At 66.6% G+C, this 230686-nt stretch carries 188 protein-coding genes, 6 tRNA genes, 3 rRNA genes, 4 pseudogenes and 4 riboswitches (2 of these 205 running past the window's edge); of the genes and pseudogenes, 116 read left to right on the top strand and 85 right to left on the bottom strand.

The features are described from left to right. Nucleotides 1–51, top strand: the final stretch of a protein-coding gene (locus NMQ03_RS03265) for a glycoside hydrolase family 32 protein (RefSeq protein WP_255174363.1). Its footprint begins 1611 nt before the window's first position; 51 of the gene's 1662 nt are visible here — the last part of the coding sequence; the start codon falls outside the window, past its left edge; it ends in the stop codon at nucleotides 49–51. On the opposite strand, the gene NMQ03_RS03270 is transcribed toward NMQ03_RS03265, so the two are convergent. Continuing rightward, complete coding sequence (locus NMQ03_RS03270; protein ID WP_255174364.1) at nucleotides 48–1340, bottom strand: glycoside hydrolase family 76 protein; 1293 nt, start codon at nucleotides 1338–1340, stop codon at nucleotides 48–50. The two genes, NMQ03_RS03265 and NMQ03_RS03270, sit on opposite strands and share 4 nt — an antisense overlap. A 141-nt stretch (nucleotides 1341–1481) precedes the next feature. Between NMQ03_RS03270 and NMQ03_RS03275 the strand changes: the two genes are divergently transcribed. Both NMQ03_RS03275 and NMQ03_RS03280 read left to right on the top strand, forming a co-directional pair. Next, complete coding sequence (locus tag NMQ03_RS03275) at nucleotides 1482–2276, top strand: 3-hydroxyacyl-CoA dehydrogenase (protein WP_255174365.1); 795 nt, start codon at nucleotides 1482–1484, stop codon at nucleotides 2274–2276. Next, nucleotides 2273–3478, top strand: a complete 1206-nt coding sequence (locus NMQ03_RS03280) for an acyl-CoA dehydrogenase family protein (protein WP_255174366.1) — start codon at nucleotides 2273–2275, stop codon at nucleotides 3476–3478. The genes NMQ03_RS03275 and NMQ03_RS03280 overlap by 4 nt, the downstream gene beginning before the upstream one ends. On the opposite strand, the gene NMQ03_RS03285 is transcribed toward NMQ03_RS03280, so the two are convergent. Continuing rightward, entirely contained in the window at nucleotides 3475–4329 is an 855-nt protein-coding gene (locus NMQ03_RS03285; protein WP_255174367.1) for a DUF1684 domain-containing protein, read from the bottom strand. The genes NMQ03_RS03280 and NMQ03_RS03285 overlap by 4 nt on opposite strands. 51 nt (nucleotides 4330–4380) lie before the next feature. Here NMQ03_RS03285 and NMQ03_RS03290 point away from each other — a divergent pair, with 51 nt between their 5' ends. The 3 genes from NMQ03_RS03290 to NMQ03_RS03300 all read left to right on the top strand — a co-directional run bounded on the left by NMQ03_RS03290 (nucleotide 4381) and on the right by NMQ03_RS03300 (nucleotide 8410). Further along, nucleotides 4381–5067, top strand: coding sequence for an NADPH-dependent F420 reductase (locus NMQ03_RS03290; protein ID WP_255175525.1), 687 nt, complete (start codon nucleotides 4381–4383; stop codon nucleotides 5065–5067). Nucleotides 5068–5203: 136 nt separating this feature from the next. Next, entirely contained in the window at nucleotides 5204–8011 is a 2808-nt protein-coding gene (gene ppc, locus NMQ03_RS03295; RefSeq protein ID WP_255174368.1) for a phosphoenolpyruvate carboxylase, read from the top strand. Between the two features lie 93 nt (nucleotides 8012–8104). Continuing rightward, on the top strand, nucleotides 8105–8410 hold the full coding sequence (locus NMQ03_RS03300; protein WP_043449019.1) for a hypothetical protein: 306 nt from the start codon (nucleotides 8105–8107) through the stop codon (nucleotides 8408–8410). Here NMQ03_RS03300 and NMQ03_RS03305 read toward each other — a convergent pair. Beyond that, a complete protein-coding gene (locus NMQ03_RS03305) occupies nucleotides 8407–9030 on the bottom strand; it encodes a DedA family protein (RefSeq protein ID WP_159633366.1) in 624 nt (207 codons plus the stop codon). The genes NMQ03_RS03300 and NMQ03_RS03305 overlap by 4 nt on opposite strands. 34 nt (nucleotides 9031–9064) lie before the next feature. Between NMQ03_RS03305 and NMQ03_RS03310 the strand changes: the two genes are divergently transcribed. Then, entirely contained in the window at nucleotides 9065–9595 is a 531-nt protein-coding gene (locus NMQ03_RS03310; protein ID WP_255174369.1) for an O-acetyl-ADP-ribose deacetylase, read from the top strand. On the opposite strand, the gene NMQ03_RS03315 is transcribed toward NMQ03_RS03310, so the two are convergent. After that, a complete protein-coding gene (locus NMQ03_RS03315) occupies nucleotides 9567–10559 on the bottom strand; it encodes an RluA family pseudouridine synthase (protein WP_255175526.1) in 993 nt (330 codons plus the stop codon). The two genes, NMQ03_RS03310 and NMQ03_RS03315, sit on opposite strands and share 29 nt — an antisense overlap. A gap of 211 nt (nucleotides 10560–10770) precedes the next feature. On the opposite strand from NMQ03_RS03315, the gene NMQ03_RS03320 reads away from it, so the two are divergent. Beyond that, nucleotides 10771–11406: a helix-turn-helix domain-containing protein gene (locus NMQ03_RS03320; RefSeq protein ID WP_255174370.1), complete on the top strand. Its 636-nt coding sequence runs from the start codon at nucleotides 10771–10773 to the stop codon at nucleotides 11404–11406. Then, nucleotides 11403–12095: pseudogene (locus NMQ03_RS03325) on the top strand (SRPBCC domain-containing protein). The gene NMQ03_RS03320 and the pseudogene NMQ03_RS03325 overlap by 4 nt, the downstream one beginning before the upstream one ends. A gap of 109 nt (nucleotides 12096–12204) precedes the next feature. Here the strand turns inward: NMQ03_RS03325 and NMQ03_RS03330 are convergent. Further along, a pseudogene (locus tag NMQ03_RS03330) lies at nucleotides 12205–13696 on the bottom strand (PLP-dependent aminotransferase family protein). Between the two features lie 60 nt (nucleotides 13697–13756). Between NMQ03_RS03330 and NMQ03_RS03335 the strand changes: the two are divergent. After that, a complete protein-coding gene (locus NMQ03_RS03335; RefSeq protein ID WP_255174371.1) occupies nucleotides 13757–14377 on the top strand; it encodes a YitT family protein in 621 nt (206 codons plus the stop codon). 18 nt (nucleotides 14378–14395) lie between these two features. On the opposite strand, the gene NMQ03_RS03340 is transcribed toward NMQ03_RS03335, so the two are convergent. From NMQ03_RS03340 to NMQ03_RS03350, 3 genes and pseudogenes are all read right to left on the bottom strand, one after another. Next, nucleotides 14396–15226, bottom strand: a complete 831-nt coding sequence (locus tag NMQ03_RS03340) for an Fpg/Nei family DNA glycosylase (RefSeq protein WP_255174372.1) — start codon at nucleotides 15224–15226, stop codon at nucleotides 14396–14398. Beyond that, nucleotides 15219–20339, bottom strand: a pseudogene (locus NMQ03_RS03345) (crosslink repair DNA glycosylase YcaQ family protein). Before NMQ03_RS03345 ends, NMQ03_RS03340 begins: the two are co-directional and overlap by 8 nt. A 126-nt stretch (nucleotides 20340–20465) precedes the next feature. Next, nucleotides 20466–22052, bottom strand: a complete 1587-nt coding sequence (locus tag NMQ03_RS03350; protein WP_255174373.1) for an FAD-dependent oxidoreductase — start codon at nucleotides 22050–22052, stop codon at nucleotides 20466–20468. 201 nt (nucleotides 22053–22253) lie between these two features. Between NMQ03_RS03350 and NMQ03_RS03355 the strand changes: the two genes are divergently transcribed. Continuing rightward, entirely contained in the window at nucleotides 22254–22718 is a 465-nt protein-coding gene (locus tag NMQ03_RS03355; protein ID WP_255175527.1) for a DUF4383 domain-containing protein, read from the top strand. A 121-nt stretch (nucleotides 22719–22839) separates the two neighbouring features. On the opposite strand, the gene NMQ03_RS03360 is transcribed toward NMQ03_RS03355, so the two are convergent. After that, the gene (locus NMQ03_RS03360; protein ID WP_255174374.1) at nucleotides 22840–23496 is read right to left on the bottom strand and encodes a DUF4232 domain-containing protein; all 657 of its coding nucleotides are present in this window, start codon (nucleotides 23494–23496) and stop codon (nucleotides 22840–22842) included. Nucleotides 23497–23597: 101 nt separating this feature from the next. Then, the gene (locus NMQ03_RS03365) at nucleotides 23598–23804 is read right to left on the bottom strand and encodes a hypothetical protein (RefSeq protein ID WP_255174375.1); all 207 of its coding nucleotides are present in this window, start codon (nucleotides 23802–23804) and stop codon (nucleotides 23598–23600) included. A 271-nt stretch (nucleotides 23805–24075) separates the two neighbouring features. On the opposite strand from NMQ03_RS03365, the gene NMQ03_RS03370 reads away from it, so the two are divergent. After that, nucleotides 24076–24423 (top strand): hypothetical protein, encoded by a 348-nt coding sequence (locus NMQ03_RS03370; protein ID WP_255174376.1) that lies wholly within the window; start codon nucleotides 24076–24078, stop codon nucleotides 24421–24423. 78 nt (nucleotides 24424–24501) lie between these two features. Here NMQ03_RS03370 and NMQ03_RS03375 read toward each other — a convergent pair whose 3' ends face one another. From NMQ03_RS03375 to NMQ03_RS03415, 9 genes are all read right to left on the bottom strand, one after another. Then, nucleotides 24502–25146: an NADPH-dependent F420 reductase gene (locus NMQ03_RS03375; protein ID WP_255174377.1), complete on the bottom strand. Its 645-nt coding sequence runs from the start codon at nucleotides 25144–25146 to the stop codon at nucleotides 24502–24504. A gap of 197 nt (nucleotides 25147–25343) precedes the next feature. Then, nucleotides 25344–27059 carry a thiamine pyrophosphate-dependent enzyme gene (locus tag NMQ03_RS03380; RefSeq protein WP_255174378.1) on the bottom strand — a complete coding sequence of 572 codons (1716 nt, stop codon included), beginning with the start codon at nucleotides 27057–27059 and terminating at the stop codon, nucleotides 25344–25346. A 37-nt stretch (nucleotides 27060–27096) separates the two neighbouring features. Then, the gene (locus NMQ03_RS03385; protein ID WP_255174379.1) at nucleotides 27097–28614 is read right to left on the bottom strand and encodes an amino acid permease; all 1518 of its coding nucleotides are present in this window, start codon (nucleotides 28612–28614) and stop codon (nucleotides 27097–27099) included. 45 nt (nucleotides 28615–28659) lie between these two features. Then, nucleotides 28660–29613 (bottom strand): glutaminase, encoded by a 954-nt coding sequence (locus tag NMQ03_RS03390; RefSeq protein WP_255174380.1) that lies wholly within the window; start codon nucleotides 29611–29613, stop codon nucleotides 28660–28662. Next, nucleotides 29610–31205 carry a CdaR family transcriptional regulator gene (locus NMQ03_RS03395; RefSeq protein ID WP_255174381.1) on the bottom strand — a complete coding sequence of 532 codons (1596 nt, stop codon included), beginning with the start codon at nucleotides 31203–31205 and terminating at the stop codon, nucleotides 29610–29612. The genes NMQ03_RS03390 and NMQ03_RS03395 overlap by 4 nt, the downstream gene beginning before the upstream one ends. A 243-nt stretch (nucleotides 31206–31448) precedes the next feature. After that, nucleotides 31449–32207 (bottom strand): maleylpyruvate isomerase family mycothiol-dependent enzyme, encoded by a 759-nt coding sequence (locus NMQ03_RS03400; RefSeq protein ID WP_255174382.1) that lies wholly within the window; start codon nucleotides 32205–32207, stop codon nucleotides 31449–31451. After that, complete coding sequence (locus NMQ03_RS03405; RefSeq protein ID WP_255174383.1) at nucleotides 32207–33031, bottom strand: fumarylacetoacetate hydrolase family protein; 825 nt, start codon at nucleotides 33029–33031, stop codon at nucleotides 32207–32209. The genes NMQ03_RS03400 and NMQ03_RS03405 overlap by 1 nt, the downstream gene beginning before the upstream one ends. Then, nucleotides 33031–34161 carry a cupin domain-containing protein gene (locus NMQ03_RS03410; RefSeq protein ID WP_255174384.1) on the bottom strand — a complete coding sequence of 377 codons (1131 nt, stop codon included), beginning with the start codon at nucleotides 34159–34161 and terminating at the stop codon, nucleotides 33031–33033. The genes NMQ03_RS03405 and NMQ03_RS03410 overlap by 1 nt, the downstream gene beginning before the upstream one ends. 118 nt (nucleotides 34162–34279) lie before the next feature. Beyond that, nucleotides 34280–35086, bottom strand: coding sequence for an IclR family transcriptional regulator (locus tag NMQ03_RS03415; RefSeq protein WP_255174385.1), 807 nt, complete (start codon nucleotides 35084–35086; stop codon nucleotides 34280–34282). Nucleotides 35087–35134: 48 nt separating this feature from the next. Between NMQ03_RS03415 and NMQ03_RS03420 the strand changes: the two genes are divergently transcribed. Then, nucleotides 35135–36430: an aromatic acid/H+ symport family MFS transporter gene (locus NMQ03_RS03420; RefSeq protein ID WP_255174386.1), complete on the top strand. Its 1296-nt coding sequence runs from the start codon at nucleotides 35135–35137 to the stop codon at nucleotides 36428–36430. Then, nucleotides 36423–37670 (top strand): FAD-dependent oxidoreductase, encoded by a 1248-nt coding sequence (locus NMQ03_RS03425; protein ID WP_255174387.1) that lies wholly within the window; start codon nucleotides 36423–36425, stop codon nucleotides 37668–37670. Before NMQ03_RS03420 ends, NMQ03_RS03425 begins: the two co-directional genes overlap by 8 nt. A gap of 120 nt (nucleotides 37671–37790) precedes the next feature. Here the strand turns inward: NMQ03_RS03425 and NMQ03_RS03430 are convergent, their stop codons facing one another. Continuing rightward, nucleotides 37791–38327: a hypothetical protein gene (locus NMQ03_RS03430; protein WP_255174388.1), complete on the bottom strand. Its 537-nt coding sequence runs from the start codon at nucleotides 38325–38327 to the stop codon at nucleotides 37791–37793. A gap of 352 nt (nucleotides 38328–38679) precedes the next feature. On the opposite strand from NMQ03_RS03430, the gene NMQ03_RS03435 reads away from it, so the two are divergent. Beyond that, the gene (locus NMQ03_RS03435; protein WP_255174389.1) at nucleotides 38680–39720 is read left to right on the top strand and encodes an LLM class flavin-dependent oxidoreductase; all 1041 of its coding nucleotides are present in this window, start codon (nucleotides 38680–38682) and stop codon (nucleotides 39718–39720) included. Between the two features lie 37 nt (nucleotides 39721–39757). After that, entirely contained in the window at nucleotides 39758–40384 is a 627-nt protein-coding gene (locus NMQ03_RS03440) for an alpha/beta hydrolase (RefSeq protein ID WP_255174390.1), read from the top strand. A 124-nt stretch (nucleotides 40385–40508) separates the two neighbouring features. Here NMQ03_RS03440 and NMQ03_RS03445 read toward each other — a convergent pair whose 3' ends face one another. Then, nucleotides 40509–41564: a LacI family DNA-binding transcriptional regulator gene (locus NMQ03_RS03445; RefSeq protein ID WP_255174391.1), complete on the bottom strand. Its 1056-nt coding sequence runs from the start codon at nucleotides 41562–41564 to the stop codon at nucleotides 40509–40511. Nucleotides 41565–41786: 222 nt separating this feature from the next. Here NMQ03_RS03445 and NMQ03_RS03450 point away from each other — a divergent pair, with 222 nt between their 5' ends. The 10 genes from NMQ03_RS03450 to NMQ03_RS03495 are packed head-to-tail and all read left to right on the top strand — an operon-like array spanning nucleotide 41787 to nucleotide 54411. Continuing rightward, complete coding sequence (locus tag NMQ03_RS03450) at nucleotides 41787–43148, top strand: ABC transporter substrate-binding protein (protein WP_255174392.1); 1362 nt, start codon at nucleotides 41787–41789, stop codon at nucleotides 43146–43148. A 6-nt stretch (nucleotides 43149–43154) separates the two neighbouring features. Then, complete coding sequence (locus NMQ03_RS03455; protein WP_255174393.1) at nucleotides 43155–44165, top strand: carbohydrate ABC transporter permease; 1011 nt, start codon at nucleotides 43155–43157, stop codon at nucleotides 44163–44165. After that, a complete protein-coding gene (locus tag NMQ03_RS03460; RefSeq protein WP_255174394.1) occupies nucleotides 44162–45085 on the top strand; it encodes a carbohydrate ABC transporter permease in 924 nt (307 codons plus the stop codon). Before NMQ03_RS03455 ends, NMQ03_RS03460 begins: the two co-directional genes overlap by 4 nt. Before the next feature lie 2 nt (nucleotides 45086–45087). Then, nucleotides 45088–45936 carry a sugar phosphate isomerase/epimerase gene (locus tag NMQ03_RS03465; RefSeq protein WP_255174395.1) on the top strand — a complete coding sequence of 283 codons (849 nt, stop codon included), beginning with the start codon at nucleotides 45088–45090 and terminating at the stop codon, nucleotides 45934–45936. Next, nucleotides 45933–47096, top strand: coding sequence for a Gfo/Idh/MocA family protein (locus NMQ03_RS03470; protein WP_255174396.1), 1164 nt, complete (start codon nucleotides 45933–45935; stop codon nucleotides 47094–47096). The genes NMQ03_RS03465 and NMQ03_RS03470 overlap by 4 nt, the downstream gene beginning before the upstream one ends. 4 nt (nucleotides 47097–47100) lie before the next feature. Next, a complete protein-coding gene (locus tag NMQ03_RS03475) occupies nucleotides 47101–48006 on the top strand; it encodes a sugar phosphate isomerase/epimerase (protein WP_255174397.1) in 906 nt (301 codons plus the stop codon). A gap of 2 nt (nucleotides 48007–48008) precedes the next feature. After that, nucleotides 48009–49412 (top strand): glucuronate isomerase, encoded by a 1404-nt coding sequence (gene uxaC / locus NMQ03_RS03480; protein WP_255174398.1) that lies wholly within the window; start codon nucleotides 48009–48011, stop codon nucleotides 49410–49412. After that, nucleotides 49409–50836 carry a mannitol dehydrogenase family protein gene (locus NMQ03_RS03485; RefSeq protein ID WP_255174399.1) on the top strand — a complete coding sequence of 476 codons (1428 nt, stop codon included), beginning with the start codon at nucleotides 49409–49411 and terminating at the stop codon, nucleotides 50834–50836. The genes uxaC and NMQ03_RS03485 overlap by 4 nt, the downstream gene beginning before the upstream one ends. A 36-nt stretch (nucleotides 50837–50872) precedes the next feature. Beyond that, on the top strand, nucleotides 50873–52102 hold the full coding sequence (gene manD / locus NMQ03_RS03490; RefSeq protein WP_255174400.1) for a D-mannonate dehydratase ManD: 1230 nt from the start codon (nucleotides 50873–50875) through the stop codon (nucleotides 52100–52102). Between the two features lie 29 nt (nucleotides 52103–52131). Further along, on the top strand, nucleotides 52132–54411 hold the full coding sequence (locus tag NMQ03_RS03495) for a gluconokinase, GntK/IdnK-type (protein WP_255174401.1): 2280 nt from the start codon (nucleotides 52132–52134) through the stop codon (nucleotides 54409–54411). 69 nt (nucleotides 54412–54480) lie between these two features. Here the strand turns inward: NMQ03_RS03495 and NMQ03_RS03500 are convergent, their stop codons facing one another. Beyond that, nucleotides 54481–55101 (bottom strand): Rho termination factor N-terminal domain-containing protein, encoded by a 621-nt coding sequence (locus tag NMQ03_RS03500; protein ID WP_255174402.1) that lies wholly within the window; start codon nucleotides 55099–55101, stop codon nucleotides 54481–54483. Nucleotides 55102–55542: 441 nt separating this feature from the next. Here NMQ03_RS03500 and NMQ03_RS03505 point away from each other — a divergent pair, with 441 nt between their 5' ends. Continuing rightward, the gene (locus NMQ03_RS03505) at nucleotides 55543–56103 is read left to right on the top strand and encodes a hypothetical protein (protein ID WP_255174403.1); all 561 of its coding nucleotides are present in this window, start codon (nucleotides 55543–55545) and stop codon (nucleotides 56101–56103) included. An 11-nt stretch (nucleotides 56104–56114) separates the two neighbouring features. Here the strand turns inward: NMQ03_RS03505 and NMQ03_RS03510 are convergent, their stop codons facing one another. Next, a complete protein-coding gene (locus NMQ03_RS03510) occupies nucleotides 56115–56501 on the bottom strand; it encodes a hypothetical protein (RefSeq protein ID WP_255174404.1) in 387 nt (128 codons plus the stop codon). Nucleotides 56502–56689: 188 nt separating this feature from the next. On the opposite strand from NMQ03_RS03510, the gene NMQ03_RS03515 reads away from it, so the two are divergent. Together NMQ03_RS03515 and NMQ03_RS03520 are read left to right on the top strand one after the other, a co-directional pair. Next, complete coding sequence (locus tag NMQ03_RS03515; RefSeq protein WP_255174405.1) at nucleotides 56690–57226, top strand: GNAT family N-acetyltransferase; 537 nt, start codon at nucleotides 56690–56692, stop codon at nucleotides 57224–57226. Between the two features lie 176 nt (nucleotides 57227–57402). Beyond that, on the top strand, nucleotides 57403–58437 hold the full coding sequence (locus NMQ03_RS03520; protein WP_255174406.1) for a zinc-dependent alcohol dehydrogenase family protein: 1035 nt from the start codon (nucleotides 57403–57405) through the stop codon (nucleotides 58435–58437). Between the two features lie 116 nt (nucleotides 58438–58553). On the opposite strand, the gene NMQ03_RS03525 is transcribed toward NMQ03_RS03520, so the two are convergent. Beyond that, nucleotides 58554–58643 (bottom strand) — tRNA-Ser (locus tag NMQ03_RS03525). A gap of 110 nt (nucleotides 58644–58753) precedes the next feature. On the opposite strand from NMQ03_RS03525, the gene NMQ03_RS03530 reads away from it, so the two are divergent. From NMQ03_RS03530 to NMQ03_RS03545, 4 genes are all read left to right on the top strand, one after another. Then, the gene (locus NMQ03_RS03530) at nucleotides 58754–60298 is read left to right on the top strand and encodes an HNH endonuclease signature motif containing protein (RefSeq protein WP_255174407.1); all 1545 of its coding nucleotides are present in this window, start codon (nucleotides 58754–58756) and stop codon (nucleotides 60296–60298) included. Nucleotides 60299–60368: 70 nt separating this feature from the next. Further along, nucleotides 60369–61409: a zinc-binding alcohol dehydrogenase gene (locus NMQ03_RS03535; RefSeq protein WP_255174408.1), complete on the top strand. Its 1041-nt coding sequence runs from the start codon at nucleotides 60369–60371 to the stop codon at nucleotides 61407–61409. A gap of 3 nt (nucleotides 61410–61412) precedes the next feature. Beyond that, nucleotides 61413–61808, top strand: coding sequence for a 6-carboxytetrahydropterin synthase (locus NMQ03_RS03540; protein ID WP_255174409.1), 396 nt, complete (start codon nucleotides 61413–61415; stop codon nucleotides 61806–61808). Next, nucleotides 61775–62893 carry a glycosyltransferase family 4 protein gene (locus tag NMQ03_RS03545; RefSeq protein ID WP_369693196.1) on the top strand — a complete coding sequence of 373 codons (1119 nt, stop codon included), beginning with the start codon at nucleotides 61775–61777 and terminating at the stop codon, nucleotides 62891–62893. The genes NMQ03_RS03540 and NMQ03_RS03545 overlap by 34 nt, the downstream gene beginning before the upstream one ends. Here NMQ03_RS03545 and NMQ03_RS03550 read toward each other — a convergent pair. Then, nucleotides 62850–63398 carry a nucleoside deaminase gene (locus NMQ03_RS03550; RefSeq protein WP_255174410.1) on the bottom strand — a complete coding sequence of 183 codons (549 nt, stop codon included), beginning with the start codon at nucleotides 63396–63398 and terminating at the stop codon, nucleotides 62850–62852. The genes NMQ03_RS03545 and NMQ03_RS03550 overlap by 44 nt on opposite strands. A gap of 55 nt (nucleotides 63399–63453) precedes the next feature. On the opposite strand from NMQ03_RS03550, the gene NMQ03_RS03555 reads away from it, so the two are divergent. The 3 genes from NMQ03_RS03555 to NMQ03_RS03565 are packed head-to-tail and all read left to right on the top strand — an operon-like array spanning nucleotide 63454 to nucleotide 65390. Next, a complete protein-coding gene (locus NMQ03_RS03555; RefSeq protein ID WP_255174411.1) occupies nucleotides 63454–64278 on the top strand; it encodes a phosphatase PAP2 family protein in 825 nt (274 codons plus the stop codon). Between the two features lie 12 nt (nucleotides 64279–64290). After that, nucleotides 64291–64926, top strand: coding sequence for a uracil phosphoribosyltransferase (gene upp, locus NMQ03_RS03560; RefSeq protein ID WP_141158139.1), 636 nt, complete (start codon nucleotides 64291–64293; stop codon nucleotides 64924–64926). A gap of 44 nt (nucleotides 64927–64970) precedes the next feature. Further along, nucleotides 64971–65390, top strand: a complete 420-nt coding sequence (locus NMQ03_RS03565) for a glyoxalase superfamily protein (protein WP_255174412.1) — start codon at nucleotides 64971–64973, stop codon at nucleotides 65388–65390. A gap of 222 nt (nucleotides 65391–65612) precedes the next feature. On the opposite strand, the gene NMQ03_RS03570 is transcribed toward NMQ03_RS03565, so the two are convergent. The 7 genes from NMQ03_RS03570 to NMQ03_RS03595 form a co-directional block, all read right to left on the bottom strand. Further along, the gene (locus NMQ03_RS03570; protein WP_255174413.1) at nucleotides 65613–66332 is read right to left on the bottom strand and encodes a hypothetical protein; all 720 of its coding nucleotides are present in this window, start codon (nucleotides 66330–66332) and stop codon (nucleotides 65613–65615) included. Between the two features lie 5 nt (nucleotides 66333–66337). After that, nucleotides 66338–66499, bottom strand: a riboswitch (cyclic di-AMP (ydaO/yuaA leader). 301 nt (nucleotides 66500–66800) lie between these two features. Beyond that, nucleotides 66801–68924 (bottom strand): glycosyltransferase family 39 protein, encoded by a 2124-nt coding sequence (locus NMQ03_RS03575; protein WP_255174414.1) that lies wholly within the window; start codon nucleotides 68922–68924, stop codon nucleotides 66801–66803. A 6-nt stretch (nucleotides 68925–68930) separates the two neighbouring features. Beyond that, the gene (locus NMQ03_RS21085; protein WP_369693197.1) at nucleotides 68931–69323 is read right to left on the bottom strand and encodes a hypothetical protein; all 393 of its coding nucleotides are present in this window, start codon (nucleotides 69321–69323) and stop codon (nucleotides 68931–68933) included. A 429-nt stretch (nucleotides 69324–69752) separates the two neighbouring features. After that, the gene (locus tag NMQ03_RS21090; protein WP_369693198.1) at nucleotides 69753–71042 is read right to left on the bottom strand and encodes a glycosyltransferase family 39 protein; all 1290 of its coding nucleotides are present in this window, start codon (nucleotides 71040–71042) and stop codon (nucleotides 69753–69755) included. Beyond that, nucleotides 71039–72382: a bifunctional glycosyltransferase family 2/GtrA family protein gene (locus NMQ03_RS03585; RefSeq protein ID WP_255174415.1), complete on the bottom strand. Its 1344-nt coding sequence runs from the start codon at nucleotides 72380–72382 to the stop codon at nucleotides 71039–71041. The genes NMQ03_RS21090 and NMQ03_RS03585 overlap by 4 nt, the downstream gene beginning before the upstream one ends. Nucleotides 72383–72456: 74 nt before the next feature. Continuing rightward, nucleotides 72457–73950, bottom strand: a complete 1494-nt coding sequence (locus NMQ03_RS03590; RefSeq protein ID WP_255174416.1) for a HAMP domain-containing sensor histidine kinase — start codon at nucleotides 73948–73950, stop codon at nucleotides 72457–72459. Between the two features lie 12 nt (nucleotides 73951–73962). Then, a complete protein-coding gene (locus NMQ03_RS03595) occupies nucleotides 73963–74703 on the bottom strand; it encodes a response regulator transcription factor (protein WP_255174417.1) in 741 nt (246 codons plus the stop codon). Nucleotides 74704–74926: 223 nt separating this feature from the next. Here NMQ03_RS03595 and NMQ03_RS03600 point away from each other — a divergent pair, with 223 nt between their 5' ends. From NMQ03_RS03600 to NMQ03_RS03610, 3 genes are all read left to right on the top strand, one after another. Continuing rightward, a complete protein-coding gene (locus NMQ03_RS03600; RefSeq protein WP_255174418.1) occupies nucleotides 74927–75943 on the top strand; it encodes a hypothetical protein in 1017 nt (338 codons plus the stop codon). Between the two features lie 567 nt (nucleotides 75944–76510). Then, nucleotides 76511–77377: a winged helix-turn-helix domain-containing protein gene (locus NMQ03_RS03605; RefSeq protein WP_159632957.1), complete on the top strand. Its 867-nt coding sequence runs from the start codon at nucleotides 76511–76513 to the stop codon at nucleotides 77375–77377. Between the two features lie 186 nt (nucleotides 77378–77563). Beyond that, nucleotides 77564–78091 (top strand): histidine phosphatase family protein, encoded by a 528-nt coding sequence (locus NMQ03_RS03610; RefSeq protein ID WP_255174419.1) that lies wholly within the window; start codon nucleotides 77564–77566, stop codon nucleotides 78089–78091. Here the strand turns inward: NMQ03_RS03610 and NMQ03_RS03615 are convergent. After that, nucleotides 78060–78998 (bottom strand): LysR family transcriptional regulator, encoded by a 939-nt coding sequence (locus NMQ03_RS03615; protein WP_255174420.1) that lies wholly within the window; start codon nucleotides 78996–78998, stop codon nucleotides 78060–78062. The two genes, NMQ03_RS03610 and NMQ03_RS03615, sit on opposite strands and share 32 nt — an antisense overlap. 72 nt (nucleotides 78999–79070) lie before the next feature. Here NMQ03_RS03615 and NMQ03_RS03620 point away from each other — a divergent pair, with 72 nt between their 5' ends. Next, entirely contained in the window at nucleotides 79071–80075 is a 1005-nt protein-coding gene (locus NMQ03_RS03620) for an EamA family transporter (RefSeq protein WP_255174421.1), read from the top strand. A gap of 544 nt (nucleotides 80076–80619) precedes the next feature. On the opposite strand, the gene NMQ03_RS03625 is transcribed toward NMQ03_RS03620, so the two are convergent. The 5 genes from NMQ03_RS03625 to NMQ03_RS03645 all read right to left on the bottom strand — a co-directional run bounded on the left by NMQ03_RS03625 (nucleotide 80620) and on the right by NMQ03_RS03645 (nucleotide 85694). After that, on the bottom strand, nucleotides 80620–81267 hold the full coding sequence (locus NMQ03_RS03625) for a TetR/AcrR family transcriptional regulator (RefSeq protein WP_255174422.1): 648 nt from the start codon (nucleotides 81265–81267) through the stop codon (nucleotides 80620–80622). Then, nucleotides 81264–83300 (bottom strand): YhgE/Pip family protein, encoded by a 2037-nt coding sequence (locus NMQ03_RS03630; RefSeq protein WP_255174423.1) that lies wholly within the window; start codon nucleotides 83298–83300, stop codon nucleotides 81264–81266. The genes NMQ03_RS03625 and NMQ03_RS03630 overlap by 4 nt, the downstream gene beginning before the upstream one ends. Continuing rightward, nucleotides 83297–84019: an ABC transporter ATP-binding protein gene (locus NMQ03_RS03635; protein ID WP_255174424.1), complete on the bottom strand. Its 723-nt coding sequence runs from the start codon at nucleotides 84017–84019 to the stop codon at nucleotides 83297–83299. Before NMQ03_RS03635 ends, NMQ03_RS03630 begins: the two co-directional genes overlap by 4 nt. A gap of 67 nt (nucleotides 84020–84086) precedes the next feature. Then, a complete protein-coding gene (locus NMQ03_RS03640; protein ID WP_255174425.1) occupies nucleotides 84087–85541 on the bottom strand; it encodes an NAD(P)/FAD-dependent oxidoreductase in 1455 nt (484 codons plus the stop codon). Nucleotides 85542–85617: 76 nt separating this feature from the next. Continuing rightward, nucleotides 85618–85694, bottom strand: a tRNA-Arg gene (locus NMQ03_RS03645). Nucleotides 85695–85970: 276 nt separating this feature from the next. Here NMQ03_RS03645 and NMQ03_RS03650 point away from each other — a divergent pair. After that, entirely contained in the window at nucleotides 85971–87803 is a 1833-nt protein-coding gene (locus NMQ03_RS03650) for a phosphoenolpyruvate carboxykinase (GTP) (protein ID WP_255174426.1), read from the top strand. Nucleotides 87804–87888: 85 nt separating this feature from the next. Here the strand turns inward: NMQ03_RS03650 and NMQ03_RS03655 are convergent, their stop codons facing one another. The 4 genes from NMQ03_RS03655 to NMQ03_RS03670 form a co-directional block, all read right to left on the bottom strand. Continuing rightward, the gene (locus tag NMQ03_RS03655; protein WP_255174427.1) at nucleotides 87889–89049 is read right to left on the bottom strand and encodes a globin domain-containing protein; all 1161 of its coding nucleotides are present in this window, start codon (nucleotides 89047–89049) and stop codon (nucleotides 87889–87891) included. Between the two features lie 139 nt (nucleotides 89050–89188). Continuing rightward, nucleotides 89189–89638 (bottom strand): Rrf2 family transcriptional regulator, encoded by a 450-nt coding sequence (locus NMQ03_RS03660; protein WP_255174428.1) that lies wholly within the window; start codon nucleotides 89636–89638, stop codon nucleotides 89189–89191. 15 nt (nucleotides 89639–89653) lie between these two features. Further along, nucleotides 89654–90151 carry a hypothetical protein gene (locus NMQ03_RS03665; protein ID WP_255174429.1) on the bottom strand — a complete coding sequence of 166 codons (498 nt, stop codon included), beginning with the start codon at nucleotides 90149–90151 and terminating at the stop codon, nucleotides 89654–89656. Between the two features lie 6 nt (nucleotides 90152–90157). Further along, on the bottom strand, nucleotides 90158–91576 hold the full coding sequence (locus tag NMQ03_RS03670; protein ID WP_255174430.1) for a phosphomannomutase/phosphoglucomutase: 1419 nt from the start codon (nucleotides 91574–91576) through the stop codon (nucleotides 90158–90160). Nucleotides 91577–91727: 151 nt separating this feature from the next. Between NMQ03_RS03670 and NMQ03_RS03675 the strand changes: the two genes are divergently transcribed. Further along, entirely contained in the window at nucleotides 91728–93932 is a 2205-nt protein-coding gene (locus tag NMQ03_RS03675) for a RecQ family ATP-dependent DNA helicase (RefSeq protein WP_255174431.1), read from the top strand. Here the strand turns inward: NMQ03_RS03675 and NMQ03_RS03680 are convergent. The 4 genes from NMQ03_RS03680 to NMQ03_RS03695 all read right to left on the bottom strand — a co-directional run bounded on the left by NMQ03_RS03680 (nucleotide 93856) and on the right by NMQ03_RS03695 (nucleotide 98567). Further along, nucleotides 93856–95337, bottom strand: coding sequence for an MFS transporter (locus NMQ03_RS03680; protein WP_255174432.1), 1482 nt, complete (start codon nucleotides 95335–95337; stop codon nucleotides 93856–93858). The two genes, NMQ03_RS03675 and NMQ03_RS03680, sit on opposite strands and share 77 nt — an antisense overlap. 260 nt (nucleotides 95338–95597) lie before the next feature. Then, a tRNA-Ser gene (locus NMQ03_RS03685) sits at nucleotides 95598–95686 on the bottom strand. Nucleotides 95687–95793: 107 nt separating this feature from the next. Then, a complete protein-coding gene (locus NMQ03_RS03690; protein ID WP_255174433.1) occupies nucleotides 95794–96318 on the bottom strand; it encodes a GNAT family N-acetyltransferase in 525 nt (174 codons plus the stop codon). 5 nt (nucleotides 96319–96323) lie between these two features. After that, the gene (locus tag NMQ03_RS03695; RefSeq protein WP_255174434.1) at nucleotides 96324–98567 is read right to left on the bottom strand and encodes a prolyl oligopeptidase family protein; all 2244 of its coding nucleotides are present in this window, start codon (nucleotides 98565–98567) and stop codon (nucleotides 96324–96326) included. An 84-nt stretch (nucleotides 98568–98651) separates the two neighbouring features. Here NMQ03_RS03695 and NMQ03_RS03700 point away from each other — a divergent pair, with 84 nt between their 5' ends. Continuing rightward, nucleotides 98652–100586 (top strand): FAD/NAD(P)-binding domain-containing protein, encoded by a 1935-nt coding sequence (locus NMQ03_RS03700; protein ID WP_255174435.1) that lies wholly within the window; start codon nucleotides 98652–98654, stop codon nucleotides 100584–100586. A 115-nt stretch (nucleotides 100587–100701) separates the two neighbouring features. Here the strand turns inward: NMQ03_RS03700 and NMQ03_RS03705 are convergent, their stop codons facing one another. Further along, nucleotides 100702–105222, bottom strand: a complete 4521-nt coding sequence (locus NMQ03_RS03705) for an ExeM/NucH family extracellular endonuclease (protein ID WP_255174436.1) — start codon at nucleotides 105220–105222, stop codon at nucleotides 100702–100704. A gap of 424 nt (nucleotides 105223–105646) precedes the next feature. After that, a tRNA-Ser gene (locus NMQ03_RS03710) sits at nucleotides 105647–105734 on the bottom strand. 108 nt (nucleotides 105735–105842) lie between these two features. Between NMQ03_RS03710 and NMQ03_RS03715 the strand changes: the two genes are divergently transcribed. The 9 genes from NMQ03_RS03715 to NMQ03_RS03755 all read left to right on the top strand — a co-directional run bounded on the left by NMQ03_RS03715 (nucleotide 105843) and on the right by NMQ03_RS03755 (nucleotide 115910). After that, nucleotides 105843–106826, top strand: a complete 984-nt coding sequence (locus NMQ03_RS03715; protein ID WP_255174437.1) for an NAD(P)H-quinone oxidoreductase — start codon at nucleotides 105843–105845, stop codon at nucleotides 106824–106826. Between the two features lie 123 nt (nucleotides 106827–106949). Beyond that, a complete protein-coding gene (locus tag NMQ03_RS03720; RefSeq protein ID WP_255174438.1) occupies nucleotides 106950–107555 on the top strand; it encodes a PadR family transcriptional regulator in 606 nt (201 codons plus the stop codon). Beyond that, a complete protein-coding gene (locus tag NMQ03_RS03725; RefSeq protein ID WP_255174439.1) occupies nucleotides 107552–108289 on the top strand; it encodes an ABC transporter ATP-binding protein in 738 nt (245 codons plus the stop codon). Before NMQ03_RS03720 ends, NMQ03_RS03725 begins: the two co-directional genes overlap by 4 nt. Then, nucleotides 108289–111144, top strand: a complete 2856-nt coding sequence (locus NMQ03_RS03730) for a hypothetical protein (RefSeq protein ID WP_255174440.1) — start codon at nucleotides 108289–108291, stop codon at nucleotides 111142–111144. The genes NMQ03_RS03725 and NMQ03_RS03730 overlap by 1 nt, the downstream gene beginning before the upstream one ends. A 147-nt stretch (nucleotides 111145–111291) precedes the next feature. Next, a complete protein-coding gene (locus NMQ03_RS03735; RefSeq protein ID WP_255174441.1) occupies nucleotides 111292–113589 on the top strand; it encodes a carbon starvation CstA family protein in 2298 nt (765 codons plus the stop codon). Further along, nucleotides 113589–113792, top strand: coding sequence for a YbdD/YjiX family protein (locus tag NMQ03_RS03740; protein ID WP_255174442.1), 204 nt, complete (start codon nucleotides 113589–113591; stop codon nucleotides 113790–113792). Before NMQ03_RS03735 ends, NMQ03_RS03740 begins: the two co-directional genes overlap by 1 nt. Before the next feature lie 79 nt (nucleotides 113793–113871). Then, on the top strand, nucleotides 113872–114498 hold the full coding sequence (locus NMQ03_RS03745; protein ID WP_255174443.1) for a bacterial proteasome activator family protein: 627 nt from the start codon (nucleotides 113872–113874) through the stop codon (nucleotides 114496–114498). A gap of 7 nt (nucleotides 114499–114505) precedes the next feature. Continuing rightward, nucleotides 114506–114949, top strand: coding sequence for a hypothetical protein (locus NMQ03_RS03750; protein ID WP_255174444.1), 444 nt, complete (start codon nucleotides 114506–114508; stop codon nucleotides 114947–114949). 115 nt (nucleotides 114950–115064) lie between these two features. Further along, entirely contained in the window at nucleotides 115065–115910 is an 846-nt protein-coding gene (locus NMQ03_RS03755; protein WP_255174445.1) for an aldo/keto reductase, read from the top strand. 138 nt (nucleotides 115911–116048) lie between these two features. On the opposite strand, the gene NMQ03_RS03760 is transcribed toward NMQ03_RS03755, so the two are convergent. From NMQ03_RS03760 to NMQ03_RS03770, 3 genes are all read right to left on the bottom strand, one after another. Continuing rightward, entirely contained in the window at nucleotides 116049–116234 is a 186-nt protein-coding gene (locus NMQ03_RS03760; protein WP_255174446.1) for a hypothetical protein, read from the bottom strand. Between the two features lie 101 nt (nucleotides 116235–116335). After that, nucleotides 116336–117427, bottom strand: coding sequence for a hypothetical protein (locus tag NMQ03_RS03765; RefSeq protein WP_255174447.1), 1092 nt, complete (start codon nucleotides 117425–117427; stop codon nucleotides 116336–116338). 74 nt (nucleotides 117428–117501) lie between these two features. Further along, complete coding sequence (locus NMQ03_RS03770) at nucleotides 117502–118536, bottom strand: hypothetical protein (protein ID WP_255174448.1); 1035 nt, start codon at nucleotides 118534–118536, stop codon at nucleotides 117502–117504. 131 nt (nucleotides 118537–118667) lie between these two features. Between NMQ03_RS03770 and NMQ03_RS03775 the strand changes: the two genes are divergently transcribed. Beyond that, a complete protein-coding gene (locus tag NMQ03_RS03775) occupies nucleotides 118668–119909 on the top strand; it encodes an NAD(P)/FAD-dependent oxidoreductase (RefSeq protein WP_255174449.1) in 1242 nt (413 codons plus the stop codon). An 82-nt stretch (nucleotides 119910–119991) separates the two neighbouring features. Here the strand turns inward: NMQ03_RS03775 and NMQ03_RS03780 are convergent, their stop codons facing one another. After that, entirely contained in the window at nucleotides 119992–120633 is a 642-nt protein-coding gene (locus NMQ03_RS03780; protein WP_255174450.1) for a hypothetical protein, read from the bottom strand. 142 nt (nucleotides 120634–120775) lie between these two features. Beyond that, on the bottom strand, nucleotides 120776–121714 hold the full coding sequence (locus NMQ03_RS03785; RefSeq protein WP_255174451.1) for a polysaccharide deacetylase family protein: 939 nt from the start codon (nucleotides 121712–121714) through the stop codon (nucleotides 120776–120778). Between the two features lie 355 nt (nucleotides 121715–122069). Here NMQ03_RS03785 and NMQ03_RS03790 point away from each other — a divergent pair, with 355 nt between their 5' ends. From NMQ03_RS03790 to NMQ03_RS03800, 3 genes are all read left to right on the top strand, one after another. Further along, nucleotides 122070–122285: a hypothetical protein gene (locus NMQ03_RS03790; protein WP_255174452.1), complete on the top strand. Its 216-nt coding sequence runs from the start codon at nucleotides 122070–122072 to the stop codon at nucleotides 122283–122285. A gap of 190 nt (nucleotides 122286–122475) precedes the next feature. Further along, a complete protein-coding gene (locus NMQ03_RS03795) occupies nucleotides 122476–122955 on the top strand; it encodes an HAD domain-containing protein (protein WP_255174453.1) in 480 nt (159 codons plus the stop codon). A 28-nt stretch (nucleotides 122956–122983) separates the two neighbouring features. After that, nucleotides 122984–123391, top strand: coding sequence for a hypothetical protein (locus NMQ03_RS03800; RefSeq protein ID WP_255174454.1), 408 nt, complete (start codon nucleotides 122984–122986; stop codon nucleotides 123389–123391). A 102-nt stretch (nucleotides 123392–123493) separates the two neighbouring features. Here the strand turns inward: NMQ03_RS03800 and NMQ03_RS03805 are convergent. From NMQ03_RS03805 to tmk, 4 genes are all read right to left on the bottom strand, one after another. Beyond that, a tRNA-Thr gene (locus tag NMQ03_RS03805) sits at nucleotides 123494–123566 on the bottom strand. Between the two features lie 105 nt (nucleotides 123567–123671). After that, nucleotides 123672–125240, bottom strand: coding sequence for an alpha/beta hydrolase (locus NMQ03_RS03810; RefSeq protein WP_255174455.1), 1569 nt, complete (start codon nucleotides 125238–125240; stop codon nucleotides 123672–123674). Beyond that, complete coding sequence (locus NMQ03_RS03815; RefSeq protein ID WP_255174456.1) at nucleotides 125237–126400, bottom strand: DNA polymerase III subunit delta'; 1164 nt, start codon at nucleotides 126398–126400, stop codon at nucleotides 125237–125239. The genes NMQ03_RS03810 and NMQ03_RS03815 overlap by 4 nt, the downstream gene beginning before the upstream one ends. Further along, nucleotides 126397–127122 carry a dTMP kinase gene (gene tmk / locus NMQ03_RS03820; protein ID WP_255174457.1) on the bottom strand — a complete coding sequence of 242 codons (726 nt, stop codon included), beginning with the start codon at nucleotides 127120–127122 and terminating at the stop codon, nucleotides 126397–126399. Before tmk ends, NMQ03_RS03815 begins: the two co-directional genes overlap by 4 nt. 133 nt (nucleotides 127123–127255) lie before the next feature. Between tmk and NMQ03_RS03825 the strand changes: the two genes are divergently transcribed. Both NMQ03_RS03825 and NMQ03_RS03830 read left to right on the top strand, forming a co-directional pair. Further along, complete coding sequence (locus NMQ03_RS03825; RefSeq protein WP_255174458.1) at nucleotides 127256–128446, top strand: PLP-dependent aspartate aminotransferase family protein; 1191 nt, start codon at nucleotides 127256–127258, stop codon at nucleotides 128444–128446. Nucleotides 128447–128455: 9 nt separating this feature from the next. Next, nucleotides 128456–128809, top strand: coding sequence for a DUF2516 family protein (locus NMQ03_RS03830; protein WP_159632915.1), 354 nt, complete (start codon nucleotides 128456–128458; stop codon nucleotides 128807–128809). 16 nt (nucleotides 128810–128825) lie between these two features. Here NMQ03_RS03830 and NMQ03_RS03835 read toward each other — a convergent pair whose 3' ends face one another. Then, nucleotides 128826–129650: a class I SAM-dependent methyltransferase gene (locus tag NMQ03_RS03835; protein ID WP_255174459.1), complete on the bottom strand. Its 825-nt coding sequence runs from the start codon at nucleotides 129648–129650 to the stop codon at nucleotides 128826–128828. Nucleotides 129651–129805: 155 nt separating this feature from the next. Between NMQ03_RS03835 and NMQ03_RS03840 the strand changes: the two genes are divergently transcribed. Beyond that, a complete protein-coding gene (locus NMQ03_RS03840) occupies nucleotides 129806–130552 on the top strand; it encodes a phosphoglyceromutase (RefSeq protein WP_255174460.1) in 747 nt (248 codons plus the stop codon). A gap of 73 nt (nucleotides 130553–130625) precedes the next feature. Here the strand turns inward: NMQ03_RS03840 and phoU are convergent, their stop codons facing one another. Next, nucleotides 130626–131288: a phosphate signaling complex protein PhoU gene (gene phoU, locus NMQ03_RS03845; RefSeq protein WP_159632912.1), complete on the bottom strand. Its 663-nt coding sequence runs from the start codon at nucleotides 131286–131288 to the stop codon at nucleotides 130626–130628. 206 nt (nucleotides 131289–131494) lie between these two features. On the opposite strand from phoU, the gene NMQ03_RS03850 reads away from it, so the two are divergent. Together NMQ03_RS03850 and NMQ03_RS03855 are read left to right on the top strand one after the other, a co-directional pair. Next, entirely contained in the window at nucleotides 131495–132748 is a 1254-nt protein-coding gene (locus NMQ03_RS03850) for a cell wall metabolism sensor histidine kinase WalK (protein WP_255175529.1), read from the top strand. Next, nucleotides 132745–133425, top strand: coding sequence for a response regulator transcription factor (locus tag NMQ03_RS03855; RefSeq protein ID WP_142119926.1), 681 nt, complete (start codon nucleotides 132745–132747; stop codon nucleotides 133423–133425). Before NMQ03_RS03850 ends, NMQ03_RS03855 begins: the two co-directional genes overlap by 4 nt. Nucleotides 133426–133506: 81 nt before the next feature. Here the strand turns inward: NMQ03_RS03855 and NMQ03_RS03860 are convergent, their stop codons facing one another. Continuing rightward, nucleotides 133507–134094 (bottom strand): hypothetical protein, encoded by a 588-nt coding sequence (locus NMQ03_RS03860; RefSeq protein WP_255175530.1) that lies wholly within the window; start codon nucleotides 134092–134094, stop codon nucleotides 133507–133509. A gap of 271 nt (nucleotides 134095–134365) precedes the next feature. On the opposite strand from NMQ03_RS03860, the gene NMQ03_RS03865 reads away from it, so the two are divergent. The 8 genes from NMQ03_RS03865 to NMQ03_RS03900 all read left to right on the top strand — a co-directional run bounded on the left by NMQ03_RS03865 (nucleotide 134366) and on the right by NMQ03_RS03900 (nucleotide 141894). Continuing rightward, the gene (locus NMQ03_RS03865; RefSeq protein WP_011690592.1) at nucleotides 134366–134848 is read left to right on the top strand and encodes a CarD family transcriptional regulator; all 483 of its coding nucleotides are present in this window, start codon (nucleotides 134366–134368) and stop codon (nucleotides 134846–134848) included. A gap of 109 nt (nucleotides 134849–134957) precedes the next feature. Continuing rightward, nucleotides 134958–135740, top strand: coding sequence for a 2-C-methyl-D-erythritol 4-phosphate cytidylyltransferase (ispD, locus tag NMQ03_RS03870; protein WP_255174461.1), 783 nt, complete (start codon nucleotides 134958–134960; stop codon nucleotides 135738–135740). Further along, complete coding sequence (gene ispF, locus NMQ03_RS03875) at nucleotides 135737–136243, top strand: 2-C-methyl-D-erythritol 2,4-cyclodiphosphate synthase (RefSeq protein WP_255174462.1); 507 nt, start codon at nucleotides 135737–135739, stop codon at nucleotides 136241–136243. Before ispD ends, ispF begins: the two co-directional genes overlap by 4 nt. A 31-nt stretch (nucleotides 136244–136274) precedes the next feature. Beyond that, nucleotides 136275–137735: a cysteine--tRNA ligase gene (gene cysS, locus NMQ03_RS03880; protein WP_255174463.1), complete on the top strand. Its 1461-nt coding sequence runs from the start codon at nucleotides 136275–136277 to the stop codon at nucleotides 137733–137735. Between the two features lie 79 nt (nucleotides 137736–137814). After that, nucleotides 137815–138804, top strand: coding sequence for a 23S rRNA (guanosine(2251)-2'-O)-methyltransferase RlmB (gene rlmB, locus NMQ03_RS03885; RefSeq protein WP_255174464.1), 990 nt, complete (start codon nucleotides 137815–137817; stop codon nucleotides 138802–138804). 89 nt (nucleotides 138805–138893) lie between these two features. Further along, complete coding sequence (glgX, locus tag NMQ03_RS03890) at nucleotides 138894–140993, top strand: glycogen debranching protein GlgX (protein ID WP_255175531.1); 2100 nt, start codon at nucleotides 138894–138896, stop codon at nucleotides 140991–140993. A gap of 48 nt (nucleotides 140994–141041) precedes the next feature. Continuing rightward, nucleotides 141042–141530 carry a ribonuclease domain-containing protein gene (locus NMQ03_RS03895; RefSeq protein WP_255174465.1) on the top strand — a complete coding sequence of 163 codons (489 nt, stop codon included), beginning with the start codon at nucleotides 141042–141044 and terminating at the stop codon, nucleotides 141528–141530. Nucleotides 141531–141537: 7 nt separating this feature from the next. Then, the gene (locus tag NMQ03_RS03900; protein WP_255174466.1) at nucleotides 141538–141894 is read left to right on the top strand and encodes a barstar family protein; all 357 of its coding nucleotides are present in this window, start codon (nucleotides 141538–141540) and stop codon (nucleotides 141892–141894) included. 30 nt (nucleotides 141895–141924) lie between these two features. On the opposite strand, the gene NMQ03_RS03905 is transcribed toward NMQ03_RS03900, so the two are convergent. Together NMQ03_RS03905 and glgP are read right to left on the bottom strand one after the other, a co-directional pair. After that, nucleotides 141925–143724, bottom strand: a complete 1800-nt coding sequence (locus NMQ03_RS03905) for a thiamine pyrophosphate-requiring protein (protein WP_255174467.1) — start codon at nucleotides 143722–143724, stop codon at nucleotides 141925–141927. A 59-nt stretch (nucleotides 143725–143783) separates the two neighbouring features. After that, entirely contained in the window at nucleotides 143784–146402 is a 2619-nt protein-coding gene (gene glgP, locus NMQ03_RS03910; RefSeq protein WP_255174468.1) for an alpha-glucan family phosphorylase, read from the bottom strand. Between the two features lie 191 nt (nucleotides 146403–146593). Between glgP and NMQ03_RS03915 the strand changes: the two genes are divergently transcribed. From NMQ03_RS03915 to NMQ03_RS03945, 7 genes are all read left to right on the top strand, one after another. Next, nucleotides 146594–148636, top strand: a complete 2043-nt coding sequence (locus NMQ03_RS03915; protein ID WP_255175532.1) for an alpha-1,4-glucan--maltose-1-phosphate maltosyltransferase — start codon at nucleotides 146594–146596, stop codon at nucleotides 148634–148636. Next, nucleotides 148633–150426: a maltose alpha-D-glucosyltransferase gene (treS, locus tag NMQ03_RS03920; RefSeq protein WP_255174469.1), complete on the top strand. Its 1794-nt coding sequence runs from the start codon at nucleotides 148633–148635 to the stop codon at nucleotides 150424–150426. The genes NMQ03_RS03915 and treS overlap by 4 nt, the downstream gene beginning before the upstream one ends. Nucleotide 150427: 1 nt before the next feature. After that, complete coding sequence (locus NMQ03_RS03925) at nucleotides 150428–154123, top strand: 1,4-alpha-glucan branching enzyme (protein WP_255174470.1); 3696 nt, start codon at nucleotides 150428–150430, stop codon at nucleotides 154121–154123. A 458-nt stretch (nucleotides 154124–154581) separates the two neighbouring features. Next, nucleotides 154582–156101: ribosomal RNA gene (locus tag NMQ03_RS03930) — 16S ribosomal RNA — on the top strand. A gap of 514 nt (nucleotides 156102–156615) precedes the next feature. Beyond that, a 23S ribosomal RNA gene (locus tag NMQ03_RS03935) occupies nucleotides 156616–159739 on the top strand. 159 nt (nucleotides 159740–159898) lie between these two features. Then, nucleotides 159899–160015 (top strand): 5S ribosomal RNA (gene rrf, locus NMQ03_RS03940). The 16S, 23S and 5S rRNA genes sit together here, the layout of an rRNA operon. A 104-nt stretch (nucleotides 160016–160119) precedes the next feature. Continuing rightward, nucleotides 160120–160647 carry a hypothetical protein gene (locus NMQ03_RS03945; protein WP_255174471.1) on the top strand — a complete coding sequence of 176 codons (528 nt, stop codon included), beginning with the start codon at nucleotides 160120–160122 and terminating at the stop codon, nucleotides 160645–160647. Here NMQ03_RS03945 and NMQ03_RS03950 read toward each other — a convergent pair. After that, the gene (locus tag NMQ03_RS03950) at nucleotides 160644–161699 is read right to left on the bottom strand and encodes a LacI family DNA-binding transcriptional regulator (RefSeq protein WP_255174472.1); all 1056 of its coding nucleotides are present in this window, start codon (nucleotides 161697–161699) and stop codon (nucleotides 160644–160646) included. The two genes, NMQ03_RS03945 and NMQ03_RS03950, sit on opposite strands and share 4 nt — an antisense overlap. 2 nt (nucleotides 161700–161701) lie before the next feature. Further along, a complete protein-coding gene (locus tag NMQ03_RS03955; protein ID WP_255174473.1) occupies nucleotides 161702–163435 on the bottom strand; it encodes a glycoside hydrolase family 13 protein in 1734 nt (577 codons plus the stop codon). Nucleotides 163436–163623: 188 nt separating this feature from the next. Between NMQ03_RS03955 and NMQ03_RS03960 the strand changes: the two genes are divergently transcribed. Further along, nucleotides 163624–164994 carry an FAD-binding oxidoreductase gene (locus NMQ03_RS03960; RefSeq protein WP_255174474.1) on the top strand — a complete coding sequence of 457 codons (1371 nt, stop codon included), beginning with the start codon at nucleotides 163624–163626 and terminating at the stop codon, nucleotides 164992–164994. A 3-nt stretch (nucleotides 164995–164997) separates the two neighbouring features. Here NMQ03_RS03960 and NMQ03_RS03965 read toward each other — a convergent pair whose 3' ends face one another. The 4 genes and pseudogenes from NMQ03_RS03965 to NMQ03_RS03980 all read right to left on the bottom strand — a co-directional run bounded on the left by NMQ03_RS03965 (nucleotide 164998) and on the right by NMQ03_RS03980 (nucleotide 170192). Further along, nucleotides 164998–166416 carry a DUF4032 domain-containing protein gene (locus tag NMQ03_RS03965; RefSeq protein WP_141158077.1) on the bottom strand — a complete coding sequence of 473 codons (1419 nt, stop codon included), beginning with the start codon at nucleotides 166414–166416 and terminating at the stop codon, nucleotides 164998–165000. Nucleotides 166417–166568: 152 nt separating this feature from the next. Further along, nucleotides 166569–167651, bottom strand: coding sequence for an ABC transporter ATP-binding protein (locus NMQ03_RS03970; protein ID WP_159632896.1), 1083 nt, complete (start codon nucleotides 167649–167651; stop codon nucleotides 166569–166571). A 217-nt stretch (nucleotides 167652–167868) separates the two neighbouring features. Continuing rightward, nucleotides 167869–168700 (bottom strand): annotated as a pseudogene (gene otsB, locus NMQ03_RS03975) (trehalose-phosphatase). After that, entirely contained in the window at nucleotides 168690–170192 is a 1503-nt protein-coding gene (locus NMQ03_RS03980; RefSeq protein ID WP_303694739.1) for a trehalose-6-phosphate synthase, read from the bottom strand. Before NMQ03_RS03980 ends, otsB begins: the two are co-directional and overlap by 11 nt. A gap of 178 nt (nucleotides 170193–170370) precedes the next feature. Here NMQ03_RS03980 and NMQ03_RS03985 point away from each other — a divergent pair, with 178 nt between their 5' ends. The 5 genes from NMQ03_RS03985 to NMQ03_RS04005 all read left to right on the top strand — a co-directional run bounded on the left by NMQ03_RS03985 (nucleotide 170371) and on the right by NMQ03_RS04005 (nucleotide 175525). Continuing rightward, on the top strand, nucleotides 170371–171258 hold the full coding sequence (locus tag NMQ03_RS03985; RefSeq protein ID WP_255174475.1) for a thioredoxin domain-containing protein: 888 nt from the start codon (nucleotides 170371–170373) through the stop codon (nucleotides 171256–171258). A gap of 149 nt (nucleotides 171259–171407) precedes the next feature. Further along, nucleotides 171408–171484, top strand: a tRNA-Thr gene (locus tag NMQ03_RS03990). 68 nt (nucleotides 171485–171552) lie between these two features. Then, nucleotides 171553–171978 (top strand): ChaB family protein, encoded by a 426-nt coding sequence (locus NMQ03_RS03995; RefSeq protein WP_255174476.1) that lies wholly within the window; start codon nucleotides 171553–171555, stop codon nucleotides 171976–171978. A gap of 85 nt (nucleotides 171979–172063) precedes the next feature. After that, nucleotides 172064–174235 (top strand): elongation factor G-like protein EF-G2, encoded by a 2172-nt coding sequence (locus NMQ03_RS04000; RefSeq protein WP_255174477.1) that lies wholly within the window; start codon nucleotides 172064–172066, stop codon nucleotides 174233–174235. A 39-nt stretch (nucleotides 174236–174274) separates the two neighbouring features. Further along, on the top strand, nucleotides 174275–175525 hold the full coding sequence (locus NMQ03_RS04005; RefSeq protein ID WP_255174478.1) for an MFS transporter: 1251 nt from the start codon (nucleotides 174275–174277) through the stop codon (nucleotides 175523–175525). A 101-nt stretch (nucleotides 175526–175626) separates the two neighbouring features. Here the strand turns inward: NMQ03_RS04005 and mmsB are convergent, their stop codons facing one another. From mmsB to chvE, 3 genes are all read right to left on the bottom strand, one after another. Then, nucleotides 175627–176907, bottom strand: coding sequence for a multiple monosaccharide ABC transporter permease (gene mmsB / locus NMQ03_RS04010; protein ID WP_255174479.1), 1281 nt, complete (start codon nucleotides 176905–176907; stop codon nucleotides 175627–175629). Nucleotides 176908–176911: 4 nt separating this feature from the next. Beyond that, nucleotides 176912–178441 (bottom strand): multiple monosaccharide ABC transporter ATP-binding protein, encoded by a 1530-nt coding sequence (gene mmsA, locus NMQ03_RS04015; RefSeq protein ID WP_255174480.1) that lies wholly within the window; start codon nucleotides 178439–178441, stop codon nucleotides 176912–176914. 108 nt (nucleotides 178442–178549) lie between these two features. Further along, nucleotides 178550–179677 carry a multiple monosaccharide ABC transporter substrate-binding protein gene (chvE, locus tag NMQ03_RS04020; RefSeq protein WP_255174481.1) on the bottom strand — a complete coding sequence of 376 codons (1128 nt, stop codon included), beginning with the start codon at nucleotides 179675–179677 and terminating at the stop codon, nucleotides 178550–178552. Nucleotides 179678–179943: 266 nt separating this feature from the next. On the opposite strand from chvE, the gene araB reads away from it, so the two are divergent. From araB to NMQ03_RS04055, 7 genes are all read left to right on the top strand, one after another. After that, a complete protein-coding gene (gene araB / locus NMQ03_RS04025; RefSeq protein WP_255174482.1) occupies nucleotides 179944–181704 on the top strand; it encodes a ribulokinase in 1761 nt (586 codons plus the stop codon). Continuing rightward, a complete protein-coding gene (locus NMQ03_RS04030) occupies nucleotides 181701–182429 on the top strand; it encodes an L-ribulose-5-phosphate 4-epimerase (protein ID WP_255174483.1) in 729 nt (242 codons plus the stop codon). The genes araB and NMQ03_RS04030 overlap by 4 nt, the downstream gene beginning before the upstream one ends. Nucleotides 182430–182458: 29 nt before the next feature. Continuing rightward, nucleotides 182459–183979, top strand: coding sequence for an L-arabinose isomerase (araA, locus tag NMQ03_RS04035; protein ID WP_255174484.1), 1521 nt, complete (start codon nucleotides 182459–182461; stop codon nucleotides 183977–183979). 39 nt (nucleotides 183980–184018) lie between these two features. Then, nucleotides 184019–185050, top strand: coding sequence for a LacI family DNA-binding transcriptional regulator (locus tag NMQ03_RS04040; RefSeq protein WP_255174485.1), 1032 nt, complete (start codon nucleotides 184019–184021; stop codon nucleotides 185048–185050). 76 nt (nucleotides 185051–185126) lie between these two features. Beyond that, nucleotides 185127–185330: a hypothetical protein gene (locus NMQ03_RS04045; RefSeq protein ID WP_255174486.1), complete on the top strand. Its 204-nt coding sequence runs from the start codon at nucleotides 185127–185129 to the stop codon at nucleotides 185328–185330. A gap of 92 nt (nucleotides 185331–185422) precedes the next feature. After that, entirely contained in the window at nucleotides 185423–185725 is a 303-nt protein-coding gene (locus NMQ03_RS04050) for a DUF4193 domain-containing protein (protein ID WP_255174487.1), read from the top strand. A gap of 183 nt (nucleotides 185726–185908) precedes the next feature. Further along, a complete protein-coding gene (locus NMQ03_RS04055; RefSeq protein ID WP_255174488.1) occupies nucleotides 185909–186460 on the top strand; it encodes a hypothetical protein in 552 nt (183 codons plus the stop codon). 70 nt (nucleotides 186461–186530) lie between these two features. Here NMQ03_RS04055 and NMQ03_RS04060 read toward each other — a convergent pair whose 3' ends face one another. Beyond that, on the bottom strand, nucleotides 186531–188087 hold the full coding sequence (locus tag NMQ03_RS04060) for an APC family permease (RefSeq protein WP_255174489.1): 1557 nt from the start codon (nucleotides 188085–188087) through the stop codon (nucleotides 186531–186533). A gap of 221 nt (nucleotides 188088–188308) precedes the next feature. On the opposite strand from NMQ03_RS04060, the gene NMQ03_RS04065 reads away from it, so the two are divergent. Continuing rightward, complete coding sequence (locus NMQ03_RS04065; protein ID WP_255174490.1) at nucleotides 188309–188788, top strand: Dps family protein; 480 nt, start codon at nucleotides 188309–188311, stop codon at nucleotides 188786–188788. A gap of 86 nt (nucleotides 188789–188874) precedes the next feature. On the opposite strand, the gene NMQ03_RS04070 is transcribed toward NMQ03_RS04065, so the two are convergent. Further along, nucleotides 188875–190428, bottom strand: coding sequence for an MFS transporter (locus NMQ03_RS04070; protein ID WP_255174491.1), 1554 nt, complete (start codon nucleotides 190426–190428; stop codon nucleotides 188875–188877). Between the two features lie 83 nt (nucleotides 190429–190511). Between NMQ03_RS04070 and NMQ03_RS04075 the strand changes: the two genes are divergently transcribed. The 4 genes from NMQ03_RS04075 to NMQ03_RS04090 all read left to right on the top strand — a co-directional run bounded on the left by NMQ03_RS04075 (nucleotide 190512) and on the right by NMQ03_RS04090 (nucleotide 197442). Continuing rightward, the gene (locus tag NMQ03_RS04075; protein ID WP_255174492.1) at nucleotides 190512–191048 is read left to right on the top strand and encodes a TetR/AcrR family transcriptional regulator; all 537 of its coding nucleotides are present in this window, start codon (nucleotides 190512–190514) and stop codon (nucleotides 191046–191048) included. 92 nt (nucleotides 191049–191140) lie between these two features. Continuing rightward, a riboswitch (glycine riboswitch) is annotated at nucleotides 191141–191238 on the top strand. Nucleotides 191239–191430: 192 nt separating this feature from the next. Then, nucleotides 191431–194277, top strand: coding sequence for an aminomethyl-transferring glycine dehydrogenase (gene gcvP, locus NMQ03_RS04080; RefSeq protein WP_255174493.1), 2847 nt, complete (start codon nucleotides 191431–191433; stop codon nucleotides 194275–194277). A gap of 12 nt (nucleotides 194278–194289) precedes the next feature. After that, nucleotides 194290–195438 (top strand): glycine cleavage system aminomethyltransferase GcvT, encoded by a 1149-nt coding sequence (gene gcvT / locus NMQ03_RS04085; RefSeq protein ID WP_255174494.1) that lies wholly within the window; start codon nucleotides 194290–194292, stop codon nucleotides 195436–195438. Nucleotides 195439–196011: 573 nt separating this feature from the next. Then, nucleotides 196012–197442: an L-serine ammonia-lyase gene (locus NMQ03_RS04090; RefSeq protein ID WP_255174495.1), complete on the top strand. Its 1431-nt coding sequence runs from the start codon at nucleotides 196012–196014 to the stop codon at nucleotides 197440–197442. A 49-nt stretch (nucleotides 197443–197491) separates the two neighbouring features. Here the strand turns inward: NMQ03_RS04090 and NMQ03_RS04095 are convergent, their stop codons facing one another. After that, a complete protein-coding gene (locus NMQ03_RS04095; RefSeq protein WP_255174496.1) occupies nucleotides 197492–198037 on the bottom strand; it encodes a TspO/MBR family protein in 546 nt (181 codons plus the stop codon). A gap of 121 nt (nucleotides 198038–198158) precedes the next feature. On the opposite strand from NMQ03_RS04095, the gene NMQ03_RS04100 reads away from it, so the two are divergent. From NMQ03_RS04100 to NMQ03_RS04110, 3 genes are all read left to right on the top strand, one after another. Beyond that, on the top strand, nucleotides 198159–199292 hold the full coding sequence (locus tag NMQ03_RS04100; RefSeq protein WP_255174497.1) for a peptidoglycan bridge formation glycyltransferase FemA/FemB family protein: 1134 nt from the start codon (nucleotides 198159–198161) through the stop codon (nucleotides 199290–199292). A 145-nt stretch (nucleotides 199293–199437) separates the two neighbouring features. Then, on the top strand, nucleotides 199438–200754 hold the full coding sequence (locus tag NMQ03_RS04105; RefSeq protein ID WP_255174498.1) for a peptidoglycan bridge formation glycyltransferase FemA/FemB family protein: 1317 nt from the start codon (nucleotides 199438–199440) through the stop codon (nucleotides 200752–200754). A 34-nt stretch (nucleotides 200755–200788) separates the two neighbouring features. Continuing rightward, nucleotides 200789–202276 (top strand): threonine/serine exporter ThrE family protein, encoded by a 1488-nt coding sequence (locus NMQ03_RS04110; RefSeq protein WP_159632870.1) that lies wholly within the window; start codon nucleotides 200789–200791, stop codon nucleotides 202274–202276. Between the two features lie 20 nt (nucleotides 202277–202296). Here NMQ03_RS04110 and NMQ03_RS04115 read toward each other — a convergent pair whose 3' ends face one another. Both NMQ03_RS04115 and NMQ03_RS04120 read right to left on the bottom strand, forming a co-directional pair. Next, nucleotides 202297–203136: a siderophore-interacting protein gene (locus NMQ03_RS04115; RefSeq protein WP_255174499.1), complete on the bottom strand. Its 840-nt coding sequence runs from the start codon at nucleotides 203134–203136 to the stop codon at nucleotides 202297–202299. Between the two features lie 13 nt (nucleotides 203137–203149). Beyond that, nucleotides 203150–203920 (bottom strand): uracil-DNA glycosylase, encoded by a 771-nt coding sequence (locus NMQ03_RS04120; RefSeq protein ID WP_255174500.1) that lies wholly within the window; start codon nucleotides 203918–203920, stop codon nucleotides 203150–203152. Between the two features lie 155 nt (nucleotides 203921–204075). Here NMQ03_RS04120 and NMQ03_RS04125 point away from each other — a divergent pair, with 155 nt between their 5' ends. The 5 genes from NMQ03_RS04125 (at nucleotide 204076) to groL (ending at nucleotide 208536) form a co-directional block, all read left to right on the top strand. Further along, nucleotides 204076–204381 carry a DUF3263 domain-containing protein gene (locus tag NMQ03_RS04125; protein WP_255175533.1) on the top strand — a complete coding sequence of 102 codons (306 nt, stop codon included), beginning with the start codon at nucleotides 204076–204078 and terminating at the stop codon, nucleotides 204379–204381. A 51-nt stretch (nucleotides 204382–204432) separates the two neighbouring features. Further along, a complete protein-coding gene (locus NMQ03_RS04130) occupies nucleotides 204433–205074 on the top strand; it encodes a LytR C-terminal domain-containing protein (RefSeq protein WP_255174501.1) in 642 nt (213 codons plus the stop codon). Between the two features lie 65 nt (nucleotides 205075–205139). Next, the gene (locus NMQ03_RS04135; protein WP_141180812.1) at nucleotides 205140–205346 is read left to right on the top strand and encodes a cold-shock protein; all 207 of its coding nucleotides are present in this window, start codon (nucleotides 205140–205142) and stop codon (nucleotides 205344–205346) included. Next, the gene (locus tag NMQ03_RS04140) at nucleotides 205346–206611 is read left to right on the top strand and encodes an ABC transporter substrate-binding protein (RefSeq protein WP_255174502.1); all 1266 of its coding nucleotides are present in this window, start codon (nucleotides 205346–205348) and stop codon (nucleotides 206609–206611) included. The genes NMQ03_RS04135 and NMQ03_RS04140 overlap by 1 nt, the downstream gene beginning before the upstream one ends. A gap of 290 nt (nucleotides 206612–206901) precedes the next feature. Then, complete coding sequence (gene groL / locus NMQ03_RS04145) at nucleotides 206902–208536, top strand: chaperonin GroEL (RefSeq protein WP_255174503.1); 1635 nt, start codon at nucleotides 206902–206904, stop codon at nucleotides 208534–208536. 101 nt (nucleotides 208537–208637) lie between these two features. On the opposite strand, the gene NMQ03_RS04150 is transcribed toward groL, so the two are convergent. Continuing rightward, nucleotides 208638–209948: an ABC transporter substrate-binding protein gene (locus NMQ03_RS04150; RefSeq protein ID WP_255174504.1), complete on the bottom strand. Its 1311-nt coding sequence runs from the start codon at nucleotides 209946–209948 to the stop codon at nucleotides 208638–208640. A 198-nt stretch (nucleotides 209949–210146) separates the two neighbouring features. Between NMQ03_RS04150 and NMQ03_RS04155 the strand changes: the two genes are divergently transcribed. Beyond that, nucleotides 210147–211247, top strand: coding sequence for a ribonuclease HI family protein (locus tag NMQ03_RS04155; RefSeq protein WP_255174505.1), 1101 nt, complete (start codon nucleotides 210147–210149; stop codon nucleotides 211245–211247). A 10-nt stretch (nucleotides 211248–211257) separates the two neighbouring features. Here NMQ03_RS04155 and NMQ03_RS04160 read toward each other — a convergent pair whose 3' ends face one another. The 4 genes from NMQ03_RS04160 to NMQ03_RS04175 form a co-directional block, all read right to left on the bottom strand. Further along, nucleotides 211258–211545 (bottom strand): WXG100 family type VII secretion target, encoded by a 288-nt coding sequence (locus tag NMQ03_RS04160; protein ID WP_159632861.1) that lies wholly within the window; start codon nucleotides 211543–211545, stop codon nucleotides 211258–211260. A 104-nt stretch (nucleotides 211546–211649) separates the two neighbouring features. Further along, entirely contained in the window at nucleotides 211650–213158 is a 1509-nt protein-coding gene (locus NMQ03_RS04165) for a cell wall metabolism sensor histidine kinase WalK (protein WP_255174506.1), read from the bottom strand. Nucleotides 213159–213160: 2 nt separating this feature from the next. Then, complete coding sequence (locus NMQ03_RS04170; protein ID WP_056331118.1) at nucleotides 213161–213871, bottom strand: response regulator transcription factor; 711 nt, start codon at nucleotides 213869–213871, stop codon at nucleotides 213161–213163. A gap of 73 nt (nucleotides 213872–213944) precedes the next feature. Continuing rightward, the gene (locus tag NMQ03_RS04175) at nucleotides 213945–214445 is read right to left on the bottom strand and encodes a DUF427 domain-containing protein (protein ID WP_255174507.1); all 501 of its coding nucleotides are present in this window, start codon (nucleotides 214443–214445) and stop codon (nucleotides 213945–213947) included. Between the two features lie 245 nt (nucleotides 214446–214690). Here NMQ03_RS04175 and NMQ03_RS04180 point away from each other — a divergent pair, with 245 nt between their 5' ends. Together NMQ03_RS04180 and NMQ03_RS04185 are read left to right on the top strand one after the other, a co-directional pair. Continuing rightward, nucleotides 214691–214948 (top strand): hypothetical protein, encoded by a 258-nt coding sequence (locus NMQ03_RS04180; RefSeq protein WP_255174508.1) that lies wholly within the window; start codon nucleotides 214691–214693, stop codon nucleotides 214946–214948. Between the two features lie 5 nt (nucleotides 214949–214953). Continuing rightward, nucleotides 214954–215823, top strand: coding sequence for an FHA domain-containing protein (locus tag NMQ03_RS04185; RefSeq protein ID WP_255174509.1), 870 nt, complete (start codon nucleotides 214954–214956; stop codon nucleotides 215821–215823). Between the two features lie 18 nt (nucleotides 215824–215841). Here the strand turns inward: NMQ03_RS04185 and NMQ03_RS04190 are convergent, their stop codons facing one another. Genes NMQ03_RS04190 through NMQ03_RS04200 form a run of 3 tightly spaced genes read right to left on the bottom strand, consistent with a single transcriptional unit; the run spans nucleotide 215842 to nucleotide 220223 of the window. Then, a complete protein-coding gene (locus NMQ03_RS04190; RefSeq protein WP_255174510.1) occupies nucleotides 215842–217488 on the bottom strand; it encodes a DNA repair helicase XPB in 1647 nt (548 codons plus the stop codon). A gap of 13 nt (nucleotides 217489–217501) precedes the next feature. Continuing rightward, entirely contained in the window at nucleotides 217502–219979 is a 2478-nt protein-coding gene (locus NMQ03_RS04195) for a helicase-associated domain-containing protein (RefSeq protein ID WP_255174511.1), read from the bottom strand. Between the two features lie 10 nt (nucleotides 219980–219989). Further along, the gene (locus NMQ03_RS04200; protein ID WP_255174512.1) at nucleotides 219990–220223 is read right to left on the bottom strand and encodes a hypothetical protein; all 234 of its coding nucleotides are present in this window, start codon (nucleotides 220221–220223) and stop codon (nucleotides 219990–219992) included. Between the two features lie 223 nt (nucleotides 220224–220446). On the opposite strand from NMQ03_RS04200, the gene NMQ03_RS04205 reads away from it, so the two are divergent. Together NMQ03_RS04205 and NMQ03_RS04210 are read left to right on the top strand one after the other, a co-directional pair. Further along, on the top strand, nucleotides 220447–220830 hold the full coding sequence (locus NMQ03_RS04205; protein WP_142131045.1) for a cold-shock protein: 384 nt from the start codon (nucleotides 220447–220449) through the stop codon (nucleotides 220828–220830). A gap of 6 nt (nucleotides 220831–220836) precedes the next feature. Further along, complete coding sequence (locus NMQ03_RS04210; RefSeq protein WP_255174513.1) at nucleotides 220837–221397, top strand: DUF3027 domain-containing protein; 561 nt, start codon at nucleotides 220837–220839, stop codon at nucleotides 221395–221397. A 114-nt stretch (nucleotides 221398–221511) separates the two neighbouring features. Here the strand turns inward: NMQ03_RS04210 and serC are convergent, their stop codons facing one another. Beyond that, nucleotides 221512–222642, bottom strand: coding sequence for a phosphoserine transaminase (gene serC / locus NMQ03_RS04215; protein WP_255174514.1), 1131 nt, complete (start codon nucleotides 222640–222642; stop codon nucleotides 221512–221514). A 292-nt stretch (nucleotides 222643–222934) separates the two neighbouring features. On the opposite strand from serC, the gene NMQ03_RS04220 reads away from it, so the two are divergent. The 9 genes from NMQ03_RS04220 to fdhD form a co-directional block, all read left to right on the top strand. Next, entirely contained in the window at nucleotides 222935–223636 is a 702-nt protein-coding gene (locus NMQ03_RS04220; protein WP_255174515.1) for a metal-dependent transcriptional regulator, read from the top strand. Nucleotides 223637–223743: 107 nt separating this feature from the next. After that, nucleotides 223744–223986, top strand: a riboswitch (cyclic di-AMP (ydaO/yuaA leader). 4 nt (nucleotides 223987–223990) lie between these two features. Then, nucleotides 223991–224818, top strand: coding sequence for a M23 family metallopeptidase (locus NMQ03_RS04225; protein ID WP_255174516.1), 828 nt, complete (start codon nucleotides 223991–223993; stop codon nucleotides 224816–224818). Between the two features lie 112 nt (nucleotides 224819–224930). Further along, a riboswitch (cyclic di-AMP (ydaO/yuaA leader) is annotated at nucleotides 224931–225126 on the top strand. 70 nt (nucleotides 225127–225196) lie between these two features. Beyond that, entirely contained in the window at nucleotides 225197–225877 is a 681-nt protein-coding gene (locus NMQ03_RS04230; protein WP_255174517.1) for a C40 family peptidase, read from the top strand. A 163-nt stretch (nucleotides 225878–226040) separates the two neighbouring features. Continuing rightward, complete coding sequence (locus tag NMQ03_RS04235; protein ID WP_255174518.1) at nucleotides 226041–226832, top strand: NlpC/P60 family protein; 792 nt, start codon at nucleotides 226041–226043, stop codon at nucleotides 226830–226832. A gap of 269 nt (nucleotides 226833–227101) precedes the next feature. Beyond that, entirely contained in the window at nucleotides 227102–227602 is a 501-nt protein-coding gene (locus NMQ03_RS04240; RefSeq protein WP_255174519.1) for an HNH endonuclease, read from the top strand. A 44-nt stretch (nucleotides 227603–227646) separates the two neighbouring features. Then, the gene (locus NMQ03_RS04245) at nucleotides 227647–228357 is read left to right on the top strand and encodes a molybdenum cofactor guanylyltransferase (protein WP_369693199.1); all 711 of its coding nucleotides are present in this window, start codon (nucleotides 227647–227649) and stop codon (nucleotides 228355–228357) included. Then, nucleotides 228354–228647: a DUF6457 domain-containing protein gene (locus NMQ03_RS04250; protein ID WP_255174520.1), complete on the top strand. Its 294-nt coding sequence runs from the start codon at nucleotides 228354–228356 to the stop codon at nucleotides 228645–228647. Before NMQ03_RS04245 ends, NMQ03_RS04250 begins: the two co-directional genes overlap by 4 nt. Next, the gene (locus NMQ03_RS04255; RefSeq protein WP_255174521.1) at nucleotides 228644–230056 is read left to right on the top strand and encodes a molybdopterin molybdotransferase MoeA; all 1413 of its coding nucleotides are present in this window, start codon (nucleotides 228644–228646) and stop codon (nucleotides 230054–230056) included. The genes NMQ03_RS04250 and NMQ03_RS04255 overlap by 4 nt, the downstream gene beginning before the upstream one ends. A 94-nt stretch (nucleotides 230057–230150) precedes the next feature. Further along, on the top strand, nucleotides 230151–230686 hold the 5' portion of the coding sequence (fdhD, locus tag NMQ03_RS04260) for a formate dehydrogenase accessory sulfurtransferase FdhD (RefSeq protein WP_255174522.1). 343 nt of this gene lie beyond the right edge of the window; the window shows 536 of its 879 coding nt (coding positions 1–536); its start codon is at nucleotides 230151–230153; the stop codon falls past the right edge of the window.

The following is a 230686-nucleotide window of genomic DNA, read 5'->3' on the forward strand; positions in this document are numbered from 1 at the left end:
GCCGTGTCGCTCCGGCACGGCACCGTCACGCCGCTGGCCGGCATCCGCTAGGCGCGGGCGGCGGCCGTGACGGCCGCCGCGGCCTCCAGCGTCATCCACGCCTGGAGCTGGGTGGAAAGTTCGACGGCGGCGCCCGGCGGATACGTAGCAGCCGCCGGTTGGGCGGCGTGCAGTGAAAAGATGCTCTTGCCTTCCCGCCCGGGCCCCGCTTCACCTGGCCCCACGGGGCGCCGGCCGGACCAGAAAGCGTCAGCCGTTTCCGTCACCAGCCGCGCGGCCGTGGCGCGGGTGGCGTCGGGAAGCCGGCGGTCTGCTGCGGCGAGCGCCAGGTAACGGCAGAGGATCCCGGTGAAGAGGCCGCCGTCGCCCGTTCCCTCACAGCGCAGCACGGAACTACCGGAGCCGGTGCCGGGGCCCGGAGTGTCCGTCGGGACGGTGAGCAGCCGCTGTACCGCGTCCACCAGGACCGCGGCCCGCGCCAGGTTCGCCTCGCCCCCGAGCTCGAGGAGCGCGCCCAGCACCGGGCCCTGGTTGTACGTGTACACGGCCCGCTCCAGCACCACCTCTCCGGCGGGATTCAGGCGTGCACCGTCAAGGTAGAGGGCCTGGGCCGGGTCGAAGAGGGTGGCGTCCAGCCAGTCCAGCAGCGCCTGGGCCTTGGCCTGCTGGCCGGTGCGGGCATAGAACAGGGCCACCGGTGCCGTGGCGGGGGTGTTCTTGAAGTCCCGTTTCTTGCTCCAGAACGTCCCGCCGCCCAGGTCATCGGTGCACGCGGCGTCGAACTGCAGCGCCAGCGACGCGCGGACCACCGCGTTGCGGCGGCGGCCTGGACGCCGGGTCTCCTCAGCCAGGCTGTCCAGCCGGAGGGTTGCCAGGGCAAGCCACGCCATGTCGTCGTAGTAGCTGTTCACGAAGGTCAAGGCGTTGCGGAGCCTGATCCCGGTGACCAGCCGCGAGGCCAGGTGCCCCGCGCTGGGCCGGCCCGGGCCGTTGAACCGGGCCGCGGGGGTGGCTCCACCGCCAAGTTCCCGCCGCCCGGTGTCCACCAGGCAGTCAACGTAATGCGCCTGCCACCAGTAATGCCAGGGGAGGACCAGTCCCGCGGCGGGCCGTACCCGGCGGAGCGCGGCAAGCCACCGCGGCGCGGCCCGGCTGCCCGGCTCCTGCTCCGGCACCGACGGGCTGTCCGGCCGTGCCGGATGCCTGCCCTGCCACAGCACGGCGCCCAGGTGGGTTCCGGGCAGGAACAGCAGTTTCCGGCCGAACAGGGCGGTCACAGAACGGGCCGCGTGGTTCGCCCTGTCCTGCCAGGCGGTTGGGGAGGTGCTGCTGGACGTCATGCCGTCCACCCTATCCGGGGCGCCGGAGCCGGGAGGGCAGGGAACCCGGGGTGCGTGCGGCGGCGGCGGATTTCAGTTAACATGCATTAACTGTTGCTCGAGGCCGCGCCGCGGCGTGGGGACACGCATCAAGGAGGATGTATGGACATCAAAGGCAGCGTCGCACTGGTGACAGGCGGGGCGTCCGGGCTGGGAGCAGCCACCGCGCAGAGATTGTTCGACGCCGACGCATCCGTCGTGCTCGTTGACCTGCCGTCCTCAGGCGGCCAGGCAATGGCGGACGAACTCAACGGCCGCGCCGCAGCCGGCCAGTCCGCCGTCTTTGCCCCCGCGGACGTGACCAGCGAGACCGACGTGAGGGCCGCCGTCGGGACCGCCGCAGGGCTGGGGCCGCTGCGGATCGTGGTGAACTGCGCGGGGATCGCCACCCCCGGCAAGGTCCTGGGACGCGACGGCGTGCTGCCGCTGGAAACGTTCAGCAAGGTCATCCAGGTCAACCTGATCGGGACTTTCAACGTCCTGCGCCTGGCGGCCGAAGCCATGGTGGCCACCGAGCCCGCCGCCACCCCGCTGGGTGGCCCGGAACGCGGTGTCATCATCAACACCGCGTCCGTGGCGGCCTTCGACGGGCAGATCGGCCAGCCCGCGTATTCCGCCTCCAAGGGCGCCGTGGCCGCCATGACGCTGCCGATTGCCCGGGAACTGGCGCGCTCGCTGGTCCGCGTGGTCACCATTGCCCCGGGCATTTTCGAGACACCCATGATGGCCGGCCTGCCGCAGGACGCGCAGGACTCGCTGGGGGCGCAGGTTCCGCACCCGTCCCGGCTGGGCAAGCCCGCGGAATACGCCAACCTGGTGGCGCACATCGTGGACAACGCCATGTTGAACGGTGAAACCATCCGCCTGGACGGTGCCATCAGGATGGGACCGAAATGAGCGCGCCGAACGTGTCGCAGCTGCCGGCGGCGGACTTCTTCGCCGTCGAAGCAACACTGGACCAGGCTGAACGGACCAAGCTCGCCGAACTGCGGGACTTCCTGGCAGCCGAGGTGGCACCCTACGCCGGGGACTGGTGGAACAAGGCCGAGTTCCCCGCGCACATCCTGCCCAAGCTGGCGGCCCTGGAACTGAGCACGCCCGTCCACCGCGGCTACAGCCACCTGTTCGCGGGGCTGGTCATTGCGGAGATAACCCGGGTGGACACCTCCCTGGCCACGTTCTTCCTGGTCCACCACGACCTCTTCGTGGAGTCCCTGCACACCTTCGGCACCGAGGACCAGAAGCAGCGGCTGCTGGCCGACGCCTCGGAGCTGCGCACCACCGGCGCGTTCGCGCTCACCGAACCGCTGCACGGCTCGGACGTGGCGGGCGGCCTGGAGACCCGGGCCCGGCGGATCTCGTCCAGTACGGGAGAAGCGGACGACGCCGGCGACACCTGGGTGCTGAACGGGGCCAAGCGCTGGATCGGCAACGGGACGTTCTGCGACTACATGCTGGTGTGGGCGCGGGACGAGGCAGACGGCTCGGTGCGGGGCTTCATCGTGGACGCCACCCTGCCGGGGGTCAGCCGGAGCAGGATCGAGAACAAGATCGCCCTGCGCACCGTCCAGAACGCTGACATCCAGTTCCGCGACGTCAGGATTGCCGAGGCGGACCGGTTCGGCGGGATCAGCAGCTTCGAGGACACCAAGGAACTGCTCCGCAGCTCACGGATCATGGTGGCCTGGCAGGCGGTGGGCCAGCAGTTGGCAGCCTTCGACGTTGCCCGGCAGTACGCCGTGGAACGGCAGCAGTTCGGCCGGCCGCTGGCCCATTTCCAGCTGATCCAGCAGCAGCTGGTGACCATGCTGGGCAACACCGTGGCCAGCATGTCCATGATGGCCGGGATCGCCAGGCTGCAGGAGGAGGGCGCCGCCGGCATGCCGCAGGTGGCGCTCGCCAAGTCCTACCTCAGCGCCCGCATGCGTGAGACGGTGGCGCTGGGCCGGTCCATCCTGGGCGGAAACGGGATTGTCACCGATTACCGGATGGCCAAGATCTTTGCGGACGCCGAGGCCATCTACACCTATGAGGGCTCGTTCGAGGTCAACACCCTTATCGTGGGCCGGTCCATCACCGGGATCTCAGCCATTTCCTAAGCGGGGTAGGGCTCTTTCTCGCCGTCCTCCACCCGGATGTCGAGGCTGTTGTTCTTCACCGGCATGGGGCAGGTGCCGTAGGGGGTGAAAGCGCTGGGGTAGTTGATGGCCCGGTTGAAGTCCAGCACCACGGAGCCGTCCGGCCGGGGCCTGGGGAGGGAGAGCTTCCGCCACTCATCGGTGGTGTCGCCGTTGGTCTCGTCATGGAACGTGACGGTCAGGGCGCCGAGTTTCTCTTCCTCCGCCTGGAGCCGGAACTCGTGGCTGCTGCCGGGGAGGCGGAACACCACCTCGCCAACGCTGCGGTGCACGCCGTCAACCAACGGGTTCGCGGTCCCGATCGGCACATTCACCGGTGCCGGGTACGGTTCAAACCGGCCCGTCACCTCCCAGTCCGGGTTGTACGGAAAGGTGGGCACGCCGTCGAACTTCGTAAAGACCGGCGATGCCGCGTCCCGGGTCCGGACCGCATACCTGCCGCCGCGCATGGCCAGTTCCACCACCACCTGGTCCCCGTCGGGGCCGCCGAACTGCACCCACATCAGCGACTCCTCGTCCGCCAGGACGGCGGACACGGTGCCGTCCACCTTTTCCCCTGTCTCCACCAGCGTGAGCCCGTCGGACGGAACCGCGGTGAGGAACGCCGTCGTACCTTTTCTTGAACCGGCGCCGTCCGTGGACCACAGGCCCGGGGCAAGGTCGACGGCGGCCGGTGCGTCTTCCAGCCACTGGAAGGAGGTGAGGGTGAGCCAGCCGTGCGGCGTTGCCAGGGCCTTGTTGCGGTTGGCGCGGAAGCGCTGCCAGCGCTCCTCCCTGGCGGCTGGAGCGGTGGCTGCTGGGGTGGTGGTCATGGTTCCTTCCGTTTCGTCTGCCCCCGCTACAACCGCCGGACGGGCACGTTCATTCCACCGCTGATTCTTGGGACCGGCACTGTAGGCCGCACGCTGGCAGCAGCATTCAGCGCATTGGGGCACGAGGTAGTCCTGGGAACCCGGGACCCCGGCGCGACGGCCGGTCGCACCAGCCCCGAGCCGATGGGCGGCACGCCCTTCCGGGAATGGCAGGCGGAGCACGGCGGCATCGGCTTGGAGACGTTCGCGGAGGCAGCCGGCCGCAGCGCGCTGGTGGTCAATGCAACGAACGGTGCTGCGTCCCTGGCAGCCCTGGCCGCGGCCGGTGAAGCGCGGCTCGCCACAAAGATTTTGGTGGATGTCTCCAACCCCCTCGACTTCTCGCAGGGCATGCCGCCGGTGCTGAACCCGGTCAACACGGACAGCCTGGCCGAGCGGATCCAGCGGGCATTTCCCGATGCCAGGGTGGTGAAGACGCTGAACACCATGAACGCCGGCATCATGGTGGATCCGGGCAGGCTCGCGGACGGGGACCACTCGGTGTTCGTGTCCGGGGACGACCCCGCAGCCAAGGAAACCGTCACCGGCCTGCTGAGGGCACTGGGCCACCGCGACATCATCGACCTCGGCGACATCACCACGGCCCGCGGCGCCGAGATGGTGCTGCCGCTGTGGCTGCGGCTGTTCGGCGCGCTGGGGACACCGGACTTCAACTTCAAGATCGTCCGCGGAGGGTAGGGCCGCTCTATGACATCTTGTGAGACGGATTCCACTGAGCCACGGGTCCGGGGGTAGCATCTTTAGCTAGTAACGTGGCTCACAGTATCCAGCGCAGTGTACGAGCCAAGTCCAAATCCCTCGAAAGATTGTTTCAATGGCTCACACTGCAACACCTCCCGAGACCGATCTTGCCTCCGAACTGCGCGCTGACGTCCGGCGTGTGTCCACCCTGCTGGGTGAATCGCTGGTCCGCCAGCACGGACCGGAACTCCTGGACCTCGTGGAGCAGGTCCGGCTCCTGACCAAGGAATCCAAGGAAGCGGCGCGCGGGGGTGCCCACGCCACCGGGCCCTGGAGCGCGCACGACGTCGTTGCCCAGGTCCGCGAACTGCTCGGCTCCCTGCCGATTGAGCAGGCAACCGACCTGGTGCGTGCCTTCGCCTTCTACTTCCACCTGGCCAACGCCGCCGAACAGGTGCACCGCGTCCGCGGCCTGCGGACCCGGGCCGAAAAGGACGGCTGGCTGGCCAAGACCGTGGCCGACATTGCCGCGCAGGCCGGCCCGGACGTGCTGCAGGAAGTGGTCAACGGGCTGGACGTGCGTCCCATCTTCACCGCCCACCCCACCGAGGCGTCCCGCCGCTCAGTCCTGGACAAGATCCGCAAGCTCTCCGACGTCCTGTCCCAGTCCACGGCTGAGGGGTCCACGGCACGCCGCCGGCAGGACCGGCAGCTGGCAGAGATCATCGACCAGATGTGGCAGACCGACGAGCTGCGCCAGGTCCGGCCCACCCCCGTGGATGAGGCCCGGAACGCCATCTACTACCTGGGCGGCATCCTCACTGACGCGATGCCGGAAATGCTGTCCGAGCTCTCGGAGCTGCTGGGCGGGCACGGCGTCACCCTGGCTTCCAAGGACGCGCCCATCCGGTTCGGCTCCTGGATCGGCGGTGACCGCGACGGCAACCCGAACGTCACCGCCGCCGTGACCCGCGAAATCCTGCAGATCCAGAACCAAAGCGCCATCCGGATCAGCATTGGCATGATCGATGAACTGATCTCCATCCTGTCCAACTCCACGGCCCTGGCAGGCGCAGACCAGACGCTCCTGGAGTCCATCGACGAGGACCTCCGAAAGCTTCCGGGCCTGGACAAGCGCGTCCTGGAGCTGAACGCCCAGGAGCCGTACCGCCTGAAGCTCACCTGCATCAAGGCCAAGCTCATCAACACGGGCAAGCGGGTGGCCGCCAACTCCAACCACGAGCACGGCCGCGACTACAGCGGAACCGAGGAACTCATGGCGGACCTGAACCTGCTGGAGCTCTCGCTCCGCAACCACTCCGCCGCCCTGGCAGCGGACGGCTCCCTGGCCCGCGTCCGCCGCGCCATCGCCTCCTTCGGCCTTCACCTGGCCACCTTGGACATCCGCGAACACGCTGACCACCACCACGACGCCGTTGGCCAGCTGATGGACCGGATCGGTGGCCCGGGCCTGCGCTACGCCGAGCTGAGCCGTGAGGAACGCTTCGAGGTGCTCGGCTCCGAGCTGGCCTCCCGCCGCCCGCTGTCCGGCCACCCGATCAAGCTCGACGGCGCTGCCGACGGCACCTACGACGTCTTCCGCGAGATCCGCCGCGCCCTGCGCATGTACGGCCCGGACGTCATCGAGACCTACATCATCTCCATGACCCGCGGCGCCGACGACGTCCTGGCCGCCGCCGTCCTGGCGCGCGAAGCCGGCCTGGTGAACCTCTTCGGCGACAAGCCCTACGCCAAGCTCGGCTTTGCGCCGCTGCTGGAGACGGTGGAGGAACTGCGGGCCTCTGCCGAGATCGTCGACCAGCTGCTTTCGGACCCGTCCTACCGTGAGCTGGTGCGCCTGCGCGGCGACATCCAGGAAGTGATGCTGGGCTACTCGGACTCCAACAAGGAATCCGGCGTGATGACCAGCCAGTGGGAAATCCACAAGACCCAGCGCAAGCTGCGGGACGTCGCCGCCAAGCACGGCGTGCGCGTCCGCCTGTTCCACGGCCGTGGCGGCTCCGTGGGCCGCGGCGGCGGACCCACCTACGACGCCATCCTGGCCCAGCCCAACGGTGTCCTGGAAGGCGAAATTAAGTTCACCGAGCAGGGCGAAGTCATCTCGGACAAGTACTCCCTGCCGGAGCTTGCCCGCGAAAACCTGGAGCTGTCCCTGGCCGCCGTGCTGCAGGGATCTGCGCTGCACCGGAACCCGCGGACCTCCGAGGACCAGCGCGAGCGGTATGGCCACGTCATGGAAGCCATCTCGGATGCGGCGTTTGACCGCTACCGGAAGCTGATCGACCACCCGGACCTGCCCGCCTACTTCATGGCCTCCACCCCGGTGGAGCAGTTGGGCTCCCTGAATATCGGTTCCCGCCCGTCCAAGCGTCCGGACTCCGGGGCCGGCCTGGGCGGCCTGCGCGCCATCCCGTGGGTATTCGGCTGGACCCAGTCCCGGCAGATCGTGCCCGGGTGGTTCGGCGTGGGCTCGGGGCTCAAGGCCGCCCGCGAAGCCGGGCACTCGGCCCAGCTGGTGGAGATGATCGACCACTGGAACTTCTTCAAGTCCGTGCTGTCCAACGTCGAGATGACGCTTGCCAAGACGGACATGGATATCGCCGGCTACTACGTGTCCACCCTGGTCCCGGAGGAACTTCACCATCTGTTCCGCACCATTCGGGAAGAGTACGAACTCACGGTGGCCGAGGTGCGCAAGCTCACCGGCGAGAACATCCTCCTGGATGCCCAACCCACCCTGAAACGCTCCCTCGAAATCCGCGACCAGTACCTGGACCCCATCAGCTACCTCCAGGTGGAACTGCTGCGCCGCATCCGCACCGAAGCGGGCATCACCGGGGCCGAGATCGATGAACGCCTCCAGCGGGCCATGCTGATCACCGTCAACGGCGTGGCGGTAAGCCTCCGCAACACCGGTTAATTCTCCAGTTGCTCCATCACTTGTGGTCCCTAACGGGAGCTGTTAGGGACCACAAGTGATGGAGCATCCGGGGGTTTGGATAGGGTTGGAGGCATGCCTTCCTTCCAGACCCGCCTCAAGATCACCGGGCTCCGGCCTGGGAATCCGCCCGAGTCCGTCATGGACGCGGCCGTGGAGGCGCTGGGCACCCGCCACCACGTGGAGGCGCACCAGCTGCAGATCGCCGGCGGCGTGCCGCAGCTGAACCTGCGCTTCCTCGTGGAGGCGAGCGAGTACAGCGGTGAGAACCGCCAGGCGGTGGAATCGGCAGCCATGATGCGCGACGCCGTCGAACGCGTTGCGCTCACGGGCCCGCTCAGCGTGCTGCGGCGCAGCCGCGGCAAGTGGCTGCCCGTCTAGCCTGCGTCCGGGAGGGGCTCCTCCTCCACCGGGGACCGGTCGCCGCGGCGGCGCGTCACGAGGATGCCCACGACGGCGCCGATCACCAGGCCCACCGCCACGCCGATGAGGGAGCTCGCCCAGAACGGCAGCTTGGTGGTTGACCCGGTGAAGTAGCCCAGGCCCACCAGCCAGCATGCCCACAGCACTGCGCCCAGGGCCGCGCACAGGCTGAAGCCGCGGACGGACACGTTGGCCACGCCCGATGCCGCCGAGGTGGCAAGCCGTCCGCCGGGAATGAACCTGGCGCCGATGATGGTGCCGTACGTTGAGGAACGGCCGGCCTTGGCCAGCGCCGCATGGATGCCGCTGTGGACCCGCCGGCCCCACTTCCACCGGTCCAGCACATGGCTCAGCCGCCGCCGGAAGAGATGGAACACCACCATGTCGCCCAGCCAGGACGCCACGGCCGCGAGTACCAGCACCAGGAACACGTTGGCCCGGCCGTCCGCAGACAGGGCACCCCCGGTGATCACCAGCATCTCGGAGGGGATGGGCGGAAAAATGGCATCGCCGATCACAACGGGGATGACCCAGAAGTACAGGGCCGTCCCCCAGCTGTCAACGCTGCCGAAGTCCATTGCCACAAGGTACCGCACTTGGGAAACTGGCGGCATGCGGATCTCGGTTCTGCGGGGCGACATTACGCAGCGGCGGGTGGACGTGGTGGTGAACGCTGCGAATTCCTCGCTGCTGGGCGGCGGGGGAGTGGACGGGGCGCTGCACCGGGCCGCCGGGCCGGAACTGCTCGCGGCATGCAGGGAGCTGCGTGCCACCGGGCTGCCGCACGGCCTCCAGGCCGGAGCCGCCGTGGCAACACCTGCCTTCCGGCTGCCGGCCCGCTGGGTGATCCACACGGTGGGGCCCAACCGGCACGCAGGACAGACCAACCGCGTCCTCCTGGTGTCCTGCTTCAGCGAAAGCCTGCGGCTGGCCGACACATTGGGTGCCCGGGAGCTGGCCTTTCCCGCGGTGGGCGGCGGAGCCTACGGGTGGAGTGCCACGCACGTGGCGCAGGCGGCGCTTGAGGCGGTGACAGGGTTCCGGACCGTCCATCCGGCCAGCGGGCTGGAGCTGGTGGAGTTCGTGCTGCACACCGCGGAGATGGAGGCGGTGTTCAGGGACGTGCTCGGGCCGCTTCGCTGAGCTCCAGGCTGCTGCGGTATTCCACGGGCTCTCCCGAGATCGGGTCAACGAACCGGATGCCCCGTGCCAGCAGCTGGAGCGGCCTGGCGTAGTCGTCCGGGGCCTTATCCAGCAGGTCGGGATAGAAGGCATCGTTCACGATCCCCAGCCCCAGCGATGCCATGTGGACCCGCAGCTGGTGGGTCTTGCCGGTGTGGGGTTCCAGCCGGTACCTGGCCAGGCGCTGCCCGGTACCAATGGCGCCGGTACCGTTGGCCCCTGTACCGCCGGCACCTGCCGATGCGCCGCCGTCGAACGTTTCCAGCCGCTCAATCCTGGTCTCCGCGTTCGGTTCGCCGTCCACGACCTCCGCCAGCAGGTAGCTGCGGGACTTGGTCATCCGGTTGCGGACCACCACGGGAAAGTCGACGGCGGGGTGCCCCGGCGCGGGCTCGGCGGCGGACACACACTCGTACTCCTTCTGCACCTGCCGCTTCTCGAAGAGCACCTGGTACTTGCCCCGGGTCTGCGGGTTGGTGGAAAAGAGCAGCACGCCGGCCGTCATGCGGTCCAGCCGGTGCATGGGGATCAGGTCCGGCAGGTCGAGCTGGTTCCGCAGTCTGACCAGGGCGGATTCCTGGATGTACGTGCCGCCCGGTGTAGTGGGCAGGAAGTGCGGCTTGTCCACTACCAGCAGGTGGTGGTCCTGGTGCAGGATGCTCAGTTCCACGGGAAGCCTCGTTTCCGGCGGCAGGGTGCGGTAGTACCAGATGAAGGTGTGCTCCTGCAGCGGCGTGGCCCGGTCAAGGGGGATGCCGCCTTCGCCCACGATCTCGCCGGCGTCGAACCTGTCCTCGATGCCCTGCGGGTCGATGTGGCCCCAGCGGTGCATCATGTAGTCCATCGCGGTCTCCCACGGGCCCTCCTCCGGAAGGCGCAGGCGCGTGGCGTTGACGCCATCGCGGACGGGGAGGGGGGATTGCATCACCGGTCCATTCTATCGGCGCTGCTTCGGCCGGTCTGGCCCGCTGCCGGCCGCCCGCCCGCCGAGTTCGCCGGAGGCCTGCGAGTTCGACGGAAGTTTCCGGCGACCCGGCAGCGTTCCGTCGAACTCGATGCGAACCATGGACGTCCACACCTGACCGACCATAAATAAGTTCTTGACAATAAAAGTTGTCGGTGAGGACACTGGAGGCATGCAGGACATTGCAGTCATCGAGGACCCGGCAGCCGCCGAAGCATCCCTGGATCCCATCCGTACCCGGATCCTGCGGGAGCTGGTCCAGCCGGCCTCGGCCACGCAGCTGGCGGTGCGGATTGGCCTGCCCCGGCAGAAAGTGAACTACCACCTCAAGGCGCTGGAGCGGCACGGCCTGGTGGAACTCGTGGAGGAACGCCGCAAGGGCAATGTAACCGAGCGGGTCCTGCAGGCCACGGCCGCCTCCTACCTCATCTCGCCGTCAGCGCTCGCCGCCGTCTCCCCGGACCCGGTCCGGTTCGCCGACCGCTTCTCGGCGTTCTGGCTGCTGGCGCTCGCCGGGCGGATGGTGCAGGAGGTGGGAAAGCTCATCGCCGGCGCCGCCGCTGCCCGGCAGAAGCTGGCCACATTCGCGATCGATGGCGAGATCACCTTCCGCACGGCGGCGGAAAGGGCCGCGTTCGCCGAGGAACTCGGCGTCGAGGTCACGCGGCTGGTGGACAAGTACCACGACGCCGGCGGACCACCCCGCGGGCGGCGGCACCGGCTCGTGGTGGCGCTGCACCCCGCCCTGAAAGAGACCAGTGCCGTCACGGCAACCAACGAAACAGCAGGCAAGGAGCAGGACAAATGAGCGACAAACGGGACTTCGAGATCGTCCAGGACACCGAACTGCCCGGCACCCCCGAGCGGGTGTGGGAAGCCGTCACCAACGGAACGCCCGCCTGGATGTTTCCCACGGACCAATGGTAAGCGGTCAGGACGGTAGAGGAATACCCCCACCACTTGGTGTCGCGGATGGAGGGGCCGGACGGCTGGTTCAACCAGCTGGAGCACGTGCTGGAACCGCTGGACGGCGGCCGCGCCCGGCTCCACTATGTCCACAGCGGCATCTTCGCGGACAACTGGGACCAGCAGTATGACGGCGCCAGCCGCCACACCGAGTTCTACCTGCACACGCTGGGCCAGTACCTGCAGTACTTCGACGGCCGCCCCGTAGCGTTCACCGACATCCAGGCCCCGGCGGCGTCCCAAACAGCGGACGGCTTCACCCGCCTCCGTGACGCGCTGGGCGCGGGTTCCGCAGGGCAGGGCGCCAAGGTTGATGTGGAGCTCGACGGCGTGGGGCGGCTTGCGGGCGACGTGGACTTCTCGAATGAGCACTTCCTCGGCATCCGGACCCCGGACGCCCTCTACCGGTTCTTCGGCCGCAACGCGTGGGGTGCCCCCGTGGGCATGACGGTGCACGATTTCAGCGGCACCGGCGACACGGAAGCCACCGCCAAGGCCTGGGGCGGGTTCCTGGAGCGCGTGTACGGGTAGCTCCCGCTTCCCGTTTCGCGCCCAGATCGCCGGAACGGTGCGGGGTCGCCGCCTCTTTCCGGCGGGTACGCACTGTTCGGGCGATTCCGGTATTTCCAGTAGCGGCCGGTCAGGCGATGGCGACGGCGGGAGCCTGGGTCAGTGAGCGCCGAAGCTGGGGTGCGGCGTCCAGACGGTCCTGGGCCGCCCGCAGCGCCAGGACTGACGTCTCTAGCTTGTCCGGCGGGAGGGTGAAGGGCAGCCGCAGGTTGCGTTCAAACGCGCCGCCGATTCCGAACCGGGGCCGCCAGCCTGATGCCATATTCCGGGGCCAGGACGGTCAGGGCCGTGCTGATGGGGCCGGGCAGCCGGCACCACACGGAGAGGCCGCCGGCGGGCCGCGCCACCTGCCACGTGGGTAGTTGCTCCGCCAGGAGGCCGAGCAGTGTGGACCTGTTGCGGCGCAGCGTCTGCAACAGGGCGGGCAGGGGCTCCTCCAGTGCCCGCACCAGATGTGCTGCCGCGAGCTGCTCCATGACGGGGCCGCCCAGGTCCAGGGTGGTCCGGGCCGCGGCAAACCGCTGGATCATGGACTCCGAGGCGCGGATCCAGCCGGTGCGCAGCCCGCCCCAGTGGGACTTGCTCAGTGATCCGATGGACACCACGGTGCTGCCGAAACCCGCCAGGGGAGTGGTGGCAACGCCGTCGAGGTTGAGGTCACGGAGGGTTTCATCCGCCACCAGCACGGTTCCGGCCGCGGCGGCCGCGCGGGCCAGCCGGTGGCGCTGGGCATCGGGCATGATCATGCCGGTCGGGTTGTGGAAATCGGGGACCAGGTAGGCAAGTTTTGGCTGCTGCTGGACCATGGCGGCTTCCATCGCGGGCAGGTCCCAGCCGGAATCGGCGAAGGCCACCGGGACGGGGCGGCACCGGGCGGAACGGATGGCATCCAGCGCGTGGGGGTAGCTGGGGTGCTCCACCAGGATCCGGTCCTGGCGGTCCGCCAGGGTGCGGATGATGATGGTCAGGGCGTGCTGGGCGCCGGAGGTCACCATGATCTGGCCGGGCTGTGTTGGCACGCCGGCAGCTGAGTACCGGTCCGCCACCGCCTGCCGCAGCGGCAGCAGTCCCAGGGCGTCATAGCCGAACCCCGGGAGCAGTGCGGGTAGCTCCGTCAGTGCCGCGGCGAAGGCCCGGTGCACCACCTCACCGCTGGCGGGCAGCGCCGAATAGGCCAGGTCCACCAGCCCTCCGGGTGCCGTGAGTCCGGGCGCGGTGAGTCCGGGTGCTGCCAACAGGCCGGTGGTAGGCGGCTGCGGACCAAAAAGTGCCGGGCCGAAAGGTGTCAGTTCGGGGATGCGGGTCTTGCCGCGGCTGCCCTGGCCGCTGCTCAGGAAGCCTTGCTCCCGGAGGCTGGCGTAAGCCGCAGTGACGGTGGTCCGGCTGACCGCCAAGGTGGAGCACAGCGAACGCTCGCTGGGCAGGGCGGTATCCAGCGGGATGCGGCCATCCAGGATGAGCAGCCGCACGACGTCAGCCAGCTCGCGGTACGCCGGCCCGGTTCCGGTGTTCCACGGGCCAAGAAGGCGGGACAGGGCGAGGGCGGTAAGGGCAGCGGCCATGTAGCCAGTATTTCAGACTGGATATGTAATTCAATGCCAGTTGGCTGCGAGCATGGTTTCATGATGACCCGCAGACTCGTCCAGCTTTTTACCGGCCTCGCCATGTACGGCATCTCCCTGGCCATGTTCATCCGCGCCGGTCTGGGCCTGGACCCGTGGGACGTGTTCCACCAGGGCCTGGCCAACCGGAGCGGACTGAGCATCGGCATTGTGGTGATCGCCGTGAGCTTCCTGGTGCTGCTGCTGTGGATCCCCCTGCGCCAGATGCCCGGCTTCGGAACGCTTTGCAACGCCATTCTGGTGGGCGTCTTCGCGGACATCGGGCTCGCCGTGATCCCGCCGATAACCCACCTGGCCGCCCAGATCGGCCTCCTCGCCGGGGCCGTACTGGTCAACGCCGTAGCCTCGGCCTGCTACATCGGCGCCGGCTTCGGGCCAGGCGCCCGCGACGGCCTGATGACCGGGCTGGCCCGGCGCACCGGATGGACCGTCAGGTTCTCCCGCACGCTGATCGAGGTCACCGTGCTGGCAGCCGGTTGGCTGTTGGGCGGTTCGGTGGGTGTGGGTACCGTGGTCTACGCCCTGGCGATCGGTCCCCTGGTCCATATCCTGCTGCCGCGCTTCATGGTGGCGGCCAGTCAGTCCAGCACCGTCAAGGAACCCAGCGCGTCCACCTGTTAACCTCACCCCTGCAGCACGTCAGCCGGGCGGAGGCTGGCACTTCGGGCAGAAATAGATGTCCCGCTCCTCTTCGCCGTTCGGCTTGCCCAGGAGTCCACGCTGGATCGGCGTGCCGCATTTCAGGCACGGCCGCAGTTCTCCGCCGTATACCCAGTAGCCGGGCCTGCCGGCCATCCTCCCCACCGGCAGCCCGCGGGTGTTGAGGATGGTGACGCGGCGCCCCGGGCCCAGGTTGACCTCCAGGAGCTGCTTGGCGTCCGTGATCATGGTCCGCACGTCCGCGACCTCCGAGACGGGAGTGGCCGGATGTACACCCGACAGGAAGCACGCTTCGCAGCGGTAGATATTTCCGATCCCTGCGAGGTTCCGCTGGTCCAGCAGCGCGACGCCGATCGGAACCTCGGGCCGCGACCTGACGCGGCGTTCGGCCTCGTCCAGGTCCCAGTCCGGGCCCAGCAGGTCCGGGCCAAGGAAGCCAACGATCGAATCCTCGTTGGCGGTGGCCACCACTTCCACAATTCCCAGGGAGAAGCCGACGGCGTCAGCGACGGCCGTGCGCAGAACGCACCGGGCGGTGTAACCCGGCTTGCGCCACCTCCCGCCGGGCGGGTAGACCTGCCAGGCGCCTTCCATCTTCAGGTGCGAGTGGATGGTCAGCCTCTTGTCCTCCGGGCTGACCACCCGCATCAGCAGGTGCTTGCCCCTGGGGATCACCTCATCGAGGGTCCAGCCGGACAGGTTCAGGGTGGCAAACCGGGGCACGCGGAAGTCCGAGGCAATCAGTGTCTGTCCCGCCAGGGCCTCATGCAGCTGGCGGGCGGCCCGCCAGACGGAATCCCCCTCAGGCACGGATCCTCAGCCCCTTCGGCGTGGAGTAGGCGCCGGCGGAGCTGAGGGCGACGGCGACCGGGGTGTCCAGGATTCCGTGCCCGTTCACCTTCTCCATGTTCAGCTTGTCCACTGCTCCCCGGGTCACCACACCCACCAGCGCCGCACCTGCCGCCGCCAGGACGGCGTCGTCTTCGCTGAAGGCCAGCAGGGTCTTGCCGCCGCGCTCCACGTAGAGGACCAGCGCGCCGTCCACCAGGACAACCAGAGCTCCTGCCTTCCGGCCGGGACGGTGGCCCGTGCCCGCGTCCGTCTGCAGGGCTTACCAAGGGAGGGCCGCACCGTACGGGTTGGCGGGATCCGTGGCGGCGAGGGCCAGGGCTACAGGTTCGGCCTCGGCCAGCTGGGTGTCTTCCGAGTAGGAACGTAGCCGGTCCACGGTGGCCGGCACCGCGAACTGGGCGGCGCCGAGGTGCTCGATAAAGTAGCCGCGGCGGCAGCGGCCGGCTTCCTCCAGCCGGGCCAACACCTTGTACATGAGTCCGAAGCCGCCCAGGATTTGCTCAGCCATGACGGAGCCCCTGGTGACCACGCCGTAGCGGTCCAGCAGCAGTTCGGCGGTGGCACGGGCGTGGATGGTGGCATCGAGTTCAGGCTCGGGCAGGGCAGACCAGCGGCCCGCAGCGGTGGGCGGGGTGGAGGCCCCCTGCGATCCGTACCGGCCGCCGGCGAGCCCGGGGGATCCCATCAGGCCGGTGCCATGGGAACGGCCCAGGCGGCTGAGCCGCGGTGCCCTGGCCCGGGGTGCGCGGGCCACCTGGCGGTGGGCTGTGTGGCCTCCGGCAATCAGTGCCCGGACAGGCGCGAACGTGTCCCCGGTGATCCTGCTGCCCAGGCGAGGTCCCAGAGCGCAGCCACTACTTCCTGGTCGCTGAGGACGGCGTCCATGCCTCCGGCCACCTCGGTCAGCTGGCGGAAGAAGTACCCGCCGCCGTTGTTCCGCAGGTGGTCCAGGAGCCGTTGGTGGCGTCCCCCGGTTCAAACTCGGGTGATGGGTTGAGCGTCAGTTCCACCGAATCCGCCAGATGAAGGCTGATCCAGCCGTCATTCCCCGGAAGTGCGCCGGTTCCGGACCACAGAACTTCACCGGCAGCCATCAGTTCATCCAGCATGGCCGGCTGGTAGTTGGAGACCCGCGTGGCCAGCACCAGGGGTTCCCATGCCGAGGCCGGAACGGGCACGCCCGAGAGCTGGTCGATGGCGGTGATAATGCCGTCCAGTCCCCGCAGCGAGGGCTGGCCGCGGCCACCGCCCGGGGTCCTGACGTGCTGCCATGCCGGCAGGAAGCGTCCGTAGGCGGCGGCGTCCACCGGCTCCACTTCCGCGCGCAGGGCGGCCAGCGAACGACGGCGGAGCTTGCGCAGCACCTCGGCGTCGCACCATTCGCTGGCGATGCTGTGCGTGGTGCCGGCGGGGGAGCCGGCCGCAAGGGCAGGCAGTTCATCCGTCGGCTGCGTACCGGCCTCAAGCCCGGATTCCTGCGCGGATTCCCGGGCAGATTCCGGGGCGGTGCCGTCCTTCGGCCCGTCCTGCGCTGGGGAGCCCGGGTGTACGGCGCCTGGTGTGGTGACGTGCGGCCGGAATTCGCCCTCCACCACGCGGCCGTCCGCCGCAAGGCGTTTCAGCGCGGTGCCCACCACGGCTACACCCAGGCCCAGGCGTGCCGCTGCCTCGGCCGCGGTGAAGGGGCCGTGGGTGCGGGCATACCGGGAGACGAGGTCGCCCAGGGGATCGGCAACCGGCTCAATGAAGGCCAGCGGAACACCCATGGGCAGCGGCACGCCGATGGCGTCGCGGAGACGGGCTGCGTCCTCCACGGCCGCGAAACGTTCAACGCCGCCGATGTTGACCTTGATGGCGCGGTTGGCACGCTGGAGGGCGGCCAGGTGGGCGGCCGCTTCAGCCACGGTGGCGGAAGCGGCGGGTGCGGTCTCCACGGGCTCACCCACCGGTTCGGCGGACTCATCGACCAGGGTTTCAGCGGGCTCAACCACCGGGGCTGCGGCAGGTTCCAGCCGCAAAGCGGCCTCTGCCGGATCCAAGGGTCCCAGCAGCCGCAGGAGGTCCGCCACGCCTTCCATTCCGCGTGCACGGCGGTCCGGGGCCAGACGCTGGAGCTCGCGTTCGGTGGCGTCGATGACCTTGGCGTCCAGGAGTTCGCGCAGTTCCACCCGGCCCAGCAGCTCGTTGAGGAGCGTGGAGTCCAGTGCCAGGGCGGCGGCGCGCCGCTCTGCGAGCGGGGAATCGCCCTCGTAGAGGAACTGGGCCACGTAGCCAAAGAGAAGGGACTTGGCGAACGGCGAGGGCTGCTGCGTGGTGGTCTGCACGATCCGCAGTTCGCGCCGCTCCACGGACGCGGCGATGTCCTTCAATGCCGGCAGATCGTAAACGTCCTGCAGGCATTCCCGCACGGTCTCCAGGACGATGGGAAAAGTGGGGTATTTCCTGGCAACGTCCAGCAGCTGCGCCGACCGCTGGCGCTGCTGCCATAGGGGCTGGCGTTTGCCGGGGGTCTGGCGGGGCAGCAGGAGCGCACGTGCGGCGCACTCGCGGAAACGGGAGGCGAACAGGGCACTGCCCCCTACCTCGGCCGTGACGATCTGTTCCAGTTCCTCGGGATCGAAGAGGAACAGCTCGGCGCCCGGCGGCTCGTCCTCCATCATGGGCACCCGCAGCACGATGCCGTCGTCGGCCGCCATGGCCGAGCCGTCCAGGCCGTAGCGTTGGTGGAGCCGCTGCCCCACGGCCAGGGCCCACGGTGCGTGCACCGGCATGCCGAACGGGCTGTGCAGGATGACGCGCCAGTCGCCCAGTTCGTCGTGGAACCGCTCCACCACCAGCGTGGTGTCGCTGGGAACCACCTCGGTGGCCTGTTTCTGCTCGGTGAGGTACTGGATGAGGTTGTTGGCGGCGAAGTCGTCCAGGCCGCTGGCCTTGCAGCGCTCGGTGGCAGGGCCGGCGTCGGACGCGGACAGTTCGCGGACAAACGCGCCCAGTGCGCGGCCCAGGTCCACCGGCCGGCCCAGGGAATCACCCTTCCAGAACGGCAGCTTGCCGGGCTGCCCGAACGCGGGGAGACCAGGACACGGTCGTGCGTGATGTCCTCGATCTTCCAGCTGGTGGCACCCAGGGCAAAGACGTCGCCCACCCGGGATTCGTAAACCATTTCCTCGTCCAGCTCGCCCACGCGGCGGCCGCCCTTGGGTGCGCGCGCCGGTTTGCCGTCCTCGGAGGGGGAAGCGGACCCCTCCTGTTCAGTGCCGATGATGTAGACGCCGAACAGCCCCCGGTCCGGGATGGTGCCGCCCGATGTCACAGCCAGGCGCTGGGCTCCGGGCCGGCCCTCGATGGTGCCGGCGTTGCGGTCCCAGATGATCCTGGGCCGGAGCTCGGCGAATTCGTCGGACGGGTACCGCCCCGCCAGCAGGTCCAGGGTGGCCTCGAAGGCCGACCGGGGGAGGGACGCGAAAGGCGCGGAGCGCCGGACGGTGCTGAACCATTCCTCCACGTCAATGCTGCCCAGGGCGGTGGCGGCCACGGTCTGCTGGGCCAGGATGTCCAGCGGGTTGGCAGGGATGCTGAGCCGCTCGATCTTGCCGTCCAGCATGCGCTCCACCGTGATGGCCGTGTGGACCAGGTCAGCGCGGTGCTTGGGGAAGAGGACGCCCTGGGAGATTTCGCCCACTTGGTGCCCGGCGCGGCCCACCCGCTGCAGGCCGCTGGCCACGGAGGGTGGCGACTCCACCTGGACCACCAGGTCCACGGCGCCCATGTCGATGCCCAGTTCCAGGGATGACGTTGCCACCACGCACCGCAGCCGCCCGGACTTGAGGTCGTCCTCGATGAGCGCGCGCTGGTCCTTCGACACGGAACCGTGGTGGGCGCGGGCCAGTACCGGGTCTGCCCCGGCGGAGCTTCCGGCCTGGGCCATCATGTGTGCCGGTGTGGCGGTGGACGCGGGAATGCCCGACGCCGGTCCCCCCGTAGTGCCGGGCGCAGCCGCCTGCCCTTCCGGACCGGGTCCGTCCCAGCCGCCGCCCACGGCGATCAATTGCCGCTCTGCGTAGATTTCATTGAGCCTGGCCGTGAGGCGTTCGGCGAGGCGCCGAGAGTTGGCGAAGACGATGGTGGACTGGTTGGCCAGCACCAGGTCGACGATTTTTTCCTCCACATGCGGCCAGATGGACGCCTGCGGCTGGAGCCCGGATGCGGGGCCGGAATCGAACGCCCCGGCCGCGCCCTGCAGGTCCGACATGTCCTCCACCGGGACGGAAACCGTCAGGTCCCAGTTCTTCCTGGTAAGCGGAGCAACGATCTCCACGGGAGCCGAACCCGCAAGGAACTGCGCCACGAGTTCCCGGGGTTCCACCGTGGCGGAAAGCCCGATGCGCTGTGCAGGTTTGGGCAGCAGCGCGTCCAGCCGTTCCAGTGATACGGCAAGGTGCGCTCCACGCTTGGTGCCGGCCACGGCGTGGACCTCGTCAATGATGATGGTGTCCACCTCGGCCAGGGTCTCCCGGGCCTTTGACGTGAGCATGAGGAACAGCGATTCGGGGGTGGTGATGAGGATGTCCGGCGGGTTGCTCAGCAGCCCGCGGCGCTCAGCTGCGGGAGTATCCCCGGACCGGACCCCGACAGTTATCAGCGGGGCGGGAAGCCCAAGCCGCTTTGCGGTCTGCGTGATGCCGATCAGCGGGGACCGCAGGTTCCGTTCCACATCCATGCCCAAAGCCTTCAGCGGCGAGATGTAGAGGACACGGGTTTTGCGCTTGGGTGCCCGTTGGCGCTTGCCTTTCGCGGGCGCCTCCGCAGCGGCAGGCTCAGGGGCGTGGGACTCCGAGGCCAGGAGCCGGTCCAGCGCCCAGAGGAAGGCCGCCAGGGTTTTTCCGGAACCGGTGGGGGCCACCACCAGTGCGTGCGAGCCGGAGGAGATGGCATTCCAGGCCCCGGCCTGTGCAGGGGTCGGCTCCGAAAATGCGCCCAAGAACCAGTCCCGGGTGGGCCGGCTGAACTGGCCCATTGGCGCAGCCGTGCCGGAGGCACCACCACCGGCAGGACGCTGTTCCTGGTTCATGCCTCCATCATGCCCCAAGGCACCGACACGCAACTCCGCGATTGGCCCCGGCTCCGCCACCAGCAGAAACCGGACTGATCCAACCCAAGATGCCGCTAACTGATGTCCCGCGTGATGCGGCCCCGCTCACGCCGTCCCAGCCTGCGGCAGGTCCTTGGTGGCAGGGCCCTCAAGCAGCTTGCCCTCGTTCGTGAAGCGCGAGCCGTGCAGGGGGCAGTCCCACGTCTGTTCGTTGTCGTTCCAGTGCAGGATGCCGCCCAAGTGGGTGCAGACCGCGGACAACCTGCAGGTGCTTCCGCCAACGGTGGACACTGCCACCGGCCGGTTGCCGTCGCGGTAGACCTTGCCCTGGCCTTCGGCCGGGGCGGTGGCAGGCGCGGTGCCCGCAGGGACAGGAGCCGTGGTGGAAGTCCCCTCAGGAGCGGGCACGGCAGTCCGGTCCCTGCCCCGCTTCAAGCCATCGAACCTGCGGCCCTCGGCGGCTACCTTCCCCCAGTCAGACGCCAGCCTGGCTGCCACACCTGCGTTCAGCGCGACGGCGGAGAACGCGCCGGCCGGTGACGTGACGCGGTGGTGGATGGTGTCAGCCCACGGGATCTGGCCGCCCAGGATGTCCGCCGATATGCCCAGCGCGGCGGCGACGGCGTTGGTCATTCCCCACTTGTTGTAGCCGGTGCCGAAGTAGATCTGGCCCTTGCCCCGGGGGAGCTTGCCGAAAAACGGCATGAGGTTGGTGGGCATGTAGTCCTGCGCGGACCACGTGTGGGTGGTGGCAGCGCCGGGGTAATGGTTTCCTGCCCAGTCCATCAGGCCGGCGAGGTGGGCCTTCTCGGAGTCCCTCCTGCCCACGTGGTGGCCGTGGCCGCCCACCAGCAGCAGGTTCTTCCCGTCCACCTCGTAGTCGCGGAGCGAATGGGTGGGCTGTTCGACGGAAATGTACATGCCCGGCGGCGGCGCCTGGTCCTCCTGCAGTTCAAGCGCGGCCGCATAGGAACGGGCGGGCTTCAGCTTGGCGAAATACAGGCCGCGGTCCAGGACCGGGATACCGGTGGCGAGCACTACCTTGTCCGCCCTGACACTGCCCCGGTCGGTCCGGACGGCGGAGGGCGCATCACCGGTCACGTCGCGAAGCCGCACGCCACTGACGATGTGCCCGCCCCGGCTGCGGATGTCCGCCACCAGCGCGTCGAGGACATCCATCGGGTTGATCTGGGCCTGGTCGCGCAGGCGGACGGCGCCGTGGACGGGAAACGGCAGTCCGGCGTCGCGCACGTAGTCCACGTCCAGTCCCGCGGTGCCGGCAGCGCTCATCTCTTCCCGCAGCTTCTCGGTGCCCTGGGCGGAGGCAGCGTAGGTGTAGGCGGTGCGGCGCTGGAAGGGCACGTTTTGTTCCGCCAGGTAGCGCAGCAGCCACGCCTGGCCCTCCCGGTTCCCGTCCACGTACGCCTGCACCTGTTTCTGCGAATACTGGCGGGCGAGCTGGGACAGGAACGTGCCCTGCAGCAGGCTTACCTTGGCGGTGGTGTTGCCGGTGGTCACGGCCCCCGGGGAGCGGGCCTCCAGTACCAGCACGCTTTGCCCGGACCGGGCCAGCAGCAGGGCGGTGACCAGCCCGGTGAGTCCCGCACCTGCAACGACGGTGTCATACCTGGAATCCGGTTCGAACGGATCAGAGGCAAAAGGAGCCCTGCGGTCCAGCCAAATCGACGTCATGCCAGTCAAACCTGCCTTCGGTCCACAACCCTCACAAGCCAGTTTTGTGATGGGTCCGTTATGCACCCCTGCTATCCGCGGCGTATTTGATAAGTATACTTACGATGTCGGGGTTTAAGTCTATGGTCAGGCAGTAACGGTCACGCATCGCCCGGCAGCCAGAACCGCACAACGACACAAGCAGGAGACATCATGACAAGCATGAATTCCAGCGGTCGCACCGTAGGCCGGACCAACATACAAAAAGCCACCCTTGCCGTGGGCGCGGTGTTCCTCCTGGTAGGCGTCCTGGGGTTCATCCCCGGAATCACCTCCAACTATGAATCCCTGGGGTTCGCCGGGCACGGATCGGGTGCCATGCTGCTGGGCCTCTTCCAGGTGTCGATCCTGCACAACATCGTCCACCTGCTCTTCGGCATCGCGGGCGTCGCCATGGCGCGCAGCGCGGCTGCCTCGCGTAATTACCTGGTGGTCGGCGGAGCCATTTACCTGGTGCTTTGGCTTTATGGACTGTTCATCGGCCATGACAGTGCCGCCAACTTTGTTCCGGTCAACATCGCGGACAACTGGCTGCACTTCATTCTCGGAGTGGCCATGATCGGCCTGGGCGTGGCTCTGTCCCGCCGCGCCGCGGGCACCGGCCGCACCACCACGGCCACCCGGTAAGCACTCCGGGAGCGGCGTCGAAGCGTAAGCGTCCGACGCCAGCCCAAGGGTACGGAAGGCGGCCCGGCTTGTCAGCCGGGCCGCCTTCGTCATTCCGGGGCCGTCCCACGGGGCCAAGCGGTCAGGCGGGCTGGAATGCCCCGATGCTGAGCAGGGTGATTTCGGCATTGCTGCACGCCGTGGTGGGCTTCGGGATGAACAGCGAGTCGGTGTCCTCCGGCGGGTAAATCCGGTAACCGGCGGCGTCCACGACCACGCAGCCCTGGTAGTTGCGGGCCTGCGTGTAACGGAGGACGGCGGTGCCGGTCTGGCCGGGAGCCAGGAGGACGTCCGCTACGCCGGCCGAATCATCCCGCGTTGCCGGAGCGCCGATGGGGGCTCCGGCGGCGTCCGCCACCAGGGAGACGCCGGCGTATCCCCGGAGGATGCAGGGTTCGGAACCCTTGTTGGTGAGGTTGAGCTTCATGTAGACACTGCCTGCCGCGCCGCCACCGGATGCGTCGGTGGCAGCGGTGAGCCCCGCCGACTTGCACAGGCCGGGTTCCCCCGCCGCCGTAGTGCCGGGGGCGGGTGAGGCCGGGGTTGAGCTGGCTGGCGCCGACGACGCCGGAGGCGGCGTGGACGCCGTTCCCGTGGGGGACTGGCTGGCCTGCCCGGTGGCGGGCGACGTGGTCGTCTGGGACTGCGGCTGGCTTGGACCACATCCGGTGAGCAGCAGTGCTGCCGCTGCTGCCGCCGTCGTCATGGCAAACCCCTGGGAAATTTTCTGAGACCTCATGGCACCACCTTCGCGGTAGCCGTTGCCCACGTCAACGATGCCGCATGCACTGGCGGCAATTTGATGCCCGGATCGTGATGATCCGGGCCTCAAATGCGTCCTTACTGGTTGCCGGTTGCCGCGTTACCGGCCGGTGCGCGGCGTCCACCCCTGGTCCGGAGCAGGGCCGCAAGCTGGCCGCCGCCCAGGAGTGCGCCGATGGCGGGGAAGGAGAGCCGGAGCCGGGTGGCAACAGTGCTGGCCAGTGCGGTCAGTGCCAGTACCGCGAGGAGGATGGCGGGGGCCGGCAGGTGGCCTCTGCCAGCCACGTGGGCGCCGGCGGCCAGTGCCAGGGTGCCTGCCGCCAGGGTTGACGCGCGGAGGAGGTGGAACGGTGACCGCGGAAGCTAACCACGCACGGCTGCTGCTCCTGCTGTCCGCCGGCGCTGCAGGTTGCGGGCCGGTTCCGCTTACTGGTCCGGAACGAAGGGTCCGGCCTTCAAGATTCTACCGGCCCTGCCGCGTGGCCCGGGCCTGTGCCGGCATTGAGGGGCAGCGTTAGACTGCCAGCGTACGTGTTGGCGATCGAAGGAGAAGTTCATGGACTACACCGGAAGCCAGTCGGAGAAGGTCATTCACGCCGGTGAACTGGGCCGCGGCCATATTGGGCAGACAATCAGCTTCCAGCCGAACGAGTTCACCGTCGTCTTCGGGAAGCTCGCAGGGATCGCACGGACGGAAGCCATGGTCTACCTGTCCCTGTCGGGAGTGGGAAACGGCACCCACCTGAAGGATGAATACGACCTGCCCGTGACCCATGAGGTCTACGTGCCGGTGGACGTCATTTCCAACGCGGAGTCCACCATCAAGGACCTGTTCGGGAAGGTCCAGGAGAACCTCCGCGGGGCCGGCCACAAGGGCGGCGAGGACCGGACGGACCGGCTGTAGCTTGATGAAAGCGCGAAAGGGAAGGCCGGCACGCTCGTGCCGGCCTTCGCTTTGTCTTCCAGCTGCATACTTTCCCGGCTAGGCCGCCGGGGCAAACCTGAGGGCCGAGTTCCACTGGAACTGGGGCAGCTGCTCATTGGCTGAGAGCAGGATGTTCAGGAAGCCCGCTTGTTCCAGCTGCCGGGCACGGCGGAGCGGTCCCACCACGATGGGGGTCAGGCCGGCGGCGGACGCGAAAGCGGTCACGGCCGCCACTGCATCCTCGTCGTCGCCGGCAACCAGGACGTCCAGCGGCTGGCCGGTCACCCTCCCCTCGCCCAGGGTGGCGGCGAAGGTGGTGTTGAACGCCTTGACCACTTTCGCTCCGGTGGTCTTCTGCAGTTCCTCGGCGGCGGAGCTGCCGGCGGGGACCGAGAGGCCTTCAAAGGTGGAGAAGTCCACAGGGTTGGTGATGTCGATATACACCTTGCCGTCCAGGCTGTTGCCGTAGCGGGCCACGATGTCCTTGGCGGCGTCGAAGTACACAGCCGGGATGACGATGGAACCGGTGATGGCGTCGCCCAGCACGCCGGGGTCCACCTGGCCTGTGAATTCCGCGGCCAGGGCGTCGGCCTTGGCCTTGTCGTCGTGGGCCAGGAGCTGGACGCTGTTGCCTCCGGCAAGCGCACGGGCTGCCAGCCCGCGGGCCATGTTGCCGGTTCCGATGATGGTGATGTCAGTCATGATGTTCTTCTTTCCAAAGAGGCGGGATAGGAAATTCACTGCAGTCCTTCGTTGAAATGCGCTTACTTGAAGTTTCAACTAAAACAGTTGCTGTTCTATTCCGCTGGTAAGCAATTAAACCTAAGCGGACGACGGCGGGAGGTCCCGCCGTCGTCCGCGTCACCGGATGAAGCTGGCCGCATCAGCGGCACGTTGCCTTAGTACGCCTTGACGCGCTGCTCCACGATGAGGTGGATGAGGGCAAACATCCCGTCATCGTCGATGGCTGCCAGCGCGGCATCCAGGGCGGCCGGCACGTCCCGGTCTTCGGTGACGGTGATGCCGAAACCGCCGAAAGCCTGCGCCATCAGGGCAAAATCAGGGTTCTTCAACTGCGTTCCGGACACGCGCTGCGGGTAGTGCCGTTCCTGGTGCGTGCGGATGGTGCCGTACTCCTGGTTGTCCATGACCACCACCAGGGGCGTGGCACCGTACTGGGCGGCGGTGGCGAGTTCCTGCCCGTTCATGAGGAACTCGCCGTCCCCCGCGATGGTCACCACCCGCCGTCCGGGCGCAGCCAGCGAAGCGGCGATCGCGGACGGTACCGAGTACCCCATGGAGCCATTGCGGGCACTGATCATGGACGCGTAGCGGCGTGTCGGGAAATACCGGTGGGCCCAATTGGTATGTTCCCCGGCCCCGAACGTCACCATCGCGTCCCCGGGAAGACGGGGCACCAGGTTGGCCATCAGGGTGTCCATCCTCGCCTGGCCCGGAGCCGGCGCTGCTGGAGGGAGTGCCGCGAAGCTTTCCTGCTCGGCGCGCATCCTGGCGGTCCAGGCCTTCCACTCCTCCTTGACTGGCAGGTCGATGCCCTCCAGGTCGCGGACGAACGCGTCGGGTTTGGCCAGGATCTGCCGTGACACGGGTCCGGACCGCCCCCGCAGCGACGGGTCCGCCGTCACCAGGAAGTTCTTCTTGCTCCAGTCCTGGCGGCACACGAATCCGTCAGTGATCACATCTCCCGGCACCGTGCCCACGAACACCAGGAGGTCGGTCTCCTCCAGGAGGTCATACGTGGGCCGCGGCCGGTCGTACCCGATGGGCCCCACGTAGGACGGCGAATCAAAGGACACCGTACCCTGCGTGCGCCATTCCGCGGCGGCCGGGATGTGGTGCCGCTCCAGCCAGGCGGTGAGCTGCCCGGCTGCCTCCTGCGTCCAGTCGTTGCCGCCGGTGACGAAGAGCGGCTTGCTGGATTCGGCCAGGGCAGCCTTCAGCGCCGCGGAGTCCGTGCCGCTCAAACCCCCGGCGGCTACGGGTATGGCGGGGTGGAGTGCCGGGCTGACCTGCTGCCGGATCACGTCCTCCGGCAAGCCGACAACCACGGGCCCGGGCCGTCCGCTCATCGCGGCAAACATGGCTTCCGCCACGATCTCGGAGGCCCGCTCCGGATGGTCCAGGACCATGACGCGCTTGGCGCCGGTATCGAACCAGGACTTGATGTCGAATTCCTGGAACGCTTCCCGGTCCCGGTGGGCGAACGGGATCAGGCCCACGAAGAGCAGCATGGGGGTGGAGTCCTGCCAGGCGGTGTGCAGGCCCACATGCGCATTCGCGGCGCCCGGTCCCCGGGTGACCATCGCTACGCCCGGGCGCTGCTGCATCTTGCCGTCCGCTTCCGCCATGTATGCGGCCCCGCCCTCATGCCGGCAGACGATGGTTTCGATGCTGGACTGGTGCAGGCCGTCCAGCACGTCGAGGAAGCTCTCGCCGGGAACCACGTAGGTGCGTTCCACACCGTGGGCCACCAGCGAATCGACGATGACGTGCCCGGCGGATTTGAGGGCGGGCGCCATGGCGTCCTGGTGGTGGACGACGGCGGCGGGCTGGGGACGGGATGTGGTCAGGGTGGGCTGCGGCTCTGGTGTCATGGTCTTTCTTCAGCTCGGAGGATTGGAGGCGTTGTGGTCAGGAAATGGGCGTCCGGTTGGCGATCACGGGTGCTGTCCCGGTGTAGCCTTCGCGGGTTTCGGCGATTTGGCGGATGCGGTGGCGGCAGGCGTACCAGCCGATGACCATGAGCACGGACGCGATGGCGGTGACGAGCATGGTCAGGGGTGAGTCGATGAAGACCATGACCAGGACGCCGACGAGGAAGACCAGCGACAGGTAGCCGGTGTAGGGGGCGCCGAACATCCGGAAGGAGGGGCGCTCCACCCAGCCCTTGTCGGCCCAGCGTTTGAGCTGGATCTGGCAGAGGACGATGGTGGCCCAGGTCATGATGATGCCCACGGAGGCGATGTTCAGCACGATTTCGAAGGCGTCGGCCGGGACGAGGTAGTTCAGCGGGACGCCGAGGAGGGAGACGACGGCGGTGATGGCGATGCCGCCGTAGGGGACGCCTGCCTTGTTCATGCGGGAGGCGAACTTAGGGGCCGAGCCGTTCACGGACATGGAGCGCAGGATCCGGCCGGTGGAGTAGAGCCCGGCGTTCAGCGAGGACAGGGCGGCGGTGAGGACCACGAGGTTCATGATCACGTCCACGCCCTGGACGCCGATGGAGCCGAAGAACGTCACGAAGGGGCTGACGCCCTTCTGGTAGGAGGTGAAGGGCAGCAGCAGGGCCAGCAGGATCACGGAGCCGACGTAGAACACGGCGATGCGGAAGACCACGGAGTTGATGGCCTTGGGCATGATCTTTTCGGGGTTTTCGGTTTCGCCGGCGGCGGTGCCGACCAGTTCGATGGAGGCGTAGGCGAACAGGACGCCCTGCATGAGGATGATCATGGGCAGCAGGCCGTTGGGGAAGATCCCGCCGTTATCGGACAGGAGGCTGATGCCGACCTGCTGGCCGTCCACGGGGGTGCCGAAGATGACGAAGTAGGTGCCGATGATGAGGAACGCGACGAGGGCGGCGACCTTGATCAGGGCGAACCAGAATTCCATTTCGCCGAAGACCTTCACGGAGACCAGGTTCAGGGCCAGGACGACGACGAGGGCGGTCAGTGCCCAGGCCCATTGCGGGACGTCGGCCATCCAGGGGATGTAGTTGCCGAAGAAGTGCATGTAGAGGGCGGCGGCGGTGATGTCCACGATGGTGGTGGTGGCCCAGTTGATCCAGTAGAACCAGCCGGAGACGAACGCGGCCTTTTCGCCGAAGAACTCACGGGCGTAGGAAACGAACGAACCCGAGGAAGGCCGGTGCAGGACCAGTTCGCCCAAGGCGCGCAGGATCAGGAACGCGAAGAACCCGCACACCGCGTACGCGATAACCAGGGACGGGCCCGCGGCGTTGAGCCGGCCGCCGGCGCCGAGGAACAGGCCGGTACCGATCGCACCGCCGATCGCGATCATCTGGATCTGCCGGGGCTTGAGGTTCTTGTGGTAACCCTTGTCCTCCGCGTGCAGGGAGGTCTCAGACGCATGCGCGTGACCACCATCAATAACGTGGTCGAACTCAACCTCTTCATTGGGGTTGTTGGGCATGGGTATTCCTTTCGATCCGGGGAAGATCTTGCTGGATGGGGAAACTTAGAAGACTGACCAGCCGGTGCGGTCGGAGAGGTCGGCCAGGGCGGCGGTGCCGGCAAGGGAGTTGCCTTTGGCGTCCAGGCGGGGGCTCCAGACGCAGATGGCGCACTGGCCCGGGACGATCACCAGGATCCCGCCACCTACTCCGCTCTTGCCGGGCAGGCCCACCCGGTAGGCGAACTCGCCGGCGGCGTCATACATGCCGCAGGTCAGCATGATGGAACCGATCCGCTTGGCCTCGCTGGGGGACAGCACCCTGCCGGTTGTTCCCTGGCCGTCGTTGGCGAGGAACAGGCCGGCCCTGGCCAGCTGGACGCAGGTCATCATGATGGAGCACTGGCGGACGTAGTTCTCCACCACTGCCGCGGCCGGCTGGGTGAGGTTGCCAAAATCCTTGAGGAAGTGCGCCAGGGCCAGGTTGCGGCTGCTGCTGGCCAGCTCGCCGGCAGCAGCGGCTTCATCGATGAACGGTGCGCGGGAGCCTCGCTCCGCCTCATGGCTCCCCGCTTGTTCGGTGAGGAACCGCAGGAGCTGCGTGGCGGCGTCGGGCGTCTCTTCCAGTAGGTGGTCGGTGACCACCAGGGCGCCGGCGTTGATGAACGGATTGCGGGGGATGCCCTTCTCGGCTTCCAGCTGGACCAGCGAGTTGAAGGACGTTCCGGAGGGTTCGCGCAGCACCCGGGACCAAAGAGCGGTGGATCTGCCGCCCTGCAGGGCCATGGCCAGGGTGAATACCTTGGAAATGCTTTGGATGGAAAAGGGAACGCCGGCGTCCCCGGAGCTGAAGACCTCGCCGGAGGTGGTGGCGACAGCGATGCCGAAGCGGTCGAACGGGACCGTGGCAAGGAAAGGGATGTTTCCGGGAACGCTGCCGGCGTTCTGCCTGGGCCGGTGGCGCCGGACGATGTCCTCAAGGAGGACGCCCAGGGGCGGTGCGCTGAGTATGGTGCTCATTTCCTGCCTGAATTGTCGGTGGAGGCGGCCCACTCCTGGAGATGGAGCAGGGCCACCAGTGAGTCGCGGGGGTTGCCGAAGTCCAGGCCGGTGACCCTGGCCGCCTTGGCAACGCGGTAGTAGACGGTGTTTTTGTGCAGGTTCATGTGTTTGGCGCATTCGGAGACGTCGAAGCCGGCGTCGAAGTAGGCCTGCAGGGTTGCTGCGAGTTCGGCATCCTCCTGGAGCAGCGCCGCCATGCTGCGGTGCCGGAAGGGTGAGCTGTAGAAGTTACGTACGGCCTCGCGGTAGAGGATTTCCGCCTCGAAATCGTCAACGGTGGCCACCGTGCCCGGTGTGGCGTTCCGCACGCAGGCCAGCAGCGCTTCAGTGATGCCGGTGACCCCGTGGATGGACAGCAGGTCCGGCGCCAGCGGTCCGACGGCGGCGAAGGGAATGATGCCCAGGTGCTTGCGGGCATCCTTGACCACCGCTTCGGCAAGTGCCCTCAGCCCCGCTTCCGCCGTGCTGGACTGCAGGTCCGGCAGGATGATGGCCGTGTCACCGTTGAACTGGCCCACGACGGCGGATGCCTTGTACGCGGCGGCGTGGATGGAGGCCAGGTTGGCCAGCTCGCCGTGCTTGAGCGCGGCGTCGTCAGCCCGGGAGTCGGCGTCGGACATACCGATGAGGAGAAGCGCCGCGGGACGTTCGGAGGGGATCTTTCCGCTGTGGGCGCTGGCGGCGGCCTCGGCGGGACCTGACAGGATCCGTGCCACCCGGTCCTCCCGCATGTGGACGGACTGCTGGTTGCGGTAGCGGATCAGTTCGGCGGAAACCCTGGCTGCGGATCCGGTGAGGACGTACTCCACGTCCGGGCCGAAGCCCTCTCCGGTCTCCTGGAGCCAGATGTAGCCCATGATCCGCTCCCCGGCGAAGAGCGCGATGGCCACCCGTTCACGCAGCCCGTCCTGGGGCCGGGCAGGCACGCGGACCGGCTGCCGGGTGCGGTGGAGTTCGCGGTATGCACCCAGGTCCTTGAGCAGCAGCTCGTACTTCCGGGGGCCGCGGCGGGACAGGATGGACGCTTTGCGGAGCTCGTCGATGTCGTTGGTGACCGTGGAGTACGCCAGGACCTTGTTGGCAGCGTCCTCGATCAGCACGTGGCTGGAGGTGAGCCTGGCCGTGGTCTGGGCGATGGCGAACAGGTCTTCCTCGAGCAGGGTGAGGACTTCGCTCTCGTAGCTGCGCGGCTGGATCCGGTCCTTTGCGATGGACAGCAGGCGGTCCCAGTCGGCGGCCGGATCAACCAGCAGGAGGCCCGAGCCCGCTGCCTGCAGGAGTTCTTCAGCTTCGGCGAGGTCTTCGCGGTTGCCCTTGACGGCGACTACCGGTGGCGGGTCTTTCAGGAGCCGCCGGAGCGCCGGCAGGGCGGAGCGGCCGCGGACACCGATGAGCAGGACAAACGCGCCGGCAGCCTGGACCGACTCGTCGTCGGCGTCGACAATAAGGAACCGTTCAATGGCCGTCGCCGACGGGGCTGGGCGGAGGATGAGGCTGGCGAAGCCAAGGGGGAGATCCGAGAGGATGTCATCCACCGTAACCGCGGCCATGGGTTTTCCTTTTGCGTCGATCCCGCCGGACGGCTCTGTCCGGTCACCCCATGCTATCCAGCGGCCGCCGTCCCGATTATGGACCCGGTCCCAAACGAGGGGATGGATTTTTGGTTTGCAGCCCGAGGCGAAGGCTTACCGCGTGGGAGGAGTCCGGAGGGCAACGGCAAAGGCGGGCCAGCGTATGCTGGCCCGCCTTTGGTGCGGTGTGGCACATGGCTTGCCCGGGTGCTCGATTTATAGCTAGATCCAGGCCGGCGCCGGGGGCGCGGGGGTGACCGATCCGCCGTCGTGCTGTGCCGTGGTGCCGTTCGTGCCGCGGCCGGTGGCCCACTGCGCAATGGCGGCCAGGGAGCCGGACACCACGGTGGGGGAGGTGGCTGCCGTGTCACCGAAGACCAGCGCAGAGGGCCGCCCGGTGACCTCGACCACCAGGTCCTTGTCCGTCCCGCGGGCGTGCCAGGCGCCGGTGATGTCTGTCAGGAGCCGTTCCAGGACGGGTGCGGGGATGTCCTGGAACGTGGCGCCGTTGTCCAGGTCAACGGCGTGCACCCACACTTCCCTGGTGCGCATCCAGACGGTTTCTTCGGCGGGGACGGTCCTGCCCTGGACGGTCTTGACCTTGTGATGCCAGTTGTCGGCGGGCAGGTCGCGCCACTCGACGTTCAGGTGCACGGCGGAGTGGTCGAACAGGTTCCGCAGCGCGATGGGACTGAGCGTGGCGCCGAAGTCGATCTCGTGGTTGCGGACCTCCACCGAGGGGTACATGGGGGTCTCCACGCCGGTGGCTGCCCATTCGACCAGCCGCGCGACGGCCCGCGCGTTGTAGCCCACGTGGGCTACAACGTGGCGGCGGGTCCAGCCCGGCAGGAGCGAGTCCCCGTCCAGTTCCGCGTCCGTGAGCTCGTTGAGCTTGCGGGCGAAGAACGCGGTGCCGCGCCGGGCCTGCAGGAGCCCGTCGAGCAGGACGGGATCGGTGGTCTGGTCGTGCCGGGCAACCATCAGGCTTCCTTGACCACGCGGTTGGTCAGCTGGCCCAGGCCCTCGATGGTGGTGACCAGGACCTGGCCCTCCTGCAGGTAGCGCTTGGGGTCCTGGGCGTGGCCCACGCCGCCGGGGGTGCCGGTGGCGATCACGTCGCCCGGGTTCAGGGTGATGATGGTGGAGATGTAGGAGACCAGGAACTCCGGGGTGAACACCAGGTCCGAGGTGGGGGTGGACTGCTGGACTTCGCCGTCCACGGCGGAGGTCATCAGCGGGGCGGCCGTGAACTCGTCCTTGGTGACCAGGGCCGGCCCGAACGGGGTGGACTTCTCCCAGGTCTTGCCCTGCAGCCACTGGATGGTGCGGAACTGGTAGTCGCGCATGGAGACGTCGTTCAGCACGGAGTACCCGGCGATGTGCTCAGCGGCTTCGGACTCGGGGATGCGGCGGCCGGCCTTGCCGATGACGACGGCGAGTTCGGCTTCCCAGTCCACGGTGTCCGATTCCTGCGGCAGGGCCAGGTCGTCATTGGGGCCGATCAGGGACTCGGCATACTTGGCGAACAGGGTGGGGTGCTCGGGAACCTCCCGGCCCATTTCCTTGATGTGGTTGCGGTAGTTGTGGCCCACGCAGATGATCTTGCCGGGGGCGGGGACGACGGCGGCAAGGTCGGCGCCGTCGAGCGCATGCGTTGCGCCGTTGCCCGCCTTCGCCGTGGCTTCCCAGTTGGGGTCCTTCAGCAGGGCCCCGACGTCGGGGAAGCCCGGGATCTCGGTGAGGGCGTCGCCGTCCTGGCGGACCGCTTTGGTGCCGTCAGCGGTGCGGAGGGTGAGGAGTTTCATTACTTGGTGCGTCCTTCGATGTAGGTGCGGTTGAAGTTCAGGCGCTCAAAGATGGGTGCGTCGCTGAACCGGAACAGATCAAACTCAGATTCGGCCTGCAGGGACCACGCGGCCCAGGACGGAACCACGAACAGGTCGCCCTTGGCCAGGACCCGGGTTTCGCCGTTAAGGGTCACGGTGCCGGTGCCTTCGAAGACCTGCCAGACGCTGGAGCCCACCTCGCGGACGGTCTCGGTCCAGGCGCCGACCCGCAAGCGGTGGAACTCCGCGCGGATGGTGGGCATGACATCCCCGCCGGTGGTGGGGTTGGTGTATCGGATGGCGGCGTGGCCCTGGGACACGGTGGCGGGATGGCCCTCGTCCTCCAGGAGCAGTTGCTCGCGCAGGGCGGCGTCGGTGTACTTCCACCGGTACGCGGCGATGGGTGAGTTGGTGGTGTTCTCCAGTCCGGAGAGCGGGCGCAGGCCGGGGTGGGCCCACAACCGCTCGGAACGGGAGATGTCCGGGGTGGCCTCGTCCGTGACGCGCTCGGTGCCGAATTCGAAGAACCCGGCATCGGCGTAGTGGACGAACGGGATGTCCAGGCCGTCGATCCAGGCCATGGGCTCATCGGTGTCGTTGTGGTGGCCGTGGAAGTTCCAGCCCGGGGTGAGCAGGAAGTCGCCGCGGGACATGCGGACGGGATCGCCGTTCACCACCGTCCACACGCCTTCACCTTCGACGACGAAGCGGAAGGCGTTCTGGGAGTGGCGGTGCTCCGGAGCGGTTTCGCGGCCGCCCAGGTACTGGATGGCGGCCCAGAGCGTGGGCGTGGCGTACGGGGTCCCGGCCAGGCCCGGGTTGGCCAGCGCGATGGCACGCCGTTCGCCGCCGCGGCCCACAGGCACCAGGTCGCCGGCGCGGGCAGCCAGCGGGTAGAGGTCATCCCACCGCCAGACGTGCGGGACTGCATTGGGCGACGGGACCATGGGCATCAGGTCCGCGATCTCCGTCCACAGCGGAATCAGGTTTTCCTTGTTGAAGTCCTTGTACAGCTGCTCCAGCTGGGCAGCCTCCTCGGGGGTGGGCTCGGGAACATGGTGTTCCTGTGCCACGGATTCGTGCGTTTGGTTTTCAGCGCTGATCGACACTGGCCTTCTCCTTGCGTGCGGACTGACTGCGACGTGGATTCGACCCTAGGGAAGGCAGGCTGTGACCTCCAGCATATTCTGGCTGACAGAATTCTCCCGGCGGCCTTCCGGATAAGCGTCAGGGGTGCTGCGCCCCGTCCACCGGATTGGCCGCGATGTCCATCTCCAGCTGGCGCCGGGTTTCCATCATCACGCCGACCAGCCCGGCGTCGAACAGCGGCCGGAACCTGGCCACCGGAGTGGCCACGCTCAAGGCGCCCACCACCATGCCCCTGCCGTTGTGCAGCGCCATACCAAAGGCACTGATGCCCTCCTCGGTGCCCTCGAAGTTGGCGGCGAATCCGTTGGCCCGCACCGACTCAAGCTCGCGCAGGAACGCCGGGTACTCGGCGTCGGGAATGTAGTCGCCGGTCAGCTCCGCGTTGGGGCTGCGGAACAGCTGTTCCAGCGCGGCCGGTTCCAGCTCGGCCAGGATGGCCTTGCCGCCGGAAGCCTTGTGCGCCGGCAGCAACGTGCCCTGGCGGTCGCCGACGCGCAGGATATTCGAGCTTTCCACCGTGTCCAGGAAGCGGACCTTGGTGCCCACCCGGATCATCAGGTTGACGGTCTCGTTGGTGCGGGCGCACAGGACTTCCATGTGGGGCCGGGAGACGTCCCGCAGCTGCCGGGTCCAGCTGAACCCGGCGGGACCCGCGCCCATTGCCGGGCCCGGCACGTACCGGCGCGTTTCGTCCTGCACGGCGAAGCCCCGGTAGACCAGCATGGCCAGGAGCCGGTGGGCGGTGGACGGAGCCACGCCCAGTTCCGCGGCGGCGTCCTTGAGCCGCAGGCTGCCCACGTCCCGCAGGAGCTGCAGCAACTGCAGGGCGTTGTCCACCGCCTCAATGGAGTAGGTGGGCTTCCGTCGGGCTGGAAGATTCTGCATAACAGAATCTTATGTGCGGAGCTGTATGGCTGCCAGCACAGTGGTGGGATGAATCACACAACTTCCGCTGCAGCGCCGCAGCGCACGGCCGCCCCCGCTCCGGGCGCCGGCCGTTCCGGGTTTCCCCGGCGTTCCGTGCTTGCCGTCCTGGTGTGCTGGCTGCTGGTCGTTTTCGACGGCTATGACCTGATCGTCTATGGGACGGTCCAGGGCTCGCTCATCAGCGATACCGGCTGGGGCCTGACCAAGGCCACCGCCGGCACCATCGGGTCGATGGCCTTCATCGGCATGATGATCGGAGCGGTCTTCGCAGGCCGCATGTCCGATACCTGGGGCCGGCGGCGCACCATCATCGGCTGCGCCGTCGTGTTCTCCCTCTTCACCATCCTTTGCGCCTTTGCCCCCAACGCGCCGGTCTTCGGCGGCCTGCGTCTCCTGGCAGGCATTGGCCTGGGAGGCCTGGTGCCCTCGGCCAACGCCCTGGTGGCAGAACTCGTTCCCGAAAAGTGGCGATCCACCATCGCCACGCTCATGATGTCCGGCGTCCCCATCGGCGGCTCCATCGCAGCCCTCGTCGGCATCCCGCTGATTCCTGCCTTCGGCTGGCCGGTCATGTTCCTGGTCGCCGTCGTCGCCCTGGTGGTGGTCATCCCGCTGGGCATCCGCTACCTGCCGGAGACGCTGGCACCCGGCCCCAAGGGCGCAGCCCAGGGCAGCACCGCCAAGGACGCCGTCGGGTTCGGGTCCCTGCTCCGCGCGCCCTACCTCGGGACCAGCCTGCTGTTCGCCATCGGCACCCTGGTGACTCTCTTCGCCTGGTACGGGTTGGGCACCTGGCTGCCCAACCTCATGCAGCTGGCAGGCTACAACCTCGGGTCCGCCCTGACGTTCGCACTGGCCCTCAACCTGGGCGCCGTGGCGGGCTCGGTGCTCACCGCCTGGGCCGGCACCCGGTTCGGCCCCATCCCCACCGCGATCGCGGCAGCGGCCGTAGCCGCCATCGGATTGCTGGTCCTGGTGACCGGGCCGCCCGTCGCCGTCGTCTACCTCATGCTGGTGCTCGCCGGCGTGGGCACGCACGGCACCCAGTGCCTGATCATCGCCGCCGTGGCAAGCCACTACCCGGCACACCTGCGCGGCACCGCCCTTGGCTGGGCGCTCGGCGTGGGCCGGATCGGGGCCGTAGCCGCCCCGCAGGCCGGCGGGCTCCTGCTCGCAGCGGGCCTGGGCGTCAACTCGAACTTCCTGGCATTTGCCGGAGCAGCCGCAGCAGCAGCAGTCCTGCTCGCAGCCGTCGGTACCAAAATCAAGAAATCAACAGCAGTAGGAGTTTCCAATGTCTAACCTCAAAGGGTCCACCGACGTCCTGGTAGTGGGCGGCGGCATGGCCGGGCTTGCCGGAGCGCTGGCGCTGCGCGAAAACGGCGCCGACGTCACCCTGGTTGAAGTGGCACCCGCCTTCGGCGAAGTCGGCGCCGGCCTGCAGATGGCCCCCAACGCCTCCCGCGTCCTCAAGCGCTGGGGCCTGCTGGAAAAGGCGCTGGAAATCGGCGTCCAGCCCAAGCACCTGGTGTTCCGCGACGCCATCACCGGCGAGGAACTCACCCGCCAGACCCTGGGCGGCGAGTTCGAGGAACGCTATGGCGCCCCCTACGTCGTGATCCACCGCAGCGACCTGCACCGGATTCTGCTCGAAGCCTGCCAGGAAGCCGGCGTCACCCTGGTGAACGACGTCCTGGTGCAGAAGGTGGAGACCGACGGCGACCGCGCCCGCGCCTACACCGCCAAGGGTGAGGTGTTCGAGGCTGACGCCATCCTGGCAGCGGACGGGCTGAAGTCCACCCTCCGCGCCACCGTTGCCAACGACGGCCCCGTCAACTCCGCCTACGTGGCGTACCGCGGCACCGTGCCCATCACCGAGGAAACCCCCGCCGCGGACCTGGAGGACGTCATCGTCTACCTCGGCCCGAACTGCCACCTGGTCCAGTACCCGCTCCGCAAGGGCCAGCTGCTCAACACCGTGGCAGTGTTCAAGTCCCCGTCGTTCGAGCGCGGCGAAGAGCAGTACGGCGGCGTGGACGAACTCCAGGCGGCCTACAAGGACTGCGTCCCCGCCGTGCAGGAAGCCCTGAAGAACGTGGCCACCGGCATCCGCTGGCCCATGTATGACCGCAACCCGATCGAGAACTGGGTTTCCGGCCGCATGGCACTGATAGGCGATGCCGCGCACCCGATGCTGCAGTACCTGGCCCAGGGTGCTTGCCAGGCGCTCGAGGACGCTGCGGTGCTGCAGGACGCCGCGCAGAACAAGGTCTTCACGCCCGAAGGCATCGACGCCGGTGCGTGGGAGGATGCCTTCCGCGAGTTCAACGAAACCCGGGCGGCCCGCACCGCACGAGTCCAGACCACCGCCCGGATCTGGGGCGAGTCCTGGCACGTGGACGGCGTGGCACGCGTCCTGCGGAACATGCTGTTCAAGAGCCGCGGCGACAACAACTTCCAGTACAACGACTGGCTGTACGGCCGCAACGCGCCGGGTGCCCCGGCGGAGGTTCCTGCCGGCGCCAAGCTCGTGGGAGCCTAAGCACCCCGATCCACAGGCGGGCGTACGACGGCGGGCGGCTCCCGGCGTCGTACGCCCGCCTTGCGTCGGGCCGGCGTCCGGCGCCCCGGGTCCACCGTGCGGCGTCCGACGTCAGGGAGGTCACGTGGGGCAGCTCAGGTCCGGATTGTAGGAAGCGAACATGCCGTCCGGGTTGTCCCGCCAGATCCACGCGTGAAGCGCGTAGGAACCGGAGAACGGCCCGTCCTCGAAATCGAGGCCGGCGAGGGTGGGACGGTCGGCCGCCGTCGAGATGAATTCGGCAGCCACCAGCTCGTACTGCCCGTCCTCGTCAGGCATGTACACCAGGACCTCGGGCTTCCGGGCCTGGGTCTTGTCATCGATCAGTTCCTGCTTCGCGTAGTGGAAGCCCATGGCTCCCACGCCCGGTTTGTCGATGCATTCGGTGATCTTCCGGTAGCCGTCCGCCTCCGCGTTCTCCAGCCAGCGGTAGTCGTCGGTGACGTCACGCAGGGCCCTGACCAGCCGGCGCTGATCGTCATTGTGCCGCCAGTCGTCACTCTGGTCCGGGTCCCCGTGCCCGGATCCGCCATGGGCCACAGCAGATCCGGGAGCAAGTCCCAGGGCAAGCACGGCGGCGGACGCCATGGACAGCAGTCCCGTCCTGGTGTGTTTCATCGTTGATCTTTACCCCTTTCGAGACCGGTGTCTTCCGTCCAAGGGCTGCGACGCGGCGGGGATGTTCCCCCGTCCCGCAGCGGGATGCCGGCAGAATCCCCTGGAACTGCCGGTGAGGGTGCGGTGGGACGTCTCTTTCGTCCATCAATGCGAGTGGCGGGTCAAGTATGCTCCGGCGCCGAAACGGCCCGCTACGCTACGGGCAGGTAATAGGGACCCCCTGGTGCATCGCTTCCGGGGCGGAGGCCCCGGGGTGCACGCCCGTACCTATTTGCGGGTCCGGGGCAGGTCCCGGCGTCGATCGGCCGTCGAAGCTCCGGAATACTTCTGTAAAGTTGAACGTTCAACCAATATGGGCTTCGGCATTTTTACCTTTGGTGAACTATCCCGCGACGGAATAACCGGACGCGCCCAGTCGCCGCACCAGCGGCTGGAAGAGATCATTGGGCTGGCCAAGCTTGCTGACCAGGCGGGCCTCAGCTTCCTGGGCCTGGGCGAGCACCACCGCCACGACTTCGCCTTGTCCGCCCCCGAGATGGTGCTGGCCGCGGTTGCCCGCGAGACCACCAACCTAAGGTTGAGCACCGCCGTCACCGTACTGTCCACCCAGGATCCGGTGCGGCTGTTCGAACAGTTCGCCACCCTGGACCTGGTTTCCGGCGGCCGCGCCGAGATCATCGCCGGGCGCGGCGCGTTCATCGAGTCCTACCCACTGTTCGGCTACGACACCGCCGATTACGACGCCCTCTTCGACGAAAAGCTGCGCATGCTGCTGGAGCTTCGGGACAACGCCACCCTGGACTGGCAGGGTACCTTGACCCAAACCATCCCCGGCATGGACATTGCCCCGCGGCCGCTGCAGGAAAAACTTCCCGTCTGGGTGGGGGTCGGCGGCACGCCCGCAAGCTTTGCCCGCGCCGGACGGCTGGGCCTGTCCTTGTTTGTCGCGTTGCTGTCCGGACCCGAAAGGTTCCGCCGCCTGGTGGAGCTGTACCGGCACACCGCGGCCGAGGCCGGGCATGACGCCGCCGCCCTGCCGGTGGGTGCCGGCGGCCACTTCTACGTGGCCCCCACCTCCCAGCAGGCACGCGACACTTTCTACCCCTATTACCGGGCGTATTTCGAGCAGAACATGCCCCGGCCCGTGGACCACTTCCCGCGCTCAACCTTCGATGACTGGTCTGAGCCCGGCGGCGGCCTGCTGGTGGGGAGCCCACAGCAGGTGGTGGAGAAGATCCTCGCCATCCACGAGGCACTGGGCACCAGCCGCTACATGGCCCAGATCGGACTGGGCGGGCTGCCGTTCGCCGAGACGGCGCGTTCCATCGAGCTGCCCGCCACCGAGATCATGCCCGCAGTCAACCGGGAAATCGGGGCCCCGGCTCCTGCCTGACCCAAGCCATTTCCACCACCAACACCAAGGACACGATATGCACGCACCGTTCGCCGAACCCACCGTCGCCTGGCAGAGCCCCGACGATCCCAACCGCCCTCTCGTGGTGCTGCTGCACGGGCGCGGATCGGATGAATCAGGAATCATCGGACTGGCCAGCCACCTTCCCGCAGGCTTCTCCTACGCCGCCGTCCGTGCGCCGATCCCGGCAGGTGGCGGGTTCGCCTGGTTCGCGAACCGGGGGACTGGGCGGCCCGTGGCCGAGTCCCTGGCCCAGACAATGGAATGGTTCCGGACCTGGCTGGACCCGATCGCCCCGGAAGGACGGCCGGTGATCCTGGTCGGCTTCAGTGGCGGTGCGGCGTTCGCGGGCGGGTTGATGCTGGCTGATCCGCAGCGTTTCGAGGGCACTGCCGTCCTCTACGGGACGCTGCCGTTCGAGGCTGGTGTGCCGACGTCGCCGGACCGCCTCTCCGGCGCCCCGGTGTTCCTGGCCCACGGCGAAGCCGACACCGTCATCCCGGCTGACCTGCTGGGCCGCACCTGGGACTACCTCCTGGGGGCCTCCGGGGCGGATACCCACGCCCGCAAGGACCCGGGTGGGCACGCCCTCACCACGGAAACCGCCGCCGAACTTGGTGCGTGGATCACGGAACAGGCCTAGGTCACTCTGCCCTGGCCAGCCTTCGTCGCAGAGCAGGTGCTACCAGCTGTCCGCCAGCACTTCCAGGGCGTGCTCGCGGTTCGGTTCCATCTTGCGGCGGGTCCTGCCGTTCACTATGGACTGATCAGGCCGGGGCAGGGCCTGTCGATTCCCTCACGGTCAGGTGCGTTGGCATGACGGCGAGCTGCCTGCTGGCACTTCCCGACAGCGGGTTGAGCTGCGCCAGCAGCATGGACACGGCCACCCTGCCCGCCTGCTCGATAGGGCTGGAGATCGTGGTCAACGGAGGATTGCAGAAGTCCGCGCCGAAGATGTCGTCCGAGCCAATGATGCTCATGTCGGCAGGAACCCGGATGCCGCGGGCCTGGAGGCGCTGGAGCATGCCGATGGCCAGCAGGTCGTTGAAGACGATGCAGGCTGTTGCCCCCGTCCTGACGGCCGCATCCGCCGCCGCCGCACCGGACGTGGTCTTTGGGGCGTAAGGGCCGATCCGGTGGACCTCCATGCCCCGTTTGGTCGCGTCCTCCTCGAAGACTTTCCACCGCATCTGGTTGGACCAGGAGGTGGGCGGTCCGGCCACATAGCAGACTTTGTGATGGCCCAGGGAGGCCAGGTGCTCAAGGGCCTGGATGATGGCAGAGGGAGTATCGATCATCACCGTCGGGGCGCTGGTGGAGGCGCGGTTGAACGTCACCAGGGGCTGCGACTGCGAGACCTCTGCAAGCTGGGCGTCCGTCAGGCGTGACGCGGCAAGGATGAAGCCGTCCGCGGACTTGCGCATCTTGTGCAGGGCATCGAGTTCCATCTCACTGGACTCCTCGGTGTCCACCAGGAGCTGGGTGACCCCGGCGGCCTTGAGCTGGTGCTGGGTGCCGCGGATGATGTCGAAATAGAACGGGTTGGTGATGTCGGGTACGAGGACGGCCACCGCGTTGGTCCGTCCGGAACTGAGGCCGCGGGCCTGGGAGCTGGGCACGTAATTGAGCTCCGCGGCCGCTTCCTCGATCCGGATGCGGGTCCGCGGGTTGACCCGGTCGGGCCGCGCGAGGGCCCGCGACACGGTGGAGGTGGCCACCCCGGCGAGTTCCGCCACGTCCCGGATGGTGGGTGGGCGGTCCCGCCGGGTGCCCGTGTCAAGGCTTGCCGGGACTGACGACGCCGTCGCTGCTGGGTCTGCCATCGCTGGGCCTTCCTCGCGGACCGGGATAAAACCGGCCATGTGGGGTTTCCAAGGCTACTCGTTCCCGGAATCCTGTTGAACTCAATCTGAGCATTTATGGCAAATTTTGGCAACCGCTTGCCATGCACGTTGCCATCTTCCTAGACTGGCTTTCGAGTCGCCTGCAGTGATCTCCGCCACAGGACGGATGTGGCAATGCGGGTGTCCAAGAGGAGAAAAACAATGAGGTTTAAATCGACTACTGGGCTCGCGGCAATTGTTACGGCTGCAGCACTCGCCCTGACCGGTTGTGGATCCGGAGGCTCGGGTAACAGCGGAGGCTCCGGCAACGCCGGCGGGAAAGTGGACGGAACGGGCAAGACCCTCAATGTCCTGACCGGCGTCCTGGCCCAGTACCCCGAGCAGCAGAAACAGTGGCAGAGCGACATCGCCGCCAAGTTCAAGGCTGAAACCGGAGCCGACGTGAAGTTTGAGACCTTCGCTTCTGCCAATGACGAGCTCACCCGCATCCAGACCTCCGTGGTCTCGGGCCAGGGACCGGACGTTTACGGGCTCGGCACCACCTTCACCCCCACGGCCTACGCCACCAAGGCTTTCGTCACCCTCTCGGATGACGACTGGAAGGCAGTAGGCGGCAAGGACCGCTTCAACCAGGCCGCCCTCGGTATTTCCGGGCCGGACAAGGACCATATGGCCGGCATCCCCTTCGTGAGCCGTCCATTCGTGATGGCCTACAACAAGGACCTCCTGGCAGCAGCAGGCATCGACAAGCCCGCCACCAGTTGGGACGAACTGGCAGCCCAGGCAAAGAAGATGACCAAGGGTGATACCTATGGCATCGCCACCGGCTACAAGGACAACTACGATCCGTGGAAGTTCATCTGGGCCATGTCAGTCCAAGCCGGCAACCCTTTGGTCGATGGCAACAAACTGAAGATGGACGACCCCACCGTCAAGAAGGCCTACGAAACCTACTTCGGCTGGCTGACCGATGACAAGGTTGTTGACCCCGCCTCCGTGGGCTGGAGCAACAGCAACGCCGTGGCGGCCTTTGCCAGCGGCAAGGCGGGCTACCTGATGATGACCACGCCAAGCTCCATGCCCACGCTCGCCAAGTCGGAGGTTGCCAACAAGTATGAGTACACCTTGATGCCCACCATCGCCCCCGGTGAGACGCAGTCCAAGTCCGACGGCGACGCGGCCAGCATCCTCTCCGGCGACAACCTGGTGGTGGCTGATTACTCCAAGCAGAAGGACCTCGCCTTCGCCTACATCAAGCTGATCACGTCCAAGGATGAGCAGCTGAACTACCAGAAGATCTTCGGCGACCTGCCAGCCAACGCCGAGGCCCTCGCCAGCCTGACCGATCTGAAGCTCAAGCCGCTGGCTGACGCCGCTGCCAAGTCCAAGGCGACACCCTTTACCGGTGCCTGGGGCGACATCCAGCTGGGCCTTCTCAACGTCACGGTCCAGTCCGTTCCGGACCTGGCCGCCGGCAAGGTGGACGAGTCCGCCCTCGACCAAAGGATCAAGGACGCCCAGAACAAGGGCCAGGCATCCCTGGACCGCGCCTCCAAAGGATAAGTTCTGATGTCAACCGACGCCTCTCATGAAGTCCGGCTTGCGGCGGATCCCGCCGCAAGCCGGGCACCCCGGAATACCGACGACGCCGGGCAGCAGCCCGGGCACAAGGGCGGCCCGCGCCGCAAGGGCCTGAGCGAACGCAACCGCCCACTGTGGATGCTGATCCCGGGCGGAGCCCTGATGATCATCATCATCGTGGTCCCGCTGCTGCTGGGCATCTACATGTCAGTCCTCAACCTGGACCAGTACACCCTGCGGAAATGGATCAGCGCGCCGCTCATCGGAGCCGAAAACTTCGTTGAAGCAGTCACGGATTCGCCCCTGCTCCACGCGGTCTGGCTCAGTGTCAGCTACTCGCTCCTGGCAATGGTGGTGACGCTGCCGCTCGGCATCGCCGCCGCGGTGGCCACGCAGAACGCCTTCAAGGGCCGGGCGGTGATCCGCTCGATCTTCCTCATCCCGTACGTCCTCCCATCCTTCGTGGTGGCAACGGTCTGGCGGACCATGCTCCAGCCCGGCGGAATCGTGGACGAGGCCCTGGGCGCCGTGGGGATCCACGTGGGTCTGTGGCTCAACGGACCGCAGACCTTCTGGACGCTGGTCCTGGTCCAGATCTGGGCGTCCTGGCCGTTCATCTACCTGCTGGCGCTGTCCGGCCTGCAGTCCGTTGACCATGAGGTGCATGAGGCCTCGGCCCTGGACGGTGCACTGTGGTGGAACAAGCTGCGGTACGTGGTTTTCCCCTACCTGAAGGGCCCGCTGTCGCTGGCCTTCCTGATCGGGATGCTGCACCACATCAACAACTTCACCCTCCCGTTCGTGCTCTTCGGCGTCCCGGCCCCCGCCGACGTCGAAGTCCTCCCCATCCTGACGTACGTCACGAGCTTCCAGAGCTTCCGGTTTGGCCTGAGCGCCGCGATGGCCTTCATCTCCCTGGTGCTCATCGCCATCCCGCTGTTCGTCTACCTGCGTGCCGTCAAGCTTGACGACGCCGAAACACCAGGAGGCAAGAAATGAGCGCCACGACAGCCACCCGGCGGAGTACGCCGACCTTCGAAGTCGACCGTCCCGGCTCGCACCGGCAGCACGAGGTGCTGCGGCTACTCCCGACCCCGCTGCTGATTTTCGTTCTGGTGTTCCTGGGCGTCCTGGTCCTGACTCCTGTGCTGTACATCTTCCTGGCCTCGGTGAACTCGGACATCGGGGTGGCCAACGGCGAGTTCTGGCCATCTACGGTCACGTTCGAAAACTACTCGAAGATCTGGACCAGCGTGGGCCTTGCCACGGGCCTCACCAACAGTGTGCTGGTGGTAAGCGCAACCGCAGTGGTGTCCGCCGCGCTGTCCGTGTCCACCGCGTTCGTCCTGGTCCGCTACACCTTCCGCGGGCGGCTGACCATCCTGCGGGGCTTGCTGGCCCTGCAGTCGGTGCCCGGAACCCTCATGGTGCTGCCGGTCTTCGTTCTGTTTTCCTCGGCTTCCACCTACCTCGGGATCCAGGTGATCGGAACCCAGTGGGGACTGTTCGTCACCTACCTGACGTTCGCCATGCCGTTCTCCACCTGGGTGATGGTCACCTACCTCCGCGGGCTTCCCAAGGAACTGGAAGAGGCAGCCCGCATCGACGGAGCGTCCAACCTCGGAGTGCTTTTCCGGATCATCCTCCCGCTGAGCTGGCCCGGCATCGTCGTCTCCGGCATCTTCGCCTTCCTGCTCGGCTGGAATGACGTCCTGTTCGCCTCGGTGATGACCCGTCCGGAAAGCCAGACCGCCGCCGTCGCACTCCAGATCTTCGGTGCTTCACAGGAAGGCGGCGCCATTCCCTACTACGGCCAGATGATGGCGGCGGCCCTGGTGTGCGCCGCGCCGGTGGTCATTCTCTACCTGATATTCCAGCGTTACCTAGTAGGCGGCCTGACCGCCGGAGGAGTTAAATAACCATGGTTTCGACCAACCAGGTCACGTGGCAGCTGTCAGGCTTTGGCGACGAGATCGACGACGACCCCGCGGTCCAGATCGCAGTGCTGCAGGCGCTCGGCGCCAACCACGTCGAAGTCCGCAGCGCCTGGGGCACCAACATTGTGGACCTCAATGATGAGCAGCTGCAGGCACTGGCGTCACTGCTGAACAGCAAGGGCATGAAGGTCTCAGCCATCGCCTCGCCCATCGGGAAGGTGGATGTCAGCCTTCCCGTGGAGCACGAGGTGGAGCGTCTGCGCCGCGCGGTCAACGCCGCCAAGGTCCTGGATGCCAGGTACATCCGCATCTTCTCCTTCTACTACGGCGAGTCCGTGCAGGTGGAGAGCATCCGCGGCGCGGTCATGGAACGCATGCGGGCGCTCGCGGACGTCGCGGAGGAAGCGGGTGTGATCCTCCTGCATGAAAACGAGAAGGACATCTTCGGGGATGTCCCGGACAGGGTCCTGGACATCATCCAGACCGTGAACTCGCCCGCCCTGAAGGTGGCGTGGGATGCCGCCAACTTTGTCCAGGTAGGGGTCAAGCCGTTCGACGAGGCTTACGCCAAGCTGCGCCCCCACCTGGAGTACCTGCAGGTCAAGGACGCACTCTTCGCCAACGGCCACGTAACGCCGGCAGGCGAAGGGGACGGTGACCTGCTCAGGACGGTCGAAGCACTCAAAGCCGACGGGTACCAGGGCTTCGCGTCGCTGGAGCCGCACCTGGCGGGCGCCCACGGCCTGGGCGGGTTCTCCGGCCCCACCGCCTTCGGCATCGCCGCCCGGGCCTTTGCAAAAGTCACCGCAGAAGCAGGAGTCCAGACCGCATGAGCACCTTGAACGTAGCCATCACCGGGTGCGGCGTCATTGGGCGCACCCACGCCGTAGCCCTTCAGTCCTTCCCGGATGCCCGGATTGTGGCGCTCGTCGATGCCATTCCGGCGGCTTCCGAAGCGCTCGCCGACTTCATCGGGAACCAGGGCGGGCAGCGGCCGCCTCAGTTCAGCACGCTGTCGGACGCCTTCGCGGCGGTGGACATTGATCTCGTTGCACTGGCAACGCCCAGCGGCCTCCACATCCAGCAGGGCCTGGAAGTCCTGGCCGCCGGCAAGCACGTGGTCATTGAAAAGCCCCTCGACGTGGACCTCACGCGGGCCCAGGAAATCGAAGCCGCGGCAAAGGAAGCCGCTGGCAAGGGGATCGTGGCCTCCGTCATCAGCCAGCACCGGTTTGACCAGTCCAGCGTGGCTGTTGCCGATGCCATAGCCAAGGGACGCTTCGGTAAGCTGACCTCTGCCATCGCTTCCGTGGCCTGGTGGCGCAGCCAGGGTTACTACGACTCCGGCGACTGGCGCGGCACGTGGGCCATGGACGGCGGCGGCGCCCTCATGAACCAGGGTGTCCATACCGTGGACCTGCTGCTGTGGTTCATGGGACGTCCGGTGGAGATCCACGCGCACACCGCACGGTTGGCCCATGAACGGATCGAGGTGGAGGACACCGCCGTTGCCACTGTCACCTTTGAAAACGGGGGACTGGCAGTGCTGCACGCCACCACCGCCGCCTACCCCGGCCTGACCGTGCGCGTCCAGCTGATGGGATCCGAAGGATCAGCCGTGGTGGACAACGACCGGCTGGAGTACTTCCACAGCAGGGACGCCGGCGGCGAGTCCGCGGACATGGGCCTCCAGGGCGGGGGCAACCAGGCCGAAGAGGAACTGGCCAAATACCCGGAAGAGGACTACAAAGCAGCCGACCCAACCACGTACCCCGCCGGGCACGTCCGGCAGTACCGGGACATCCTGGCCGCTATCGCCGCTGGAAGACAGCCCGGCGTCACTGTCAGCGACGCCGTCAACGCGCTCGCAGCGGTGCGGGCCGTGTACGTATCGGCGACCCTGGGCCAGCCCGTCCTCTTCGATGACGTTCTGGCGGGCAAGTACAACGATCTCGAAGTCCGCACCGGCAATAACGCGGCAGAAAGCGCCTGAGGCCATGAAGTTTTCAGTATTTACGGCATCAACCCCGGAATGGACGCAGGAAGAGGCTGTCCAGCACCTCGCGGACCAGGGCTGGGACGGCGTCGAATGGCGCGTCACCGACCAAGCTGAGGCGGCGGAGCCCGGCTTCTGGGCCGGCAACAGGGCCACGGTCCCGCTCACCGGGATGGAAGACCACCTGGACCGCATCGCCAGCCTGACCAGCGGGGCGGCCCTGGAGTTCTCCGGGATTGGCGGGTATGCGCGGTGCGACAACCACGCAGACGTGGACCGCATGTTGGCCGCCACGGCCCGGCTGGGCGCGGAGAAGGTCAGGGTGACCACGCTTCCGCTGGGAACTGCGGCCTGGGGCAATGAACCGGCCAGCGGCACGCCCTACCCTGAGCTCTTTGCCGCAGCCCGCCGGGACTTCGAATGGATCGCCGAACGGGCTGCCCACCATGGCGTGAAGGCGCTCGTTGAGCTGCACCACCGGACCATCACCGCTTCCGCGTCGTCAGCGCTCCGGCTGCTGGAAGGGCTGGATCCGCGGCACGTGGGCGTCATCCATGACCTGGGCAACCTGCTCATCGAAGGGCAGGAGGACTACCTCCCCGCGTTCGAGCTCCTGGGCGACTACCTGGCCCATGTCCACGTGAAGAACGCGGTCTGGGTCAACAGCGGCGAAACCGATGAGTCCGGCGCCGCCGTCTTCCGGAACGAGTGGGCTCCACTCCGCTCGGGCCAGGGCAGCGTGCTGCAGTACTTCAGGGCACTCGCGGCCTTTGGCTATGACGGGTGGGTGACCGTGGAGGACTTCTCCACCGACCTTCCGCTGGCGGAGCGGACGGCTGACAACCTGGACTACCTTCGTTCCACCGCGGCCCTGGCGGGGCTCTCCGTCCCGGCAGGAAGGCGTTGAGCATGGGCCAGCCCATAGCGGACCACCCGGACCGGCTGCTGCCTGCCGATCCCGGCGTCCGGGACATCGCACGGTCCCTTTTCAAGAAGGTGGAAGGACTGCCGATCATTTCCCCGCACGGACACGTGGATGCGGCAATCATCGAACAGAACACCCCCTTCCCTGATCCGGCGGCGCTGCTGGTCACGCCGGACCACTACGTCACCCGCCTGATCCATGCGGGTGGGGTGCCCATGGACCAGTTGGGCCTGGGCGGCCAGCCTGCCGATTCACGGCAGGTGTGGCGCCGCTTCTGCGAGGCGTGGCCGCACTTCGAGGGAACCGCGTCCGGGTATTGGATCCGGCAGGAGTTTGCCCACGTGTTCGGGTTGCCGGAGGAACCGTCCGCGGACAATGCGGACCGGCTGTATGACGCGCTGCAGGCCAAACTGTCGGAGCCGGGCTTCCGGCCGCGGGAACTTTTCAAGGAATTCAACATCGAGGTGCTCGCCACCACCGATGACCCCCTGGACTCGCTGGACAGCCACGCGGCCCTGCACGCAGACCCTTCATTTGCCGCAAGGGTGCTGCCCACCTTCCGGCCGGACCAGTACCTGAACATGGCGCATCCGGTGTGGCGGGACAACGTGGAACGCCTCGTCGACACAGCAGGGGAGGGCGCTTCCGGCTACGTCGGCTACATCAAGGCACTCGAAGCGCGCCGGCGCCACTTCGTGGAGCGCGGCGCGGTTTCCGCCGACCACGGCGTCTTCACGCCCGCCACGCTGAAACTGGACGACGGCGAGGCGGAGCGGCTTTTCGAGCGGGGACGGGCAGGCCACGCCAGTCCTGCGGACCGGGACGCCTTCGAAGCGCACATGATCTACCAGATGGCCCGGATGTCGGTGGAGGACGGCCTGGTGATGACCATCCACCCGGGCTCGTTCCGCAACCACCATTCGCCCACGTTCGAGGCGTTTGGGGCCGACACCGGCCATGACATTCCGGTGGCGGTCAATTACACGGAGGCGGTGCGCCCGCTGCTGCAGGACTTCGGGACGGCCAAGGACTTCCACCTGGTGCTGTTCACCCTTGATGAGACGGTCTTCTCCCGGGAGCTGGCCCCGTTGGCGGGCTTCTACCCATCGGTATACCTGGGCGCGCCGTGGTGGTTCCTCGATGCCCCGGATGCGATGCTGCGCTTCCGGTCGGCGGTGACGGAGACGGCCGGCTTCTCGCGGTCCTCCGGCTTCATCGATGACACCCGTGCGTTCTGCTCCATCCCGGCCCGGCATGACACCGCCCGGCGGATCGAGGCGTCCTTCCTGGCCAGGCTGGTTGCTGAACACCGGGTCAGCGAGGAACGGGCACATGAACTGATCGTGGACATCGTGGACGCGTCTCCCCGGCGGGTGTTCAAGCTGTGAACGCCGCGCCGCCTGCACTCAACCGCAGCCTGAAGCCGCTGCCCAAACCCCCGGTGCGCATCGTGCACCTTGGGCTGGGGGCGTTCCACCGCTCCCACCAGGCCTGGTACACCCAGCACGCCCCGGACGCGGCGGAGTGGGGGATCGCGGCGTTCACGGGCCGCCGCCCCGACGCCGCGGCAGCGTTGTCCCGCCAGGACTGCCTTTACACGCTGGTGGAGCGGTCGGCCGGCGGCGACAGCTTCGAAGTCATCGGCAGCATCGTGGAGGCGGTGGACGGGGCCAACATTGCACGGCTCTGCGAGCTGGTCGCGGCGAAGGAAACGGCAATCGTCACGCTGACGATCACCGAGGCTGCCTACGGGCTGGCCGCGGATGGAACGTTCGACGCCGGCGCTCCAGGTGCGGCGGATGACCTCCGGGCGCTGTCGGCAGCGGCGTCGGGAGGAACAGAATCAGGGGTGGCCGGAATGCCCGGCACGCCGCTGGGGCGCCTGGTGCTGGCCCTCGCCAGGCGCCGGGACAGCGGCTCAGGACCCATCGCCGTCGTCAGCTGCGACAACCTGTCCGCCAACGGTGAAGTTGCCCGCCGCGCCGTCCTGGGCCTTGCATCCGGTTGGGGTTCCGGGCTGGCCGGGTGGATCGAAGCGAACGTCAGCTTCGTCAGCACGTCCGTGGACAGGATTACGCCGCGGACCACCGAGGCGGACATCGCAGAGGTGGAAGAGCAATGCGGTTACAGCGACAATTCGCCGGTGGTGGCTGAACCTTTCCGGAACTGGGTGCTCAGCGGGGACTTCCCGGCCGGACGTCCGCGCTGGGAGGAAGCCGGCGCCGTCGTGGTCGGTGACATAGAACCCTACGAGAACCGGAAGCTGTGGCTCCTCAACGGCTCGCATTCCATCCTGGCCTACGCGGGACAGCTCCGCGGACATGCCACCGTGGCGGACGCCCTGGCAGACCCCCTCTGCCGGAAAGCCGTGGAGGACTTCTGGGACGAGGCAGCCCGCCACCTGCAGGCGGAAGGGTTGGACATCCCGACGTACCGCCAGGCCCTGCTGGAACGCTTCGGAAACGCGCGCATCGCCCACCGGCTCACCCAGATCGCGGCCGATGCCACCACCAAGCTGCGCATGCGCGCGGTGCCCGTGATGACGGCGGAACGGGCCGACGGCCGCAGTGGCGCAGGCAGCGCTTTGATGCTTGCCGCCTGGATTGACTACGTCACCGCGGGAAACGACTTCCAGGATCCGCTCGCCGCCGAAATAGAGGCTGCCGTGTCGCTTGACGGAACCGAACGGGTGCAGGGGTTGCTTCGCCTGGTCAGCGCTGCCCTCGCGGACGACCCTGACGTCGTCGCCCTTGTTGCCCGGCTGTGCGGATCCTTCGCGACGACCCCGGCCGCCACCCCTGCACGTACCTGAATCCCGCTTTTACCTCCGGAAGGAACAGTTAGTCCCATGAAAATCATTGCCGCCGACGTCTTCGTTACCAGCCCGTCGCGCAACTTTGTGACCCTTCGGATCACGACGGAGGATGGTGTGACCGGTATTGGTGATGCCACGTTGAATGGCCGTGAGCTCGCCGTTGCCGCGTATTTGAAGGAGCATGTGGCGCAGCTGCTGATCGGGAAGGATCCGCACCGGATCGAGGACACGTGGCAGTTCCTGTACCGGTCCTCGTATTGGCGGCGGGGCCCGGTGACGATGGCGGCGATCGCTGCGGTGGACATGGCGCTGTGGGATATCAAGGGCAAGCTCGCGGGGATGCCGGTGTACCAGCTGCTCGGTGGTGCGTCGCGGAACGGGTTGCGGGCGTACGGGCACGCGTCGGGGGCGGATATTGAGTCGCTGTTCGATTCGGTCCGTGAGCACCTGGAGCTGGGGTACAAGTCGATCCGGATCCAGACCGCCGTCCCCGGCATCAAGGCCGTGTACGGTGTCGCGGCGCAGGCGCAGGCGTCGGGGGAGCGGTACGACTATGAGCCGGCCGGGCGGGGTGCGTTCCCGGTGGAGGAGGACTGGGACACCAGGGCGTACCTGCGGCACCTGCCCACCGTCTTCGAAGCCGTGCGGAACGAGTTCGGCCCGGAGATCCCGCTGCTGCACGACGGGCACCACCGGATGACCCCGATCCAGGCCGCGAAGCTGGGCAAGGCGCTGGAACCGTATGACCTGTTTTGGCTCGAGGACTGCACCCCGGCCGAGAACCAGGAGGGCCTGCGCCTGGTCCGGCAGCACACCACCACGCCGCTGGCGATCGGGGAGATCTTCAATACCGTGTGGGACTACCAGACGCTGATCAAGGAACAGCTCATCGACTACGTCCGGGCCGCGTCCACGCACTTCGGCGGAATATCGCCGCTGAAGAAGGTGATGGACTTCGCCGCGCAGTACCAGATCAAGTCCGGCTTCCACGGCCCCACCGACATTTCCCCGGTGGGTTTCGCGGCGCAGCTGCACGTGGGGTTGGCGATCCATAACTACGGGATCCAGGAGTACATGCAGCACTCGGACAAGACCAACGAGGTCTTCGAACAGTCCATGACCTTCGTGGACGGCTACCTGCACCCGGGCGACAAGCCCGGGATCGGGGTCGAATTCAACGAAGAAGCCGCCGCAGCCTACCCGTACCAGCAGGCCTACCTGCCCTACAACCGCCTGGTCGACGGCACGGTGCATGACTGGTGAGCACGGCCACGACTGGTGAGGCACCAACAATGACAAAGCACCGCATCATCGTCATGGGTGTTTCCGGCTGCGGCAAGACCACCATCGGCGACCTTGTGGCCCGCGAACTGGGTGTCCCGTTCCTGGACGGCGACTCCCTCCACCCTGTGGAGAACGTGGCCAAGATGGCAGCCGGCACCCCGCTGACGGACGAGGACCGCTGGCCCTGGCTTGCAACCGTGGGTGCGGAGTTGGCCAAGGCGGGCGAGGGCGGACTGGTCCTGGCCTGCTCGGCCCTGCGCCGCAGCTACCGGGATGCCATCAGGGCACAGGCTCCGGACACGGTCTTCCTGCACCTGAACGGCAGCAAGGAGGTCCTGGCCCAGCGTCTCGAGGGAAGGTCGGGGCACTTCATGCCCACCACGCTGCTGGACTCCCAGCTTGCCACGCTGGAACCGCTGCAGGAGGACGAAGCCGGCGTGGTGGTGGACATCGCCGAGCCCGTCCCGGACGTGGTGGCCCAGGCACTCAAGGGGATTGCCGCCGTCGTACGTCCTGCCAACGGTGCCCATGGCACCGCGCCGCGCCGGTTCGACGTCGACCTGGCAGCTGCCCCGTTCAATCTCGACGGCGACGCCATCGCCTGGGTGGAAGGCACCCTGGGTGCCATGACGCTCGAGGAAAAGATCGGGCAACTGTTCATCAACCACAACAACGACTACTCACCCGGGTATCTGGACGGCGTGCTGGAAAATTACCATGTCGGCGGCATGCGGTACCGCCCGGGTCCGTCCGCTGCTGTGCAGGAACACATCCGCTACGCACAGTCCAAAACCCGGATTCCCTTGCTGATTGCATCCAACCCGGAGATGGGCGGAGCCGGCAGCTGCGACGACGGCACGTTCGTGTCCACGCACCTGCAGGCAGGCTCGCACCCGGACAAGTCCATCGCCCGGCAGATGGGGCAGGTGGCAGGAGTCGAAACGGCGGCCCTGGGATGCAACTGGGCGTTCGCGCCGATCGTGGACATCCACTACAACTGGCGGAACACCGTCATCTCCACGCGCTCATTCGGGAACACTCCGGAAATCGTGGTGGAGCGCGCCAAGGAATACTTCGACGGCATCAGTGAATCGCCCACCGCCTGCGCCATGAAGCACTTCCCGGGCGACGGAATTGACGAGCGCGACCAGCACGTTGTGACGTCCTACAACACCCTCCCTTATGAGGAGTGGAACCGGACGTACGGCCACGTGTACCGGGAGATGATCGCGCACGGCGTGCAGTCCATCATGGTGGGCCACATCGGGGCCCCGGAGGTTTCCCGGCATTTCCGGCCAGGCCTCTCTGACGCTGAGATCCTTCCCGCCACGTTGTCCCCGGAACTGCTGCAGGACCTGCTGCGCGGCGAACTCGGCTTCAACGGATTGGTGCTCACCGATGCGTCACAGATGGTGGGACTCACTCAGGCGCGGAAGCGCAGGGACCTGGTTCCGGCCACGATCGCTGCCGGCTGCGACATGTTCCTGTTCTTCCGCAACCCGGCCGAGGACTTCCAGTACATGCTGGACGGCTACAAGTCCGGGATCATCACGGAGCAGCGGCTCCACGATGCGCTGCGGCGGATCCTTGGGCTGAAGGCGTCGCTGGGACTGCACCTGAAGCCCGCTGACCAACTGGTACCGCCTATGAAGGCGCTTGCGGTTATTGGATCCGCTGGGCACCGTTCCGTGGCTGCCGGGATTGCGGACAAGACCGTGACGCTGGTCAAGGACACTGCCGGCAACCTGCCCATCACCCCGCAGACTCATCCCCGCATCCGTTTGTACGGCATTTCCGGCGGCTCCGACTTCACCCGGGCCGATCCGTTGGCTTACCTGGAGGTGGTGAAGGAGGAACTCGAAGCTGCCGGTTTCGAAGTGCACCTGTTCCGCACCGCTGAGCAGCGTGAGGCGGCGGGGGAGACCGGGGTGAACTTCATGTCCATCATTTCGGAGGAAGCCACGGGGGACTACGCGGAGAAGTACGACGCTGCGTTTGTCTTCGCCAACGTCAAAGGCTTCGCGCAGGAGGCAGCCATCCGGATCAAGTGGTCTTCCCCGATGGCAGCGGAAATCCCGTGGTACGTCACGGAAGTGCCCACGGTGTTCGTCTCCCTGAACCAGCCAAACCACCTGATCGACGTGCCCATGGTCAAGACGGCGATCCACGCCCATGCGGGCACCCGGGAAGCCATCCGGGCAGCCGTGGAAAAGATCCAGGGCAAATCGGAGTTCCAGGGCACGTTCAACGACAACGTGTTCTGCGGGTCCTTCGACACCCGGCTTTAGGAACCAACTGAAAGAGGCGTTACCGCAGCAGCGGTAGCGCCTCTTTCATGCGTCAGGCCCGGGTGCCCCCTAGGCGTCTTCACGCTCCGGGTTCTCCAGCCGGAAGAAGTTGGACTGTCTCCCATCTGACCGCTGTTCCTGGTAGATGAAGTTGAGCCCACGGTCGTCAAACGTCTTGAACCACTCCTCCCAGCTGACTTCGCGAAGGTTCGCGTCCTTCTCCCTGAAGTCGATGCGCAGGACGCCCAGGTGGTCCCCGTGTTCCGTGCCGTCAACTGTCGCCGGAACGCCGCCGCGTTCTTCCGCCCACTGCCTGATGACCTCATGGTGCGTGGTCGCGAGGCTGCGTCCTTCGCGCTCGGGCTCCTCCTCGGTGGACGTAATTTCCTGCGAGTACTTCAACGACTTGGACGAGTCGTCGCCATGACGGATCCTGCCGCCGTCGGGGCCGGCTCCCAGGTCTTCCGCGTCGTCCGCCCCGGAGCGGCTGTTGCGGCCTCGGCCGTTATCCGCGTCCCCCTGCCGGGCCTGGGCCACCTCTTTCACCAGTTTTTCCTTGCGCATGCCCGAAGCGCCGGCGATGTGCTCCTTCTTGGCATCCTGGCGGAGTTCGTCCACCTTCTTGTTGCGCAGTTCGGTCTCACTCACATCAGGCGTATTCGGTGTCTGGTTACCCGGCTTGTCACTCATGGCATGTCCTCCTTTTGCGGAACTGTTGTGCAGGATCGAGAAATAATAAGGCTACTTACTTTCTAGCGCGTGCGGGACGGGACCGTCAAGCACTGGGTGCGGGTCAGCCGTGGACTGTGGGCCGAGGGGCCGGTACGGGGGCTTTGGACTCTGGGTCCCGGGGAAGCCTGCCCATACGCTCCTTGCATCCAAATCCGGAGGAGCGATGCCATGACCAGCCTGACGCCGGGTTTCCTGGCTACCGTAAAAACGTCACAGCGGGGGAACCGGGCAAGTGCTGGTTTCCGCTCGGCTGGCTCGCGCTCTGGTGGTTTGCGCCCTGGTGGTTTGCGCCCTTGGTTGCCGGCGGTTTTCGGCATTGCCGCCGCGGCCGGGTTCATTACGCATGGCCTCATGCCCCGGGCCTTGGGCACCTGGGGAGCGACGGAGCCGGAAAGATCGATGCCCCTTCCCGGCGACGAACTGATTCCCGCTCCGGCTGAAGTGCAGACCATGGCGGTCACCGTCCATGCCCCGCGGGAGGAAGTCTGGCCGTGGCTCCTGCAGATGGGGGTGGACCGTGCGGGCCTGTATTCCTACACCTGGGTGGAGAACGGGCTGCTCCATTTGGGCGTCACCAATGCGGACCGCATCCACCCCGAGTGGCAGGACCTCCAGGTGGGAGACATTATTGCCTTCATGCCGGAAGGTTATCCGGGCGGACGCAGTGGGCCGCGTGTGGTGGATATCGAGAGCTGCCGCCATCTGGTCCTGGACTTGAGCCCTGGTGCGCCGCCGGGGACGGTCACCGGGACCTGGCAGTTTGTCCTGCAGGATGCCGGTGGTGCGGGGACCAGGCTGCTGCTCCGCACCCGGTCCGGCCCCGGACGGCCGTGGGGTCTTCGCCTGATGGATTTCGTCCTTCGGCCGGGCTACCTCGTCATGGATCGTGCCATGCTGCTGGGGATCAAAAAACGCGCCGGGAGGGACGCGCAAAGGAAGCCGCCGTCGGCGCAGCAGTGACAGCCGCGCTCTCAGCGCTCAGTGCGAAGCGCCTTGCCCGGCGTGCCGGCCCGGTTGCCCTGCTCCGAAAGCCAATGCAGGGCATCGGGGCCGTTGGTGAAATATGCCGTGGGAGTCAGGGACCGCCGGGAAAACGCCGCCACGACCTTGCCCATCGGGCCATCCCCAATGAGGGCGACGGCGGAGAACCCGCGGTAGGCATTCATGCCGGCCCTGGCCTCGGGCGTCAATCCCGCAACCCCCGCGAGGTCAACACGAATAGGCAGGACCCGACCGCCGCTGAGGCCTTCCAGGGCCCGCGCCGCCCGTACGGCAATGTCATAGGTTATGAGGACTTCCGGGCTCCACTGCAAACGCAGCACGCCCTTGTCGAAAGAGGCAGTAAAGAATTCGTTCATTCCCGTCCTGGATTCTCATTGAGGACTTGTATTCCAGAGCTTGGACTAATTCAGGCCCATTCTGCCTGATGGCGACGACAATAGGTGCAGCGGCAGCCAGGGACTCATTGCTGGCCAGGGCACATTGTCTCCACGGGCCAAATGGTGGGCCCCGGCTGCGCGCTTTTCCGGCTGTGTAGCCTGAAGCAGTGGACCTCTCATGTGAACTCGCTGACGGCATTATTCTCCGTCCCGTACATGCTGCCGATGCCGGGCCGCTGGCTGAGGCGCTCCAGGCCAACCGTTCCCACCTTGCCCCGTGGGAACCGGCCAGGGCGGAGGAGTTCTGCACCGTCGAAGGCCAGCGCGAGGTGATCAGGAGAAGGCAGGCTGACCTTGAGTCAGGCACAGCGCTTTCCATGGTGCTGACTGGCGGGGACGGCATTCTGGGACTCCTGACGCTCAGTTCGATCGTCCGGGGCGCATTCCAAAACGCCCACGTCGGCTACTGGATCGCCCAGTCTGTCCAGGGCCGGGGGCTGATGACAGCAGCGGTGGCCGCGGCCGTCGGCATCGCGAAAGATGGACTCGGACTCCACCGCCTCGAAGCAGCCACCCTGGTACGCAACGCGGCATCGCAGAGGGTGCTCGAGAAGAATGGTTTTGAGGCCTACGGCACGGCGCGCGCCTACCTTCGGATCGCCGGCCAGTGGCAGGATCACCGCATCTACCAGCGGCTTCTCTAACCGCCGCGCCGTTTGGACGCGCGGTTTGGAACAGGCCCGACGACGGTCCCAGGCATTACGCCGCGGCCCGGGCACCCTCGTGGGAAGGTTTTTCAGCGCATAGCCGCCACGTGGGAAGATGTCGGCCGGAGCCGCTCAAGCATGTGCGCGGCATAACGTCGATATGTGGAGGTCATGTGCGCGCGATTGTCTTGGACCAGATAGCAGGACCGCTCGCCGTCCGGGAGGTTGGAGAACCTGAGGTGCCGGTGGGCGGCGTCGTCATCAGCGTCGTTGCCACGGGGCTCTGCCGCAGCGACTGGCATGCCTGGGCCGGACATGACGACATAGCGCTGCCGCACGTCCCGGGCCACGAGTTCGCCGGAGTCGTTGCCAGTGTCGGTGCGGGAGTGACGAAGTGGACGGCCGGCGACCGGGTTACCGCACCATTCGTCGAGGGCTGCGGCACCTGCCAGTGGTGCCTCGGCGGCAACGCGCAGGTTTGCCCGGAGCAGCAACAGCCTGGCTTCACCCACTGGGGTTCGTTTGCCGGGCAGGTCGTGATCCATGCGGCGGACACCAATCTCGTGGCCATTCCCGAGGGCGTCAGCTTCGAGGCAGCCGCCAGTCTGGGATGCCGGTTCGCCACTGCCTACCGTGCGCTGACCGGCCGGGCGGACCTTAATGCCGATGAATGGGTTACCGTCATCGGGGCAGGCGGCGTGGGGCTCAGCACCGTCATGATCGCCAAGGCACTCGGCGGCAAAGTGATCGCTGTTGACCGGAACCCGGCCGCCCTTGAGGTGGCTGCGCGCCTCGGCGCAGACCACGTCCTGGTTGCAGACGGTTCGGACATTCCGGCGCAGGTGCAGGCGCTCACGGGAGGGAGCCATGTCTCCGTCGACGCCGTCGGCAGCGTGCAGACGTGCGCCGACGCACTCTTGAGCCTGCGCCGCCGGGGCCGGCACGTCCAGATCGGTCTCCTGCCGCCGGTGGAAGGCCACCCCCGTGTGCCCATGGCGCGGGTGATTGCGTGGGAACTGGACGTCTTTGGAAGCCACGGGATGGCCGCGGCGGACTACCCCGGAATGCTCGCCTTGATTGAGTCGGGAGCGCTCGAACCGCAGAAGTTGATCGAACGCGTGATTGGTCTGGAGGAGGCTGCCGAATTGCTGCCCCGGCTTGATACCGCCAATGTTGCGGGCATGACGATGATCGATCCCACCCGCTGAGGCTTTCGTCGCCAACAGGTGGGTAGTCCACATCCTGGCGTCCCTTGGAGGCACCTTTTCCCCGGGATGAAGAAAGGCCCTGCTTCCCTTTTGCAAGGGAAGCAGGGCCTTTCTCGTGGCGGTGACGGTGGGATTTGAACCCACGTTGGCTTTTACACCAAACAACATTTCGAGTGTTGCACCTTCGGCCGCTCGGACACGTCACCAACCTCAATAGGGTACCGGAGCAAGGCCTGCATCCCCAAAACGTGCGTAAGCCAAGCCAGTGCTTCGGCGGCCGGTATTGATTGTCAGACCCCCTTGTCATGATGGGTTTATGGGGAAATCGGCGGTGGTGAGGGCTTTCGGGGATATCCGTGCTGCCCTTGCTGTGTTGAATGCTGAGGTTGGTGCCGTGGTGGAGGGGGCCGGTGCGGTGCCTTTTTCTGCGGCTGACCCTCTTGCTGGTTTGGCGGAGGGTTGCCTGGAGATTTTGGCCGGGTCCCGTGAGGTGGAGGCCCGGATCGCAGGTTTGAAGGCGAAGGCCGCCGTTAGGTATGCGGAGAGCGCCGCTGCCGTTGCGGGCCCGGATGTTCCGGTGCAGGCGCAAGAGATGGCGGTCGCGGCGGAAATCGGATGTGTGCTGGCCCTGGGTCCGCGGGCGGCGGGTTCGTTCCTGGCCACCTCCCACGCCCTGACCACGGGTTTGCCGCGGACGTTGGAGGCTTTGCAGGCCGGGGTGATCTCCTGGCAGCACGCGGTGGTGATGGCCGATGAGACAGCGTGTCTGGATGCTGTTGGGGCTGCGGCGTTGGAAGCCCATTTCCTGGACCCGGACGCACCGGACCCGGCGCGGGGGTGCCCGGTGGGGCAGCTTCCGGCGCACCGGTTCAAAGCCAAGGCCCGCACCTGGCGGGAACGCCACCAGGCCGGGTCCATCGAACAACGCCACGCCAAAGGGGTCGCGGACCGGCGGGTGGAGTTCCGGCCGGACCAGGACGGGATGGCCTGGCTGTCCGCGTACCTGCCCGCGGACCAGGCCCTGGCCGGGTGGAACCGGCTCACGGCGGCCGCACGGGCCCTGCAGGGACCGGATGAAGGCCGCACCATGACCCAACTGCGTGCGGACACCTTCGCCAACGCGATCCTCACCAACGGCACACCGAACCACAGCGACACCCGCGGCAGTGACAGCACCAGCAGCAGCTTCACCGACGGTACGGGTGCGATCCGGGACCGGGTGCAGTCGCCGATCCGGGCGCAGGTGCTGGTCACCGTCCCGGTGTTCTCCCTTATGGGACTGAGCGACGAGGCGGCGATGCTGGACGGGTACGGTCCCATCCCGCCGTCAATGGCTAGGGCACTCGTGGCCGGTGGTGCGGGGTCGTTCTACCGAGTGCTGGTGGACCCGCGGGACGGGGGACCGCTGGAAATCGGCCGGACAAGCTACCGGGTCACCAAAGCCATGCGGGCGTGGTTGCGGATGCGGGACGGGAAGTGCCCGTTCCCGGGGTGCAGCAACAACTCCCTGGACAACGATGCCGACCACATCCTCGCCTGGCACAGGGGCGGTACCACCGGAATCAGCAACCTGGGACAGCCCTGCCCCAAACACCACAAACTCCGCCACACCACCGGATGGAAACCCACACCCGCCACCAAGAACGAACCACCCGGCTGGACCTCACCCACCGGCCGCCACTACCCGAGCGAACACCAGGACTGGGAACCACCACGCTGGCCTTCGGGATTCCTGCAAGGTGAAAGGTACATGCCAGGTGCGCAAATCATGCCGGGCGAAGAGCTGGTGCCTGGAGAGCTGAGCCTTGCCAAACAGCGCAGCATCCTTGAAGAAGCGCTCCTCCAACACCTTGTCTCTTGAAGCAATGAACCCCGCCACGCGCCGTCGGACTTTCCCCGTCCCTGCGCGTCCGGTTAGATTCATCAGCAAGATGACAAATTCACAGACTCCGATCCACGCAACCGCATACTGGACCACTGCCAAGGAGCACGGCGAGCTCAGAACCGAGGACGTGCGGGCCCCGGGGCCCGGTGAAGCGCTGGTCCGTGCCTTTTACTCCGGCATCAGCAAGGGCACCGAAATGGTGGTCCACGCCGGGGCAGTGCCGCTGCGGGTCGCGGAGGAAATGCGGGCCCCGCACCAGGAAGGCCAGTTCCCCGGGCCGGTGAAATTCGGCTACCTGTCTGTCGGCATCGTGGAGGAAGGGCCCGAGGGGTGGAAAGGCCAGCGCGTCTTTTGCCTGAACCCGCACCAGGACCTCTACGTGGTTCCGGTGGAGTCCTTGACCAGGATTCCCGACGACGTGCCCTCCCGGCGTGCGGTCCTCACCGGAACGGTGGAAACAGCAGTCAACGCCCTGTGGGAAGCCGGGCCACGGCTGGGGGACAGGGTTGCCGTCGTGGGTGCAGGCCTGGTGGGCGGCATGGTGGCCACGCTTCTGCGCACTTTCCCGCTGCAACGCCTTCAGCTGGTGGACCTGGATCCCGGCAGGAAGCAGCTCGCGGACACCCTGGGCGTGGACTTCGCACACCCCGACGACGCCCTGGCCGACTGCGACATCGTGTTCCACTGCTCGGCCTCGCAGGAAGGCCTCGAACGCAGCCTGCAGCTGGTCGGCGATGAAGGCGACGTCATCGAAATGTCCTGGTACGCCAACCGGGAAGTCACTGTCCCGCTGGGGGAGGACTTCCACGCACGGCGGCTGTCCATCAGGGCCAGCCAGGTAGGCATGGTGGCGCGTGCGCGGCGCCACCGCCGCACCAATGCGGACCGCCTGGACCTGGCAGTGTCGCTGCTGAAGGATCCCGTCTTCGACGCATTCCTGACCGGCTCTTCCAAGTTCGAGGACCTGCCCGGCGTCGTCCAAAGCCTGGCCGACGGCACCCTTGAAGCCCTGTGCCACGTCGTCGAGTACCCCGCCACCAGTCAAACCCCCACCCCAGCCGCCCACGACTCCGAAAACTTGAGGTAACCCATGTTCAGCCTGACAGTCCGCCGCCACTTCATGATCGCCCACAGTCTTCCCCGTGAAGCGTTCGGCCCGGCCCAGGGACTCCACGGGGCAACCTTCGTCGCCGAGGTGACCTTCCGTCGTCGTGCCCTGAACGATGACGCGATCGTCCTGGACATCGGCGCCGCCGGAACCATCATCGAGGAAGTGCTGGCCGGTCTGAACTACCGCAACCTCGACGAGCACCCGGATTTCGAAGGCAAGCTCACCACCACGGAAGCGCTCGCCCAGTACATCGCCCAGGAAGTCGCCGCCAGGATCAAGGACAGCGACGACGGCCGCGAACTCGCAGGCCTCGACGTCACGCTGCGCGAGAATCCGGACGCGTGGGCCGCCTATTCCATGGACCTCACCGCCTGACCGTGCGCCACATCCGGCTGCTGGTCCCCGGCAACATCCGCCACAGCTCAGGCGGCAACGTCTACAACGCCCGCCTGGTTGAAGGGCTGCGGGAACTTGGCGCCGCGGTAGACGTGATCAGCGTTGAGGGGGACTGGCCGCAAGCCGGCGCCACGGAACAACGCCGGCTGGGCACGTTCCTCGAAACAAGCGAACCTGAGGCGGGTCCCGGGCGGCCAGTGGCGATCGTTGACGGGCTGGTGGCCGTTGGTGCCCCGGCTGAACTGGAAGCCGCGGCCAGGACGGGACAGGAAACATGGGTGCTGGTGCATATGCCGGTGCCGGAAAGTTCAGGCGCATCAGCCCTTGCAGACGAGGCCAGGGCCCTCAGGGCAGCAGCCGGTGTGATCTGCACCAGCACCTGGGCGGCGTCGGTCCTGATCGAAAGAGGGCTTCCGCAGGCACACGTCGCCCTGCCCGGAGTCGACCCCGCAGCCCAAGCCGGCGGTTCCACGCCTCCGCACCTGGCAGTGGTCGCCGCCTTGCTGCCCAACAAGGACCAGATGCTGGCGGTGGAAGCACTCGCCCTGGTCCAGGACCTCCCTTGGACCGCGTCCCTGGTGGGCTCGGACCAGGCAGACCCCAACTACGCGCGGGAAGTCCGGGCTGCCATCACGGAGAACGCCCTGCAGGAACGGGTGCGGTTCACCGGTGAGCTCGCCGGCGAAGCGCTGGAAGCTGAATGGGCGCGGACGGATCTCAGCCTCCTGGTGTCCCGGCAGGAGGCGTTCGGCATGGCCGTCACCGAGTCCCTGGCCCACGGCATCCCGGTCCTGGTCCGTGAAGGGACAGGGGCGGTGGAGGCGCTGGGGCTGGCGGGATTAACAGCGGCCGACGGCGGACCCCGGCTTCCCGGGGCAGCTCTGCCACTTCCGGAAGGTGGTCAGGAGAGCCCAGGCCTGCTGGCCGGCGTCCTGCGCCACTGGCTTCAGGACCCGGACACCAGGGAAAGCTGGCGCGCGGCAGCGCTGGAGGCGCGGACACGCCTTCCGGACTGGAGTACTACGGCAAGGGGAGTGCTGGCCCTGCTGGCGGAACAGGACTAGAGGCTGCTCCGCGGTGCCCGGCGAAAAACCCGCGCAGCAACAAGGCGCACTCATCCTCGCGGACTCCCGGGTACACCTCAACCCAGTGGTTGAGCCGGCGTTCGCGGAGGACGTCGAACACCGAGCCTGCGGCGCCGGCCTTCTCGTCCCAGGCCCCGAACACCACCCGCGGGATCCGGGCCAGGACAATTGCTCCGGCACACATCGCGCAGGGTTCCAGCGTGACCACCAGCGTGCAGTCGGACAACCGCCAGCCGTCGCCGCGGCCGCCGTCGAGCCGTGCCCGTTCCTGCAGCCGCCCCGCCGCTTCGCGGATAGCCACCACCTCGGCATGGGCCGTAGGATCGCCCAGTTCCTCCCGCTGGTTCCGGCCGGAACCCAGCACCCCGCCGTCGGGCCCTATCACCACGGCGCCGATGGGAACATCCTCCGTGGCGAGTGCCCTGCGTGCTTCCGCCAGGGCAAGGCCCATCCAGGCATCATATTTCTTTTCGGGCAACGGCATGGCTCAATGATAGTTTCGGGGATACTCAGGTTACTTACGGATGCCGGGAGGCACCATGGACACTCTTCGGGATCGGCTAGGTCTCTGGTTCAAACCTTACGCGGCGCTCGTCCTCACCATCCTTGTGGGCGGCGTCATCATCGTGTCCCTGGCATTGCTGGGCGCCGAGGTGTACGACAACGTGGTGGATTCTGCCGGCCTGGCCAACCTGGACAAGCCGGCCCTGGCCCTGGCCGAGAGCCTGCGCAGCCCCGGACTTGATGCGTTCGTTACCGGCTTCACCAACATCGGCGGCGGCATCGGCATGCCCATCCTTGCCAGCATCCTCACCGCCTGGCTGACGTTCCTCAGCCGGAACTGGCGACCGCTCGTCCTGATCGGCGGTGCGGCGGGGGTCTCCATCATGGCCACCACCTTTGGCAAGAAACTGGTGGGCCGCACCCGCCCGGACCATGCGGACGCGGTGCCCCCTTACGAGGATTCACCGTCCTTCCCAAGCGGCCACACCCTAAATACCACCGTGGTGATCAGCCTGGTGGCCTACCTCATCTGCCTCCAGTTCAACACCATGCTGGTACGGGTCACCGCCATCACGGCCGGCGCGCTCTTCATCATCGCCATGGGGCTGAGCCGCGTCTTCCTTGGCCACCACTGGCTGACGGACGTCATGGCCGGGTGGCTGCTGGGCCTCACCTGGGTGGGCGTGGTGATCCTGGCGCACAGGCTGTTCCACCTGGTCCGCAGGCGGGAGCACGCCGGTGCGGCTCCGTCGTTCGACCGTCCGATCGTCCGGGATGTGGTGGCCGAGGAAGTGCACCACCACGGCGACGGCGGCAAGGAGCATGCCCGCGGCAGCCACAACAAGGACACCGCCGGATGATAGTTTTGGGGGATGCGTACTCTCGTTGTTGACCACCCCCTGGTCGCCCACAAGCTCACCGTCCTGCGGGACAAGAACACGCCGTCGCCGGTCTTCCGCCAGCTGACGGAAGAGCTGGTGACCTTGCTGGCCTACGAAGCCACGCGGGAGGTCCGCACGGAGCCCGTCACCATCGAGACGCCTGTCAGCACCACCATCGGCACGGCGTTCACCAAGCCCACCCCGCTGGTGGTCCCCATCCTGCGCGCGGGGCTGGGCATGCTGGAGGGCATGACCAAGCTGGTTCCCACCGCCGAGGTGGGCTTCCTGGGCATGGCCCGGGACGAGGAGACGCTGGACATCATCACCTACGCGGAGCGCCTGCCGGAGGACCTGACCGGCCGCCAGGTGTTCGTCCTGGATCCCATGCTGGCCACCGGCGGCACGTTGCGCGAGGCCATAAAGTTCCTGTTCAAGCGGGGCGCGTCGGACGTCACCTGCATCTGCCTGCTGGCCGCTCCCGAAGGCCTGGCCAAGCTGGAGGAGGAACTGGGCGACGCAAACGTGCACATCGTCCTGGCCTCCATCGACGAGAAACTCAACGAGAAGTCCTACATTGTTCCCGGCCTGGGCGATGCAGGCGACCGCCTGTACGGCATCGCAGGGTAGTTTTCACCCTTTTTTGAAGCCGTCCCCGCCGCTAGCCTGTGCGGATGGACTGGAAACTCGAACTTGTCTATGTCCCCGTGTCCGACGTTGACCGGGCCAAGGATTTCTACGTCAACAAGGTGGGCTTCAACGCCGACTACGACGAGCGGCCTTCGGACGACATCCGCTTTGTGCAGTTGACCCCGCCCGGGTCGGCCTGCTCCATCTGCATGGGCGAGGGGCTCCTGGACGCCCCACCCGGCACGGGAACCACGCTACAGATGGTGGTGGACGACATCCAGGCAGCGCACGACCACCTGAGGAACAACGGTGTGGACGTCAGTGACATCGAGGTGCTGCCGTGGGGCCACTTTGTCTACTTCGCCGATCCGGACGGAAACAAGTGGTCCGTCCAATACATCCCGTGGCGGAACGCTGGGACGGACGCAACCCCAAGCACCGCGGCCCCAAACACCGCACCATGAGGCACTTCAGCTGAAGCACCCTGAGGTTAAGGCACTCTGGGTTAGAGCACCACGGCCCGCATCCCTATGGATGCGGGCCGTCGATGACGCTGCAATTCCCTGCTGTGGCCCTGCCCAAGGCGTACGACGGCGGGGAGCCGGCACGCGCCGTCGGCCGCGGTCAATGCAGGGGAGGCTCCGCGGAAGGTGGTCCTTCGGCGCGCAGCCGCAGGGGAGCGGTGGCTAGTACCAGTTGTGCGCCAGGTGGAAGTTGAGCGCACCGCACGGGGAGGCATAGCTGAGCTTGATGTAGTTCAGGCCCCAGTTGATCTGCGTGCGGTAATTGGTGAGGTAGTCGGCGCCGGAGCTGGCCATCTTCTCAGCAGGGAGGGACTGGACGATTCCGTACGCACCGCTGCTGGGATTGGTGGCCGTAGTGGTCCAGTCCGATTCCTTGGTCCACAGCGTTTGGAGGCACTGCATCTGGTCCGGACCCCATCCGTACGTGGCCAACTGGCTGGCGGCGTAGGCCTGGGCGCCGGCGGGGTCGTTGATTGCGACGGCGGGTGCCGGCTCCGGAGCCGGGGCGGGCTCGGGTGCAGGTGCAGGTGCAGGTGCCGGCGCGACCGGCGCGGGAGCGGCGGGTGCCGGGGCCGCGGGAGCGGGCTCCGCCGCCTGTGGTGCCACTGCGATTGCAGCGGGAGCGGGGCTCGCCGCCGGGTTGGAACGGATCTCACTCTTCTCGATGCTCATCTGGGCATCGGACGCTGCCTGGGTTGCCTGGGTTGATGACACCGGGGCCATGCTGCTGGTGGCCTGGCCGGCTGCGCCGACCCCAACCAGCACCGCGCAGGATACTGCGAGGATTCCGGCCCGGCGGCCCAGGGTGGTCTTCTTTGCCTGCTGCGTGGCCTTATGTTTAGCCTTGGCATGCAGGCGTGCTTCTGCCGTGTTTTTGAACATGATTGATCGCCTCTCACACCTGCGGAGTTAGCTGTCGGGTTCGGATGAGGGCATCCGGCCGTACGGAAAAATCACGTACTGGCTTAACCCCAAGGGCATTCATTGCCCGGGACGGTGGGTCCCCCGCCTCTGCCGTTGCTCAATCGGAAATCCGGGGAAGCGGCAGAGCTTGGCGTCAACCCGGGATATGCGGCCCGAACGGGGACCGCACCCAATCGACGGTACAGGAAGATCAAGTGAAAGTCACATTTAGGTAACGGAAGTCACGGGCGGCAGCGCGTCGGGTTGCCCGGCTGCGACGGGGAGTATCCGGGTGGGGACCTGCCCGGGCGGGCATCATGCAGTCCCGCCGGGTGGGTACCTGCCGTGCCGGGCACCATGCAGCCCCGGCACTCGCGTGCCAAGCCATCATGCAGCCCCGGCACTCGCGTGCCAAGCCATCATGCAGCCCGGGACGGGGCGTCCTCGTCAGTGGCCGGTAAGTTCGTAAACCGTAGTGCCGCCAATGCTCTGCGACGTGAAATTGGCTGCCACCCACTCCGCGATCCGGGTGGCAGCGTCGGAACCGCTGTTGGAGCGCATGGCTCCGCCGCCGATGAAGTAATGGATCTCTCCCCGGGCTACCAGGTCCTGGAACTGCGCCAACGTGGGGGAGGGGTCGGTACCGTTGAAGCCGCCCACCGCCATGACCGGCAGCTCCGTTGCCAGTTGGTAACCTGCGGCGTTGTTGGAGCCCACCACGGCCGCGGCCCAGGTGTAACTCGAGGCGCTGCTCTTGAGCGCGGCGACCAGATCAGCCGACGGCGTGGGCGCACCCAGGAGGCCGCCCGCGCCACCCCCGCGGCCGCCGGCGAAGCCCGTGCCGCCCTGGGCATTCGGCTGCCGGAAGCCCTGCCCCGTATTGCCCTGTGCCGTACTGCCCGGGTTTGTGTTGCCCTGCCCCGCAATACCTGTACCGCCAGTGCTGTTCGCGCCGGAGCCGTTCCGGCTGTTCCGGACGCCGGCGGGGGCACCTGGCCCTGCGCCGAATCCGGAAATGGGGCCGGCACTGACAATTGCCCCACTGTGCGCTGTGGACGCGGTGGAGATGGAGAAGGCCAGCGGCCCGGCGAGCGATGCAGCGATGGCCAGCGCCGCCGTCGTCCGCTGCACCGAACGCATGCCCAGGAACTGGCTGAAGCCCGCGCCTGCTGCCCCGGCCAGCCCGCCTGCAAGGACCACCCACCGCAGCCACGGACCGTAGGCCGAGGTGGTGCCCAGCAGGAAGAACGCCGTCAGGGCTGCCGCGGCCACTGCGGCCGCGAGCCCGATTGCGGCGGCCGCCTGCTGCCTGCGTTGCCACAGCAGAACTGCACCCAGGCCGGTCAGCCCGGCGATGCCCGGCGCCAGCGCCACCGCGTAGTAGGGGTGGATGATGCCTGCCATGAAGCTGAACACCAGGCCGGTCACCAGCACCCAGGAGCCCCAGACCAGCACGGACGCCCGCACCGGATCCCTCCGCGGTGCCCGCCGGCCGACCCACAGCAGGCCGGCCGCAAGGATCACGGCGGAGGGCAGCAGCCAGGCGATCTGGCCACCGAACTCGTTGTTGAACATCCGGAACAGGCCGGGAACGCCCCAGCCGTTGCCGCCACCCACGCTGCCCGTTTCGTCGCCAGTCAGCCGGCCCAGTCCGTTGTAGCCAAGGGTCAGCTCCAGGATCGAGTTGTCCTGCGAACCGCCAATGTAGGGCCGCATGTTGGCCGGCGTCAGCTGCACGGCCACGAGCCACCAGCCCGCGGAAACCACCATCGCCGCCCCCGCCGCGGCCAGCCGCAGCACGCGCCGGCCCAGCCTGCCCGGCCCCGCAACCGTGTAGGCCACGGCAAAACCGGGAACCACCAGCAGGACCTGCAGCTGCTTGGCCAGGAACCCAAAGCCCAGGAACACCCCGGCCAGCAGGAGCCAGCGCAGCCGGTCCTCCTGGACCGCGCGGAGTACCGCGTACGCGGCCGCCGTCATGAGCAGCACCAGCAGGGCATCCGGGTTGTTGAACCGGAACATCAGTGTGGCAACCGGGGTGAGGGCCAACACCGCGGCCCCCAGCAAACCCGCCCGGTGGGCGGTGGTGGCATCTCCGGTGGCGTGCGCCGCGGTCCGGCGCACGGACAGGTAGAGCAGCCAGACGGCGGCAACGCCCATCAGCGCTTGCGGAACCAGGATGCTCCACGGGTTCAGCCCAAAGAGCCGGACCGACAACCCCATGACCCACAGGGAGGCCGGCGGCTTGTCCACGGTGATGGAGTTGGCGGCGTCAGAGGAACCGAAGAACCAGGCAGTCCAGTCCTGTGAGCCGGCCTGGGCGGCAGCGGAGTAGAAGGCGTTGGCCCAGCCGGACGCCCCGAGGTTCCAGAGGTACAGAACCGCCGCGCCCGCCAGCAGCGCTGCCAGTTCCAGGTGCCGCCGGCGGGCCAGGGGATCCCGATGCCGGCTGGCGGGCCGGGTCCCTTGGGCCGTGGTGGCCCCGCCCCCTCCCGACACACGGGGCAGGAGGGGGCGCGTGAACCCGGTTGTTGGGCTTGAAGGCATGGAGCTGGGATAGTGGCTGGCCATGGCGGGCTACTTGGTCAGGTCGTAGACAGTGGAATTGCCCACGGTCTGGGCCTGGAAGTTGGCCTGCACCCAGGCGGCCACCTCCGAGTTGCCGCCCCGGCCGCCCATGCCGCCACCCATTCCGCCGCCCTGGATGTAATATCCGATCTCACCCTTGGATACCATGTCCTGGAACTGGGCGAGCGTGGGGTACGGATCCCCGCCGTTCCAGCCGCCGAGCGCGATGACGTTGGTGTTCGTGGCAAGTTCCAGGCTGGCTGCCTGGCTGGCGCCGGAGACCATCGCGGACCACTTCGTGGTAGTGGAGGAGAGCAACGCGGTCACTGCGGCATCGGCCGTTCCCTCGCCGGGCCCGCCCGCTCCGCCGGGACCACCGGCCCCGTCGGCTGCGCCGCCCATTCCGTTTGCGGGGTCAAACCCGTTAGTGGGGTCTAAACTGTCGGTTCCGGTGGCGGTGTCCGTGCCGCCGGTGCGGTCGCCGCGGAAACCAGCTGCCCGGTTCCCAAAGCCGCCTGCCGCCGAACCTGCGGGCCCCGACGTCGGAATGGAACCCGAATGCGCGGACGCCGCGGTGGCGACGGTCCAGGCACCCGCCCCGACTCCTCCGGCCAGGAGGGATACGACGACGACGGCGGCAGCGCCCGCGCGCCGGAACCGTCCGGCCGTGCCAAGGCCGTCAACGCGGAGCAGGAGGCCCGCGGCTGCAAGGACGCCAAGGACGATGACGACGATGCGCAGCCAGGGGAGCCAGGACGCGTCGCGGCCCAGGAGGACCGCCGACCAGATGGAGGTGCCCAGGACGGTTGCGGCCAGGACAATCCTGGCCGGTCAGGAGGCCCGGCCGCGCCAGAGCTCCACCGCGCCGGTTCCCACCAATGCCGCGATCGCCGGTGCCAGCGCCACAGAGTAGTACGGGTGGACAATGCCGCTCATGAAACTGAACACACCCGCGGTGACCAGGAGCCAGCCGCCCCACAGGATCAGCGACGCGCGGCCCATCGAAGTGCGGGCTTCCCGCCGGGTGAACCAGAGGCCGGCAGCCAGCAGGACGAGGGCGGCGGGCAGCAGCCATGACACTTCGCCGCCAAAGCTCGTCCCGAACATGCGCAGCAGGCCAGCAGCCCCGCCGAATCCGCTGTTGCCGCCGCCGAAACCGCCGCCGGGACCGCCGGCCGCACCGCCCGCTCCGCCGCCGGGCATGCCTTCACCCGAGCCGGTGATGCGGGCCAGGCCGTTGTAGCCGAAGGTCAGCTCCAGGAAGCTGTTGGTGGTGGAGCCGGTCATGTACGGCCGGGCCGAAGCCGGTGTCAGCTGGAATAGGGCGATGTAGCTGCTTACCACCACGATGATGCCTCCCAGTGCGCCCATGAGGTGCGCCAGCCGGCGACCGATCGAGGTGGGAGCGGCCCACAGGTAGGCCAGTCCCAGCGCCGGAACGACCAGGAAGCCCTGCAGCATCTTGGTGAGGAAAGCCAGGCCGATCACGGCTCCAGCCGCAACAAGCCACTTCCAGCCCGCCCGTTCGGTGGCCCGGATGGTGAAGTATGCCGCCAGCACCAGGCACAGGGTGAGCATGGCGTCGGGGTTGTTGAACTTGAACATGAGCGCAGCCACGGGCGTCAGCGCGAGCGCGGCGCCCGCCAGCAGGCCTGCGGCCGGTCCTGAGACCCTCTTGACCGCCAGGCAGAGGACGCCGACGGCGGCCACGCCCATGAGTGCCTCGGGCACCAGCATGCTGAGGGACGAGAATCCGAAAATGCGGCCCGCCAGGGCTGGAATCCACAGTGCCGCCGGGGGCTTGTCAACCGTGATGGCGTTTCCGGCGTCGAGCGATCCGAAGAGGAACGCGGTCCAGTCCTTGGTGCCCGCCTGGATGGCCGCGGCGTAGAACGAGTTCCCGTAGCCGGTGGCGGCAAGGTTCCACAGGTACAGGACCGCCGTGGCCACCAGGAGCGCGGCGGCCGAGGGGCGCACCCAGCGCGGCTGGCTGCCGAAGGCGAAGCGCGCCCAGCGCGTGGCGGGTTGTGAAGCTCCCGCGGCAGAGGCCGGGCCGCCGGCGTTTGCGGGCCGCGGTGTGGCAGTTGAGCCGGTGCCTGCCGGTGAGATGGTGGAGGTCATGGTGCACCCGTTTCTGTGGAGGTGGTGGCGTGGGTTGTCTTGTTGGTGCCGGCTCCCCGGAAGACCCAGAGCCGGAACAGCAGGAACCGCACTGCCGTGGCAGCCAGGTTCGCCGCCACCACGGTGAGGACTTCCATCCACCGGTCGGGCGTCGTGGTCCGGTGGACCAGGGCGAGCGCCCCGGAGGTGAGCACCAGGCCGATGCCGAACACGATCAGCCCCTCAAAATGATGCCGGACCGGGTTTCCGCCCTGGATCCCGAACGTGAAGCGCCGGTTGGCCCCGGTATTGGCCACGGCCGTGACCAGCAGGGCAAGGAAGTTGGCCAGCTGCGGATCCATGAAGCCCCGGCAGAACAGGAAGATCAGCAGGTAGGCCAGCGTTGAGGCGGCGCCGATGGCGGCGAACCGGACCAGCTGGCCGAACAGGCTGCTGCCGCGGGTCTGTTCGCCAGCCCGGGACGACGCCGGGAGCGGGCCCCTGGCAAGGGCGGCGCGCAGTTCCGGAACCGGGATGCGCCCGTAGACCAGGTCCCGCGTGAGCCGGGCCATTCCACGGACGTCGGCCAGCGCTGTGCGGACCACGTCCACGCTGGAGTCGGGATCGTCGACCCAGTCCACGGGAACTTCGTGGACGCGCAGGCCGCAGCGCTCAGCCAGGACCAGGAGCTCGGTGTCGAAGAACCAGGAATTGTCAACGGTGTAGGGGAGGATCTGCTGCGCGACGTCGGCACGGATTGCTTTGAATCCGCACTGGGCGTCACTGAACCGGGCAGCCATCAGCGAGTGGAGCATCAGGTTGTAGCTGCGCGAGATGAACTCCCGCTTGGGTCCGCGGACAACCCGGGAGTTGCGGGTCAGCCGGGTGCCGATTGCGAGGTCGGAGTGCCCGGAAATCAGGGGTGCCAGCAACGGGGGCAGGGCTGCCAGGTCGGTGGAAAGGTCCACGTCCATGTAGGCCAGGACCGGCGACGGGGACGCGAGCCATACCTTGCGCAGCGCGTTCCCGCGGCCCTTCTCATCGAGGTGGACCACGGCGACCTCCGGGAACTCGCGGGCCAGCCGTTCGGCGATCTTCAGCGTGCCGTCCGTGCTTGCGTTGTCTGCCACGGTGATCCGGAAGCTGTGCGGGAAGGTGTCGCGCAGGTGTCCGTGGAGCCTACGGAGGCATTCCTCAAGGTCGCGCTCCTCGTTGAAGGCGGGGATGGTGACATCAAGGACGGGGACTGCGGTGCGCGTGTCCACGGGGGCGCGCCGTACGGCACGTCCCGGGGAGGGAAGGCCCGGCGGCGCCACCGCGGCGTCCTGCAGGGTTCCTGAAGTGTGGTCGGTGAGCGTCATGCATCAAGAGTGGCGCCGCCTGATTTGAAGGCTTTAGGCACAACCTGTGACGCGGCTGTGTAAGTCGTGGCGCTTCAGGGCTGGGCGGGTCCGGCCGCCGGAAGGCGGACCGCGAACTCGGTCCTGCCCGGCCGTGATACCAGTTCCACGGTGCCGCCGTGGGCCATGACAATCGATTCGACGATGGATAGCCCGAGGCCCGAAGAACCCTCGGAGCCGGAGCCTTCCGAGCCGGAACGGGCAGCGTCGGCCCGGGTGAAGCGCGAGAAAATGCTGCCCTGGAATTCGGCCGGGATGCCGGGCCCGTCGTCGGTAACCGTAACCACCACGCTGCCGTCGGCCGAGCGCATCACGCCGGTGGTCACGGTTGTGCTTACCGGGGTGTGCTTCCGGGCGTTGGAGAGCAGGTTGGCCAGCACCTGGTGGAGCTGGGTGGTGTCCCCGCGGACCGTGACCGGTTCGTCGGGCAACTGCAGCTGCCACGTGTGGTCCGGGGCCATGACCTTTTCGTCGCTGACGGTTTCCACCACCAGTTGGGTCAGGTCCACGTCGGTGGCTTCGGTTGCCTTGCCCTCGTCCAGCCGTGCCAGCAGCAACAGGTCCTCCACCAGCGCTGTCATGCGCTCCGACTGGCTTTGAACACGGCCCAGCGACTTCTGGCCGTCCTCGGTCAAGGGTTCAGTCATGCGCATCAGCTCGGTGTACCCGCGGATGGCGGTCAGCGGTGTTCGAAGTTCATGGGACGCGTCGGCAACAAACTGGCGCACCTTCGTCTCGCTCCGCTGGCGTGCCTCCAGCGCACTGGAGACGTTGTCCAGCATCAGGTTCAGGGCGTGGCCCACGCTGCCCACCTCGGTGGTGGGATGCGCCGCAGAGGGCGGCACCCGGACAGCGAGCGCAACCTCACCGGCGTCCAGGGGGAGCTTGGACACTTTGGTGGCGACGTCGGACAACTGTTCCAGCGGCCGCATGGTCCGGCGGATCAGGGCAGTGCTTACCAACCCGATCAGGACCAGGCCGCCCAGCGAAACCAGCACCATCGTCAGGACCAGCGAGGCCTCGGTGCTTTGTTTCGTTGCCAGTGGCAGGCCGGTGATCACCACATCGCCGTACGGGGTTTCGGTTGCCATCAGCCGGTAGTCGCCGTTGGACAGCTCGCGGTCCACCGGCATGCCGTCGTGGGGGAGCGCCTGCAGGGTGGCCGCGTCCCGTGCGGTCAGGGCTGTGCGGGTGGCGTCCGAGGAGAGGAAGCCGGCTTCCCGGCTGACCTGTCCGCCCACCACCCTTGCATTCAGCGTTCCCACGCTTTGTCCGCGTGCGTCGAGGGGGTCGGGACGGCCGGAGGGGTTGCCTTCCGGCGGCCGGCCGCGGGATGCCAGCTTCAGCTGGGCGTCCAGCTGGTTGGTGAGGACCACATCCATGGAGGCATAGCTGACCACGCCGATCGCACTGGAAATTGCCACCAGGAGGGCCATGGAGAGCAGGATCAAGCGGGTGCGGAGGTGCCAGGTTGAGGGGTTGAACCAGGAGCGGCCGGCAGGCCGGGGGACACCGGAAAGCGATGACATGCGTTTCCCCGGCTAGTCTGCGGGCTTGATGACGTAGCCCGCGCCGCGCACGGTATGGATCATCGGCGGATGGTTCGCTTCGATCTTCTTGCGCAGGTAGGAGATGTACAGTTCCACGATGTTTGCCTGGCCACCGAAATCGTAATCCCACACGTGGTCAAGGATCTGGGCTTTGCTGACCACGCGTTTTGGGTTTTCCATCAGGTAGCGGAGGAGTTCGAACTGTGTGGCCGTCAGCTGGACGTCGTCCCCGGCACGGGTGACTTCCCGGGTGTCCACGTTGAGCACCAGGTCGCCCACCACCAGCTCGGCGGTGTCCATGGCGGCCACCCCGGAACGCTGGACCAGGCGGTGCAGGCGGAGCAGGACTTCCTCCATGCTGAAGGGTTTGGTGACATAGTCGTCCCCGCCGGCGGCCAGCCCCGCGATGCGGTCCTGGACGTCGTCCTTGGCCGTCAGGAAAAGCGCGGGCACCTCCGGCGCGAAGGCGCGGATCCTGCCCAGCAGCTCCACGCCGTCGAACCCTGGCAGCATGACATCGAGCACCAGGACGTCCGGGTGGAAGTCCTTGGCGAGCTTCACGGCAGTGGGCCCGTCGCCGGCCACGGCTACGGACCAGCCTGCCATGCGCAGGCCCATGCTCATCAGTTCCGACAGGCTGGGCTCGTCATCCACCACCAGGGCGCGGATCGGGGAACCGTCCGGGTGGGTGAGCTGGGGAAGGTTGTTGGTCATGGGGTGCGGGGATGCCATGGGACAACTCTCCGATCTGTCGGTTTGCCGATGCTTTGACGTTGCTGTGTTCCGGCTGTGAGCTCCAGCCTAGCCACCTGTGACCCCCGTGAGGTGGCGGCCTGGCTGTTGCCCTGGCAGGTCACAGGCAGGCTTGGTCCGCCGCACAGCCCCTGCACAGCAAAGCGGCACAGCCTGTTGGGACAACAGCACCACCAACAGCTACGACTTCTTGGAGAAAACCATGGAACAGCACGACAACGCCTACCCCGGGGCATCAGGCCACAACCGTCAGGCGAACCCGTCCGCAGAAGGCCGAAAGCAACAGGGCCAGCCGGCCCCGGTGTGGGAAGGCACGGCAGATGGTGCCGGCCGCGACGGTGCCGCGCAGGGATGGAATGCCCAGGCAGGCCATCCCGGCCCGGGCCAGGAGCCGGCAGGACGGGAGCAGGCGTCGCGGGACCAGCCGCAGCAGGAGCAGCCTGCCCAGGGCTGGGGCGCCCCCGTTCCCGGTTCGCCTTCTGCAGGGTGGGGTACGACGACGGCACAGGGCCAGGTGCCCGGCTCCGGCATGGGATGGGGCGCACCCCAGCAATACGCACCCACTGATTCGACCCGGGCAGGGAAAGGGAACTGGACCGCGAAGAAAGGCCTCCTGGTGGGTGGCATTGCGGTAGTGGTGGCCGCGGGAGCCGGTGCCGGCGCCTATGCTGCCGGAAGCGGGAGCGGAACGGCTTCAGCGAACAATGGCCAGGGCGCGGGTGCCATGGGCCAGTTCGGCCCCGGGAGCCAGAGCGGCGTCACCGGTCCGGACGGCCAAAGCGGCATGGGTGGCGGCATGGCAGGTGGCATGGACGGCGGCATGTCAATGGACGGCGGGCCTGGCGGTCTGGGGAATGGGTCGGCAGGGCTCAACGCAGCCGTCCACTCCGAATACGTGGTCCTCCAGGGCTCCGGCTACGTCACCATGGCGGGGCAGGCAGGCACCGTCACGGAGATCTCCGGCACGTCCATGACCGTCAAGAGTGAGGACGGGTTTTCCCGGACCTACGCCGTGGGCTCCGACGTCGAGGTGACGCAGGGGATGCGGCAGCGGGGCGGAGGTTCCACCGGCACCACCCTCAGCTTCTCCAATGTGACCTCCGGCGCCAGCGTCCGGGTGACCGCCCTTAAGGACTCGGAAACCTACACTGCCGAGACCATCCAGCTGGCTGCAGCCACCACTGCCAGCACCCCCAACCAGGGAAGCAGCAGTAACTGAAGGCGGCCTGAAACGATGGTTGGACCGTCCTGCCTCCGGCTCAGCGGCGTTCGCGGGCAAAAAAATCTGCTGGGGGCAGGACGCCGGTTGGACACGCCGCAGAGGTCGGGGGCCGATTCCACGTCAAACGGTTGAATTTCGGACACATTCGGTAATCCGGCAAATTGGCGAAGATTATTCTGCAGAGGGCCGAATTTTGGCCTTTTGCCGATTCGAGCGTCCCAAATCATCCCCGCTTCCGAAATAGTGACATGCAGCACAATTCCTGGATTTGTCTCACGATGCGGACGATTCGGTCCATTGTTACTTGCAAGTTGGCATTGTTACGCGGCACACTTCCAATGTGAACAAGAACTCAACAGCACCTGCAGCCGCAGAATATTGGCCCAGCACATCCGCTGCTGCCGACATGCGCTGTTGTCGAATGCACGCCTGACCTTCCCACCCACCGAAGTTCTTAGGCATTCGCCCCCAAGCCCAGCGTCGGGCGTCCCTCCCCGGTCCGCGTGACGGGGAAACCAGCATTCGAGCCGCGGAGCCGTCCATTTCACATTGAGGTAAGCATTCATGTCAGTTGCATCCGGATACGTCCACATCTCTGTCCGTAACGCCGCCAAGGCCGGCCAGGCCACCGGCCTTCGCCCCGGCTTCGGCCCGCGTCCTTCGCTTGCTCCCTCCGCATCCGGAAGCAGCTTCCCTGCCCAGGGCTTCGCCCCGCAGGGTTACAACCCGAATTCCTACGGTCAGCTTCGCGCCGTGCATCCCGCCGAGTCCGCTCCCGTTACTGCCCCTACCCCAGTGGTGCCCGGTGCAAACCAGGTCCGCCCGGTAGCCAACGACAACGTTGCCCGCGGGTTCGTCCTCTACATGGGCATCGATGAGGAGACCGCGGCGGCGGCCGGCACCTCCATCGCCAAACTCGCGCAGGAAATCCGCGCCTACGCCCAGTCGCTCGTCTCCGGTGCCGAAAGCTACGCTGCCGTGGCGGTCGCGCCGGCCGGCACCCCCGGTTCCGCGCTCGACGTCGTCCGCTCCACCTTTGGCGACCCCACGGTCAACTCCCGCCAGCGCACCGAAACCCCGCGCCCTGCCCAGCCGCAGGAACCGCGTCCCTCCGGTGTGCTGATTGACCTTGCCCGCCGCGAAGTCCACCTCGACGGTGAATCCCTGAACCTCACGTTCAAGGAATTTGAGCTCCTCAACTACCTCGTCGAAAACGGCACCCGTACCGTGGGCCGTGACGAGCTCCTCGAGGGGCTGTGGCGCAACGCCGAAGAAGTGCCCAACGAGCGCACCATCGACGTCCACATCCGCCGCCTCCGCTCCAAGCTCGGCCGCCTCGCCAACACGGTCCGCACCGTACGTGGCCAGGGCTACCGGTTCTACGAGCACCCTGAGGTTGTTGTCTGGGCCGCTCCGGAGTACTCGATCTAACTCTCTTTCGCGCGAAGGCGACCTGCTCCTGTCGGGCTGCTTGGTCCGTGCGTCACTGTGGGCACGTTTTAGGGCTCTTGCCTGTGGCTGTCCCCTGAGTTCACGGGCCTTGTCCCCTTGTCGGTTCTTGAAAGCGTGCCCTGCGTGACGCTGCTTCTGAATGTTCCCGCCAGCTAGGCTTGGGCCATGAGTTCGCACCACGTTCGACGCCTTGTGATCATGCGCCATGCCAAGGCTGACTGGCCCGGCGGCGTGGCTGACCACGAGCGGCCGCTGGAGGAACGCGGACACCGGGAAGCGCCGCTGGCCGGGCGCTGGCTGCTCAAGAACAACATCGTCCCGGACTTCATTCTGTGCTCCAGTGCCCTGCGCACCCGGCAAACGTGCACCTGGGTGTGCTCTGAACTCGGCGACAAAGCCCCCACGCCCAAACTCGAAGACGGCCTGTACGCGGCCTCGGCCCTACGGATGCTGACAGTGGTCAACCACTTGCCGGACACCGTGACCACGCTGATGCTGATCGCGCACCTGCCGGGCGTACAGGACCTGGCCATGCACCTCGCCTCGCGGGATTCCGACCACGACGCCTACATGGACGCCGCCACCCGTTTCCCCACCAATGCGCTCACCGTCCTGGAGACGGAGAAGCCGTGGGCGGAACTCGACGGCCAGGACGCCCGGATTACCCGGTTCGCGGTTCCCCGGGCCCACTAGCTGCAGCTCCACTGCCGGCAATCCCGCGCAGCAGCGCCGCCACGTGCCTGATGCCAGGGCTGGCCGTCATGGTCCTGCGATGGACCAGCCCCACCTGCCGGGCCTGGATGGGGTTGACTACGGGAACGGCCACCACGTCCGGAGGCAGTGCCGGCCGCCCCAGGCGGGGCACCAGCGCAACGGCCACCGCCTGCTCCACCAACGCAATGTGCGTCGCAAAATCGGGGTCGTAAACCCTGATGTCCGGGACCCGCCCAAGATCGGCGAAAATCCGCAGGAGCGCTTCGTTGCAGATGGCGCCGTCGGGCGTACTGATCCAGCGTTCGTCCACCAGCTGTGCCGGCTCCACCTCCGCCTGGTGCGCGAGCGGATGACTGTTGTGCACCAGGACGTCCGCCACGTCCTCGCAGAGCCACTCCAGCGTCAGGTGCTCCGGGATCACCAGCGGCACCGAGTTCCAGTTGTGCACCAGGCCCAGGTCCGCCTCGCCGTTGGCAACCCGGGCCACGGCCTCGCGTGGGTCCTCGGCCAGCACGGAAAGATCAAGTGCGGCCCCCGACTGCCCGATCCGCGCCAGCAGTGGGCCCACCAGCCCCCTGACGGCAGTGGAGAAAGAAACCACGCGGAGGCTGCCCGTGGGCTTGGCCGGATCCGCCAGGAGCGTGGACTCAAGCTCCTCGAGCTCGGCCAGGATGCGCCGGCCGTAAGCTGCCAGGGCCAGCCCGCGCTCGGTCAGCAGGACGCCGCGGCCGCGGCGCTCCAGGACCGCGAAGCCGCCCTCCTTCTCCAGCTTCTTCACCTGCTGGGAAACAGCCGACGGGCTGAACCCCATCGCCTCTGCGGCGGCAATGACTGTGCCATGCTGCTCAATGGCCGCGAGGGCGCGCAGCGACCCGATATCAATCATGAAGCAAAGGTACATGATTGGTTGCTGAATTAGACGCTGGTGCTTCATCCGGTGCTCTGCCACAGTAGGAGCGTGAACCTCCGCGATTCCCTTCTTGCCGTCGTCGTGGCCCTGCTGTGGGGCCTGAACTTCGTGGCCATCGACATTGGGCTCCACGCCGGCGGCCAAAACTTCCCCCCGCTGCTGTTCGTGGCCATGCGCTTTGTCCTGGTGGTCGTCCCGTGGATCTTCTTTGTGCGGAAGCCCGCGGTGTCCTGGAAGGCCATCATTGGCGTCGGACTGTTCATGAGTGCCGGCCAGTTCGGCCTCCTTTACCTGGCCATGGCGCTGGGCATGCCGGCCGGCCTCGCATCCCTGGTCCTGCAGGCGCAGGTGCTGCTGACCGTCCTGCTCGCCGCGGCGTTCCTCGGTGAGCGGCCCAGCCGGCGCCAGCTGGCGGGGGTGGCGCTCGGCGTGGCCGGACTCGCCCTCGTGGCGGTGGGACGCAGCGCCGTGGCGCCGCTGCTGCCGCTGGTCATCGTCCTGGCCGCGGCGCTGTCCTGGGCCGCCGGGAACGTCATTGCCCGGAAAGCCAGGGCAGCCTCGGGCCTGGGGCTGGTGGTGTGGTCCGGTGCCGTGGTTCCGCTTCCGCTGGCAGCGCTGTCGGTGCTGGTGGACGGGCCGGAAACCGTCTGGCAGTCACTGTCCTCTCTTCAGGCACCCACCATGCTCAGTGCCCTGTACACCGCCGTTTTCGCCTCACTGGTGGGCTACGGAATCTGGAACCGGCTCCTGGCCACCCACCCGTCGTCGGCCGTTGTTCCGTTCACCCTGCTGGTCCCGGTAGTGGGAATGAGCGCTGCGTGGCTGGTCCTCGCGGAGGTGCCGTCGCCGACGGAGCTGGCGGGCGGAATGCTCCTGTTGGGCGGCGTGGCGACGGCGGTGCTCACCCGGGCACGCGGGCGGCGTCAGCGGCGGGGGAGCGGGCCGTTGCCGGACCTGGGTGCCGGCCTGGGCGAAGGCGGGGCGGACGACGACGGACGCCGGGCTGCGGAGGACGTCCCCCGGGCGGGGGTTCGGGGAGCCGACGTTCGCTGAACGGGGGATGCCTGGCCGCCGGACGTGCGGCCAGCAGCGCGGGATGGGGCCGCCTGCTGGCTGCGTGCCGTAGCCGGGCCAGTCCGCTGTGATGACGCGCGTTGTGCCGCCTGCCGTGGTGCCGGCCTGCGCGCCGCCGTCGTCCGTCTCTTCCCCGGCCACAGGGCACCCAGGAAGAGGACCCCGAACGTGGCCGCCAGGGCGCCCGCAGCGCCGATGAAGTAGTTGTCGGGGTCGTCGGTGGGCAGCGGGGTTCCCAGGAAGGAGGACTGGCCGTCGAACGCCAGCTCCCATGTGCTGAGGAACGCCAGCGAAAAGCCAAGGGCAAGCGCGGTCCCGGCGCCGGTCGCAAACAGGGCAAAGCGCCGCCGCCTCACCAGGACCTCGGCGACAGCGGCCAGGTAGGCCAGCCCCAGGACGCCCAGGAACGCGAGGAACACCGGCTCTGCGAGGGTCATGGCCGTGAGCACCAGCAGTCCTGCAGCAACGACGCCGCAGATCACCGCGAACTTTCCGCTTTTCCCCGTATGGCGCATGTGCTCCATCATCCCTGAGGAGCTGGCCCCTTCAGGACGTAGCCGCGCATGATGGCCATGATTGCTGCAACGCTTTGGTCCCGGGTGCGCTCGGGGTTGTACGTCTGCCGGTCCAGGCCCACCACAAAGCACGCACCGAAGATCGCCGTTTCCAGGCTTCCCCTCGACACGGAATTGTCCACCGGGTAAGCCTCAGCCACCTTCTCCACGGCCTGGCCGATGACTTCCAGGAGCTCCCCGCGCAGGACGGAAAACGTACCCTGCCATTCGCTGGGAATCCGCCAGTTTTCGCTGACCCACAGACGCGCGAAGGACGGGTACTCCGCCATGAAGTCCATGGCCTGGCCGATCATCGCTTCCATGGCGAGCAACGGGTCGCGGCCCGTTGCTCCGCCGTTGGCGGCCTCGAGCAGCCGTGCCTTGAGGATGTCCACGCCGTGCCGCAGGAGCTGCGCGATGAGCTCCGACTTGCTGCCGAAGTTGTAATAGACGGTGCCCTTGGAAACCCCGGCGGCTGCCGCGATCTCATCCACGGTGACACTGGCGGCCCCGCGCTCCCCGATCAGCTCCATGGAGGCGTCGAAGAGCTTCTGGCGGGTGGCGTTGGTCCGTGCGGGCCGCAGCCCCTTGCCCGCGGACGTGGGTTCGGTGGTCATACCGCGATCTCCGGCTTCAGGGTCTTGAGCGTCCAGTACTTGTTCTTCCGCACCGCGAGCGTGGACATGGCCGCGCCCAGCACCGTGTAGCCCAGCAGGCCCACGAAGGTGGGGGCAATCATGGACAGGTCCCCGCCGTAGACCAGGTGCCGCATTCCAGTCACCACGTATCCCATGGGCAGGACCTGGTGCACCACATGCAGCGGCTCGGGGGTGGTTTGCCAAGGGAACGTGCCCCCGGATGACACCAGCTGCAGGACCAGCAGGATGAGCACCACCAGCTTGCCGGGGGACCCCAGCAGCGCCACGATGCCCTGGATGAGAGCGCTGAATGCCATGGCAGCGGCCAGCATCAGCAGCCACATCAGGACCGGGTGGGCGGGATTGAGCCCCAGCGCGAGGTCCGCCACCAGGGTCAGCAGGGACGCCTGCACCACCGAGACCAGGAAGAAGGGCAGCCAGCCGCCCAGGGCGATCTTCCATGACGGCGCGTTGGAGGCCAGTGCCCGTTGCGTAATGGGGCGCATGGCCTGGACCAGCATGAAGATGCCGATCCACATGGCGAGCGTGAGGAAGAACGGTGCCAGCCCTGCGCCGTACGATCCGGCCTTGGCCTGCGAGACGTTGCTGACCGCCACGGGATCCGCCATCACCTGGGACAGGTTGCTCTTCTGCGCGTCGTCAGGGTTGGGGACCTGTCCGGCGCCCTTGCCGATCTCATCGGAGAGGGTGCGTGAACCTGTGGCGGCCTGTCCCGCGCCGTCCGAGAGCTGGGCGGCCCCGGCGTCAACCTTCCGCGCTCCGTCGGCAAGGCCGGCGGCGCCGTCGACGGCGGACTGCTCACCGGCTGCGAGCGCGGCGGCACCCGTGTGCAGCTGGTCAGCCCCTGCCGAGGCCTGTGCGATGGCACCCTTGAGTTCCGGCATCCCGGCTGCGAGCTGGGCTGCGCCGACACTCACGGCCTCGGATCCGTTGGCCAGCTGCTGGACCTGGGCAGCATCCGCCTGGATTTTGCCCTTGGCAGCTGCCATCGGGCTGGCCGCGGCGGTGGCATCGAAATCGGCCAGCACTTTGTCCGCCTGCTCCTGGGTGAGGACGCCTGACGCGACGAGCCTGCTGTTGGACTCCACCACGCGGTTGCGGAGGCCCTGGTCCACCGCCTCCAGTTGGGCCGCCACGTCCTGCACCTTGGTGTTCAGCTGTGCGTTCCCGGCGGCAACCTGGGCAGCGCCGGAAGCAAGGGTCTGGGTATCGGTGGGCAGGGTGGCTGTCTTGTCCTTGAGGACTGCCAGGCCGCTGCTGAGCTGCCCCGCGCCGTCGGTCAGCTCATTGGCGCCGTCGCGCAGCTTCAGCTGGCCGGCGTACAACTGGTCCGCGCCGCTGCTCAGGGCTGAGGTCCCCTCGTGGAGGGTGACCGTTCCGTCCCGGAGCGTGGCTACGCCGTCGGCCAGCTGGGAAGCGCCGTCCGCCGCCTGCACCATCTTGGAGTGGATGGTGCCGAACCCGGTGAGCAGCTGGTTGGCGGTTTCCTCGCCCACTTCCTTGGCCACCGTGGTGTGCACGGCAGTGGTCAGCTTGTCCACGATGGTGCTCAGGAGGTAGTTGTTGGCATCGTTCGTGGTCACGTTCAGCATGGCCTGGCTGGCTGAGTCAAAGCTGCCGGGGGAGACCAGGTTGGCGGAGAAGTCCTTCGGGATCTTCAGCGCGAAGGCGTACTGGCCGCTGCTGACGCCGGCATCGGCTTCCGCCGAGCTTTCCACCGGAACCCAGTGGAACACGTTGCCCTCCACCAGGCTGTCCGCCACCTTTGTCCCGGCCTCAAGGCGCGTACCGTCGGCGTTGGTGGCGCCGGAGTCCTCCACCACCAGGGCAGCATCCAGGTTGTTGAGGTGGCCATAGGGATCCCAGTTGGCGTACAGGTAGACGGCGCCGTAGAGCAACGGGACCATGGTCAGCGCCAGGATGGTCAGCTTGGGCAGGAGCCCACCGGTCATGCGCTTCAGTTCGGAGCGGGCCAGCCGCAGGACAGTCACTTGGCAACCTCAGTTTCGAGTTTGGTTTCCTGGTCTTCCGGTTCCAGCACGGCCTCCGCGGTGTGTTTGGCGGCGGGGGTGGCGGAGGCAGGCTCGGGTGCGGCATTGCCGATCCCGGCCACCGGGCCGTTCCATGAGGCGGGGACGGCACTGACTGCCGCCACGACGGCGAGCGGCCGGCAGGCGTCGTACGCCAACTCCTGGAGGCGCGGCAGCCAGGTGAGTTCATCGGCGCTGTGGCGGTCCGGCGAGTCAACCACCAGCAGGTCCGTGCGGGGGTTGGCCAGCGCCAGCGCGGTCAGCAGTTCAAGCCGCCGCCCGGGTTCCAGCTGCTCCGTCCACAGGCCCGCGATGTCCTCGAAGCGGTTGACCTTGAGCCAGGGGCCGCTGAGCAACGCTCCCCGGTAACGGCGGGGTATCAGGGCAAGGTCCTCGGTCACCAGGTCGCGGACGCTGAGGTGCTCCTCGGGTTCGTTGACACCCGGGGAGTCCACCAGGGCAGCGGCGAGGCGGAGCTGTTTGGTGCGGGAACCGCCGTCCCAGCTGAGCTGTCCGGCGGCTGCCCTCATCCTGCCACTGAGCAGCAGGGACAACGCGGTTCGTTGGTCCTGCCTGTCGCCGGTCACGAGCAGCAGTTCGCCGCGCGCCACCCCCAGGGAGGTGGGGGGAAGCAGCGGGTCCCGGCGTCCTTTGGCCTGGAGCTGATGTGCTGAGAGCAAGGATTGCCTTTCGCAGAAGAAGTCTGCATCAAGGCTAACCGAACTGACTGGTCAGTTCAAATAGAACTCAGAGCCCGTACTTTTCCAAGAGGCGGAGCCACACCTCACTGATGGTGGGGTAGGAAGGGACTGCGTGCCAAAGGCGGTCCAGCGGCACCTCACCCACCACCGCAATGGTGGCGGCGTGCAGCAGCTCGGCCACATCCGGGCCGGCGAACGTTGCGCCGAGCAGAACCTTCCTGTCTTCGTCAACCACCAGTTGTGCCCAGCCGTCGTAGTTCTCGGAGTGGAGGGAGGATCCGGCAACCTGGATGGGCAGCTCCACGGACGAGGCGTTGTATCCGTCCTTCCTGGCCGCCTTCAGGGTGCGTCCCACGCCGGCCAGCTCGGGGTCCGTGAAGACCACACTGGGCACGGCATGCTGGTTGGCCGTCTGGGCGTAGCGGCTCCAGTCGTCCGGGGTTCCCTTCAGCTCACCCCTGGCCCGGGCGGCAATGGCGTCGCCCGTGGCGCGGGCCTCGTATTTGCCCTGGTGGGTGAAGAGGTTCTTGCCGGCGGCGTCACCCACGGCGTAGAGCCAGGGATCGTCGCCCGGTGCTTCGCGGACCAGGCCCGAGGCGTCCGTTGACAGGGACAGGTGGCCTGATTCATCGGGCTCGAAACCCACGCTTTCCAGGCCCAGGCCCTCCAGTGCCGGGTGGCGGCCAGTGGAGACCAGGACCTTGTCCGAGGTGACGGTGGTTCCGTCGCCGAGGCTTACGGTGAGGGTTCCGTCGTCGTTCCCGCTGATCCGCTCCGTGGCGGTGTGCAGCCGGAGTTCGACGCCGTCCGCCCTCAGTCCCGCGGCGACCAGCGCCGCGGCCTCTTCCGGAAAAGTGCCCAGCAGCGCGCTGCGCGCCACCAGGGTAACGCTTGAACCAAGCCGGGCGAAGGCCTGGGCCAGCTCTGCTCCGGCCACACCCCCGCCCAAGACCGTCAGCCGGTCGGGGACCTCGCTGGCCGACGTTGCTTCGCGCGTTCCCCAGACTTGCACATCCTGCAGTCCATCAATGGGCGGCATATTGGGAGTGGAGCCCGTGGCAAGGACCACGGCATGCCGCGCCCGCAGCAGGTGCTGCGTGCCGTCCAGGCCGGCCACCTCGACGGCCTTGGGCCCGGTCAGCCATGCGTGCCCGCGCACCAGTTCGATGCCGGTGTCCTTGACCCACGAAACCTGGCTGTCATCCTGCCAGTTGGAGGTGAAGTAGTTGCGGCGCTCCAGGACGGCGGCGGCATCCAGGGTTCGGGTGACCGCCTCCTTGGCGCCGGGGGTGGTCTGTGCCCCATGGAGCGCAGTACCGGGCCGGAGGAGTGCCTTCGATGGCATGCACGCCCAGTAGGAGCATTCGCCGCCCACCAGTTCCGCTTCCACGAGCACGGCCGTCAGGCCGCCCTGGACCACGCGGTCGGCCACGTTTTCCCCTACGGCGCCTGCGCCGATAACAACAACATCAAATTCGTGCCGAACGGCCTCGGGATTCATGACCAAAGCCTAGCCGGGGACGGCCGGCCTGACAGCACAAAAAAGGTCCGCACCGGCGAACCGGTGCGGACCTTGTTGGTGCGCCCAAAGGGATTCGAACCCCTGACCTTCTGTTCCGTAGACAGACGCTCTATCCAGCTGAGCTATGGGCGCATTCCGTGTCCCGGGAGAAGAACCGCTCTCCCCGAACCTCGAATTACTTTACGCGAGGCGGAGCCTGATGCCAAATCGAAGCGGCTGTAATCTGTACGACTAGACCGGTCTAGGTGACCTTTGTCACTTAATCGGCGTTTCTGCGGCAACAATTCCTTGATTTCCCGCGGAATTCACTTTCGGTGACCGGATATGTCAGTCAAGCTCCCCAAAAACTCCACTGGTCCGGACCATAGCATTTAGGACACACCGATGAACCCGAGGAAGGGAACTGCAATGGGCGATCTGGCGCAGAAGCCGCTGCTTGAGAAAGCACCCACCACACATGCCGGCCTGCTGGCATGGGTCGAAGAGGTTGCTGAGCTTACGCAGCCGGACCGCATCTACTGGGTTGACGGCTCCGAGGAGGAAAACACCCGCCTCACGGACGAGCTTGTTGCTGCCGGCACCCTGACCAGGCTCAACCAGGACCTGTTTCCGAATTCCTTCGCCGCGTTCTCCGACCCTGCCGACGTAGCCCGCGTTGAGGAGCAGACCTTCATCTGCTCCGAAAACGAGCGGGACGCCGGCTTCACCAACAACTGGATGGACCCGCGGGAGATGAAGGACAAGCTGCGCGGCCTGTTCGCCGGTTCCATGCGCGGCCGCACCATGTACGTCATCCCGTTCGTCATGGGGCACCTCGACGCCGAGGACCCCAAGTTCGGCGTCGAAATCACGGACAGCGCCTATGTCGTTGCGTCCATGCGCATCATGGCCAACATCGGCACCGCAGTGCTGGACAAGATCACCGCGACCAACGCCTTCTTCGTTCCGGCCCTGCACTCCCTGGGTGCCCCCCTGGCGCCGGGCCAGGAAGACGTGGCATGGCCCTGCAACCCGGACAAGTGGATTGTCCACTTCCCCGAAGAGCGGTCCATCTGGTCCTTTGGCTCCGGCTACGGCGGCAACGCCCTGCTCGGAAAGAAGTGCTACGCCCTGCGCATCGCCTCGGTCATGGCGCGCGACGAAGGCTGGCTGGCGGAGCACATGCTCATCCTCAAGCTCACCTCGCCGGAGAAGAAGTCGTACTACATGTCCGCAGCCTTCCCCTCGGCCTGCGGCAAGACCAACCTTGCCCTGCTCGACCCCACCATCGAAGGCTGGGAAGTTGAGACCCTGGGCGATGACATCACCTGGATGCGAATCGGCAAGGAAGGCGAACTCCGCGCCACCAACCCGGAAGCAGGCCTCTTCGGCGTGGCCCCCGGCACCGGCTGGGGCACCAACCCCAACGCCATGCGCGCCATTGCCAAGGGCCACAGCATCTTCACCAACGTGGCATTGACCGACGACGGCGGTGTCTGGTGGGAGGGCATGACGGACGAAGTGCCCGCGCACCTGACCGACTGGGAGGGCAACTCCTGGACGCCGGACTCGGACAAGCTTACCGCACACCCGAACTCCCGGTTCTGCACCCCGATCTCGCAGATCGACATGCTGGCTGAGGAGTACTACAGCCCCGAAGGCGTGGAGCTGTCAGCCATCCTCTTCGGCGGACGCCGCAAGACCACCGTTCCGCTGGTCACTCAGGCGCGCAGCTGGACCAACGGCATCTTCATGGGCTCCACCCTTTCCTCCGAGACGACGGCCGCTGCCGCCGGGCAGGTCGGCGTGCTCCGCCGCGACCCGATGGCCATGCTGCCCTTCATCGGCTACGACGCCGGCGACTACCTGAAGCACTGGATCAGCGTCTCCGGAAAGGCCAACCCCGAACGCCTGCCGCACATCTTCCTGGTGAACTGGTTCCGCCGCACCGCCGACGGTGACTTTGCCTGGCCTGGCTTCGGCGACAACGCCCGCGTCCTCAAGTGGGCCATCGAGCGCCTAGAGGGCAAGGCCGACGCCGTGGAGACCCCGATTGGATACGTTCCTGCCGGGCACTCGCTGGACCTCACCGGCCTGGACCTGACCCACGCCCACGTGGAGGACGCCGTCCGCGTTGACCGCGGGGAGTGGGACACGGAGCTTGCCTCCATCGAGGAGTGGTACGCGAAGTTCGGCGACTCGCTGCCTGAGGCCCTGCGCTCCGAGCTTGATTCCCTCAAGGAGCGGATGGCCAAGCACTAGCAGCCGCCCACCTTCCATGCGACGACGGCCCCGCACCTTTTCGAAAAGGTGCGGGGCCGTCGTCGTTCACGAAGTGCGGCGGAAATCAGCTGGCGAGCCAGATGTCCGGGCCGAAGACCTCGTAGTGGATCCGGGTCGCGGGGATCCCGGCGTTGATGGCCTCGTTGCGGATGTTCTTCATGAACGGCAGCGGGCCACAGAGGTACAGGGAGGCGTCGGCCGGGAGGTCCACTTCCCGCAGCGTCATGAATCCCTGCTTGGCGCCGTCCACCGGCTTCTCCAGCCAGAGCTGCAGTTCGGCACCGTCGAGGCGTTCGACGTCGTCCGTCATCTGGCTGCGCAGGGCCCAGCTGTCCAGGGTGCTTTCGGCATGGAGCACCAGGACCTGGCGGTCGGAGCCCGACTCCGCGAGGGAACGGAGGATGGAGGCGGTGGGGGTGCAGCCGATGCCGGCGGAGGCCAGGACCACGGGGCCGTCGCCCTCCTTGAGTGTGATCTCGCCGTAGGGGTTGGAGATCTCGACGACGTCGCCCACCTGGACAGTGTTGTGCAGCACGGGGGAGACCTCGCCGCCGTCGTCCAGCTTGGTGGTGAAGGTGCGGCTGGTGCCCGCATCGCCGGAAAGGGAGTACTGGCGGACCTGGCGCAGGCCGTCCGCAACGGCAACCTTGACGCTGATGTACTGTCCGGGAAGGGCCGGGGTGACGGGGGTGTCATCCGCGGGCTCCAGGGTGAAGGTCATGGACCCGGTTCCTGCGGGGGTCTTGGCCGCCACGCGCCACGGCATCCACATCTTGTCATTGGCCTGGGCTGCGTAAAGGCCCTTCTCGAGCTTGATCAGGGCATCGGCCATCAGCCAGTACACCTCGGTCCAGGCCTCGGCGATCTCGGGCGTGATGACCTCGGCCAGGTCCTCGGCGATGGCGCCGAACAGGTGCTCGTAGACCACCTGGTACTGCGGCTCGGTGATGCCAAGGGAGGCGTGGCGGTGGGCGATGCGGGAAAGGACCGTCTCCGGCAGGGTGCCCGGGTTGTTCACCAGGTGGGTGGCGAAAGCGGCGATGCTCCCGGCCAGGGCCTGCTGCTGGTTGCCGGAGCGCTGGTTGGAGCGGCTGAACAGTCCATCCATCAATTCGGGGTGCGCCGCGAAAAGGCGGGCGTAGAAGTTGGGGGTGATGGATCCGATCCTGGAGCCGACCAGCGGCAGGGTGGCCTCAATGACGGGGCGGGACTTGTCCGAGAGCATCTGTACTCCTGAGGTTATGGCCGGGGCCTTCGTCCGGCCGGATGAAAACTCATATTTCAAATGCGAGTATTTCTGCCTCAGTTCTACACCTTGTAGAAGTTTGAAATCAAACCGGGAGCGGGCAACCGGATACGGGCACTCAGAGGCCCGGGCGGAGGCCGATCATTTGGAAGACCGGCGCCATCTGCCGGGCCTGGGGAAGGTCCCCGATCACCACGGAATCAAGCTCGGCGTAAAAAGCTTCCCGCGCACGGGCCAGGGCGCCACGCAGCCTGCACTCGTTGATCAGGGGGCAGTTGCCGGCGGGAGACACGCAGTCCGCGGGATCTGTGCGGCTATCAAGCTGCCGCAGGATCTGGCCTACCGTGGCGATGCGTCCCGCATGGCTGAGCCGCGAACCGCCGGACCGGCCGCGCACTACCTCGATCAGGCCCATGGTCCGCAGCCTGGCCATGGCCTTGCTCACGTGGTTGTACGGTGTCCCCACCGAGTCCGCGATGCTCTGGGTGGTGAGCAGCGTGCCGTCCGGAACCGCTGCGAGCACCATGAGTGCCCGCAGGCTCACGTCAGCGAAGGCATTGATCTTCATGGCAGCAAATCCGGTCTAGTCCACCCAGATGACGGGCTCGCTGGCGTCTGCACCGAGGTCGCCGAATTCCCAGGACTGGGTGGTTGCGTTGGCCGAGTAGGGGAGCACCGCGGCGAAGAGGGAACCATCCCGGTGTTCAGCAGCCACGTGGATGGCGTCCGAATCCTCCTCCACCAGCAGGATGTCGCACACCACGGCGGCGGCGCGGAAGTCGTCCCGGTTCTGGCGGAGGAGGGCCTGCAGGTCGCTGATCATGGCGTCGGCGTCGAAGTCCGCGCCGCTGCCCTCTCCGGCATCTGCGGGAGAGACGGCAACCAGCCGCACCTCGCCGTCGTTCTGGACGGTCAACGCAAAGGGCAGGAAGCCGCCGTTGCGCTGGAGCTGCTCCTGGGCCGCGCTGACGCCCGTGCCCAGGAGGTTCTCCAGGTCCGTTGCCGTGGCTTCGGAGACGGAATCGCGCCAGCTGTCCTGCCCGCTGTTTCCGTCCGCTGCCTGCCCGGTATGGTCAGCCATTCGGTGCTAGGCCCGCACCAGCGAAAGGACGCGGTCGCGGACGCGTTCCATGGTGGCCCGGTCCGTGGCCTCGGCGTTGAGCCGCAGGAACGGTTCGGTGTTGGACGGGCGCAGGTTGAACCAGTAGCTGCCGTCGTTCGCCGTGAACGTGCTGCCGTCCAGGTTGTCGATGGTGAGGTCCTCGTCCGCGAACGCCTGGCGCACGCGCTCCACCGCTGCCGGCTTGTCCTCCACCTCGGAGTTGATCTCGCCGGAGCTGACGTAGGGCTCGTATTCTCGGGCCAGGTCGGAAAGCGGGCCGTCCTGCTCGCCCAGCGCCGCCAGGACGTGCATGGCGGCCAGCATGCCGGTGTCAGCGTTCCAGAAGTCGCGGAAGTAGAAGTGCGCGGAGTGCTCGCCGCCGAACACGGCGCCTTCCTTGGCCATGACTGCCTTGATGAAGGAGTGGCCCACCCGCGTGCGGACCGCGCGTCCGCCGTCGTGCTCCACCAGTTCCGCGACGGCGCGGGAGGTGAGCAGGTTGTGGATGATGCTGGGCGTTTCCTCGCCCTGGGCCTTGGCGCGGGCGATTTCGCGGCGGGCCACCATGCCGGTAATGGCCGACGGTGAGACGGGCTCGCCCTTCTCGTCAATGACGAAGCAGCGGTCGGCGTCGCCGTCGAAGGCAAGGCCGATGTCCGCCCCGTGCTCGATCACAGCGGCCTGCAGGTCGCGGAGGTTTTCCGGCTCCAGCGGGTTGGCCGGGTGGTTGGGGAAGGAGCCGTCCAGTTCGAAGTACAGCGGAACGATGTCGAAGGGCAGCTTGGGCAGCAGCGCGTCACCCAGGACCGCCGGGGTAGTCAGGCCGGCCATGCCGTTGCCTGCGTCCACCACGACTTTCAGGGGGCGGGAGGCGGAGAGGTCGACGAGCTTGCGGAGGTACTCGGAGTAGTCCTTGAGCACGTCGCGGACGCTGATCAGGCCGCGGGCGCCGGTCGCGGGGATGGAACCGGAGTTGAGGTACTGCTCCGCGAGGGCCTGGATCTCCTTGAGGCCGGTTTCGGAGGAGATGGGAACGGCGCCTGCCTTGGCCATCTTGATGCCGTTGTATTCGGCAGGGTTGTGGCTGGCGGTGAAGGTGGCTCCGGCGCGGTTAAGGAAGCCGCAGGCGAAGTACAGCTCGTCGGTGGAGATCAGGTCCAGGAGCTCCACGTTGGCACCCCGGGTTGCCGCTCCGTTGGCGAAGGCCTTGGAGAACTCGGGGGAGGAGGGGCGCATGTCGCCGCCCACCACGATGGTCTGGCCTTCGAGCTGCAGGACATCCACGAACGCGGCCCCCACGGCTTCGACGATTTCGGCGGTGATCGACTCGCCCACAATCCCACGGACGTCGTAGGCCTTGAAGGATGCCGAGAGATCAAATGTCGTTGTCTGTTCGCTAGTCACGGGCTTTATCTTACGTGTGCGGCGCATGTGGCCAACGGGTTTGTGGAGAACTTGCGTCACAGCTGGGGCTTTGCAGCGCGTGCCTGGCCGGTTTCCACATAGCGCCGCCATCGCGGTGCGGGGTGTCGGAGGGTGCTGGGATACTGAATCAATGGCCAATAACCAGTACGCTTCCACAGTTTCCGCCACCGCCGTTGCAGATACGGCAGGCCCGGACGGTCCGGGGACCGCCACGCATGCCGAAGCGCTGGAGGTCCTGCGCGGCCTGGTGGGGAACCCGGGCGCCGTCTTCCACGACGGCCAGTTTGAAGCAATCGAAGCATTGGTCGACGGCGGGCGGCGGGCCCTGGTGGTCCAGCGCACCGGCTGGGGCAAGTCGGCCGTGTACTTCGTGGCATCCCTGCTGCTGCGCCGCCGGGGGGCCGGGCCCACACTGATCGTCTCGCCCCTGCTGGCCCTGATGCGTGACCAGGTGGCTGCCGCCGCCCGGGCAGGGGTCCGTGCGGTGGCCATCAACTCAGCCAACCAGCTGGAGTGGGACGCTGTCCGTGAGCAGCTGGCCGCGGACCAGGTGGACGTCCTGCTGGTGTCCCCGGAACGGCTCACAAATCCGGCGTTCCGGGAAACCCAGCTGCCCGAGCTGCTCCGCCGTACCGGCCTGCTGGTCATCGACGAGGCGCACTGTATTTCGGACTGGGGCCACGACTTCCGCCCCGATTACCGCCGGATCGCTGACCTCATCACCCGGCTGCCGGACACGGTGCCGGTCCTGGCCACCACCGCCACGGCCAACTCACGGGTGGTGCACGATATCGAAGAGCAGCTCGGCGCCGGGGTCCTGACCATCCGGGGCTCCCTGGGCCGCGACTCACTGCGGCTGGGAGTCCTGTCGCTGCCCAATTCCAAAGAGCGGCTGGGGTGGCTGCTGACCCACCTGGCAGACCTCCCCGGCAGCGGCATCATCTACACCCTGACCGTCTCCGCCGCGGAGGACACCGCCCGGCTGCTTTCCGAAGCGGGGCACAATGTGCTCGCCTACACCGGGCGGACCGACCCGGCGGACCGGGAACGGGCAGAGCAGCTCCTGAAGGACAACCAGGTCAAGGCGCTGGTGGCCACCTCCGCACTCGGCATGGGCTTTGACAAGCCCGATCTTGGTTTCGTCGTCCACCTGGGCGCACCGTCCTCACCGGTGGCCTATTACCAGCAGGTGGGCCGCGCCGGCCGTGGGGCCGCGAACGCCGACGTCCTGCTGCTGCCCGGCTCCGAGGACCGGGAGATCTGGCAATACTTCGCCACCGCGTCCATGCCGTCCGAGGAGAAGGCAGCGGCCGTGCTGACTGCTCTGGCCGAGGCGGGCACCGCGCTGTCAACGGTGGCGCTTGAAGCCCGGGTGGACCTTCGCCGCACTCCGCTTGAGCTGCTGTTGAAGGTCCTGTCCGTGGACGGAGCGGTGGAGCGGGTCGGCGGCGGCTGGCGCTCCACGGGCCAGCCTTGGGTCTACGACGCCGAGCGCTACAGCCGCATTGCGGAGGCGCGGGTGGACGAGCAGGACTCCATGGTCATCTACCAGGACACGGCCGGTTGCCGGATGGAGTACATCACGTCGGTCCTGGACGACGAGACAGCCCGCCCCTGCGGCCGGTGCGACAACTGCGCCGGTCAGTGGTTCCCTGCGGATGTGGCCGCCGATGCCACGGCGGCGGCCAACCAGACCCTGAGCCGGGCGGGCGGTGTCCTGGAGCCGCGTCTTCAGTGGCCCAGTGGCATGGACCGTCTTGGGGTGCCGGTGAAGGGGAAACTCAAACCGGCTGAGGGCCTCTCGGAGGGGCGCGTCCTGGCCCGCCTGACGGACCTCGGCTGGGGCGGCGCCCTGCGGGAACTGTTTGCCGCGGGCGCGGAGGACCGGCCCGTGGACCAGGGCATGCTCCAGGCCTGCGTCCAGGTACTGCGCGAGTGGGGGACCGGCGATGGCCGGAACCCGGGATGGAGCGGAGTGGGCAGGCTTACCGCCATCGTGGGTGTGCCGTCGCGGGGCAAGCCCCAGCTCGTGGGCTCGCTGGCCCGGGGAATCTCGGAAATCGGGCGCATCCCCTACCTTGGTGACCTGCAGCTGGCCCACAGCGGGCCCACCGGGGGCCGCGGCGGCAACAGCGCATACCGGCTGGCAGGGGTATGGGACCGGCTGGTGGTGGGCCCGGAGCTCGAAGCGGCCCTGCAGTCAATCCAGGGCCAGCCGGTGATGCTCATCGACGACCTCACCGACAGCCGGTGGACCCTCACCGTCGCGGGGCGCGCCCTTCGGCAGGCCGGGGCGGGAGCGGTTCTGCCCCTGGTGCTGGCCCAGGCCGGCTGACTGCTGCCCCCGCGTGCCGGGGGAGCAGGATGCTGTCCACGGTGCTTGCCAGCATCAGGACGGCCATCGCCAGGAAAGCGCCGCGGAAAGGGCCGGCCGGATCCTGAACCGCGGTGGACAGGCCCTCGAAGGTCCGGATCAGCAGGGCAGCGATGGCGATGCCGGAGCCTGTGCCGAGCTGCACCAGCGTGGCGGACACGGTGTTGGCGGAGGTCAGCTGCTCCGGGGGAATGTCCGCGTACTGGACCGAGGCGTAGGCCGAAAAACCGATGGAGCGGAAGGCGCCGCTGCACACCAGCAGTGCGGCCATCAAAGCCACCGGGGTTTCCGGTGTCAGGAAGGCACAGAGGGCGAACGTCACGGCTGATGCCAGCGAGGCGAACACCAGCATCGCCCTGAAACCGAACTTCCGGATCAACGGTGTGGTGGCCGGCTTGATCCCGATGTTTCCAACGAACACTGCTGCCACCAAGGCGCCGGCGTGCAGCGGTGACCAGCCGAACCCCGCCTGGAACATCAGCGGCAGCAGGAAGGGGACGGAGCTGATGGTGACCCGGTACACGAACCCGCCCGTGGCCATGGCCCGGAACGTCCTGGTGCGGAAGACGTGCAGGTTGAAGAGCGGATGCGGAGCCCGGCGCATCCACAGGACCGCCCCGGCCAGTGCCGCGATCCCGGCTGCAGCGCTGACTCCCGCCCATGGCAGTCCTGGGTGGCTGCTGGCGAGCTCCAGACCAGTCACCAGGGCACCGACGCCAACCGTCGTCAGGAGCATGCCGGGCCAGTCCAGCCGCCGGCCGGGATCTCCGGCCACCGCCGGAACCAGCCGCAGGGACGCCACGAAGGCGGCTACCCCAAGCGGAAGGTTGACCAGGAAGATCCAATGCCACGACAGGTACGTGGTGAGCGCCCCGCCCACCAGTGGCGCGAGTACGGGTGCCAGGAGCCCGGGCCACACCAGAAACGCGGTGGCGCGCAGCAGCTCGGACTTCGGGGTGCCGCGCAGCACCACCAGGGTTCCCACCGGCACCATCATGGCGCCACCGGCACCCTGGGCGATGCGGCTCAGGGTCAGGGTGGCCAGGTCCTGGCTGAGCGCACACGCCAGGGATGACAGGGTGAACACCGCGATGGCAGTGCAGAAGATCCGCCTGGCGCCAAACCGTTCCGCCAGCCAGCCGCTGAGGGGAATGCCGATGGCAACCGTCAGCAGGTAGGCGGTCATGGTGATGTTGACGTCGGCGGCGGGGATGGCAAAGTCCGCCGAAATGCTGGGAATGGCGGTGGTGAGGACCGTGCCGTCCAGGAATTCCATGAAGAACGCTGCCGCCACCAGGAGTGCCAGGCGCGGATTCCATGCCGTCTGGGCGCCGTCCGGGTGGTGTGGGTTGCTGGGTGCCGCCATGCGCCAATCCTGCCACCGCGGCATCGGCGGCGCCCGCCGCGTCCGATTATCGGACAGCGTTTTCCGATGGTGGTTACCCAGCCACGCCCCGGAGAGTCATAAGGTTGTTCGCGTTTCCGAAGCTTGAACGCCCGGATCTGCGAAGCAGCCCAGGACTGGCGGGAGCCCAGGCTGCAGGGGCCATAGTGCAGGTACTCTCTGGAAACACAAAAGGCCCCGGAAACGCAAAAGGCCCCGGTCCAAGGGACCGGGGCCAAACGCGGAGACGGGGGGATTTGAACCCCCGGTCGAGTTTAACCCCGACCCTTCATTAGCAGTGAAGTCCATTCGGCCGCTCTGGCACGTCTCCAGTTGCTATTACTAGCCCACCAAGGATACGCAGATCCGGCCATGCAGTGCAAAACGGTGCCCGCCACAGGCGCCGCCCCCGGTAAACGGGGTTCAGGTGCTCCGCGGTCAGCCCTGCGCCGAGCGGACCATCCGGATCTCCGGCAGGTCCTCCCACTCAGGCAGGACGTCCTCTGCGCCGTCCGGTGCAAAGCCGAATCGGCGGTAGAAACCGATGGCCTGGCTGTTGGCGGCTGCCACCCAGAGGCTCGCCGCCCTGGAGCCGATGGCCGCGTCCAGCAAAAGGGCGCCCAAGCCAAGACCCTGGTGCGAGGCCAGCAGGTACAGCCCCCACAGCTCCAGGTCTCCGGAGGCAGGCTGCGGATGCCCTTCCGGGGAACCGGGGGCAGGCAGGCGGCGTGAACCGGCAAACCCCACCACCGTCCCGCCGTCGCACGCCACCCACGCCTCGGCAGGTTCGGCCCGGTCCAGAAGGTGCTGCCAGAGCCGCAGCCGGCCCGCGGGGTCCACGGCGGCGAGGAAGGCATCGGACAGCATGCCCCGGTAGGTCTCCTGCCAGCAGCGCACGTGTACCTGGGCCAGCCGCTCCACATCCGCGGCAACGGCCCGCCGTACCGCCAGACCGGGTGCCATGGCGGTCAGCCTGCCAGCGCTTTCCACAGGAAGTGCTGGCTGCGCGCCTGCAGGGCAGCGGCCTGCCGGTTGTCGGAGGCGCCGGCGTGGCCACCCTCCAGGGCCTCGTGGAACCACACGTTCGGGATGCCCATGGCCAGCATCCGGGCGGCCATCTTCCGTGCCTGCACGGGACCCACCCGGTCGTCCGAGGTCGCAGTCCAGATGAACGTCTCCGGGTACTCCACCGCGTCCTTGAGCAGGTGGTAGGGCGAGAAGGTCCTGATGTACTCCCACTGCTCGGGAACATCCGGGTCCCCGTACTCGGCAATCCACGAGTGCCCCGCGGAGAGCTTGGTGTAGCGGCGCATGTCCAGCAGGGGCACGCCGCAGGAGACGGCCCGGAACAGTTCCGGATACCGGGTGAGCATGTTCCCCACCAGGAGTCCGCCATTGGAACCGCCCACGCAGCCCAGCCGCCGCGGCGAGGTGACCCCGCGGGAGATGAGGTCCCGCGCCACGGCTGCGAAGTCCTCGTAGGCGCGGTGCCGGTTTTCCTTCAGCGCGGCACGGTGCCAGGCCGGCCCATATTCGCCGCCGCCGCGGATGTTCGCCACCACGTACACCCCGCCGCGCGAGTGGGGTGCCTTCCCGTCGCTGCCGTCCGAGAGCGTGGTCCGCCGCTCCAGCCACGCCCGGCCCACGGTGCCGCTGTAGGCGGGCGTCCGTGAAACCTCGAATCCGCCGTAGCCGGACAGCTGGGTGGGGTTCTGCCCGTCCAAAGCCAGGTCCCGCGGAGCTACCTGGAAATACGGGACCCGGGTGCCGTCGTCGGACACGGCAAAGTGCTGCTGCACTTCATAGTCAGCGTCGGCAAAGAACGACGGCGAGCTCTTGACCACTGCATGGCGGCTCACCACGCCGGACGTCCCGGCGCTCCCGCGTTCCAGGGTGCCGCGCATCAGCGTGGTGGGGGTGGTGAATCCCGTGGCGATGAGCCAGAAGTCATCGCCCGCGCCGCCGTCCGCCGGCCCCTCGTCCTCGTCATCCACGGCGTAGGCGTTCACATCGTGCAGCGGCGGGCAGGCGTCCAGGAGAGTGGCCGCCCAGCCACCGTCCGCGCCGTCGGACGGCCGGGACGGGTCCAGGACCCGGATCTCGGAGGAGACGTCCTTGAGCAGGTTGAGCAAAAGGAAGTTCCGGGTCCAGCTCCAGGACTGCAGGGACGTGTGCGCGTCGGGGGTGAACAGGACCGTGAGGTCCCGGCTGCCGGCGAGGTAGTCCTCGAAGTTGGCGGCAAGCAGGGCCCCGGAAGGATACGTGGTGCCGTCCAGGAGCCAGTCCTGCTGCGGACGGAAGAGCAGCCATTCCCGGTGGGCGCTGACGTTGACGTCCGTGGGAACGTCGATCTGTTCCCAGGATCCGTCCCGCAGCACAAAGTTGGTGCGGTTGAAGAAGTCGATGTAGTCCACGGCGAAAGTCCGCTCAAAGCCGGGGGTGGAGTCATGGGCCGCCACGGCCATCATGTGGTCTTCCGCCACCTCAAAGAGGCGCGGAGCCGCTGCCAGGGACTCTCCGCGCTTGAGCGTCACCGCAGTCCGCGCGTAGGAAGACGCTGTCTTGGGCAGCCCGTCCGCGGTGGAAGCAACCAGCAGGGTGTCGGCATCCAGCCAGGACACGTTGCCTTTCGCCGTCGGGAGGTCAAACCCGCCGCGGGCGGGGTCCACGAAGCCGCGCGCCTCGACGTCGAACTCGCGGTAGCGGTTGGCGTCGCCGCCGTCGGGGGAGAGGGCAAGCAGCGCCAGGCGGTAGGGCTTCCCGGCTGCGGGGCGCAGGAACGTGGCGCCGTGGAACACCCACTCTTCGCCTTCGGCGCGGGACAGCTCGTCAACATCGAGCAGGACGTCCCATTCCGGGGAATCGGTGCAGTAGCTTTCCCAGGTGGTCCGCCGCCACAGGCCCTTGGGGTTCTGCCCGTCCTTCCAAAAGTTGTAGTACCAGTCGCCGCGCTTGCCCACCATGGCGATCCGGTCCGTGGAGTCCAGCACTTCCAGGATGCCGGTTTCCAGTTCCGCGTAGCCGCCGTCCTCCAGCAGGTCCTCGGTGCGGGAGTTTTGCTCCTTGACCCAGGCCAGCTGTTCCTCGCCGTAGATGTCCTCCAGCCACACATTCTCGTCGACGGGTTCCGGCGCGGTTTCCCGGGAGTTGCTGCCGGAAGTGTCCCGGCCGGGGCCGGGTACGGACGCTTGATCAGCTGCTGTGGTGGTCATGCGCCCCATCCAAACAACATCCCCCATGGCTGGCAAGTCAAGCGTCCGGCGCACGCTCCGCTTCCAGCCCGTACGCTGTATGGCGTGGAAATATCGCAGAGCAACCGGGCCGTCATCATCGGTGGCGGTCCCCGCGGCACCAGCGTGCTGGAGCGGCTGCTCGCCCACACCGCCGTCGCCGGCAACCCGAAAACGGACCTGCACATCGACGTCGTGGACCCCTATCCGGCAGGCTCCGGACATGTGTGGCAACCGGGCCAGTCCCGGCTGTTCCTCATGAACACCCAGTCCTTCTACCCCACCCTGGTTCCCGAGGATCCGGCCCTTCCCTCACCTGTTGCCGGCAGCACCTTCGACCAGTGGCGGGCCAGGCAGCAGCGGGACCCGCTCCCGGCCCTCACCGCCGGGGACCGGGCGGAGCTGGCGGTACTGGGATCGAACGATTTTCCCAGCCGAGCCCTCTACGGACGCTACCTGCGCTGCACCGTGGAGGAATTGCTGGGGACGGTTCCCGACGGCGTCACGATCGCATTCCACGAAACGACCGCTGTGTGGGTGCGTCCCGCGGGGGACGGAATGTTCGACGTCGGCCTGGCCACCGGGGAGGGCATCCGCGCCCATTCCGTGGTGCTGGCACTGGGGCACATCCCCTCCCGGCTGAATCCTGAACAGCGGGAGCTGCAGGCCGCCGCCGGGCAACTGGGCCTGCAGTACTTTCCCCCCGCCGTCCCGGCGGACGTGGACTGGTCCCGGATCCCCGCCGGCGAGCCGGTCCTGGTCCGCGGCATGGGCCTGAACTTCTTCGACACCATGGGCCAGCTCACCGAAGGCCGCGGCGGCAAGTTCGTGTCCAACGGCACGGGCCTGGAGTACGAACCGTCCGGCCAGGAACCCTTGATCATCGCAGCGTCCCGGCGTGGGACCCCGTACCGTGCCAAGGCGGCACTGGACGGCTACTACGCCTCCTCCATCACGCTCCGCTACCTCACCGAGGCCGCCATCGAGCGGCTGGCGAAGGCCGGGATCCGCCCTTCGTTCGACCACGACCTGTGGCCGCTGCTGCACCGCGACGCCCTGTGGGCCTACTACTCAACGCTGGTGCGCTCGCAGCCCGGCGCGGTGCCCGACGCGCCCGCGTTCCTCACAGCGCTGGAGGAGGCCCTGCAGCCGCACGCACACAGCGCCGCGAACTGGGAGGACAGCGTTGAGAGCGTCCTGGCCGTCCACGTGGGTCCCCGGCACCGCCTGGACCTGCCGGGGCTCGCAGCTCCTCTGGCGGGCCGTTCGTTCGACTCCCGCAGGGGCCACGACGCCGCCGTGGTGGAGTTCCTGCTTGACGATGCGCGCCGGTCTGCCCTGGGCGAGGACGATCCGGTCAAGATGGCCATCGCCGCGCTGCACCACGGCCGCGCCGTCCTGAAGTCGGCAGTGGCCGACGGCGGCATCACCGACGAGTCATGGGTCGCCGGCCTGCGCGGCTGGTTTGAGTCGTTTGTGGAGGGCCTGGCCAGCGGACCGCCGGCGCTGCGTTCCGAACAGCTCGCGGCCCTGGCAAGGGCCGGGGTGGTCAGCTTTGTTGGGCCGGACCCGAAATTCCGGGTGGACCGGAAGGCGGCCATGTTCACCGCTGCTTCGCCGTGGGTTTCCGGGCCGCCCGCCACGGCACGGACCATGGTGGAGGCCCTGGCTCCCGGAAACCGGGTCTCGGCCAACGATTCACCGGTATTGGAGCAGCTGCTGGCCGATGGGCTGGTGCGGCCCAAGCTCATGATGACCGCCGAAGGCGCCCCCATCGAGTCCACCGGCCTGGACGTGGAGGCCCACCCGTACCGCCCGGTTGCGGCCAACGGGTCAGTGACCGAGGGCCTGTTCGTGCTGGGGCTGCAGTTGTCGTCAGCGCAGTGGGGCACCGCCATCGCCGCCGAGGCCGTCCAGCCCGGCGGACCCGCGTACCGCAGCGGCCAGCGCACGCTCCGCGATGCGGACGAGATCGCCGCCGCCATCCTTCGCCGGGCTTAATTCGCCGCACTTAATTTCGCAGGGCTTACTCACAGGGCTTAAATGGCGATGCGCCATCACTTATGGTCGCTAAACCGGCGGAATAGGGACCACAAGTGATGGCGCATCCAGGGTTTTAGCCCCGCAGGCAGGCGCGGTAGGCGGCCATGGCCTGGCCGTAGTTCGCCTGCCCCCTGACGTCAGCGGGACGGGTGGGCTTGACCGGCGGAACGCAGACCGGCTGCGCCGGCGTATCGGCTCCCACCAGTACGGCCACCTTCACCGTGGTCCCGGACTCGACGGCGGTGAGCACCAGGGTTGCCGCGCCCTCCGCCGCCCCGGCCGGGACGGCCAGGTCCACCGAGGCCGCGCCGGCGCCCACCGGTACGGTGCCCAGCGGGGTGACCGTGCCCGTAGCGTCGGTGAACGAAGCTTCCAGGGCCGTGTTCACCGGGCTGCCCAGGGAGGTCAGGTCAAGCTTCGAGACCGCCAGGGTGACGGGCCCACCGGGCTTGAGCCCGTCGGCGGTGGTGTTGGTGACCGCCACCGAACGCCGCGCAAAGTCCGGAGCCACCGGGCTGCTCTTCTGGAGGTACCCGATCCAGGCGTCCCGGTCCACCAGCCCGGAATCCCGGGTATTGGTGCCTTCGGTGAAGATCCGGAAGTTGTCGCCTCCCGTGGCCAGGAAGCTGAACGTGCCCACCCGGTAGGACCTGGCCGGGTCCAGCAGTTCACCGTTCACCCGCACCCCGGTGATCCGGTCACCCGCGGCCCGGGCGGCGTCGTAGGTGTAGTTCACGTTCTTGGACAGGCCCAGCTGCAGGTAGGCGCGGCTGGGGACCGTGCCGTCCGGGTTGGTCTGCCACTGCTGCTCCAGCAGGGTCGTGAACTGCGCACCGGTCAGGGACGTGGTCCACAGGTTGTTCACGAACGGCAGGACCGCGTTGGCCTCGGCGTAGGTGACGGTGCCGTCCGGCGCGTAGTACAGCTCGTTGCGCAGGCCGCCGGGATTGACGACGCCGATTTCCGCGCCGCCGAGCTCGGCCGGCTGCAGGGAGGAAAGCAGCGAGTCGGCCACCAGGTTGCCGAGGGCGGATTCGCTGCTGCGGTCATCGCGCTTGGCGGTGCCGGTGGCATCGGTGGTGAAAGCCGTGGTGATGTCCTTGGTGACCGAACCCACGGGCTGGTTGCCCACCACAGCGGCGTCCGCCAGGGCCTTTTTGACGATTGCGTCGACCGCGGCCACGCGCGGGTACGCAGCCACCAGGCCGGCGGCGGCGTCGGTGGTGCGCTTGACGTTCCCGGCCTTGTAGGTGGTCACCTGCTTGCTGGCAGTGTCCACCGTCAGCTGGATCTGGCCCACGTTCTCGCCGTAGTTGCCGGTCTGCACGATGGGCCGGGTCTTGCCCGCCACGCCGGGAACGGGTGCGTCCCAGGCGTATTCCTTGTGGGTGTGGCCGGTGAAGATGGCATCAACGTCAGCGGACGTTTCCGTGACCAGCCTGGCGAAAGGGCCCCCGGCTGCCACTTCCTGTTCCAGCGTGGCGCCTTCCACCACACCCGAGCCGTCGCCGTCGTGGTCCTCCACGATGATGACGTCGGCAATCTTGTCCGCGGTGATCTTCGCGGCCGCCCGGTTGATGGCGTCCACCGGGTCCCCGAAGTCGAGGTCCGCGATGCCGGCGGGAGTGACCAGGGAGGGGACCTCCTGGGTGACGGTGCCGATCACGGCAACCTTGATGCCGTTCAGGTCCAGCACCGTGTACTCCGGAAGGACCGGCTCGGTGGTGCCCTTTTTGTAGACGTTCGCGCCGAGGTAGGGGAACTTCGCATTGGTGCCGCCGGCGATGACGCGGTCGCGCAGGTCCGCCCAGCCGCCGTCGAACTCGTGGTTTCCCACGGCCGACGCCTTCAGCTCCAAGGCGTTCAAGACGTCGATGGTGCGCTGGTCCTTGGCGACCGCGGAGGCGAACAGGGAGGCGCCGATGTTGTCACCTGCGGACAGGAACGCCGTGGCCCCCGGAGCGGCTGCGGCGCGGAGCTTTTCAATGGTCCCGACCACCTGGACCGTATTGGCGTCGATCCTGCCGTGGAAATCGTTGATGTTCAGGAGGTTCAGGTCAACAGTGGCAGGTGTGGGAGCCAGGTCCAGGCCCACCACCACGGGATCGTGGTCGCTGGCGCGGAACTGGTCCGGTGCGTAGTAGTCGGTGACGTTGTTGTTGTAGCGGCTGTACTCCAGCGCCACGGATTCCACCGAGTTGATGTTCCAGATGTCCGCGCCCGTGACCACACTGTTGGCGGCCGGGGAAGCGAGGATGTGGTCAAGCGAGCCCACCAGCCCGCCGAAAAGGTAGGAGTGCTTGGCGGTGCCGTCGGCGTTGCGCGCCTTGTCGTCCTGGTTGACATATCCCGCGCCGGTGAGGACGTTGATCGGGTCTTCCTTGCCATAGGAGTTGAAGTCACCGATCAGGAACACCTTGTCGGTGCCTTTGGACGCCTGCAGCGAGTTGGCGAAGTCCAGCAGGGACTTGGCCTGGGCCGTGCGGGCGAGGTTGGAATCGCCCTGGCCCTTGTCGGTGTCGTCCGGGGTGGCTGCCGAGCCCTTGGACTTGAAGTGGTTGGCGATGGCGATGAATTCCGTGCCGGCGCCGCCGCCCACGGGCTTGAACACCTGGGCCAGGGGCTTGCGGGCGCTGGCGAATGCAACGGTGTCGTTGTGGATGATGGATTCGCCCACCGGTTCCGCGGCTGCCTTCTTGAAAATGAACGCCATGCGGATCATGTCCTCATCGGCCAGCGGGGGCGCGTTAGCGGGTGAGCGGACGTAGTCCCAGATACCCGGGGTGGGGATGTTGAGCGCCTCCACGAGTTTGGCCAGGGCATCATCGCGGTCCTTGCCGAACTGCGCGGAGTTTTCAACCTCCATCAGGGTCACCACGTCGGCGCCGGACCTGGCGATGGCAGAGACGATCTTGTCCTGCTGGCGCTTGAAGTTCTCCGCGTTGGCTGCACCGCGGGCGTCACAGCCGCCACGGACGGTGATCGGATTCCCGGCGCGGTCCTCGTAGAACTTGCAGCCGGAGAGCATGTCACCGGTGGTGGGGAAGTAGTTCAGGACGTTGAACGAGGCGATCTTGACGTTGCCGCCAACGGCGGCCGGGGCATCCGTCCGGGTGGCTCCGAAGCCGGCCGGCTGGACCGTTGCCATGTTGGCCTCGGTCAGGTGGGTCAGCGGCTGGAGCTTCCAGGAGTTGTTGGCGTAACCCAGCACCACGTTGGTGGTGAAGTCCACCGGCGAACCCACGCGGACGGGGTCCGTGGTGGTCAGGTACGGCAGGACCTCGGCCTTGGTGGCGGCGTCCTTCAGGAAGTTGGTGCTGGACCCGTCGTCGAGCTTGATGCCGCGGGCAGCGTTGTCAGCCACCACGGCCGTGTACTCGGCGGAGCCGAACGGTGCCACAGCTGTGGGCTGGACCAGGGGGGTGGTCCCGCCCGCGAGGCCAATCTCGCCGTACTGGTTCAGGCTGTAGTTGTCGCTCACCGTCATGGGCCCCTGGGGTGCCAGCAGCATGCCTTCCAGCGATTCCCGGAAGGTTTCCGCGGCGGGAAGGGTGAAAATGGTGGGCTTGACCTCGGGAGCAGCCTCGGTGAGCTTGGTGAGGCCCGCCGCCGGGACGTTGAGCTGGGTCATGCCGTAGTACTCGGCCACTGTGCCCGTCACCTGAACGTAGTCACCGGCCTGCACCGAAGCCACGGTGGCGGGGGAGTAGACGAAGATGCCGTCGGATGCGGCGTGGTTGGTGGCCGTCAGGTCACCACCCGTGCCCGGTGTCTGGAGGTAGTAGCCGTTGAGGCCGCCCGTCGGAAAGGCTGCCGTGACTTTGCCCTTGGTGGTGACGGTGGCTCCGGCCAGCGGGCTTTCCGTCCCTGTGCCCTGGATTTCTGCGATGGTTCTGGAAACGGGACCCGGCGAGGGGGTGGGGTCGGGAGCCGGAGCTGTGCCGCCCGCAGGTGTTGGTGTGATGGCGCCAAGGAGCGTGAAGTCAGCGGCGTTGTTGTTGGTGTCCGCCCCGGCGGCCCTGTTGAGGCTCTTCACATCGGTGTTGCCGGCAGGTGCCGCAGCAGCCAGGGTCTCGAAGGTGTTGGAGGCACCGTAGCCCAGGAGGTCGGCCACGCCGGCTGTTTCCACCACGGAACCGGTGGGAAGCGCGACGGCGGTGGGCTGCTTGGCGAGCACGATGGTGCCCGAGGCCCCGGCGAAGTTCAGGGCGCCGGTCACGAGGTCAGGCTTGGGCAGGTCTGCGCCGTTGGTGCCATTGCTTCCGCCCTGGACCAGGTAGTAGCCCTTGGCCGGGATGGACCCTGACAGGGCAGCCACCCCACTTGGCGCCGCAGTGCCGGTTCCGGAGCGGTACTGCACGGACCAGCCCTCAAGGGAGACCGGGGCGTCCGAGGTGTTGTACAGCTCCACGAATTTGTTCTTGTAGGCGGCGCCGCTGCTGCCGCCGCTGAGGTAGGCCTCGTTGATGACAACGGGGGAGGTGCTTACCGCGGCTGAGACCTCCGCGGCCGCCGGGACAGCTGCCAGCGGGGCGGCGATGAGCCCCGCGGACAACGCTGTGCCCAGCGATAACTTCCATGTTTTTTGATGCATCCGCTCTTACTTTCATTGAGGTGTCCCGGGTGGGGACCCGGTGGAGTGCGTCCGGGGTTGTACCGATCGGACGTAGGCCCGGACCCTGCTCCTGGTCAAGTGGTGTCCGGCACATGACAACAGCGCTGAATGAACGCAGGGTGGCTAGAGCGTGCATTCGGCGGGACGTTCCCCAGCGGAGCGGCCCGCCCTGCGGCCCGGAGCTTCCCTAGCCCGGACCGGAGGTGCTGTTGGCGGGAGTGATGCTGCTTAAGCAAACACGCAAATGTGCTTAAGCAGTCACAAACAATACCCGCGGGTAGCTTTGGGGCCCGGGTTCGGCAGGGGGTTAGTCCAAAGAATTTACGTGTGCGCAACAAGGCAGGCCGGGGCTGCTTAAAGCAAAAAACCCCTGGCGGCCTACAGGCTGCCAGGGGTTCCCTTGCGGAAGGTAAGAGATTCGAACTCTTGGTACGGGGTTACCGCACACTGGTTTTCAAGACCAGCTCCTTCGGCCGCTCGGACAACCTTCCTCAGCTAGTAGTGTTTCATAGGCGCTTGCCTGCAACAAAACAGGCACGGGGAAGCGCGCGGTGCACACTGGATGCAGCCAGGATTTTAGTCAGGAACGGGAGAGGTCCATGAAAGCCGTCTACATATCGGAACCGGGCGGCCCGGAAGTGCTGGAAGTGCGGGACGTGGACGCCCCGGTGCCCGGCCAGGGCGAAGTGCTGATTGACGTGGTGGCGGTAAGCCTGAACCGGGCCGATGTCCAGCAGCGCAAGGGCTTCTACCCGCCGCCGCCGGGCGCTTCCGAGGTCCCCGGGCTGGAAGTGTCAGGACGGATCGCCGGCTTCGGACCCGGCGTCAGCAAGCCTTTCTCGCTGGGGGACAAGGTAGTGGCCCTGTTGGCAGGCGGTGGCTACGCCCAGCAGGTGGCGGTCCCGGCCGAGCAGGTGCTGCGCGTCCCTGAAGGGGTTGACCTGGTCACCGCCGCGTCGCTGCCGGAGGTGGCTGCGACGGTGTACTCAAACCTCATCATGACGGCGCAGCTGCAGCCGGGCGAAACGGTCCTCATCCACGGCGCCACCGGCGGGATCGGCACCATGGCCATCCAGCTCGCCAAGGCCTTCGGCGCCAAGGTGGCCACCACGGCCGGGACTGAGGAAAAGGTCAGTACGGCCAAAGCCTTCCTCGGGGCGGATATCGCCATCAATTACAAAGAGGAAGACTTTCCGGAGAGCCTTCGGCGGCAGAACGGCGGCAAGGGGGCCGACGTCATCCTGGACGTGGTGGGCGCCAAGTACCTGCAGCAGAACGTGGACGCCCTGGCCGACTACGGGCGCCTGGTGGTCATCGGCCTGCAGGGCGGAACCAAGGGTGAACTGGACCTGGGGCTGCTGCTGAAGAAGCGGGCGGCCGTGGTGGCTACTGCCCTGCGGCCCAGGCCGGTGGCGGAAAAAGGTGCCATCATGACCGCCGTGCGTGAGGCTGTGTGGCCGCTGGTGGCAGACGGCAGGATCCGTCCCCTGGTTGCCAAGACATTCCCCCTGGACCAAGTGGGTGCGGCCCACCGATACTTCGACAGCGGCGATCACGTGGGCAAGGTCCTCCTGGTGATGTAGGCCCGCCGATACATACCCGGTATTGCGTTCCGGGATGCTTCCGGTTTAGGCTGGCTATACGCGGTATGCACGGGTCTTGGGGGCCTGTGCATGCCGGTAAATGACTAAGCCCGGGGGAGCATCATGTCGATTCGCCACAGCCTCCTCGCCCTGCTGCAGGACCAGCCACGCTATGGCTACCAGCTGCGGGTCGAGTTCGAGAACCGCACCGGAGCCACCTGGCCCCTGAATATCGGGCAGGTGTACACCACCCTGGACCGGCTGGAACGCGATGCCCTGGTGGCCAAAGAAGGCGACGACGGCGAAGGCCATGTGGTGTACAGCATCACCCCGGCCGTCAAAGCGGAGGTGCGGAGCTGGTTTGCCGCCCCGGTGGAGCGGAACAACCCGCCCCGCAATGAGCTCGCCATCAAGCTCGCGCTCGCCGTCACCCTGCCTGGGGTGGATGTCCAGGCCATCATCCAGGCCCAGCGCGTGGCGTCCATCAGGGCCCTGCAGGACTACACCAAGGCCCGGCGTGACACGGCGGCGAACCAGCGCGCCACGGATACCGCCTGGCTGTTGGTGCTCGACTCCCTGATCTTCCAGACCGAAGCGGAAGTCCGCTGGCTTGACCTCTGCGAGGCCAGGATGGTCCAGCAGGCCCAGGCCTCCGCCACGGGTCCGGCCCGGAAGGCGTCCAACGGGGCCACGGAAGATGCCCCGCTCAGCGCGGACAGCCGCCGGTGAGCGTGCAGGGGCCGCAGCAGGTCCTTGAACTCGCCAAGGTTGGCAGGACCTTCGGGGAAGGCGCGACGGCGGTCGCCGCACTCCGCGACGTCGACCTCACCATATCGGCGGGGGAGTTCGTCGCTGTCATGGGACCTTCGGGCTCAGGCAAGTCCTCCCTGCTGGCCGTCGCCGGCGGACTGGACCGGCCGACGTTGGGCGCTGTCTTTGTCGAATCCACGCCCCTGGCCGGGCTGGGCCTGAATGAACTGGCCCGCCTGCGCCGCCGCGCCGTCGGCTACGTTTTCCAGGACTTCAACCTGGTCCCCACGTTGACTGCCGGCGAAAACGTGGCGCTGCCGCTGGAGCTGGATGGAACATCCGCGAGGAAGGCGCACCGGCAGGCCGCGGACGCGCTGCGGCAGGTGGGCATCCCGGAGTTGGCGGACCGGTTCATGGACCAGATGTCCGGCGGACAGCAGCAGCGCGTGGCGATCGCCCGGGCCATCGTGGGCAACCGGCGGCTGATCCTGGCTGACGAACCCACCGGTGCACTGGATTCGACCACCGGCCACGGGGTCATGGAGGTGCTGCGGGCCCGGGCCGACGCCGGGGCGGCGGTCATGCTGGTCACCCACGAGGCCAGGCATGCCGCCTGGGCGGACCGGGTGGTCTTCCTCAGGGATGGGCGCGTTATCGACCAGGCCGCCGCCATGCACGATCCCACCATGCTCCTGACGCAGGCCGGACCCTGATGCCGCTTGACCTCGCTCCGGTGCCGCAGGGGCGCCGGAGCAGCTGCCGCGTTGCCCTGCGGCTGGCGCGCCGCGACATCGCCCGCCATAAAGGCCGCTCCCTCCTGATCATCCTGCTGATCATGCTGCCCGTGGCCGGAATGACCGGCGCCGCCACCCTCTACCAGAGCTCCCAGCGCACGCCTGGGGAGACGGTCCGGTACGAACTGGGCAACACCCAGGCCAGGTTCGGCGTCCTGCCGGTGCCCAGCGCGGATTCCCTGCAGGATCCGCTCGATGACGGCGTCGTCGCCTCCAGCACCGGCCGCTATGACCCGGATTTCCAGCGAACCGACCCTTTGGACGCCATCCCGGCAGGCTATGAAATCCTTCCGCATCGCCTGCTGCAGCTGACCACCGGCCTGGGGAAGGCCCTTGTTTCACTGCAGGGCCGCGAGGTGGACGCACTCAACCCGGCCTTCACCGGCAAGTTCAGCCTCCTGGCCGGAAGGGCACCGCGGGACGGGAGGGAGGTGCTGGTTTCGCCCGGACTGATGACGCGGTTCCACCTCACCTTCGGACAGGACTTTACGACGTCGGCCGGAACCTTTGTCCCGGTGGGAACCATCCGCGACGCGGCCGCCTCGGACGGCAACAGCTTTCTGTACCTGCAGGCAAGCCAGGTTCCCGCCGACCTCCCACAGGGGCCGCTGACCCGCCAGTCCGTGTCCTACTACCTGGTGGGCCCTGAGCAGGTCACCTGGGAGCAGATCAAGGAGGCCAACAGCAAAGGCGTGGGCGTGCTCTCCCGCAGTGTGGTGCTGAATCCGCCGCCCGTCGACCAACGCACCGTTCCAGGTGCGCAGCTGCACGACAATCCGTCGGTGCTGCTGACCGTCTATGCCACCTTCGGGCTGGTTGGGGCGCTCGCACTGCTCGAAGTGGGTTTGCTGGCCGGTGCCGCCTTCGCTGTCGGAGCCAGGCGGCAGGTGCGCGAACTGGCGCTGCTGGCATCCGCGGGAGCGGAAAGTTCCACCATCGGTGCCGTCGTCACCGCGGGTGGACTCTGGCTCGGCAGCTTTGCCGTGGCCCTGGGAGCCGCGGCGGGGCTGGGGGCTGCCGCCGTCGTCGTGCACGTGGTCCGCTCGACTGGTTCTGCCCGGCTGGTAAGCCTGCACCCGGATGTCCCGCTGACCGCGATGGCCATGGCCATGGGGCTGGGAGCATGTGTGCTGGCGGCCATGGTCCCGGCACGACAGGTGTCACGGCAGGCGGTGCTGGGCGCGCTCAAATCCGGGAGGACAACGGCACCGAAGGGGCGGCGAATGACCGTGGCCGGTGCCGGGACGCTGGCACTTGCCGCGGGGCTGCTGGCAGCCGGCTGGCTTATCAGCGGGTCCACCGCGGACCCGGACCGGCGGGCGGACCAACTGCCCTTGGTGGTCACGATGCTGATTGCGGGGGCGGTCGCCGCAGTTGCAGGCCTGGTGATGTTGACCGGCTGGCTGATCGGTTGCCTCACGTCCAGGACGCAACGGCTGTCCCTCTCCCTGCGGATGGCAGCGCGGGATTCGGCACGGAACCGCGGCCGCAGCGTTCCCGCGGTGGCGGCAGTCCTGGCCGCCGCCACACTTGCGGGCGCGGCCCTGGTCCTCTCGGCCAGCCAACAAGCGGGCCTGCGGGACGCGCATTACTGGAGCGGGCTGCAGGACCAGGCGTATCTGCCGTTGACGGTGGACCGGCCCCCGGCGGCGGACGGCAGCCGCCGCCCGCCCCTGCACGTGGAAGCATCCACACTGTCCTCGGCGGTGGCAGGTGCCTTGGGGACCGTTGAATCAACCCAGCTCATCGCGGCTCCTGCCGGCCTGCGGAACTGCCCTGAGGGGCCCGCCGATCCAGGGCTGCCGGCACTGACGGATACCTCCAATTGCCTGCTGTTTTCACTTGCCAGGCCGAAGGGCAATGAGTGCCCGACCACCCCCAAGGGAAGGTTGATGGACCCGGGGGACTGGCGGTGCCGCGGTTCCATGGTCAATGAACAACCCTCCGACCGGGCCATCCTGGTCGGCGGCGAAGAGGAAATCCAGGCGGCGCTGGGACGCAGTGCGCCCGCGGAGGCCCTGGCGGTGCTGGACGCCGGCGGGATGGTGGTGACCAACCCGGTCTTCATCAGAGATGGAGCAATCCTGCTGGAAGGCAAAGACGTGAGGACGCACGGGCCCGCGCCCTCAGGGCCCGGCACGGTCCCCGCAACGGTACGAAGTATCCCGCTGCCCGCAACGGTACTTGAGCCGGTGGTCGCGGTCCCTTACTACGGAGTTGTCTCGCCCGAAACAGCCCAACGGCTTGACCTGCGGCCGGAACCCGCCGGACTGCTGGTGCAGCTGGCCACGTACCCGTCCCAGGCTGAGGCGGATGCAGCCTCCGCCGCGGCTGCTGCCGTCTACGGCCAGGCCGGCATGACCTTCCAGGCCGAACCGGGCATTACCCAGGGGAGCCAGTGGATGACCTGGTCCATCGTGGCCGCCGCCGCCCTCGTCACTTTCAGCGCAGCGGGCATCACCGCCGGCCTGTCCCTGGCCGACGCCCGCACGGACCATGCCACCCTTGCCGGGGTCGGCGCAGCACCAAGGCTGCGCAGGGCGCTGGCAGGCTCCCAGGCCCTGTTTACCTCTGGGGTCGGGGCCGCGCTGGGGGCGCTCGCCGGGTCAGTGCCGGCTCTCCTGCTCGTCCTGTCCACGGACATGCGGAAGGCGGTGGAGGTTCCCTGGCTGCATCTGCTGGCCCTCGTGGTTGCTGTCCCGTGCACGGCCGGGGCGCTGGCGTGGGCCTGTACCCGCTCGGGCCTGCCCCTGTCCCGCCGGGGCCTGGCATAGCAGGCGGGCCGCCGTCCCCTCATTCGTCGCCGCGTCGCTGCCGCTCACCGCACGGCCCGGCGCCGCGCCGCCGTCGGCCGCTAAAGCGCTGACCGGCGTTGGTAGGGTGCCCAGTAGCAAAAGCGGGAAATCTCTCAAGGAGGAGACATGGCCGGAGTGCCTGACCAACGGAAGAACGAATCCCGGGCGGAGGGCGGACTGGCTACGGACCCGGATCTTCCCCCGCCCGCCGTGGACGAGGCGCGGCTCGAAGCCGAGGACCGGAAATGGACCCCGGCAAAGATCGCGCTCTGGGCCGCGATCGCCCTGCTGGGCGGCGTCGCCTGGTTCATGCTGGCGATTGTCCGCGGTGAAACCGTCAACGCCATCTGGTTCGTCTTTGCCTCCGTGTGCACCTACCTGATTGGGTACCGCTTCTACTCCAAGGTGATCGAACGCTACATCACCAGGCCGGATGACCGCCGCGCCACCCCGGCGGAGTACAAGGCCGACGGCAAGGACTACGTCCGCACCGACCGCAACGTGCTCTTCGGCCACCACTTTGCCGCCATCGCCGGCGCCGGCCCCCTGGTGGGCCCGGTCATCGCGGCGCAGATGGGCTACCTGCCGGGCACCATCTGGATCATCATCGGGGTGGTCCTCGCGGGAGCCGTGCAGGACTACCTGGTGCTCTTCTTCTCGATGCGCCGCGGCGGCCGTTCCCTCGGCCAGATGGCGCGCGAGGAACTCGGCATCATCGGCGGCACGGCCGCCCTCATCGCCACCCTGCTCATCATGGTGATCATCGTGGCCATCCTGGCGCTCGTCGTCGTCAACGCTTTGGGCGAAAGCCCGTGGGGCGTGTTCTCCGTGGGCATGACCATCCCCATCGCCCTCTTCATGGGCGTCTACCTCCGCTACCTGCGCCCCGGCAAGGTCATGGAAGTCTCCATCATTGGCTTCGTCCTGCTGATGGCTGCCATCATCGGCGGCGGTGCCGTGGCCGGCACCGAATGGGGCGCGGCGTTCTTCCACCTGGACAAGGTGACCATCGCCTGGGGCCTGATCATTTACGGCTTCATCGCCGCGATCCTGCCGGTTTGGCTGCTCCTGGCCCCCCGCGACTACCTCTCCACCTTCATGAAGATCGGCGTAATCGTCATGCTGGCGCTGGCCATCATCGTGGTCCGCCCCGAAATCACGGTCCCGGCCTTCAGCGAATTCGCCTCCCGCGAGAACGGACCCGTGTTCTCCGGTGCCCTGTTCCCCTTCCTGTTCGTCACCATCGCCTGCGGTGCGCTCTCGGGCTTCCACGCGCTGATCTCCTCGGGCACCACACCCAAGTTGATCGAGAAGGAACGCCAGACCCGCTTCATCGGCTACGGCGGAATGCTGATGGAATCCTTCGTCGCCATCATGGCCCTGGTGGCGGCCATTTCGATTGACCGCGGCATCTACTTTGCGATGAATGCCCCCACCGCCCTGACGGGCGGCACGGTGGAGACAGCCGCGCAGTGGGTCAACAGCCTCGGCCTGGCCGGAGTCAACATCACGCCGGACCTCCTGGCGCAGACCGCCAAGGACGTCGGGGAGCAGAGCATTGTGTCCCGCTCCGGTGGTGCTCCGACCCTGGCGGTCGGCCTGGCGCACATCATGCAGCAGTTCATCGGCGGGACAGCCATGATGGCGTTTTGGTACCACTTCGCCATCATGTTCGAGGCCCTTTTCATCCTCACCGCGGTGGACGCCGGCACCCGCGTTGCCCGCTTCATGCTGCAGGACTCCATCGGCAACTTCGTCCCCAAGTTCAAGGAAGCCTCCTGGCGGCCGGGCGCTTGGTTCTGCACTGCCGTCATGGTGCTTGACTGGGGTGCGGTGCTGCTGATGGGCGTCACCGATCCGCTGGGCGGCATCAACACCCTGTTCCCGCTGTTCGGCATCGCCAACCAGCTGCTGGCCGCCATTGCGCTGGCCGTGTGCCTGGCCATCGTCGCCAAGCGCGGAACCTTCAAGTACCTCTGGATCGTGGCCCTGCCGCTGGCCTTCGCCGCGGTGGTCACCATTACGGCGAGCTACCAGAAGATCTTCTCCTCCACTCCTGCCGTGGGGTACTTCGCCAACAACGCTGCCTTCAGCAAGGCCCTGGCCGACGGCAAGAAGGAGTTCGGCACAGCGAAATCAGTCGCTGCGATGGAAGCCGTGGTCCGAAACACCGCCATCCAGGGTTGGCTGTCCGTGATCTTCGTGGTGCTCAGCATCATCGTGATTGCGACGGCGGTGCTCGCCACGGTCAAGGCGTTCCGTGACCGGTCGGCTGGCGTGGCCACCGCCGACAACGAGGACCCGGCTGTTCCGTCGCGCGTCTTCGCGCCGGCCGGGCTGGTCCCGACAACCGCCGAACGTGAACTGGCTGCCGAGTGGCAGAAAGTGCCCGCCGAGGCCCGCCTTGAACGGTCAGGGCACTGATGAGCACCGGCATCACCCTGGTTGCCAACGGGTTCCGCGGGTTCGCCCGCTACCTGGGCGGCGTCATGGGCGCCGACGCCTACGCCAAGTACCTGGAACACCACCGGGCGGCCGGGCATGCTGAAGCACCTCTGACCGAGCGGGAGTTCTGGCGCGACCGTACGGACCGCCAGGACAGCAACCCCCAGGGCCGGTGCTGCTGATTGAGCCCGCAGCGGACAGGCAGGGCCCACCGGGCTTCCCGGCGGGCCCGGCCTGCATGGGCCGTGAGAGTATGAACGCATGAGCGATCCCAATGACACTCAGGCAGCTGAGGATCTCCCGGTAGAAGGCACTCCCGTTGATGACAGCGAGGCACCTGTCCAGGCCCCGTCTGACGGGGACGGCAGGCAGCGGGGCAGCAGCCTGCAGGACCTGGTGGACGAGCCCGCCAAGGTGATGCGGATCGGCACCATGATCCGGCAGCTCCTCGAAGAGGTGAAGTCCGCACCGCTGGACGACGCCGCAAGGGGCCGGCTCGCCGCCATCCACGAGCGCTCCATCAAGGAACTTGAGGACGGGCTCGCGCCGGAACTGGTGGCGGAGCTGGACAGGATCAGCCTGCCCCTCTCCGACGAGGCCACTCCCTCCGACGCCGAGCTCCGGATCGCCCAGGCCCAGCTGGTGGGGTGGCTGGAGGGCCTCTTCCACGGGATCCAGACGGCCATTGCGGCCCAGAACGCAGCCCGGGAACACGCAGCGGCACAGCTGCAGTTGCGCCAACTGCCGCCTGGCACCATGATTGCGCCCGGCGTCGTGATCGGGGAAAACGGCGAGCCCCAACGTGCGCCGGCCGGCGCCCGGCCGGGGCAGCCGGCACGTCCCAGCCAACGTGAGGACCCGGACCACGGCCCGGGCCAGTACCTGTAGGTTCCGCTTGGGCTTTTTCAGCGCCGCCAGGCAGGGGCGCAAAGACGACGCGGAGCTGGGCCAGGGGTTGTGGCGCCGGGCGCACGACCGCTTCCACCGGGGACTGGACCGCTTCCACCAGGTGCTCGAGGGCGTGGAGGACGACCAGTTGTACGGCGAACTGGTGGGGATCGCCAACCAACTCGCCGCCCTGCTTCCGCGCGTCCGGGCTGTCTGCATGGAGGCGCAGCGGCGTGCCCCCAGCGAGGGCCTGGACATACCGGCGGCCCTGGCGGACGTCCACAGGTCCTTGTCCAAGGCAGGAAATTCGCTGGCAACGACGGCAGAGGCGGCAGCAATGCTGCGGCTCGCCGTGGGTCCGGTGCCGGTGGGCGCAGCATCAGTCCACCGCCGCGCCGAGGCTGTCTTCCAGCAGGTGGACGACGCCGAGAGGCAGCTTCACGCGGAATAGCTGCACGGGTGCCGCGGGATATTCCCGATTTGGAAGCCTACTTTTCAGTTAAGCGTGTGGCTAACAGGGGCCGAATCAGGAGCGCCGGGGCGGACAGCTTTGGCAGGATGAAAGCATGACTCTTTCACCTACCTTGACTTTCAACGACGGAAACACGATCCCCCAGCTCGGCTACGGTGTGTGGCAGGTTGAGGACGACGTGGCTGAAAAGGTCGTGCGCCAGGCGTTCGAGGCCGGCTTCCGGCATATCGACACGGCAAAGATCTACGGCAATGAGGCAGGCGTGGGCCGGGCCATTGCCAGTTCCGGCCTGTCTTCGGAGGAAATCTTCATCACCACCAAGCTGTGGAATGCGGACCAGGGCTACGAGTCCACCCTCGCCGCCTTCGAGGAGTCCATGGACCGGCTCGGCCTGGAAACCCTTGACCTGTACCTGATCCACTGGATGCAGCCCAAGCAGGACAAGTACGTTGACACCTGGAAGGCGCTGATCGAACTCCAGAAGCGCGGACGGGTGAAGTCCATCGGTGTCTCGAACTTCACCGCAGAGGGCCTGCAGCGGCTCATCGACGAAACGGGCGTGGTCCCGGCCATCCACCAGATCGAACTGCACCCCTACTTCAGCCAGCGCGAACTGCGTGAGTTCGGTGCCGCCAAGGGCATCCTGACCCAGGCATGGTCTCCGCTGGGCCAGGGCGGGGAACTGCTGCAGGACCCGGCGGTCGCCTCCATCGCTGCCAAGCACCAGGCCACCCCGGCCCAGGTGGTTATCGCCTGGCACCTGGCGATCGGCAACGTGGTCATCCCCAAGTCCGTGACCGAGTCACGGATCAAGGAGAACTACGCAGCCCTTGAGGTATCCCTCGATCCGGAAGACGTCGAAGCCATCAACAACCTGGACCGGACCGCCGGCGGCGAAGGCCGCATCGGCCCCGATCCCGCGGTCTCCGACTTCGCCTAGGCCGTGACGGCGGCACCGGTCCCAGCGGCCGGTGGAACCCCGCCAAGCCAACCCCAGCCCGTGCTGCCGGCAACCGCCAGGCAGCACGGGCTGAGGCTTTTAATCTGACCTGTACCGGGCCGGGCGGATGTGGGCCGGTCAGGCAGCGATCTGGACGTGCTCCACGGTGACGGGGTCCACCACGGCCCAGCTGTCCTCGCCGTGGCAGTGCCGGCCGGCGAAGCGCTCGGCTTCTTCAAGCGTGTCAAAGACCTCGGACCGTGCCCGGCCGCAGTCGGCGTCGAAGTATGTCACGTGAAATTCCTGTACTGCTTGGTTTTCCATGAATCCAGTCTGCAACCAGGGTCTGACATTCTTTGGAACCGACTCCGCGTGTTGTGGACAGACGCCGGGCACGGGGCCGCAGGACGGGTGTGGCCGGCCGGTCAGCGGGCCCTTGGATCCTGGGTGGTGGCCGCGGCGGCCCGCACCTTCAACGTGAGCGCGGCGAGTGCGAGCATGCCGAGTCCGGTCCATACAAGGGTCCCGGTCCAGACCTCGGGCGAGAAACTGAGGGCGCCGTCGTGGAGTGCCACGCCGGCGAAATATGGGGCCCAAAACACCACCGGGGTGAGGCCTGCCGCGGTCATGAGCCGTGCGGGGCGGCCAGGGGTGGGACGGACCACCGCCCACACCGCGCCCACGAGGATGGAACCGACCAGGGCAACCGGGACCAGCCAGGCGTCGCGCAGCGCCACCATGACCTGCAGGGCGACGGAGGGGACCAGCGCCATGGCCGCCGGAACGGCAGGGTGCAGGCGCCACCGCAGCGACAGCAACAGGACGGGAACAAAGAGCGCGAACGTCGAGACGAGGAACGATGCCAGGGACACCATGATGCTTGAGGACGTCGGTACCGTCACCGCGGGCTGCGTCCCGGCAACGGTTGTGTACGTCTGGATGAGTCCGTGGCGGGCGAAGACCGCGAACTCCTGCAGGATGAACGCGGCAACCATGCCGGCGAGCACGGCGCTGGCTACGACCGGGAGCAGCCGTGGCCACGGCCGGGCCGGGGTGTGCCACGCGGCGGAGAAGGGTGCTCCCAGGATGAGGAAGCCGCCAGTGGCCAGGCCCAGATGGGACGGGCTGAACAGGGCGCTGATGTTCTGCTCGATCCCGAACACCGAATGCCAGGCGAAGTCTCCTGCCCCGGATGCGAGGAAGAGTACGACGCCGGCCGCTGCGGCCCCGTAGCCGGCAGGGACGGCGTCCATCCACCGCGTGCCCGGTGCGTGCCGGCGCCAGGTCAGCGCGGCGATCCAAACGGCACAGGCAGCGAAGCCCGAGTAGAGGACAGCGTGCCACGGAGTGAAGAACGTCTCGAGGTTGCGCAGGTTGTTGTGGGCCCACCCGTCAACATAGGTCCCGGTGAGGAGCCAGACGCCCGCGGCCAGGGTAATGATGTCTTCCCTGGCCGTGGTGGGGCGGTGGACTGATACCGGCGGAATCGCAAAGGCATGAGTTGCTGCGGCGTCCATAGCTCCAGAGTAGGTCCCGTCCGCGCCCGGGGCGACAGGATTTTTCCCGGGCCATTCCCGTATGCGCCCTCCCTTTAGCTGCTGCCCAGGCGGAGTACGCGCTCCTGCGCCAGCATTGCCGTCCGGCTGGCTTTGTCTGCCGCCCGTGCGGCCTGTTTCGCTTCCGCTGCGGTGGTGGCAAGCTGCTTGCGGGAGCGGTCAAGGCGTTCTTCGGCGGCCTTGAGCCGGTTCCTGAGTTCAGCCGTTTCCTGCTGCAGTTCCGCGATGTCCGCACGCGCCTGCTCTTCCTGCTCCCGCAGGCCGCCGGCCAGTTGTGACGCTGCTTCTTCGGCCTCCCGGGCTTCCTCGAGGGCGGCCCTGGCCCGTTCCAGCGCAGGCGGCGAGGCCGGGCGGGGGGTCTGCCGGACTGCCTCAAGCCGGGGCTTCGCCGGCGTTGGCGCGGTGCCGTGCGGCGCCGTCGCCGGCGTCTTCGATGCCGCCACCTTCGCCGCTGGCGTTTTCCCGGCTGGCGGCTTCACCCCTGCCGTCTTCATACCAGCCACCCGAGGTGCAGGCGGGGGAGTATCGGCGGCCCGGTTCGGCGGTGCGGCCGGGAGCAGACCGGGGAGGGCCACCGCGCCGCCAAGGTCCACGTCGTTGACGCCGTCCGAGGAGAGGACTTTCAGCAGCCGCCCACTGGCAACGGCGTTGGCTGCACCCGTGTCCGCCGTCAGGGCCCGGAGTGTTTCCTCGACGTCGGCTGCCATCGCGTCGCTGATGGGCCGGCCCTGCTCAAGAGCCACAGACCGGGCGGTGTCGACGGCGTCTGCGAGCATGGTGCGCCGCTCCCGGCCGAGTTCGCGCATGGCAGGGGCGTCCAGCGAGTCCTGGGCGGCCCGCATCCGTGCCCCAAGGTCGCCCAGCCGGGCCGGCACGTCCGGCCGGTGCCTGGCAAGCATGTTGAGCGCCCACGCGGCGACGGAAGGTTTCGGCAGTCCCCGCACCGCTGCCGCGAGGTCCTTGTCCCGGCCCGCTGCCTCCTTGGCGGCGGCGGCGCGGGCTGCAATGAAGTCCTCCAGCGCCCCTGCATACAGCCGGTCGGCAATGTCCGCCAGGGCTTCGTCTTCCATGCCGCCATCTTAGGTGCCGGGAACGCTGCCTTCCGTAGATTCACCGCCGTGGGAGACCGGGCCACGCCCCCACGGCCGGTGCGGGAAAAGGCACCCTGTTACTCGCAGGCCGGGAGGGGTAAGTTGCACGAATGGACGATTCATATCAGGTCATCGTGGTTGGCGGCGGTTTTGCCGGGAAAGCTGCGGCTGAAGAGTTGGGCCGCAAAGGTGTCCGGGTCCTGCTGCTTGACGCCAACAGTTACCAACAGTTCCAGCCGCTCCTCTACCAGGTGGCTGCGTCCCAGATCGGCGTATCCACGGTGACGCGGCCGCTGCGCGCGGAGTTCCGCGGAATCAACAGCGTCCGGGTCCTGACGGCGGAGGTGACCGCCATCGACGCGGCGAACCGGACCGTGACCACCGCGGACGGTTCCACCTACCGGGCCCAGGCCCTGGTCATCGCCACGGGGGCAGTTCCGAACTTTTTCAACACCCCGGGCGCGGATGAGCATGCCTACCCGCTGTACTCGGTGGCGGATGCAACGCGGCTCAGCGCGGCCATCACCGCCATCCTGGACGAGGCCGACCGCGAGCCCGGGGCCGGCGCTGACGTCATTGTGGTGGGCGGTGGCCCCACCGGCGTCGAGACTGCCGGCGCGCTGGCCGAAAACGTGAAATACCTCGTGCCGAAGTACTTCTCGCCGGAGCTGGCGGGTCGGTGCCATGTCCATCTGGTGGATATGGTTCCGAACGTCCTTGCCGCCTTTTCGGAGAAATCGCAGGCGTACGCCCGGGACCGCCTGACAAAACTCGGCGTGCAGCTGCATATGGGCCAGCCCGTGGCTGACGTCCGCCCGGACGGGGTGACCCTCAAGGACGGGACGGTGATTCCTGCCCGGCTTGTGGTGTGGGCCGGCGGGCTGCAGGCCGGGCGGATCATCACCGAGTCCGGCCTGAAGCAAGGCAGGGGCGGCCGCGTGGACGTCCAGCCTGATCTGAGCGTCCCTGACGTCGAGGGCGTCTATGTGCTGGGCGACTCCGCCAACATCACCGACGCAGCCGGGAACAAGCTGCCACAGCTCGGGTCGGTGGCCCAGCAATCGGGTAAGTGGGCGGCCCGCAACATCTACGCGGATCTTACCGGCGGAGTGCGCGAGCCCTTCCGCTACTGGGACAAGGGGTACATGGCCATGGTGGGACGCGGCGCGGCGGTCGCGGAACTGGGCCGCCGGCGCCTGCAGCTTCAGGGGCCCCTGGCATTCGTGTCGTGGTTGGCGGTCCACCTGGCCCTGCTGCCCGGATTCCAGCAGAAGGTCAGGGCGCTGTTTTCCTGGGCCAACGGCTACGTCACCCACAGCCCCTCCCAGGTGGTGGTGGGCAGGCCGGATTAGGGCCCTTCACCCAGCGGGTCAGGCTGGCCGCCGCAGGTCCACGGCTGCCCGGCGCCAACCCCGGTGGGCTGGACCGCCGTCGTCAGTTCCTTTCGAAACTCGCCAGACGGCCCGCAGCAGCCCACCCGGATGCCTCGTAGGAGGCGGCAGCGTCCGGGTGGACCACCATATGCAGGTACTCGGCGCCATGGAGGAAAGCCTCCTCCGCCATCGCCGCGAACAGGCCCCGTTCGAAGGCCTCCTTCTCCGGCCCCTGCGGGAGTTCGGTGATGGCCACCGCCGCGAAGTCATCCCGCACCTGGATGCGGCCCTTGGCGACAGGGTGGTCGAAAACGGTGATTTCGACGGCGTCATAGGTCTCCATGGGTGCCAGGGCCACCTGGGAGTTTTCGGGCAGCTCCACAGCCACGTCCAGCCCGGCTGTCGGGGCCATGAGCAGGACCTGCTCAGCCACCGGAGCGAGGCCGGCCGGTGCCAGGCCCTCTGCGGCGCCGGCGTCGGCGCAAAGCAGGGTAAGGCGCACACCGGGTTCGCCCGCGGCTTTGCCTGCAAGTTTCTCAGCGTCAGGTCCCGGCCAGCCTGCCACGTATTCCTTGCCTGCGGGATCCTGCCCCTTGCCGGCTTCGACGACGAAGCCCGCGCCGATGGGGTCTGCGCTGCGTTCCTGGAGGTCCGCCCAGGCGGGAACCCAGCCGATTGCGGGAAGGTCGTGTTGTTCCGGCATGGACAGTTCCTTACGTTCGGCAGCGGCGGGACAGGGTCATCCGATGCGGCTGGGCAGGTTCCCTGTCAACGTATCGGATCGGCATGCGGGCCGCCAGCGGAACGGCACGGCGCCGCCACGGCTGATGCTTCGGTGCAGTGGGTCAGGGCAGGTGGGCGAAGGACATGCCGGCTGCCAGCAGTTTGTCCACCGCCTGTTTCAGGCCTTCCGCTGTTCCGCCGTTGGGGTGGTTCCCATGGCAGATGACCACGTCCCCTGCCCGGGCCTTGCCCACCTCCCGGGCAACGACGGCGGCGGGATAGGTTGCACCGCCGTCGCCATTGATGCTGAAGCCCACCGGCTTTACGCCCAAAGCACCCAGGATGTCCGTGGCGACGTCGTCCATGTAGGCGGTGCCTGGGCGGAAGTACCGGGGACGCTTACCCGTAATGCCCGCCAGGGCGTCGTCGTTCGGCATGACCTCGTCATAGACTTCCCCCGCGTTCCTGGTCCCCGGGATGCCGTACGCCGTATTGCCGGTGGTGGACAGCGGCTTATGCGAAGTCCCGTGGTTGGCCACCTCGAAGAGGGGGTCTGCCGCTAGCTGCCGCGTGGCAGCGGGGTTGGCATTGATCCACCGGGAGTTCAGGAAGAGCGTGGCCGGGATGTGGCGTTGGCGCAGCGTGTCGAGCAGCGCCTGGTCGTAGCCGCTGCCGCCGGGGCCGCCGCAAAAGTCAAAAGTAAGGGCGATTCCCTGTGAAGCGGGTGGCAGCCGCGTAAGGACTCCGGGAGCCTCCAGGCCCCAGTACCGGGCCGGGTGCTTCCCGTAGGTGTCAACAATCTGGGCACGTGACGGTATGGGCGCTGCCGGCGTGTTGGGGGCGGGCGCGTCGCCATCGGGCCCGGAGTGCAGGACGGTCGAGCTGGCACCCGCCGCACCGTCGTCGGGCGCCGGCATGTCTGATCCCCGGACTTGGTGCTTGGGGTGCGGCTGCAGGTCGGGCACGGCGGCGGACATCGTCAGCACTGCCGCCAGCAAAACCGCCCTGCGGCCGGGACCCTTCCCGTCCTGGCTCAAGTGCCGGGGGACATGTGGTTCCACCGCTAGTTCCTTTTCCGGGACTGTCCTGCGGCCCGCGCCCGGCCTACCCTGTCCGGGCAGGGAGATGGGGAAGGTGCGGGCAGGCTGCAGACTGCGGGAAATGCAGCGTCTAAGGCAGCAGCGCGCGCAACAGCAGCCTGGAAGCGGGGGGTCATACCCGGAGGATACCTTGGCTGCCTTGCCGTTTCCTGAACCTTGCCCGGCGCCTGGGCGCCGGCCGTAATAAAGCGCCGCGGCAGGGACTTTGGTCCCTGTGCCCTCCGCCCGGTCCGGCGTTTACTTGTGGTTTGGGGTGGGCACAGCCGCCCGCTTCAGAGTCAGTTCTGTCACCTGAGCACGGAGGCTACATCCAGCAATGAACCTCAAAGACCGATGGGGCCGCCTGGACCCGGCAACCCAGAAGTGGCTGATCGACAACCCGGGATGCCAGATACTTCCACGAACGATCACGGCGGTGATCTCCAAAGAGAGCGGGGAGAGCCTTCCCACGGGACAGCACGGCGAGGCAGCCGTTTCCCGCGAGGACCAGGACTTCATCCGATCGAAGCTGAAGGAGTTTCCAAAGGCCTGAGGCCCCGCCGCGATCACGGGCGAACCCGCGAAAAACTGGCGCGCCCGCGGGTAGTAGACTCAGCGCAACATTGGCACTTGGGGGAGTGGGACATGACAGCAGCAATCTCACCGGCGGCGGCCGGGTTCACCAGCCCGGCATTCCTTCGGACAGCCTGCGTTGCCGTCACCTTCCCGCTGTGCATCAAACCGTGAAGCCCATCATCCTGCTCGACATCGATGGCGTCCTGAATCCCGCCGTGCGCCCGGGCAGCGGGATTGACGGGCCGCTGCTTCGGCTCTCCAACGAGAAGCGCGCCCTGGTCCGGCGCTTGGCCCGCAGCGGACGCATTGCGTGGGCGTCCACGTGGCCGGCGGACACCGTCGCCGGTCTGGAAGCCCAGCTGGAGCTTGACGTCGAACCGCTGCGGGTCACCATGGTGTTCCGGCAGTCTGACGCGGGCGTGCCGACGCCAAAACTGACATCGATTGCCCGGTGGCTGGCCAGGATGGACGCCAGCGACAACGCTGACTGGGATTCAGTCGTATGGATCGATGACGTACTTGGACCCGACGCCAGGAAATGGGCCAGCGGTCACGGCCAGCCGGTGCACCTCGAACAGCCTGATCCTGACCGCGGCCTGGCGGAAGTCCACGTGGCACGGATCGAGGCCTTCATCGCCGGCAGGTGAGGTGTTGGTTGCCAAGGAGAACAGCCCGTTGGGGACAAGTTCGGACGCAAGGCGGCGGTGGGCCGGAACCACTGCCTGGATCCTGCTCGTCTTAAGCTCGCTGGTCCTGGTCAGCTACGGGATCGCTCGTGCCGATTGGTTTCTCTGGCTGCCCACGCCGGCTGAAATGGAGCAGTCGTGGACCGGCAACCTGTTTGTCTACGCCGGGTGCGCCGTGTCCATCGCAGCTTCCGTATGGTCACATGCCCGTGGTAACCCGGTGTGGGTGACCGTCTGTGTCGGGCTGCCAGGCGTCCTCGTGGGCTGGGCGGCGCTGGTGGACCCCTACAGCCTGCTGCGTCACCTGGCCGCCGTCGTCGCATTTCCCATGGCCCTCAGCGCGGTGGCCGAGGTCATCTGGGCCCGCGGCTACAGGCAGCGGGGACTGGGTCGATAAGGAGGCCGCCTCCCGTGCCCGCGGTGGAAACCGGAAAAGCCGGTTAACCAGCGAAAAACCCCGGAAACCCCTAAAAGAAGGGGCTGTCCGGGGTTTATCCCGAGCTTCCTATCAGAATCGAACTGATGACCTTTTCATTACGAGTGAAACGCTCTACCGACTGAGCTAAGGAAGCACCGCATGAAATCCCCGGCGGAACCGGGCGCTTCATGCAAGAGTCAACTGTAATAGAGTCCCCGCGCCCCGGTCAAAATGGGGCAGGCCAAGGCTGCCGGGGCCGTCAGCAGACAGTGTTGTCGGCCGGAAGCTTTCCGCTCACCAGGTATTTGTCCACGGAGTCCTCGAGGCAGCTGTTGGCCCGGCCGTACGCGGTGTGCCCCTCACCCTTCCAGGTCAGCAGCGCTGCGTTCCCCAGCTGCTTGCGCAGGGATGCAGCCCAGTCGACGGGGGTTGCGGGATCGCCGGTGGTGCCGATGACAACGATGGGGGAGTCCCCGCTGTATTCCACCGGCGCCGGTGTGCGGACGTTCTTGTACGGCCAGTCCGCGCAGGTGGTCCCGCCGTAGGCAAAGAAGTAGCCAAGGGTGGGGGAGTCCTGTTCCAGCCGCTTCTCTTCGGCCCGCATGCCCGCGGCGTCCGAAACCATGGGGTAGTCAAGGCAGTTGATGGCGTTGAAGGCGAAGGTCGAATTGGAGGTGTAGGAACCGTCGGACGCGCGGTCTGCGCCGAGGTCGGCGAGCCGGAGCATGAGGCTCACATCTCCGGACATGGCGGCCTCAAGTGCTTGGGTGAGGGCGGGCCAGCTTTGGTCGTTGTAGAGCGGGGTAATCAGGCCGCTGACAAACGTGGTTGCGTTGACCAGCCGGCCATCCTTGGCGGTGCGCGGCGTCTCCCGGATGGAGTTGATCAGGTCCCGGATCTGCTGCACGCCGGAATCGGCGTCGCCGCTGAGCGGGCACTTGCCCTGTTTCTGGCAGCTGGCCACGTAGGTGTGGAGCGCTTTTTCGAAGGCCCGGGCCTGGCCGCTGGTCAGCTCTTCATTGGTGATGGAGGGGTCCAGGGCGCCATCAAGGACCATGCGGCCCACGTTGTCCGGGAACAGCGAGGCGTAGGTGGACCCAAGGAACGTGCCGTAGGAATATCCGAGGTAGTTCAGCTTGGTGTCGTTCACCACGGCCCGGAGCACGTCCAGGTCCCTCGCGGCGCTGACGGTGTCGATGTGGGCCAGGACCGGGCCGGTTTGTGCCGCGCACTGGTCGGCGATGGCCTTGTTGTCCGCCAGTGCCGCCTGCAGCCCGGCGTCGGTGTCGAGGGCGTAGATCTTGGCCCGGGACGCGTCACGTTCCGCGTCTGTCATGCAGGCAACGGGGGCAGAGCGCTTTACGCCCCGCGGATCGAAACCGACAAGGTCATAGGCGTTGCGGACAGCAGCTGAAAAATGGGTGCCGGCAGCATCCTTGACGAAGTCATAGCCGGAGGCACCCGGTCCGCCGGGGTTGACCAGGAGGCTGCCCGTCTTCTTGCCCGTGCTCGGCGCCCGCAGCGCAGCAAGCTGGATGGTGTCGCCGCCCGGATTGGCATAATCCATGGGGACGGTCACTTTGGCACACTGGAATTCCCCCTCGCAGGGCTGCCAGACCACTTCCTGCGAGTAGAACTTTTCCAGCCCGGCAGGAGCGGACGCCACGATCGAAGGATCGGCCTTGGCGGTGGCCGCCTCCGGCTGGTTTTTGCCGCCGCCGTTGAGGAGGCTGCACGAGGCCAGGACCATGGCCAGGACCAAGGCACCCGCGGCGCGGACGGCGACCGTCAGGGACCTGTGGCGTGCGGGCAGAGGGCGGGCAGTCATCGGGTCTCCTTGGAGGGCTGGATCAGGCTGGCCGCCATGGACTCGATGGTCAGCAGCGGGGCAACATTGGTGGTGGTGATGCGGTCACGGGCTTTGTTGATGGCGTCCATCCGGGCCAGCGTGGATTCCGGAGTGCTGCGGGCGGCGAAATCCTCCAGCTCACTCCTCAATTCAACGTTGACCAGTTCCACGGCGTTCCCCAGCTGGATGACCAGTACATCCCGGTAGAAGGACAGCAAATCGGTGAGCGTCCGGTCCAGCGAGTCCGTGATGGATCGCTTGGCACGGCGTTTCTGGTCGTCTTCGAGCTGTTTCAGCTGGCTGCGCATGGCCGGGGGCAGGGTTCCGGATTCCGGCGCCCCCAAAGTGGCAAGGAGGGCGGCCTTCTCCGCGGCGTCCCGCTCCTCGTTGGAGCTGTTGGCCTCTGCCGTGGCAATCTTGACCAGCTTGTCCGCCATCATGACGGCGGCCGTTACGCCCCGCAGTCCCAGCGGAAAACGGACCGTCTCCAGGCGCCGTTCCCTTGCCGCGGGATCCCTGGCCAGCCGGCGGGCAATGCCCACATGGCTCTGCGCTGTGCGGGCTGCCTGCTCCGCCAGGGCGGGGTCCACGCCGTCGCGCCTGACCAGCAGGGCGGCAACGTCCGAGGCGGGCGGCAACCTCAAGGCAACGCTGCGGCAGCGCGAGCGGATAGTGACCAGGACATCTGCAGGCGATGGCGCACAGAGCATCCACACGGTGCGTGGCGTAGGTTCCTCGATGGCCTTGAGCAGCACATTGGTGGTCCGCTCGGCCATGCGGTCAGCGTCCTCCACCACGATGATCCGCCAACGCCCCGACGACGGCCGGTTCCCCGCCGTCGCTACAAGTTCGCGGGCCTCGTCAATGGTGATGGTGACCTTTTCGGTGCGCACGAACGTCACGTCTGAATGGGTTTCGCCCAAAATCGTGTGGCACGCCTGGCATTGTCCGCAGCCGCGCAGGCTTACGTCCTCCTGGTCGCAGTTCAACGCCGCGGCGAACGCCTTGGCCGCATTGGAGCGGCCGGACCCCGGCGGCCCGGTAAAAAGCCAGGCATGTGTCAGGCCTTCACCGCTGGCGGCCTGGCGCAGTTGTTCGACGACGGCGGGCTGGCCCTGCAGGTCATCCCAGACGGTCACGAGCCAGCGCCGTCTCTTGTGGCGCCCGGCACGGCCTGCTGCGGAACAGCATCCTGCGCTGCTGTATCCCGGGCTGCTGCGAAGGGAACATCAAGCAGGGTGTCGACCCGGGCGAGGATCCGTGCGGCCAGGTCATCGACCGGCAAATGGGCCGGCAGGACCAAATATGAGGCGGGGCGGCGCGCCGCCAGCTCAAGGAAAGCGTCGCGGATGCGGGTATGGAACTCGTCAGCTTCGGATTCCAGGCGGTCCTCGGCTGCCTGGCCCGCTGTGCGGCGGGTGCGCCCCAGCTGCGGGTCAACATCCAGGAGGACAGTCAGGTGCGGCTGGAGGCCCGAAGTAGCCCACTCATTGAGGGAACGCACAGCGTCCTGGCCCAGATCGCGGCCGGCCCCCTGGTAGGCCACGGAGGAGTCGATATACCGGTCCGTCAGCACAATGTCGCCACGGCCAAGCGCGGGGCGGATGACCTGGGTGGCGTGGGCAGCGCGGGAAGCCGCAAAGATCAGGGCCTCCGTGTGGGCGTCGATTTCGCCGTTGCCGTGGTCCAGCACCAGGGAGCGAAGTCTTTCGCCGACGGGGGTGCCGCCGGGTTCACGGGTCCGCAGCACGGTGTAGCCACGGGATTCCAGTGCCGCGGCAAGCCGGGCCGCCTGGGTGGACTTGCCGGCGCCATCGCCACCTTCGAATGCGATGAATACGCCGGCCCTCTGTTTGTTCACTTCTCAAGCCTACCGAGGCGCGGCGACATTCCGGGCCTCCGAATATCCCCTGTGCAGGACGGGTGGATGGACTGGCGTCCACAAAGCGACATTGCTTTTCCGCCCGATTGGGCCGAACAGTACGCTTTTGACCATGAGTCTTTCCGAGCACCAGGCCGCGTCCCTTTCACCCGAAACCGTGGTGGTGGCAGCGGGACGTCCGCCACGGGAAAGGGACCAGCCGGTCAATCCTCCCATCACCCTTTCCTCCACCTATTTCGGGACCGGCCCGCTCGGTGACGGGGACAGGGGCTACGGCCGCTACTCCAACCCCACCTGGGATCCCTTCGAGGAAGCGCTCGGCCAGCTTGAGGGGGCCTCGCTTCCGGGCCTGCTCTACGCATCGGGCCTGGCGGCGGTCAGCTCGGCGCTGTCCCTGATCCCCGCCGGCGGCGTGCTGGTCATGCCCAACCACAGCTACTCCGGTTCCCTGGTGATGGCCACGGAACTCGCGCAGAAAGGCTTCATCGAACTGCGGACCGTGGACATTGCCGATACCGCTGCGGTCAAGGACGCCCTCGCCTCCAAGGGCCCCTCGGAGAAAGCCGCCGCCATGTTGTGGCTGGAGAGCCCCACCAACCCCATGCTCGGCATCGCGGACATGACCGCCGTCGCGGAGGCCGCGCATGAGGCGGGCGCAATCGTTGTCACGGACAACACCTTCTCCACGCCCCTGGTGCAGCAGCCCCTGCTGCTGGGGTCCGACGTCGTCCTGCATTCGGTGACGAAGTACCTTGCCGGGCACTCCGACGTCGTCCTCGGTGCATTGGTGACTTCAAACCCGGAAATCCGCTCCGAACTGCTGCACCACCGCATCATCCACGGCGCCATCGCCGGTCCGTTTGAGGCGTGGCTGGCCCTGCGCGGCCTGCGGACCCTCGCGCTGCGCGTGGAGCGGTCCCAGGAATCGGCCATGATCCTGGCGGAACGCCTTGCCGCGCACCCCGCCATCGAATCCATCCGGTTCCCGGGCCTCGATACCGATCCGGGCCATGCCCGCGCCAAAGCGCAAATGAAGGGGTTCGGTTCCATCATCTGCGTGCAGGTGGCGCCCGCAGCAGGCCTCAGCGGTGCCGACGCTGCGGACAGACTGGTGCAGGCACTGGAGCTCTGGCTGCCCGCCACGTCCCTGGGCGGTGTCGAGTCCCTGATTGAACGCCGGCGCCGCCATACGGCCGAACCCGCCAGCGTGCCCGAAAACCTGGTGCGGTTAAGCGTGGGTGTGGAGAGCGTCGAAGACCTTTGGGCTGACCTGAAGCAGGCGCTGGGCACGCTGGACGGCTAGGCTGGGCTTGTGGACGGTCGAATAATTATCAGTTACATCGAGCAGGCAGTGTTCTTTATCCTCGGCCTGGTGGCCCTGGGGCTTGAGCTGTGGGCGTTCGTGGACTGTGCCCGGCACCGGCCCAATGCCTTCGAAGCCACCGGCAAGCGGACCAAGACGTTCTGGCTCGCCCTCACCGGCGGCTCGGCCCTGATTGGCGTGATTTCGCTGTTCGGCGCCGGCGGAGGCCTCTTCAGCACCCTTGGCCTGTTCGGACTGGCCGCGGTTGTCGCCGCCTCCGTCTACCTGGCCGATGTCCGTCCCGCCGTGAAGGACGCAGGCCGCGGCGGCAGCCGCAACATGGGCCCTTACGGTCCCTGGTGATCCACCCCGGCAGGGCCTAAACCTGGGGGGCCACCGCCTCCCAGTCCACCGTCAGCTCTCCAAGGCGCCATCTGGCGGGCCCGTCCTGGACCGGCCACCCGGCCCCGCGCAGGCTGCGGCACATGCCAACCCAGCGCTGCCTGTTGCCGAATGAGGCCAGCGGTGCGCTCTCAAGCCATGCCCTGTCCATCGCCTGCATGAAGGCATGAACCGGTTCACCGGGGATGTTCCGGTGGATGAGGGCTTTGGGAAGCCGTTCGGCCACTTCCGACGGCAGCTCGAAGCTGCCGAAACGGACCGAGATGCTTAGGGACAGCGGCCGGTCCCGGTCCAGCGCCACCCACGTGGCGCGGCGTCCGATTTCGTCGCAGGTGCCGTCCACGAACAAACCTCCGGGGGAGAGCCGGTCCTGCACCAGCCGCCAGATGCCCTGGACGTCGGCTTCCTCATACTGCCGCAGGACGTTGAACGCACGGACCAGGATGGGGCGGCCGGGAACGGGCAGTTCAAAGCCGCCCACCTGGAAGGTCAGCCCGGGACGCTGCAACGGAAGGGCCGCCCGCACGCGCCCGGGGTCAATTTCAATCCCGCAGACCCGCACGTCCGGCCGGACGGCGGCGAGCCTTTCGTAAAGTTCGACGGCGGTGGCCGGCGTCGCGCCATAGCCAAGGTCAACCACCAGCGGGTCCGCCGCGGACCGGAGCCGCCAGGCCTGGGGTCCCGTCAGCCAACGGTCCACCCGGCGCATCCGGTTGGGGTTGGTGGTGCCGCGGGTCACGTTGCCAACCGGCCGGCCCTGCCTGGCGGGGGACGTCTTCCCGGAAAGTTGCGGGGCGTTCACCCGTTCAGCCTTTTGAACCACTGCCCAACCCTATCCCTTGCCTCCGGGCCGGTGTCCTGCCGTGACCACCGGGCCTCCTGCCGGTACCCCCAGGCCCCGGCAGGAGCCGTGTAACGCTGGGCGGGCGGCAACACTGCTCGGCTAGGATGAAAATCATGACTTACAAGCTGATTCTGCTGCGCCACGGCCACAGCGAATGGAACGCCAAAAACCTGTTCACCGGCTGGGTGGACGTTGACCTGAACGACCAGGGCCGCGCGGAAGCAGCGCGTGGCGGCGAGCTGCTGGTGGAAAACAATATCCTCCCGGATGTGCTCTACACGTCCCTGCTGAAGCGGGCCATCAACACCGCAAACATCGCCCTGGACAAGGCGGACCGCGGCTGGATTCCGGTCAAGCGCGACTGGCGCCTGAACGAACGCCACTACGGTGCGCTGCAGGGCAAGGACAAGGCCCAGACCCTGGCCGAATACGGTGAAGAACAGTTCATGGAGTGGCGCCGCTCCTACGACACCCCGCCGCCGCCCCTGGACGACAACAGCGAATTCAGCCAGGCCCACGACCCCCGCTACGCGGGCCTGGGCGACGCCCTCCCGCGCACCGAGTGCCTGAAGGACGTCCTGGTGCGGCTCCTGCCCTACTGGGAATCGGACATCAAGGAAGACCTCAAGGCCGGCAAGACCGTCCTGGTCACCGCGCACGGCAACTCGCTCCGCGCGCTGGTCAAGCACCTGGACGGCATCAGCGATGAGGCTATCGCCGGCCTGAACATCCCCACGGGCATCCCGCTGGTGTACGACCTCGACGTAAACTTCCAGCCGATCAAGCCCGGCGGCACCTACCTCGATCCCGAGGCCGCCGAGCAGGCCATCCTGGCAGTAGCCAACCAGGGCAAGAAATAAGACGTTAAAGCGTACGACGGCGGGCTGGTCACCTCAGGTGACCAGCCCGCCGTCGTATTCCGCTTCTTTTGTTTTAGCTGTGTTCGGTGGCGTTCGGCTGCCACGCGCCGGTCACCAGGTAGGTCACCTTCTGCGCGACGGAAACGCCGTGGTCTGCGAAGCGCTCGAAGTAGCGGCTGGCGAGGGCAACATCCACCGTAGTGGCGGGGGACTCGGACCACTCGGGGGCAGCGATGGCCTTGAAGACGCTCAAGTGCAGATCGTTGATGGCAGTGTTCGCCTTGAGGATGTCCCGGGCCACCTCGAGGTCGCGGCTTTCCAGCAGGACCGTCAGCTTGTCGGCGATCTCCTGGTCCAGCTCGGCCATCCGGTTGAAGGTCTCCGTCATGGATGCCGGAATCACGGTGGAGGGGTACCGGAGGCGGGCCAGCTGTGCGATGTGCCGCGCCAGGTCACCCATCCGCTCCAGGGATGCGCTCATCCGGAGGGAACCTACGATCATGCGCAGGTCGCTGGCGACAGGACCCTGCAGCGCCAGGATGTCGATGGCCCGCTCATCGAGGCTGTTCTGCAGGAAGTCGATGCGCGCATCCGCAGCGATGACGTCCTGGGCGAGGTCCACGTCCGCCACCTGGAATGAGGTGGTGGCTTTGTCCATCGCTTCGCTGACCAGCCGGGAGATCTCCACCAGCTGGTCACCAACCTGGGTGAGTTCTTCCTGAAAAACCTTACGCACTTAGGGCGTCCTTTCCTTGGAACTCCCGCCGGTCGCTCCGGGGCAGCAGGAATCGTGTCGCCGTTGGGCGCTCTGACCTCTAACTTTGTCATCGCCCGGTAAACGATTATGCCCACACAGGTGAACGTTAGTTGAACCGTTCGCCGTAAGTGCCTTGAGCCGGCTGGAGGCGCCAGGCAAGAGCATAAAGTGGAGCTGTGGATCCTATGCTCATTGGTCTGGTTGCCGGCCTCATCGGCCTGGCGCTCGGCACGTTCGGCGTGCTTGCCTACCGGGTCAGCGAGAAGCAGCGCGAACTGCTGGACGTCGACGCCGGGGAGATTGCCCTGCCGTCCGGCGCAGCGGAGGTGCTCGCCGTCGTCGGACGGGCCTTCGTGGTGCTGGACGACGTCGACGGCGTGGTCCGCGCCAGCCCCGCGGCCTACGCGTACGGCCTGGTCCGCGGGCACACCGTGGTCCACAAGGAACTCCTGGACATGACGTCAGGGGTCCGGCGGGACGGCGTCATCCTGGAAAAACAGCTCGAGCTTCCGCGCGGGCCGCTGGGACAAGGCACCCTCATCGTCCAGGTCCGGGCCGCCATGCTGGGGGAGGAATACATCCTTCTCCTGGCCGATGACCGGACCGAGATCACCCGGACGGAAGAGATCCGCAACGACTTCGTGGCCAACGTGTCGCACGAACTGAAGACCCCGGTGGGTGCCATCTCCCTGCTGGCGGAGGCCCTGGAGTCCTCCGCCGACGACGAAGAAGCTGTCCGCCGCTTCGCCAAGCGCATGCACAAGGAATCCGCGCGCCTGGCCGCCCTGGTCCAGGACATCATTGAACTTTCCCGCCTGCAGGGCGCCAGCGTAACGCAGCAGGGCGGCCCCGTGGACATCAACGCCGTCATCGCCGAAGCCGTGGACCGGTCCCAGCTGCCCGCCGAAAGCAAGAACATCAGCATCGTGGTGGGCGGCCGCACCGAAGGCAAGGTGTTCGGGGACCAGGACCTCCTGGTCACCGCGCTGCGGAACCTCATCGACAACGCCATTCGCTACTCGCCCCCGAACACCCGCGTCGGCATCGGCGTCCGGTCCAGGGACGGCCTGGTCTCCATTTCCGTGACCGACCAGGGGGACGGGCTGTCGCCGGAGGACCAGGAACGCGTCTTCGAGCGGTTCTACCGGGTGGATGCCGCCCGCTCCCGCCAGACGGGCGGCACGGGCCTCGGCCTGAGCATCGTCAAGCACGTGGCGTCTAACCATGGCGGCGAGGTGACGCTGTGGTCCCAGCCTGGGCAGGGATCCACCTTCACCCTCCGGCTGCCCGAGATGGAAGGGCAGGACGGCGACGCCGGGCTGTCCGTTTCCTCCGCACCGGCACCGGCGCCGGGGCCGGCGCACGGGGCGCCCGAACAGGCCACTCTGACCCAAGTACCCCGCGCCGCCGGCGCAACAGAACGAGGAGCTAGCGCTTGAGCAGGATCTTGATTGTTGAGGACGAGGAGTCGTTCAGCGATCCCTTGTCCTATTTGCTGGGCAAAGAAGGGTTCGAGGTAGAGGTGGTGGACAACGGGCTGGATGCCATCACCGAATTCGACCGCAACGGCGCCGACCTGGTGCTGCTGGACCTGCAGCTGCCCGGGCTTTCCGGCACGGAGGTGTGCCGCCAGCTCCGGCAGCGTTCCAGCGTCCCCGTGATCATGCTGACCGCCAAGGACTCGGAAATCGACAAAGTGGTGGGTCTGGAACTCGGCGCGGACGACTACGTCACCAAACCCTACTCATCCCGTGAACTGGTGGCCCGTGTCCGGGCTGTCCTGCGGCGCCAGGGCGAACCTGAGGAACTGATCTCCGCCACCGTCCAGGCCGGGCCCGTCCGCATGGACATTGAACGGCACGTGGTGAGCGTGGACGGCGAGCAGGTCCTGCTTCCCCTGAAGGAGTTCGAGCTTCTGGAGATGCTCCTGCGCAACTCGGGCCGGGTGCTCACGCGCGGGCAGCTGATCGACCGCGTGTGGGGCTCTGACTATGTTGGCGACACCAAAACCCTGGACGTGCATGTGAAGCGCCTCCGCGGCAAGATCGAACCGGATCCCTCGGCCCCCCGTTACCTGGTGACTGTCCGTGGCCTGGGCTACAAGTTCGAGCCGTAGGGCAACATCGCAAAATACCGCAAAAAAGGGAGGAGCCGCATGGCTCCTCCCTTTTGGTGTCCGCTGCTTGCAGCGCCCGCTTTAGCGGGTGGTGGCGGTTGCCGTTGCCGTGGCGCTGGAGGTTGCACCGGCGGAGGACGTTGCGCCCGCACCTGCGGAAGAAGAGGACGACGGCGTGGGCGTCGCCGAGGGGCTCGGGGTGGGGACGTAGTCCTTGTACTCCTGCAGGGTGGCGTCCAGGACGGGAACCTTGACCGTGCTGCTGACGTTGGTGCCGTTCTCGCTGATCTTGACGTCCACCAGCGAGCCCGGCTTGCCGCCGGTGGTGCTCAGGATGGCCTCGTCCGACTTTTCGTTCAGCAGGGTGTAGCCGTTGGCCTTCACCGAAACTTCGGTCTGTGAGCCCTTCGCACCGTTGACGGTCAGCTTCACGTCCTTGGAGGAGGAGTTGTAGACGGCACCGATCAGGCGGCCGGGTTCGTTCTCGCCGGTGGAGACAATGAGGATGTTCCGCAGCTGCAGCGGACCGAGGTCTGCGCGGATGCCGTCCGAGGCGGAGTACTGATGGCTGGTCTGCTGGGGCGTGATGTAACCGCAGCCCGCGGTCAGCAGGCTGGCGCCAAGGGCAGCAGCCGTCAGTGCCAGTTTGCCGCGCTGGGCCCGGTTCATCGCAGTGGAACGCACGTCACGTACTCCTCGAGAAATTTGAAGTCTTTTTCAGCCATAGCCTATCCGCAAAGAGGGGCAAACGAGGATTCGGCGGTGTCACATCCCCCATGGGAGCGCTCACCTGATGCACTAATCAGCGCATCCGTCAAGGGGGTGGAGGGGGTTGATTGGGCCGTTTTCCCGCGTATTTTCGCGGTTGGGAGCCCTTTCTCCGGCCGGTCATATGCCTGAATCGTGATAAACTGGTCTGCGGGAAAGGGGAAATGTCCACATGGTATTTGAGGTCGGCGAGACAGTAGTTTACCCTCACCACGGTGCTGCGAAGATTGAAGAAATCAAGATGCGCACCATCAAGGGCGAAGAGAAGATGTATCTCAAGCTCAAGGTGGCTCAGGGTGATCTGACCATTGAAGTTCCAGCAGAGAACGTTGACCTTGTTGGGGTCCGGGACGTAGTGGGCAAGGAAGGCCTGGAGCACGTGTTCGATGTGCTCCGTGCCGAGTTCACCGAGGAGCCCACCAACTGGTCACGCAGGTACAAGGCAAATCTGGAGAAGCTTGCTTCCGGTGACGTCATCAAGGTGGCAGAGGTTGTTCGCGACCTGTGGCGCCGGGATCACGACCGGGGCCTTTCCGCAGGCGAGAAGCGAATGCTGGCCAAGGCCCGCCAGATTCTGATTTCAGAACTGGCGCTGGCTGAGAAGACCGACGAGGAGAAGGCTGCAAGCGTTCTCGACGAGGTCCTGGCTTCCTAAGAATTTAGCCCCGGCTGCACGCAAGTGCCGCCGGGGCTTCTTTTTTTGGGCCCACCGCGGCGGTGCCTTAAGCACCCATCGGAAGTGGCGGCGTCGTAGGCTTGTCCGCATGAGTGAATCACCCACGCGCCTGGTCACAGCGGTCATCGTGGTTGCCGCAGGTTCCGGGCAGCGCCTCGGCTATGGCATGCCCAAGGCTGCCGTTCCGCTGGGCGGAGAACCAATCCTGATGCATGCCCTGCGCGGCATTGTCGCGTCCGGTGTGGCCACCCAGGTGTGCGTCGCGCTGCCCGCCGGCGACCAGGACCTGCGCCGGCTGTGCGACGACTTCCGGGAGGAACTTGCCGACGGTGGGCCCCTCCTGACGGTTGTTGACGGCGGATCCACCAGGGCGGGGTCCGTGCGTGCCGGAATCGCCGCACTCATGGAGGGCATCGAGGCCGTCCTGGTCCATGACGCCGCGCGGGCCCTCACCCCCGAATCCGTTTTCCACCGCGTCAGCGACTCCCTTGTTGCCGGCGCCGCCGCTGTCATTCCCGTGCTCCCGGTGGTGGACACGGTCAAAACCGTGGCTGCCACGGCCGTCGATGACACTGCGCTTGCCCCCGAGGTCGTCACGGGGACCGCCCGCCGCGAGGAACTGCGGGCGGTGCAGACTCCGCAGGGCTTCACGATCGGCACCCTGCTGAAGGCGCACGAGGCGGCGCAGGCTTTGGACGACCAGCAGGCCGCGGCGGTCACCGATGACGCCATGCTCGTGGAGATGCTGGGTACCCCGGTCCATGCAGTCCGCGGGTCCACACAATCCCTGAAGATCACCACCCCCCTGGACCTCATCTTCGCCGAGGGGCTCCTTGAGGGTCCGCTCGGTGCCCGGTGGGTGGAAGGATGAGCCCGGACGTGGTCCTTCCGCGCACGGGCGTGGGAATCGATGTCCATGCCTACGCCCCGGAGGATTCCCCCCGTCCGCTGTGGCTCGGCGGGCTCCTCTGGCCCGGCGAACGCGGCCTCGCCGGACACTCTGACGGAGACGCCGTAGCCCATGCCGCCGCTGACGCCTTGTTTTCGGCTGCCGGCATCGGCGACCTTGGCACCCACTTCGGTACGGACCGTCCGGAATTCGCCGGAGCGTCCGGTGCCACCCTCCTCGCCGAGGCCGCACGGATCGTCAGGGCTGCCGGGTTCGAGATCGGCAACGTGGCCGTGCAGTTCGTGGCCAACCGGCCCAAATTCGGGCCCCGGCGGGAAGAGTCTCAAAGGGTCCTGAGCGAGGCGGCAGGCGCCCACGTCGGCGTCACGGCAACCACCAGTGACGGCCTGGGATTCACCGGGCGCGGGGAGGGCATCTCCGCCGTGGCCACCGCCCTGGTGTATCCGCAGCCCCCACGCCCGTGAGGCAGCCGGGCCCATCAGTTACTCTGGAGCGGTGACCCTGCGCTTCTATGACACTGCCTCCGCCGAAGTCCGGAACTTCGTCCCCCTCCTCGAGGGCAAGGTCAGCCTCTACTACTGCGGAGCCACGGTCCAGGGGATGCCGCACGTGGGCCACATCCGTTCAGCCATCGCGTTCGACCAGCTCACCCGCTGGCTTCAGTACCGGGGCCTGCGTGTCACTGTCGTCCGCAACGTGACGGACATTGACGACAAGATCCTGGCCAAGTCCGAGGCTTCCTTCGCCCCCGATTTCAGCCCGGAACCCGGAGAAGTAGCCCGCGAAGAATGGTGGGCTCTGGCGTACCGCTACGAGCAGGAGTTCCTCAAGGCCTACGACACCTTGGGTGTTTCGCGCCCCACCTACGAACCCAGGGCCACCGGGCACATTCCTGAGATGCACGCCCTGATCCAGCAGCTGATCGACCGCGGCCACGCGTACCCGGCGCTGGACGACTCGGGCGATGTGTACTTCGACGTCCGCTCCTGGAACAAGTACGGCGCGTTGACCCGGCAGAACATCGACGACATGCAGGCAGCGCCCGACGCCGATCCCCGGGGCAAGAAGGACCCCCGCGACTTTGCGCTGTGGAAGGGTTCCAAAGAAGGAGAGCTACCACCGCCAGCTGGTCCTCGCCTTGGGGCGCCGCCCGGCTGGCACCTTGAGTGCTCCGCCATGGTCACCAAGTACCTCGGCACCGCCTTCGATATCCACGGCGGCGGCTTGGACCTGCGGTTCCCGCACCACGAAAACGAGATGGCGCAGTCGCAGGCGGCGGGACACCCCTTCGCCAACTTCTGGATGCACAACGGCATGGTGACCTATCAGGGCGAAAAGATGTCCAAGTCCATCGGCAACACCATCAGCCCGGCGGAAATGCTGGAACTCGCCCCGCCCCGGGTGGTCCGCTACTACCTGGGACAGGCGCACTACCGGTCCATCCTGGACTACCGCCCCACGTCCCTGCAGGAGGCCGCCGCCGCCGTCGAACGCATTGACGGATTCCTGGCCAAGGCTGCGGCACGCTTCGACGGTGACCCGGGCCTCGCGGACGGCCACCACGGTTCATCGTCCGCAGCTGTGGAGGCCTTCTGCGAAGCAATGGACGACGACCTCAACGTCCCGCGCGCCCTGGCCGCCCTGCACGAAACTGTCAGGGCGGGCAACACAGCCCTCGCCGAAGGGGACGACGACGCCGCCCGGAACGCGATGCACGCCGTCATCCTCATGACCGGGGTCCTGGGCCTGAACGCCGTGGCAGGCTCCGCGGCGGTGAGCACGCGTGAAGCCGAGGCGCTGGGAGTTCTGGTGGAGGCGCAGCTGTCCGCCCGGGCGGCTGCCCGCGCCGACAAGGACTGGGCAAGGTCCGACTCCATCCGGGACACCCTCAACCAGGCTGGGGTCGTCGTAGAGGACGGCCCGGACGGCGCCACCTGGAGCCTCAAGCGGGACTGAACAGGCCGCTGCCCCCGATTTTTTTCGGGTCAGTAGACTGGTATGCAGATTCAGTCAGCACAATCAAGGGTGGAACATCATGGCCAACAATGGTCGCCGATCGGTTAAAGCGAAGAAGGGCCCAACCGTCGGAACCGGTGGCCATGGCCGCAAGGCCCTCGAGGGCAAGGGCCCCACGCCCAAAGCCGAGGACCGCGTTTACCACAAGGCGCACAAGGCACGGCAGCTTTCCGAACGGTCCGCTGCAAAGCGCGGGACCGGTGCCCGCAGCGCCGGCGCCGCCAAGTCCGGACCCAAGGGCCGTGCCACCGAGGAAGTCGTCACCGGACGCAACTCCGTGGTCGAGGCGCTCCGCGCCGGCATCCCCGCGAAGGCCCTCCACGTTGCCATCCGCATCGAAATGGACGACCGGGTCAAGGAATCCCTGAAGCTCGCCGCCGAACGCGGCATTCCGCTGCTGGAAACGGGCAAACCTGAACTGGACCGGATGACGGATGACGCCGTCCACCAGGGCCTGGTGCTGCAGATCCCGCCCTACGAGTACCTGGACGCCTACGAGCTGGCCGAGGAAACCGTAGACAAGTGGAAGAAGGGGCACATCGCCAACGCGCCGCTCTTTGTGGCCCTGGACGGTATCACCGACCCCCGGAACCTGGGTGCGATCATCCGCTCCGTCTCCGCTTTCAGCGGCCACGGCGTCATCGTGCCCGAGCGCCGTTCCGTGGGCGTTACCGCCTCGGCCTGGAAAACCAGCGCCGGCGCTGCCGTCCGCGTGCCTGTGGCCCGCGCCTCCAACCTGAACAACGCCCTCAAGCAGTTCAAGAACATGGGTATCTACGTCCTGGGGCTCGACGGCGACGGCGACGTTTCACTGCCCGATCTCACCCTGGCCACCGAACCGGTGTGCATCGTGGTGGGCTCGGAAGGGAAGGGCCTGAGCCGCCTGGTCCGGGAAAACTGCGACCAGATCGTCTCCATCCCCATCGATTCCGCCATGGAATCCCTGAACGCATCGATGGCTGTGGGAATCTCGCTGTACGAGGTCTCCCGCCAGCGCGCGGCCGGATAGTTCCACCGGTCCGTAATCCGCGGATGGGTTCCCGGCGCCGCGGGGGCGTATGGGCAGGTCAAGTGCCGCTGACCGCTACTATTTAGATGATGGTCATGCCGCTTTTCGACACCGCTTCCACCATGGACGCCTCCTCGGCCGTTCCCCTCGGTGTCAGCGTCCCGCGCGCTGATTCCGGTGGTACCCGCCACCACGCCGGCGGACGCGCCAACGTTGCCTGCTTCGCCCCCGGAGTCGCCAAGCTGGACATCGCCTACTGCCCTCCCGGCGGCGAATGGCGGACCCAGACCCTGCCCAACGTCACCAAGGGGGTCCACCACGGCATCGTGGAGGACCTGCCGTACGGATCGCGCTACGGCTTCCGTCCGACGTCGGACAGCCAGCCGTTGCCGCCGGAGCTTCCGGCAGGCAACGGTTCCGCCCGCCAGCCCCTGCTGCTGGACCCGTACGGCAGGGGAGTGGACCAGCAGGAGGGCTTCCTCACCAGCGTCCGCACCGCCGTCGACTTCGACTGGGAAACAGACGAACGGCTGCGCCTGCCCTGGCGCAACACGATCGTCTATGAGGCGCATGTCCGCGGCCAGAGCATGCTCCACCCCGACGTACCGGAAGAACTCAGGGGCACCTACGCCGGCCTGGCCCACCCTGCCGTCGTGGAGCACCTCACGGGCCTGGGCATCACCTCCGTCCAGCTCCTGCCCGTCCACTTCCACACTGATGAGCCACACCTGCAGGACCTGGGACTGAGCAACTACTGGGGCTACAACACCGCCGCGTTCTTTGCCCCGCACCCCGGCTACGCCACCCGCGCGGCCCAGGAAGCGGGCCCCCAGGCGGTCCAGAATGAGTTCAAGGCCATGGTGAAGGCACTGCACGGCGCCGGGCTGGAGGTCATCCTCGACGTCGTGTACAACCACACTGCCGAAGGGACGCCGGACGGCCAGGTCCTGAGCTTCCGCGGCCTGGGGGAGGACACTTACTACCGGGTGGACGGCCACGGCAAGTACATCGACACCACCGGCTGCGGCAACTCCCTCAACTTCGGAAACCAGCACGTGGTCCAGCTGGTGACCGACTCCCTCCGGTACTGGGTGGACGAGTTCCACATCGACGGTTTCCGGTTCGACCTGGCAGTCACGCTGTGCCGCAACGCCGCGAACGAGTTCGACCCCCATCACCCTTTCCTCACCGCCGTCGCCGCCGATCCCGTTCTGTCCGGGGTCAAGTTGATTGCCGAACCCTGGGACATTGGCTACGGAGGCTGGCAGACGGGCCGGTTCCCCCGGGGGTGGGTCGACTGGAACGACCACTTCCGCGACGCTGTCCGGACCTTCTGGCTGGCAGACCGCGCAGCCATCGACTCCGGCGGGCACGGCGGGACCATGGCGAAACTCGCCGACGCCCTGTCCGGCTCCGCAGGCCTCTTCCAGGCGTCCGGCCGCTCGCGCCTGGCCTCGGTCAACTTCGTCACCGCCCATGACGGCTTCACCATGAACGATCTCGTGTCCTTCGACCGCAAGCACAACGAGGCCAACGGCGAAGAGAACAGGGACGGGCACGGAGACAACCGCAGCTACAACCACGGCGTGGAGGGCCCCACTGAGAACAGCGCCATCCTGGCACAGCGTGCGCAGTCGCGGCGCAACCTGATGGCCTCGCTGATGGTTTCGCTCGGAGTTCCCATGATTACTGCCGGGGACGAGCTGGCCAGGACCCAGCACGGGAACAACAACGCCTACTGCCAGGACAATGCCATCACGTGGCTGGACTGGACGCTGACACCGGAGGCGCACGAGATGCTGCGCAGCACCAAGCGGTACATCCGGTTGCGCAAGGAGTTCCTCGCCGCCCAGCCGCACGATTTCCCGGTCCGGGATGAACAGTCCTACCTGTACTGGTTCGACCAGCACGGCCAGCCCATGTCCAATGAGCGCTGGAACGATCCGCATCACCGCGTCCTGCAGCTCCTGCTCCGCGACGACGGCGGCGACCTTGCCGGGCTGGTGGTGGTCAATGGCAGCGCGCGGGACGTCCAGGTGACCCTGCCCGACGCCGGAAGGCCGGCTACGAGCCTGTTCGAGCTCCGGCTGACCACCTCGCCCCGCCACAAGCAGCGGCAGGGCATCCAGGTGGCCGCCGGGGACATCGACCTGGCCGAGGCCAACTCCATCAGCATTTACCGCACGTAGCTACAGCACCACCAGACGCCAGTCCACCCATCCGGCAGGTAAACCCGAATGCGCAACCGCTCCATCCTCCCGCTGCTCCTCACCACCCTGGTGGTGCTGGCCATGGTGGCGTTCGGCGGTGCCGGGCTGCTGGGCGGGCAGACGGACGGCACGACGCCGGACGCTGGTTCCAGCCGCACGTCCACTCCGGGTGGAACGGCCACGTCCCCGGCAGCGAAGCAGTCAGCGCCCCACCGGGGAGCCAACCCGTCCAGCCTCCCGGTGATCAGGGAATCCGCGCTTCCGGTGGAGGGCCGCCGGGTGCTGGCGCTGATCCGGGCGGGCGGCCCGTTCCAGTACGGGCAGGATGACCAGGTGTTCGGAAACTTCGAGCGGGTCCTCCCAGCCAGGGACCGGGGCTATTACCGCGAGTACACCGTCCCCACTCCCGGTGAACCGGACCGGGGTGCACGGCGCATCGTGGCGGGCAATGGCGGGGAGAAGTACTACACGGGGGACCACTACGCAACGTTCAAGTACATAGCGGAAGGCAGCTAGCACAACCATGAGAATCTTTTCCGGCGATACCTGGACCCTTGAAGAACTGCAGGAGCAGGTGGCCGACGCCGGGCGCCGCAGCGTGGTGGTTCCCCCGGCGGACAGCAAGCGCGCCGTCCTGGAAACCTTCGGCGAGGTTTTGGACTTTCCCGAGCACTACGGCGTGAACCTGGATGCGTTGAACGACTCGCTCCACGACTTTGCGGACAGCATCAGCGAAAACGGCAACCCGCCCGTCACGGTCCTGTGGCAGGTGGCTGCACCGTTCCGCGCCGACAGGTCGTTCGGCATCATGTGTGAGATCCTGCAGGACGCGGAACGGTACGCGGGCAAGGACCTGGCCGTCACCGCAGTGCTGCTCTAAACCCGCATTCACCGGGCAACCAGTCCGCAGCTAGCTCCCCGGGCGTTCCTCGTGCGCCACGTAGGTGTCCAGCAGCGTAGAGGCCCTGCCGCCGTCGTCCTCCGCTGCCAACCCCTCGCGCATGCTTTCAGCCTTTTCGCGCCCGGCCGGGAACGGCGGAAGCAGCGGGATTTCCGGGTCGGTCAGGACCTCGATCACCACCGGGCAGTCGGCCGCGAAGGCCTGGTCCCAGGCCTCGCCCACCAGTTCCGGGTCCTCGGCGCGGATGCCTTTGAGCCCGAGCAGGTCCGCGTAGGCGGCGAAGGGAAAATCGGGCAGTTCCTGGCTTGCAGCAAACCGCGGCTCGGCTTCCGATTCACGCTGCTCCCAGGTGACCTCCGTCAGCTCGCGGTTGTTGAAGACGCACACCACGAACCTTGGGTCCTGCCACTGGCGCCAGCGGTGCGCCACGGTGACCAGCTCCGCGATGCCCGCCATTTGCATGGCGCCGTCACCGGCCAGGGCCACCAGCGGGCGGTCCGGGCGGGCGAGTTTGGCAGCAAGCCCGTAGGGGATGGAGCAGCCCATGCTGGCCAGGGTCCCGGACAGGTGTGCGGGGACTCCGGCGGGCAGCACCAGCTGGCGGGCGTACCAGTAGACACAGCTACCGACGTCGACGCTCACCTGGGCGTTCCCGGGCAGCCGGCCGTTGAGCTCGCGGACCACCCGCTCGGGATTGACGGGGCTTGCGGGCACGGCGGCACGGTCAGCTGCGAGGATACGCCAGCGGCTGACTTCCCCTTCCACATCCGAGCGCCATTGGGTGCGTGGCCGGTGCTCCAGCCTCTGGTTCAAAGCGTCCAGGGCTGACGCTGCGTCGCCGGTCAGGCCCACCTCCACGGGGTAGCGGTTGCCGATCTTCTTTTCGTCGATGTCGATCTGCACCGCACGGGCGGCCCCGGGCGGCGGATAGAACTCCACGCAGGGATCATTGGACCCCACGATGAGGAGGGCGTCGCAGTTGCCCAGCAGGTGCGCACTCGCGGTGGTGCCCAGATGCCCCATGGTGCCCACGGCAAAGGGCAGGTTTTCGTCCACGTACGGCTTGCCGAGCAGACTGGTGGCGATGCCGGCACCCAGCTTTTCCGCCACGGCAACCACTTCCTGTGCGGCGTGCCTGGCGCCCTGTCCCACCAGGAGGGCCACCCGTTCCGCGGAGTTAAGGAGGGCGGCCGCGGCAGCCAGGTCCTCGTCGCGGGGACTCTTGGCCGCCGCGCTCCAGGACGGCGCCGTGACCACGATGCCGTGCTGCTGCTCCAGCCCGGGCGCGGGTGCGGACTGCACATCGTGCGGAATGATGACCACGCAGGGGGAGGCGGTGGCCTTGGCCGTCCGGAAGGCACGGTCCAGCACCATGGGCACCTGCTCTGCCGTGCTGACCAGCTGCACGAACTGGGACGCGACGTCCTTGAACAACGCGGTCAGGTCGATTTCCTGCATGTAGCCGGACCCCAGCACAGTGCGGCTCTGCTGCCCCACGATGGCCACCACCGGTACGCCGTCCAGCTTTGCGTCATACAGCCCGTTGAGCAGGTGGACGGCCCCGGGGCCCTGGGTGGACGTCACCACTCCCACGCCGCCGGTGTACTTGGCGTGGCCGACGGCCATGAACGCGGCCGCTTCCTCATGCCGGGCCTGGACAAACTCAACCTGCCCCTCGGGCCGGTCCCCGGTCCGGCGGAGGGCACCCATGAAGCCGTTGATGCCGTCCCCGCTGTAGCCGAAGACCCGGTTCACGCCCCAGGTGGTGAGGCGCTCCACGATTACATCGGCCACCGTACGTTCGGTCATCGGACCCTCCTGGTTGGGTATTGCTGCCTGCCAGGAGCCGTACCCAGGAGACCGGCGGGCTATGCGTTGACGATCAGTCCGAGCTCCGCTTTGGAGGCCAGGGCATCATGCCGGGGCAGGACGCGGACCGTGTAACCGAACGGGCCGGAGCGGTCGATGACCAGGGAACCGCTGAACAGGTGCCGCCCGCTGCCCAGGTCTTCCTTCACCTGGAGCTCCATCATGGTGATGTCGGCAAGGGCGTCATTCTCTTCGGCCCGGCCGTAGGCCACCTCGACGCAGACGTCCTCCGGGGTGAGGGCGTTCAGCGCCACGTAGGCGTTGACCTGGAGCGTGTCGCCGATCTGCGGGTCCTCGGATACCCCCACCGAATCAACGTGCTCAACGTGGACCTGTGGCCAGGCGCCGCGTACCTTGGCGGACCAGGATGCCAGCGCACGTGCCTGGGCATAGGAGTTGGCGGTGGCGCTGCGTCCCGCTTCCGCGGCGGGGCGGTACAGGATGTTCACGTAGTCCCGGAGCATGCGCTCAGCGGACACGGCCGGGCCGAGGTGCGAGAGGGTGTGCTTGATCATGGACACCCAGTGCGTGGGCACCTTCTCGCTCCGGCTCGTGGACGGCCCGGCGGAGCCGGCTCCCTCGGACACCGTGCTGCCGTAGAATCGCGGCGCCACCTGTGTTTCCAGCAGCTCATACAGCGCTGCGGCCTCGATGTCGTCCCGTTCCTCGGGTGAAGCATCGTTGTTGGCCGTGGGAATCGCCCAGCCGTTCTCGCCGTCGTACATCTCATCCCACCAGCCGTCCAGGACGGAAAGGTTCAGCGAGCCGTTCAGCGCCGCCTTCATGCCGGACGTCCCGCAGGCCTCCAGCGGACGCAGCGGGTTGTTCAGCCAGACGTCGCAGCCCGGGAACAGGGTCCTGGCCATGGCGATGTCATAGTTGGGCAGGAACGCGATGCGGTGCCGGACCTCGGGATCATCCGTGAACCGAACCAGGTCCTGGATCATTTTCTTTCCCGCGTCATCGGCCGGGTGGGACTTGCCGGCGATGACCAGCTGGATGGGGTGCTCCTTGTGAAGGAGCAGCGCCTTCAGCCGCGCCGGCTCGCGCAACATCAGCGTGAGCCGCTTGTAGGTGGGCACGCGGCGGGCAAAACCGATGGTGAGGACGTCCGGGTCCAGGACGTTGTCGGTCCAGCCCAGTTCTGCGTCGGCCGCGCCGCGCTTCTTCCACGCTGCGCGCAGCCGGCGGCGGACATCTTCCACCAAGGCGGCGCGCATCTCGCGGCGCAGCGCCCATACGTCGGCGTCGCTGACGTTGTAGGCGAGGTCCCATTTGCCCAGCGCTTCGGCTTCGCTGCCGAACTGGTCCCGGGCGAGCTTGGAGATGCGGCTGTCCACCCAGGTGGGCACGTGCACGCCGTTGGTTACTGAAGTGATGGGTACCTCGGAGTGGTCAAAGCCGGGCCAGAGGGCGGAGAACATGCCGCGCGACACCTCGCCGTGGAGCTTGGCCACGCCGTTGGCGCGCTGGGCCAGGCGCAGGCCCATGACCGCCATGTTGAAGACGGCCGGGTTGCCGTCCGCGTAGTTTTCCCTGCCCAGTTCCAGGATCCTGTCCACCGGCACCTCGGGAGCCAGGCCGGCCTGGAAGAAGTGGCTGATCTGGTTGATTTCGAACCTGTCGATGCCGGCCGGCACCGGCGTGTGCGTGGTGAATACGGTGGACGCCCGTCCGGCGGCGAGTGCTTCGTCGAATGTCAGGGCCTGTTCGCCGGACATCAGTTCCTGGATGCGCTCGATGCCAAGGAACCCCGCGTGGCCTTCGTTGGTGTGGAAGACCTCCGGTGCGGCGCAGCCCGTCAGCTTCTGGAAGGCGCGCAGGGCCTTGACCCCGCCCATCCCGAGCAGGAGTTCCTGCTGGAGCCGGTGGTCCCCGCCGCCGCCGTACAGGCGGTCGGTGATGCTGCGGGCGGCGTCGTCATTGCCCGGCACGTTGGAGTCCAGGAGGAGCAGGGGAACGCGTCCGACGTCGGCCCGCCAGATGTGTGCCAGCAGCCGGCGCCCGTTGGGCAGGGGGAGCGAGACCTCCAGGGCCTTGCCGTTGCCGTCGTGGGAGGGTTCCCGGAGCAGGGTCAGCGGCAGGCCGTCCGGATCCAGGACGGGGTAGGTCTCCTGCTGCCACGCGTCGCGGGACAGTGACTGCTTGAAATAGCCCGCCTGGTACAGCAGGCCCACGCCGATCAGGGGAACGCCAAGGTCCGAGGCAGCCTTCAGGTGGTCGTAAGCAAGGATTCCCAGGCCGCCCGAATACTGGGGGAGGACCTCGGTGATGCCGAACTCGGGCGAGAAGTATGCAATGGAGGCGGGCGCATCCGGGCCCAGGCCCTGGTACCAGCGTGGCTCCTGGAGGTACCGGTCAAGGTCCTGCTCTGCGGCGCGCACCCGTTCCACCACCGACTGGTCCGCGGCGAGCTGCTGGAATTCCTCCCGGCTGACCATGCCCAGGAAACCGATAGGGTCCTGCCCGCTTTCCTCCCACAGCCGCGGGTTCAACCCGGCGAAAAGCTCCCGGGTTGGGCGGTGCCAGGACCACCGCAAATTGCTGGCCAGCCTGGCCAAAGGCCGGATGGATTCGGGGAGGACTGTACGGACCGTAAACCTGCGGATTGCCTTCACCTGCGTCACACTAACCGACAACATGCGCGGCCGGAACCAGCTTTCGGTTTCTTTTGGGTAAATGACAGGGGCATGAAGAAATTAGGCCGCGGCACGGCGATTTTAGGGAGCAGGCTTAGCAATCCGGGTCATTTCTCGCTAACGTCGAGCCTGTGACGACTAACTCAGGAACCAGTGCCGCATCCACCAAAATGCCCCAGCGCAGTATCACCGAGGACTTGCGGTTTGGGCGTTTTCCCATTACTGCCGTGCAGCCCGTCGTCGAGGGCGGCAGATTCCCGGCCAAGGCCCTGCCCGGCGAAGCCATCGTTGTGGGCGCCACCGCCTTCCGCGAGGGGCATGACCAGCTCGGCGTCAGCGCCGTGCTCCTTGACCCCTCCGGTGCCGAGCGCCAGCGCGTCCGCCTTGCGCCGCCCCGCGGGGAACGTGGCATGGGCACGGACCGCTGGGAAGGGGTGCTCACGCCGTCGGAAACGGGGAACTGGTCCTTTGTGATCGAAGCCTGGCACGACCGCTACGGCACCTGGCACCACAACGCCGAGGTGAAGATCGACGCCGGAGTCGACGTCGAACTCATGCTCGCCGAAGGTGCCAAACTGCTGGGTGAAGCGTCCGCGGAGGACTTCCGGGACGAGGTGGACCGGGCAGCCCTGCGGCGTGCCTCAGAGGTCCTGGGCGACCAGTCCCGCAGCACGGAGGAACGGCTCGGGGCCGGGTTCAGCCAGGAAATCGCGGACATCGTGGCCCGCCAGCCCATCCGGGAATTGGTCACCGTTTCTGAAAAATACCCCCTCCTGGTGGAGCGGGACCGGGCCGGGCGGGGCGCCTGGTACGAGTTCTTCCCCCGGTCCGAAGGCGCCGTCAAGGACCACAACACCGGCGCCTGGACGTCAGGTAACTTCCGTACCGCCGCCAAACGGCTGGACGCCGTGGCAGCCATGGGCTTCGACGTCCTCTACATGCCCCCCATCCACCCGATTGGCGTGCAGTTCCGCAAGGGACCCAACAACACCCTGGTGGTAAGCCCCAATGATCCCGGCTCACCCTGGGCCATCGGAGCCAAGGAAGGGGGCCACGACGCCATCCACCCCGACCTCGGATCCTTCGAGGACTTCGATGCCTTCGTGGCGCGTGCCAACGAACTGGGCCTGGAGGTAGCCCTGGACCTCGCACTCCAGGCCGCCCCGGACCACCCGTGGGTGCAGTCCCATCCCGAATGGTTCACCACCAGGGTGGACGGCAGCATTGCCTACGCCGAAAACCCGCCGAAGAAGTACCAGGACATCTATCCGCTCAATTTCGATAATGATCCGGAAGGACTTTCCCGGGAAATTCTGCGGATCGTGCTGCTGTGGGTCAGCCACGGCGTAAAGATTTTCCGCGTGGATAATCCGCACACCAAACCAGTGTGGTTCTGGGAATGGCTCATTGCGGAAGTGGAAAAAGCCGAACCCGGTGTTGTTTTCCTGGCCGAAGCCTTTACCCGCCCCGCCATGATGCACGCCCTGGGCAGGGCCGGCTTCCAGCAGTCCTACACGTACTTCACGTGGCGCAACACCAAGAAGGAAATCGCGACCTACTTCGAGGAAGTCAGCCACGAATCACCGGCGTTCTTCCGGCCCAACTTCTTCGTCAACACCCCGGACATCCTCACGGAGTACCTGCAGTACGGCGGACCGGCGGCGTTCCGGATCAGGGCCGTCCTGGCCTCCACGGGAAGCCCGCTCTGGGGCGTCTACGCCGGGTATGAACTGTTCGAACACGTTGCCCGGCCCGGCGCGGAGGAGTACATCGACAACGAGAAGTTCGAGTACAAGGCCCGCGACTGGGACGCCGCCGCCGAGTCCGGACGCACGCTGGCCCCCTACATCACCAGGCTCAACCACATCCGGCGGGACCACCCCGCGCTGCTGGACCTGCAGAACCTGACGGTCCACCAGAGCACCGATGACTCCACTGTTGTCTACTCGAAGCACAAGACCCTTCCCGACGGCTCCAAGGACACCATCATCGTGGTGGTCAACGTGGACCCGCACGTTACGAAGGAATGCAGCGTCTCCCTGGACCTGGCGGCCCTTGAGCTCGACCCCCAGGACATCACCCCGGGCGGCGGCTTCTATGTGGATGACCTTATCTCCGGCCAAAGCTGGGAGTGGGGCGAGTTCAACTACGTACGGCTTGATCCGCACGTGGAGCCCGCCCACATCCTGAGCGTGAGGAGAATGCATCAGTGAGTTTCAACCCGCAAAGTTCCGGCCACTTCACTCCCAAGAGCACGTTCGAGCTAAATGCGCCTGGCCTTCAGCATGACCCTTTGTGGTACCGCAAGGCAGTGTTCTACGAAGTACTGGTCCGGGCGTTTGCGGATGCCAACGGCGATGGGTCCGGGGATTTCTCCGGACTCATCGACCGGTTGGACTACTTGCAGTGGCTGGGGGTTGATTGCCTCTGGCTGCCTCCGTTCTTCCAATCACCGCTGCGGGACGGCGGCTACGACATCTCCGACTACAACTCAGTCCTGGATGAATTCGGCACCATCAGCGACTTCAAGCGGCTTGTGGCAGAAGCCCATGCCCGCGGCGTCCGGGTGATCATCGACCTCCCGCTGAACCACACCTCTGACCAGCACCCCTGGTTCCAGGAATCCCGGAAGGATCCGGATGGTCCCTTCGGCGACTTCTATGTCTGGAGCGACACGGATGAGAAGTACCAGGACGCACGCATCATCTTCGTTGACACGGAGGAATCGAACTGGACGTTCGATCCCATCCGCCGGCAGTTCTTTTGGCACCGGTTCTTCAGCCACCAGCCGGACCTGAACTTCGAAAATCCCAAGGTGATCGAGGCCGTCTTCGATGTAGTCCGGTTCTGGCTGGACCAGGGGATTGACGGTTTCCGGGCGGACGCCATTCCCTACCTCTTTGAGGAGGAGGGCACCAACTGCGAAAACCTTCCGGCCACCCACGAGTTCCTCCGCCGGCTGCGGGAAATGGTGGATGAACGCTACCCCGGCCGCGTGATCATCGCCGAAGCGAACCAGCCGCCCAACGAGGTGGTGGAATACTTCGGCACCGTCGATGAACCCGAGTGCCACATGGCCTTCCACTTCCCCATCATGCCCCGGCTGTACTACGCGCTGCGCGACCAAAAGGCAGCGCCCATCATCGAAACCATGCGCGACACCCCGGACATCCCCGAGGGCGCGCAGTGGGGCACGTTCCTCCGCAACCACGACGAGCTGACCCTGGAAATGGTCACCGCCGATGAGCGCGCGGCAATGCTGGGCTGGTATGCCCCGGACCCACGCATGCGCGCCAACATCGGCATCCGCCGCCGGCTGGCACCCCTGCTCGATAACTCGCGGGCCGAAATAGAACTGATCAACGCGCTCCTGCTCTCCCTGCCGGGCAGCCCGTTCCTGTACTACGGAGACGAGATCGGCATGGGGGACAACATCTGGCTCGAGGACCGCGATGCCGTCCGCACCCCCATGCAGTGGAACCCGGACCGGAACGCCGGCTTTTCCCATGCCGACCCCGGCAAGCTGTACCTGCCGCCCATCCAGTCCCTGGTGTACAACTACGCCATGGCCAATGTCGAAGCCGAGGCTGCCCACTCCGGGTCCCTGCTGCGCTGGACCCGGCAGATCCTCAGCGTCCGCAAGAACCATCCCGCGTTCGGACTGGGCGGCTTCAAGCATGTGGAAGCAGACCACGATGCCGTCCTGGCGTACCTGCGCGAGCTGCTTACCAGCAACCCTGACGGTGCCGACGCCGAGACCATCCTGTGCGCCTTCAACCTCTCCCAGCACCCGGTCGCTGCCACGCTCCGGATTCCTGAATATGCCGGCCGGGGGCTCCGCGATGTGTTTGGCGGACAGATCTTCCCCGGCATCGGCGACGACGGCACCCTTACCCTGACCATCGGAAGCCACGATTTCTTCTGGCTTCGGATGCGGTCGGCGGGGTCGAACCCATCGTCGCCCTACACCCAGGCCATGCCCATCCTGTCGATAGAGAACTGAGATGAACCAGCCAATCCTCACTCCCGCCCTCACCGCGCTGCTCAAGGAATGGCTGCCGCAGCAGCGTTGGTTCCCGGTCAAAACCCCCGATTTCGCCATTTCCCAGGCCGGCAGCCTGGGACTGGCGGACCCCAGCGGACACGCGGCACTTGCCGTGTTCCTCCTCAACGTCACCACCCAGGGGCCCGACGGCGGCAAGCGCACCGCCGTCGTCCAGGTTCCCTTGAGCTTCCGGCCGGCACCGGCAGGGGGCATGGAGCGTGCGCTGGTGGGGGAAGCGGCCGGAATGGATCCCACCCGCCCCTGGGTTTACGACGCCGTCCACGACCCCGACTTCGTGGGCGCGTGGCTGGAGCTCATCCGGCAGGAGGGGAGAGCGGACAGCGGCACCGCGACGGGATTCCGCGTCGAGGGACCGTACCGCCTGCCCACTGCGAAGGGTGTCGTAAAGGTGCTCTCCGGCGAGCAGTCCAACAGTTCCGTCATTGTGGACGACGGCGAATCGGCCGCCATGGTGAAATTCTTCCGGGTCCTGTCTGACGGGACCAACCCGGAGATCGAGGTGGGAGCGGCGCTGACGAAGGCAGGAACTTCGGAAGTCCCTGCCACCCTTGGCTGGGTCCGGGGCGAGTGGCTGGGGCACGGCAACCACGCCTCCAGCGGCACCGGCCAGGGTACCCGGTACGTCCAGGGTGAGCTTGCGGTGGCCCACGAATTCCTCGCCGGTGGCCGCGATGCCTGGCGGCTGGCAGTGGACGCAGCCCGCTCCGGCACGGACTTCACGGCAGAAGCAAGGGCCCTGGGCGCCGCCACCGCTACAGTGCACAAACGCTTGGCGGAAGCCCTCGGGACGTCCGCCGGCTCTGCACCCAAGGGAGCAGGACCCGCTGTTGCAATGCGCGTCCGGAACGCCTGGGCGGAAGCGCGGGCCGCCGTCGGGCCTTACGACGATGCCCTGGACGCCCTGCTGGCTGACCTGGCCAAGGTTCCCGACGCGCCCCTGCAGCGCATCCACGGCGACCTCCACCTGGGCCAGATCCTCCAGGTCACCGGCCAGTCCGGCGACGAGTCGCGCTGGGCCATCCTGGACTTCGAGGGCGAGCCCCTGCGACCCATCGCCGAACGGAACGTCCCGGACGTGCCCCTGCGCGACGTCGTCGGCATGCTGCGGTCCTTCGACTACGCCGCCGGAGCAGCCCAGCGCGAGCAGGAGGGAGCCCAGGTTCCGGACAGCTGGGTTGACGACTGCTCTGACGCCTTCCTGGCAGGGTATGCCGGGGTCATTCCCGGAACGGTGGACCGAACCTCACCACTGTTTGTGGCATTGTGGCTGGACAAGGCACTGTACGAAGTTGTTTATGAAATGCGAAACAGGCCCGACTGGGTGGCGATTCCCGTAAACGCCTCCAGGCGGCTCCTGGGCAGCAACGGTGCCGGCGACTCCGCCGGTGCAGCATCGGAAGGTAACGAAATGACAGGCTCAGCACGAACTGACCGCCCGGGGGTGCCCCTGCCCGTGGATGAAGGCACCCTGGGCAGGATCGCGAACGGTGAACACCACGCCCCCCACTCCGTCCTGGGCGCGCACCTGGACGACTACGGGCACGTCACCATCCGGACCGTGAAGCACCTCGCCGAAGCAATCTCCGTAGTCACGCAGGCCGGAGAGGTTCCCATGGAGCACGAGGCCCACGGAGTGTGGGTTGCGGTGCTGGATCCGCTGGAGCAGGGCCATGTTCCCGACTACCGGCTCTCGGTCACCTACCCGGGCAAGGACACGGTGACCGTTGACGAGCCCTACCGCTACCTGCCCACAGTGGGCGAAGTGGACCTGCACCTCATCGGCGAAGGCCGGCACGAGAAACTGTGGCAGGTGCTTGGCGCCCACGTCCAGCACTACAAGTCAACGCTCGGAGACGTCAACGGTGTGTCCTTTGCCGTGTGGGCCCCCAACGCGCAGGCCGTCCGCGTCAAGGGTGACTTCAACGCCTGGGACGGACGGGAACACTCCATGCGCTCGCTGGGTTCCTCCGGCGTTTGGGAGGTGTTCATTCCCGGTGTCACCGCCGGCGCCTGCTACAAATACGAGATCCTGACGCGGGGCGGTTACTGGGTTGAAAAGGCAGACCCACTGGCTTTCGGTACCGAAGTGCCTCCGCTGACTGCCTCCAGGGTGGTGGAACCCTCCTACGCCTTCAAGGATGACGAATGGATGGAAGCGCGGGCCAAGCGCGACCCCCACAACTCCGCCATGAGCGTCTATGAAGTGCACCTCGGGTCGTGGCGCCTGGGCCTTGGCTACCGCGAACTCGCCAAGGAACTGGTGGAGTACGTCAAGTGGCTCGGGTTCACGCACGTGGAATTCATGCCCGTCGCGGAGCACCCGTTCGGCGGTTCCTGGGGTTACCAGGTCACGTCCTATTTCGCGCCCACGTCCAGGTTCGGACATCCGGATGAGTTCCGCTACCTGGTGGATTCCCTCCACCAGGCAGGCATCGGCGTCCTGCTGGACTGGGTACCGGCGCACTTCCCGAAGGACGCCTGGGCGCTGGCCCAGTTCGACGGGGAGCCCCTTTACGAACACGCAGACCCTGCCCTTGGCGAACACCCCGACTGGGGCACCCTGATCTTCGATTTTGGCCGCACCGAGGTCCGTAACTTCCTGGTGGCCAATGCCCTCTACTGGCTGGAGGAATTCCACATCGATGGCCTGCGCGTGGACGCGGTGGCCTCCATGCTCTACCTGGACTACTCACGCCAGGAAGGACAGTGGCGGCCCAACCGCTTCGGCGGCAGGGAAAACCTGGAAGCCATCTCCTTCCTGCAGGAAGTCAACGCCACCGTCTACAAGACGCACCCCGGTGCTGTCATGATCGCGGAAGAATCCACGGCGTTTCCGGGCGTTACCGCCCCCACCAGCCACGGTGGCCTGGGCTTCGGCCTGAAGTGGAACATGGGCTGGATGCACGATTCCCTCAAGTACATCTCCGAGGACCCTTACAACCGCAGGTGGCACCACGGCACGGTGACGTTCTCCCTGGTCTACGCCTTCACGGAGAACTTCCTGCTGCCCATCAGCCACGACGAGGTTGTCCACGGCAAGGGCTCCATGCTCCGCAAGATGCCCGGTGACCGCTGGCAGCAGTTGGCGAACCTCCGCGCCTTCTTTGCCTACCAGTGGGCGCACCCCGGCAAGCAGCTCATCTTCATGGGCACCGAGTTCGGCCAGGAAGCCGAGTGGTCTGAACAGCACGGCCTGGATTGGTGGCTCGCGGATATCCCTGCACACAGGGGACTGCAGCTGCTGACCAAGGACCTCAACGAGCTGTACGCGTCCACCCCTGCGCTGTACACGCAGGACAACGTTCCCGCCGGTTTCCAGTGGATCAACGGTGGCGACGCGGACCGCAACGTCCTGTCCTTCATCAGGTGGGACGCCGACGGCAACCCGGTTGTCTGCGCCATCAACTTCTCCGGTGCCCCGCATGTCGGCTACACCCTGGGTGTCCCCACCGCCGGGGCCTGGACCGAGGTCCTGAACACCGACCACACCACTTACGGCGGATCCGGTGTGCTCAACGACGGCGAGCTGAAGGCAGTGGACGAAGGACAGGACGGACAGCCGGCGACACTGACTGTCACGCTGCCTCCGCTCGGGGCGTCCTACTTCAAACCAGGAGCATCAACGGTAAGCTGACCCGCCAGGGCGGTCATCCACAAAAGGCCCGGAATCCGCGTGATTCCGGGCCTTTCGGCTGCCTACAGGAGGCCACGTGGGGGCGGACTGGCGATCCGGGAGGAGTGGTGGTAGAGTTTATTTCCGCGCTGCTCCACGGAGTCAGACGGAAAACCGACCCCCAAGCATATGCTGAGGATGGTCGCGGACGCCGGTTTGACACGCAGGAAACCAGCGGGTAAGTTTGAAAAGTTGCTCCGGAGCGATCCTGAACGTTGGTTTGGGTGGTGCCGGGTGTGTCTGTTGTTTGAGAACTCAATAGTGTGCCAAGTTTGTTGATACCGATTATGTATGTAATTGGTTGAATTTGCCGAATCGTGCCGCCCCTGTGGTGTGGTTTGGTGTTTTTAGCTGGTTTCAAATTTTGTGCAGCCTTTGTCGCCGTTATTTCCGGTGGTTTTGGTTGTGTCTGTTTGTTTTCAACGGAGAGTTTGATCCTGGCTCAGGATGAACGCTGGCGGCGTGCTTAACACATGCAAGTCGAACGATGATGCCAGCTTGCTGGTGGATTAGTGGCGAACGGGTGAGTAACACGTGAGTAACCTGCCCTTGACTCTGGGATAAGCCTGGGAAACTGGGTCTAATACCGGATATGACTGATCATCGCATGGTGGTTGGTGGAAAGCTTTTGTGGTTTTGGATGGACTCGCGGCCTATCAGCTTGTTGGTGGGGTAATGGCCTACCAAGGCGACGACGGGTAGCAGCCTGAGAGGGTGACCGGCCACACTGGGACTGAGACACGGCCCAGACTCCTACGGGAGGCAGCAGTGGGGAATATTGCACAATGGGCGCAAGCCTGATGCAGCGACGCCGCGTGAGGGATGACGGCCTTCGGGTTGTAAACCTCTTTCAGTAGGGAAGAAGCGAAAGTGACGGTACCTGCAGAAGAAGCGTAGCTAACTACGTGCCAGCAGCCGCGGTAATACGTAGGGCGCAAGCGTTATCCGGAATTATTGGGCGTAAAGAGCTCGTAGGCGGTTTGTCGCGTCTGCCGTGAAAGTCCGGGGCTCAACTCCGGATCTGCGGTGGGTACGGGCAGACTAGAGTGATGTAGGGGAGACTGGAATTCCTGGTGTAGCGGTGAAATGCGCAGATATCAGGAGGAACACCGATGGCGAAGGCAGGTCTCTGGGCATTAACTGACGCTGAGGAGCGAAAGCATGGGGAGCGAACAGGATTAGATACCCTGGTAGTCCATGCCGTAAACGTTGGGCACTAGGTGTGGGGGACATTCCACGTTTTCCGCGCCGTAGCTAACGCATTAAGTGCCCCGCCTGGGGAGTACGGCCGCAAGGCTAAAACTCAAAGGAATTGACGGGGGCCCGCACAAGCGGCGGAGCATGCGGATTAATTCGATGCAACGCGAAGAACCTTACCAAGGCTTGACATGAACCGGAAAGACCTGGAAACAGGTCCCCCACTTGTGGTCGGTTTACAGGTGGTGCATGGTTGTCGTCAGCTCGTGTCGTGAGATGTTGGGTTAAGTCCCGCAACGAGCGCAACCCTCGTTCTATGTTGCCAGCACGTGATGGTGGGGACTCATAGGAGACTGCCGGGGTCAACTCGGAGGAAGGTGGGGACGACGTCAAATCATCATGCCCCTTATGTCTTGGGCTTCACGCATGCTACAATGGCCGGTACAAAGGGTTGCGATACTGTGAGGTGGAGCTAATCCCAAAAAGCCGGTCTCAGTTCGGATTGGGGTCTGCAACTCGACCCCATGAAGTCGGAGTCGCTAGTAATCGCAGATCAGCAACGCTGCGGTGAATACGTTCCCGGGCCTTGTACACACCGCCCGTCAAGTCACGAAAGTTGGTAACACCCGAAGCCGGTGGCCTAACCCCTTGTGGGAGGGAGCTGTCGAAGGTGGGACTGGCGATTGGGACTAAGTCGTAACAAGGTAGCCGTACCGGAAGGTGCGGCTGGATCACCTCCTTTCTAAGGAGCGCCTACAGCTACCGGCCTGGATGTATGTCCGGGTGTGGGGGTTGTCAGGAAGCAAGCCCGTTGCGCAGGCGATTGTCCTGCGGCGGGTGCTCATGGGTGGAATATCAACAAATAGCGGCCGTTGTGTTGTCGTGTCCTTCTCTAGTACGAATCCCACCTGGTGGTGGTTCTGGAACGGTGGGCGTGGTGATGTGGTGGTTTTCGTGTTTGGCACACTGTTGGGTCCTGAGGCAACAGGACCACGGGTTCGCTGTCTTCGCCTTTCGGGGTGTGGGTGGTGTTCTGGTGGGAGTGTTTGTTTCTGGTTTCCCTGCCATGACGGTCCACGCACGTGTGTGTGGGGTGTGTGGTGTGGGGTTGTTGTTTGAGAACTACATAGTGGACGCGAGCATCTTGTATAAGAAGCAATTTCCAAGATAAATGAACCTGGATCTGGTTCGTGTGCCTTTGGGTGCGCGGGACAGTTTTCGTGGTTCTCTCGAGTGAGCTTGTTTTTGATCTTTGTGGTCAAGTTTTTAAGAGCACACGGTGGATGCCTTGGCATTAGGAGCCGAAGAAGGACGTAGGAATCTGCGATAAGCCTGGGGGAGTCGATAACCGGACTGTGATCCCAGGGTGTCCGAATGGGGAAACCCCGCCAAGCGCGCGAGTGACTTGGTGACCCGTACCTGAACACATAGGGTGCGTGGGGGGAACGCGGGGAAGTGAAACATCTCAGTACCCGCAGGAAGAGAAAACAATAGTGATTCCGTTAGTAGTGGCGAGCGAACGCGGATCAGGCTAAACCGTTCCATGTGTGATAGCGGGCGTTGCATGGTCGGGGTTGTGGGACTTTCCATACCAGTTCTGCCGGGCTGGTGGGGTGTGATGTGCGCGCATAGGTGAACGGTTTTGAAAGGCTTACCAGAGAGGGTGTTAGTCCCGTAACCGTAATGTGTTTGTACCGCCTGTGAGAGTATCCCAAGTAGTACGGGGCCCGAGAAATCCCGTGCGAATCTGTCAGGACCACCTGATAAGCCTAAATACTCCCTAATGACCGATAGCGGACCAGTACCGTGAGGGAAAGGTGAAAAGTACCCCGGGAGGGGAGTGAAACAGTACCTGAAACCGTGTGCTTACAATCCGTCGGAGCCAGTCTGATTCTGGTGACGGCGTGCCTTTTGAAGAATGAGCCTGCGAGTTAGTGTTACGTCGCGAGGTTAACCCGTGTGGGGCAGCCGTAGCGAAAGCGAGTCTGAATAGGGCGTGTGAGTGGCGTGATCTAGACCCGAAGCGAAGTGATCTACCCATGGCCAGGTTGAAGCGACGGTAAGACGTCGTGGAGGACCGAACCCACTTCAGTTGAAAATGGAGGGGATGAGCTGTGGGTAGGGGTGAAAGGCCAATCAAACTTCGTGATAGCTGGTTCTCCCCGAAATGCATTTAGGTGCAGCGTTGCGTGTTTCTTGCTGGAGGTAGAGCTACTGGATGGCTAATGGGCCCTACAAGGTTACTGACGTCAGCCAAACTCCGAATGCCGGTAAGTGAGAGCGCAGCAGTGAGACTGTGGGGGATAAGCTTCATAGTCGAGAGGGAAACAGCCCAGACCACCAACTAAGGCCCCTAAGCGTGTGCTAAGTGGGAAAGGATGTGGAGTTGCCCAGACAACCAGGAGGTTGGCTTAGAAGCAGCCACCCTTAAAAGAGTGCGTAATAGCTCACTGGTCAAGTGATTCCGCGCCGACAATGTAGCGGGGCTCAAGTACACCGCCGAAGTTGTGGCATTCAGATATTTAGCTAAGCCCTTGTGGTTCAGGCGTCTGGATGGGTAGGGGAGCGTCGTGTGGGCGGTGAAGTCGCGGTGTAAACCAGCGGTGGAGCCTACACGAGTGAGAATGCAGGCATGAGTAGCGAAAGACGGGTGAGAAACCCGTCCGCCGAATGATCAAGGGTTCCAGGGTCAAGCTAATCTGCCCTGGGTAAGTCGGGACCTAAGGCGAGGCCGACAGGCGTAGTCGATGGACAACGGGTTGATATTCCCGTACCGGCGAAAAACCGTCCATGTTGAACAGGGGATACTAACCGCCCGAGACCTGCCCGACACCCCTTGTGGGTGAAGGGTTTTGGTGGAGCGCGGGACCTGATCCTGGGAGGCAAGCGTATTAACAGGTGTGACGCAGGAAGGTAGCCGAGCCGGGCGATGGTTGTCCCGGTCTAAGGATGTAGGGCGAGTGGTAGGCAAATCCGCCACTCATATGGCCTGAGATCTGATGGGACCCCCGTTTGGGGGGATTTGGTGATCCTATGCTGCCGAGAAAAGCATCGACGCGAGGTTTTAGCCGCCCGTACCCCAAACCGACACAGGTGATCAGGTAGAGAATACTAAGGCGATCGAGAGAATTATGGTTAAGGAACTCGGCAAAATGCCCCCGTAACTTCGGGAGAAGGGGGCCCCAACCTTGATCGGACTTCGCGTCCGGGAGGGGATCGGGGCCGCAGAGACCAGGGGGAAGCGACTGTTTACTAAAAACACAGGTCCGTGCGAAGTCGCAAGACGATGTATACGGACTGACTCCTGCCCGGTGCTGGAAGGTTAAGAGGACCGGTTAGCCTCACGGCGAAGCTGAGAATTTAAGCCCCAGTAAACGGCGGTGGTAACTATAACCATCCTAAGGTAGCGAAATTCCTTGTCGGGTAAGTTCCGACCTGCACGAATGGAGTAACGACTTCCCCGCTGTCTCAACCATAAACTCGGCGAAATTGCAGTACGAGTAAAGATGCTCGTTACGCGCAGCAGGACGGAAAGACCCCGAGACCTTTACTATAGTTTGGTATTGGTGTTCGGAGTGGCTTGTGTAGGATAGGTGGGAGACGTTGAAGCCCGGACGCCAGTTCGGGTGGAGTCATCGTTGAAATACCACTCTGGTCACTTTGGACATCTAACTTCGGCCCGTAATCCGGGTCAGGGACAGTGCCTGATGGGTAGTTTAACTGGGGCGGTTGCCTCCTAAAAAGTAACGGAGGCGCCCAAAGGTTCCCTCAGCCTGGTTGGCAATCAGGTGTCGAGTGTAAGTGCACAAGGGAGCTTGACTGTGAGAGAGACATCTCGAGCAGGGACGAAAGTCGGGACTAGTGATCCGGCGGTACATTGTGGAATGGCCGTCGCTCAACGGATAAAAGGTACCTCGGGGATAACAGGCTGATCTTGCCCAAGAGTCCATATCGACGGCATGGTTTGGCACCTCGATGTCGGCTCGTCGCATCCTGGGGCTGGAGTAGGTCCCAAGGGTTGGGCTGTTCGCCCATTAAAGCGGTACGCGAGCTGGGTTTAGAACGTCGTGAGACAGTTCGGTCCCTATCCGCTGCGCGCGCAGGAAATTTGAGAAGGGCTGTCCTTAGTACGAGAGGACCGGGACGGACGAACCTCTGGTGTGTCAGTTGTACTGCCAAGTGCACCGCTGATTAGCTACGTTCGGATGGGATAACCGCTGAAAGCATCTAAGCGGGAAGCTCGCTTCAAGATGAGATTTCCATACACATTATGTGTGAGAGGCCCCCAGCCAGACCACTGGGTTGATAGGCCGGATGTGGAAGCGAGGACTAACGACTCGTGAAGCTGACCGGTACTAATAGGCCAATAACTTACACCACACAGATACATACAAAATTCTGCTTGCGTCCACTATGTGGTTCCCAACCAACAACCCCCAACACATGCGGGTAGTGGTAGGAACCAACACAACTGAATACAACACCACATGTTGTAACCACAGATTTCCCAACCCCCCCCAGGGGTTCGGGTACAAGGGTTACGGCGGTCATAGCGTGGGGGAAACGCCCGGTCCCATTCCGAACCCGGAAGCTAAGACCCACAGCGCCGATGGTACTGCACCCGGGAGGGTGTGGGAGAGTAGGTCACCGCCGGACATACATTACGAAGGGCCCTGACAAGGAATGTCAGGGCCCTTCGACTTTAACCTCCAGACCGATGCCGCCGGACGGCCGGATGTCCGCGGGTAGGATTGACCCTCATGAGCAGCATCTTCAGCCACGCCCAGGACCCCTCCCAAGACGACGGTAAGCAGGCTTCGGATCCCCTGGAGCCCGTGGTGAACACCGTCCGGGTACCGGGTCCGGTGGCCCGTGCTTTCGCAGGCTTCACCGACCACGCCCACCTGTGGTGGCCCTTGGAGCGGCACGGTGTCTATGGGGCCGGTTCCTATGTGGAGTTCGAGGAGAACCTCATCCTTGAGACGGCTGACGATGGCCGCACCAGCATCTGGGGTACCCTCGATGACTGGCAGCCGCCGCTGTCCTTCCATGCCTCCTGGCACCCCGGAACCACGGCGCTGTGGTCCACTGAGCTCCTGGTGGTGTTCCGCGCCGTTGAGGCGGAAACGGAGGTCCGTGTCTTCCACGAAGGGTGGGAAGGGGCTGAGGACCCCGTTGCCGCGCGCGATGCCTATGTGGAAGCGTGGCCGTTGATCCTGGAACGGTTTGCCCGGTTCATGGGTGCCGGCGACTCAACGGACGCCGCACCTTCCGAAGTCCTGTCCTAGGCCGTCCGCGCGGCCGGGTCCCCAGGCACGGCGGTGCTGTGCCGGATCACGAATTCCGTCGGGTATTCCTGGTCCTGTGCTGCCGTAGCTGCCGGACCGCCGTCGGGATTCCTGCCGGCGCCATCCAGCAGGGCCAAAGCAGTGGCGGCCGCCAGCTTTCCCTGGCCCCGCGGATCCTGGCTCACGGTGGTCAGCCCGAAGGTCTCTGCCAGCTCGTGCCCGTCAATGCCCACCACGGAGAGATCCTCCGGAATCCGAAGACCAAAGTCGCGCGCGGCAAGTATGACGCCCACCGCCATCTCATCGGAGGCGGCAAAAACTGCCGTGGGCCGTTCCGTGGGTGTTCCCAGCAGCCGGCGGCCTGCCGCGTAAGCGCCCTGGATGGTGAAGTCGGCAGTGGCATGCCACTCCGGCCGCAGTCCCAGCCCTGCTGCGGCCATTGCCGCCGAAAAGCCCTTTTGCCGTAGCTGCGGAAGCTTGAAGTCCCGGTTCAGCCCCGCATCCCCGGTGATATGCGCAATCCGGGTATGTCCCAGCCCAATCAGGTGGCTGGTGGCCATCATCGCCAGGCCCTCGTCGTCGATCCTGATGGTCGAGGCCCCGGGCAGGGCACCTCCGATCCCCACGATGGGACGGTGCACGGCCAGCAGCTGCCGGATCTCTTCCTCGCTGAGCACCAGCGCCACGGCGATTACAGCATCCAGGCGTTTCCGCAGCAGGAAGTCGGTCAGGATGCTGTTGCGCCGCTCCGGCTGTTCACCCACGTTGTAAAGCGTCAGGTCATAGCCGGCATCGAGCAGGGTTTCGGAAACGCCTTCCAGTACCGAGGAGAAGTACCAGCGCTGGACGCTGGGCACCACCAGCCCGATGTTGTGGTTCCGCCCTGATGCGAGGCTTGACGCGTGGTAGGACGGAACGAACCCGAGTTCCCGGGCCGCTTCCTGGGCCAGGCGGCGGCTCTTGGAGGAGACGTTGGACTTGCCGCTCAGTGCCCGCGAGACGGTGGCCACCGACAGGCCGGCCCGGCTGGCAACTTCTTTGATGCCTGCCACGGTCAGAGGGCTGCTGCGGCGTCCGGTCCAAGCTGTATCCACGCGGTCTCACCGGAGGCAAGGGCGCGTCCCGCACCTGCGGGCAGGCTGCGGATCAGGACATGTCCCGCAGGCATTTCCAGCGGCTCGTGGTTCAGGTTCATAACCACCAGCGTAGTGCCGTTCAGGTAGCCCAGGGAGTAGCCGGTGCACCAGTCCTCGGCCCAGGACAAGGACCCCCTGCCCAGGTCCAGTTCCCGCCGGCAGGCCAGGGCGTCGCGGTACAGGGACAGGTGCGACGACGGTGATTCCGCCTGCAGGTCCCTCGCCAGCGCCTTGAACGAGGCAGGAATAGGCAGCCAGGGGTGGCTGCCTGAGCCAAACCCCAGATGCGGGTCCTCGCCACGCCAGGGCAGCGGCACACGGCAGCCGTCACGGCCCAGCCGCTGGCCGCCGGTGCGGGCGAACGTGGGGTCCTGGCGGAGGTGGTCAGGAATGTCGGTGCCGTCCGGCAACCCGAGCTCTTCGCCCTGGTACAGGTACGCGGCGCCCGGGAGTCCCAGCATGAACATCGAAGCAGCGGCCGCGCGGCGGCGGCCAAGATCATGGTCCGGCTGGTGATCTGCCGGGCCAATGCCGTCGCCGTCCCGCGGACCGAGCCCGTTGTACCCGAAACGGCTGGCGTGGCGGACCACGTCATGGTTCGAAAGTACCCAGGTGCTGGGGGCACCTACTCCGTCAAGGACTGTCAGGGAATCGGTGATGACGGAGCGGAGGCGGTAGACGTCCAGGCCCGCGTGGAGGTACGGGAAGTTGAACGCCTGGTGCATTTCGTCGGGCCGGACCCAGTGAGCCAGCCGGTGCAGGTCCACGCTGGCCTCGGCGCACAGGATCCGGTCGGGTCCGTATTCGTCCAGGATCAGCCGCCATCTGCGGTATATGTCGTGGACAGCGGGCTGGCCGAACATGGGTGCTTCATGGCCCGGATACCCGTCGCTGCTGCCACCGTCGGCGCGGCCGCCCCATTCGGGCAGCCCCGGGGCCTTGACCAGGGCATGGGCAACGTCCACCCGGAAACCTGACACACCGCGGTCCAGCCAGAAACGGAGCACGCGTTCGAACTCCGCGTGAACGGCGGGGTTGTCCCAGTTGAAGTCCGGCTGCGAGGAATCGAAGAGGTGCAGGTACCACTGACCGGGCCGGCCGTCCGTTCCTGCTACCCGGGTCCAGGCTGGTCCGCCGAAGTGGGACTGCCAGTTGTTGGGCGGTTCCTGCCCGTCGGGGCCGGTCCCGTCCCGGAAGATGAACATGTCTCGCTCCGGGCTTCCGGCCGGCGCCGCAAGGGCTGCCTGGAACGCCGGGTGCTGGTCCGAGCAGTGGTTGGGCACCAGGTCCACGATGACCCGCAGGCCCAGGCGGTGGGATTCGGCCATCATGACGTCGAAGTCGGCCAGCGTACCGAAGACCGGGTCCACGTCGCAGTAGTCGCTGACGTCATAGCCGGCGTCACGCTGGGGGGAACGGTAGAAGGGCGAGAGCCAGACTGCATCGACCCCCAGATCTGCGAGATGCGGCAGTTCCTCCGTGATTCCCGCCAGGTCGCCAATGCCGTCGCCATTCAGGTCACGGAAGGACCGGGGGTAGACCTGGTAGATCACTGCGGACCGCCACCAGCCCGGAGCGGTGTCAGCAGCATGGATGAGCGTCAGGGGACCGGCACAAACGGAAGTGTCCTGGGTCACAGTTTCGACAGACATGGAAGCCAGCATAGCTGCGGCGCACCGATTAACTGAAAACGCTTCCATATTGTTTCGCTGTGGCCAGGAGACAGTGCCCAAGCGTCCGCCGCCATGGAACTGGAAACGATTGCACCGTCGGGGAACCGGGCTTCCGCCGGCAGCGCACCTAAACTGGGAAGGTATGTCCGACGACGGGTGGAGGCTTTGTGGGAAGCATCGTTGACGAGCTGGAAGCCATCCTGGCGCCGGGCCAGGTGGACACGGGCGAGGTCGCGCTCCGCCGGTACGCCGTAGACCAGGCGCCCGTGATCGACTTCCAGCTTCCGCTGGCCGTGGTGTTTCCCGAATCAGTGGCGGACGTGCAGGCAGTGGTGAAGGCCTGCCTGGGCAGCGGGGTGGCGATCGTACCCCGGGGCGCAGGCACGGGTGTATCCGGCGGTGCCCACGCCACCACCAACTGCATCATCCTCTCCCTGGAGCGGATGGACCGGATCCTCGCCCTGAATCCGGACGATGAAACAGCCATGGTGGAGCCCGGAGTGGTCAACGCCGTCCTGAACGAAGCCGCCGCGGAGCATGGCCTCATGTACGCGCCGGACCCTGCCAGCTTCCGGAGCTCCACGATCGGTGGCAACGTTGCCACCAACGCCGGGGGTCTGCGATGTGCCAAGTACGGGGTCACCAGGGACTCAATCCTGGCACTGGACGTCGTCCTGGCCGACGGCTCCCTGATCCACACCGGCCACCAAACCTTCAAGGGCGTGGCGGGCTATGACCTCACCGGCCTCTTCGTGGGATCCGAGGGCACCCTGGGCATCGTCGTCGGAATCACCGTGCGGCTGAAGTACCTGCCCCGGGAAGTGCACACCGTTGCTGCGTTCTACCCGGACTTCAGGCGTGCCGCCGCAGGCGTCCTGGCGGTGGGAAGGGCCCGCGTCCAGCCCGCCATCATGGAACTGCTCGACGGCGGTACGCTGGCCCAGCTCGACGACATTCATGGCTCAGACCTCACCGCACGCGGCAGATCCCTGCTGCTGATCCAGACAGACGGGTTTGGGGCTGCCGCGGAAGCCGACGTGGTGCGGGAGGTCCTGCGCGAAGGCGGGGCCACCGTCACCACCGAGGCCAGCGCAGAAGCCGAGCGGCTGGTGGAGCTGAGGCGGCACAGCAGGGGCACCGAGGTGGACGACGAGTACCGGGTGGGCGAAGACGTTGCCGTTCCGCGGTCCCGCCTGGTGGACTACGTTGCAGCGCTCGAGGCCATGGCCGCCGCCCAGCAGGTGCATCTCAAAGTGGTGGCCCATGCCGGCGACGGCAACCTGCACCCCACATTCTGGATCGACCGGCAGGGGCCGGACGTGGAAGCCGGCGCCATGGAGCGGCTCCAGGTGGCCCTGGACGAGTCCATCACCGCCGCCCTGGCAATGGGCGGCACCATTACTGGCGAGCACGGCGTGGGCCAGTACAAGCTGCGGTGGCTTGGCCAGGAACAGCCGGAGCCCATCCGGGAGCTCCAGCGCAGGATCAAGGAGCTGTTCGATCCTGCCGGCATCCTCAACCCTGGCAAGGCGATCTAGGCCTTAGTCGTCCGAATCCGGATATTCGTCGTCAGATTCATCTGCACCATAGCGGGACTCCTCGTTTTCCACCTCGAGGATCTTCAGCAGTTCGGTGTCCGGGTTGAGCATGATCGCGGCCTCGTCCCGCCGGTGCCGGAGGATCGAGTCGATGTAGGACTGCACGGCTTCTGCCAGCGGAATGTGGCGCTCCTGCTTCTCGGACATGTACCACCGGTGCTCCAGGACCTCGTGCACCACCTCGGCGTGCTCGAGCTTGCCGGAGAGGTCCCGGGGGATGGATCGCACGATCGGCTCGAAAATCTGGCTGACCCAGAGGTGGGCGCTGTATTCCTCGTCCATTTCCGGGTTGTTGTCCGCCCGGAATGAGTCCATGTCATTGAGGAGGCGGCGGGCCTGGTTCTCCTGCGCATCCAGGCCGGTGAGCCGCAGCAGCCGCCGCTGGTGGTGTCCCGCGTCCACCACCTTGGGCTGCAGCTGGATGGTGGAGCCGTTCTGGGTGGTCTTGATGGCATATTCCTCGACGTCGAAGCCGAGTTCGTTCAGGCGCCGGATGCGGGCGCCCACCCGCCAGCGTTCGCCCAGCTCAAAGGATTCCTTCTCGGTCAGCTCAGCCCACAGCCGCCGGTAGCTGTCCATGATCAGCTCGCTGGTGGCCACGGGGTCCACCTTCTCCTCGATGAGGCCGCCGTCCAGCAGGTCCATCAGCTCGCCGGCGATGTTGACCCGGGCAATTTCAAGGTCGTATTCGCGCTGCCCCGTGGAGAGGTCGGGGTAGAGCTCGCCTGTTTCGGCGTCCACCAGGTACGCGGCGAAGGCGCCGGCGTCGCGGCGGAACAGTGTGTTGGACAGTGAGACGTCGCCCCAGTAGAAGCCGATGAGGTGCAGCCGCACCAGCAGCAGGGCCTGCGCGTCGATGAGGCGGGTGAGGGTGTCCTTGCGCAGCATCTGGGAAAAGAGGGCGCGGTAGGGCATGGAGAATTTCAGGTGCCGCGTCACAAGGACAGGGTTGAGCGGGCGTCCGTCGGGGGTGGTGCGCCCGGTGATCACCGCAACCGGCTCCACGCACGGCACATCGAAGCGGGCAAGCTTGCGGAGCATGTGGTATTCATGCCGGGCCACGTGCTCGGAGGTTTCCTTGATGGCGATGACCGAGCCGCCCAGGTGGGCAAAGCGCACAATGTGCCGGGAGATGCCGCGGGGGAGTGCCGCGAGGTATTGCGCGGGCCACTCCTCGAGGGCGATATGCCACGGCAGGTCCAGCAGTTCGGGATCTGCCGCGGCCGCGGTGATATTCAGCGACGAGGCTACCGAGGCTGCCTTGTTGTCATCGGCGCTCGCTGCCACGAACCGCGGCAGTTTGCCGATCTGCGCGTAGTCGGTGGGTTCGTCGTGCCACTGGGCGCTGTATTCCTCGGTCATGAGTCAATTCTTCCGTACTCGGGGCAGGGCGGCTAAATTTCGCGCAGGCATCGGGTTAAAGGCCGACGGCGGCCCGCACCGTTTGCGAAAAGGGTGCGGACCGCCGCCGGTCAAGCGGAGGTTGGGCCAGCCGAACCTCCGGAGCCAAGGAATCAGTCGCCGAGGCGCAGGCCGGTTTTGGTGTCGAACAGGTGAACGTGGCCCGACTGGGGACGGACGTAGATGACCTCGCCCTTCATCGGAGGACGGCGGCCATCGACGCGGGCCACGATGTCGTGGTCCTTGCCGTCAAGGTTGGTGTGGCCGTAGACGTAGGCGTCGGCGCCGAGTTCTTCGACCACGTCCACCTCCACCTTCAGGCCCTCGCCCTGCGGCGCGGTTTCCAGGTCCTCCGGACGGCTGCCCAGCGTGACCGTGGAGCCGTGCGCCTCTTCGAGGACGTCGCGCGGCACGGGGTAAACAGTGCCGCCGAACTGGACGCCGCCGTCGACCACGGGAAGCTCCAGCAGGTTCATGGCGGGGGAGCCGATGAAGCCGGCAACGAAGACGTTCTTGGGGCGGTCGTAGAGGTTGCGCGGGGTGTCGACCTGCTGCAGCAGGCCGTCCTTCAGCACGGCGACGCGGTCGCCCATGGTCATGGCCTCAACCTGGTCGTGCGTCACGTAGACGGTGGTGACGCCGAGGCGGCGGGTCAGGGACGCGATCTGGGTGCGGGTCTGGACGCGAAGCTTGGCGTCCAGGTTGGACAGCGGCTCGTCCATGAGGAAGACCTGAGGGTTACGGACGATGGCGCGGCCCATGGCAACGCGCTGGCGCTGGCCGCCGGAGAGTGCCTTCGGCTTGCGGTCCAGGTACTGCTCAAGGTCAAGGAGCTTTGCGGCTTCACGGACGCGCTCGGCGCGCTCTTCCTTGGAGACGCCGGCGATCTTCAGGGCAAAGCCCATGTTGTCGGCCACAGTCATGTGCGGGTACAGCGCGTAGTTCTGGAAAACCATCGCGATGTCGCGGTCCTTCGGCGGAACATCGGTAACGTCACGGTCACCGATCAGGATGCGGCCGGCGTTGACGTCCTCAAGGCCTGCGAGCATGCGCAGGGAGGTGGACTTGCCGCAACCGGAGGGTCCCACGAGGACCAGGAATTCGCCATCGGCGATGTCGATGTTGAGCTTATCGACGGCGGGCTTATCTGTGCCCGGGTACAGACGCGTAGCGTTATCAAAAGTAACTGTAGCCACAGTTATCAATCCCTTCACCGGCAGGTACGTGCCGGACGATCCGTTGTGAATGGTTCATGTTTATTCAGTTTTGTTCCTGCAAAGTGCTCCGAGCCTGAGCCCGGGGCACAAAATGACGCCGCACGCTGGTTGTGCGCCACATCACACACAGAGTATGCCAGAGGTTGCGGTTCCTTGCGAAAATGTTACGAACGTCACATGTGCCGCTGGCCACGTCCTATCCGGACGCGGCCTGCGGATCCTCCTCGGCAACCGCGATGCTCCGCTCCTGGAGCAGGGCCTCCAGCAGTTCCGCAATGTGGACGGGAGCCTCCACCCGGTATTGGGCCTGGGTGAAATCAAGACCTACCTTGACCCCGACGTCGCCCGGTTCGAGTACCAAAAGCGTCCTCGTCCGTGACGTCGTCGGCGAACAGCACGGCAGTGGCCCCGGTGGCCTGCCGCAGGAAGGTGACACCTTCGCCCTTGGAAGCATTGACAACCGAAGTCTCCAGGACGCGTTTTCCTTCCTTCAGGAAGACTCCCTTGCGGTCCTGGAGCACCGACCGTGCTGCCGCCACTGCATCTTCTGCCACGTCGTCCTCCGCCTGGCGGGTATGCAGGACGACGCCGGCAGGCTTGTCCTCCAGGGAGGTGCCGGGCGCCTCGGCGACGATGCCGGCCAACTCGGCGCGGACCTCTTCAAGGAGCGCCTTCTGGTCCTCTTCAAGGGCCAGTTCGGTGGAGCCCGGCCCCAGCCACGCCTCGGCGCCATGGCTGCCGATCAGCAACGTGTCGACCGGCGGGGAGGCGACCTCCCGCAGGCTGGCGAGGGCACGTCCGGAGATGAGGGCCGTCGTCGTCCGCGGCAGTACGGCGAGGCCCGCGAACGCTGCGGCCGACCGTGGAAGCGGCCGCGCATCCTGTGCCCGGCCCACGATGGGCGCCATGGTGCCATCAAAATCCATGGCCACGAGCAGGTACTCCGTGCCGGCGATCCGGCGCAGGGCCTCCCGCAGTTCAGGGGAGAGCGCCAGCGGCGCCTTGGTGCGGCGGCCTTCAGGAGTCATCGCGGACCACCTTTTCATTCAGCGCGCGCAGGAAGTCCGCGGACCAGTGGTCCACGTCGTGGTCCAGGATCTGCTTGCGCATGGCCCTCATTCGGCGGGATGCTTCCCGCGGGGTCAGCTCGACGGCAGTCATGATGGTGTTCTTCAGGCCGGCAATGTCGTGCGGATTGATCAGCAGCGCCTGCTTCAGCTGGTCGGCCGCCCCGGCGAACTCGCTCAGGACCAGGGCGCCGTCGTTGTTGTTGCGCGCGGTGACATATTCCTTGGCCACGAGATTCATCCCGTCCCGCAGGGCGGTGACCAGCATGACGTCCGCGGCCAGGTACAGCGCCACCATCTCCTCGACGGGGTAGCTGTGGTGCAGATAGCGGACGGCGGTGTTTTCGAGGGTGTCGTAGGTGCCGTTGATGTGTCCAACGGTGCCTTCCACCTCTTCGCGCAGGAGCCGGTACTGTTCCACGCGTTCCCGGCTGGGGGAGGCAACCTGGATGAGGGTCGCGTCGCCCACCGTGAGCCTGCCGTCCGCCAGGAGTTCCTCGAAGGCCTTCAGCCGGTGGCGGATGCCCTTGGTGTAATCCAGCCGGTCCACGCCGAGCAGGATGGTCTTGGGGTTGCCAAGGTCCTGCCGGATCTGCCGGGCGCGTTCAATGATGTCCGGCCTGGCAGCGAGCTCGGTGATCTGCTTGACGTCGATGGAGATGGGGAAGGCCTGCGCCCGCGCGATGTGGGTCAGCTGACCGTTGTGGTCCTTGACGTGCACCTGCTGCTGCTTGACGCTGGCACCCAGGAAACGGCGCGCGGAGCGCATGAAGTTTCCGGCGTCGCTGGGCCGCTGGAAGCCCACCAGGTCGGCGCCCAGCAGGCCGTCGATGATGGCCTGGCGCCAGGGAAGCTGGGCAAAGATTTCAGGCGGCGGGAACGGGATGTGGTTAAAGAAGCCGATCCTGAGGTCCGGCCGTGCTTCACGGAGCAGCCGGGGCACCAGCTGCAGCTGGTAGTCCTGCACCCACACGGTGGCCCCCTGGTCCGCATGGCGCACCACGGCGTCGGCGAACCTGCGGTTGACCCGACGGTAGGCGTCCCACCAGGTGCGGTGGAACTCCGGCGGGGCGATGACGTCGTGGTACAGCGGCCAAAGACTGGCGTTGGAAAACCCTTCGTAGTACAGCTCCACGTCATCGGTGCTGAGCTGTACTGGAACGAGGTCCATGCCGCCGTGGCTGAAGGGCTCGACCGTTTCGTCGGGGGCTCCGTGCCAGCCAACCCAGGCGCCGTCGGTCTTGGTCATCATCGGCGCGAGGGCGGTCACCAGCCCTCCGGGCGACCGGCGCCAGCCGGAGCCGTCATCGCTGTCGTCCCCCGGCGCCACGCGGTCGACGGGCAGCCTGTTGGAGACCACCATGAAGTCGTACTTGGTGTGGCCGGCGTGGCCGGAACCGGAACTGCTTACCGTAGCTGTTCCGGCTGTTTTTTCCTGGACGGGTGTTTGCATTGCGGCCCCCTGGGGTTGCTTGTGCCTCTAAGCCACCCTAGCCGGACGGAATCATCGGGGCTATTCGTCCGTTGGTCAACCCGAAAGAATGGTTGAAACCGCAAGCTCTCAGCTTTCTCCCCTAAAATGTTGGGGTGCCACCAAGTGGTCCCCCTACGTCGACCGACCCAAGGAACTCATGAGCCCCGCAAACGAAGTACGTAAGTCCAAGGCTGAGCGAACCGCCGAGGCGCGGGAAAAGGCGCGCCTGATCCGCGAAGCGCAGGTAAAGAAGGACAAGCGCAACAAGCTGCTGATCGGCTGGGGCATCGTGGCAGCGGTCGTGGCCATCCTGGTGGTGGTGGCCCTGGTGGTCACCAACAGCCTCAAGCAAAACGCGCCGGTTGCGGACCAGGGACCCGTTCCGGCCAATGCCAACGCCCACGGCGGCGTGACCCTGCTGGCCAACACGGGCGTGGCCAAGACTGAAGCGGCAACTGTTGACGCGGCTTCCCTGGGGGATGCCCCGAAGACTCCGCCCGCCGAGGTTGTGGCTCCGGGCGCCGGGGCGGAGGCCGGCAAGCCGGTGAAGGTTGTCCTCTACATCGACTTCATCTGCCCCGTCTGCAAGAACTTCGAGGCCCAGTACAACGACCAGCTCACCTCGCTGCGCAATGACGGCAAGATCACGGTGGAATACCGTGCCCTCGGCTTCCTGGACAGCCGGTCAACCACCAACTACTCGTCCCGCGCCGCCAACGCCGCGGCCTGCGTGGTCAACGCGTCACCGGAGAAGTACTCCGACTTCGTCAACGCGCTGTTTGCCAAGCAGCCGGCGGAGGGCAGCGCAGGCCTCTCGGACAACGACCTGAAGAAGATGGCATCCGACATGGGCGTCAACATCGACTCCTGCGTGGATGACAAGACCTACCGCCCGTTCGTGAAGTTCACCACCAAGGAAGCAGCGGCCATCGGCGTGACCGGTACGCCCACGGTGTTCGTGGACGGCAAGCAGTGGGGCAAGGGGGACAGCGCCCAGACGCCGTTCCCGGACTTCCTGCAGGCAGCCATCACGGCTAAGGGCTAAGGACCAGCAGCCCGGGCAGGGGCCCGCTCCGGATCGTCTCCGGGGCGGGCCCCTGCCGCGTCCAGCGGCGGTTCCGGCGCGTTTTTACGCCCGGCGGGAGTTGGGCTAACCTTATCTAGCGCCTTCCCGGCGCACGCCCCCAGGGGCGCGCCTCCTTAGCTCAGTTGGCCAGAGCACCGCTCTTGTAAAGCGGGGGTCGTCGGTTCGAATCCGACAGGGGGCTCCACACCACCTCCGGGTCTAAGCTGGATCCATCCGAATAATCAGCCTGCTGACTAAGGGAGGATGGGTGCCATGCCCAAGACCGGCAAGAACGACCATGCCCGTGAGGACGAGCTTCCCTCGACCCTGCAGCGTTCTGACCAGAAGGCCCAGGACACGTTCGCGAAGACCTATGATTCCGCCCTCGAGTCCTACGACCAGGACGAAGAGCGCGCCGCCCGCGCAGCCTACGCCTCACTGAAGCACAGCTATGAGAAGGTGGGCGACCACTGGGAGCCCAAGGAAAAGCGCGGCCCCTCTGACAAGCGCGCGGAGCAGGGCATCCGATCGTCCGAACCCACCGCCGGCGGCGTCGATGCCAACGCCTCAAAGGAGCACCTCTACAAGCTCGCCAAGGAATTGGACGTCAAGGGCCGCTCGAAGATGGACAAGGACCAGCTGGTCCACGCTCTCCAGAAGGCCAACGACGCCGCTACCCGCAAAGCCCGCAGCAAATAGCCTGTGCTCTTGCCGTCCCGCCGTCCCAAGGTGTCGAATCAGAGGACACGTCCGGTCCGGTCGGCAATGATGCCAGGAGGTTCCAATGTCGGTGAAGAGCACCAGGGAGTCAGCGCGGGCGGCGGGCGGCAGGAACGGGCCTGATTCGAAGCGGGCCGACCAGGCCGCCGGCATCGCGGCGCAGGACCCGGCCCGGATCCGGAACGTGGCCTTGGTGGGGCACTCCGGTGCCGGGAAGACCATGCTGATCGAGGCCCTGCTCGCAGCCAACGGCATGATCACCCGCAAGGGCTCCATTGCGGACGGGTCCACGGTCAGCGACTCGGATCCGGCCGCGGTCCACCAGCAACGCTCGGTCACGGTCTCCTTGGTGCCGCTGATGGTCGACGACGTCAAAGTGAACCTCCTGGACACCCCCGGCTACCCGGACTTCATCGGCGAGCTGAGGGCCGGGCTTAGGGCCTCGGATGCCGCCCTTTTTGTGGTCTCCGCCGTGGACGGCATCGACGCAACCACCACCGCGCTCTGGGCCGAGTGCGGGCACATGATGCTGCCGCGCGCCGTCGTGATCACCCGGCTGGACCATCCGCGGGCAAATTACGACGGCGCCCTGGCCGCCTGCCGTAAGGCGTTCGGCGACGGCGTCCTGCCGCTGTGCGTCCCGGTGCCGGCAGGGGGTGCGGCCACCGGCCTCCTGGGCCTGTTGTCCCAGGAAGTGACGGACTACTCCTCCGGAGACCCATCACCCGATGTCCGCCCCGCGGCCCCCGGGGAACTTGCAGCCGCCGGCGCCGCGCGGGGTGCCCTGATCGAGGGCATCATCGCCGAAAGCGAAGACGAGACGCTGATGGACCGCTACCTGGAAGGGGAGGATATCGATACCGCAGTGCTGGCGGCCGACCTGGAAACCGCCGTCGCCCGCGGCTCGTTCTTCCCCGTCCTGCCCACGTCCGCCGTCACCGGCCTCGGCACGGCGGAGCTGCTCGATGTGCTGGTGCGCGCCTTCCCGGCACCGCCGGAACGCAGCCTGCCGGACACGACCGACCTTGCAGGGGAACCGGCTGGAAGGCTGGCATGCGACCCCTCGGGGCCGCTCGCCGCCGAGGTGGTGCGCACTTCCAACGATCCCTTCCTGGGACGCATCTGCCTGGTGCGCGTCTTCTCCGGGACGCTGCAGGAGGACACGCCTGTCCACGTGGCCGGTCACGGCCTCGCTGACCGCGGGCACCAGGACCATGACACCGACGAACGCGTCACCCATATCTACTCGCCGCTGGGCGCCAGCCTGCGCCCCGTTCCCTACTGCGTGGCCGGGGACATGTGCGCACTGGCGAAGCTGGGCAGCGCGGAAACCGGGGACACCATTTCCACCCGGGAAAGCCCGCTGCTGCTGGCCACGTGGGAGATGCCCGAACCGTTGCTGCCGGTTGCCGTGGAAGCGGATTCCCGCAGCGACGAGGACGCCCTGGCCCGCAGCCTGGGCCGGATCGCAGCCGGGGATCCCACCCTGCGGGTGGAACGGAACGCCGAAACGCACCAGCTGGTGCTGTGGTGCATGGGTGAGGCGCACGCCGAGGTGGTCCTGGACCGGCTGCGGGAACAGGGCGTCAAGCTGCACACCGTGGACGTGGTGACACCGCTGCGGGAAACCTTCGCTGCCCCCGCCACCGGCCACGGACGCCACGTCAAACAGTCCGGCGGGCACGGCCAGTACGCCGTGTGCGACATCCAGGTTGAACCGCTGGACCGCGGCGGCGGGTTCGAATTCGTGGACAAGACGGTGGGCGGCGTCATCCCGGGAACGTTCATCCCGTCCATCGAAAAAGGAGTCCGGGCCCAAATGGACAGGGGAGTGTCTGCGGGTTTTCCCGTGGTGGATCTGCGGGTGACGCTGACCGGCGGGAAGGCCCACAGCGTGGATTCCTCCGACGCGGCATTCCAGGCGGCGGGGGCCCTTGCCCTGCGCGAGGCGGCGGCCGCGGGAAAGATCCAGCTCCTGGAGCCGGTGTCCTCCGTGTCCATCACCGTTGCCGACGAACATGTGGGCAGCGTGATGAGCGATTTGTCCGGCCGGCGCGGACGCCTCACCGGCACCACCTCCTCCGGCGAAGGGCTGACGGAGATCAGCGCCGAAGTCCCGGACCAGGAACTCCTGCGGTATGCAGTGGAACTGCGGGCCCTGACGGCAGGTACGGGCCGGTTCCGCCGGCAGTACCTGCGGCACGACCCCGTTCCCCCCAACTTCAGCCCGTCCTGATCCGCCCGGCCAGGAACAGCCCGAAGAGAACGGCCGCCGGTGAATGCCGCAGCACGCAAGATCCAGAACGTCTACCTGACGCTGACGTTGGGAAACACCCTTGCGGCCTCGTTCATTTGGGGCATCAACACGCTCTTCCTGCTCGATGCCGGGCTCACCAACCTGGAAGCCTTCGCGGCCAACGCCTTCTTCACCGCAGGGATGGTTCTCTTCGAGGTGCCCACCGGGGTGGTGGCCGACAGCTGGGGACGCCGCACGTCCTTCCTGCTGGGCACCGTGACGCTGGCCGGGTCCACCTACCTTTACTACCTGCTGTGGCAGTTGTCGGCTCCGTTCTGGTGGTGGGCAGCGGTGTCTGCACTGTTGGGCCTTGGCTTCACCTTCTTCTCGGGGGCCGTGGAAGCCTGGCTGGTGGACGCCCTCCACTTTTCCGGCTACGACGGCGGACTCGAAGCCGTCCTGGGCCGGGGCCAGATGGTTTCCGGCATCGCCATGCTGGCCGGATCAGTAGCGGGCGGGGTCATTGCCCAGGCCACCAACCTGGGCGTGCCGTTCCTGCTGCGCGTCGCGGTGCTGGTGGCGATGTTCGCTGTTGCCTTCCTGCTCATGCACGACGTCGGCTTCACCCCCGAGCGGTCGGCGCACCCCCTGCAGGCCACCCGCGCAGTGCTGCAGGCCTCGCTGGACGGCGGACTGAAGAACCCTCCGGTGCGGTTCATGATGCTGGCCGCGCCGTTCACGGAGGGCGTGGGATTCTACGTTTTTTACGCCCTCCAGCCCTACCTGCTGCAGCTCTTCGGTGATCCGAGGGCCTACGCTATCGCAGGCCTGGCAGCAGCCATCGTTGCAGGTGCGGATATCGTGGGCGGCTGGCTTGCCCCGCTGGTCCGGAAGCTGGTCCGCCGGCGCACCACGGTACTGATCGCCTCCACCATCACCAGCTCAGCGGTCCTGGTGGTGCTCCTGGCCACCCACATCTTCTGGCTGGCCCTGGTGCTCCTGGCGCTCTGGGCGGTGGTTGCCTCCGCCGGCACCCCCGTGCGCCAGGCGTACCTCAACGACATGATCCCCTCGAAGCAGCGGGCCACCGTCCTGAGCTTTGCCTCGCTCATGGGGTCCAGCGGGGGAGTGGTGGTGCAGCCGCTGCTCGGCAGGACCGCGGACCTCTACGGCTACCCGGCGTCGCTGGCCCTGGGCGGCGCGGTGCAGTTGCTGGCGGCCCCGTTCATCGTGCTGAGCCGCCGCCGGCGCTCGCCTGCCGATGTTGCCGCAGGCCTGGCTGCCCCCTGAGCAGTTGCCCCTCATCGCCGCGGCCGCACGCAGGAAGACCCCCGTTGCCAGGACTCAGTCCGGGGCAACGGGGGCCAACAGGTGCACGGTTGCGGTTTTTCCTACTTGATGCCTGCCTCCACCGTTTCGCTGGCGGCCGGCGCCGGCTTCTCTGCTGCCGGCGGAGGGCTGGTCTTGAGCTTGAAGCGCTTGCCAATGTCGCCGCCGCCACCGCTGCGGTTCTTGTTGAAGATGTCGAAACCGACCGCGACAAGGAGCACCAGGCCCTTGATGAGCTGCTGGTAGTCGGTGCCCAGGCCCAGGATGGACATGCCGTTGTTCAGCACGCCCATGATGAGGCCACCGATCATGGCTCCCGCCACCGTACCGATGCCGCCGGTGACCGCGGCGCCGCCAATGAAGGCTGCGGCGATGGAATCGAGTTCGAAGCCGGTTCCGCCGGCGGGCTGTGCGGAGTTGAGCCGGGCGGTGAAGACAAGGCCGGCCAGCGCGGAGAGCACGCCCATGTTAACGAAGAGCCGGAATGTGACGGCCTTGGTCTTGATGCCCGACAGCTCAGCCGCATGGAGGTTGCCGCCGATGGCGTACGTGTGCCGGTCGAAGACGCTGTTGTTCATGAGGGCCGTGTACGCGATGACCAGCGCGGCCAGGACCACCAGGACGATCGGCGTGCCGCGGTAGGACGCCAGCAGGAAGGTGATGACGAGCATGAGCAGCGACGTGAAGGTGGTCTTGATGACAAACCAGACCAGGGGCTCGCTTTCGAGGTCGAACTTCCGGCGGATCCTGCGCTCCTTGAAAGCCTGGATCAGCAGGGCCGCCGTTGCGCCGACGCCCAGGATGACGGTAAGCCATTCCAGTACCGAGGTACCACCGGTGAGATCGGGGAGGAAGCCGCCGCCGAGGGCACGGAGTTCGGCGGGGAAGGGGGTGATCTGCTGGTTCTTCAGGGTGATGAGCGTCAGCCCGCGGAAGATCAGCATGCTTACCAGGGTGACGATGAAGGCCGGGATCCCCACATAGGCGATCCAGTAGCCCTGCCAGGCACCCACCAGGGCGCCGACCAGCAGGCAGGCAGGGATGGCGGCCCACCACGGCCAGCCCCAGTGCACGATCATGACGCCGGCCACGGCGCCGATGAACCCGGCCACCGACCCCACGGAAAGGTCGATGTGACCGGCGATGATCACCATCACCATGCCGATGGCCAGGATGAGGATGTAGCTGTTCTGGACCACCAGGTTGGTGACGTTCTGCGGTTCCAGCAGGATCCCGCCCGTCAGGCCCTGGAACAGCAGGACGATCAGGATCAGGGCAACGAAGATGCCAACCTGGCGGAGGCGGCTGGTGAGGAATCCGAGCGATTCTCGTAGGGCGGACATTTCGCTATTCCTTCTCTTTGGTCATGTAGTGCATCAGGGTCTCCTGGGTGGCCTCGGCGATGGGCACCTCACCTGTGATGTGCCCGGCAGCGAGGGTGTAGATGCGGTCGCAGATGCCCAGGAGTTCGGGAAGTTCCGAGGAAATCACGATGACGGCTTTTCCTTCGGCCGCGAGTTTGGCGATGATCGTGTAGATCTCGTATTTGGCCCCGACATCGATTCCGCGGGTGGGTTCATCGAGGATGAGCACGTCCGGGTCGGAGAACATCCATTTGCTCAGCACCACCTTCTGCTGGTTTCCACCGGACAGTTTCCCGGTGATGGCGGCCACCGACGGGGCTTTGATGTTCATGCTCCTGCGGTAGCCGTTGGCCACCACGGTCTCCTGGTTCTTGTCCACGAAGCCGCGCTTGGCGAGCTTGCGCAGTGCTGCCAGGGAAATGTTCCGCTTGATGTCCTCGATGAGGTTCAGCCCGTAGTGCTTCCGGTCCTCGGTGGCGTAGGCGATGCCATGCCTGATGGCGTCGGACACCGTTGCGGTGTTGATTTCCTCGCCGTATTTGTAGACCTTGCCGGAGGTGGCGGTGCCGTAGGTGCGGCCGAAGACGCTCATGGCAAGTTCGGTGCGCCCGGCGCCCATGAGGCCGGCAAGCCCCACCACCTCACCCTTCCTGACGTGCAGGTTGGCGTTGTTGACCACCATGCGGCTGTGGTCCTGGGGGTGGCGCACGGACCAGTCCTCGATCCGCAGGACTTCCTCGCCGATCCGCGGCTCGCGCTCCGGATACAGGCTCTCCAGGTCCCGGCCCACCATGCCGCGGATGATCCGCTCCTGGGTGATCTGGCCTTCGTCGAGCCGCAGGGTCTCGATGGTCTTGCCGTCCCGGATGATGGTGACGGCGTCCGCCACCTTGCGGATCTCATTGAGTTTGTGGCTGATGATGATGCTGGTGACGCCCTGGCCCTTCAGGTGGAGGATCAGGTCCAGCAGGTGGCCGGAATCCTCGTCATTGAGTGCGGCCGTGGGCTCGTCCAGGATCAGCAGCTTCACTTCCTTGGACAACGCCTTGGCGATTTCCACCAGTTGCTGCTTGCCCACGCTGATGTGCTGCACGGGGGTGACCGGGTTCTCGTCCAGGCCGACGCGGGCCAGCAGCCGGGCTGCCTCCAGGTTGGTCTTGCGCCAGTCCACCCACCCGTTGGTGGCCTGTTCGTTGCCCAGGTAGATGTTCTCGGCGATGGACAGGTACGGGCTCAGGGCCAGTTCCTGGTGGATGATGACGATCCCGCGCTTCTCGCTGTCAGAGATGCTGGAAAAGTTGCAGGGTTCGTTCTCGAAGAGGATCTCCCCGTCGAAGCTGTTGTGCGGATAGACGCCGGACAACACTTTCATGAGCGTTGATTTGCTTACTCCGTTTTCACCGCAGATGGCGTGGACCTCTCCACGGTTCACATCCAGGGTGACGTCCTGGAGGGCTTTTACGCCCGGGAACGTCTTGGTGATTCCTCGCATTTGAAGAATGGGTGTGTTCATCGTCAATTCCCACTGACTGGTCGAAGCTGGGCCTTCCTGCTGCTGCAGGCGGCGGCGGGAGGGGGCTGTGGCCGGACTCGCGGCCCGGCCACGGCCCCCGGACGCTGACTACTTGACGTCGGCGTCGGTGTAGTAACCCGAGTCGATCAGTTCCTTCTTGTAGTTGTCCTTGGTGATGATCACGGACTTCAGCAGGAAGGCCGGGACAACCTTGACCTTGTTGTTGTAGGTCTTGGTGTCATTGGTTTCCGGTTCCTGGCCCTTGAGGACAGCATCAACCATCTTGACGGCCTGTGCGCCGAGCTGGCGGGTGTCCTTGAAGATGGTGGAGTACTGCTCGCCGGCGATGATGGACTTGACGGAACCCTTCTCGGCGTCCTGGCCGGTTACCACGGGCAGGGTTCCCTTGGCGTAGCCGCCGGTGCTGGTGAGGGCCGAGATGATGCCGATGGAGAGGCCGTCATACGGGGACAGCACACCGTTCAGCTTGGTGCCGGAGCTGTAGGCGGAGGTGATGATGTCCTCCATGCGCTTCTGGGCCACGGGGGCCTGCCAGCGAAGGATGGCTGCCTGCTCAAACTTGGTCTGGCCGCTGGGGACCTTCAGGGTGCCGGCATCCAGGTACGGCTTGAGCGTGTCCATGGCGCCGGTCCAGAAGAAGTTGGCGTTGTTGTCGTCGGGGCTGCCGGCGAAAAGCTCGATGTTGAAGGGGCCCTTGCCGTCCACTTTCTTGCCGCTGGCGTCGACCAGGCCCAGCCCGGTCAGCAGCGAGGTGGCCTGCTGGACACCCACCGTGTAGTTGTCGAACGTGGTGTAGTAGTCGACGTTGGGCGTGCCGTTGATGAGGCGGTCGTACGCGATGACCTTGACGTTCTGCTCCTTGGCCTTGGCCAGGACGTCAGTCAGGGTGGTGCCGTCAATGGCGGCGATGATCAGGGCCTTGGCGCCCTTGGTCAGCATGTTTTCGATCTGCGACACCTGGGTGGGGATGTCGTCATTGGCGAACTGGAGGTCCGTCTTGTAGCCGAGGTCCTTCAGGGACTTCTCCACGTTGGCGCCGTCAGCGATCCACCGTTCGGACGTCTGCGTGGGCATCGAAATGCCTACCAGTGAATCGCTGGGCTTGGCGGCACCGCTGGATTCGCTGGCCCCGCCGCGGGAGCCGCAACCTGTGGCGCCCACCGTCAGGGCGAGGACAAGGGCCACCGCGCCCATCAGTTTTTTGATTCTCACCATTTTCTCCTTCCGCGGCAGCACTGCCGCGAAGTGTTGGTGGACCAGGCAGCACCAGTGCTCCCGGGTCCTGGCCACATTGTTGATGTGTCGGTTCAATATAGACCGGTTTGTGAACGCTAACAAGAGTGGCTGGCAGGAATTTGGAAACTTTTCGGCTTCATTGACTTCTTCGTTGTTAGCGTTCACACTTGCTGCAGCACGTAGCTACACCCTGACCCCTACAAACCCGGTAATGAGGCCCCTGCCTCCCGGACGGAGGCAACCCCATGCCAGATGCGCTGTTCACTCCCGGTTCCGAGTCCCGCCATGACCATTGCGTCATCGGGGTGGATTACGGAACCCTTTCAGGCCGTGCCGTGGTGGTGCGTGTCCGCGACGGCAAGGAACTGGGCAGCGCCGTCCATGAGTACCCCCACGCGGTGGTCACCGATGTCCTGCCCCGGGACACCGCGGGCGACGACGGCGCCCGGCTTCCCGGGGAATGGGCACTTCAGGTGCCCAACGACTACCGGGACGTCCTGCGGACCGCCGTCCCCGCCGCGGTGGCGGACGCCGGGATCGACCCCGCCGCCGTCGTCGGCATTGCCACGGATTTCACTGCCTGCACCATGGTTCCGGTTAAGGCGGACGGCACGCCCCTCAATGAACTGCCCGGCTTCGCCAACCGCCCGCACGCCTACGTAAAGCTCTGGCGCCACCATGCTGCGCAGGGCCAGGCCGACCGGATCAACCGGCTTGCCGCCGAACGGGGGGAGGACTGGCTTCCCCGTTATGGGGGCCTGATCTCCTCCGAATGGGAATTCGCCAAGGGGCTGCAGCTGCTGGAGGAGGACCCGGAGGCCTACGCCGCGATGGACCACTGGGTGGAGGCTGCGGACTGGATCGTCTGGCAGCTCTGCGGCCGGTATGTCCGCAACGCCTGCACTGCCGGCTACAAGGGCATCTACCAGGATGGCCGGTATCCGTCGGAGGATTTCCTGGCCGCCCTGAACCCGGACTTCAAGGACTTTGTCAGCTCCAAGCTGGAGCACACCATCGGCCAGCTGGGGGATGCTGCCGGCACCCTGACGGCGGAGGCAGCCGCCTGGACCGGGCTTCCGGAGGGCATCGCGGTGGCCGTGGGAAACGTTGACGCCCATGTCACGGCTCCGGCGGCGAAGGCGGTGGACTCCGGGCAGCTGGTGGCGATCATGGGCACCTCCACCTGCCACGTCATGAACGGCAGTGAGCTGCGCGAGGTACCGGGAATGTGCGGTGCCGTGGATGGTGGCATCGTGCCGGGCCTGTGGGGCTACGAGGCCGGACAGTCAGGCGTGGGGGACATCTTCGGCTGGTTCACCAAGTACGGCGTCCCGCCCGAATACCACCAGGCTGCCGAGGGCGCCGGACTGGGGATCCACGAGTACCTCACCGAACTGGCATCCCGGCAGGCCATCGGAGAGCACGGCCTGATCGCGCTCGACTGGCATTCCGGCAACCGTTCGGTCCTGGTGGACCACGAGCTTTCGGGCATTGTGGTGGGCCAGACCCTGGCCACAAGGCCCGAGGACACCTACCGCGCGCTGCTGGAAGCCACCGCCTTTGGAACCCGCACCATCGTGGACGCCTTCCGCGACGCCGGGGTTCCGGTCAAGGAATTCATCGTGGCCGGCGGCCTGCTCAAGAACAAACTCCTGATGCAGATCTACGCAGACGCCACCGGCCTGCAGCTGTCCACCATCGGCTCGGAACAGGGTCCGGCCCTGGGATCGGCCATCCACGCCGCTGTCGCAGCGGGCGAATACGCGGACATCCGTGAGGCCGCCGCAGCCATGGGCGCCGAGCCCGGGGAGGTCTACACCCCAAATCCCGAAAACGCGGCCGCCTACGAAGAACTGTTCCAGGAATACAAGGCCCTCCACGACTACTTCGGCCGGGGCGGCAACGACGTCATGCACCGGCTCAAGGCCATCCAGCGCAGAGTTGCCCGCACGGGTCCGTCAGGCGCAGGCTCCGTGTCCGAATCACCTGTGGAGGTGTCCGCATGAGCGCCGTAACCGGCGCCGGAACAGGCCTCCTGGAAACCATCGCCCGAGTCCGGGCGGAAGTGTGCGCCCTCCATGCCGAGCTGACACGGTACGGCCTGGTGGTGTGGACCGCGGGCAACGTCTCCGCCCGGGTGCCCGGCACCGACCTCATGGTCATCAAGCCCTCCGGTGTCTCCTACCAGGACCTGACCCCGGAGCAGATGATCGTGACCGACCTGTACGGCACCCCGGTCAGGGGCACCAACCTTGGTGGCGGCGGCACGGTGGACTGGGGCAACCCGCCGCTGTCGCCGTCGTCGGACACCGCCGCGCACGCCTATGTCTACCGGCACATGCCGGAGGTGGGCGGGGTGGTGCATACCCACTCCACCTACGCCACCGCCTGGGCAGCCCGGGGGGAGGCCATCCCCTGCGTGCTGACCATGATGGGGGACGAGTTCGGCGGTTCCATCCCGGTGGGCCCGTTCGCATTGATCGGCGACGACTCGATCGGCCACGGGATCGTGGAGACGCTGAAGAATTCCAAGTCCCCGGCGGTCCTGATGCAGAACCACGGCCCGTTCACCATCGGCAAGGACGCCCGGTCCGCCGTGAAGGCCGCCGTCATGTGCGAGGAAGTGGCCCGCACCGTGCACATTTCCCGGCAACTGGGCGAGCCGTTGCCCATCGACCAGGACCACATCGACTCCCTCTACGCCCGCTACCAGAACGTTTACGGCCAATAACCGGCCCGAAACTCTTCCCAGGAGAATTCATGAGCACCGCAGCAAACACCTCCCTCGACGGATACGAAGTCTGGTTCCTCACCGGCAGCCAGCACCTCTACGGGGAGGAAGTCCTCAAGCAGGTGGCCGCCCAGTCGCAGGAGATCGCCAACCAGCTCAATGCCTCCTCCGCCGTTCCGGTCAAGATTGTGTGGAAGCCGGTCCTGACCGATTCGGATGCCATCCGCCGCACCGCGCTTGAGGCAAATTCGGATGACTCGGTCATCGGCGTGACGGCCTGGATGCACACCTTCAGCCCGGCCAAGATGTGGATCCAGGGCCTGGACCTGCTGCGCAAGCCCCTGCTGCACCTGCATACGCAGGCCAACCGCGACCTGCCGTGGGCGGACATCGACTTCGACTTCATGAACCTGAACCAGGCTGCCCACGGCGACCGCGAGTTCGGCTACATCCAGTCCCGCCTGGGCATCGCCCGGAAGACCGTCGTCGGGCATGTTTCCAACCCCGAGGTTGCCCGCCAAGTGGGCTCCTGGCAGCGCGCCGCGGCCGGCTGGGCCGCCGTCCGGACGCTGAAGCTCACCCGCTTTGGCGACAATATGCGCAACGTCGCCGTCACCGAAGGGGACAAGACGGAGGCCGAGCTGCGGTTCGGCGTCGCGGTCAACACCTGGTCCGTCAACGAGCTCGCCGACGCCGTCCACGGTGCTGTAGAGTCCGACGTCGACGCCCTGGTGGCCGAGTATGAGGACCTTTACGACGTGGTGCCGGAGCTCCGCGCAGGCGCGGCCCGGCACGAATCGCTGCGCTACGGCGCCCGGATCGAACTGGGCCTGCGCAGCTTCCTGGAAGGCAACGGCTCCGCAGCGTTCACCACGTCCTTCGAGGACCTGGGTGCCCTCCGCCAGCTTCCGGGCCTCGCCGTGCAGCGGCTCATGGCCCCCGGCTACGGGTTCGGCGCCGAGGGCGACTGGAAGACCGCCATCCTGGTCCGGGCCGCCAAGGTCATGGGCGCCGGCCTGCCCGGCGGCGCCTCCCTCATGGAGGACTACACCTACCACCTGGAACCCGGCTCCGAGAAGATCCTGGGCGCCCACATGCTCGAGGTCTGCCCCTCCCTGACCGCCGCCAAGCCCCGGCTGGAAATCCACCCGCTGGGTATCGGCGGCAAGGAAGACCCCGTCCGGTTGGTGTTCGACGCCGACGCCTCGCCGGGCGTCGTCGTCGCCCTGTCCGACATGCGGGACCGTTTCCGCCTGGTGGCCAACGCCGTCGACGTCGTCCCCCTGGACCAGCCACTGCCCAACCTGCCCGTGGCCCGCGCGCTGTGGGAGCCGAAGCCGGACTTCGTCACCTCGGCCGCCGCCTGGCTGACCGCCGGTGCCGCCCACCACACTGTGCTCTCCACCCAGGTGGGCATGGACGTCTTCGAGGACTTCGCCGAAATCGCCAAAACGGAACTGCTCACCATTGACGAAGGCACCACCATCCGCCAGTTCAAGAAGGACCTGAACTGGAACGCCGCCTACTACAAACTGGCCGGCGGGATCTGACCCAGTGGCACGGTTGAGGTGCCGGCCCCGGCAGCTGCCATGAAGCGGAACCCCGTGACAAACGGCAGGCCACCCCGGCTGCCAACGCTCGAGGACGTGGCGGAATTGGCCGGGGTCTCGCACCAGACCGTGTCACGGGTGGTCAACAGCCACCCCAATGTCAGTTCCGGCACCCGCGGCAGGGTGGAAGCGGCGATTGCCGCACTCGGCTACCGCCGCAACACCGCCGCCCGGAGCCTGGTCACCCGGCGCTCGCAGACCATCGGCGTCCTGGGCAGCGAGCTTTCGCAGTACGGCCCCGCCAACACCCTGCTGGGAGTGGAACGTGCTGCACGGGACGCAGGATACTTCGTCAGCGTCGCAGCGCTGCGGGAGGTCAACCGGGACGCGATCCTGGACGCCGTCCGGCACTTCCTGGACCAGTCGGTGGACGGAATAGTAGTGATCGTCCCGCACCTGGAGACGCTGGCGGCCTTGGCGGAACTGCCCATTGGAGTGCCTGTGGTTGCCGTCGGTCCCACCGGAAATGACTCCGTGGGCGGAGTCAAGGTGGACCAGCGCCGCGGCGCAGAACTGGCAGTGGAACACCTCATCGGGCAGGGGCACGTCCGGATCGGACACGTCGCGGGACCGCAGGACTGGATCGACGCCGTAGCCCGCGCCGAGGGCTGGCGGGGAGCGCTGGACTCCGCCGGGCTCGAGGCAGACCTGATCATCGAGGGCGACTGGAGCGCGGGCAGCGGATACGAGATCGGCAGGCGGCTGGCAGCGGGCCGCAGCGCCACTGCGCTCTTTGTTGGCAACGACCAGATGGCCCTTGGAGTCCTGCGCGCATTGAACGAGGCGGGCATCAAGGTGCCCGGGGACGTATCCGTGGTGGGCTTCGACGACCAGCCCGAGGCCGGCTATTTCAGTCCTCCGCTGACGGTGGTCCGGCAGGACTTTGAAGAACTGGGCCGGCGGTGCATGGACATGATGCTCACTGCGTTCGATGGCACGGGCGGCCCCCGGACCCTTGTGGTGGAGCCCGAGCTCGTCCTGCGCAGCAGCACGGCCCCGCCGGTGCGGTAACGCCAGGGCCGCGGAGTTAATCCGGGGGAGACGGCGGCGAAACGTGGCCACAACAATAGCTGCGTAGGTTTCAGGCATGACGCCTACCCTGTTCGTCCGGCTCCGCGGCTGGCTGCTGGACACCCTCACTTTCAACTCCGAAACGGACGCCGCCGGCGCCATGGCCGATGCCACCCGGTGGGGCTGGCTGCCGGCCTTGAGCGGGGTGTCCATCGGAGCCTGCCACGCCCGCTCGGAGCACGCAGGAACAACGGCAGAAACCGGCCCAATGTCTGGTTAAGCACACTATTGCGCCGGTAGCGGGATAATGCCCTAAACTGCTTCACTGAGGTGCCTGAAATGGCGCTGCGCAGCAACGAAAGTGAACATGCTATGGCTACCGATTACGATGCTCCACGCAAGCAGGAAGAAGAGTCGCCGGTCGACTCTCTCGAGGCCCTCCAGGCATCACGGAGCGGCAACGCGCAGACCGCGGTTATCGATGTCGACGAGAACGACACCGCCGAAGGTATCGACCTGCCCGGCGCCGACCTGTCCAACGAGGAACTGACCGTCATTGTGGTTCCCGAGCAGTCTGACGAGTTCACCTGCTCGTCGTGCTTCCTGGTCCGCCACCGGTCGCAGGTTGCCCGCGAAAAGGACGGCCTTAAGTACTGCCGCGACTGCGAAGGCTAAATTTCCATCCTGGTTTTCCCGGCTACCACCTCACCCGAGGTGGGCGCTTCTTTGTCCTGTGTTGACCTGGCCTGGGCTGCTTAGTCCGGTGCCGCCGTCGTTATCAAAATGACCCCTCGTTTCCGCCCGCGAACGCTCCTACGCTGGAAGCATCCACTGGCCCTTATTTCGGGTGGCACAACAATGAAAAAGTTCTTCATCTGGCTGGCAGCCATCCTGCTGGCTGCAGGCATGGCTTTAGTGGTTCCGGGCGCCGCCTCGGCGACCCCGTCGTACTGCGGACTCGCGTGGGGTTCGCTGATGAAGTCGGACGGCGCCATGAGCGGCGCGCCCGTAACCAATGTCCGGACCGGGCAGCACTATTGCTTTGACCGGCTGGTGGTTGACCTGGGCGGCACGCCGGCGCCCGGCTACACCGTCCGCTACGTCCCCCAGATCATCCAGGACGGCTCTGGGGCAGTGGTGCCAACGCGGGGCGGCGCCCGGCTGCAGGTCGTCGTCAAAGCGCCGGCCTATGACAACAACGGCCAGGCCACCTACACCCCCGCCGACAAGGCTGAGCTTTCCAACGTTTCGGGTTACCAGACCTTCCGCCAGGTGGTCTGGGCCGGAAGCTTCGAGGGCCAGACCACCATCGGGCTGGGTGTCCGTGCCCGGCTCCCGTTCCGGGTGTTCACCCTTGACGGTCCGGGCTCCGGCTCCCGCCTGGTGGTCGACGTGGCGCACTATTGGTGAGCCACCCGTCGTCGTCAACACAAAAGGTGCCGTGCCCCCTGGCGGGGCACGGCACCTTTTGTGTTGGAGGTTATTCCGGAACGACCAGTGCGGGGGTGTCCTGCTTGAGGGTTTCACCGCGGAAGAAGCCCGGGTGCGTGCGGGACATGACCAGCATGACCGCGGCGCCCAGGGCCAGGATGCCGACGCCCAGGATGAACACCAGGCCCACGCCGAACACCTCGGAGCCGCTGCCAAAATCCGGGGCCAGGCTGTCCACGGCGGTCTGGACAAACACTACGAACAGGCCCACGCCGCCCACCACCGGGCATACCAGCCGCAGCACGAAGTGGCGCACGCTGTTGAACAGGCTGTGGCGGAAGTACCAGGTGCAGGCCAGGGCCGTGAGGCCGTAGTAGAAGCAGATCATCAGGCCCAGGGCCAGGATGGTGTCGTTCAGGACGTTCTCGCTGACCACGTGCATCACTGCGTAGAACCCCGCTGACATCACGCCGGCGGCGATGGTGGCGAAGCCCGGCGTCGCGAACTTCCTGCTCATGCGGCTGAAGGGCTCCGGCAGTGCGCCGTAGTGGGCCATGGCCAGCAGGCTGCGCGACGGCGACATGAAGGTTGACTGCAGGGACGCGGCGGAGCTGGAGAGCACGGCGAGGGACATCAGGATGGCGAACGGGCCCATGATGGGGGAGGCCAGTGCGGTAAAGATGTTTTCGTGGTTTTCGGCGTTGTTCAGGCCGTTGCCGGTATCGCCGACGCCGGCGAACATCATGGTGGCGATGCTGACCAGCAGGTAGATGGCCAGGACGATGACGGCGGTCAGGGTGCCTGCCACGCCGGCGGTCTTCTTGCCGTTGGCCGTTTCCTCGTTCACGGTGAGGCAGACGTCCCAGCCCCAGTACACGAAGATCGACAGGGAGATGCCGGCGGCAATCTGACCGAATGTCTCGATCCTGGTGACGTCGAACCACTCCCAGCTGAACGGGATGGCCGTTTCCGAGGTGGACCAGTTGGCAAAGGCCATCGCGACGAACAGGCCCAGCACCAGCAACTGGAAGCCCACCAGGCTGTACTGCACCAGCTTGGTGGTGTGCAGGCCGCGGTAGCTGACCCAGACGGCCAGCGCCACGAAGACGAAGCAGGTAATGACGTTCAGGGCTTTGTTGTCCGCCAGGTCCGCCAGTTCGGGGGAGCCGGTGAGCTGTGACAGGAAGAGGTAGAAGAAGTCGACGGCGACGCCGGCCAGGTTGGACAGCACGATGATGTTCGCTGCCAGCAGTCCCCAGCCGCCCATCCAGCCCACCCACGGGCCAAAGGCCTTGGTGACCCAGGTGAAGGTGGTGCCGCTGTCCGGGGAATCGGCGTTGAGTTCCCGGTAGGCGAGCGATACCAGGATCATGGGGATGAACCCGATGAGGAAGATAACGGGCAGCTGAAGGCCGGCTTCATTGACGGTGGGCCCCAGTGCGCTGGTGAGGGTGTAGGCGGGGGCAATGGTTGAAATGCCCAGGACGACGACGGCCAGGAGCCCGAGCTGGCCGCCCTTGAGTCCCTTGGCACTGACGCCGTCCGCGGAAGGCGCGTGGGCGTGCGGACCGGGTTTGGCAGTACTGGTGCGGATTGTCTCTGTCATGGCACCACTTTCTGGAAGGCTGTGAGACGGAGGTCACTATATGAATGGCGTTCATTTAGTATGGGGGCGGCGGGCGTGTGATGCAAGACGCAATATGAATCACATTCGTTTATGACTCGTTTTCGAAATTAGTAAGCTCACTGAGAAATTGCCTTTGGCCCTGCCGCCACGCCGTCCACGGCTGGTAGCGTCTGCCGTACTGGACCAATTGAGGAGGATGCATGAAAGCTTCACCGACACTGACCAACAACCTGCAGGCTGTCCTGGCAGACCTGATCGAGCTCCATGTTCAGGGCAAGCAGGCGCACTGGAACATCGTGGGCACCAACTTCCGCGACCTCCACCTCCAGCTCGATGAGATCGTCGACGCCGCCCGCCAGTTCGCCGACGACACTGCCGAGCGCATGCGTGCCCTGCACGCGCTCCCCGACGGCCGCAGCTCCACCGTGGCCGAGACCACCAGCCTGGCCCAGTTCCCCGACGGGCTCATCAGCACCGGGGATGCCATTGAGCGGATCGTCGCCGCCATGGAAGCTGCCGTTGGCACCATGCGTAAGGTCCACGACGAAGTGGATGAGGAAGACCCCACCTCCGCGGACCTCCTGCACGAGTTCATTGCCAGGCTGGAGCAGTTCGCCTGGATGGTGCAGGCAGAAAACATGAAGCCCACCGCCAAGGTCACGGCCGCCGACTCCAAGTAGCGGACATCCAGCAGGGCGTCCTGCGCCGGGGTTGCCCCGGCGCAGGACGCCTTCCTTTTACCCCGGACAGCACTGCCGTTGTACTGCTAGGCCGCTTTGGGCACTTTCCGGAGTACGACGGCGGCGAGCACTGCCGCCGCCGCCATCAGTACCAGCCCGATTGCCGCCGTGATGTGCACGCCGGAATCGAACGCCGCGGCCGCGGCATCCCGAACTGCCCCCGCGACTGATTCCGGCAACAGGGCCGCCTCCACCGCGCCGGCCAACGTCTCCCCGGCGTTGTGCAGTGAGGCTCCGGGCAGCATGGCCTCGAGCCCCGCCGGCAGCCGGAGGTTCTGCTGGTAGGACGCGGTCAGGATGGAGCCCAGCACCGCAGTCCCCAGCAGTGAGCCCACCTCGTAGCCCGTCTCGGAAATCGCCGCCGCGGCGCCTGATTTCACCGGCGGGGCCGAGCCGAGGATGAGGTCGTTCGAGATGGTTTCCGCCGTGCCGACGCCCAGCGCCAGGACCAGCAGCGCTGCCAGCAGCAGGGAGGGGCCGCCGTCATGGTTTCCGAAGGCCACCACGCTGTAGCCGACGGCGCTGAAGGACAGGCCCGCGGCCACTACGTACCCTGGCCGGACTTTCAGGACCAACGGGACTGCCACCAGGCCTGCCGCCACGGTGGCTGCCAGGGCCGGGAGCATGGCAATGCCCGCCGCGGACGGCGTCATCCCCTCCAGGAGTTGGAGGTGCTGGGCAAGGAAAAGGATGAACCCGTTGAAGGAAAACAGGGCCAGGATGTTGGCGCTGATGGCCATGCTGAACACCCTGTTCCGGAACAGCGACATGTCCAGCAGTGGATGCTGCAGGCGGTGCTGGCGGCGTACGAACACGATCCCCATGACCACGCCAAAGGCGATGCTGCCCAGCCCTGCCATGCCCGGGCCTTCGGTGGCTACTGACTTGATGCCGTAGACCACGGGCACCATGACCAGCATGGAGAGCAGGACGCTTGGGATATCCACCCTGCCCGGCGCGGGATCCCTGGATTCCGGGATCAGGACAGGCCCCAGCGCCAGCAGGGGCAGCATGAGTGGCACGGCCACCAGGAAGACGGCGCCCCACCAGAAGTGCTCCACCAGCCATCCACCGAGGATTGGGCCCAGGGCGGCGCCGCCGGAGAATCCGGCCGCCCAGATGGCCACCGCAAGCCGCCGGCGGTTGGGCTCCGGGAATATGTTGCGGATCAGCGACAGGGTGGACGGCATCAGCATGGCGCCGAAGAACCCGAGCGCCGCACGGCCGGCGATCAGCCACTCCGGGGTGGGGGCAAAGGCCGTGGCGGCGGACAGCGCGGCGAAGCCCAGGCTGCCGATGACCAGCAGCCGCCGCCGCCCAATGCGGTCGCCGAGGCTTCCCATTGATACCAGCAGCCCGGCCAGGACCAGGGGGTAGGCGTCCACGATCCACAGCAGCTGCAGGCCGGTTGGTTCCAGGGCACGTGCGATGGCGGGCAGGGCAAAGGTCAGGGCGGTGTTGTCCACTGCCACCAGCAGCACGGGAAACATCAGCAGCCCCAGCGCAAGCCAATCCCGCCACGGGGGCCGCGCGGCGGTGCTGTCCCTTTGGGTGGGGGCCGGACTGAGGGAAGTCGTCATGCAATAACTGTACCGTCTGGACGGTATAGTTTGAAAACGGGCGCATTCCTTCTTCCCTGCCGGTGGAGGGCATGATGGAAGGCATGCCCCGAAAGCCTGTAGCCCGTGATGCGGTCCTTGACGCCTTCGAGTCCCTGCTGATCGAAGTGGGGGAGCGTGCTGCAACCCTCGACGCCGTAGCCCGGAAGGCCGGGGTGTCCAAAGGTGGCCTCCTCTACCACTTTCCCAACAAGGAAGCGCTCATCGCCGTGCTGCTTGACCGCCTGGAGGGGCTGGCCAAGGCGGACGCCGACGCGATGGCTTCGGCCGGTGAAGGTGCCGCCGCGTATTTCATCCGCTCCTCCGTCTGGGCGGATACTCCGCTGGACCGGGTCATCGTGGCTGCCACGCGGCTTGCGGAGGTGGCGCATGAAGAGACGCGCCGCCGGTTCGCCGCCATCCAGCAGCGGTGGCTGGACGAGATCGCAGCAGATGTGGGGCCCGGCCTGGCCAAGGCTGTCCTGTATATGGGTGACGGTTTGTACTTCAATGCCATGCTTTCCGTGGGCCCTGCGCCGGAAGGCGGAGCGGCCGCTGATGTGGAGGAACTCCTGGCCGCCTTGGAACGGCTCCGCAGGTAGTTTTCCATTTGCCGGGAGGGCTCGTGGCGTAGGACAATGGAGAGTTGTGAGGGCTGTCACCGGCCGTCATGATCCAACAAATGAATAGCCTTTGATCTGCGGCGGGAGAGTTCTGCCGGAAGTACAGGCAGGCGCCGTAGGAGCAAATCCTCCCCAGGAATCTCGCAGGCCCCTGTACCGCCGCGGCGAGGCACCTCTGGAAAGCAGCAGGCAGTTGTCCGGCCTCCCTTGGGGGACGCGAAACGGCTGTTGTGCTCACCGACGGTGCAAGCGGGTCCTGCCCAGGCAGGGAACGCGGAAACTCTCAGGTCCAATACAGAGCGGGGAGGGACCCGAATAGCTGTGGCGTACCCTGCGCCGCCTGAATAAATGGAGTTCCTTCGTGTCGGTTACCCCAGCCTCCACCGCCTTCGTCGACCGCCACATTGGCGCACGCCGCCAGGACGACGTCGACACCATGCTCAAAGCCGTGGGTTACGGCACGGTCGATTCACTGGTGGACACCGCCGTACCCAAGGTCATCCGCCAGGAAACCGCCCTCCGCCTGCAGGATGCCCTCAGTGAAGTTGAGGTGCTCGCGGAACTACGCAGGCTCGCCGCCAAGAACAAGACGGCCGTGCAACTGATTGGCCAGGGCTACTACGACACCATCACCCCTGCCGTGATCCGCCGGAACATCCTCGAGGCCCCGGCCTGGTACACCGCCTACACCCCGTACCAGCCCGAGATTTCCCAGGGCCGGTTCGAAGCACTCCTGAACTTCCAGACCATGGTCCAGGACCTGGTGGGCCTGCCCATCGCAAACGCCTCCCTCCTCGATGAAGCCACCGCCGTGGCCGAGGCCGTGCTGCTCATGCGCCGCTCCAACAAGACCAAGCCTGCAGCGGACGGCAAGACTGTCCTGGACATCGACGTGCTGCCGCAGACCATCGCCATCGTCAAGGGCCGCGCCGAGGCGCTCGGGTTCGAAGTTGAGGTCGCCGACCTGTCCAAGGGCCTGCCCGACGGCGACATCAACGGCATCGTGCTCCAGCAGCCCGGCGCCTCCGGCCGGGTCTGGGACCAGTCGGCCACTATTGCGGTGGCGAAGGACCGCGGCGCGCTGGTCACCGTGGCCGCTGACCTGCTGGCACTGACTCTGATCACCCCTCCGGGCGAGCAGGGCGCCGACATCGCCGTCGGCTCCACCCAGCGTTTCGGTGTCCCGCTGTTCTTCGGCGGCCCGCACGCCGCATACATCGCTGTCCGCAAGGGCCTGGAGCGTTCACTGCCCGGCCGCCTGGTGGGCGTGTCCAAGGATGACGCAGGGGTGCCCGCGTACCGCCTGGCGCTGCAGACCCGCGAGCAGCACATCCGCCGCGAGAAGGCCACGTCCAACATCTGCACCGCGCAGGCCCTTCTGGCCATCGTCTCCTCCATGTACGCCGTCTTCCACGGCCCCGACGGGCTGAAGGCGATTGCGGAAACGACTCACGGCCACGCCCGGGTGCTGGCGGCCTCGCTGGCAGCTGCCGGTGTGGAGGTGCTCCACACGAGCTTCTTCGACACCCTTACCGTCCGCGTCCCCGGACGCGCCGCCGCGCTTGTCGCCGATGCCGAAGAGCGCGGAATCAACCTGCGTCCCGTCGACTCCGATACCGTGGGCATCTCGCTCGATGAAACCACGACGGCGGCCATCGTCGCCGACGTCGCGGACGTCTTTGGCGCCTCCGTTGCCGCGGCTGAAGGCTTCGGACTGGAGGCCGCCGTCGGACGTTCCTCCGACTACCTGCAGCACCCGGTGTTCAACACGCACCGGTCCGAAACCCAGCTCCTGCGCTACATCCGGAAGCTGTCGGACCGGGACCTTGCGCTGGACCGCACCATGATCCCGCTGGGCTCGTGCACCATGAAGCTGAATGCCACCGCAGAGATGGAAGCCATTTCCTGGCCGGAATTCGCCTCCATCCACCCCTTCGCCCCGGACTCCCAGACCGAAGGCTGGCGTGAACTGATCGCCGACCTGGAGGCGGACCTGACCGCGATTACCGGGTACGACCAGGTGTCCATCCAGCCCAATGCCGGATCCCAGGGCGAGCTCGCAGGCCTGCTGGCCATCCGCGGCTACCACCACTCCCGCGGCGAAGAGCAGCGCAACGTCTGCCTGATCCCCGCCTCCGCCCACGGCACCAATGCCGCCTCCGCCGTTCTGGCCGGCATGAAGGTCGTCGTTGTGGCCACGGCCGCTGACGGCACCATCAACCACGATGACCTGACGGCCAAGATCGAAGCCAACAAGGACGTCCTGTCCTGCATCATGATCACGTACCCGTCCACCCACGGTGTCTATGACGGGGACGTCCGTGAGGTCTGCGACGCCGTGCACGCGGCCGGCGGCCAGGTCTACATCGACGGCGCCAACCTGAACGCCCTGGTGGGCCTGGCCCAGCCCGGCAAGTTCGGCGGCGACGTCTCCCACCTGAACCTCCACAAGACCTTCTGCATCCCCCACGGCGGCGGCGGACCCGGCGTCGGACCCGTGGCAGCCAAAGCCCACCTGGCACCGTTCATGCCCGGCGACGCCAACAAGGCAACGCATGATGAAGGCCACGGGGTGGCGATCTCAGCTTCCCGCTTCGGTTCGGCCGGCGTCCTGCCGATCTCCTGGGCGTACGTAAAGCTGATGGGCGGGGAAGGGCTCACCGAGGCCACCAAGTCCGCGCTGCTCGCTGCCAATTACGTCGCTGCCCGGCTGAACGAGTACTTCCCGGTGCTCTACACCGGCGAAGGCGGCCTCGTGGCGCACGAATGCATCCTGGACCTGCGCGACCTGACCGCCAAGACAGGCGTCACGGCCGAGGACGTGGCCAAGCGCCTCATCGACTTCGGCTTCCACGCACCCACCCTGGCATTCCCGGTGGCAGGCACCCTGATGGTGGAGCCCACCGAGTCCGAGGACCTGGCCGAAATAGACCGCTTCATCGAGGCCATGATCACCATCCGCAAGGAAATCGACCAGGTGGCCAACGGCGACTTTGCCGTGGCGGACTCACCCCTGCGCCGCGCACCCCACACGGCAGCCGCCGTCGTCAGCTCCGACTGGGACCGTGCCTACCCGCGCGAGCAGGCCGCGTTCCCTGCCCACCACAAGCAGGACAAGTACTTCCCGCCGGTGGGCCGGATCGACGGCGCCGCCGGAGACCGGAACCTCATCTGCTCCTGCCCGCCGCTCGAAGAGTTCGAAAACTAAAGGACCGGCACCGTGACCGAGAAATACACCGCCCTTTACGACGAACACAAAAAGCTTGGCGCCTCCTTCACCGACTTCGGCGGGTGGCAGATGCCATTGAAGTACACCTCCGAACTGGCTGAACACCACGCCGTGCGCAAAGCCGCCGGTCTGTTCGACCTCTCCCACATGGGCGAAGTCTGGGTCACCGGACCGCAGGCTGCCGCTTTCCTGGACTACGCCCTCGTGGGCAAGTTGTCCGCCATGGCCGTGGGCAAGGCCAAGTACTCGCTGATCTGCAATGAGGACGGCGGCATCATCGACGACCTCATCACCTACCGCCGTCCCGCTGCTGAAGACGGCACGGACGTCTTCCTGGTGGTGCCCAATGCGGGCAACGCCGCGGTGGTGGCGGCAGCCCTGCAGGAACGGGCCGCTGGGTTTGACGTGCTGGTGGAGGACGCCTCGGCCCGCACATCACTGGTCGCAGTGCAGGGTCCCAAGGCCCAGGAACTCCTGTTGCGCCTGGTCCCGGCCGCACAGCACTCCCTGGTGACGGAACTGAAATACTACGCCGCCGTGGAGGTTCCGTTCCTGGTGGGCGGCGCCGGCAAGGAACTCCTGCTCGCACGCACCGGGTATACCGGTGAGGACGGGTTCGAGATCTTCGTGGACAACGCGGACGCCCCGGCACTGTGGCAGGCACTGGTCGCCATCGCCGACGACGGTGAGCTGACCCCCGCCGGCCTCGCCTCACGCGACTCCCTCCGCCTGGAAGCGGGAATGCCGCTGTACGGGAACGAGCTCTCCCTGCAGGGTGACCCGTTCGCTGCAGGCCTGGGCCCCGTCGTCGCACTCTCCAAGGAAGGCGACTTCGTTGGCAAGGCTGCGCTGGCAGCAAAGAAGGAAGCCCGCGCCGGCAGCACCTCCGGCCGCCGCCTCGTGGGGCTCAAAGGCCAGGGCCGCCGCGCCGGTCGCGCGCACTACCCGGTCCTCAGGGACGGCGCCACGGTCGGTGAGGTCACCTCCGGCCAGCCATCGCCCACCCTCGGCTATCCCGTCGCCATGGCCTACGTCGACGTCGAGTACTCGGCACCCGGCACAGCCCTGGACATCGATCTCCGCGGCAAGGCAGAACCCTTCGAAGTCGTCGACCTCCCGTTCTACAAGCGCCTCAAGTAGTCCCTCCGTGCTGGCCTTGGCCCGTCGGAGCCGTCGTAGCCCCGGTCACCTTCGGGATCGGCGGACCGGACATTTTCACGCGTGCTGCGCCCCACCGTCCCCCTAGCCTCGCAAGCTCGGCCAGAGAACCCGGACGGCGTGGGCCCAGTTCCTCGCTTTGACGCACGCTTTCGAAAAGTCCGGCTCCGCCGACGCTCGTGCGGAGGCTTCAGTTGTGCGAGGACTTGGCCAGCGGCCCGGGCTGAGAAAGTAGGCGGACGAGGTGCGTGAATTCCCTTGGGCGGCCGAACCAATGCCCGGTGCATCGTTTCCTGCTGCGGCGTCGCTGTGGTGACGTGCGTTGGCGACTGGACGGATTCCGGAGACGTGCGTCTAAGGGAGCGTCACGTCCGCTTGGCGGGCGTCTTCGCGACCGAGCACGCGGAGGAATTCGGTCAGCCGCGCACCCAACCCGGCCACTGCGTCACGTCCGCTTAGCGGGCGTCTTCGCGACCGAGCACGCAGAGGATGTCCTGCCCGCTCCACCCCAGCCACTTAGAGTGACTCGAATCAGATTTTTAGTTAGGAATTGTCATGGCAGTCGGCGTATTCGACCTTTTTTCTATCGGTATTGGCCCTTCGTCTTCTCATACTGTGGGGCCGATGCGGGCTGCTGCTGTGTTTGCTGAGGAGTTGAAGGCCTCGGGGAAGCTCGCGGACGTGGCGTCGCTGCGGGTGGATTTGTATGGGTCGTTGGCGGCGACGGGGCATGGTCACGGGACGATGACCGCAATCCTGCTGGGGTTGGAGGGGTTCCACCCGGAGTTGATCCTGCCCGAGCAGGTGGAGGAGCGGCTGGCCTCGATCGCGGAGACCGGGATCCTGAACCTGGCCGGTGCGGTGGCATTGCCGTACGGGGTGGGCGACATGGTGCTGCGGCCGTTGACGGTGTTGCCGCGGCACACGAACGGGATGACGTTCACCGTCACGGACGCTGACGGGGATGTGGTGCATGCGGCGACGTTCTTCTCGGTCGGTGGCGGGTTCATCGTCCGCGAAGGTGAAGAGGACGCGGCGCAGCAGGAACTGGACGCGTCCAAGGAAGAGTTGCCGCTGCCGTTCCGGACCGCGGCGGAACTGCTGGAGCACTGCGCGGTGACCGGGCTGGGCATCGCGGACGTGATGTTCGTGAACGAGAAGGCCTCCCGGTCCGAGGAGGAGATCCGGGCCGGGCTGCTGCATATCTGGTCGGTGATGGAGAACTGCGTGCAGACCTCGCTCAAGCGTGAAGGGGTGCTGCCGGGCGGGTTGAAGGTCCGCCGCCGCGCCCCGGACTGGTATGAGCGGTTGAAGAAGGAAACCGCCCGCCCCGAAGACACCGACCAAGACGGGCAGGACCACTATGACCCCAGGTATTGGCAGGAGTGGGTTAACTTGGTGGCGTTGGCGGTGAACGAGGAAAACGCCTCCGGCGGGAGGGTGGTCACCGCCCCCACGAACGGGGCGGCCGGGATCATCCCGGCGGTGCTGTTCTATGCCCTGCACTTCGCCCCGGGCATGGACCAGGCCACCCAGGCCGACCGGGACGGTGTGGTGGTGCGGTTCCTGCTCGCCGCCGGCGCCGTGGGGGTGCTCTACAAGGAACAGGCCTCGATTTCCGGGGCCGAGGTGGGCTGCCAGGGCGAGGTCGGGTCCGCGTCCTCGATGGCCGCCGCGGGCCTGGCCGAGGTCATGGGCGGCACCCCGGCCCAGGTGGAGAACGCCGCGGAGATCGCGATGGAACACAACCTGGGCCTGACGTGCGACCCGATCGGCGGGCTGGTCCAGGTCCCCTGTATCGAACGGAACGCGATCGCCGCCGCGAAGGCCATCAACGCCGCGAAAATGGCGCTCTGGGGCGACGGCACCCACCGCGTCTCCCTCGACGAAGTCATCATCACCATGCGCGAAACCGGCAAAGACATGAGCGACAAATACAAGGAAACCGCCATGGGCGGCCTCGCCGTCAACGTCGTCGAATGCTGACACCCCGCTGACACCCGCCCGAACGGCCGGCCGGTCGGTGCCCGTGGGCCTAATTGTGCGTTGCCGCCCACCAATTAAGGCTGGCAGCGAACACCAGCCATGAGATGTAGGGCAGCAGGAGCAGTCCTGCGGTCCGGCTGATCGGACCGAAATGCAGCACCGTTACCGTAACCGCGGCAACCAGGGCCACGATGATGGCCAGTCCCAGCCACAGGGCCGCCGTGCCAAGAGCCGGGTAAAGGGCGAAAAAGACCGGGGTCCAGGTGAGGTTGAGGGCCAGTTGGATGGCGTAAACCACCATGGCCTGCCGTGTCCCATCGGTACGTTTGCGCCATACCAGCCACGCTGCGAGGGCCATTGCCGCATAGAGGGCGGTCCACACCGGACCGAACACTCCGTTGGGCGGCGACCAGGGGGCCTTGTCCGCGGCTGCATACCAGCCCGTGACATTGGCCGCCGATGCCAACCCGCCCAGCGCCGCCACTACCAGGGACGCCAACAGGAAACCGGCAAGCGCGGCCGCCTGCACCCCGGCGCTGTACGGCTTCCCTCCGCTTCCCGCGGAAGCGGTGCTCTGTTCCCCATCCGGCCTCATACCCCAACCCTTGTTGAACATCCTGAGCTCCGTCAAGGTGACGCTCCACACCCGGACGGCCGCCGTCCCGGGCATGCCGGAGAAAAGCCGGGAGCGCCTGAGGCTTTAGACTTGAGGCTGCATGTCCGCACGCATCCAGAAGTACCGAAACCGCGCACAAACCCGATTGGACACGGCCCCCTTGCGAGAATTCACCGCACGTTTTGCCACAGCCGAGGAAATTGAAAACTGGGACAAGCACGTCACGGCCAACCCGAACGGCGGCAACATGCTGCAGTCCGCTGCCTATGCATCGGTCAAGAACGGAAGCGGCTGGAAAGTCCGGTTCCTGGTGCTGGAAGGCCGCGGGAACGCCAGCTACAACCTGGTGCTGGAAAAAAGCTTCCCCGTCCTGGGACGGCTCTGGTACCTCATCAAGGGCCCCGACCTGGCAGGGGCAGCAGACCTGGGAGGTGCCCTCGAAGCGTGCGCGCAGCTGGTCCGCAGCAGCAAGCTGAGGGTCTTCACCATCAAGGTGGAACCTGACATCATCGACTCAGCCGAAGCGCAGCAGGAACTGGCAGCCGCCCACCTGGCCAAAGCCCCCAACATCCAGTCCAACGATTCCACCGCCCTGCTGGATATCTCCGGCACGGAAGAGGAAGTCTTTAAAGCCATCTCTTCCCGGGCCAGGAACGCAATCCGGCGCGCAGAGCGCGAGGGCTGCCAGGTGGTCCGGCAGGAACAAGGACCGGAAACCTACCGGGCCCTGTACGACCTGATGGCCAACACCGTCAACGCAAAGGGTTCCATGCCCCTGCGCAGCTATGACTACTACGAGCGGTTCTGGGACGAGTTCTGCAACCGCGGCCAGGGCAACTTCTTCTTCGCCTACGAGGACGGAAAACCCAGCGTGGGTGCCTTCGTCATCAACTACGGGGGCAAGGCAACGTACAAGGACGGCGGTTCCACCCAGAACCGCAAGCAGTACGGGGACTCGCACCTGGTGCAGTGGGCGGCCATCCGGCGAATGCAGGCACTTGGCTGCACGGAGTACGACTTTTGCGGCACTCCGCCGGCTGCGCGCATCAAGGACAAGACCCACAACCTCTACGGGATGGGCATGTTCAAGACCAGCTTCACCAAGACGGTCACCGACTTTGTGGGCTGCCACGACTACATCCTGTCCCCGCTCCGGCACCGGCTCTGGGTCAACGGTGGAGAGAAAGTGTTCCGCCGGATCGAGACCGCACGAACCGGGCAGCAGTTCTACTGACCTGCTGCCGCGAAGGCGCTCTCTCCTGAGCGCCCCGCGCGGCCCGCACGCACCGGTGCCGGCAGCCCTGAACACCGTCCACCCTGAACACCCTCCACCCAGCGCGAGCCCACGGGCCGCGAAGAGTCCAGAAGAAGGTCACCCCTTGAATCCAGTTTCCGCCGCGACCGGGCTTGAATACGCCAACCTCAGCGACGCCGAATTCGAGGCCTTCGCCCTGAAGCACCCGCAGAACAGCTTCCTGCAGTCCATCGACTTCGCCCGCTTCCAGCGTGCCCGGGGCCAGCAGGTGGAACTCTTCGGGGTCCGGCGCGACGGCGAGCTGGTGGCCGCGGGAAAGCTCAACTACACCACCACCCGGCTGGGCTATACCGTCTGCGAGTGTGCCAAGGGCCCCCTCATGGACTACTCGGACCGGGACCTGGTGCGCGCCGTCGTCGGGCTTCTCCGCAAGCATGCCGCTGAGCGCAAAGCGGCTGAACTGCGGATCTCGCCGAACATCAGGTACATCGCACGTGACGCTGACGGTGCGGAGCACCCGGACATCGAGGACAACAGGCCGCTGGTGGCGGACCTGGAACAGCTCGGATTCCAGCACCAGGGCCTGGACATGAACTTCATCAACGTCAACTGGATGTTCATCAAGAACCTGGTGGGGATCCAGGACGCCGAAGAGCTGATCATGGGCACCAGCTACCGCACGCGCAAAGCCATCCGCAAGGCGGAAAAGAACGGCGTCTTCCTGGAACAGGCCACCCTGGAGACGCTGGACGATTTCTACGGTGCATTGAGCCGGGCAGGCGACGAAAAAGGGTTCGTGTACCGCGAACGCGCCTATTACGAGAACCTGCTCCGCACCACCTCCGCGGAGTTCACCAAGCTGATGATGGCCAAGATCGACATCCCGGCCTACCGCAAATCCATCACCGAACGGCTGGCTGCGGAGTCGGCCACAGCGGCGGACCTCCGCCGCGAGGTGGAGGAGACCGGCAGCAAGAAAAAGGCCAACCGGCTCAAAGTGGTCCAGGACCTGGTGGACAGCTACGAGCGGAGCCTGAAGGACATTGAACGCTTCCCGGACTCGGTGGGAACGGCCACCGTGGCGGCCATCCACTTCGTCTGCTACGGCGATGAGGTGGTGTGCGTGATCGGCGGCACCGTGCAGGACTACATCTATTTCAACGGCGCAACCTCCCTCTACTGGGGAATGATGCTGCACGCCCTGGAGAAGGGCTACCCGCGGTACAACTTCTACGGCACGTTCGGCATCTCCGGGCAGGACGAGGAAGGCCACGGCGGCTACGAATTCAAGAAGGGATTCGGCGGGGAAGTGGTCCAGCTGGTGGGGGACTTCGTAAGCCCGGTGCGCCCGGCCGTCTTCCACGCCAACCGGCTGGCCAGGTCCGCTGCCGCTGCCGCCCGCACCCTGCTGGGTAAACTGCCGCTGAAGCGCGCATCCTGAGAGTCCATCAACCGCGCACAGGGAGGAACCGGGCATGACCAACCGGCCCGAACGGCCAGGGTCCAGGCCGAAGACTGACGGCCTGCCCAAGACTGAACCACTGACCCCTGCGCAGCTTAGGCAGGACGCCGCCGCCAAGAGGATGCTGCGCCGCCTGGTGCAGGGCGAGAATCCTCCCACGGCTCCGCTGAGCATCGTGGACCGGTTGGCGGGCAGCCCGTACGCCAACCCCACCATCCAGGTGGGCGGCGTGGATACGTCCGCGCGCAAAACCCTGGACTTCGCCCTGCACCTGGCTGAGACCATGTTCCGCTACGGCGCGGGTGCCCTGGAAGTCGAAACCAGCATCATCGCGGTCACGGCGGCCCTGGGGCTGAAGAACATCGAAGTGGACATCACCAACCAGTCAGTGGGCATCAACTATGCGCCCAAGGACCAGACCCCCATCGCCCTGCTGCGCGTGGTGCGGTCCTGGACCAACAATTACGCCGGCCTGGCCAAGGTGCACCAACTGGTCACCGACATCGTGGCCGGAGGTGTGGGCCGTGACGAAGCGATCCGCAGGCTCAATGAGGCCATCACCAGCCCCAAGCCCTACCCGCGGTGGATGGTCACCGTGGCGTTCGGCATTTTCGCCGCCGTGTTCGTGGGGGTGCTGGGCGGCGGGCCGGTGTCGTCCGTGATCGCGTTCGTGGCCAACATCGGCATCAGCCTGCTGGCCCGGCAGCTGGGACGATGGCGGGTTCCTGACTTCTTCATCACCGCGAGCTGCTCTTTCGTGGTCACCATGCTGGCGCTGTTGCTCTGGCAGCTGGGGCTCACCACGTCGCCGTCCATTGTGGTGGTGGGTGGCATCCTGCTGCTCCTGCCCACCGGGCGCCTGGTCTCCTCCGTGCAGGACGCCATCAACGGCTTCCCCGTGACTGCGGCGGGGCGGTTCCTGTCCACCCTGCTGACCTTCGGCGCCATCGTGGCGGGCATCGCTGTGGCCTTCGTGGTGGGGGAGTTGACCGGGCTGCAGCGCATCGACGTAACGCAGACCTTCCCGCCCGCCTACGATCTGTGGGTCCTGATCCTCTTCGTGGCCGCCGCCGTGATGGCCATCGGCATCACGGAACAGACCACGTGGAAGCTCCTGCTGCCCACGGCAGCCGTGGGCGTGGCCGGTTACCTGGTGTTGCTCGGCTGTGGCCAGTTGGGCATCGGGGACCGGTTTGCGCCTGCCATGGCCGCCGTCGTCATTGGCCTGCTGGCACGGGTGGTGGCCTTGCGCATGGGCGCACCGCAGCTGGTGGTGGCCGTGCCTGCGGCACTCATCCTGCTGCCGGGCCTCACGATTTTCCGGTCCATGTATGTGCTCACCGTTGAGGAGTCTGAAGTCCTGGCGGGTGCCGGCGGGATGCTCAGTGCCGGCGCCATTGTGCTGGGTACGGCCGGCGGGATTGTGCTGGGCGACGTGCTGGCCCGTCCGCTGACCCGCAGCCTGGCAAGCAACGAGCGGCGCCGGGCCCGCCGCCGCTAAGCCACGGCCGCCTTTCCAGGCTAGATCTGGCCGACGGGAAGCTTCTTCTCAGCCTGGAAGACGTCCTCTACCCGGCCCTGCGCCCAGTACCCGGAGAGGGACACCTGCCGGCGCTCCAGTCCGCGCTGTTTGAACAGGACCTCGCGCAGGGCTTTCATGTAGCCGCGTTCGCCGTGCGCAAAAACATCCACCGTGCCATCGGGCCATTCCGCGCTTACCACTGCGTTCACCAGCAGATCGCTGGAACCCGCCGATGTGCCGTTGCGGGGCAGCCACGTGATGCGTAGTCCTGCCGGGGCGGCAATGGGCTGGATGTCCGCCTCGGAGCCGATCTCCAAAAAGGCCAGCCCGGTTGCGCCTGCCGGCAGTGACTCGATGCAGGCGGCGATGGCGGGCAGGGCCGCCTCGTCACCGGCAAAGAGGTACCAGTCGGCCTCGGGGTTGGGGTTGTACGCGCCGCCGGGGCCGGTAAAGATCAGCGGCTCACCCGGCTGGGCGTTGGCCGCCCACGGACCGGCAAACCCCTCATCGCCATGGACCACGAAGTCGATGGCCAGCTCCCGGGCCTCGGGATCCACCCAGCGCAGCGTATAGGTACGGGTGAAGGGCCACTGCTCCCGCGGCATGGTTTCCCGCACCGTCCAGAGATCCAGCGGGGAGGGGTACTCCACGCCGGGCTGTGGGAAGACGATCTTCACGTAACGGTCAACGAACCCGTTGTTGACGAAATCGCCGAAGCCCTCTCCGCCGGTCACAATCCGGACCATGTGCGGGGAGAGCTGTTCCTTCCGCAGCACGGTGAGGTTGACCTGCGGGCGGCTCTTCTTGGTTGCGCTGGTGGCGGCGGGGACAGTGCTCATAAGGCAAGCCTAGCTAGGGGAGCGGCGGGAGTTCCCAGGTTACGTCCCGCGCACCCTGTTCCCGGAGCAGCTGGTTCACGCGGCTGAACGGCCTGGAACCAAAGAACCCCCGGGACGCGGACAATGGACTGGGGTGCGGGCTGGTGACCGCGGGGGCGCTTACCAGGAGCGGCCTGACGCCCTCAGCCTCCTTGCCCCACAACACCGCCACCAGCGGCATCCCGGACCCGTCCGGGGACTTGCGGGCGGCCAGCGCGGTGACTGCCGCCGTCGTAATTTCCTCCCAGCCTTTGCCCCGGTGGGAGCCAGCCGCGCCGGCCCGGACGGTGAGCACCCGGTTCAGGAGCAGCACCCCCTGCTCCGTCCACGCCGACAAATCTCCATGGACGCGCGGAGGAATTCCCAGGTCCGATTCCAGCTCCCGGTAGATGTTGACCAGGCTGCGGGGGAGGGGCCGGACGTGCGGTTCAACCGAAAACGACAGGCCGACGGCGTGTCCCGGCGTGGGGTAGGGGTCCTGCCCCACGATGAGGACCTTCACGTCCGCGAGGGGCTGGCGGAAGGCGCGCAGGACGTTCGACGGCGGCGGCAGGAGCTGGTGCCCGGCCGCCTCTTCGTCTGCGAGGAACGCCAGGACCTTCCGGAGCTGGGCTTCCACGCCCTGCAGCGCCGCGGCCCAGTCCGGAGCCATCAGCTCTGCCAGTGGCAGCTGCGCCAGATCGGCGAAGCCGGCGGCGTCCGCAGGGTCCTGGTGCAGCTCGAAGAGGGCATCCGGTTCAAACATCGTTCCATTGTTGCAGGGACGGTGCACAGCGGGCCGGGAACATTCAGCCGGCTTGGCTTAAATGACACCCTTGTTATTCGGCGGCTAGCATAGGGGTAAGACATTGACCGTTACCAGCGAAGGAGTGTGCCGTGGCGGAACCGGCCCGGGAACACCTGCCGGAGCAGGACCCAGGGAAGTCCCTCCTGGCGGATTTCATCCTTCGTGAGTCCTCCCTGTCCGAGCGTGAACAACAAATGCTGGCCCTGGAACGGCAGTGGTGGAAGTACGCGGGAGCCAAGGAGCAGGCGATCCGTGACCTGTTTGACCTCTCCGCCACCCATTACTACCAGCTCCTGAACGCGTTGATCGACCGCGAGGATGCGCTGGCCCACGATCCCATGCTGATCAAGAGATTGCGTAGACTACGTACGTCGCGCCACCGTGCACGTACTGCCCGGCGCCTGGGATCCGACGCTTAAGACGCCCCAGGCCGGGACAACAGCCGCAATCAACAAGGATGTCCTTCCACCATGACCAGATACGCCCGCGATGAATTCGACAAAGTCCCGGAGGCTGCGTCGCGACAAGGTGTCCACCGGACGGCCTCGGCCCCGTCCCGCGTGCGGCTGTGGCCCATCCTGGCGATGGGAGTGGCGGCCCTGGCCATAGGGTTGGTGTCCTTCCTGATCCTTCCCAAACTTGGCTTCAACGCCACCGCCAGCCAGGCCTCCGCCAGCGTGGAGTCAGCTCCGCTGGCCGGCACCGGCACAGCCCCTTCGGCCACGCCTTCGGCTTCCGCGCCCGTGACGTCCCCGGCGCCCCCCGCCTCTTCCGAGCCAACCCAGGACGCCGGCCCCTCCCCGGAGTCCACGGCCTCTGCCACCCAGCAGGCTGCTGTCGACAGGACCCAGGCAGTTGCCATCTACAACGCCGCCGGCACGGCGGGGCTGGCCAGCCGGGTAGGCGGAACCGTCCAAGCAGACGGATGGCGGCTGGGCCAGGTTGGCAACTGGTCCGGAGCCCCGCAAAAGTCCTCCGTGATCTTCTACGCCGGCCCCCAGCACCTGGCCAGCGCCCAGGCGCTTGCCGGGCTGCTGAACATCCCCACCGTGGTGGACAGCACCGAATTCCAGTCGCCGCTCGTCGTGGTCCTGGGCCCGGGTTACCGGTAGCCGCACGCCGTCCAGTAACGCAGGTCCGGTCTCCACCTGGCCCCAAACGGAAAGAGTTGTTCATCATGGCACTGGGAACCGTGAAATGGTTCAACGCTGAAAAGGGCTACGGCTTCATCACCGTTGACGGCTCCGGTGATGACATTTTTGTCCACTGGTCCGCAATCCAGGGGGAGGGGTACCGTGCCCTGGCCGAGGGGCAGCGGGTCCAGCTCGATGTGGGCGAGGGGGAAAAGGGTCCGCAGGCGGAAAACGTCCGGCCGGCGCAGTGATGCCTGCTTTGCGACCCGGTGTCCGCGTCCGCGCGGCCCTCGCCCTGTCCGCGGGAGCGGTTCTTTCGATGACGGCATGCGCCGGCACCGGCGGCAACGCCAGGGTGGAAACGGCGGAGGCCTCCGGCGACGGCGTCCTGCGGGTGGGGCTGGTCCTGGACAACGCCGGTGACAATGCCTTCCTTAACGCGCCCCAGCTGGCTGCCGCCAAGCTCGCCGTCCAGGACATCAACGCCGCCGGCGGACACAAAGGCCGGCCGGTGGAGCTCCTCCCGGTGCACCCGGGCCAGGACACGGGAAGGCAGGCAAAGGACCTCGCCGCCAAAGCGGATGTGGTGATCGGACCCACTGACTCCAGCCACGCAGCCGCCGCGGTGGACGTTCTGTCCCACGCGCGCATACCGCTCATCTCGCTTACCAACACTGCTGCAGGCCTGTCGGGGCTTACCAGCGGAGGCTACTATTTCCGCACCGCCACGGCCGACGTCGCCCAGGGCCCCGTGTTGGCAAAACTCGCCAAGGACTCCGGCGCTGCCACCATCGGCGTGCTGTACCAGGAAGGCTCCTACGGCAAGGACCTCTCCGCTGCCGTCACGGACGCTGCGAGAAAGTCCGGACTCACGGTCCTGCCCGGAGCCGGCTTCAAGGACGGTGCCGCCGCCGAAGCCGCGCGCTCCATGGCAAAGGCCAAGCCGGACGCCGTTGTCCTGATTGCCCGCGAGGGCGCGCAGGACGCCCTGGACGGGCTGGACAGCGCCGGCCTCAGCGGTTCACAGATCATCCTCAGCGACGGCGCGTTTGCCCGTTACGGATCCAGGCTCGCCTCCGGGACCCTGGAGGGCGCACGTGCCGTCGTCCCCGGACAGTTGCCCACCGCTGCGTTCCAGGCAAAACTGCTGGCGGTGGACCCTGCCCTCAAGGACCTCTCCTACGCTGCCGAAACCTACGATGCCGTTACGCTGGCGGCCCTCGCCGCAGTACGTGCCCAGGATGACGCCGGACGCTCCATTGCCGCCAACCTGATTGCCGTCTCCGGAGGGGCAGCCGACCCTGGAGCCGGAGTGCCGACCGCCCCATGCTTGAGCTACAAGGAGTGCCTGGACGGCCTTGCTGCCGGCCCGGACATCAACTATGACGGCGAATCGGGCCCGGTGGCCTTCGATGCCAAGGGCGACATCACCACGGCCCTCTTCTCCGTGTACACCTTCGGACCCGACAACAACCCCGCCCTGTCGGGCCGGGAGACAGCCGGACACTCCGGCTGATCGCCCTGGGCGAAGCCGCTGCTTCCCGCAGGGCATCAAGCGTCTTTTCGCTTGCACTCTCACCGGGGGAGTGCTAATTATTGACTTAGCACTCTGACGCACCGACTGCTAAAGCAACGCCTGGTTCCGGTAAGCAGCGCACGGCACCGGTCGAGGAGCGAAAGAAACACCTCACTTCAGTGAGATCCCCGCCCGGAGGCATACAGAGGCCGCCGGCAAAGGATCGTCCGTCGCGGGCACTGCAGCGAAGGTTCATTCTTAACGACTGTCCCGAAAGGACTATTGCCGTTATGGCCAAGATCATTGCATTTGATGAAGAGGCACGCCGCGGCCTTGAGCGTGGCCTGAACACCCTCGCCGACGCCGTTAAGGTCACCCTCGGCCCGCGTGGACGCAACGTCGTCCTCGAAAAGAAGTGGGGCGCCCCCACGATCACCAACGATGGTGTTTCCATCGCCAAGGAGATCGAGCTGGACGATCCCTACGAGAAGATCGGCGCAGAGCTGGTCAAGGAAGTTGCCAAGAAGACTGACGACGTTGCCGGTGACGGCACCACCACGGCAACCGTCCTGGCCCAGGCCCTGGTCAAGGAAGGCCTGCGCAACGTTGCCGCCGGCGCCGACCCGCTGTCCCTCAAGCGCGGCATCGAAAAGGCTGTTGAGGCCGTCACCGCCGAGCTGCTGAACTCCGCCAAGGAAATCGAAACCAAGGAAGAGATCGCGGCTACTGCCTCCATCTCCGCCGGTGACGACGAGATCGGCGCCCTCATCGCCGAAGCCCTGGACAAGGTGGGCAAGGAAGGCGTCATCACGGTCGAGGAGTCCAACACCTTCGGCCTGGAGCTGGAACTCACCGAAGGCATGCGCTTCGACAAGGGTTACATCTCCGCCTACTTCGTCACCGACGCTGAGCGCCAGGAAACGGTCCTCGAGGATCCGTACATCCTGATCGTCAACTCCAAGATCTCCAACGTCAAGGAACTGGTTGCTGTCCTGGAAAAGGTCATGCAGTCCAACAAGCCGCTGCTGATCATTGCCGAGGACATCGAGGGCGAGGCCCTCGCCACCCTGATCGTCAACAAGATCCGTGGCACCTTCAAGTCCGTTGCCGTCAAGGCTCCGGGCTTCGGTGACCGCCGCAAGGCCCAGCTGGCCGACATCGCCGTCCTGACCGGCGGCCAGGTCATCTCCGAGGAAGTTGGACTCAAGCTCGAGACCGCCGGCCTCGAACTGCTGGGCCAGGCCCGCAAGGTTGTTGTCACCAAGGACGAGACCACCATCGTCGAAGGTGCCGGCGACGCCGACCAGATCGCCGGCCGCGTCTCCCAGATCCGCGCCGAGATCGAGAACTCCGACTCCGACTACGACCGCGAGAAGCTGCAGGAGCGCCTGGCCAAGCTGGCCGGCGGTGTTGCAGTCATCAAGGCCGGTGCCGCAACCGAGGTCGAGCTCAAGGAACGCAAGCACCGCATCGAGGACGCCGTCCGCAACGCCAAGGCTGCAGTTGAAGAAGGCATCGTCGCCGGTGGCGGCGTGGCCCTGATCCAGGCCGGTGCCAAGGCATTTGCCAACCTGCAGCTGTCCGGCGACGAAGCAACGGGCGCCAACATCGTCCGCGTTGCCATCGACGCTCCGCTGAAGCAGATTGCCTTCAATGCCGGCCTTGAGCCCGGCGTGGTTGTCGACAAGGTCCGCGGCCTGCCCGCAGGCCACGGCCTGAACGCAGCCACCGGCGAGTACGTCGACCTGCTGGCAGCCGGCGTGAACGATCCGGTCAAGGTAACCCGCTCTGCCCTGCAGAACGCGGCCTCCATCGCCGGCCTGTTCCTCACCACCGAAGCTGTTGTGGCTGACAAGCCGGAGAAGGCTTCTGCCCCCGCCGGTGGAGACGACATGGGCGGCATGGGCGGCATGGGCGGCTTCTAAGCCTCCCGGCCGGGACCTGCCCCGACCAGTTACGAAAGTGCGGCCCCCTCTTCGGAGGGGGCCGCACTTTTTTGTCCCGGTGCCAGGATCCTGCCAGGGATTTACTTCCTGGCCGAGTCCAGCATCCCCTGGACTTCCTTCCTAAAGGCGTCCGCCGCGGCCTGGGGGGTCAGCCGGTCATACAGCACTTCATCCGTGTAGCGTTTGATGACGTTCTGGACGCTTCCGGCACCCACGGGAGGGACCGGGGGCGCATCCTTGATGTCCGGCGCAATGTCGTTCAGGAACCCGACCACCGTGGTGTCCGCCGGCTTCAGCGTGGGCGTGATGTCCGCGACGATGTCGCTGTTGGTGGGTACACCCCTGTCCGTCATCAGGATGGCCCCGGCCTCCGGGCTGTTGGTGAGGTAGTTGATGAACTCCGCGGCTTCCTTGGGATGCTTCGAACGGGACGAGGCGGACCAGAACATCGTCGGCTTGTAATACATGCCGTTACTGGCCGCCGCGCCGTCGACGCTCGGAGCGCGCAGCATTTTGATGTTGCTGCCGGTGGTGGCCTCAAGCGATCCAAGTTGGTTGGTCCACCACCAGGCCATACCCACCCGGTTGGTGCCGAAGAGGCTTTGCTCAAGGCTGGCCCCGCCGTCCTCCGTCGCCACGTTCGCCGGCGGGCTGGCCTTGGAATCGCGCTGCTCCTTGAGCCGATCCCAGAAGGAGGCGGCCGTGGCGTTCCCGAAGGCGAGCTTGCCGTCCCCGGAGTACAGGTTTTCCCCGTGCTGGCGCAGCCAGATGATCAGGTCGGCTTCGTTGCTGCCGTAGGCGGCTCCATAGGTCTTTCCGTCCCCTGCAGCACTGATCTTTGCAGCGGTGTCCGTGAAGTCCTTCCACGTCCATGTCTTGTCGTCCGGAACGGGCACCCCGGCCGCTTCGAATACCTTGGTGTTTGCCATGATGACATAGGCATTCCGGCCAGTGCTCAGCCCGTACTGGGCGCCGTTGTACTGGCCGGAGGCCAGTGCTTCCTTGTCCAGTTTTGCGGTGTCGATGCCGCTTTGCTTTGAGAGATCCATCAGCGCGCCGCGGCCGCCGTATTCGGCAATGTACTTCTGGTCCATCTGGATGACGTCGGGTGCATCATTGGCGGCGGTCTTCGTGGCCAGCTTGTCCCAGTAGCTGGACCATTCGCCGGGCTCGGCCTTGATCTTGATGTTTGGGTGGGACGCCTCAAACGCGGCGATGACCTTGTCCGTCTGTCCGTTGAGGTATTCGTTGCCCCACCATGCGAACCGCAGGGTTACCTGGCCGTTGTCGCCCGATCCGCCCGGGGCTCCGCAGCCTGTGGCCAGGATGGACAGGGCCAGGGCGGCGGCGCCAAGCTGGAAACTGCGGCGGCTTACGACTGGAATCGTCATTGATGTTCCTTCCGGGTTGGCTTCTCCGGGGGCGGCGGCAGCACGGTCGACCGACGTAGCCCAAGATGTGTGAGAAACCGCTTTCTCATGTGATGCTGTGATTGTTTCGCGCATCCCGCACCCCGTCAAGAACTTTCGGTAAACGGTTTCCCACATCTTGGCCGGGCCGCTGTCGGCCGCTTCTGGCAGGATGGACCGGTGACGATTACTGCAGCGGCTGATGGTTCGGCCTTGGGAAACCCCGGCCCGGCCGGCTGGGCCTGGTATGTGAATGACGATTGCTGGCGCGCCGGCGGCTGGCCCCACGGGACCAACAACCAGGGGGAGCTGATGGCTGTCCTTGACCTCCTGCGCGCCACCGCGCACCTGCCCGGGGAAGACCTGCGCATCCTTTGCGACAGCCAGTATGTGATCAACTCCATTACCAAATGGATGCCTGGATGGAAGCGCAAGGGCTGGCGCAAGGCCGATGGGAAGCCTGTCCTGAACGTGGAACTGCTGAAGGAACTTGACCGCGAACTGGTAAGCAGGACCTACACCTTCGAATGGGTCAAGGGGCACGCCGGCCACGACCTGAATGAGGCAGCCGACGAGCGTGCCAGGGCTGCGGCCACCGCCTACCAGCAGGGAGTGGCGGCAAGGTCGGGCCCGGGCTTCCCCGGCGGCCACCACCCGGGCACCTCCGGGCGTGCCGCGGCCCCGCAGCCTGCCTCCGGCGCGGGCCTGCCGCCCGCCACGCTGGACATTCCGCCCGCCGCGCCGGTCCGTCCTGCGGCCGCGCCTTCCGGCGCGGTGCCTGCAGCCACCGGCGACGTTCCGACAGCCCGCGGCGCTGATGCTGCTTGGAGGCCGCGGGCCACGCGGGCGCCCGTCCCGGCCTTCGAGGAACTTGACCTGTTCAGTGAACTGGACAACGAAGCCTTCGAAGAGGCCGAGGCAACCCAGCACGCTGGCTCCGTTCCGCCCGAGGCGCTGGTGGAAGAGCTCGAACGTGAGCTGCTGGGTCCCTTGGTGCGGGGGGATATCGGGCGGACCGCCGTCCTCCTCCACCCGGACTTCGTGGAAATCGGGAGCTCCGGAAGGGTCTGGACCCGGGACGCCATGATGATGGCCCTCGAGGAGGACCCGGGGGAACGGACCGATATTGAAATCCTGGGTGCAGAGCGCATCGGCACCAGCGCGGTCCTGCTGACGTACCGAAGCTTTGCGCGATCCGGCACTACGCTCCGCAGTTCGCTGTGGGTCCTCGATGGGGGCCGCTGGCGGTTGCGGTTCCACCAGGGTACTCCGGAGGCCTGACCCGGGGGTGTCAGCTGAACCGCTGCGCGTTCCCCTGCTCCGCCTGGGCGTAAGTGGCGGCGGCAGAGGCCAATGCGGTGTTGATGGATGCCAGTGAAGCCTCCACCCGGCCCTGGGTGATGGTCCATTCGGTGACGAGTGCCTGGAAGTTGGTGGCTGCGGAGCCACGCCATGATCCCTGGAGTTCATCCAGTCCGCGCTTCATTGTTTGCACGTCGGCGCTGATCCGGTCCACGGTGGCCTGCACGTTGGCGGACTTCAGCTGCAGTAATTCTGTGTCGACGGAAATGATGCTCATGGCTGTGCCTCTCAGGTAGGGCGGGGAGTGCCCCCGCGCCCGGGGGTCCGGGCTGCTGGGACGAGCCTATGGAGCGGCGGCGGGCCGGAGCCATGGCCGGCCGGCTATATGTGGATAACCGATCCGTCGCTGCCCCTGGCACCGGCGGTACTTCCGGCTGCTTCCTGGCCGTCTCCGCCGCCATCCCGGGATGGCTCTTCACGCCGCGGCAGGCTGACCATCAGGGTGGCGCCGCCGCCGTCGGTCTTCTCCACCCGCACCGAGCCGCCGTGGGATCCCACGATGGCCGCCACGATGGCGAGCCCCAGGCCGCTGCCGCCTGTCTCCCTGGTGCGGGAGGTGTCCGCACGGTAGAAGCGTTCAAAGACCTTGGCCGCGTCCTCTTCGGAGATGCCCGGTCCGTGGTCCCGCACTTCGATGACAGACCGCTCCCCGCCGTCGGCCCTGCGGACTCCCACGGCGAGTTCGATGGGACTGCCCTCCGGGGTGTAGCGCAACGCGTTGCCCACGAGGTTTCCCACCACCTGGCGCAATTTGGCCTCATCCCCGAGCACCGGGGCAGGTGCCGCCGGTCCGCCGTCGAGCCCGGTCAGTGAAATCACCCTGGAACGGTCGCTCGCCTGCGTGTCCACCACGGCATCGTGGGCGATCAGCTGCAGGTCCACCGGCTTCTGCTGCAGGGGCCGCTGCTCGTCGAGGCGGGCCAGCAGGAGCAGGTCCTCAACCATCGACCCCATGCGCTTGGCTTCGCTTTCGATCCGGCCCATGGCTGTGGCCACGTCCTCGTCCGTGGCCAGGGCGCCGTGGCGGTACAGCTCGGAGAACCCGCGGATGGTCACCAGCGGGGTACGCAGCTCGTGGGAGGCATCGGCCGCAAAGCGGCGCATCCTGGCTTCGGAGGCGGTCCGCGCTGCGAAGGCGGTTTCAATATGCGCCAGCATGGCATTCAGGGAACTGCTGAGCCGGCCCAGCTCGGTAGTGGGGTTCTCCACTTCCACGCGGCGGGAGAGGTCGCCGGCGGCAATGGCTGCCGCCGTTTTCTCCACCCTGGCCAGAGGCCGGAAGGAACGGGACACTGTCCAGCTCGCAATGAGCGAGGCCAGCAGCAGCGTCAGCAGGCCTACCCCGGTGACCACCAGGGTGGCATGCTTGAGGACGTCGTCCACGCTCTCCAGCGGCAGCCCAATCACCACCACGGCAGTGGTTTGGCCGTTCTGGACCGTCACCGCCACCACGCGCCAGTTCTCCCCGTCCGTCCCGCGGACCTGGAAGGGGGCCAGCCCGCGGGCCTGCGCCTGCTCGACGGTCATGGAGCTGATGTCCGGGTGGTCGTCGGGGTCGCCGCCGAACGTGTACGGCTGCTCGCCCGGAGCGAAGAGCATCAGCGAGTAGTCGGTGGGTATGGAGCTGGGAGCCTGCAGCTGGGTGAAGGAGCGTTGTTTCCGGGCGGAGTCGACGGCGGCGTTCAGTTTGTCATCCACCTGGCCCTGAAGGTAGCTGTGCAGCAGTGTCAGGGTCACCGCGCCGGTCACCGTCAGGGCCACAATCAGCAGGGCCATGATCATGGCCACCAGCTGCGACCTGAGTGAGGCCGACTTCCACCGCTTCAGCAAGGTCAGCGCTTTTCGGCCGTCCGCAGGACGTAGCCCACGCCGCGCTTGGTCTGGATCAGGGCCGGTGCCTCGGGGTCGATGTCCACTTTCCGCCGAAGGTAGGAGATGTAGGACTCCACGATGGACGCGTCGCCGTTGAAGTTGTACTCCCAGACATGGTCAAGGATCTGCGACTTGGACAGGACCCGGTTGGGGTTGAGCATGAGATAGCGCAGGAGCTTGAACTCGGTGGGGGAGAGCTCAATGACGGTGCCGCCACGCCGCACCTCGTGGGCATCGTCGTCGAGTTCGAGGTCGTCCACGCGGATGACCGCGTCGTCGTCCAGCAGGGGCTGTGTGCGGCGGAGCACGGCCCGGATCCTGGCCACCACTTCGTCGAGGCTGAAGGGTTTGGTGACGTAGTCGTCGCCGCCCACGGTCAGGCCCGTAACCTTGTCCTCCGTGTCGTCCTTGGCGGTCAGGAAGAGAACGGGGAAGTGCTTGCCGGAGGCACGAAGCCTGCGGGTCACGGTGAAGCCGTCCATGTCAGGGAGCATGACGTCCAGCACGGCCAGGTCGGGGGCGTGGGTATCGGCCGCGGCGAGGGCGTCGCGGCCGTTCGCGGCGGAGACCACTTCAAAGCCGGCGAACCGGAGCGACGTGGAGAGGAGCTCGCGGATGTTGGGTTCATCATCGACGACGAGCAGCCGGGCTTCTGGACCGTTCTTGTTCATGCTCCCATCATGCTCCCAGTCTCTGGGAGTTGTCTGGATATTCGTTGTGAGCATGATGATGGTGGGCTTGCGGTCACCAGTCCATGGTCCCCGGCTCGCCTTTGAACGGGCCCACCACCCGGCTGGTGATCCAGCCGCCGTAGAACCGACCGGGCTGGGCGGTGACCCGTTCGCCATCCACTTCGCAGTAATCCATCCGGGCCGGGTAGACCGCCACCCGGTCAGCGAGTGCCTCGAAGCCGGAGGCGGGCTCAGGATAGGACCAGGCGGCGCTGTCCGCTTCCTTGCCGCCGCCGCGCACGGTCAGGTACTTCGCGGAACCCTTGAACTCGCAGAAGCTGCTGCCCGAGGCAGGCTCCAGGGAACCGGCGGCGAATGCTGACTTGAGGATGTAGTACACCGGTGGGTGGCTGGTCTCAAGGACCCGCAGCGAATCGGTCGTATCCAGGATCAGCTCACCGCCCAGGACGATACGTATCCGTTCGCTGCTGGGTTCGATCCGCGGCGGGCGGGGATAGTCCCATACCGACTCCTGCCCGGGGCCGGGCATGGCCGGAACGATTCTTGTTGTCATGCTTCCAGTGTGCGTCCGCGCAGGGCGTTCCGCACCCGGGAACCCAATTCGCGGCAAGAACGTTCCGCGTCCCGCGTCTTCCCCCGCCCCTGGTGCGGGAATACAGTGATGCTTGCCGGGCGTTCAAGCCCGGCACCAGCGTTCAAACGGAGCACCGGCAGCTGTTTTTCCGCACCCCCCGTGGCTCCACCCCACCAACGGTAGTTATCCGCTAGCTCCTGGCCCATCGAAGGGGATTGACCATCATGACTGACCTGAGTGCGACTGAAAAACCAGCTGCCAGTGAACGCAGCATCCGGGACTGGGCGGACCTCGCCGAGGAGATGTGGTCCTATCTCACCGGCAAAGGTGCCGCGATCAACTACCAGTTCATCGACATGACAGTTGAGGTCCCGCGTGACATCGGCCCCGACGCGCCGCGTGCCACCTGGAAGCTCAACGGAAGCCTGCGCGTCACCACCAGCGACCGGGACGCCGCCGGAGCGGATTCGAACCGCGGTTGACGGACATGACGGAGAACCGTCTGGACATCGATCTGGACTTTTCGTACACGGACGGGTCGGGCGCGGTCACCCATGGCCGTGCCAGGGCCGCCGGTACGGAGGTAACCGTGTCACTGGAAGGCCTCGCCCCGCTGACTGGCGGCGGCCTGCCATCGCTTGAAGAGATTAAACCGCTGGCGGAACTGCTGGCCCGTAAGGGGGTCAGCGTCACCGTGGCCGGACCTGACGGAACCATCGTCAGCCTGGGCAACGTGGACAGCCCGGCGTCACAGCGGCTGGTGACGCGCTCGCCATACATCAAACTTGGCAAGCTCGGCTCCCTGCTGCCGCTGGTCAGGCAGGGCAGGCGGAGGCGCAGGGGCATGCCACTGCTGCCCCCGTCCACGCCCTTGCCGTTGGTCCCCACAGTCCAGCGGAACATCATCCGGCGCATCACCACCACCCACTACGCCAGGGGTGGCGGGCGGCCGCGGCTGATCTTTGTCCAGGATGCCGCCACCTGGACCGGCCAGATCCCGCGGGAGGTGGCCCTCTCCGGGGAGGTCACGACCATAGGCGGCAGTCCCGGGTCGGATGTCCAACTGGAGGGACTGGAAGCACTCCACGCCGAAATAAGGCACGACGAGCAGGATGAGTACGTCCTGGTGCCGCACGGGCCGGTCAGCGGAAGTGTCTCCAGGACAGGGCCTTCCGTGCTGCGGACCGGGGCAAGGATCCAAATGGGGCAGTGGTGCCTTGCCTTCTTCCGGGAGGAATTCGCCGACCACGGCCGCCCCTATGGCGGCCGGAGCGGCGGGGAACTGGCCTACGAACGCCCCCAGCTGGACCCGCGGACGGGAACCATGGAGCGGGACAGCTCTGAGGGCATCAGCTGAGGCCGCGCAGGCCGCGGCCTATTCCGCGGCCTGCACGTCCTTGGCGTCCATGATCCGGTAGGCGTAGCCCTGCTCGGCAAGGAACCTTTGGCGCTTGGCGGCGAAATCCTGGTCCAGGGTGTCCCGTGCCACCAGGGAGTAGAAGCGGGCGGCGCGGCCGTCCTTCTTGGGCCGCAGCAGCCGGCCCAGCCGTTGCGCTTCCTCCTGCCGTGACCCGAAGGAACCGGACACCTGGATGGCCACCGAGGCCTCGGGCAGGTCGATGGAGAAATTGGCCACCTTGGACACCACCAGGGTCTGCAGTTCCCCGGCGCGGAACGCGTCAAAGAGTTTCTGCCGCACCTTGACGGAGGTGTCGCCCTTGATCACGGGTGCCTCCAGACGCGCCCCAAGGTCATCCAGCTGGTCGATGTACTGACCGATCACCAGCAGCTGCTCCCCGGCGTGCCGCGTCACCAGCTGCTCCACCACCTGGGTTTTGGACTCCGAGGTGGCGCAGAGCCGGTACTTGTCCGCATCATCGGCCATGGCATAGGCAACGCGTTCATCACCTGGCAGGTCCACGCGGACCTCCACGCAGTCCGCGGGGGCAATGTAGCCCTGGGACTCGATGTCCTTCCACGGGGCGTCATAGCGTTTGGGTCCGATCAGGCTGAAGACCTCGCCCTCGCGCCCGTCCTCCCGGACCAGGGTGGCGGTGAGCCCAAGCCGGCGGCGGGCCTGCAGGTCGGCGGTCATCCTGAAGATCGGTGCCGGGAGGAGGTGGACCTCGTCATAAATGATCAGGCCCCAGTCATGGCCGTCCACCAGTTCCAGGTGGGGGTAGATGCCGCCGCGCCTGGTGGTGAGCACCTGGTAGGTGGCGATGGTCACCGGCCTGACCTCCTTGAGGGCGCCGGAGTATTCACCCACCTCATCCTCCGTGAGGGAGGTGCGCCTGATCAGTTCGTCCTTCCACTGCCTGGCCGCCACCGTGTTGGTGACCAGGATCAGCGTGGTGGTGGACCCAGTGGCCATGGCTGCCGCTCCCACCAGGGTCTTGCCGGCACCGCAGGGCAGTACCACCACGCCGCTGCCGCCCGCCCAGAAGTTTTCACTGGCCAGGCGCTGGTACGGCCGCAGTTCCCAGCCGTCCTCGTTGAGGGAAATAAGGTGCGGGGTGCCGTCCACGTAGCTTACCAGGTCTTCCGCTGGCCAGCCGATCTTCAGCAGCAGCTGCTTGAGCTGGCCGCGCTGGGAGGCATGCACCACCACCGTCTCGCCGTCGATCCTGGGCCCCAGCAGCGGCGCGATCTTCTTGGCCCGGATCACTTCCTCCAGGACGGGGTAGTCGTCCGTCCGCATGACCAGCCCGTGGCGGGGGTCTTTTTCGAGCCGCAGCCGGCCGTACCGGGACATGGTTTCCGCGACGTCGATCAGCAGGGCATGCGGCACGGGGAAGCGGGAGTACTTCAGCAGGGCGTCCAGCACCTTTTCGGCGTCCAGCCCGGCGGCCCTTGCGTTCCACAGGCCCAGCGGGGTCAGCCGGTAGCTGTGCATGTGCTCGGGTGCCCGCTCCAGCTCGGCGAAAGGCGCGATGGCGTGCCGGGCTTCGGTGGCCAGCTCGTGGTCCACCTCAAGGAGGATGGTTTTGTCGCTTTGGACGATCAGGGGTCCGTCGGTCACGCGGGGAAATCCTTCACTGGCGCAGTTCCTCTGCGGCCTCGATATCGATGATGCGGTGCACGGACAGGACCCGCTCTGTGTCCCTGGCGGGATCGAAGACACGGACCCTGCCCCCGCTCACAGATAGCGGAACAACGACTTCCAGGCTGGCATTCCCCAGGCTGTCCACCACGTTCATGTGGATCCGCTGCTTCAGGCGAATGGCCCTTTGCAGGGCCTCAAGCCCCAGCTGGGTGGCTGCCTCACTGCCGGCAACGGCGCCCGGGTGGTGTCCGACGCCGGCGCCCGCCTGCCGCAGGACGTGCAGCTGGGCTTCAACCTCCTCCGCCGGGGGCGCCATCCGCGGGGCGGTGTAGACGGGGCGGGAGCTTTCCTGCGGCGTGGAAGGCCGGCGCAGGTGGGCCGCGGGCTCGGCCCCGTCCACAGACGGGGACAGTCCCAGGCTCCGGAGTGCGGCGGCCAGTTCGCGGGGCGGCGCCGATGAGGTCACAACCGTGGGTGACAGGCTGGCCAGGCCCAGCTGGGCGGCTTTCGGTCCTGCCAGCAGCTCGCGCAGGGCTGCTTCGTCGTCGCTTTGGATGAAGCTGGCAGCCTGGCCCACGCGGAGCCGGCCGTGCCGGGAAGCGGTGTCCTCCACGAGGTATTCCAGCGGCTGCGGCACGGCGGTGGCTGAGTGTTCGCGAAGAAACGCCAGCAGGGCCGCAGCGTCGTAGCCGTGGTCCAGTGCCCGTTTGATGGACTCTGCGGAGAAGCGGTAGATGGTGGCCGGGCCCTGCCCCTCGGCGTCGGCCATGGCCAGGAGCTTTTCGGTCAGCGACGGTGCCAGGTAGCCGGGGGCCACAGCGGTCAGGTCCGCCTGCAGCAGCACATGGTTCAGGGCCGCAGGCAGGTGCTCGCCCAGGATGGCAAGGGCGGCATCAGGATCGTCCTCGGCGACGGCGCTGCCCAGTTGGCTCAGGGCACCCGAACCGACCAGGCCCAGCATCTCCGCTTCGGCCAGGACGCCGCGGATCAGTGAGCTGAACCGCCGGGCCATACGAGGCTGCGACCACTCTGCACGCTGCAGGACGGCGGCGGCGTCAAGGACGGGAGCGGCGCCGTCGGACGCGGCCGCCTGCTGGGTGAGCTCGTGCAGGATCTCGAGGATCCGCTTGCGGACCACGGGAGCATCGGGCCGCTGCGCCCCGGCGGACAGCGCGGCGATGGTGGTTCCCGACGCCGACCGGCCGGCCGCTGCGCCCGGCGCCGAATTCACCGGTTGGCCCACCATGGACGGCACGCGCTCGCTGGCCAGCCACGCGTTCACCAGCCACAGCCACTGTTCCTGCCGGGGAAGGACCAGCCATTCCAGTTGCGGGGGCTGCACCCACGATGAGGAGTCGACGTCGAGCCGGATAAGGCCAGCCAGGCCGCACAGTTCCAGCAGCAGGCCCACCGCACCCTGGTCAATCCGCAGGTGCTCTGCCAGGCGGCGTATCTCACGGACACCCACACCTCCACTGCGCAGCGTGGCCAGCGGGTGCTCCCGGACGGCATGCAGCAGTTCCGAGACCAGCCGCAGGGTTTCCGAGATGGAGCTCAGGGCCGCATTCCTGCGCAGCGCCGCCGTTGTCCGGCCAAGCTCGGGGACCGGTGGCGCAAGAGTGAAATCGTTGATGATCGAGCCGCCGCGGAGGGCCAGTCCCACGCTGTGGGGCAGCTCCACGTGGGCGGCGTCCAGCGGAACCAGCAGCCCGCGGGCAAGGAGCCAGTCAACGGGCCCGACGTCGGCGCCCTCCGTGGTGACCGACGCTTTCCGCTGCGCCTGGGGGACGGCACCCATGGCCCAGTTCCGGAACCGGGCGAGCAGCGCCGTCGTCCGCTCCGGGGCGCCGGCGAGGATGTCCCGCAGCGCCTCCGGGGAGGAGGTCCAGTGCTGAAGGGCCAGGGCAGCCTCCATGGGCGTGGTGGCTTCGTGGATTGCGAACCCGCTGTGGTGCAGCTCGGAGACCAGCTGCACGGCCCGCTGGGCGAAGGCCGGCTGCAGGCGGACCAGCTCGGTATAGCTGCGGCCCAGGCCGGCCGGATAGATCCCCACCACGTCCTTGAGCGAGCCCGCCGGGAGGTAGAACGGCTGGTCGGCAGCAGGGGAAGGGGTGCCGTGCGGGGGAGGGGCGGGGTGCACCAGGGCCAGCTCCTGCAGGGTGCCCAGGATCTGGGTGACGGTAGCCAAGGCGGAGCCGTGGATCAGTCTGTGCACGCCTTCAGCGGACGCACTGTGTCCGGTGTCGGTGTTGGTGCACAGATGGAGGGTTTCCAGGACCTGCATGTGCGGCCGGTCGAGCCGCTCCAGGGCGCGCTGGACGCTGACGCGGGAACTGGCGCGTGCCGCCAGTGCGGCAAAGTCCGGGACGGAAGGGGAAATAAGGTCCGGCCGCGCGGCGAACAGCGCACGCAACGAATCGTCGCTGCGTGCCTCCAGGTCCTTGCCAAGCGCGCGAATAAGGGACATCAGTCCAACGTTACCGCTGCTGTGCCCTTCCCGCCCGCCGCCGGGCGGCAACACCGTCCAGGACCAGCAGGAGCATCAGGATGAAGGCCACCGGCAGGCCGTAAAGCGCGGTGTACGTGATCCAGGCAGGAGCTACCGAGCCGTCGAAGGCAAGCGCCATGACAGCTGCCACGGCTATCAGGGACAGCACGGCCACAACTGCGGCGAGGACCATCAACGGCCGCCGGTAACGCGAGGGAGTCATGGACGCAACGCTACCGCGCCCGGAGCGGTGCGGGTAAAAGCCGGGGCCTTGCGCCTGCGGCGGAACAGTGCTCCCCAAAGCATCAATAGGCCATGCGGCAGGATAACCTTGAAGCATACAGACCAACACGGTTTCCGTTTGCCATACCCTGAACCCGCACAACAATGCGGATGCGGTGGCAGCCGCCGTGTCTCATGACAGCAGAACGAAGAAGGTTGATTACGTGCCTACCGGCAAGGTCAAGTGGTATGACAAGGACAAGGGCTTTGGGTTCCTCGCGGGAGAAGACGGCCAGGAGGTCTTCCTGCCCAAGTCGTCGCTGCCCGAGGGCGTCACGGAGCTGAAGGCCGGCACCCGGGTGGAGTTCGGCGTAGCGGACGGGCGCAAGGGTGCCCAGGCACTGGGCCTGCGGGTGCTGGACAAGACGCCTTCCATTGCCAAGGCCAAGCGCCCCAGCGCAAAGGATCTTGCCCCGCTGGTGCAGGACCTGGTGACCGTCCTGGACAACCTGTCGGGGACCCTGTCCAAGGGCAAGTACCCGGAGGGCAACAAGGGCAAGGCCATTGCTGCCGCCCTGCGCAAGGTCGCCGACGAGCTGGACGTTTAGGCGCCCATGACTCCCGATTCTGAACAGCTGGGCACGCCAGTGCAGGAGCAGGCTGCCAAGACTCCGCCCAAGCGCAAGGCCGGCGTGCCCGTGTGGCGTACGGGCAAGCCGGACGCTTTCCTGGCCGCGGCGGTGGACACTGCCCGGACCGCAGTGGAGGGCATCACGCCGGCGGCTACCATCGGCCCGCACCTGGCCGCCAAGAGCGAGGGCGACCGGCTGGTCACGCACCTGTTCGAGTCGAGGCTGCCCGGCTACGCAGGGTGGCAGTGGTACGCGGTGCTGACCCGCAACTCGCGCTCCAAGGTGGTTACGGTCAATGAGCTGGGCCTGCTGCCGTCCGAGGATTCCATCCTCGCCCCCGAGTGGGTGCCCTGGGCCGAACGCGTCCGCCCCGAGGACCAGCAGCAGGAATCCGAAGCGGACTCCCCTGAAGCGGACTCCTCTGAAGCGGAAAGCCCTGAAACGGACGGCTCTGAAACGGAGGGTCCTGCGGCGGACGGCCAGGAACCAGCGGAAGAGGCCCGGTATGTGACGGACGACGCCGGCACCCAGGCAGGAGCCTGACCGCACCTCCGCCGGGAAACCGGCCACCCCTTTGCCGGGGACAACGAAAAACGGCGCCGTCCGGGAAGAACCCTGGCGGCGCCGTCGTACGTTATCCGTACCTGTATTCCGTGCCTACTTCCGCAGCTCGCCCACCACGTAGTCGATGCTGGACAGCAGGGCCGAGACATCGCTCGGCTCGATGGCCACGAAGGTGGCGATGCGCAGCTGGTTGCGGCCCAGCTTCCGGTAGGGCTCAGTGTCCACGATGCCGTTGGCGCGCAGGATCTTCGCCACAACTGCCGCATCAACCGTTTCGTCGAAGTCGATGGTGGCGATGACGTTGGAGCGTTCCTCCGGGTTGGCCACGAACGGGGTGGCGAAGTCGGAAGCCTCGGCCCAGCTGTAGATGCGCCCTGCGGAGTCAGCGGTGCGCGCGGCGGCAAAGTCCAGGCCGCCGTTGGAGTTCAGCCACTGGACCTGGGCGTCCAGGGTGACCAGTGTGGACAGCGAGGGCGTGTTGTACGTCTGGTTCAGGCGGGAGTTGTCGATGGCGGTCTGGAGGTCCAGGAAATCCGGGATCCAGCGGCCGCTGGCCTTGACCTGCGCGGCACGCTCGATGGCGGCGGGGGAGAACAGGCCAAGCCAGAGGCCTCCGTCGGAGGCGAAGTTCTTTTGCGGGGCGAAGTAGTAGACGTCGCTCTGCGCAATGTCCACGTCCAGGCCGCCGGCCGCCGAGGTGGCGTCCACCAGCACGAGCGATCCCTCGTCAGCTCCGGAGACGCGCGCGACCGGGGCCGCCACACCGGTGGAGGTCTCGTTCTGCGGCCAGGCATAGACGTCCACGCCGGCCTCGGCCTGCGCTGCCGGACGGGTGCCGGGCTCGGACTTGATGATCGAGGAGGCCTCCAGGAAGGGCGCCTTGTTGGTGGCTGCGGCGAACTTTGACCCGAACTCACCGAAGGAGAGGTGCTGGGCCTTCTTCTCCACCAGGCCAAAGCTTGCGATGTCCCAGAAGGCCGTGGAGCCGCCAACGCCGAGGACCACCTCATACCCCTCCGGGGCACGGAAGAACCGGCTCAGCCCGTCGCGGACCGATCCGACCAGGTTCTTGACCGGCGCCTGGCGGTGCGAGGTGCCGAGGATGGTCTTGGACGCTGCTGCCAGGGCATCGATCTGTTCCTGGCGGACCTTTGACGGGCCGGCGCCGAACCGCCCGTCCTTGGGCAGGAGGTCGGCGGGGATCGTGATGCTGGTGTCGCTCACAGGTGCTCCAATTCGGCGGGGACGAAAACTTTGGTCCGGACGGGCGGGTAAGGGGTGGCCGCAGCGCGCGATGGCTGCGCGGAAGGCCTGTTCCATTCTGCCTGAAGGGCAGTGGGTGCGGGAGCCGGAGGGGGCAAAGTCCAGACAATGAGACGGTCCCGTTCGTGGGTGGCTGCCCGGGGCCAGCTATTCGGACAAAGTCAAAATAGGCTAAGCTAGCCCCGGACTACCTCGCGGGAACAGGCGGTACGGTGGGACAACGCAAGGTACTGCGCTCGAGGAGCTGAGCTGGATGACGGATCTGATCGACACTACGGAGATGTACCTCAGGACCATCCTGGAGCTTGAGGAAGAAAACATCGTTGCCCTTCGGGCCCGTATCGCCGAGCGTCTGCGCCACTCCGGCCCCACGGTGTCCCAGACCATCGGCAGGATGGAACGCGACGGACTCGTCGTCGTCTCCGGCGACAGGCACCTTGAACTCACGGACACGGGCCGCAAGCGGGCCACCGAAGTCATGCGCAAGCACCGGCTGGCCGAACGCCTGCTGGCTGACGTTATCGGTCTGGACTGGGCCTACGTGCACGACGAAGCCTGCCGCTGGGAACACGTCATGAGCGAGCGCGTTGAGCGGCGCATCTACGAGATGCTGGACCACCCCACCGAATCGCCCTACGGCAACCCGATCCCCGGCCTCGCTGCCCTGGGCGGACAACCGGCCACCGGCTTCCCCGACGGAGCCATCAGCCTGGTGGAGGCCATGAAGGGATACGGTCCCGCCTCTGCAGTGACCATCAGCCGGCTGGCTGAGCCAATCCAGGTGGAGCCGGAACTGCTGGCGCAACTGGACGAAGGCGGGATCCGGCCCGGCGCTGCCGTTGGGCTGGAACGCGTGGGAGATTACATCTCCGTGCGGGTGTCCGGAATCGAAGGTGCGCTGGAGTTGCCGCCTGAGGTAGCCGCGCATGTTTTTGTCGCTGTTAAGCAGCCCTGAGCCGCGTCCCAATACCCCAGCGCAGAGCTTCCACGCAAAGATAACGGAATTGTTACCTAGGGTCTTAAGGCCCTATAGTGGAAGCAATCGTTGATACTTAAGCGTTACCCGATCCGGAGCCGAGCTCTGCCAGCGGATCGGGTGCACGAGTCGTTACTGGCAGAGGCGGGGGAACCACAATTGGCAGCGGGGGACTGCCTTGGGGTGAAGTCCGTCAGCAGCAAGCCTCTCCAGCGAAGGATTCTTCCGGGAATACCCCTGTGCAGAAGCTTGCCCATGACGGGCCGGGTCTTTGATCTCTCTGACCCGAATCCGACAGCTAACTCCGCAGGCTTTTCCAGAGAGGAACCCTTCTTGACCACGCAGACCTCCCGGGGCCGCCGCCGCGCCGCAGGCCCCCCTTCGGCACCCCGGGTTGTCGAAGATGTCGCAGCGGAGCGTCCCCGCGATCTGCATCGCGATGCGCGCCGCCGCCGGGGTCCGTTCCGGCAGGTGACGGAGTTCGCCGCCGCCAGTGGCATTGGCCAGAAAGCTGGAATCGCCCTGGCCGCCACCGGCCTGGTTCTGACGGTCACAGTGCCCGCCACCAGCCCCGTCATGGCCACGGATGCCGCCGGCAACGCGCCATTGGCAGCCTCCGCCGTCAGCCCGCAGCCCCAGATTTCCGCTGATGTTGGCGCCCAAATCGACTTCAGCCGTTCGGCAGTGGTGACCCAGGCCGACCCCGACGGGAAGCTGAAGCAGCTCCTGAGCGCCCAGTCCGCCGGCTCCGTCACGCGGGCCGCCTCGGCCGGCACCCTGGCCGCACCGCTGGCATCCCTCACCACCGCCTCGCCCTTTGGTTACCGCGTGAGCCCCATCACCGGCGGCTCCGGAGACTTCCACCGCGGCCAGGACTTCGTGGCACAGTGCGGAACGTCCGTCCTGGCGGCCGCGACCGGCACCGTGACCTTCGCGGGCTGGCACCAGTATGGCGGTGGAAACCGGGTGGTCATCGACCACGGCAACGGGCTGGAGACCACCTACAACCACCTGTCGTCGTTCAACGTCAAGGTGGGCCAGACCGTCTCCCGTGGCGAGGTTGTGGCACTCAGCGGCACCACGGGCGCATCCACCGGCTGCCACCTGCACTTTGAGGTCCAGGTCAACGGCGAAGTGGTCGATCCCATGGGCTGGCTGTAGCCGAATGATTGTCCACTCTCAGATCGCAGGGACCTGCCGTGACCTGAATGTGACATTGAAACAAAACTGCTGTACCGTCTAACTCGCGTCAACTTTTCCGAAGTTGACGCTCTTGAGTGGATTGCCTAACTCTGCCACCGCTCAAGGTCCGTTCGCATTTCATCGTCTGGCAGGGGCGGGGGAACCAATTTTGGCCTTCATTTCCTGAAGGCCTTGGGGTTAAGTCATGAGCTTCCCAGGAAGCAGAGTGGCCGGGTGACTCCCATCCGAATCCGACAGCTCACCTCGCAGGCATTGGGAGAGGCTACCTTCGTGTCTTCACGCCATAATTCTGCGCGCCACCGTGCGCAAACGGTTCGCATTAACCCCCTGGACGCCGTGTCCAAGGCCGTCAGTGCAAATGCCGGGACCGTAGGCCGCCAGGCTGCCGTTGTGGCAGCCGCGTCGGGCCTCATCCTGAGCATGGGCCTGCCCGCCACCGCAGCTGACACCACCGCTGGTGTCTCCGCATCCACCGAGTCCGGTTCGGCCCAGACGGCCCTCGCCGTCACTGCCGCCCCCACGGCTACGGTTTCCTTCGAACGTCCCGTCGTCAAGACCACCGCCGCTCCAAAGGTGGAAGCGGTGCGTCCGCAGTCCACCGCGCCGGCCGAGCGCGACGCCGCTGCCACCGCAGGCCAGGACGCTGCCCCTGCCGCCAAGGCTGCCGAGACTGTCTCCGCCGCAACCTCCGGCATTGCAGCAATCGCCTACACCGGCATCGGCCACTCCTACGTGTGGGGCGGCACCAGCCCCGTCACCGGCTGGGACTGCTCCGGGTTCGTCCAGTGGGTCTACGCCCAGGCCGGGATCAGCATCCCCCGCACCAACGCGTGGAACATCATGACCCCCACCTCCACCCCGCAGCCGGGCGACGTTGTTGTCCAGAACGGCGGCGCGCACGTGGGCATCTACGTCGGCAACGGCATGATGGTCAGCGCACTCAACCCTTCCCAGGGCACGCTGCTCCACTCGCCTGCAGCCACCGGTACCTCGTCGTACTACCACCTCAACAAGTAGTTCTTGGGCTTCATGCTCCAAGGGCTATTTCTTTGCCCAAAGCTTTTTCGCTAGAAACCACATCCCCGTTCGGAATGCGCCGGCTTGCCCCCAAGATGCCGGCGCGTCCAGTTCCCTTTGCCTGCCTACCCGCGGTTCGAAGGAAAAACGAAAGAGAGAACTGATGACGACTCGTGCTACCGCACGGCACCGCGCCGAGGTCACCAAAACCAACTCGATCGCTGTCATTGCCAAAGCTGTCAGCGACAATGCCGGTGGCATGGGCCGCCAGGCTGCTGTCATCGCTGCTGCTTCCGGTCTGGTCCTGACCAGTGGCATCGCGGCCAACGCTGCCGACACCAACGTCAAGCGCGATTCCGCTCCTGCATCCCAGCTGGAAGTTGAATCCGTCGTCGACGCCCCGATTTCCGCGGCTTCCACTATTTCCATCAGCTACGAGAAGCCTGCGGTTACCACCACGCCGGCACCCGTCGTTGAGCCTGAGCCCGAGGTTCAGGTACAGGAAGCTGCTCCTGCCGCCCAGCCGGCTGCTGCTCCTGCCGCCCAGCCGGCTGCTGCTCCCAAGGTCACCGCCAAGGTTGCAACCGCTGCCGCTCCGGCCGCACCGGCAGGCCAGGCTTCGGCCAGCGGCAAGGGTGCTGCCATCCTTTCCGCCGCTTACGCCCAGCTCGGCGTGCACCAAGACTGCACCATGCTGGTGACCAACGCACTGGCCGCCGTCGGCATCCACTTCCACGACTGGCCGGTTGGCTACCTGTCGCTGGGTGACACTGTGCCCATGTCCCAGGCCCAGGCCGGTGACCTGCTGTACTACGCTGACGGTGGCGGAGGTATGGCTCACATTGCCGTTTACGCCGGAAACGGGATGGCCGTCCACGGCGGCTTCAACGGCAACGACACCGTGGTCTTCAGCGCCAATGTTGGCTCTGGCGCGGTTGCCATCCGCGTACGTTAGGCAGTCCTGGGGCGGCCTGATCCAACGCCGCCCGCGAATTGCTGTAAGGGACCCCCGCCGCCAGGCGGGGGTCCCTTGCGCTTTAACGGGTTCCCCCAGTGGCGCCCCTTGCCTTTCCCGTCTTCGTGCCCCGGTTGGGCTCCGGGGGCGGCGATTACCTGATTTTGCACTTCTTTGTTTACTCTTGTGATGTCGATCCATAGCCCGGACATGCCGAGGGCAGCCGGCCCTCGTGCCCCTGCCGGGTGCGGCCGTGAAGAGGTAAGTGCATGCGCACTCTCGTTTTGAATGCTGGATATGAACCGCTGGCGGTTATCACTTTCCGCCGGGCGCTGGTGCTTGTGCTCACGGGCAAGGCAAGCGTGGTGGCCGAAGGGGATGACCCGGTGGTAGGGCCCACCGACGTCCTGGGCCGCCCGTCCGTGATCCTCCTCAACCGCTACATACGGCCCCGGTACAACCACTCGACGGCAGTCAGCCGCAGGGGTGTGCTCCGGCGCGACGGACATAAATGTGCCTACTGCGGCAAGGCGGCGCACACAATCGATCACGTTCACCCGAAGTCGCGGGGCGGTGCCGATTCATGGGAAAACCTTGTGGCCGCTTGCCTGCGGTGCAACAACGTCAAGGGCGACCACACTCCCGCGGAGATGGGCTGGACCCTTCGGTTCGTGCCCGGGCCGCCGCACGGAACGATCTGGCAGATCAAGGAACTGGAGAAGCCGACGCCGGCGTGGGATCCGTTCCTTCTTCCGGAGCGCGCCGCCTGACGCATCGCGCTGCCCCCAGCCTTGCTGATCGCTAGTCTGGGGGAGTGCAAAAGAGCATGGTGGTTTTCGACGCCCTGATCCTGGCCGGGGGGCGGTCATCCCGGCTGGGCGGGGTACCCAAGCAGTCGCTGGTCTACCAGGGCCAGACCCTCCTTGAGCGCGCCGTGGCCGCGGCAGACGGCGCCCGCCGCACCGTGGTGGTGGGTGATGCGGGGTCCCTGCCGGTGGAGTCCGGGGGTCTGCCGGCCCCGTCAACCCGGCCCTCCGCCGTGCTGATGTGCCGCGAGGAGCCGCAATTCGCCGGGCCTGCTGCCGCAATAGCCGCAGGCCTGGCCGCGCTGGCCAGGAGCGGTGAAGGTGCGCCCTGGTGCCTGGTGCTGGCGTGCGACATGCCGCTGGCCTCCCAGGCGGTGGCTGTGCTGAAGGATGTCCTGACGGGCACCGATGCTGCGGCCGGTGGGGGTGGTGTGATGGCTTGTTCCGGCGATGGAAGGGCCCAGCCCCTGGCGGGTTTTTACAGCACGGCTGAGTTAACAAAAGCCTGCTGCGACCTGGCTGCCCGCAACGCCCTGGTCAACGGATCTGTGAGGGCGCTCCTTGCTAGTCTGGACGTGCAGCTTGTCACAGTCCCCGCCGGGTCCACATCCGATGTGGATACCTGGGACGATGCTGCCGCGCTGGGGATTGCCGCCGGGAACCAGCGCGCGGGCCAGGACCCGTTCATGGGCGGAGCTAACGTGGGAGGCAAGTCGTGAAAAGCCAGGACGAGACGCTGGAAGAGTGGTGCAGGGCGCTTCTCCAGGCCTACAAGCTTGAAGATGTCCAGGTGGATGTCAACGCCGTGCTGGCGCTGGCCGGCGTCGCTGCCCATGCGGTTGTCAGGCTTACCGCGCCGCTGACCACCTTCATCGCAGGCTTCGCCGCAGGGCTGGCGGCTGCTCCCGGCAGGGAAATGGACGCAGCATCGATGGACGCGGCGCTGGCCGTTGCCCGTTCCCTCGCGGAAGACTACGACGCTGAAGCCGCCGGGACTCCCGGCGAATGACGGCAGAACCCCACAGCGATCCGGAGGCGCCACCGGGCAGTGAAGCAGAGGCGCACAAAACTGAACAGCCGCATGACGCCCACCATCATGCGGCCCACACCTGGCAAGAGGCCCGGCAAGCTGCGTTCGATGCAGCAACCCCCATACCCCCCGGGCCGGTGGCGCTGAGGATAGCCCTGGGCCGCAGACTGGACCGGGACATCGTGGCCCTTCAGGACATGCCCCACTACGCGTCCTCAGCCATGGACGGCTGGGCTGTCAACGGCAGCGGCCCGTGGATCCCGGTGGAGCCCGGAACGCGGCTGGCACCGCACCAGGCGAGTCCCATTGCCACGGGAGGCCTCATCCCGCCCGGCGCCAAGGCAGTCCTTCGCACCGAGAATGCTGTCCTTGGCACGGACGATGAGGGGCTCCCCATCCTGATGCCCGGCGGCAAGGCGCGCCCCGGCGAGCCCCGCGCGGGAGAACACATCCGCAAGGCCGGCGAGGAAGCACTGGAAGGGGACACCCTGGTCAAGGCAGGGGTGGAGCTCAATCCGGCACACCTGGCGCTGGCCGCCCTGGCTTACTACGACGAAGTCCAGGTCCAGGGGAAGCCGGTGGTCCGCCTGGTGCTCACGGGGTCAGAGGTGGTGGAACAGGGCACTCCGGCCCCGGGCCAGGTGCGCGACACGTTCGGCCCGCAGTTGCCCGACGTCGTGGCCATGCTGGGCGGCATCGCCGGCGGACAGCAGCGGATCGGCGACTCCTACGCCGAATGGCTGGCGGCGCTTGAGGACGTGCTGCCGGAGGTGCCCGGCGCGCCGGACCTGCCCGCCGACGTCGTTATCACCACCGGGGGTACCGGGCGCTCCGGAACGGACCACCTGCGGCGGGCTGTGGCGGAGCTCGGCGGACGGCTCATCATCGACGGCGTGGCAATGCGCCCGGGACACCCAGCGGTTCTCGCCGAGCTTCCGGACGGCCGCTTCGTCCTGGGGCTTCCGGGCAACCCGCTGGCGGCCATGATGGCCCTCTCCACCGTGGGTGCTCCGCTGCTGGCCGCACTGGGGCACCGGTCCATGCCGCCCGTGGAGGAAGTGCCCTGCGGGACGATGGTCGAGCCGGACCCCGGACGCACCAGGCTGATGCCGTTCCGCCTGCTGTACGGCATGGCGTCTCCGGCGCAGCATACGGGACCGGGCATGATGCGCGGGCTGGCCGCTGCCGACGGGGTCCTGGTGGTGCCGCCGCACGGAGTGCAGCTGGGCGAACTGGTGCCGGCCTTCGCCCTGCCATGGGGGCCGCCCATTCCGCGCCCTGGTGACAGGGAGGCAAAAGCCAAACCGCGGAGCAATGCCCGGACGGGCCAGCCCAAGGCCAAACCGGCACCGAGCGGACCCGTGGACTGGAGCGCCCTCCTGGGCTGAGCCAGTTTTGGGCTGAGCCGTTCAGGGCCGGTCGGATGGGCCGTGGCAGGCTCTGTTGGTGCCATGATGGAGTAATGAACAGGCAGGGTGGAACATGGGACGAGTAACCCAGCGCCGCAAGGTGCACAAGTATCTCCTGGATGGTTCTCCGGGCGCCCTGGAGTACCCGGTCCGCCACCGCGAAGACGTCCTCGCCGTGGAGGAACCGCTGGAAATCCGGCTGGGCGGACTGTCCTACTCGGTCACCATGCGCACGCCCGGCGACGACTTTGACCTGGTGGCCGGATTCCTGGTGTCCGAAGGGGTCATCTGGGCCCCTGAACAGCTGGTGTCGCTGCGGTTCTGCGCCGGCGAGGACGAAAACGGCGTCCAGACATTCAATGTGGTGGAGGCCCAGCTGCGGCCGGACGTTCCGCTCCCCGACACCGGCCGCAGGGTCTATACGTCCAGCTCCTGCGGCATCTGCGGGACGGACTCCATCGAAGCCGTGCAGAAGTCCTCGCACCACAGCCCGCAGGCGGACCCGCTGACGGTGGACGCGAAGGTCCTGGCCTCCCTGCCGGACCTGCTGCGGGAGTCCCAGCGCGTCTTTGATGACACCGGCGGCGTTCACGCGGCGGGCCTGTTCAG

The organism is Arthrobacter sp. DNA4 (assembly GCF_024362385.1).
Taxonomy (GTDB): Bacteria; Actinomycetota; Actinomycetes; order Actinomycetales; family Micrococcaceae; genus Arthrobacter.

Coding starts and splice junctions, on each gene's coding strand:
- manD (WP_255174400.1), top strand. CDS start 50,873: ATGAAAATCATTGCCGCCGACGTCTTCGTTACCAGCCCGTCGCGCAAC.
- NMQ03_RS04240 (WP_255174519.1), top strand. CDS start 227,102: ATGCGCACTCTCGTTTTGAATGCTGGATATGAACCGCTGGCGGTTATC.
- NMQ03_RS03730 (WP_255174440.1), top strand. CDS start 108,289: ATGCCGCTTGACCTCGCTCCGGTGCCGCAGGGGCGCCGGAGCAGCTGC.
- NMQ03_RS03445 (WP_255174391.1), bottom strand. CDS start 41,564: ATGGCAGACCCAGCAGCGACGGCGTCGTCAGTCCCGGCAAGCCTTGAC.
- NMQ03_RS03780 (WP_255174450.1), bottom strand. CDS start 120,633: ATGCCGGAACAACACGACCTTCCCGCAATCGGCTGGGTTCCCGCCTGG.
- uxaC (WP_255174398.1), top strand. CDS start 48,009: ATGGGCCAGCCCATAGCGGACCACCCGGACCGGCTGCTGCCTGCCGAT.
- NMQ03_RS03320 (WP_255174370.1), top strand. CDS start 10,771: ATGCAGGACATTGCAGTCATCGAGGACCCGGCAGCCGCCGAAGCATCC.
- NMQ03_RS03825 (WP_255174458.1), top strand. CDS start 127,256: ATGAGTCTTTCCGAGCACCAGGCCGCGTCCCTTTCACCCGAAACCGTG.
- NMQ03_RS03540 (WP_255174409.1), top strand. CDS start 61,413: ATGTTCAGCCTGACAGTCCGCCGCCACTTCATGATCGCCCACAGTCTT.
- NMQ03_RS03270 (WP_255174364.1), bottom strand. CDS start 1,340: ATGACGTCCAGCAGCACCTCCCCAACCGCCTGGCAGGACAGGGCGAAC.
- NMQ03_RS03810 (WP_255174455.1), bottom strand. CDS start 125,240: ATGACTGCCCGCCCTCTGCCCGCACGCCACAGGTCCCTGACGGTCGCC.
- chvE (WP_255174481.1), bottom strand. CDS start 179,677: ATGGTGAGAATCAAAAAACTGATGGGCGCGGTGGCCCTTGTCCTCGCC.
- NMQ03_RS04065 (WP_255174490.1), top strand. CDS start 188,309: ATGAAAGCTTCACCGACACTGACCAACAACCTGCAGGCTGTCCTGGCA.
- NMQ03_RS03550 (WP_255174410.1), bottom strand. CDS start 63,398: ATGCCGTTGCCCGAAAAGAAATATGATGCCTGGATGGGCCTTGCCCTG.
- NMQ03_RS03390 (WP_255174380.1), bottom strand. CDS start 29,613: ATGAGCACCATACTCAGCGCACCGCCCCTGGGCGTCCTCCTTGAGGAC.
- NMQ03_RS03720 (WP_255174438.1), top strand. CDS start 106,950: ATGTCGATTCGCCACAGCCTCCTCGCCCTGCTGCAGGACCAGCCACGC.
- NMQ03_RS03775 (WP_255174449.1), top strand. CDS start 118,668: ATGGACGATTCATATCAGGTCATCGTGGTTGGCGGCGGTTTTGCCGGG.
- araA (WP_255174484.1), top strand. CDS start 182,459: ATGAGCACCGCAGCAAACACCTCCCTCGACGGATACGAAGTCTGGTTC.
- NMQ03_RS03450 (WP_255174392.1), top strand. CDS start 41,787: ATGAGGTTTAAATCGACTACTGGGCTCGCGGCAATTGTTACGGCTGCA.
- NMQ03_RS03575 (WP_255174414.1), bottom strand. CDS start 68,924: ATGGCCAGCCACTATCCCAGCTCCATGCCTTCAAGCCCAACAACCGGG.
- NMQ03_RS03900 (WP_255174466.1), top strand. CDS start 141,538: ATGAGAATCTTTTCCGGCGATACCTGGACCCTTGAAGAACTGCAGGAG.
- NMQ03_RS03585 (WP_255174415.1), bottom strand. CDS start 72,382: ATGACGCTCACCGACCACACTTCAGGAACCCTGCAGGACGCCGCGGTG.
- NMQ03_RS03310 (WP_255174369.1), top strand. CDS start 9,065: ATGCGGATCTCGGTTCTGCGGGGCGACATTACGCAGCGGCGGGTGGAC.
- NMQ03_RS03675 (WP_255174431.1), top strand. CDS start 91,728: ATGGCCAATAACCAGTACGCTTCCACAGTTTCCGCCACCGCCGTTGCA.
- NMQ03_RS03840 (WP_255174460.1), top strand. CDS start 129,806: ATGACTTACAAGCTGATTCTGCTGCGCCACGGCCACAGCGAATGGAAC.
- NMQ03_RS03370 (WP_255174376.1), top strand. CDS start 24,076: ATGGACTACACCGGAAGCCAGTCGGAGAAGGTCATTCACGCCGGTGAA.
- NMQ03_RS03395 (WP_255174381.1), bottom strand. CDS start 31,205: ATGGCCGCGGTTACGGTGGATGACATCCTCTCGGATCTCCCCCTTGGC.
- NMQ03_RS03985 (WP_255174475.1), top strand. CDS start 170,371: ATGAGCCCCGCAAACGAAGTACGTAAGTCCAAGGCTGAGCGAACCGCC.
- NMQ03_RS04235 (WP_255174518.1), top strand. CDS start 226,041: ATGACGACTCGTGCTACCGCACGGCACCGCGCCGAGGTCACCAAAACC.
- NMQ03_RS21090 (WP_369693198.1), bottom strand. CDS start 71,042: ATGACCTCCACCATCTCACCGGCAGGCACCGGCTCAACTGCCACACCG.
- NMQ03_RS03915 (WP_255175532.1), top strand. CDS start 146,594: ATGCCCCAGCGCAGTATCACCGAGGACTTGCGGTTTGGGCGTTTTCCC.
- NMQ03_RS03690 (WP_255174433.1), bottom strand. CDS start 96,318: ATGGCACCCGGTCTGGCGGTACGGCGGGCCGTTGCCGCGGATGTGGAG.
- NMQ03_RS03510 (WP_255174404.1), bottom strand. CDS start 56,501: ATGAACGAATTCTTTACTGCCTCTTTCGACAAGGGCGTGCTGCGTTTG.
- araB (WP_255174482.1), top strand. CDS start 179,944: ATGCCAGATGCGCTGTTCACTCCCGGTTCCGAGTCCCGCCATGACCAT.
- NMQ03_RS04075 (WP_255174492.1), top strand. CDS start 190,512: ATGCCCCGAAAGCCTGTAGCCCGTGATGCGGTCCTTGACGCCTTCGAG.
- NMQ03_RS03705 (WP_255174436.1), bottom strand. CDS start 105,222: ATGCATCAAAAAACATGGAAGTTATCGCTGGGCACAGCGTTGTCCGCG.
- NMQ03_RS03385 (WP_255174379.1), bottom strand. CDS start 28,614: ATGCCCAACAACCCCAATGAAGAGGTTGAGTTCGACCACGTTATTGAT.
- NMQ03_RS03275 (WP_255174365.1), top strand. CDS start 1,482: ATGGACATCAAAGGCAGCGTCGCACTGGTGACAGGCGGGGCGTCCGGG.
- NMQ03_RS04170 (WP_056331118.1), bottom strand. CDS start 213,871: ATGAACAAGAACGGTCCAGAAGCCCGGCTGCTCGTCGTCGATGATGAA.
- NMQ03_RS04055 (WP_255174488.1), top strand. CDS start 185,909: ATGAAAAAGTTCTTCATCTGGCTGGCAGCCATCCTGCTGGCTGCAGGC.
- NMQ03_RS04110 (WP_159632870.1), top strand. CDS start 200,789: ATGACCAACCGGCCCGAACGGCCAGGGTCCAGGCCGAAGACTGACGGC.
- NMQ03_RS03715 (WP_255174437.1), top strand. CDS start 105,843: ATGAAAGCCGTCTACATATCGGAACCGGGCGGCCCGGAAGTGCTGGAA.
- NMQ03_RS03305 (WP_159633366.1), bottom strand. CDS start 9,030: ATGGACTTCGGCAGCGTTGACAGCTGGGGGACGGCCCTGTACTTCTGG.
- NMQ03_RS03655 (WP_255174427.1), bottom strand. CDS start 89,049: ATGCTCTCGGACAAGTCCCGCCCCGTCATTGAGGCCACCCTGCCGCTG.
- NMQ03_RS03475 (WP_255174397.1), top strand. CDS start 47,101: ATGAAGTTTTCAGTATTTACGGCATCAACCCCGGAATGGACGCAGGAA.
- NMQ03_RS03420 (WP_255174386.1), top strand. CDS start 35,135: ATGAATCACACAACTTCCGCTGCAGCGCCGCAGCGCACGGCCGCCCCC.
- NMQ03_RS03350 (WP_255174373.1), bottom strand. CDS start 22,052: ATGACGTCGATTTGGCTGGACCGCAGGGCTCCTTTTGCCTCTGATCCG.
- NMQ03_RS03980 (WP_303694739.1), bottom strand. CDS start 170,192: ATGCAAACACCCGTCCAGGAAAAAACAGCCGGAACAGCTACGGTAAGC.
- NMQ03_RS03500 (WP_255174402.1), bottom strand. CDS start 55,101: ATGAGTGACAAGCCGGGTAACCAGACACCGAATACGCCTGATGTGAGT.
- NMQ03_RS03865 (WP_011690592.1), top strand. CDS start 134,366: ATGGTATTTGAGGTCGGCGAGACAGTAGTTTACCCTCACCACGGTGCT.
- NMQ03_RS04130 (WP_255174501.1), top strand. CDS start 204,433: ATGACCAGATACGCCCGCGATGAATTCGACAAAGTCCCGGAGGCTGCG.
- NMQ03_RS03315 (WP_255175526.1), bottom strand. CDS start 10,559: ATGCAATCCCCCCTCCCCGTCCGCGATGGCGTCAACGCCACGCGCCTG.
- NMQ03_RS03965 (WP_141158077.1), bottom strand. CDS start 166,416: ATGACCGAGGAATACAGCGCCCAGTGGCACGACGAACCCACCGACTAC.
- NMQ03_RS03640 (WP_255174425.1), bottom strand. CDS start 85,541: ATGAATCCCGAGGCCGTTCGGCACGAATTTGATGTTGTTGTTATCGGC.
- NMQ03_RS03680 (WP_255174432.1), bottom strand. CDS start 95,337: ATGGCGGCACCCAGCAACCCACACCACCCGGACGGCGCCCAGACGGCA.
- NMQ03_RS03605 (WP_159632957.1), top strand. CDS start 76,511: ATGTCAGTTGCATCCGGATACGTCCACATCTCTGTCCGTAACGCCGCC.
- NMQ03_RS21085 (WP_369693197.1), bottom strand. CDS start 69,323: ATGGGCGGCGCAGCCGACGGGGCCGGTGGTCCCGGCGGAGCGGGCGGG.
- NMQ03_RS03530 (WP_255174407.1), top strand. CDS start 58,754: ATGGGGAAATCGGCGGTGGTGAGGGCTTTCGGGGATATCCGTGCTGCC.
- mmsB (WP_255174479.1), bottom strand. CDS start 176,907: ATGTCCGCCCTACGAGAATCGCTCGGATTCCTCACCAGCCGCCTCCGC.
- NMQ03_RS03995 (WP_255174476.1), top strand. CDS start 171,553: ATGCCCAAGACCGGCAAGAACGACCATGCCCGTGAGGACGAGCTTCCC.
- NMQ03_RS03765 (WP_255174447.1), bottom strand. CDS start 117,427: ATGGACGCCGCAGCAACTCATGCCTTTGCGATTCCGCCGGTATCAGTC.
- NMQ03_RS03335 (WP_255174371.1), top strand. CDS start 13,757: ATGATGACCCGCAGACTCGTCCAGCTTTTTACCGGCCTCGCCATGTAC.
- NMQ03_RS03360 (WP_255174374.1), bottom strand. CDS start 23,496: ATGAGGTCTCAGAAAATTTCCCAGGGGTTTGCCATGACGACGGCGGCA.
- NMQ03_RS04090 (WP_255174495.1), top strand. CDS start 196,012: ATGGCAGTCGGCGTATTCGACCTTTTTTCTATCGGTATTGGCCCTTCG.
- NMQ03_RS03460 (WP_255174394.1), top strand. CDS start 44,162: ATGAGCGCCACGACAGCCACCCGGCGGAGTACGCCGACCTTCGAAGTC.
- NMQ03_RS04195 (WP_255174511.1), bottom strand. CDS start 219,979: ATGTCCCTTATTCGCGCGCTTGGCAAGGACCTGGAGGCACGCAGCGAC.
- NMQ03_RS03380 (WP_255174378.1), bottom strand. CDS start 27,059: ATGACACCAGAGCCGCAGCCCACCCTGACCACATCCCGTCCCCAGCCC.
- NMQ03_RS03760 (WP_255174446.1), bottom strand. CDS start 116,234: ATGGAAAACCAAGCAGTACAGGAATTTCACGTGACATACTTCGACGCC.
- NMQ03_RS03615 (WP_255174420.1), bottom strand. CDS start 78,998: ATGATTGATATCGGGTCGCTGCGCGCCCTCGCGGCCATTGAGCAGCAT.
- NMQ03_RS04120 (WP_255174500.1), bottom strand. CDS start 203,920: ATGTTTGAACCGGATGCCCTCTTCGAGCTGCACCAGGACCCTGCGGAC.
- NMQ03_RS03495 (WP_255174401.1), top strand. CDS start 52,132: ATGACAAAGCACCGCATCATCGTCATGGGTGTTTCCGGCTGCGGCAAG.
- NMQ03_RS03735 (WP_255174441.1), top strand. CDS start 111,292: ATGGCCGGAGTGCCTGACCAACGGAAGAACGAATCCCGGGCGGAGGGC.
- NMQ03_RS03895 (WP_255174465.1), top strand. CDS start 141,042: ATGCGCAACCGCTCCATCCTCCCGCTGCTCCTCACCACCCTGGTGGTG.
- NMQ03_RS03590 (WP_255174416.1), bottom strand. CDS start 73,950: ATGTCATCGCTTTCCGGTGTCCCCCGGCCTGCCGGCCGCTCCTGGTTC.
- NMQ03_RS03770 (WP_255174448.1), bottom strand. CDS start 118,536: ATGGAAGACGAAGCCCTGGCGGACATTGCCGACCGGCTGTATGCAGGG.
- NMQ03_RS03695 (WP_255174434.1), bottom strand. CDS start 98,567: ATGACCACCACAGCAGCTGATCAAGCGTCCGTACCCGGCCCCGGCCGG.
- NMQ03_RS03465 (WP_255174395.1), top strand. CDS start 45,088: ATGGTTTCGACCAACCAGGTCACGTGGCAGCTGTCAGGCTTTGGCGAC.
- NMQ03_RS04115 (WP_255174499.1), bottom strand. CDS start 203,136: ATGAGCACTGTCCCCGCCGCCACCAGCGCAACCAAGAAGAGCCGCCCG.
- NMQ03_RS04180 (WP_255174508.1), top strand. CDS start 214,691: ATGACTGACCTGAGTGCGACTGAAAAACCAGCTGCCAGTGAACGCAGC.
- NMQ03_RS03755 (WP_255174445.1), top strand. CDS start 115,065: ATGACTCTTTCACCTACCTTGACTTTCAACGACGGAAACACGATCCCC.
- NMQ03_RS03565 (WP_255174412.1), top strand. CDS start 64,971: ATGGACTGGAAACTCGAACTTGTCTATGTCCCCGTGTCCGACGTTGAC.
- NMQ03_RS03430 (WP_255174388.1), bottom strand. CDS start 38,327: ATGAAACACACCAGGACGGGACTGCTGTCCATGGCGTCCGCCGCCGTG.
- NMQ03_RS04175 (WP_255174507.1), bottom strand. CDS start 214,445: ATGACAACAAGAATCGTTCCGGCCATGCCCGGCCCCGGGCAGGAGTCG.
- NMQ03_RS03860 (WP_255175530.1), bottom strand. CDS start 134,094: ATGAACCGGGCCCAGCGCGGCAAACTGGCACTGACGGCTGCTGCCCTT.
- NMQ03_RS03925 (WP_255174470.1), top strand. CDS start 150,428: ATGAACCAGCCAATCCTCACTCCCGCCCTCACCGCGCTGCTCAAGGAA.
- NMQ03_RS03625 (WP_255174422.1), bottom strand. CDS start 81,267: ATGACCACCGAACCCACGTCCGCGGGCAAGGGGCTGCGGCCCGCACGG.
- NMQ03_RS04210 (WP_255174513.1), top strand. CDS start 220,837: ATGACTCCCGATTCTGAACAGCTGGGCACGCCAGTGCAGGAGCAGGCT.
- NMQ03_RS03660 (WP_255174428.1), bottom strand. CDS start 89,638: ATGAAGATCAATGCCTTCGCTGACGTGAGCCTGCGGGCACTCATGGTG.
- NMQ03_RS03570 (WP_255174413.1), bottom strand. CDS start 66,332: ATGTTCAAAAACACGGCAGAAGCACGCCTGCATGCCAAGGCTAAACAT.
- NMQ03_RS03415 (WP_255174385.1), bottom strand. CDS start 35,086: ATGCAGAATCTTCCAGCCCGACGGAAGCCCACCTACTCCATTGAGGCG.
- NMQ03_RS04060 (WP_255174489.1), bottom strand. CDS start 188,087: ATGACAGAGACAATCCGCACCAGTACTGCCAAACCCGGTCCGCACGCC.
- NMQ03_RS03790 (WP_255174452.1), top strand. CDS start 122,070: ATGAACCTCAAAGACCGATGGGGCCGCCTGGACCCGGCAACCCAGAAG.
- rlmB (WP_255174464.1), top strand. CDS start 137,815: ATGGCCAACAATGGTCGCCGATCGGTTAAAGCGAAGAAGGGCCCAACC.
- NMQ03_RS03955 (WP_255174473.1), bottom strand. CDS start 163,435: ATGTCTGTCGAAACTGTGACCCAGGACACTTCCGTTTGTGCCGGTCCC.
- NMQ03_RS04185 (WP_255174509.1), top strand. CDS start 214,954: ATGACGGAGAACCGTCTGGACATCGATCTGGACTTTTCGTACACGGAC.
- NMQ03_RS04045 (WP_255174486.1), top strand. CDS start 185,127: ATGACGCCTACCCTGTTCGTCCGGCTCCGCGGCTGGCTGCTGGACACC.
- NMQ03_RS03300 (WP_043449019.1), top strand. CDS start 8,105: ATGCCTTCCTTCCAGACCCGCCTCAAGATCACCGGGCTCCGGCCTGGG.
- NMQ03_RS03745 (WP_255174443.1), top strand. CDS start 113,872: ATGAGCGATCCCAATGACACTCAGGCAGCTGAGGATCTCCCGGTAGAA.
- NMQ03_RS04200 (WP_255174512.1), bottom strand. CDS start 220,223: ATGACTCCCTCGCGTTACCGGCGGCCGTTGATGGTCCTCGCCGCAGTT.
- NMQ03_RS03595 (WP_255174417.1), bottom strand. CDS start 74,703: ATGGCATCCCCGCACCCCATGACCAACAACCTTCCCCAGCTCACCCAC.
- NMQ03_RS03945 (WP_255174471.1), top strand. CDS start 160,120: ATGAGCAGCATCTTCAGCCACGCCCAGGACCCCTCCCAAGACGACGGT.
- NMQ03_RS03555 (WP_255174411.1), top strand. CDS start 63,454: ATGGACACTCTTCGGGATCGGCTAGGTCTCTGGTTCAAACCTTACGCG.
- NMQ03_RS03470 (WP_255174396.1), top strand. CDS start 45,933: ATGAGCACCTTGAACGTAGCCATCACCGGGTGCGGCGTCATTGGGCGC.
- NMQ03_RS03650 (WP_255174426.1), top strand. CDS start 85,971: ATGGGCGATCTGGCGCAGAAGCCGCTGCTTGAGAAAGCACCCACCACA.
- NMQ03_RS04255 (WP_255174521.1), top strand. CDS start 228,644: ATGACGGCAGAACCCCACAGCGATCCGGAGGCGCCACCGGGCAGTGAA.
- groL (WP_255174503.1), top strand. CDS start 206,902: ATGGCCAAGATCATTGCATTTGATGAAGAGGCACGCCGCGGCCTTGAG.
- NMQ03_RS03425 (WP_255174387.1), top strand. CDS start 36,423: ATGTCTAACCTCAAAGGGTCCACCGACGTCCTGGTAGTGGGCGGCGGC.
- NMQ03_RS03355 (WP_255175527.1), top strand. CDS start 22,254: ATGAATTCCAGCGGTCGCACCGTAGGCCGGACCAACATACAAAAAGCC.
- NMQ03_RS03505 (WP_255174403.1), top strand. CDS start 55,543: ATGCCCCTTCCCGGCGACGAACTGATTCCCGCTCCGGCTGAAGTGCAG.
- NMQ03_RS03740 (WP_255174442.1), top strand. CDS start 113,589: ATGAGCACCGGCATCACCCTGGTTGCCAACGGGTTCCGCGGGTTCGCC.
- NMQ03_RS04135 (WP_141180812.1), top strand. CDS start 205,140: ATGGCACTGGGAACCGTGAAATGGTTCAACGCTGAAAAGGGCTACGGC.
- NMQ03_RS03610 (WP_255174419.1), top strand. CDS start 77,564: ATGAGTTCGCACCACGTTCGACGCCTTGTGATCATGCGCCATGCCAAG.
- NMQ03_RS03665 (WP_255174429.1), bottom strand. CDS start 90,151: ATGGCTGACCATACCGGGCAGGCAGCGGACGGAAACAGCGGGCAGGAC.
- NMQ03_RS03405 (WP_255174383.1), bottom strand. CDS start 33,031: ATGAAACTCCTCACCCTCCGCACCGCTGACGGCACCAAAGCGGTCCGC.
- NMQ03_RS04040 (WP_255174485.1), top strand. CDS start 184,019: ATGAAGCGGAACCCCGTGACAAACGGCAGGCCACCCCGGCTGCCAACG.
- NMQ03_RS03375 (WP_255174377.1), bottom strand. CDS start 25,146: ATGACTGACATCACCATCATCGGAACCGGCAACATGGCCCGCGGGCTG.
- NMQ03_RS03455 (WP_255174393.1), top strand. CDS start 43,155: ATGTCAACCGACGCCTCTCATGAAGTCCGGCTTGCGGCGGATCCCGCC.
- NMQ03_RS03850 (WP_255175529.1), top strand. CDS start 131,495: ATGCTCATTGGTCTGGTTGCCGGCCTCATCGGCCTGGCGCTCGGCACG.
- NMQ03_RS03440 (WP_255174390.1), top strand. CDS start 39,758: ATGCACGCACCGTTCGCCGAACCCACCGTCGCCTGGCAGAGCCCCGAC.
- NMQ03_RS03535 (WP_255174408.1), top strand. CDS start 60,369: ATGACAAATTCACAGACTCCGATCCACGCAACCGCATACTGGACCACT.
- NMQ03_RS03905 (WP_255174467.1), bottom strand. CDS start 143,724: ATGACCGAACGTACGGTGGCCGATGTAATCGTGGAGCGCCTCACCACC.
- glgX (WP_255175531.1), top strand. CDS start 138,894: ATGGTCATGCCGCTTTTCGACACCGCTTCCACCATGGACGCCTCCTCG.
- upp (WP_141158139.1), top strand. CDS start 64,291: ATGCGTACTCTCGTTGTTGACCACCCCCTGGTCGCCCACAAGCTCACC.
- NMQ03_RS03285 (WP_255174367.1), bottom strand. CDS start 4,329: ATGACCACCACCCCAGCAGCCACCGCTCCAGCCGCCAGGGAGGAGCGC.
- NMQ03_RS04070 (WP_255174491.1), bottom strand. CDS start 190,428: ATGACGACTTCCCTCAGTCCGGCCCCCACCCAAAGGGACAGCACCGCC.
- ppc (WP_255174368.1), top strand. CDS start 5,204: ATGGCTCACACTGCAACACCTCCCGAGACCGATCTTGCCTCCGAACTG.
- NMQ03_RS04000 (WP_255174477.1), top strand. CDS start 172,064: ATGTCGGTGAAGAGCACCAGGGAGTCAGCGCGGGCGGCGGGCGGCAGG.
- NMQ03_RS04220 (WP_255174515.1), top strand. CDS start 222,935: ATGACGGATCTGATCGACACTACGGAGATGTACCTCAGGACCATCCTG.
- ispD (WP_255174461.1), top strand. CDS start 134,958: ATGAGTGAATCACCCACGCGCCTGGTCACAGCGGTCATCGTGGTTGCC.
- NMQ03_RS04095 (WP_255174496.1), bottom strand. CDS start 198,037: ATGAGGCCGGATGGGGAACAGAGCACCGCTTCCGCGGGAAGCGGAGGG.
- mmsA (WP_255174480.1), bottom strand. CDS start 178,441: ATGAACACACCCATTCTTCAAATGCGAGGAATCACCAAGACGTTCCCG.
- NMQ03_RS04160 (WP_159632861.1), bottom strand. CDS start 211,545: ATGAGCATCATTTCCGTCGACACAGAATTACTGCAGCTGAAGTCCGCC.
- NMQ03_RS03280 (WP_255174366.1), top strand. CDS start 2,273: ATGAGCGCGCCGAACGTGTCGCAGCTGCCGGCGGCGGACTTCTTCGCC.
- NMQ03_RS04050 (WP_255174487.1), top strand. CDS start 185,423: ATGGCTACCGATTACGATGCTCCACGCAAGCAGGAAGAAGAGTCGCCG.
- NMQ03_RS04140 (WP_255174502.1), top strand. CDS start 205,346: ATGCCTGCTTTGCGACCCGGTGTCCGCGTCCGCGCGGCCCTCGCCCTG.
- NMQ03_RS03400 (WP_255174382.1), bottom strand. CDS start 32,207: ATGGTTGCCCGGCACGACCAGACCACCGATCCCGTCCTGCTCGACGGG.
- NMQ03_RS03435 (WP_255174389.1), top strand. CDS start 38,680: ATGGGCTTCGGCATTTTTACCTTTGGTGAACTATCCCGCGACGGAATA.
- NMQ03_RS03600 (WP_255174418.1), top strand. CDS start 74,927: ATGGAACAGCACGACAACGCCTACCCCGGGGCATCAGGCCACAACCGT.
- NMQ03_RS04150 (WP_255174504.1), bottom strand. CDS start 209,948: ATGACGATTCCAGTCGTAAGCCGCCGCAGTTTCCAGCTTGGCGCCGCC.
- ispF (WP_255174462.1), top strand. CDS start 135,737: ATGAGCCCGGACGTGGTCCTTCCGCGCACGGGCGTGGGAATCGATGTC.
- NMQ03_RS04030 (WP_255174483.1), top strand. CDS start 181,701: ATGAGCGCCGTAACCGGCGCCGGAACAGGCCTCCTGGAAACCATCGCC.
- NMQ03_RS04100 (WP_255174497.1), top strand. CDS start 198,159: ATGTCCGCACGCATCCAGAAGTACCGAAACCGCGCACAAACCCGATTG.